The 230686-nt window shown below is 59.3% G+C and carries 204 protein-coding genes, 3 tRNA genes, 14 pseudogenes and 1 riboswitch (2 of these 222 only partly in view); of the genes and pseudogenes, 98 read left to right on the top strand and 123 right to left on the bottom strand.

What is annotated here, in order from left to right; genetic code table 11:
- The 3 genes and pseudogenes from MUN79_RS01670 to msrA all read right to left on the bottom strand — a co-directional run.
- Nucleotides 1-91: pseudogene (locus MUN79_RS01670) on the bottom strand (methionine aminotransferase) (it extends 1006 nt beyond the left edge of the window).
- A gap of 126 nt (nt 92-217) precedes the next feature.
- The gene (locus tag MUN79_RS01665; RefSeq protein WP_244676085.1) at nt 218-4075 is read right to left on the bottom strand and encodes a PAS domain-containing protein; all 3858 of its coding nucleotides are present in this window, start codon (nt 4073-4075) and stop codon (nt 218-220) included.
- Nucleotides 4076-4265: 190 nt separating this feature from the next.
- Nucleotides 4266-4928, bottom strand: a complete 663-nt coding sequence (gene msrA / locus MUN79_RS01660) for a peptide-methionine (S)-S-oxide reductase MsrA (protein ID WP_244676084.1) — start codon at nt 4926-4928, stop codon at nt 4266-4268.
- Between the two features lie 229 nt (nt 4929-5157).
- On the opposite strand from msrA, the gene MUN79_RS01655 reads away from it, so the two are divergent.
- Nucleotides 5158-8046, top strand: coding sequence for a TolB-like translocation protein (locus MUN79_RS01655; RefSeq protein ID WP_244676083.1), 2889 nt, complete (start codon nt 5158-5160; stop codon nt 8044-8046).
- A 178-nt stretch (nt 8047-8224) separates the two neighbouring features.
- A complete protein-coding gene (locus MUN79_RS01650) occupies nt 8225-8806 on the top strand; it encodes a fasciclin domain-containing protein (RefSeq protein WP_244676082.1) in 582 nt (193 codons plus the stop codon).
- A gap of 104 nt (nt 8807-8910) precedes the next feature.
- Here MUN79_RS01650 and MUN79_RS01645 read toward each other — a convergent pair whose 3' ends face one another.
- Together MUN79_RS01645 and MUN79_RS01640 are read right to left on the bottom strand one after the other, a co-directional pair.
- On the bottom strand, nt 8911-9954 hold the full coding sequence (locus tag MUN79_RS01645) for a ferredoxin--NADP reductase (RefSeq protein ID WP_244676081.1): 1044 nt from the start codon (nt 9952-9954) through the stop codon (nt 8911-8913).
- 74 nt (nt 9955-10028) lie between these two features.
- Nucleotides 10029-10954, bottom strand: a pseudogene (locus tag MUN79_RS01640) (aldo/keto reductase).
- Between the two features lie 376 nt (nt 10955-11330).
- Here MUN79_RS01640 and MUN79_RS01635 point away from each other — a divergent pair.
- Nucleotides 11331-11726 carry a hypothetical protein gene (locus tag MUN79_RS01635; protein WP_244676080.1) on the top strand — a complete coding sequence of 132 codons (396 nt, stop codon included), beginning with the start codon at nt 11331-11333 and terminating at the stop codon, nt 11724-11726.
- A gap of 4 nt (nt 11727-11730) precedes the next feature.
- Here MUN79_RS01635 and MUN79_RS01630 read toward each other — a convergent pair whose 3' ends face one another.
- Both MUN79_RS01630 and MUN79_RS01625 read right to left on the bottom strand, forming a co-directional pair.
- Nucleotides 11731-12417: a hypothetical protein gene (locus MUN79_RS01630; protein ID WP_244676079.1), complete on the bottom strand. Its 687-nt coding sequence runs from the start codon at nt 12415-12417 to the stop codon at nt 11731-11733.
- A gap of 69 nt (nt 12418-12486) precedes the next feature.
- Nucleotides 12487-12891 (bottom strand): YdeI/OmpD-associated family protein, encoded by a 405-nt coding sequence (locus tag MUN79_RS01625; protein WP_244676078.1) that lies wholly within the window; start codon nt 12889-12891, stop codon nt 12487-12489.
- Nucleotides 12892-13106: 215 nt separating this feature from the next.
- Between MUN79_RS01625 and MUN79_RS01620 the strand changes: the two genes are divergently transcribed.
- Complete coding sequence (locus MUN79_RS01620) at nt 13107-14000, top strand: DsbA family oxidoreductase (protein WP_244676077.1); 894 nt, start codon at nt 13107-13109, stop codon at nt 13998-14000.
- 283 nt (nt 14001-14283) lie between these two features.
- Here the strand turns inward: MUN79_RS01620 and MUN79_RS01615 are convergent, their stop codons facing one another.
- On the bottom strand, nt 14284-14910 hold the full coding sequence (locus tag MUN79_RS01615; RefSeq protein ID WP_244676076.1) for an HAD family hydrolase: 627 nt from the start codon (nt 14908-14910) through the stop codon (nt 14284-14286).
- 155 nt (nt 14911-15065) lie between these two features.
- Nucleotides 15066-15449: a hypothetical protein gene (locus MUN79_RS01610; protein WP_244676075.1), complete on the bottom strand. Its 384-nt coding sequence runs from the start codon at nt 15447-15449 to the stop codon at nt 15066-15068.
- A 91-nt stretch (nt 15450-15540) separates the two neighbouring features.
- Here MUN79_RS01610 and MUN79_RS01605 point away from each other — a divergent pair, with 91 nt between their 5' ends.
- Both MUN79_RS01605 and MUN79_RS01600 read left to right on the top strand, forming a co-directional pair.
- A complete protein-coding gene (locus tag MUN79_RS01605; protein WP_244676074.1) occupies nt 15541-15846 on the top strand; it encodes an energy transducer TonB in 306 nt (101 codons plus the stop codon).
- 119 nt (nt 15847-15965) lie between these two features.
- Entirely contained in the window at nt 15966-16757 is a 792-nt protein-coding gene (locus tag MUN79_RS01600; RefSeq protein WP_244676073.1) for an energy transducer TonB, read from the top strand.
- A gap of 82 nt (nt 16758-16839) precedes the next feature.
- Here the strand turns inward: MUN79_RS01600 and MUN79_RS01595 are convergent.
- Nucleotides 16840-18095: pseudogene (locus MUN79_RS01595) on the bottom strand (dipeptidase).
- Between the two features lie 378 nt (nt 18096-18473).
- On the opposite strand from MUN79_RS01595, the gene MUN79_RS01590 reads away from it, so the two are divergent.
- Nucleotides 18474-19682: an outer membrane beta-barrel protein gene (locus MUN79_RS01590; RefSeq protein ID WP_244676072.1), complete on the top strand. Its 1209-nt coding sequence runs from the start codon at nt 18474-18476 to the stop codon at nt 19680-19682.
- A gap of 126 nt (nt 19683-19808) precedes the next feature.
- Here MUN79_RS01590 and MUN79_RS01585 read toward each other — a convergent pair whose 3' ends face one another.
- Nucleotides 19809-20279 carry a hypothetical protein gene (locus tag MUN79_RS01585; RefSeq protein WP_244676071.1) on the bottom strand — a complete coding sequence of 157 codons (471 nt, stop codon included), beginning with the start codon at nt 20277-20279 and terminating at the stop codon, nt 19809-19811.
- Nucleotides 20280-20580: 301 nt separating this feature from the next.
- Between MUN79_RS01585 and MUN79_RS01580 the strand changes: the two genes are divergently transcribed.
- Complete coding sequence (locus MUN79_RS01580; protein ID WP_244676070.1) at nt 20581-20850, top strand: hypothetical protein; 270 nt, start codon at nt 20581-20583, stop codon at nt 20848-20850.
- A gap of 101 nt (nt 20851-20951) precedes the next feature.
- On the opposite strand, the gene MUN79_RS01575 is transcribed toward MUN79_RS01580, so the two are convergent.
- Together MUN79_RS01575 and MUN79_RS01570 are read right to left on the bottom strand one after the other, a co-directional pair.
- Nucleotides 20952-21269 (bottom strand): hypothetical protein, encoded by a 318-nt coding sequence (locus tag MUN79_RS01575; protein WP_244676069.1) that lies wholly within the window; start codon nt 21267-21269, stop codon nt 20952-20954.
- Nucleotides 21270-21395: 126 nt separating this feature from the next.
- Entirely contained in the window at nt 21396-21818 is a 423-nt protein-coding gene (locus tag MUN79_RS01570) for a VOC family protein (RefSeq protein WP_244676068.1), read from the bottom strand.
- Between the two features lie 188 nt (nt 21819-22006).
- Between MUN79_RS01570 and MUN79_RS30550 the strand changes: the two genes are divergently transcribed.
- The 3 genes from MUN79_RS30550 to MUN79_RS01560 are packed head-to-tail and all read left to right on the top strand — an operon-like array spanning nt 22007 to nt 24038.
- Nucleotides 22007-22201, top strand: a complete 195-nt coding sequence (locus tag MUN79_RS30550) for a hypothetical protein (protein ID WP_311136633.1) — start codon at nt 22007-22009, stop codon at nt 22199-22201.
- Complete coding sequence (locus MUN79_RS01565; RefSeq protein WP_311136632.1) at nt 22165-22989, top strand: GlxA family transcriptional regulator; 825 nt, start codon at nt 22165-22167, stop codon at nt 22987-22989. Before MUN79_RS30550 ends, MUN79_RS01565 begins: the two co-directional genes overlap by 37 nt.
- A 59-nt stretch (nt 22990-23048) precedes the next feature.
- Nucleotides 23049-24038 (top strand): ABC transporter ATP-binding protein, encoded by a 990-nt coding sequence (locus tag MUN79_RS01560; protein WP_244676067.1) that lies wholly within the window; start codon nt 23049-23051, stop codon nt 24036-24038.
- Between the two features lie 69 nt (nt 24039-24107).
- On the opposite strand, the gene MUN79_RS01555 is transcribed toward MUN79_RS01560, so the two are convergent.
- The 3 genes from MUN79_RS01555 to MUN79_RS01545 form a co-directional block, all read right to left on the bottom strand.
- Nucleotides 24108-25676, bottom strand: coding sequence for a sensor histidine kinase (locus MUN79_RS01555; RefSeq protein ID WP_244676066.1), 1569 nt, complete (start codon nt 25674-25676; stop codon nt 24108-24110).
- Nucleotides 25677-25678: 2 nt separating this feature from the next.
- On the bottom strand, nt 25679-25969 hold the full coding sequence (locus tag MUN79_RS01550; RefSeq protein ID WP_244676065.1) for a nitrogen regulation protein NR(II): 291 nt from the start codon (nt 25967-25969) through the stop codon (nt 25679-25681).
- A 121-nt stretch (nt 25970-26090) separates the two neighbouring features.
- Entirely contained in the window at nt 26091-26525 is a 435-nt protein-coding gene (locus MUN79_RS01545) for a BLUF domain-containing protein (RefSeq protein WP_244676064.1), read from the bottom strand.
- Between the two features lie 267 nt (nt 26526-26792).
- Between MUN79_RS01545 and MUN79_RS01540 the strand changes: the two genes are divergently transcribed.
- From MUN79_RS01540 to MUN79_RS01515, 5 genes and pseudogenes are all read left to right on the top strand, one after another.
- Nucleotides 26793-27713 carry an esterase-like activity of phytase family protein gene (locus MUN79_RS01540; RefSeq protein ID WP_244676063.1) on the top strand — a complete coding sequence of 307 codons (921 nt, stop codon included), beginning with the start codon at nt 26793-26795 and terminating at the stop codon, nt 27711-27713.
- Complete coding sequence (locus tag MUN79_RS01535; protein ID WP_244676062.1) at nt 27710-27970, top strand: esterase-like activity of phytase family protein; 261 nt, start codon at nt 27710-27712, stop codon at nt 27968-27970. The genes MUN79_RS01540 and MUN79_RS01535 overlap by 4 nt, the downstream gene beginning before the upstream one ends.
- Nucleotides 27971-28175: 205 nt before the next feature.
- Nucleotides 28176-29269: pseudogene (locus MUN79_RS31655) on the top strand (chemotaxis protein CheB).
- 125 nt (nt 29270-29394) lie between these two features.
- Complete coding sequence (locus MUN79_RS01520) at nt 29395-30465, top strand: SDR family NAD(P)-dependent oxidoreductase (RefSeq protein ID WP_244676060.1); 1071 nt, start codon at nt 29395-29397, stop codon at nt 30463-30465.
- Nucleotides 30466-30582: 117 nt separating this feature from the next.
- Nucleotides 30583-31608 carry an aldo/keto reductase gene (locus MUN79_RS01515; RefSeq protein ID WP_244676059.1) on the top strand — a complete coding sequence of 342 codons (1026 nt, stop codon included), beginning with the start codon at nt 30583-30585 and terminating at the stop codon, nt 31606-31608.
- A gap of 91 nt (nt 31609-31699) precedes the next feature.
- Here the strand turns inward: MUN79_RS01515 and MUN79_RS01510 are convergent, their stop codons facing one another.
- Entirely contained in the window at nt 31700-32638 is a 939-nt protein-coding gene (locus MUN79_RS01510; RefSeq protein ID WP_244676058.1) for an NADP-dependent oxidoreductase, read from the bottom strand.
- Between the two features lie 174 nt (nt 32639-32812).
- Here MUN79_RS01510 and MUN79_RS01505 point away from each other — a divergent pair, with 174 nt between their 5' ends.
- Nucleotides 32813-33253, top strand: coding sequence for an AraC family ligand binding domain-containing protein (locus MUN79_RS01505; RefSeq protein WP_244676057.1), 441 nt, complete (start codon nt 32813-32815; stop codon nt 33251-33253).
- A gap of 103 nt (nt 33254-33356) precedes the next feature.
- Nucleotides 33357-33701 carry a helix-turn-helix transcriptional regulator gene (locus MUN79_RS01500; protein WP_244676056.1) on the top strand — a complete coding sequence of 115 codons (345 nt, stop codon included), beginning with the start codon at nt 33357-33359 and terminating at the stop codon, nt 33699-33701.
- Nucleotides 33702-33727: 26 nt separating this feature from the next.
- On the opposite strand, the gene MUN79_RS01495 is transcribed toward MUN79_RS01500, so the two are convergent.
- Nucleotides 33728-34945 carry a hypothetical protein gene (locus tag MUN79_RS01495; RefSeq protein ID WP_244676055.1) on the bottom strand — a complete coding sequence of 406 codons (1218 nt, stop codon included), beginning with the start codon at nt 34943-34945 and terminating at the stop codon, nt 33728-33730.
- Between the two features lie 170 nt (nt 34946-35115).
- On the opposite strand from MUN79_RS01495, the pseudogene MUN79_RS01490 reads away from it, so the two are divergent.
- Nucleotides 35116-36489: pseudogene (locus tag MUN79_RS01490) on the top strand (amidohydrolase); the annotation flags it as partial.
- Complete coding sequence (locus tag MUN79_RS31650) at nt 36402-36707, top strand: amidohydrolase family protein (protein ID WP_375378231.1); 306 nt, start codon at nt 36402-36404, stop codon at nt 36705-36707. The pseudogene MUN79_RS01490 and the gene MUN79_RS31650, both read left to right, overlap by 88 nt.
- Nucleotides 36708-36917: 210 nt before the next feature.
- On the opposite strand, the gene MUN79_RS01485 is transcribed toward MUN79_RS31650, so the two are convergent.
- Nucleotides 36918-38672: a T9SS type A sorting domain-containing protein gene (locus MUN79_RS01485; protein WP_244676053.1), complete on the bottom strand. Its 1755-nt coding sequence runs from the start codon at nt 38670-38672 to the stop codon at nt 36918-36920.
- Nucleotides 38673-38882: 210 nt separating this feature from the next.
- Here MUN79_RS01485 and MUN79_RS01480 point away from each other — a divergent pair, with 210 nt between their 5' ends.
- Complete coding sequence (locus tag MUN79_RS01480; protein ID WP_244676052.1) at nt 38883-39407, top strand: GNAT family N-acetyltransferase; 525 nt, start codon at nt 38883-38885, stop codon at nt 39405-39407.
- Between the two features lie 35 nt (nt 39408-39442).
- Here MUN79_RS01480 and MUN79_RS01475 read toward each other — a convergent pair whose 3' ends face one another.
- Nucleotides 39443-40060: a hypothetical protein gene (locus MUN79_RS01475; protein WP_244676051.1), complete on the bottom strand. Its 618-nt coding sequence runs from the start codon at nt 40058-40060 to the stop codon at nt 39443-39445.
- Nucleotides 40035-40355 carry a serine hydrolase gene (locus MUN79_RS31645; protein WP_375378230.1) on the bottom strand — a complete coding sequence of 107 codons (321 nt, stop codon included), beginning with the start codon at nt 40353-40355 and terminating at the stop codon, nt 40035-40037. Before MUN79_RS31645 ends, MUN79_RS01475 begins: the two co-directional genes overlap by 26 nt.
- 578 nt (nt 40356-40933) lie before the next feature.
- Between MUN79_RS31645 and MUN79_RS01465 the strand changes: the two genes are divergently transcribed.
- On the top strand, nt 40934-41512 hold the full coding sequence (locus MUN79_RS01465) for a hypothetical protein (protein ID WP_244676049.1): 579 nt from the start codon (nt 40934-40936) through the stop codon (nt 41510-41512).
- A 447-nt stretch (nt 41513-41959) separates the two neighbouring features.
- Here the strand turns inward: MUN79_RS01465 and MUN79_RS01460 are convergent, their stop codons facing one another.
- The gene (locus tag MUN79_RS01460) at nt 41960-42328 is read right to left on the bottom strand and encodes an SRPBCC family protein (RefSeq protein WP_244676048.1); all 369 of its coding nucleotides are present in this window, start codon (nt 42326-42328) and stop codon (nt 41960-41962) included.
- A gap of 734 nt (nt 42329-43062) precedes the next feature.
- Entirely contained in the window at nt 43063-43371 is a 309-nt protein-coding gene (locus MUN79_RS01455; RefSeq protein WP_244676047.1) for a hypothetical protein, read from the bottom strand.
- A 413-nt stretch (nt 43372-43784) separates the two neighbouring features.
- Between MUN79_RS01455 and MUN79_RS01450 the strand changes: the two genes are divergently transcribed.
- Both MUN79_RS01450 and MUN79_RS01445 read left to right on the top strand, forming a co-directional pair.
- Nucleotides 43785-44336 (top strand): energy transducer TonB, encoded by a 552-nt coding sequence (locus MUN79_RS01450; protein ID WP_244676046.1) that lies wholly within the window; start codon nt 43785-43787, stop codon nt 44334-44336.
- Between the two features lie 100 nt (nt 44337-44436).
- The gene (locus tag MUN79_RS01445; protein WP_244676045.1) at nt 44437-44700 is read left to right on the top strand and encodes a hypothetical protein; all 264 of its coding nucleotides are present in this window, start codon (nt 44437-44439) and stop codon (nt 44698-44700) included.
- Here MUN79_RS01445 and MUN79_RS01440 read toward each other — a convergent pair.
- The 3 genes and pseudogenes from MUN79_RS01440 to MUN79_RS01430 form a co-directional block, all read right to left on the bottom strand.
- Complete coding sequence (locus MUN79_RS01440) at nt 44680-45078, bottom strand: cupin domain-containing protein (RefSeq protein WP_244676044.1); 399 nt, start codon at nt 45076-45078, stop codon at nt 44680-44682. The genes MUN79_RS01445 and MUN79_RS01440 overlap by 21 nt on opposite strands.
- Nucleotides 45079-45265: 187 nt before the next feature.
- On the bottom strand, nt 45266-45526 hold the full coding sequence (locus MUN79_RS01435) for a hypothetical protein (protein WP_244676043.1): 261 nt from the start codon (nt 45524-45526) through the stop codon (nt 45266-45268).
- Between the two features lie 494 nt (nt 45527-46020).
- Nucleotides 46021-46818, bottom strand: a pseudogene (locus tag MUN79_RS01430) (SDR family NAD(P)-dependent oxidoreductase); the annotation flags it as partial.
- A gap of 112 nt (nt 46819-46930) precedes the next feature.
- Between MUN79_RS01430 and MUN79_RS01425 the strand changes: the two are divergent.
- On the top strand, nt 46931-47299 hold the full coding sequence (locus tag MUN79_RS01425) for a winged helix-turn-helix transcriptional regulator (RefSeq protein WP_244676042.1): 369 nt from the start codon (nt 46931-46933) through the stop codon (nt 47297-47299).
- Between the two features lie 334 nt (nt 47300-47633).
- Here MUN79_RS01425 and MUN79_RS01420 read toward each other — a convergent pair whose 3' ends face one another.
- From MUN79_RS01420 to MUN79_RS01405, 4 genes are all read right to left on the bottom strand, one after another.
- Nucleotides 47634-47930: a hypothetical protein gene (locus MUN79_RS01420; protein WP_244676041.1), complete on the bottom strand. Its 297-nt coding sequence runs from the start codon at nt 47928-47930 to the stop codon at nt 47634-47636.
- Nucleotides 47931-48028: 98 nt separating this feature from the next.
- Complete coding sequence (locus MUN79_RS01415; protein WP_244676040.1) at nt 48029-48454, bottom strand: toxin-antitoxin system YwqK family antitoxin; 426 nt, start codon at nt 48452-48454, stop codon at nt 48029-48031.
- 10 nt (nt 48455-48464) lie between these two features.
- A complete protein-coding gene (gene tssD / locus MUN79_RS01410; RefSeq protein WP_244676039.1) occupies nt 48465-49523 on the bottom strand; it encodes a type VI secretion system tube protein TssD in 1059 nt (352 codons plus the stop codon).
- 214 nt (nt 49524-49737) lie between these two features.
- Nucleotides 49738-50427 (bottom strand): hypothetical protein, encoded by a 690-nt coding sequence (locus tag MUN79_RS01405; protein ID WP_244676038.1) that lies wholly within the window; start codon nt 50425-50427, stop codon nt 49738-49740.
- 526 nt (nt 50428-50953) lie between these two features.
- Between MUN79_RS01405 and MUN79_RS01400 the strand changes: the two genes are divergently transcribed.
- Complete coding sequence (locus tag MUN79_RS01400) at nt 50954-52858, top strand: AIPR family protein (protein ID WP_244676037.1); 1905 nt, start codon at nt 50954-50956, stop codon at nt 52856-52858.
- A 114-nt stretch (nt 52859-52972) separates the two neighbouring features.
- Here MUN79_RS01400 and MUN79_RS32240 read toward each other — a convergent pair whose 3' ends face one another.
- Together MUN79_RS32240 and mfd are read right to left on the bottom strand one after the other, a co-directional pair.
- Entirely contained in the window at nt 52973-53311 is a 339-nt protein-coding gene (locus MUN79_RS32240; protein ID WP_445991689.1) for a TRCF domain-containing protein, read from the bottom strand.
- Nucleotides 53312-53384: 73 nt separating this feature from the next.
- The gene (gene mfd, locus MUN79_RS01395; protein WP_445991688.1) at nt 53385-56507 is read right to left on the bottom strand and encodes a transcription-repair coupling factor; all 3123 of its coding nucleotides are present in this window, start codon (nt 56505-56507) and stop codon (nt 53385-53387) included.
- A gap of 225 nt (nt 56508-56732) precedes the next feature.
- Here mfd and MUN79_RS01390 point away from each other — a divergent pair, with 225 nt between their 5' ends.
- From MUN79_RS01390 to MUN79_RS01380, 3 genes are all read left to right on the top strand, one after another.
- Complete coding sequence (locus MUN79_RS01390) at nt 56733-56930, top strand: hypothetical protein (protein ID WP_244676036.1); 198 nt, start codon at nt 56733-56735, stop codon at nt 56928-56930.
- Between the two features lie 51 nt (nt 56931-56981).
- Entirely contained in the window at nt 56982-57722 is a 741-nt protein-coding gene (locus tag MUN79_RS01385; protein WP_244676035.1) for a metal-dependent hydrolase, read from the top strand.
- A 717-nt stretch (nt 57723-58439) separates the two neighbouring features.
- Complete coding sequence (locus tag MUN79_RS01380) at nt 58440-59435, top strand: NYN domain-containing protein (protein ID WP_244676034.1); 996 nt, start codon at nt 58440-58442, stop codon at nt 59433-59435.
- Between the two features lie 80 nt (nt 59436-59515).
- Here the strand turns inward: MUN79_RS01380 and MUN79_RS01375 are convergent, their stop codons facing one another.
- Nucleotides 59516-60001, bottom strand: coding sequence for a PaaI family thioesterase (locus MUN79_RS01375; protein WP_244676033.1), 486 nt, complete (start codon nt 59999-60001; stop codon nt 59516-59518).
- Between the two features lie 75 nt (nt 60002-60076).
- On the opposite strand from MUN79_RS01375, the gene MUN79_RS01370 reads away from it, so the two are divergent.
- Entirely contained in the window at nt 60077-60382 is a 306-nt protein-coding gene (locus MUN79_RS01370) for an Mpo1-like protein (protein ID WP_244676032.1), read from the top strand.
- 42 nt (nt 60383-60424) lie between these two features.
- Here the strand turns inward: MUN79_RS01370 and MUN79_RS01365 are convergent, their stop codons facing one another.
- Nucleotides 60425-60862 (bottom strand): GNAT family N-acetyltransferase, encoded by a 438-nt coding sequence (locus MUN79_RS01365; protein ID WP_244676031.1) that lies wholly within the window; start codon nt 60860-60862, stop codon nt 60425-60427.
- Nucleotides 60863-61036: 174 nt separating this feature from the next.
- On the opposite strand from MUN79_RS01365, the gene MUN79_RS01360 reads away from it, so the two are divergent.
- Nucleotides 61037-61531: a YajQ family cyclic di-GMP-binding protein gene (locus MUN79_RS01360; RefSeq protein WP_244676030.1), complete on the top strand. Its 495-nt coding sequence runs from the start codon at nt 61037-61039 to the stop codon at nt 61529-61531.
- Nucleotides 61532-61656: 125 nt separating this feature from the next.
- Complete coding sequence (locus tag MUN79_RS01355) at nt 61657-62421, top strand: TerC family protein (RefSeq protein ID WP_244676029.1); 765 nt, start codon at nt 61657-61659, stop codon at nt 62419-62421.
- A 78-nt stretch (nt 62422-62499) separates the two neighbouring features.
- On the opposite strand, the gene MUN79_RS01350 is transcribed toward MUN79_RS01355, so the two are convergent.
- The 4 genes from MUN79_RS01350 to MUN79_RS01335 all read right to left on the bottom strand — a co-directional run bounded on the left by MUN79_RS01350 (nt 62500) and on the right by MUN79_RS01335 (nt 67189).
- Nucleotides 62500-63264 (bottom strand): J domain-containing protein, encoded by a 765-nt coding sequence (locus MUN79_RS01350; RefSeq protein WP_244676028.1) that lies wholly within the window; start codon nt 63262-63264, stop codon nt 62500-62502.
- A 2-nt stretch (nt 63265-63266) separates the two neighbouring features.
- Nucleotides 63267-63701, bottom strand: coding sequence for a hypothetical protein (locus MUN79_RS01345; protein ID WP_244676027.1), 435 nt, complete (start codon nt 63699-63701; stop codon nt 63267-63269).
- Nucleotides 63702-63797: 96 nt separating this feature from the next.
- Entirely contained in the window at nt 63798-66416 is a 2619-nt protein-coding gene (locus MUN79_RS01340; protein ID WP_244676026.1) for a T9SS-dependent M36 family metallopeptidase, read from the bottom strand.
- A 227-nt stretch (nt 66417-66643) separates the two neighbouring features.
- A complete protein-coding gene (locus MUN79_RS01335; RefSeq protein ID WP_244676025.1) occupies nt 66644-67189 on the bottom strand; it encodes an RNA methyltransferase in 546 nt (181 codons plus the stop codon).
- Between the two features lie 181 nt (nt 67190-67370).
- On the opposite strand from MUN79_RS01335, the gene mutS reads away from it, so the two are divergent.
- The 4 genes from mutS to MUN79_RS01315 all read left to right on the top strand — a co-directional run bounded on the left by mutS (nt 67371) and on the right by MUN79_RS01315 (nt 71206).
- Nucleotides 67371-70091 (top strand): DNA mismatch repair protein MutS, encoded by a 2721-nt coding sequence (mutS, locus tag MUN79_RS01330; RefSeq protein WP_244678264.1) that lies wholly within the window; start codon nt 67371-67373, stop codon nt 70089-70091.
- A 177-nt stretch (nt 70092-70268) separates the two neighbouring features.
- A tRNA-Gly gene (locus MUN79_RS01325) sits at nt 70269-70341 on the top strand.
- A gap of 175 nt (nt 70342-70516) precedes the next feature.
- Nucleotides 70517-70599: transfer RNA gene (locus MUN79_RS01320), tRNA-Leu, on the top strand.
- Between the two features lie 208 nt (nt 70600-70807).
- Nucleotides 70808-71206 carry a hypothetical protein gene (locus MUN79_RS01315; protein WP_244676024.1) on the top strand — a complete coding sequence of 133 codons (399 nt, stop codon included), beginning with the start codon at nt 70808-70810 and terminating at the stop codon, nt 71204-71206.
- A 140-nt stretch (nt 71207-71346) separates the two neighbouring features.
- Here MUN79_RS01315 and MUN79_RS01310 read toward each other — a convergent pair whose 3' ends face one another.
- Nucleotides 71347-71736 (bottom strand): XrtX-associated membrane protein, encoded by a 390-nt coding sequence (locus tag MUN79_RS01310; RefSeq protein WP_244676023.1) that lies wholly within the window; start codon nt 71734-71736, stop codon nt 71347-71349.
- Nucleotides 71729-72238: an exosortase X gene (xrtX, locus tag MUN79_RS01305; RefSeq protein ID WP_244676022.1), complete on the bottom strand. Its 510-nt coding sequence runs from the start codon at nt 72236-72238 to the stop codon at nt 71729-71731. The genes MUN79_RS01310 and xrtX overlap by 8 nt, the downstream gene beginning before the upstream one ends.
- Nucleotides 72239-72459: 221 nt before the next feature.
- Between xrtX and MUN79_RS01300 the strand changes: the two genes are divergently transcribed.
- Both MUN79_RS01300 and MUN79_RS01295 read left to right on the top strand, forming a co-directional pair.
- Nucleotides 72460-73452: an AAA family ATPase gene (locus MUN79_RS01300; protein WP_244676021.1), complete on the top strand. Its 993-nt coding sequence runs from the start codon at nt 72460-72462 to the stop codon at nt 73450-73452.
- A 117-nt stretch (nt 73453-73569) separates the two neighbouring features.
- Nucleotides 73570-74388: a class I SAM-dependent methyltransferase gene (locus MUN79_RS01295; RefSeq protein WP_244676020.1), complete on the top strand. Its 819-nt coding sequence runs from the start codon at nt 73570-73572 to the stop codon at nt 74386-74388.
- On the opposite strand, the gene MUN79_RS01290 is transcribed toward MUN79_RS01295, so the two are convergent.
- The 8 genes from MUN79_RS01290 to MUN79_RS01255 form a co-directional block, all read right to left on the bottom strand.
- Nucleotides 74385-75653: a lipopolysaccharide biosynthesis protein gene (locus tag MUN79_RS01290; protein WP_244676019.1), complete on the bottom strand. Its 1269-nt coding sequence runs from the start codon at nt 75651-75653 to the stop codon at nt 74385-74387. The genes MUN79_RS01295 and MUN79_RS01290 overlap by 4 nt on opposite strands.
- A 27-nt stretch (nt 75654-75680) precedes the next feature.
- Complete coding sequence (locus tag MUN79_RS01285) at nt 75681-76877, bottom strand: glycosyltransferase (RefSeq protein WP_244676018.1); 1197 nt, start codon at nt 76875-76877, stop codon at nt 75681-75683.
- Between the two features lie 250 nt (nt 76878-77127).
- Nucleotides 77128-77487, bottom strand: coding sequence for a hypothetical protein (locus MUN79_RS01280; RefSeq protein ID WP_244676017.1), 360 nt, complete (start codon nt 77485-77487; stop codon nt 77128-77130).
- Complete coding sequence (locus MUN79_RS01275) at nt 77475-78707, bottom strand: hypothetical protein (RefSeq protein WP_244676016.1); 1233 nt, start codon at nt 78705-78707, stop codon at nt 77475-77477. The genes MUN79_RS01280 and MUN79_RS01275 overlap by 13 nt, the downstream gene beginning before the upstream one ends.
- A gap of 230 nt (nt 78708-78937) precedes the next feature.
- Nucleotides 78938-79411, bottom strand: coding sequence for a T9SS type A sorting domain-containing protein (locus tag MUN79_RS01270; protein WP_244676015.1), 474 nt, complete (start codon nt 79409-79411; stop codon nt 78938-78940).
- Nucleotides 79405-80631, bottom strand: a complete 1227-nt coding sequence (locus MUN79_RS01265; protein ID WP_244676014.1) for a beta-helix domain-containing protein — start codon at nt 80629-80631, stop codon at nt 79405-79407. Before MUN79_RS01265 ends, MUN79_RS01270 begins: the two co-directional genes overlap by 7 nt.
- A 108-nt stretch (nt 80632-80739) precedes the next feature.
- On the bottom strand, nt 80740-82101 hold the full coding sequence (locus tag MUN79_RS01260; RefSeq protein WP_244676013.1) for a TonB-dependent receptor domain-containing protein: 1362 nt from the start codon (nt 82099-82101) through the stop codon (nt 80740-80742).
- Nucleotides 82074-83552 (bottom strand): carboxypeptidase-like regulatory domain-containing protein, encoded by a 1479-nt coding sequence (locus MUN79_RS01255; RefSeq protein WP_244676012.1) that lies wholly within the window; start codon nt 83550-83552, stop codon nt 82074-82076. Before MUN79_RS01255 ends, MUN79_RS01260 begins: the two co-directional genes overlap by 28 nt.
- A gap of 172 nt (nt 83553-83724) precedes the next feature.
- Here MUN79_RS01255 and MUN79_RS01250 point away from each other — a divergent pair, with 172 nt between their 5' ends.
- Nucleotides 83725-84606: a YicC/YloC family endoribonuclease gene (locus MUN79_RS01250; protein WP_244676011.1), complete on the top strand. Its 882-nt coding sequence runs from the start codon at nt 83725-83727 to the stop codon at nt 84604-84606.
- A gap of 332 nt (nt 84607-84938) precedes the next feature.
- Nucleotides 84939-85481 carry a hypothetical protein gene (locus tag MUN79_RS01245; RefSeq protein ID WP_157807504.1) on the top strand — a complete coding sequence of 181 codons (543 nt, stop codon included), beginning with the start codon at nt 84939-84941 and terminating at the stop codon, nt 85479-85481.
- A 165-nt stretch (nt 85482-85646) separates the two neighbouring features.
- On the opposite strand, the gene MUN79_RS01240 is transcribed toward MUN79_RS01245, so the two are convergent.
- The 11 genes and pseudogenes from MUN79_RS01240 to tatA all read right to left on the bottom strand — a co-directional run bounded on the left by MUN79_RS01240 (nt 85647) and on the right by tatA (nt 102995).
- Nucleotides 85647-86945, bottom strand: a complete 1299-nt coding sequence (locus tag MUN79_RS01240; RefSeq protein ID WP_244676010.1) for a M28 family metallopeptidase — start codon at nt 86943-86945, stop codon at nt 85647-85649.
- A gap of 12 nt (nt 86946-86957) precedes the next feature.
- Nucleotides 86958-87365, bottom strand: coding sequence for a VanZ family protein (locus MUN79_RS01235; RefSeq protein ID WP_244676009.1), 408 nt, complete (start codon nt 87363-87365; stop codon nt 86958-86960).
- Nucleotides 87366-87380: 15 nt separating this feature from the next.
- Nucleotides 87381-87761, bottom strand: a complete 381-nt coding sequence (gene gcvH / locus MUN79_RS01230; RefSeq protein ID WP_244676008.1) for a glycine cleavage system protein GcvH — start codon at nt 87759-87761, stop codon at nt 87381-87383.
- Nucleotides 87762-87938: 177 nt separating this feature from the next.
- A complete protein-coding gene (gene sov, locus MUN79_RS29780) occupies nt 87939-89819 on the bottom strand; it encodes a T9SS outer membrane translocon Sov/SprA (protein ID WP_262923042.1) in 1881 nt (626 codons plus the stop codon).
- A gap of 14 nt (nt 89820-89833) precedes the next feature.
- The gene (gene sov / locus MUN79_RS01225) at nt 89834-95506 is read right to left on the bottom strand and encodes a T9SS outer membrane translocon Sov/SprA (protein ID WP_262922969.1); all 5673 of its coding nucleotides are present in this window, start codon (nt 95504-95506) and stop codon (nt 89834-89836) included.
- 24 nt (nt 95507-95530) lie between these two features.
- Complete coding sequence (gene ruvA, locus MUN79_RS01220; RefSeq protein WP_244676007.1) at nt 95531-96136, bottom strand: Holliday junction branch migration protein RuvA; 606 nt, start codon at nt 96134-96136, stop codon at nt 95531-95533.
- A 231-nt stretch (nt 96137-96367) separates the two neighbouring features.
- Nucleotides 96368-98637 (bottom strand): annotated as a pseudogene (locus MUN79_RS01215) (NADP-dependent malic enzyme).
- A 321-nt stretch (nt 98638-98958) separates the two neighbouring features.
- Nucleotides 98959-100911 (bottom strand): LysM peptidoglycan-binding domain-containing protein, encoded by a 1953-nt coding sequence (locus MUN79_RS01210; RefSeq protein WP_244676006.1) that lies wholly within the window; start codon nt 100909-100911, stop codon nt 98959-98961.
- The gene (gene gatA / locus MUN79_RS01205) at nt 100911-102350 is read right to left on the bottom strand and encodes an Asp-tRNA(Asn)/Glu-tRNA(Gln) amidotransferase subunit GatA (protein ID WP_244676005.1); all 1440 of its coding nucleotides are present in this window, start codon (nt 102348-102350) and stop codon (nt 100911-100913) included. The genes MUN79_RS01210 and gatA overlap by 1 nt, the downstream gene beginning before the upstream one ends.
- 10 nt (nt 102351-102360) lie before the next feature.
- Nucleotides 102361-102645 carry a Sec-independent protein translocase family protein gene (locus tag MUN79_RS31640; RefSeq protein ID WP_375378207.1) on the bottom strand — a complete coding sequence of 95 codons (285 nt, stop codon included), beginning with the start codon at nt 102643-102645 and terminating at the stop codon, nt 102361-102363.
- A 128-nt stretch (nt 102646-102773) separates the two neighbouring features.
- Nucleotides 102774-102995: a twin-arginine translocase TatA/TatE family subunit gene (gene tatA, locus MUN79_RS01195; RefSeq protein WP_244676004.1), complete on the bottom strand. Its 222-nt coding sequence runs from the start codon at nt 102993-102995 to the stop codon at nt 102774-102776.
- Between the two features lie 362 nt (nt 102996-103357).
- Between tatA and MUN79_RS01190 the strand changes: the two genes are divergently transcribed.
- Nucleotides 103358-104281 carry a GAF domain-containing protein gene (locus tag MUN79_RS01190; protein ID WP_244676003.1) on the top strand — a complete coding sequence of 308 codons (924 nt, stop codon included), beginning with the start codon at nt 103358-103360 and terminating at the stop codon, nt 104279-104281.
- A 251-nt stretch (nt 104282-104532) separates the two neighbouring features.
- On the opposite strand, the gene MUN79_RS01185 is transcribed toward MUN79_RS01190, so the two are convergent.
- From MUN79_RS01185 to MUN79_RS01150, 9 genes are all read right to left on the bottom strand, one after another.
- Entirely contained in the window at nt 104533-105882 is a 1350-nt protein-coding gene (locus MUN79_RS01185) for a murein hydrolase activator EnvC family protein (RefSeq protein ID WP_244676002.1), read from the bottom strand.
- A gap of 78 nt (nt 105883-105960) precedes the next feature.
- Nucleotides 105961-106671: a lipoprotein insertase outer membrane protein LolB1 gene (gene lolB1, locus MUN79_RS01180; protein ID WP_244676001.1), complete on the bottom strand. Its 711-nt coding sequence runs from the start codon at nt 106669-106671 to the stop codon at nt 105961-105963.
- Nucleotides 106664-107752 (bottom strand): tetratricopeptide repeat protein, encoded by a 1089-nt coding sequence (locus MUN79_RS01175; RefSeq protein ID WP_244676000.1) that lies wholly within the window; start codon nt 107750-107752, stop codon nt 106664-106666. The genes lolB1 and MUN79_RS01175 overlap by 8 nt, the downstream gene beginning before the upstream one ends.
- Complete coding sequence (locus tag MUN79_RS01170; protein WP_244675999.1) at nt 107668-108294, bottom strand: tetratricopeptide repeat protein; 627 nt, start codon at nt 108292-108294, stop codon at nt 107668-107670. Before MUN79_RS01170 ends, MUN79_RS01175 begins: the two co-directional genes overlap by 85 nt.
- Before the next feature lie 59 nt (nt 108295-108353).
- Nucleotides 108354-108488 (bottom strand): hypothetical protein, encoded by a 135-nt coding sequence (locus MUN79_RS29775; RefSeq protein WP_262922968.1) that lies wholly within the window; start codon nt 108486-108488, stop codon nt 108354-108356.
- Between the two features lie 112 nt (nt 108489-108600).
- Nucleotides 108601-109611 (bottom strand): sugar nucleotidyltransferase, encoded by a 1011-nt coding sequence (locus MUN79_RS01165; RefSeq protein WP_244675998.1) that lies wholly within the window; start codon nt 109609-109611, stop codon nt 108601-108603.
- Between the two features lie 66 nt (nt 109612-109677).
- A complete protein-coding gene (dut, locus tag MUN79_RS01160; protein WP_244675997.1) occupies nt 109678-110112 on the bottom strand; it encodes a dUTP diphosphatase in 435 nt (144 codons plus the stop codon).
- Nucleotides 110113-110233: 121 nt separating this feature from the next.
- Nucleotides 110234-111739, bottom strand: a complete 1506-nt coding sequence (locus MUN79_RS01155) for an oligosaccharide flippase family protein (RefSeq protein WP_244675996.1) — start codon at nt 111737-111739, stop codon at nt 110234-110236.
- 73 nt (nt 111740-111812) lie between these two features.
- Nucleotides 111813-112601, bottom strand: coding sequence for an enoyl-CoA hydratase/isomerase family protein (locus MUN79_RS01150; RefSeq protein ID WP_244675995.1), 789 nt, complete (start codon nt 112599-112601; stop codon nt 111813-111815).
- 262 nt (nt 112602-112863) lie between these two features.
- On the opposite strand from MUN79_RS01150, the gene mscL reads away from it, so the two are divergent.
- The 5 genes from mscL to MUN79_RS01125 all read left to right on the top strand — a co-directional run bounded on the left by mscL (nt 112864) and on the right by MUN79_RS01125 (nt 114964).
- Nucleotides 112864-113286: a large conductance mechanosensitive channel protein MscL gene (gene mscL, locus MUN79_RS01145; protein WP_244675994.1), complete on the top strand. Its 423-nt coding sequence runs from the start codon at nt 112864-112866 to the stop codon at nt 113284-113286.
- A gap of 69 nt (nt 113287-113355) precedes the next feature.
- Nucleotides 113356-113967, top strand: a complete 612-nt coding sequence (locus MUN79_RS01140; protein WP_244675993.1) for a DUF3078 domain-containing protein — start codon at nt 113356-113358, stop codon at nt 113965-113967.
- A 130-nt stretch (nt 113968-114097) separates the two neighbouring features.
- Nucleotides 114098-114331 (top strand): hypothetical protein, encoded by a 234-nt coding sequence (locus MUN79_RS01135; RefSeq protein WP_244675992.1) that lies wholly within the window; start codon nt 114098-114100, stop codon nt 114329-114331.
- Nucleotides 114332-114440: 109 nt separating this feature from the next.
- Nucleotides 114441-114599, top strand: coding sequence for a hypothetical protein (locus MUN79_RS01130; protein WP_244675991.1), 159 nt, complete (start codon nt 114441-114443; stop codon nt 114597-114599).
- Nucleotides 114575-114964 carry a hypothetical protein gene (locus MUN79_RS01125; protein ID WP_244675990.1) on the top strand — a complete coding sequence of 130 codons (390 nt, stop codon included), beginning with the start codon at nt 114575-114577 and terminating at the stop codon, nt 114962-114964. Before MUN79_RS01130 ends, MUN79_RS01125 begins: the two co-directional genes overlap by 25 nt.
- Before the next feature lie 278 nt (nt 114965-115242).
- Here the strand turns inward: MUN79_RS01125 and MUN79_RS01120 are convergent, their stop codons facing one another.
- From MUN79_RS01120 to MUN79_RS01080, 10 genes and pseudogenes are all read right to left on the bottom strand, one after another.
- On the bottom strand, nt 115243-115443 hold the full coding sequence (locus MUN79_RS01120) for a hypothetical protein (protein WP_244675989.1): 201 nt from the start codon (nt 115441-115443) through the stop codon (nt 115243-115245).
- A 2-nt stretch (nt 115444-115445) separates the two neighbouring features.
- Nucleotides 115446-116039, bottom strand: a complete 594-nt coding sequence (locus tag MUN79_RS01115) for a hypothetical protein (RefSeq protein WP_244675988.1) — start codon at nt 116037-116039, stop codon at nt 115446-115448.
- Nucleotides 116040-116412: 373 nt separating this feature from the next.
- Nucleotides 116413-118110 (bottom strand): translation initiation factor IF-2, encoded by a 1698-nt coding sequence (gene infB, locus MUN79_RS31635; RefSeq protein WP_244675987.1) that lies wholly within the window; start codon nt 118108-118110, stop codon nt 116413-116415.
- Nucleotides 118111-118337: 227 nt separating this feature from the next.
- Entirely contained in the window at nt 118338-119501 is a 1164-nt protein-coding gene (locus MUN79_RS31630; protein WP_244675986.1) for a hypothetical protein, read from the bottom strand.
- Between the two features lie 179 nt (nt 119502-119680).
- Nucleotides 119681-120964, bottom strand: a complete 1284-nt coding sequence (gene nusA / locus MUN79_RS01100; RefSeq protein WP_244675985.1) for a transcription termination factor NusA — start codon at nt 120962-120964, stop codon at nt 119681-119683.
- 126 nt (nt 120965-121090) lie between these two features.
- Nucleotides 121091-121561: a ribosome maturation factor RimP gene (gene rimP / locus MUN79_RS01095; RefSeq protein WP_244675984.1), complete on the bottom strand. Its 471-nt coding sequence runs from the start codon at nt 121559-121561 to the stop codon at nt 121091-121093.
- Nucleotides 121562-121750: 189 nt separating this feature from the next.
- On the bottom strand, nt 121751-121933 hold the full coding sequence (locus MUN79_RS31625) for a T9SS type B sorting domain-containing protein (RefSeq protein ID WP_375378229.1): 183 nt from the start codon (nt 121931-121933) through the stop codon (nt 121751-121753).
- A gap of 134 nt (nt 121934-122067) precedes the next feature.
- Nucleotides 122068-122211: pseudogene (locus MUN79_RS31620) on the bottom strand (PKD domain-containing protein); the annotation flags it as partial.
- Nucleotides 122184-125648, bottom strand: coding sequence for a DUF7948 domain-containing protein (locus MUN79_RS01085; protein ID WP_445991692.1), 3465 nt, complete (start codon nt 125646-125648; stop codon nt 122184-122186). The pseudogene MUN79_RS31620 and the gene MUN79_RS01085, both read right to left, overlap by 28 nt.
- Before the next feature lie 112 nt (nt 125649-125760).
- Entirely contained in the window at nt 125761-129168 is a 3408-nt protein-coding gene (locus MUN79_RS01080) for a DUF7948 domain-containing protein (protein ID WP_244675981.1), read from the bottom strand.
- A gap of 171 nt (nt 129169-129339) precedes the next feature.
- On the opposite strand from MUN79_RS01080, the gene MUN79_RS01075 reads away from it, so the two are divergent.
- From MUN79_RS01075 to MUN79_RS01060, 4 genes are all read left to right on the top strand, one after another.
- Nucleotides 129340-130476, top strand: a complete 1137-nt coding sequence (locus MUN79_RS01075; protein WP_244675980.1) for an endonuclease/exonuclease/phosphatase family protein — start codon at nt 129340-129342, stop codon at nt 130474-130476.
- 237 nt (nt 130477-130713) lie between these two features.
- Entirely contained in the window at nt 130714-132216 is a 1503-nt protein-coding gene (cysS, locus tag MUN79_RS01070) for a cysteine--tRNA ligase (RefSeq protein WP_244675979.1), read from the top strand.
- On the top strand, nt 132206-133231 hold the full coding sequence (locus tag MUN79_RS01065; protein WP_244675978.1) for a M28 family peptidase: 1026 nt from the start codon (nt 132206-132208) through the stop codon (nt 133229-133231). The genes cysS and MUN79_RS01065 overlap by 11 nt, the downstream gene beginning before the upstream one ends.
- Nucleotides 133232-133315: 84 nt before the next feature.
- Entirely contained in the window at nt 133316-133723 is a 408-nt protein-coding gene (locus MUN79_RS01060) for a hypothetical protein (RefSeq protein ID WP_244675977.1), read from the top strand.
- Nucleotides 133724-133746: 23 nt separating this feature from the next.
- Here the strand turns inward: MUN79_RS01060 and MUN79_RS01055 are convergent, their stop codons facing one another.
- A complete protein-coding gene (locus MUN79_RS01055; protein ID WP_244675976.1) occupies nt 133747-134268 on the bottom strand; it encodes a GNAT family N-acetyltransferase in 522 nt (173 codons plus the stop codon).
- Between the two features lie 13 nt (nt 134269-134281).
- Nucleotides 134282-135184, bottom strand: coding sequence for a S66 peptidase family protein (locus MUN79_RS01050; RefSeq protein ID WP_244675975.1), 903 nt, complete (start codon nt 135182-135184; stop codon nt 134282-134284).
- Nucleotides 135185-135366: 182 nt separating this feature from the next.
- Here MUN79_RS01050 and MUN79_RS01045 point away from each other — a divergent pair, with 182 nt between their 5' ends.
- Nucleotides 135367-136593: an alpha/beta hydrolase gene (locus tag MUN79_RS01045; protein WP_244675974.1), complete on the top strand. Its 1227-nt coding sequence runs from the start codon at nt 135367-135369 to the stop codon at nt 136591-136593.
- 78 nt (nt 136594-136671) lie between these two features.
- Here MUN79_RS01045 and MUN79_RS01040 read toward each other — a convergent pair whose 3' ends face one another.
- The 4 genes and pseudogenes from MUN79_RS01040 to MUN79_RS01025 form a co-directional block, all read right to left on the bottom strand.
- Nucleotides 136672-137961, bottom strand: coding sequence for a homoserine dehydrogenase (locus MUN79_RS01040; protein ID WP_244675973.1), 1290 nt, complete (start codon nt 137959-137961; stop codon nt 136672-136674).
- On the bottom strand, nt 137939-138952 hold the full coding sequence (locus MUN79_RS01035; protein ID WP_244675972.1) for a homoserine O-acetyltransferase family protein: 1014 nt from the start codon (nt 138950-138952) through the stop codon (nt 137939-137941). Before MUN79_RS01035 ends, MUN79_RS01040 begins: the two co-directional genes overlap by 23 nt.
- A gap of 281 nt (nt 138953-139233) precedes the next feature.
- A pseudogene (locus MUN79_RS01030) lies at nt 139234-140617 on the bottom strand (O-acetylhomoserine aminocarboxypropyltransferase/cysteine synthase family protein).
- A 381-nt stretch (nt 140618-140998) separates the two neighbouring features.
- A riboswitch (SAM riboswitch) is annotated at nt 140999-141111 on the bottom strand.
- Nucleotides 141112-141286: 175 nt separating this feature from the next.
- A complete protein-coding gene (locus MUN79_RS01025; RefSeq protein ID WP_244675971.1) occupies nt 141287-141595 on the bottom strand; it encodes a LysM peptidoglycan-binding domain-containing protein in 309 nt (102 codons plus the stop codon).
- A 224-nt stretch (nt 141596-141819) separates the two neighbouring features.
- On the opposite strand from MUN79_RS01025, the gene MUN79_RS01020 reads away from it, so the two are divergent.
- The 3 genes from MUN79_RS01020 (at nt 141820) to MUN79_RS01010 (ending at nt 145013) form a co-directional block, all read left to right on the top strand.
- Nucleotides 141820-142164: a hypothetical protein gene (locus MUN79_RS01020; protein WP_244675970.1), complete on the top strand. Its 345-nt coding sequence runs from the start codon at nt 141820-141822 to the stop codon at nt 142162-142164.
- Nucleotides 142165-142415: 251 nt separating this feature from the next.
- On the top strand, nt 142416-143534 hold the full coding sequence (locus MUN79_RS01015) for an erythromycin esterase family protein (protein ID WP_244675969.1): 1119 nt from the start codon (nt 142416-142418) through the stop codon (nt 143532-143534).
- 183 nt (nt 143535-143717) lie between these two features.
- Nucleotides 143718-145013, top strand: coding sequence for a carboxypeptidase-like regulatory domain-containing protein (locus MUN79_RS01010; protein ID WP_244675968.1), 1296 nt, complete (start codon nt 143718-143720; stop codon nt 145011-145013).
- A 40-nt stretch (nt 145014-145053) separates the two neighbouring features.
- Here the strand turns inward: MUN79_RS01010 and MUN79_RS01005 are convergent, their stop codons facing one another.
- Nucleotides 145054-146127 carry a lysylphosphatidylglycerol synthase transmembrane domain-containing protein gene (locus MUN79_RS01005; RefSeq protein WP_244675967.1) on the bottom strand — a complete coding sequence of 358 codons (1074 nt, stop codon included), beginning with the start codon at nt 146125-146127 and terminating at the stop codon, nt 145054-145056.
- Nucleotides 146128-146794: 667 nt separating this feature from the next.
- On the opposite strand from MUN79_RS01005, the pseudogene dxs reads away from it, so the two are divergent.
- Both dxs and MUN79_RS00995 read left to right on the top strand, forming a co-directional pair.
- A pseudogene (dxs, locus tag MUN79_RS01000) lies at nt 146795-148731 on the top strand (1-deoxy-D-xylulose-5-phosphate synthase).
- 271 nt (nt 148732-149002) lie between these two features.
- Complete coding sequence (locus MUN79_RS00995; RefSeq protein ID WP_375378228.1) at nt 149003-149497, top strand: YceI family protein; 495 nt, start codon at nt 149003-149005, stop codon at nt 149495-149497.
- A gap of 53 nt (nt 149498-149550) precedes the next feature.
- On the opposite strand, the gene MUN79_RS00990 is transcribed toward MUN79_RS00995, so the two are convergent.
- The 4 genes from MUN79_RS00990 to MUN79_RS00975 are packed head-to-tail and all read right to left on the bottom strand — an operon-like array spanning nt 149551 to nt 150549.
- Entirely contained in the window at nt 149551-149757 is a 207-nt protein-coding gene (locus MUN79_RS00990; RefSeq protein ID WP_244675966.1) for a hypothetical protein, read from the bottom strand.
- On the bottom strand, nt 149703-150038 hold the full coding sequence (locus MUN79_RS00985) for an SRPBCC family protein (RefSeq protein WP_244675965.1): 336 nt from the start codon (nt 150036-150038) through the stop codon (nt 149703-149705). Before MUN79_RS00985 ends, MUN79_RS00990 begins: the two co-directional genes overlap by 55 nt.
- A 20-nt stretch (nt 150039-150058) precedes the next feature.
- Nucleotides 150059-150211, bottom strand: a complete 153-nt coding sequence (locus MUN79_RS00980; protein ID WP_244675964.1) for a hypothetical protein — start codon at nt 150209-150211, stop codon at nt 150059-150061.
- Nucleotides 150196-150549: a hypothetical protein gene (locus tag MUN79_RS00975; protein WP_244675963.1), complete on the bottom strand. Its 354-nt coding sequence runs from the start codon at nt 150547-150549 to the stop codon at nt 150196-150198. The genes MUN79_RS00980 and MUN79_RS00975 overlap by 16 nt, the downstream gene beginning before the upstream one ends.
- 91 nt (nt 150550-150640) lie before the next feature.
- Between MUN79_RS00975 and MUN79_RS00970 the strand changes: the two genes are divergently transcribed.
- Complete coding sequence (locus MUN79_RS00970) at nt 150641-151399, top strand: alpha/beta fold hydrolase (protein ID WP_244675962.1); 759 nt, start codon at nt 150641-150643, stop codon at nt 151397-151399.
- Nucleotides 151400-151405: 6 nt separating this feature from the next.
- Here MUN79_RS00970 and MUN79_RS00965 read toward each other — a convergent pair whose 3' ends face one another.
- Both MUN79_RS00965 and MUN79_RS00960 read right to left on the bottom strand, forming a co-directional pair.
- Nucleotides 151406-153508: a TonB family protein gene (locus tag MUN79_RS00965; protein WP_244675961.1), complete on the bottom strand. Its 2103-nt coding sequence runs from the start codon at nt 153506-153508 to the stop codon at nt 151406-151408.
- Nucleotides 153509-153547: 39 nt separating this feature from the next.
- The gene (locus MUN79_RS00960) at nt 153548-154546 is read right to left on the bottom strand and encodes an aspartate-semialdehyde dehydrogenase (protein WP_244675960.1); all 999 of its coding nucleotides are present in this window, start codon (nt 154544-154546) and stop codon (nt 153548-153550) included.
- 207 nt (nt 154547-154753) lie between these two features.
- Here MUN79_RS00960 and MUN79_RS00955 point away from each other — a divergent pair, with 207 nt between their 5' ends.
- The 6 genes from MUN79_RS00955 (at nt 154754) to MUN79_RS00930 (ending at nt 162142) form a co-directional block, all read left to right on the top strand.
- The gene (locus MUN79_RS00955; RefSeq protein ID WP_244675959.1) at nt 154754-155800 is read left to right on the top strand and encodes a hypothetical protein; all 1047 of its coding nucleotides are present in this window, start codon (nt 154754-154756) and stop codon (nt 155798-155800) included.
- 5 nt (nt 155801-155805) lie between these two features.
- Complete coding sequence (locus MUN79_RS00950; protein ID WP_244678263.1) at nt 155806-158139, top strand: lamin tail domain-containing protein; 2334 nt, start codon at nt 155806-155808, stop codon at nt 158137-158139.
- 122 nt (nt 158140-158261) lie between these two features.
- Nucleotides 158262-159734 carry a DUF1800 domain-containing protein gene (locus MUN79_RS00945; RefSeq protein WP_244675958.1) on the top strand — a complete coding sequence of 491 codons (1473 nt, stop codon included), beginning with the start codon at nt 158262-158264 and terminating at the stop codon, nt 159732-159734.
- Between the two features lie 126 nt (nt 159735-159860).
- On the top strand, nt 159861-161072 hold the full coding sequence (locus MUN79_RS00940) for a DUF1501 domain-containing protein (protein WP_244675957.1): 1212 nt from the start codon (nt 159861-159863) through the stop codon (nt 161070-161072).
- 139 nt (nt 161073-161211) lie between these two features.
- On the top strand, nt 161212-161607 hold the full coding sequence (locus MUN79_RS00935) for an SPW repeat domain-containing protein (protein WP_244675956.1): 396 nt from the start codon (nt 161212-161214) through the stop codon (nt 161605-161607).
- A gap of 160 nt (nt 161608-161767) precedes the next feature.
- The gene (locus tag MUN79_RS00930; RefSeq protein ID WP_244675955.1) at nt 161768-162142 is read left to right on the top strand and encodes a hypothetical protein; all 375 of its coding nucleotides are present in this window, start codon (nt 161768-161770) and stop codon (nt 162140-162142) included.
- Between the two features lie 70 nt (nt 162143-162212).
- Here MUN79_RS00930 and MUN79_RS00925 read toward each other — a convergent pair whose 3' ends face one another.
- From MUN79_RS00925 to MUN79_RS00915, 4 genes are all read right to left on the bottom strand, one after another.
- Nucleotides 162213-163055: a transporter gene (locus tag MUN79_RS00925; RefSeq protein ID WP_244675954.1), complete on the bottom strand. Its 843-nt coding sequence runs from the start codon at nt 163053-163055 to the stop codon at nt 162213-162215.
- Between the two features lie 96 nt (nt 163056-163151).
- Nucleotides 163152-163301 (bottom strand): hypothetical protein, encoded by a 150-nt coding sequence (locus tag MUN79_RS30540; protein WP_311136631.1) that lies wholly within the window; start codon nt 163299-163301, stop codon nt 163152-163154.
- A gap of 17 nt (nt 163302-163318) precedes the next feature.
- Entirely contained in the window at nt 163319-165412 is a 2094-nt protein-coding gene (locus MUN79_RS00920; RefSeq protein ID WP_311136630.1) for a TonB-dependent receptor, read from the bottom strand.
- 102 nt (nt 165413-165514) lie between these two features.
- Nucleotides 165515-166882, bottom strand: a complete 1368-nt coding sequence (locus MUN79_RS00915) for an Nramp family divalent metal transporter (RefSeq protein WP_244675953.1) — start codon at nt 166880-166882, stop codon at nt 165515-165517.
- Nucleotides 166883-167052: 170 nt separating this feature from the next.
- On the opposite strand from MUN79_RS00915, the gene MUN79_RS00910 reads away from it, so the two are divergent.
- Nucleotides 167053-168039, top strand: coding sequence for a cation diffusion facilitator family transporter (locus MUN79_RS00910; protein WP_244675952.1), 987 nt, complete (start codon nt 167053-167055; stop codon nt 168037-168039).
- A gap of 67 nt (nt 168040-168106) precedes the next feature.
- Here the strand turns inward: MUN79_RS00910 and MUN79_RS00905 are convergent, their stop codons facing one another.
- Together MUN79_RS00905 and MUN79_RS00900 are read right to left on the bottom strand one after the other, a co-directional pair.
- Nucleotides 168107-169450: a T9SS type B sorting domain-containing protein gene (locus tag MUN79_RS00905; protein ID WP_244675951.1), complete on the bottom strand. Its 1344-nt coding sequence runs from the start codon at nt 169448-169450 to the stop codon at nt 168107-168109.
- Nucleotides 169447-170556 carry a hypothetical protein gene (locus MUN79_RS00900; RefSeq protein WP_244675950.1) on the bottom strand — a complete coding sequence of 370 codons (1110 nt, stop codon included), beginning with the start codon at nt 170554-170556 and terminating at the stop codon, nt 169447-169449. Before MUN79_RS00900 ends, MUN79_RS00905 begins: the two co-directional genes overlap by 4 nt.
- Nucleotides 170557-171087: 531 nt before the next feature.
- Here MUN79_RS00900 and MUN79_RS00895 point away from each other — a divergent pair.
- The 3 genes from MUN79_RS00895 to MUN79_RS00885 are packed head-to-tail and all read left to right on the top strand — an operon-like array spanning nt 171088 to nt 175081.
- Nucleotides 171088-171948: an NIDO-like domain-containing protein gene (locus MUN79_RS00895; protein WP_244675949.1), complete on the top strand. Its 861-nt coding sequence runs from the start codon at nt 171088-171090 to the stop codon at nt 171946-171948.
- Nucleotides 171882-173285, top strand: a complete 1404-nt coding sequence (locus MUN79_RS00890; protein ID WP_244675948.1) for a hypothetical protein — start codon at nt 171882-171884, stop codon at nt 173283-173285. Before MUN79_RS00895 ends, MUN79_RS00890 begins: the two co-directional genes overlap by 67 nt.
- Complete coding sequence (locus tag MUN79_RS00885) at nt 173216-175081, top strand: T9SS type A sorting domain-containing protein (RefSeq protein WP_445991691.1); 1866 nt, start codon at nt 173216-173218, stop codon at nt 175079-175081. Before MUN79_RS00890 ends, MUN79_RS00885 begins: the two co-directional genes overlap by 70 nt.
- An 88-nt stretch (nt 175082-175169) precedes the next feature.
- Here MUN79_RS00885 and MUN79_RS00880 read toward each other — a convergent pair whose 3' ends face one another.
- Entirely contained in the window at nt 175170-176579 is a 1410-nt protein-coding gene (locus tag MUN79_RS00880; RefSeq protein WP_244675946.1) for a PQQ-dependent sugar dehydrogenase, read from the bottom strand.
- A gap of 144 nt (nt 176580-176723) precedes the next feature.
- Between MUN79_RS00880 and MUN79_RS00875 the strand changes: the two genes are divergently transcribed.
- From MUN79_RS00875 to MUN79_RS00860, 4 genes are all read left to right on the top strand, one after another.
- Nucleotides 176724-177233, top strand: a complete 510-nt coding sequence (locus MUN79_RS00875; protein ID WP_311136629.1) for a GNAT family N-acetyltransferase — start codon at nt 176724-176726, stop codon at nt 177231-177233.
- Complete coding sequence (locus MUN79_RS00870; protein ID WP_244675945.1) at nt 177233-177883, top strand: HD domain-containing protein; 651 nt, start codon at nt 177233-177235, stop codon at nt 177881-177883. Before MUN79_RS00875 ends, MUN79_RS00870 begins: the two co-directional genes overlap by 1 nt.
- A gap of 118 nt (nt 177884-178001) precedes the next feature.
- Complete coding sequence (locus MUN79_RS00865) at nt 178002-180452, top strand: S9 family peptidase (RefSeq protein WP_244675944.1); 2451 nt, start codon at nt 178002-178004, stop codon at nt 180450-180452.
- 200 nt (nt 180453-180652) lie between these two features.
- Entirely contained in the window at nt 180653-181579 is a 927-nt protein-coding gene (locus MUN79_RS00860; protein WP_244675943.1) for a hypothetical protein, read from the top strand.
- A gap of 49 nt (nt 181580-181628) precedes the next feature.
- Here MUN79_RS00860 and MUN79_RS00855 read toward each other — a convergent pair whose 3' ends face one another.
- Entirely contained in the window at nt 181629-181862 is a 234-nt protein-coding gene (locus tag MUN79_RS00855) for a helix-turn-helix domain-containing protein (RefSeq protein ID WP_244675942.1), read from the bottom strand.
- Between the two features lies 1 nt (nt 181863).
- Entirely contained in the window at nt 181864-182562 is a 699-nt protein-coding gene (locus MUN79_RS00850) for a DUF2975 domain-containing protein (RefSeq protein ID WP_244675941.1), read from the bottom strand.
- A gap of 227 nt (nt 182563-182789) precedes the next feature.
- Here MUN79_RS00850 and MUN79_RS00845 point away from each other — a divergent pair, with 227 nt between their 5' ends.
- Nucleotides 182790-183995, top strand: coding sequence for a family 1 glycosylhydrolase (locus MUN79_RS00845; RefSeq protein WP_244675940.1), 1206 nt, complete (start codon nt 182790-182792; stop codon nt 183993-183995).
- Between the two features lie 200 nt (nt 183996-184195).
- Nucleotides 184196-185457, top strand: a pseudogene (metK, locus tag MUN79_RS00840) (methionine adenosyltransferase).
- Nucleotides 185458-185557: 100 nt separating this feature from the next.
- On the opposite strand, the gene hpf reads toward metK, so the two are convergent.
- From hpf to MUN79_RS00820, 4 genes are all read right to left on the bottom strand, one after another.
- Nucleotides 185558-185857 (bottom strand): ribosome hibernation-promoting factor, HPF/YfiA family, encoded by a 300-nt coding sequence (hpf, locus tag MUN79_RS00835; RefSeq protein ID WP_244675939.1) that lies wholly within the window; start codon nt 185855-185857, stop codon nt 185558-185560.
- A gap of 36 nt (nt 185858-185893) precedes the next feature.
- Entirely contained in the window at nt 185894-186781 is an 888-nt protein-coding gene (locus MUN79_RS00830) for a tyrosine-type recombinase/integrase (protein ID WP_244675938.1), read from the bottom strand.
- Between the two features lie 137 nt (nt 186782-186918).
- On the bottom strand, nt 186919-187113 hold the full coding sequence (rpsU, locus tag MUN79_RS00825) for a 30S ribosomal protein S21 (RefSeq protein WP_100337199.1): 195 nt from the start codon (nt 187111-187113) through the stop codon (nt 186919-186921).
- Between the two features lie 92 nt (nt 187114-187205).
- Nucleotides 187206-188345 carry an acyl-CoA dehydrogenase family protein gene (locus MUN79_RS00820; RefSeq protein WP_244675937.1) on the bottom strand — a complete coding sequence of 380 codons (1140 nt, stop codon included), beginning with the start codon at nt 188343-188345 and terminating at the stop codon, nt 187206-187208.
- A 232-nt stretch (nt 188346-188577) separates the two neighbouring features.
- Between MUN79_RS00820 and MUN79_RS00815 the strand changes: the two genes are divergently transcribed.
- The 11 genes and pseudogenes from MUN79_RS00815 to MUN79_RS00770 all read left to right on the top strand — a co-directional run bounded on the left by MUN79_RS00815 (nt 188578) and on the right by MUN79_RS00770 (nt 201107).
- Nucleotides 188578-189519, top strand: coding sequence for a polysaccharide biosynthesis/export family protein (locus tag MUN79_RS00815; RefSeq protein WP_244675936.1), 942 nt, complete (start codon nt 188578-188580; stop codon nt 189517-189519).
- A gap of 70 nt (nt 189520-189589) precedes the next feature.
- Nucleotides 189590-192055: a GumC family protein gene (locus MUN79_RS00810; protein ID WP_244675935.1), complete on the top strand. Its 2466-nt coding sequence runs from the start codon at nt 189590-189592 to the stop codon at nt 192053-192055.
- Nucleotides 192056-192072: 17 nt separating this feature from the next.
- Entirely contained in the window at nt 192073-192645 is a 573-nt protein-coding gene (locus tag MUN79_RS29770) for a tyrosine-protein phosphatase (protein WP_262922967.1), read from the top strand.
- Nucleotides 192615-192842, top strand: a complete 228-nt coding sequence (locus MUN79_RS29765) for a CpsB/CapC family capsule biosynthesis tyrosine phosphatase (RefSeq protein WP_311136628.1) — start codon at nt 192615-192617, stop codon at nt 192840-192842. Before MUN79_RS29770 ends, MUN79_RS29765 begins: the two co-directional genes overlap by 31 nt.
- Before the next feature lie 54 nt (nt 192843-192896).
- Nucleotides 192897-193916 carry an NAD-dependent epimerase/dehydratase family protein gene (locus MUN79_RS00800; RefSeq protein ID WP_244675934.1) on the top strand — a complete coding sequence of 340 codons (1020 nt, stop codon included), beginning with the start codon at nt 192897-192899 and terminating at the stop codon, nt 193914-193916.
- 91 nt (nt 193917-194007) lie between these two features.
- Complete coding sequence (locus MUN79_RS00795) at nt 194008-195405, top strand: tetratricopeptide repeat protein (protein WP_244675933.1); 1398 nt, start codon at nt 194008-194010, stop codon at nt 195403-195405.
- Between the two features lie 183 nt (nt 195406-195588).
- Complete coding sequence (locus MUN79_RS00790; protein WP_244675932.1) at nt 195589-196419, top strand: phosphosulfolactate synthase; 831 nt, start codon at nt 195589-195591, stop codon at nt 196417-196419.
- Between the two features lie 98 nt (nt 196420-196517).
- Nucleotides 196518-197954 carry a hypothetical protein gene (locus MUN79_RS00785; protein ID WP_244675931.1) on the top strand — a complete coding sequence of 479 codons (1437 nt, stop codon included), beginning with the start codon at nt 196518-196520 and terminating at the stop codon, nt 197952-197954.
- 91 nt (nt 197955-198045) lie between these two features.
- Nucleotides 198046-199379, top strand: a pseudogene (locus tag MUN79_RS00780) (PQQ-dependent sugar dehydrogenase).
- Between the two features lie 210 nt (nt 199380-199589).
- Complete coding sequence (locus tag MUN79_RS00775) at nt 199590-200264, top strand: DedA family protein (protein ID WP_244675930.1); 675 nt, start codon at nt 199590-199592, stop codon at nt 200262-200264.
- Between the two features lie 99 nt (nt 200265-200363).
- Nucleotides 200364-201107, top strand: coding sequence for a shikimate dehydrogenase family protein (locus MUN79_RS00770; RefSeq protein WP_244675929.1), 744 nt, complete (start codon nt 200364-200366; stop codon nt 201105-201107).
- 169 nt (nt 201108-201276) lie between these two features.
- Here the strand turns inward: MUN79_RS00770 and MUN79_RS29760 are convergent, their stop codons facing one another.
- The 3 genes from MUN79_RS29760 to wrbA all read right to left on the bottom strand — a co-directional run bounded on the left by MUN79_RS29760 (nt 201277) and on the right by wrbA (nt 204926).
- Nucleotides 201277-202179 carry an outer membrane beta-barrel family protein gene (locus MUN79_RS29760; RefSeq protein WP_262922965.1) on the bottom strand — a complete coding sequence of 301 codons (903 nt, stop codon included), beginning with the start codon at nt 202177-202179 and terminating at the stop codon, nt 201277-201279.
- Entirely contained in the window at nt 202137-203852 is a 1716-nt protein-coding gene (locus MUN79_RS00765; RefSeq protein WP_262922964.1) for a TonB-dependent receptor, read from the bottom strand. The genes MUN79_RS29760 and MUN79_RS00765 overlap by 43 nt, the downstream gene beginning before the upstream one ends.
- 459 nt (nt 203853-204311) lie before the next feature.
- Complete coding sequence (wrbA, locus tag MUN79_RS00760) at nt 204312-204926, bottom strand: NAD(P)H:quinone oxidoreductase (RefSeq protein ID WP_244675928.1); 615 nt, start codon at nt 204924-204926, stop codon at nt 204312-204314.
- Between the two features lie 348 nt (nt 204927-205274).
- Here wrbA and MUN79_RS30535 point away from each other — a divergent pair.
- From MUN79_RS30535 to MUN79_RS00725, 7 genes and pseudogenes are all read left to right on the top strand, one after another.
- A pseudogene (locus tag MUN79_RS30535) lies at nt 205275-205598 on the top strand (RNA polymerase sigma factor); the annotation flags it as partial.
- A 182-nt stretch (nt 205599-205780) separates the two neighbouring features.
- Nucleotides 205781-205951, top strand: coding sequence for an RNA polymerase sigma factor (locus MUN79_RS00750; RefSeq protein WP_244675927.1), 171 nt, complete (start codon nt 205781-205783; stop codon nt 205949-205951).
- Nucleotides 205932-207572 carry a hypothetical protein gene (locus MUN79_RS00745; RefSeq protein WP_244675926.1) on the top strand — a complete coding sequence of 547 codons (1641 nt, stop codon included), beginning with the start codon at nt 205932-205934 and terminating at the stop codon, nt 207570-207572. The genes MUN79_RS00750 and MUN79_RS00745 overlap by 20 nt, the downstream gene beginning before the upstream one ends.
- Before the next feature lie 84 nt (nt 207573-207656).
- Nucleotides 207657-207974: a DUF6970 domain-containing protein gene (locus MUN79_RS00740; RefSeq protein ID WP_244675925.1), complete on the top strand. Its 318-nt coding sequence runs from the start codon at nt 207657-207659 to the stop codon at nt 207972-207974.
- Between the two features lie 125 nt (nt 207975-208099).
- The gene (gene uvrB, locus MUN79_RS00735; RefSeq protein WP_244675924.1) at nt 208100-210133 is read left to right on the top strand and encodes an excinuclease ABC subunit UvrB; all 2034 of its coding nucleotides are present in this window, start codon (nt 208100-208102) and stop codon (nt 210131-210133) included.
- A gap of 94 nt (nt 210134-210227) precedes the next feature.
- Nucleotides 210228-210548 carry a hypothetical protein gene (locus MUN79_RS00730; protein ID WP_244675923.1) on the top strand — a complete coding sequence of 107 codons (321 nt, stop codon included), beginning with the start codon at nt 210228-210230 and terminating at the stop codon, nt 210546-210548.
- A complete protein-coding gene (locus MUN79_RS00725) occupies nt 210548-210742 on the top strand; it encodes a hypothetical protein (RefSeq protein WP_244675922.1) in 195 nt (64 codons plus the stop codon). Before MUN79_RS00730 ends, MUN79_RS00725 begins: the two co-directional genes overlap by 1 nt.
- An 80-nt stretch (nt 210743-210822) precedes the next feature.
- Here the strand turns inward: MUN79_RS00725 and MUN79_RS00720 are convergent, their stop codons facing one another.
- From MUN79_RS00720 to MUN79_RS00710, 3 genes and pseudogenes are all read right to left on the bottom strand, one after another.
- A complete protein-coding gene (locus tag MUN79_RS00720) occupies nt 210823-211365 on the bottom strand; it encodes an inorganic diphosphatase (protein WP_244675921.1) in 543 nt (180 codons plus the stop codon).
- A 178-nt stretch (nt 211366-211543) separates the two neighbouring features.
- On the bottom strand, nt 211544-212047 hold the full coding sequence (locus MUN79_RS00715) for a cupin domain-containing protein (RefSeq protein ID WP_244675920.1): 504 nt from the start codon (nt 212045-212047) through the stop codon (nt 211544-211546).
- 110 nt (nt 212048-212157) lie between these two features.
- Nucleotides 212158-213212: pseudogene (locus tag MUN79_RS00710) on the bottom strand (LacI family DNA-binding transcriptional regulator).
- A gap of 241 nt (nt 213213-213453) precedes the next feature.
- On the opposite strand from MUN79_RS00710, the gene MUN79_RS00705 reads away from it, so the two are divergent.
- A complete protein-coding gene (locus tag MUN79_RS00705) occupies nt 213454-214497 on the top strand; it encodes a LacI family DNA-binding transcriptional regulator (RefSeq protein WP_244675919.1) in 1044 nt (347 codons plus the stop codon).
- Nucleotides 214498-214754: 257 nt separating this feature from the next.
- Here the strand turns inward: MUN79_RS00705 and MUN79_RS00700 are convergent, their stop codons facing one another.
- Nucleotides 214755-215198: a winged helix-turn-helix transcriptional regulator gene (locus MUN79_RS00700; RefSeq protein ID WP_244675918.1), complete on the bottom strand. Its 444-nt coding sequence runs from the start codon at nt 215196-215198 to the stop codon at nt 214755-214757.
- Nucleotides 215199-215277: 79 nt separating this feature from the next.
- On the opposite strand from MUN79_RS00700, the gene MUN79_RS00695 reads away from it, so the two are divergent.
- Nucleotides 215278-216123 (top strand): SDR family oxidoreductase, encoded by an 846-nt coding sequence (locus MUN79_RS00695; RefSeq protein ID WP_244675917.1) that lies wholly within the window; start codon nt 215278-215280, stop codon nt 216121-216123.
- Between the two features lie 197 nt (nt 216124-216320).
- Here the strand turns inward: MUN79_RS00695 and MUN79_RS00690 are convergent, their stop codons facing one another.
- Nucleotides 216321-216836, bottom strand: coding sequence for a hypothetical protein (locus MUN79_RS00690; RefSeq protein ID WP_244675916.1), 516 nt, complete (start codon nt 216834-216836; stop codon nt 216321-216323).
- A 276-nt stretch (nt 216837-217112) separates the two neighbouring features.
- Between MUN79_RS00690 and MUN79_RS00685 the strand changes: the two genes are divergently transcribed.
- Nucleotides 217113-217715, top strand: a complete 603-nt coding sequence (locus MUN79_RS00685) for a hypothetical protein (RefSeq protein WP_244675915.1) — start codon at nt 217113-217115, stop codon at nt 217713-217715.
- A 107-nt stretch (nt 217716-217822) separates the two neighbouring features.
- On the opposite strand, the gene MUN79_RS00680 is transcribed toward MUN79_RS00685, so the two are convergent.
- From MUN79_RS00680 to MUN79_RS00640, 9 genes are all read right to left on the bottom strand, one after another.
- The gene (locus MUN79_RS00680) at nt 217823-219973 is read right to left on the bottom strand and encodes a DUF4132 domain-containing protein (RefSeq protein WP_244675914.1); all 2151 of its coding nucleotides are present in this window, start codon (nt 219971-219973) and stop codon (nt 217823-217825) included.
- Nucleotides 219974-220022: 49 nt separating this feature from the next.
- Nucleotides 220023-220190, bottom strand: coding sequence for a hypothetical protein (locus tag MUN79_RS00675; RefSeq protein WP_244675913.1), 168 nt, complete (start codon nt 220188-220190; stop codon nt 220023-220025).
- A gap of 205 nt (nt 220191-220395) precedes the next feature.
- Nucleotides 220396-220788: a hypothetical protein gene (locus MUN79_RS00670; protein ID WP_244675912.1), complete on the bottom strand. Its 393-nt coding sequence runs from the start codon at nt 220786-220788 to the stop codon at nt 220396-220398.
- 46 nt (nt 220789-220834) lie between these two features.
- Nucleotides 220835-221023, bottom strand: coding sequence for a hypothetical protein (locus tag MUN79_RS00665; RefSeq protein WP_244675911.1), 189 nt, complete (start codon nt 221021-221023; stop codon nt 220835-220837).
- Nucleotides 221024-221055: 32 nt separating this feature from the next.
- On the bottom strand, nt 221056-222189 hold the full coding sequence (locus MUN79_RS00660) for an SMI1/KNR4 family protein (protein WP_244675910.1): 1134 nt from the start codon (nt 222187-222189) through the stop codon (nt 221056-221058).
- Nucleotides 222190-222307: 118 nt separating this feature from the next.
- Nucleotides 222308-222937 carry a hypothetical protein gene (locus MUN79_RS00655; protein ID WP_244675909.1) on the bottom strand — a complete coding sequence of 210 codons (630 nt, stop codon included), beginning with the start codon at nt 222935-222937 and terminating at the stop codon, nt 222308-222310.
- Nucleotides 222938-223124: 187 nt separating this feature from the next.
- Nucleotides 223125-223919, bottom strand: coding sequence for a hypothetical protein (locus tag MUN79_RS00650; RefSeq protein WP_244675908.1), 795 nt, complete (start codon nt 223917-223919; stop codon nt 223125-223127).
- A 225-nt stretch (nt 223920-224144) separates the two neighbouring features.
- On the bottom strand, nt 224145-224375 hold the full coding sequence (locus tag MUN79_RS00645; RefSeq protein WP_244675907.1) for a hypothetical protein: 231 nt from the start codon (nt 224373-224375) through the stop codon (nt 224145-224147).
- 434 nt (nt 224376-224809) lie between these two features.
- Nucleotides 224810-224882: transfer RNA gene (locus MUN79_RS00640), tRNA-Gly, on the bottom strand.
- A gap of 198 nt (nt 224883-225080) precedes the next feature.
- Between MUN79_RS00640 and MUN79_RS00635 the strand changes: the two genes are divergently transcribed.
- The 4 genes from MUN79_RS00635 to MUN79_RS00620 all read left to right on the top strand — a co-directional run bounded on the left by MUN79_RS00635 (nt 225081) and on the right by MUN79_RS00620 (nt 227713).
- On the top strand, nt 225081-225713 hold the full coding sequence (locus tag MUN79_RS00635; RefSeq protein ID WP_244675906.1) for an NAD(P)-dependent oxidoreductase: 633 nt from the start codon (nt 225081-225083) through the stop codon (nt 225711-225713).
- A 25-nt stretch (nt 225714-225738) separates the two neighbouring features.
- On the top strand, nt 225739-225978 hold the full coding sequence (locus tag MUN79_RS00630; protein WP_244675905.1) for a hypothetical protein: 240 nt from the start codon (nt 225739-225741) through the stop codon (nt 225976-225978).
- A gap of 27 nt (nt 225979-226005) precedes the next feature.
- Nucleotides 226006-226542, top strand: coding sequence for a GNAT family N-acetyltransferase (locus tag MUN79_RS00625; RefSeq protein WP_244675904.1), 537 nt, complete (start codon nt 226006-226008; stop codon nt 226540-226542).
- 76 nt (nt 226543-226618) lie between these two features.
- Complete coding sequence (locus tag MUN79_RS00620; RefSeq protein ID WP_244675903.1) at nt 226619-227713, top strand: hypothetical protein; 1095 nt, start codon at nt 226619-226621, stop codon at nt 227711-227713.
- 24 nt (nt 227714-227737) lie between these two features.
- On the opposite strand, the gene MUN79_RS00615 is transcribed toward MUN79_RS00620, so the two are convergent.
- Nucleotides 227738-230080 carry a B12-binding domain-containing radical SAM protein gene (locus MUN79_RS00615; protein ID WP_375378227.1) on the bottom strand — a complete coding sequence of 781 codons (2343 nt, stop codon included), beginning with the start codon at nt 230078-230080 and terminating at the stop codon, nt 227738-227740.
- A gap of 185 nt (nt 230081-230265) precedes the next feature.
- Nucleotides 230266-230686: the 3' portion of a helix-turn-helix domain-containing protein gene (locus MUN79_RS00610; protein ID WP_244675901.1), read on the bottom strand. Its footprint extends 152 nt past the window's final position; 421 of the gene's 573 nt are visible here — the last part of the coding sequence; its start codon lies off the right edge, out of view; its stop codon occupies nt 230266-230268.

Genomic DNA, 230686 nt, shown 5'->3' with positions numbered 1-230686 from the left:
CCAGGGCTTCGGTCAGGGCCTGGGGCGGGTCGTAGTCGGGAAAACCCTGGGCCAGGTTGATGGCGCTACACTCGGCCGCCAACTGCGACATAACCGAGAAAATACTAGTGCCGACATCCGGCAGTTTCGACGAAAGAAGCGGTAAGGGCATACGCAGGCATAAGGACCAACGGCAAGAAACGAAAGTCCGCCGGGCAATTAGGCCAGCTGCTGCAATTTAAATCACGAATACGTGCTCTTCCGGCTCCGGAGCCAGCGGGTGGCCCGTCAGCGGAATATGAATCCGGAATGTGGAGCCCTTGCCCAGCTCGCTAATCACCTCAATGCGCCCCCCATAGCTCTGCACGATGCGGTTGACCAGGTATAAGCCCATGCCTGAGCCCGCCACGTGGTCGTGGAAGCGCCGGAACATCTGAAACAGCTGGCTGCCGTAGCGCTCCATGTCGATGCCCAGGCCATTGTCGCGCACGGAAATGACAATGTGGTCATCTTCGCGGGCGCTGTTGATGTGAATGCGGGGCGTGCGTTTGGGCGCAGCATATTTTAGAGCGTTGCTGATCAGGTTATACAGCACGCTCTGCAGGTTGGGCCGCACAAATTCCACCCCGGGGGCCAGGTCGAAGTCGGTGGTGACAATGGCACGCACGTTGGCCAGCTGCTCGCCGATGCTGCTGAGCACTTCACGGGCCAGGGGCTCCAGCAACACGGTTTCGGTGGGCAGCTCGTGCCGCATCTTCTGCACCTGTACCAGTTCGGAGAGGTTATAAATCGTGTCGTAAATCTGGTGCAGGGCGCGCTCAAACATGGCAATGAGCTTGATGGCGTCCGGGTCGCGGAAGTAGGCCGTGCGGGTCAGCTCCTCGAAGATGCCCGCCATGTTGTTGATGGGCTGCTTCAAATCGTGGGAGGCCGTGTACACGAAGTTGTCCAGGTCCTCATTGATGCGGCGCAGCTCACTGTTCTGCTGCTTGAGCTGCTGCTGTACCCGCTGGGTTTCGGTCACGTCGGTGTTGGTTCCAATCCAGCGCACGATTTCGCCTTGCGCGTTGCGGATGGGTTGGGCCCGGGTCAAAAACCAGCGGTATTCGCCGTCGCGCCCCCGCAGCGGAAATGTTTCTTTCCAGGGCTCACCCGAAGCCAGGGCCAGGCGCCAGCTCTCAATGACGCCCGCCAGATGGTCGGGGTGGTGCACTGTTGACCAGCCCCAGCCCTGCATTTCTTCCAGCGTGGTGCCGGTATACGCGTACCAGCGCTCGTTGTACCAAAACAGGTTGCCGTCGGGACCCGCCATCCAGGCCAGCTGGGGCATGGAGTTGGCCAGGGCCGCAAATTCCTGCTCGCGCTGGCTAAGCGCGGTAGCGGCTTGGCGCTGCTGGGTTACGTCCTGCATAGCCCCGATCATGCGGGTGGCTCGGCCCTGGGCGTCGCGGGCCACGTGGCCCCGGTCGAATACCTGGGCGTAGGTACCATCGGCGCGCCGGAACCGGTACTCGTCTTGCCAGTCGGCAAGACCGTGGTCGATGGCGTGGTGAATACTGGTCTGGATGCGTTCCACATCATCGGGGTGGATATGCGCTTTCCACCAGGCCGCGGTGCTGTGCATGGCGGCCGCCTCGTAGCCCAGCACCCGCTCGATGGCCGGGTTCCAGGTCACGTCGTTGGTAAGCAAGTCCCAGTCCCAGATAGCGTCGTCGGTGGCCAGGGCGGCCAGCTCGTAGCGTTCCTGGTTCCAGCGCAGGCGGTCCTGAATCTGCTTTTGCTCGTGAATATCGGTAGACGAGCCGTACCAGCGCAGCACATTGCCCTGCTCATCGAGGGCGGGCACGGCCCGGCTCAGGTGCCAGCGGTACATGCCATCGTGGCGGCGCAGGCGCAGCTCCTGATACCAGATGGTTTTCTCGGCCACGGCTTCCAGGAAGGACGGCCGTACAATATCTTCCGGATGAATGGCTTGCTCCCAGGCATGGTCGAGGCCGGCGGCGGGGTCGTGGCCGGTGTAGGCAAACCACTGCGGGCTTAGGTACAGAGGACCGCCCTGCTGGTCGCTGATGTAGGTGATCAGCGGCAGCGCCTCGGTCATGATGCGCGTTTCCTCGTCGCGCTGCCGTACGGTGGCATCCAAGGCCAGGGCCCGGCGCCGGGCCAGTACCCGCTCGGTGGCGTCCACGGCAAAAATCAGGATGCCCTGCACCGCGCCATTCTCATCCCGCAGGGGCTGGTAAGTGAAGTCGAGGTAATACGTTTCGGGCTGACCGGTCAGCTCGTTTTCAATCAGCGTGACCTGCTCGATGCCGTAATAGGGCTGGCCGCTGTGGTACACCTGGTTCATCAGGGCCACGAAGCCCTGCTCTTCCACCTCGGGGAAGGCGTCGGCTATCTTCAGGCCCGATACAGACCGGCTGCCGTACAGCCGCCGCATGCCGTCGTTGACGAAGTCGATGACGTGGTCGGGGCTCAGCAGGGTGGCAATATTAGCCGGAATCTGACCCAGGATGCGGCGCAGCACTTGGTCTTCCCGCTGCATCTGGTCGCGCATCTGCCGGCTTTCCTCGATGTCAGTATTGGTGCCGATCCAGAGAATGATGTTGCCGGCCTCGTCGCGAATGGGCTCGGCTCGGGCCAGAAACCAGCGGTACTCGCCCAGCAGGTTGCGCCAGCGGTGCTCGGCCTCAAAGCGGGTTCCTGTCGCCAGAGCCGCTTTCCAGTTGGCCGTGGTTGTCGATAGGTCCTCGGGATGAATAAACCGCTCCCAGCCCCATTCCTGCATCTCGGCCATGGTGCTGCCGGTAAAGTCGAACCAGCGCTGGTTGTAGTACGTCACACCGCCTTCGGGGCGGGAGGTCCAGGCCATTTGCGGCAGCGACTCCAGCAGGGTGGAGAATTGGGAAATGCTGCGCTGCAGGTCCTGCTCGGTGCGCTTCTGGTGGTTGATGTCGGTAGCCGAGCCCACCCAGTGCAGCACTTGGCCTTGGGCGTCTCGGGCGGGCACGGCGCGGGCCAGAAACCAGCGGTACTCGCCGCTGCCTGCCTCGCGCAGCCGCACCTCCGACTCGAAGGGCTCATTGGTGGCGGCGCAGTGCAAGTGCAGGGTCCGTACGGCGGGCAAATCGTCGGGGTGGGCCTGGGTCTGCCAGCCCTGCCCCTGGGCTTCGGCCAGCGAAGTGCCCAAGTACTGCTCCCAGTACGGGTTTACATAGTCGATGGTGCCGAGGGCGTCGGTGGTCCAGATGAGCTGCTGCTGCACCTCGGCCAGCACCCGGAAGCGGGTCGCGCTCTGCTGGGCCTGGCGCTCGGCCTGGCGCTGCTGGGTTACGTCCTGCATGGCGCCCAGCAGGCGCACGGCCCGGCCCTGCTCGTCGCGCACTATGTAGGCCCGGTCCAGCACTTCGGCCCAGGTGCCGTCGGCGCGGCGGAAGCGGTAGTCGTTGATAATTACCGTGTCGGTGCCGGCAAAGGCGGCGGCCCGCTGGGCTTCCACCACGGGCTGATCCTCGGGGTGCAGGTGGTCGAGCCAGAGGCGGGAGTTGCCGGGCGCCTGCACCGGGTGGCCAAACAAGGCGGTGAACATCTCATTGCGCCACACCACGTCGGTGCGCAGGTCGGCGTCCCAGATGGCGTCGTGGGTGGCCTGGGTGAGCAGGCTGAAGCTTTCCTGGCTGAAGTTGCCCTGCTCCCGGGCCAGCACCTCTTCGGTCACGTCGAGCACCCGGCACACGATGTGACGCAGCTGGCCCGCCTGCAGAATGGGCCGCAGCGTGGCCTGCCAGTAGCAGGTAGTGAGCGGACCGGCCCCGTGCCGCACGTCGTAGCGCTGCACGGCCATGGTGTGAATGTGATGGTGCTCCAGTACGCCGAGCAGGGCCGTGCGCCAGAGGGTAGCGGTTGGCTCGGGCCCGGCCGCCGAAGGCGGCAAAACGGCGAGGATGTCCTGGCCTACCAGCGTTGCCGCCGACTGGTGCAGCACCCGGCACAGAGCTTCATTTACGGCTTCCACGGCCAGCGTTGGCCCCAGAATCAGGTGGGGCGTGGGCAGGGAGTCAAAGATGAGGTGGAAGTCGACGGCTTCGGCGGGCATAGAATCTCGCAAAGGAAATGAGACGGAGAGTTCTTCGGCCCAGGTGGTGCAAGGGGAAGCATCCAGAGCAAAGATAAGCTGCTGAACAGACAACTAAGCTCGACGCTACGGAATAATGCGGCAGTGCTGGAGTTACCAAAGCAGAGCCCAATAAAAATCCCGGCTGGCGTCTGCCAACCGGGATTCAGGGTTATTCTACGACCAGTTTATCTTTGAAAGCCTTGCGGAATTTCTCAATTTTCGGGGTCGAAACTGACTGGATATACGGGTCGTCGGGGTGGAGGCGGTAGTAACCCTGGTGGTAGCCCTCGGCGGGCCAGAACGCCGTGAAGGGCAGCACCTGGGTTACGATGGGCGAGCTGTAGTGCTTGGAGGCATCCACCCGCTTGATGGTGGCCTCAATCAGCTGCTTTTCCTGGGGCGTGCGGTAAAAAGCTACCGAGCGGTACTGGGTGCCCGCGTCGGGACCCTGGCGGTTGAGGGTAGTCGGGTCGTGGCCGGCCAGGAAAAATACGTCGAGCAGGGTCTGGTAGCTAATGACTTTGGGGTCATAGTACACCTGAATAGACTCGGCGTGGCCGGTTCGGCCGCTGCCCACTTGTTCGTAGGTCGGGTTCTTTTCGGGGCCGCCGGCGTAGCCCGACACGACCTGCTTGACGCCGCGCAACTCCTCGAAGATTTCCTCGGTACACCAGAAGCAGCCGCCCGCCAGGGTAGCTACGGCCAGGCCGTCGAGGTTTTTGGGCGCGCCGCCGGTGGTGGCGCGGCGGAAGGTTTGGGCGTCGGAACGGTTCTGGGTGCAGGCGGTCAGCACCAGCACCAGGCCCAGGAGGTAAATTCTTAGTTGATTCATCGGGGACTATCTACGAAAAGCAGGGGTGGTTGGACGTAGCTCAACCGGGGTGAGGGTATGGTCTGCAAACGCGGTTGGCACCTCGTCCGTTCCGGGCCGGTAAGTGTCAGGTTTGCCGTTAAATTTGTCAGACCAGTTTTGCCCCCGTTTTGTTTGGGCCGGGTTTCCGCGTTGCACTTTGGGTAACGTGTAGAGCCAGGCCGTCAGCGCGCCTTTTTCCGTCGAATTAATGCACAAGTTTCTTTTGGCGGCTACGGCCGCGACGCTGAGCTCTTTGCCCGGCTGGGCCCAGCCCACGCTGCCGGTGCTGCCCCAAAACCCCACGGCGCTGAAGTGGTACCAAGTGCGCACCCCGCATTTTCAGGTGGTGTTTCCCGAAGGCTTCGGTCCCCAGGCCCAGCGCACGGCCCTGCGTCTGGAGCAGGTGTACGGCCCGGTAAGTGCCTCCCTGCAAAAGGAGCCCCGGCCCATTTCGGTGGTCATGCAAAACCAGACCACCGTCAGCAATGGCTTCGTGACCATTATTCCGCGCCATTCCGAGTTCTTTACCACCGCGCCCCAGGACCCGTTTCTGGCCGGCACCCTGGGCTGGCTCGACCTGCTCTCGGTGCACGAGTACCGCCACGTGGTGCAATACGAAAAAGCCCAGCAGGGCCTGGGCCGCTTGGCGTATTCGCTCTTCGGCTACGGCGGCTTGGGCGTGGTCACGCTGGGCATTCCCGACTGGTTCTGGGAGGGCGACGCGGTAGGCACCGAAACCCTGCTGACCCGCAGCGGCCGGGGCCGGATTCCGTACTTCAACGTGGGGCTGCGGGCCAACCTGCTGGCCGGGCGGCGCTTCAGCTACAGCAAGGCCGTGGCCGGCTCCTTCCGCGACAATGTGCCCAACCACTACGTGCTGGGCTATTTCATGACCACCAACTATAAGCGGCGCCAGGGCCCCACGGCCTGGAGCGAGGTGCTGAACCGCTACTACCGTTTTCCGCTCTACCCCTTCTCGTTTTCCGACAAGCTGCGGCTGAGCTCGGGCCGGCAGCTGCGCACCGATGACCTCTACGAGCAAACCATGACCGAGCTTGACTCGACGTGGCGGGCCCAGCAACAGGCATTGCAATTGACGCCCGTTACCGGGTTTCAGACGAGCGTGGAGCCGGGCGTTTTCACCGAGTACCAGTACCCGCAGTACGTGGACGACAACACCGTGCTGGCCGTGAAAGCCGGGCTGGGCGACATTTCTCAGCTGGTGCTGCTGCGCCGGAATGCGCCCGAGCAGCGCGTCTTTGTGCAGGGCTTGTTCAATAATCCGGAGATGCTGTCGGTGGGCGGGGGCAAGGCCTGCTGGCCCGAGTTTCGGCCCGATTCGCGCTGGGGCCAACAAGTATATTCCGACATCCGGGTGCTGGATTTAGCTAACGGGCAGCTCACCAAGCTTACCACCAAGCAGCGCTACACCAACGCGGCCCTCTCGCCCGATGGCCGCCTGATTCTGGCCGTACGGGCCGATTCGGACTACCAAAACCAGCTGGTGGTGCTGGACGCCCGCACTGGGCAGGAAAAACGGGTGCTGCCCAACCCCACGAACGACTTTTACCTGCAACCCCGCTGGCGGGCCGATAACCGCTCCATCGTGGTCGTGACGCTTAAGCCCGGCGGCAAGCTGCTGGAAAGCATCGACACCGAAACCGGCCAGCACCAGACGCTCGTGCCGGTCAGCAACACCAACCTGAGCCACCCCCAGCCCTGGGGCGACTACGTGCTCTACAACTCCCCGCAGTCGGGCATCGACAACGTGTATGCCGTGGACACCCGCTCGGGGCAAATCCGGCAGGTGACCTCGCGGCCCTTGGGCGCCTACCACGCCACCGTAGCTCCCGACGGCCGCCACCTGGCCTTCCACGATTTCCGGGCTGAAGGCGCGCAGGTAGTCGAAATGCCGTTGCAGCCAGAGCAGTGGCCCGTGGCTGCGGCAGCTGCGGCGCTGCCCCCGGCCTACACCGCCCCGCTGCTAACCCAGGAGCCCGGTACCCGCACGGTGGGCACCATCCGCCCCGATTCGAGCGTGAGTGTCGCCACGCCGCTGGCCGTGACGCCCTACCACCGGCTGAGCCACGCCTTCAACGCCTTTAGCTGGGGCATTATCCAGTCTCCTTCCGGGCAAGCCTTCAGCGTGGGTATTCGGTCCCAGGATATCCTAAGCACCACCCAGGCCGTGCTGGCCGCCGGCTACGACGGCGTGGAGCGCACCGCCAACGTGGCGGCCAACGTGAGCTACCAGGGCCTGTATCCGGTGCTGGATCTGGGCTTTCAGCGCGGCGGCCGCCACCTGACCGTATACTCGCGCAACGTGGCGTATACCGACTCCTGGACCTACAACCGCATGACGGCCGGGGTGCGCCTGCCCTTCAACCTGACCCGCTCTAAGTATCAGCAGGCCCTGACGGTGGGCGCTTACTACAGCGGCGAAACTATCCAGGACTATGACTTACCGGGCCGATTCTCGTTTACCGAAGTAGCCGGTGCCAATAGCCTGCACGCCCTCAACGGTACGCTGGCCTATTCCCGGACGCTGCGCCAGAGCAAGCGGGACGTGGCCCCGCGCTGGGGGCAGACGCTGACGGCCTCGTGGCGCAACACGCCCTTCAGCACCGGCCTGCAGGCCCGGCAGTGGGCTGCGTTTGGCAGTTTGTATTTCCCCGGCCTGGGCAAGCACCACTCCCTGCGGCTGCGGGGCGGCTACCAAAGCCAGGACCAGCGCCAGAACTACTACTTCAGCCCGGCCGTGTTTTACCCCCGCGGCCAAGGCTACGTGAGCTTTGATCAGCTGCAGGTGGGCAGCGTGGAATACCGCCTGCCCCTGGCCGACACGAACTGGGAGCTGGGCCGGCTGCTGTACATCCAGCGCATCAAGGCCATGGGCTTTTATGACGCCGCCCTGGGCCGCAACGCCGTGGGGCGCAACCCCGGCGACATCCGCTACCAAACGACCGGCCTCGACGTGAGCTTTGTGTTCAACCCGTTGCGTCTGCGCACCTCCCTGGAAGCCGGCGTACGGACTATCTACAACGTGCGCACCGGCCAGTTGCAAGTCCAGCCCCTGGTATTGAATATCGGTTTTTGATTTTTTGTTGGGAGGTAAAATACTGGCGTATAGATGCTTTTTGTAAGATTTGGGCTAAGCTGAGCAGGGCAAAAAGCCAAGCTCGACAAAGAAATATCCTGGTTCCGAAATCCGGTGGGGAAAGGGCGTGCGTAAGTGCCCGCAGTTCCGACCCCAACCTTTTTCTGCAAAACGAACCATGAAAAAAAATCTGTTTTCCCTCGCCTTCGTGGCCCTGTTGGGCGCCGCTAGTGTTCAGTCGGCTTCGGCCCAGGCCAAGATGACGCCCGCCGGTACGGTAATGGTAGGCGGCGAAGCCATGTACGCCAACAAGAACATCGTGGAAAACGCGGTGAACTCAAAGGACCACACCACGCTGGTAGCTGCCGTGAAGGCCGCCGGCCTCGTCGAAACCCTGCAGGGCAAAGGTCCCTTCACCGTCTTTGCGCCCACCAACGCGGCATTCAACGCCCTGCCCGCCGGCACCGTTGAAACCCTGGTGAAGCCCGAAAGCAAGGCAACGCTCACCAAAATCCTGACCTACCACGTGGTAGCCGGCAACATGACGGCCGACAAGATTATGGCCGCCATCAAAGCCGGTAAAGGCACGGCTACGCTCAAAACCGTGAGCGGCGGCACCCTGTACGCTACCATGAACGGCCCCAAGAACGTGGTCCTGACCGACGAGAAAGGCAACGTGTCCTGCATTTCGACCTACGACGTGATTCAAAGCAACGGCGTGATTCACGTAATCGACAAAGTTCTGATGCCGAAGGGCTAAGCTCGTAAGGAAGGAAGTTTCCCTTACATCTGGTAGATTTCCTCTTTGGAAAAGCCCGGCTCTTTGAGCCGGGCTTTTTTGTTGCCCACCGCGCAGCGCCGGACTCAGATTTCCAGTTCGGCGTCGCCGCCCACGGGGTAGCCGGTGCAGGTCAGAACGAGGCCGCGGGCAGTTTCCCGGTCGGTCAGCACTTCGTTGTTGGCCATCCAGACGGTGCCGGCCGTGCAGCGGGCGGCGCAGTTTCCGCACTGCCCGGCTTCGCAGCTGTAGGGCAGCACCACTCCCTGCTTTTTGGCCGCCTGCAGAATGGTTTGCGGGTACTGCACCCGCAGCGTGTGCTCCTGCCCGCGCACCCGGATGCGGACTTGGTGCTCCTCGGTGTCGGGCGGCACGCTGTGGGGCACGGTGGCCGTAGCCGTGTTGAACAGCTCCCGCCGGATGTGGCTCAGCGGCAGCCCGGCTTCGTGCAGGCCGTAGGTGCCCATGCGCATGTAGTTGAGCGGCCCGCAGAGGTAGGCCAGGGTCTGTTCGGGTAGGGCCGGGGCGTACTGGGCTACCAGCTGCTCCAGCAAATCCTTGTGCAAGTGGGCCCGGGCCAGGTTGGGGTCGGTGCTGTAGAGCAGCTCCAGGTGCAGCTGGGCCGGAAAGCGCCGGGCCAGCTCCCGTAGCTCCGCTCCAAAGATGGTAGTGGCCTCATTGCGGTTGCTGTAAATAAGCAGTACCCGCAAGCCGGGCTGCTCGTGCAGCACCGTTTTGAGCAATGCAAACAGCGGGGTAATGCCGCTGCCCGCCGCCAATAAAATCAGTTGCTGATACTCGGCAATATTGTCGGGTAGGGTGAAAAAGCCGGCGGCTCCCAGCGTCTGCAGCTCGTGGTCCACTTCGGCCTGGTCAATGAGGTAGCGCGACACCACGCCGTTATCCACCCGCTTCACGGTGATGGTCAGCGGCTCCTGCAGGGCCGGAGCCGAGCTGATGGAGTAGGAACGCCGCGTTTCGTGTCCGTGCCGGGTATGAACCAGGGTCAGATACTGGCCGGGCTGGTAGGGCAGGTCGGTACCGGCCGGCGGGGTCAGCACGAAGCTTTTGGTATCGGGAGCCTCCGTCCGGATGGCGCGGATGGTGAGGGGAATGTAAGGAGAAGCCATGCCGGGTTACAGCCAAAAAATAAGGTCGGGAAGCGCGCTTCCCGACCTTATTCTACAAACAAATCAACAACTACCTACGCCTTGGCGGGCTGCAGTTGGTCCAGCTCCTTGCTGATGAAGTCCAGCTCTTCGCTGGAAAGCTTCACCTCAATGGCCTTGGCGTTTTGCACGGCTTGCTCGGCGTTGCGGGCGCCTACCAGGGCCACCGTAATGCCGGGCTGGGCCAGCGTCCAGCGCAACACCACCTGGGAAAGGGTGGCGTTTTTGCTTTCTGCCATCGGCCGCAGCTTGTCCAGGAAGGCGTTGACGCGGGTCACGAACTCAGCCTTAAACAGCGGGTGGGTGGCGCGTAGGTCGCTAGCGTCGAAGTGCTGGCCGGGCTTGATTTTGCCGGTCAGCAAACCCAGCTGCAGCGGGCTGTAGGCCAGAATAGCCTTGTTGTGCGCAATGGAGTACGGCACGACTTCTTTCTCAATGTCGCGGCGCACCATGCTGTAGGGCACTTGGTTGGAGGCCAGCTTTACCGTTTTTTCGGCCTCGGCCATCTGCTCGGCCGAGTAGTTGCTCACGCCCACGGCCCGCACCTTGCCCTGCTCTACCAGCCGGCTCACTGCTTCCATCGTGGCATCGATGGGCGTGGTCACGTCGGGCCAGTGAATCTGGTAGAGGTCAATGTAGTCGGTGCCGAGGCGGCGCAGGCTGTCCTCGCACTCCTTAATGATGCTTTCCGGAGCAGCATACTTGTACACGTCCAGGTCCTGGCCGTTGTTGTCCTTGGTTTTGAAGCCAAAGTCGCCCTTGGGCTCGGGCAGGTCCCAGCGCATGCCAAACTTGGTCAAAATCTGCACCTTGTCCCGGGCAGGCCCTTGATGGCTTCGCCCACGATTTCCTCGCTCAGGCCCATGCCGTAGATGGGAGCCGTGTCGATGGAGGTCACACCCAAGTCGTAAGAGGCCCGGATGGCGCCCACCGCGTCGTTTTGCTCGGTGCCGCCCCACATCCAGCCGCCGGCTGCCCAGCTGCCGAAGGTAATGACCGAAGCGCGCACGCCAGAGTCGCCTAGCTCTTTGTATTCCATAGTGCTTTCGAAAAAATGATTCGGGAAAAGCCGGCCTCACTCGGCCAGCACATAGGCTGACTAACCGCCAGCCCGCCCCGAAGGTTACGCCCAGGGCCGCCCCGCGGCGCGTACGGCGCCGGTTGGGGCCGCCGTTGGGTGCCAAAAAGCCGAGGCCACAGGGGCCAAACTGTCCGCCCAGCTTCGTATATGGGCAGAAGTATTTCCGGGGCAGCGGCCTGATTTTCTTAACTTTGCCCGTCGAATCCGGCCCGCGGCTGTAGCTGCTACGTATCCTATCCGTCTTTTTGCCCCGAATATGCCGCTACGCACCCTGCAGGAGCTGTCCTTTCTCGATATCTGCTACGATTACCGCAATGAGTGGCTGCAGGCCGAGTGGCGCGGCGACATCAGCTTCGAGCAGGCCCGGCAAGGCGGTGAGGCTATTCTGCACTACGTGGAGGCCGAACACTGCCGCAAGCTGTTCAACGACAACCAGCTGGTAACCGAAATGTGGCTGGAAGCCGACCAGTGGCGCGAAATGAACATATTTCCCCGCCTCCACGCGGCTGGCCTGCAGTACGTGGCCTGGGTGTATTCGCCCAACGTGTACAGCCGCTTTTCCGTCGACCGGTCGGTGACGGACCTGACCCACCCGGTGGCCCTGACCTTCGACGAGCCCGAGCTGGCCCGCAACTGGCTGCGCCTGGTGTAGCCTGCTAGCGGCGGTAAGGAAACGTACGGGCCGAGTTGCGGACCAGCACCCGGGCCAGCGTGGCCGGACTAGAGCTCAGCTCACCTACTTGCTGGTGGTCGAATTTCCAGACCAGCTCCCCGCTCTGGCAGTCGTGAATGGTCACGTTGGTCAGTACCTCGCTTTGCGGAATGCCCGCGTTGGTGAGGACCAGCAGGGCCACGGCCACCCCGTTGGGCAGGGGCTGAAACAAGGACGTTTCCCCCGACAGCACCGCGTCTACGCCCAGGGCGGCCTTGAGCTCGGCCATGCTGTGGTCGTTAAGGTTGGCGTAGGTAATGCCGGCCCGCTCCAGGCGGCTGTTGGTTTCGGCCACGTTCTGAAACTGCACCGAGTACGGGCGCTTGGCCTGGCGCAGCACCAACTGCTTCAGCAGTTCCTGCTGCAGCTGGTAGGCCACTACTTTGCGCTGCTCCTGCTGCTTTTCCTCCCAGCGCTGCCGGCGCTTGTCGATTTCCTCCGGGCTTACATCACTGCCTATGTAGGTGATGGGCTCCAGATTCAGCTTGTCAATCTGCACGTCGAAGGGCAGAATGGCTACCAGCTTGTGCTGACTTAGGGCCTGAGGTACCAGCTCCCGGGTGCTGTAGCTGCGCTGACTACAGGCGGTGGCACCAACGAGCAACAGGGCGAAAAAGCAGGAGCGGAACATGGTAGCAATCAATACGGGTGGAACACAAATATCTGGTTTTGCTCCCAGGTAACGAACTCCCGCGGCAGCTTATTCGCCCGGCAGGGCCCGAAACGGGTGCGCCCCTACGGCCAGGCGCTGCAGCATCTGCACGGTGCGCTTGAGGCGGGTTTCACTTTGCTTGGCGCTGCTCACGTGGTAGGCCACGGCCCGCTTCATGGCGGTTTTTAGTTGCTCGTAGCCGGCCTGGGCCTCGGGCCATTCGGCCAGGCCCTCGGCCAGTTCGGCGGGCAGGTCTACGGCGTCCGGGGTGGGGTCGGGGGCCAGGCGCACGGCTACCACCTGGCCCAGCCGCAGCCCGGCCGCCTTGCAGATATCCTTGTTGACCATAATACCCTTTTCACCCTGGCCCAGGGCCAGCAAACCCAGCCGGATGGGGTGGCCGTTGATGGTGCCCGTCAGGCGCTTGGCTTTGGGGCCCAGCTCGGCCAGCACCAGCGGGGCACCCGCACAATCTGGGTGGGCATAAAGCTGGGGCCACCAGCTTCTAGCGGGGCCTCAAATGCGCAGAAAGAGTCAGGGGTGGAGAGCATAGGGTAGCAGTAGGGCGGGGTGAACCCCGCGGGGCGCCGCAATGTTAGCAGCAAGTAAGCAGCCGCCAAACATTTAAGCGGCTTCCGGCTTATTAGGCCTGCAAAATCCTTTGAGACATGAAAATAGAAATCTGGTCTGATATCATGTGCCCGTTCTGCTACGTAGGCAAGCGCCGGCTCGAAACCGCTCTGGCGCAGTTTGCCCACCGCGACGACCTGAATATCGTGTGGCGCAGCTTCGAGCTGGACCCCACCATGCAAACCAAGCCCGGCCAAAGTATCCACGAGCTGCTGGCCGAGCGCAAGGGCATGTCGGTGGAGCAGGGCCGGCAAATGAATTCCCGTATGGGAGAAATTGCCAAAGAAGTGGGCCTGGAGTTCGACTTCGACCGTATGCAGCCGGTCAATACTTTCCTGGGCCACCGCTTTATCCACCTGGCCGCTCACCACGGCAAGCAGGATGAGGCCAAGGAGCGGGTGCTGGCCGCCTACTTCACCGAGGGCCGCAACGTGGACGACCTCGACACGCTGGCCGAGCTGGGTTCCGACATCGGACTGGACGCGGCCGAGGTGCGGGCCACCCTGCAAACCGACGCCTACACCCAGGACGTGCGCCACGACGAGTACCAGGCCCGGCAAATCGGGGTGCGCGGCGTGCCCTACTTCGTCTTCGACGACAAGTACGCCGTATCGGGCGCCCAGCCCAGTGAGCTGTTTTTGGAAGTGCTGGACAAAGTGTGGGAGGAAAAGCACCCCGCCCCACGGTGCTGGCTGCCGGCGACGCCTGCGGTATCGACGGCAGCAACTGCTAACCGTTCCTCTTCGCCTGGGTCTTATACACAACGGCCACTTCCCGCCCGGGAAGTGGCCGTTGTGGTAGCAGGGTTCCTGAAAAAGGGTCCGGGACAAGTCCCGCCGGGCTTCAGTACTTCCAAAAATGCCTCACGAGTAGAAGCGGAGCATTTCCAGAGTTGTGGAAGCTCCTTGCGAGTAGAAGCGAAGCCCTTTTAGTATTGTGAAAACGCCTCACGAGTAGAAGAGCCCTGCTTAGCAGACTGTAAAAGGGTTCCGCTTCCAGAAGCGGAACCCTTTTGACTCTTCAAAAATGCCTCGCGAGTAGAAGCGGGACCCTGCGGGTATTCCGTAAGGCCGCCGCTTCCACCCGTGGCGCGTTTCGTGAAATACCGCCTGTCATCCTGAGCTTGCGAAGGACCTTATCACGTCAGAACAAGTCGTTGTGACGCTTGTCGTTCGTATCCCATAAGGTCCTTCACTTCGTTCAGGATGACACGTGTTATGCCTTCTCCAGCACGCCCCGCTCCCGTAGTTCCTCGCGCAGCTGCTCGGCCGAGAGGAAGTGGATGGTTTGCATACCCACGGCCTGGGCGGCCAGGATGTTCCGCTCATTGTCGTCGATGAATAGGGCCTGACCCGGCTCAATGCTGTAGCGGGTGAACATCGTGTGGTAGAAGTCGGGGAAGGGCTTGCGCGACTTTTCCGTGCCCGATACCACGATGCCCTCAAACCAGTGCAGAAACTCGAACTGCTCCAGGGCCACCGGAAACGTCTCGGCCGACCAGTTGGTCAGGGCATACAGGTGGTAGCGGCCACTGGCGCGCAGCTCGGTCAGCACGTCCACAGTGCCCTGAATGGGGCCGCCCAGCATTTCGGGCCACCGGCCGTAGAAGTGCTCAATCAGCTCCTTGTGCTCGGGGTGCTGCTGCACCAGCAGGGCCGTGCCCTCGGCAATGCTGCGGCCCGCGTCCTGCTCCTCGTTCCAGTCGGGAGTCGTGACGGTGCTCAGAAAGTGCGTCATCTGCTGCTCATCCGCAATCAGCTTCTGGTAGAGGTAGCGCGGGTTCCAGTCGATAAGCACGCCGCCCAGGTCGAAAACGATGGTGGTAATGGGGGAAGAAGTCATAGGGAAAAAGGAAAAAGAATCAGCCTAAACCCGGGTTCGGCACTATTGCCGGCCGCGCCGGAAGTTTTACATTTGGCCGCGTAAGCGCCTAGCGTCCTACGTTATTACGAGTCTGCAAAGTTCTTTATTCCTGCTTAATCCCCGATACTACCTTATTAGCTATGCCGCATCTGCTGTTCCCTTTTTCGCCTTCTCGCTTGCTGCTGGCCCCACTGCTGATTCTGCCGCTGCTCAGCTTCGGGCAGGAAACCCGCAAAGTCAGCAAGGCCGACGGCCAGCTTGCCCGGGAAGTATTCTACGTGCTGAAGTCCGATAAAAACGTGCGCCACGGCCGCTACGAGGTGCACCAGGGCTCCAGCCGACAGCCCGCCGCCGTGGGCTACTACCGCCAGGGCCGCCGCGACAGTACCTGGACCGAGTACGCCGAAACCGGCCGTGTCCTGGTGAATGGCGCCTTCCGCAACGACCAGCCCGTGGGCGTCTGGAGCTTCTACAACGGTAACGGCGGCCTGGAACAGCAATACGACTACACCACTCACCAGGTGCTGCTTAGCCGCCCGAGGGCCACCCCGGCCTACTGCCCGTGCGCCTGCTCACGCCCGGCCCGACGGCAAACCCCAACGGCCCGACATGGACCCGCAGTACCTGGGCGGCATGGCGGCTTTTCAGGGGCACCAAAGCACCCTGCAGTTTCCCCGCATCGGGGTAGTGGGCCGCATGAATGGTCAGGCTCAAATCGTGGGCACCATCGGGGCCGATGGCAAAATCTCGAACTGGCGCGTAATACCCAGCACCTGCAGCGGCTGCGACGCGGCCATGCTGGAAATGCTTAAAAAGCTGCCCAACGACTGGATTCCAGCCGAAGCCGGCGGGCAGCCGGTTGCTTCGGAGGTGCTGTTCTCGGTGAAGTTTTTGAGTATACAGCCCCGCCCGTAAGCTGGCTGAAAGACGTGGCGCGCTGGGCGGAGTGGGGGTAGATGGGTATCTTTGAAGAGCGTGGGGCCGGTTGGCTTTGCGCGGTTACTTCGTATTACTGCTTCCTTTTTATTCCCTCCATGCGTCTGCGTTTATCCCACCTAGCTGCTTCGTCCTTTTTCCTGCTGCCTTTGCTGACCGTTCCGCGGCTCAGCTTTGGGCAGGAAACCAAGAAAGTCACCAACTACAGCACCACGCCCATTTCCAACGAGGTGTATTACGTGCTCAAATCCGACAAATCGGTCAAGCACGGCCCCTACACCCTGTACCGGGGCCGGCAGCTGGCTTTGTCTACCCAGGGATACTACACCCAGGGCCGCAAGGACAGCATCTGGACCAGCTACGACCTGAGCGGAGCCACCGTGGTAGCCAAAGGAGCTTACCAGAACGACCAGCGTACGGGCCTCTGGGAGTTCTACACCACCAAGGGCGAGCTGGAGCAGAAGTACGACTACGATGCCCGCCAGCTGGTATACGCGCGGCCCGGCAAGAGCAAGAGCCTGTCGGTGACCCTGCGGGAGCCCACCGCCAGCGGCCAGACCTGGCCCGATGTGGCACCGGTCTACATTGGAGGCTCCTCGGCCATTTCCAGCCAACTGATGCTCCTGAAATATCCGCCCCAGGCCATGCGCAGCGGCGTGAGCGGCAGCGTACAGGTGGCTTTCACCATCGGCAAGGACGGCACCTGCTCCGATTACCACGTCACGCAGGGCATTGGCGCCGGCTGCGACGAGGAAGCCCTGCGCGTGGTGCAGAGCATGGCCAACGGCTGGATACCGGCCCAGGTGGCCGGCCAGCCCGTGGCCGTGGAATGCATCTTCCCGGTCAAGTTTCTGCTGGGCGCCCCCACGGTTACCCCCGCCCGCAGGTAGGCGGCAACACCCGCAAAAAGCAACGGCCGGCTTTCCCGCGGGAAAGCCGGCCGTTGGCGTAAAACGGCGTGGTCAGCAGGCGCTACTTCTTCACGACCAGGCTACGGGCCTTGTCTACGGCCTTCATCACCCGAAACAGGTTGCCACTCCAGATTTTAAAGATGTCCTTTTCCGAGTAGCCACGCTTTACCAGCTCCAGGGTCAGGGCGGGCAGCTCACTCACGTCGGCCAGGCCGTTGAGGCGGGTGCCCCGTCGAAGTCGGTGCCGATGCCGACGTGGTCAATGCCAGCCACTTTCACCATGTGGTCAATCAGGTTGGCCGCGTCCTGCACCGTGGCCAGGGCCACCGGAAACTGCTCTTCCAGCTTGAGGCGCTCGGCCTGGGCCTGCTGCTGGTCGGCGGCGGGCAGGCCGTACACGTTCAGGAAGTTCTTGATATTCCACTTAGTGAAGAAAGCCTGCTCGGCGGCCAGGCGCTCGGGCGTCTTGGCTTCGGTCTTCACGTAGGCGCTGTAGAGGTTCACCTGCACCACCCCGTCGTTTTTGGCCAGGGCCCGGAGCATATCGTCGCTCAGGTTGCGGGGCACGTTGCTCAGGGTACGACTGCTAGAATGCGAGGCAATGATGGGTGCCTTGGTCAGGCGCAGCACGTCATAAAATGTCGAGTCGGAGGCGTGCGACACATCGATCATCATGCCCAGGCGGTTCATTTCCACCACGGCCTGCTTGCCAAAGGCGCTCAAGCCCTGGTGCTCGGGCCCGTTGGGGTCGGTGGCGGAGTCGCAGACGTCGTTGTTGGAACCGTGGCACAGGGTAATGTAGCGCACGCCCAAATCGTAGAACGACTTCAGGGAACTCAGGTCCTGCCCGATGGGGTAGGCATTTTCCATCCCGATAAAAATGGCCCGCTTGCCTACGCGCCGGATCTGCAGGGCCTGCTCCTCGGTCGTAGCCAAGTCCAGCTGGCTGGAGTTGGCCTGAATGGTAGAGCGAATAGCGTTGAAAATGGTCAGGGCTTCCTGCTTAGCCGCCGCGTTGCCCTCGGGAGTGCGCGGCCCCTGGCCCATATACACCGCCCAGAAAGCACCGTCGAGGCCGCCGCGCTGCATCTTGGGCAGGTCTACCTGAGCTTCTTTCGCGTCGTGCTCCTTGGCTAGGTCGAAGCCCGGCTTCATCAGGTTGATAGGGGTATCCTGGTGAGAATCCAGCACGAAAGCCTGGTTATGAATACCATTTGCCTTGGCTACCAGAGCCGGATCGGCTTTCTGTGCCTGGCTGAGGAGAGGGCCATGCAGCGCCAGCAGAACCGGCAGCAAGCGTAGGTAAGAATTTTGCATAAAATCAGGGCGTAAGAAATTTTAGCCGCCCAAAATTACTTAATCCCGCGCAGCTTAGCATGGCGTAGAACTTCTTGTGAAATCGGCACTTTAATTTAAGATACTGTATGATAGAATGTTATGTTGTATAAATAATTATGCATAACGACTATTTTTTGCTCGTTCATAAAGATTATTCCATCTCTCAACTTAGCCAGTTGCCAGATTGATATAATTTTTCTTAGTAAACCCTGGGGTAAAATTCAGGGCTTGTGTCCGACTCTGCCTCGTGCAGCTTCCCGGGCTGCCTGGGTTCCGATGAGCAGGCAGGTTATCCTTTCTAACTCCGCCATTCGGCGTAGCTTTGCGCCCTTTGCTTACTGTATAAGTGTTGAATTCATGAAAAAACAAGTACTTTTTCTAGCCTTGATGGCCAGCAGTACGGCTGTATTGGCCCAAGCTAATTTCCGGCCCGGTTATATCGTATCATTAGCCGGCGACACTGCACGTGGCACGGTAGACTACCGGGGTGAAGAGCGTAACGCCCTGCTTTGCCGCTTCAAAACTACCGCAGATGCGGTAGTAGCAGAATATCAGCCTGGTCAGATTCGTGGCTACGGCTTTACCAACGGCCGCGACCTGCAAAGCTGGGCGTTGCCCGGGGCAGGCTCCAAAGCAGTGTTTGTGCAAACCTTGGTGCTGGGCAAAGCGTCGCTGTATCACTCCGTTAATGAGCACGGCAAGGACGTCTACTACGCTGGTGGCAATTCCGCTGCCGCGCTCGAAGCCCTGATTCAGCAGGATACTATCCAATCGGTATACGACCAGCAGCAACGCCGTACTACGACCATGCAGCAGCGCACGTATCCTTTCCGCAGTGTGCTGTGGCGCATCATGGCCGATTGTCCGTCGGTGCAGACCACGGTAGCTCGTCTGGAGTTAAAAGAAGGACCACTGGTTAAAACCTTTTCCGCTTATAATACCTGCGTAATGGGCAGCCAGCAGCAATATGTGGCCAAGCAGCAAACTTCCAAAACGCACTTTATGGTGCTGGGCGGGGTGAAGCAGGCCACTATTTCTTATGGAAATCACACAGATAAGAAACTGGAATCTGGATTTGGACCTTCCTTAGGAATAGGAATAATGTTTCAGCCGGGGCGCTTCAATCCTCGATTTTTACTGCATCTACAGGCGCTGTACCAGAAGCAAGAGTACCAGCAGGAGTTTAATAATGGTGACGAATTAGTACACGTAAACTTAACTTCGATACAGGTGCCATTATTTTTACGGTACACCTTGCCAACTAAAAAAGTCCAGCCCTATGTGCAAGCAGGTGTGCTTAGTGCCATAAACCCCAGACGGGAAGCCGCCCGGGAAAGTGGACCTAGCCGTCCGGGACTTAATGCATACTCTGCTATAGATGTGCGCTCGTACAACCTTGGTCTAATGGGTGGGGCAGGGCTTTCCATGGGGTTAGGAAAAGGTAGTATGCAACTGGAAGTGCGGACCGAACGGCTCGACGGCACCTCCGAAGTAATAACTGGTGACCACACCCTGGCCGGAGCGCAGGGATTTTCCTTGCTTTTGGGGTATACCTTTGGCCAATAACACCTGTCTCCCGTGTGCCCGGCGCAAATCGAGCTGGCAGGCTTCCTGAACAAACAAGAAAAAGCGCCCGACACTGCTGTCAGGCGCTTTTTCTTGTATTGGCGCTAAAAAAGCTACCGGTATTGCTTAATAGCCGGTCGTGCTGCCCGACGTGCTGCCACTGGTCGTGCTGCCCGAAGTGCTGGACGAGCGGGTACGCTTGGTGCGGGTGGCTTTACGGCTAGAGCCGGAAGAGCCTTGCGAACCGCTGGTTACCGAACCCGAGCCAGAGCCCGAACCACTGGTCATCGAACCCGAGCCGCTGGTCATGGAGCCTGAGCCGCTGCTACCGGAAGTAGTGGCGCCCGAAGTGGAACCAGTGCCCGAAGTAGAGCTAGAGCCGGACGTGCTGCCGTAGGTAGTGGTGCCTACAGTCGTAGCCCCGCTGGTGGTGCTGCCAGTAGAGCCCGTGATAGAGCCGGAAGTGGTGCCCGACGTAGTGCCGGAGGTGCTGCCCGAAGTGCTAGTACCCGAAGTGCTGGTACCCGAAGTCGTCTGAGCTTTGGCGGCAGTCATGGAGGCGGCCACAACGGCGGCCAGTATCAATACCTTTTTCATAAGAACAGTTGTTTGGGTTGTGTGGAAGCCTAAAGCCGTGCTTTAAGCAGTGTAAGTCAGATGATTACGCGCACAACGTGGCCAGTGTTCGAAATAAATTGTGGCTGATGTAGTAAGTTCTTCAGAGTCAGTTGCTTGTTTTTGCTACCCGGTTGAGCTTCGCTAGGCATGGGCAGGGCTGCCTAGGTAGCAAGCTCAACAGCTGCTTTCGAAATATGATACCAGGTCGGAGCTCAACCCTTAACACTGGCTGCCGGCCCCGCGTACAATGAGGCATCCTTTCCGTTAACGTATAAGTATCATGGCTCAAAATCAGAATGACCCCTCGTCGGGCTGGGTAGCGCCCGGCGGCCTGTCCCCGATTCCCAAAGAAGAACTGTTTCGTCTGCTGGACGAGGAAAATATTCAGGAGAAAGACCTGCCGAAAAAGACCAAGCACCTGGCCGATAAGCTCCGGGAAACCTACGAGAAGTCGTCGGGTGAAAAGCTGAAAGCTGCCGATATGGATGCCTTCCAGGCCCTGGTAGGCCGGGAAGCCGCCGAGTGGTTGTCGCGTCGGCCCCACGTGTAAGCCCCGCCTTCGAGCGTAAAACAACGCCGGCTCCCTTGCTTCCATCCCGTGGGAAAGAAGTAAGGGAGCCGGCGTTTTGCTGGGCAGAGCCCTGGCTCGGGTTATTGCCCGGTGGTAGCAGGCTTCTTAGCAGCTCCGGTGCCTTGCTTACCGCGGCTGTTCTTGCCTACGGATTCGCTGTTGGTGCTGCCCGTGGCGCCACCCTGGCGCGCCGATTTCATGGTCGAGCTGGACCGCGAAGCCCGCGTGGGCCCGGTGGCCGGAGTCGTGTTCATGGGCTTACGCATGCTGGCTTCGGTTTTGGCGCCGGCCTGCGTTGTCTGGGGAGTCGTGGTGTTGGGCGTCGAATTGCCCGACTGGGCAGCAGCCGTGCCCATGGAGCCGGCCAGCAGGGCCGCAAAAACAAGCGTGAGTTTCATAGCAGTGGTGATTGGGTGGAGAGGCCCCGACGTGTTAGCCGGGCCACACGCAGTAGTACGGAGAAGTAGCGGCCTGCGTTGGTAAACCGCCTCACTGCCCATGGTCCGGCACCCAATCAACCTGTACTACTGCGCAGCGGGTTTGTCGTAGTTAAACATCCAGTCGATGCCGAACTGGTCGGTGAGCATGCCGAACCGGGCGCCCCAGAAAGTATCTTCCAGAGGCATGATAATGGTGCCGCCTTCGGCAAACTGCCGGAACAGCGCGGCAATTTCCTCCTCACTCTGGCAGTTCACCGACAAGGAAATCATGTTGCCCTTCGTGATTTGGTGCATACCCGCATCCGAGGCCATCAGCACCAGGTCCTCGGTAGTCAGTATGGCGTGCAGCACGCTCTCCTGGCCTTCGGGCCCGACTTGCTCGGCGGCGGGCGTGCCGGCAAAGGGCTGAATCATCAGGTCGCCGCCCAGGCACTGCTGGTAGAAGGTCATGGCGGCGCGGCAGGTGCCGTTAAAGGTGAGGTAGGGAGTCAGGCGGGGCGTTTTCATGGAGTGAAGAAAGAAAGTGAGAAATGAAGTTGAGGCAGGCAATAATTTTTACTAATATATATAGTATTATTGGCCTGCTGATTACCTTGTGGCGCCAACAAAATTAGTAATGCCGGGGCGCTATATAGGGGGCGATTCCGACGAATTCAGGGTTGATTGCGACACCCGCTTTCCTTAACTTTTCTCTTATGAAGCACATTGCCATCCTCGTTCCGCAAGGAGCCGTTCTGGGCAGCATCGAGGGGCCCCGCCTGGTTTTCTCGGAAGTGAATGCCTTACTGCGCCGCCTGGATAAGCCCCCGCTGTTCGACATTCAGCTGGTAGGCCTGACGTCCGAGACGCCGGTGTGCGGCGGGCTGTACTCAGTGTACACCCCCACCTGACTACTGACGTACCTAAAACCGACCTGGTCATTATCCCGGCCGTGGATGGGGACCCGGCCGTGGCCCTGGCCCGCAACCGCGACTTTCTGCCCTGGATAATCGAGCAGTACCGGGGCGGGGCCGAAGTGGCTTCGCTGTGCCTGGGCGCATTTCTGCTGGCTGCCACCGGCCTGATTGACGGGCGGCAGTGCACTACGCACTGGGCCGCCGCCCACGACTTCCGCCGCATGTTTCCGCAAGTCGAGCTGGTGGAAGACCGGGTGGTGACTGATGAGCACGGCATTTATTCCAGCGGTGGGGCCTTTTCCTACCTCAATCTGGTCTTGTACCTGGTGGAAAAGTACGCCGGCCGCGAAATTGCGCTGGTGTGCGCCAAGGTGTTCCAGATTGACATTGAACGGGTCAGCCAGTCGGCCTTCATCATGTTCAACGGGCAGAAGGAGCACGGCGACGAGCCCATCAAAAAGGCCCAGACGTACATTGAGGACAACTATCAAGAGAAGATAACCGTGGAGCAGCTGGCCGATATGCTAGCTTTGGGGCGGCGTAATCTGGAGCGGCGCTTCAAGAAAGCCACTTCCAACTCTGTAGTCGAATACATTCAGCGGGTGAAAATCGAGGCGGCCAAAAACAGCCTGGAATCGTCGTTGGAAAACGTGAACGAGGTGATGTACCAGGTAGGCTACTCCGACCCCAAGGCGTTTCGTAGTACTTTTAAGCGCCTGACGGGCCTCTCGCCGAAACAGTACCGCAACAAGTACAACCGGACGCTGGCCCCGGCTTCTTAGGTGGCCGGCCCGGCGGAGTGGGGCGGCGACTTCACTTTAGTTATTCCTTTACGGCACGTATGAGTTGGTTGAGCGTTTCGGGAATATCCTTGCAGGAAAGGGGAAACACGGTTTTAGAAGACATTAGCTTTAGTCAGCGGCAGTTTCAGAAGCTGGCCATAGCCGGGGAAACCGGGGCCGGCAAAAGCACTTTGCTGCAAATCATTGCCGGCCTGACTCAGCCCACGGCCGGCACCGTGCGCTTCGAGGACCGCCGGGTGAAAGGCCCAGTGGAAGTCCTGATTCCGGGCCACGCGGGCATTGCTTTTCTCTCGCAGCACTTCGAGCTTCCGCCTTCCCTGCGGGTAGAGCAGGTGCTGCGCTACGCCAATAAGCAGGCCACCGTGACGGCCGAGCAGCTGTATGGGCTCTGCCGCATCGGGCACCTGGCCACCCGCCGCACCGACCAGTTGTCGGGCGGGGAGCGGCAGCGCATTGCCCTGGCCCGCCTGCTGCTTGGCTCGCCGCGCCTGCTGCTGCTCGACGAGCCGTTTTCCAACCTGGACCGGGCCCACCGGCAGATTCTTAAGGCTGTGATTCACGACATCGGGGCGCAGCTGGGCATCACCTGCCTGCTGATTTCCCACGACCCGGCCGATACCTTGTCGTGGGCCGAGGAAATCCTAGTGATTCAGAACGGCCGGCTGGTGCAGCAAGGCCCGCCCGAGCAGATTTACCGGCGGCCGGTAAACGAGTACACGGCCGGCCTGTTTGGCGACTACAACCTGCTGCAGGGCTCCGTAGCGGCGGCCCTAGCGGCGGGTGCCGACCTGCCCCGCAAGCGGAAGCCCCTGCTGGTACGTCCGGAAAACGTGCGGCTGTCCGCCTCCTCTGAAATGGGCCTGGCGGCCACAGTGCAGGCGGTGCGGTTTTTCGGCAGTTACCGGGAAGTAGATGTGCTGTTGCAGAACACCAGCATCCGGGTTAAAACAACGGCTGCCTACCGGAGTGGAGATTCAGTAGCCGTAGCCATAGCGCCGGAAGACTTCTGGTATTTGCCAAGTAAGTAAAAGTCTGGCTCGTAGCCGTTTGATTGTTGGGGGTAAGAGCTGGAATGCACCTGTTCCTGCTCAGACGGTTTATTCGAACCAGTACACGGTGAACGTGGTGCCCTCGCCCAAGGTGCTGCTTACTTCTAGGTGGCCGCCGTGGCTGTCCAGAATGCGTTGCACCAGATAAAGACCTACGCCGGCACCGGGTACGCGCGGGTGCTGGCGCTCAAAGAGGTGAAAGGCCGGAGTGGTACCGTTGGGCAGCTTCATACCTACGCCATTATCCTGCAAGGTAAGCTGGGGCTGGCCGCTGGGCGAAAGGCTACTGACCAGCACAATGTGTGGGGCCCGCTCGGGGTGCGCAAACTTCAGGGCGTTGCTGAGCAGATTGTGCAGCACGCTGCGTAGGTTGGCCCGGCCATATACCAGCGCCGGCGCCGCCTCGGTCTGAATGTCGATGGTGGCCTCGGTTTCCTGGACCTGGGTGCGCAGGCCCAGCAGGATTTCCTCTACTATGCTGCTTAGGTCCAGGGCCTCGGTGGGCGCGCTCAACTCGCGCTGGTCCTGCACGGTGGCTGCCAGCTCCTGCAGGGTACCGTCGAGCTGGCCCAGGGCCTCATCCACCATATCCAGGATGACTTTCTGCTCGGGGTCGTCGAAGGTGGCTGAGCGGCGCAATTCGTCGAACAGCCCCCGCAGGTTGAACAGCGGCTGTTTCAGGTCGTGGGAAGCCGTGTAGACGAAGGTATCCAGGTCGCGGTTGGTGCGGGCCAGCTCGTCGTACTGGCTTTGCAGCACTTCGCGCAGGCGGTGCTGGTCGTCTACGTCGGTGCAGGTGCCAAACCAGCGCAGACCCCGGGTATCGGTCAGGCGGCGGGCCCGGATGATGTGCCAGCGGTACACCCCGTCGTGGCGGCGCATGCGGTACAGGCCCTCGTAGTCGGCGCCGCTGGCTACGCACTGCACCCAGCGCCGGGCGGCCGTAGCCTGCTCACTGGTGTCGAGCAGGCCTACCCAGCCGGTCGGGCCCAGCTCTTCGGGTGTGCGCCCGGTGTACTCAGCCGTGTGGCGGTTGTAATAGTCGATAAAGCCCTCGGCCGAAGCCGTCCAGATCAGCTGGGCAATGCTGTCAGCCAGAAAGCGCAGCTCGGCCTCGCCGCGGCGCAGAGCCTCGGCCAGTTCCCGCTGGTCGTGGATTTCCGTCACGGCTCCGTGCCAGAATACGGGCTTGTCGGGGGCGTGCAACTCGGGCAGGGCGCGGCTCAGCAGCCAGCGGTACTGCCCGTCGTGGCGGCGCAGGCGGTACTCGAAGCTCCAGCCGATGCCCTGGGTCCGGGCCGCCTCCGACTGGTAGAGCACCCGCAGCCGGTCGTCGGGATGAATCAGCAGGGGCCAGATGGCGTTCAGATCGGTGGTGGGCGGCTGGCCGGTGAAGTAGTACCACTGCGGGCTCACGTACTCAAACCGCCCTTCGGAGTCGATGCTGAAGGTAATCTGCGGGGCCGTTTCGGTGAGCACCCGCAAGCGGGCGTCGAGGCGGCGGGTTTCCAGGGCCAGCTCGTGGGCCCGCTGCCGGGCTTCCTCCTGCCCCGTTACATCCACGGCAAACAGTAGCAGACCCAGGGGCTGCTCATCCTCATCCTGCAGGGGCTCCATGCTTAGGTCAAAGTAGCGAGGCGTGGCCGGGCCCCGGCGGCATCGAGCAGGGGCAGGGCATAGGCCTTGGCTACGTACGGCCGCCCCGACTTGTACACCTGCTGCATTACTTCCAGCAAGTCGGCGGCCAGCACGCCCAGGTGGTTGGCCAAAGGCTGCCCCTCGGGCGTGTCGCCGCCGAGCAGGGCCTGCATGGCCTCGTTTACAAACCCGTAGCGCAGCTCCGGCCCCAGCAGGGTGGCAATGCCCGCGGGCATGTGCCGGAGAATACTCTGAAGCTGCTGTTCGCGCATGAGCTAGTGGGCGGAGAAGAAGAAAAGAAGCTGCAAATATCAGAAACCTAACCTGATCTGTAGAGCGGGGTAGGGGTGGTAGGCTGAAGCTGAAGCGGTACGGAAAAGGGCGGCAGGCTGGCTAAACGGTCGTGGGCGCGTCGGGGCCGAACACGGCCTGCCGCACCAGGTCCACAATCAGGGCATCGGCAATGGTGAGGGTTTCGGGCGTGGCCGGCAGCTGGTGGGGCAGGAAAAAGCCTTCCAGGGTGTGAAAGCCTTCCGTTTCAATCGGGTGGAAGGCCATGGACCAGTCGGGGAAGCTACGCTCCGTAATAGCCTTGTTGGCCAGCTGCTGCACGTTGGAATGGCGCCCGTCGCGGGAAATTTTCTCGTACAACGGCTCAATAACGGCAGGGTCGCCTTCGATAAGCTGGGCAATGTTGCCGTGGCTGTAAAACAGGATGCCCGTCACGTTATGCCGGGCGTTGTCGCGGCGGCACTGAGCCAACAGTTCCTGCAGGTCTTGGTCGGACAATGGCCGGACCGCCCGGCTCATGTACACAATGTGGTTCATGCTAGATACGACGGAGGCCCTACCCGCAGGCTCCGGATGATAGACAGTAAAATCCGGCGGGGCAGGGCAAAAGCACCAGACGAGTTTGCAAGATACGGCTGGAGCGGGGATGAGGATGAGCTACCGTTGAGCTTATTCACTATTTGACGGCCGGCTTGGCTCTCCGGGCGGGGCTGCGCAAGCATAACATTGGCATAACTTCAGCCCCAGCTGCAATGGCGTACTTTGTTTTTCCTTCCTCCTTTCTCTCCTCTATTTCCTTTTCCAATGAGCAAAATCTTCTCTGCGGCCGCCCTGCTGCTGGCCGGCTCGGCCCTGCCCGTGCTGCTGGCCTGCGACAAAAATGACGACGCGCCCGATGCCAACGCCGCGCCTACCTCGGTAGCCTCCCTGCGCTATATCGGAGAAGCCAAAGTGCCCTTCAAGCAGGAGTACAACGGCACCACGCTGGGCGGCTTCTCAGGCCTGGACTACCGCCCCGACAACAACTCGTACTACCTGATGAGCGACGACCCGTCGGACTTGCAGCCCGTGCGCTACTACACTGCCGCACTGAACTTCGATGAGAAAAGCTTCTCGGGCGTCACCTTTACCGGCGTCACGACGCTGAAGCGGCCCGATGGCACTGTGTTTCCCAAAACCGGCTCCGACGCCACGGCCATCTACGCCCGCATCGACCCGGAAGGAATTCGCTACGATGCCGCCACGGGCCACGTTATCTGGTCCAGTGAAGGCGTGCGTAATCTGACCACAACCCCGGCGGTGCTGAACCATCCTTTCCTGCGCGAAGCCAACCTGGACGGCTCCCACGTGGCCGAGTTTGGCTTGCCGCAGCTGTTCCAGATCAAAGCCACCGACAACGGCACCCGCTCCAACGGCTCCTACGAGGGCCTGTCCATCTCGCCCGGCGGCCGGTTTGTGTTTACGGCCCAGGAAGAGCCGATTTACGAGGATGGCCCACGGGCCGCGTTTGGCGTCGCGGCCACCACGCGTATCGTGAAGTACGACAAGGCGACCCGGCAGGTGGTGGGGCAGTATGCCTACAAGCTCGACGCGGTGCACAAGGAGCCCGTGCCCGCCACGCAATTTCAGCTCAACGGGGTCGTGGAGGTGCTCGCCCTGTCGGAAACCAAGCTGCTGGTCATGGAGCGTTCCTTCGCCGTGGGGCCACGCCCGATTACGTGGTGAAAATCTACGAAGTGGACCTGAGCGCCGCTACCGACGTCAACAGCCTGGGCGGCCTGCAGGGCGCTACTTACACGCCCGTGGCCAAGCGCCTGGTGCTGGATGTGGCCTCTACCGGCGTAGCCCGCATCGACAACCTGGAAGGCATGACTTTTGGGCCCAAGCTGGCCAACGGGCATTTTTCCCTGATTCTGGTGTCGGACGACAACTTCGGCTCGACCCAGGTTACCCAGTTCTTGGCCTTCGAAGTAATGCCCTAACCAGCACGACGAAGTCAAGTAAACCAAGAAGCGGAAGCTGGGAACATCCCGGCTTCCGCTTCCTACGTTTAGGGGCTTGCCGCCGGGCGAAGATCAACGGGCCGCCTGCTTTTGCGTATTCTGCAATCAGGGTGCTACCTTCTGGCGGCCTTATCGGGTTGTTTCCGAAAGGCGGGGAGCAGGGTACCGGTTACTTCCAGGTATCATGACTGTAAAGAAAAAGGGTGCTTCTGCCAAGCATGACATTGTCGTTATTGGTGCCTCCTCCGGGGGCGTCATGGCGCTGCTGGATTTGGCCAAAACGCTGCCCCACGACTTTCCTGCCCCTATTCTGGTGGTGCAGCACATGGCCCCCTACGCCCAGAGCCTGCTGCCACAGCTGATCAGCGACGTGTCGGCGCTGGAGGCCCGGCACCCGCGCGACGGCGAGGCCCTCAAGCCCGGCGTTATCTACGTGGCTCCGCCCGACCATCATGTGCTGGTAGAAAACGACCGGGTGCTGGTGAAGCGCGGGCCCAAGGAAAACCGGTTCCGACCCTCGATAGATGCCCTGTTTCGCTCGGCCGCCTACGGATATGGGCCCCGGGTTATCGGGTGGTACTCACCGGCTACCTCGACGACGGCACCTCGGGGCTGTGGTGCATTCAGCGCCTGGGCGGCGTCACGGTGGTGCAGGACCCCGACGATGCCGATTCGCCGGCCATGCCCACCAATGCCCTGGAGTTTGTGCAGGCCGACCACATCGTGCCGCTGGCTGAACTGGGAGCCTTGCTGGTGCGCCTCACGGCCGAGCCGGCGGCGGCCCGGCCCAAAGTGCCCAAGGTGTATAATGAGCTGTTGGGCATTGAGGTAAGTATTGCCAAAAACGCCAGTGCCTTCGAAATGGGCATTATCGACCAGGGCCAGCTTACGGCCTTTACCTGCCCCGACTGCCACGGCGCGCTTACCCAGCTCATTGAAGGTAAAATAATCCGCTTCCGCTGCCACACCGGCCACGCCTACACCATCAGCGCCCTGCTGTCGGAAGTGTCGGAGTCGGTGGAAAGTTTGCTGTATCAGTCGATGCGCGGCCTGGAGGAAAGCAAGATGCTGCTTCAACACCTGGGCGAGCATTTTGCCAAGGACGGGCAGCCCAGCGTAGCCGACGTGTTTATGAGCAAGGCCGCGCACACCGAAAAGCAGGCCCGGGCCCTGCGCAAGTCCATTTTCCGGCACCAGGCTTTCAGCGGCGACCTGGCCCCGAGAAGCGCACGGAATAGACCGTCGGGGCCGAAATGGGAACGTATTTGGGGGGCTTAAGGAGCGTCAAAAGGGAGCAAGCTGAACGCTAAAACCGCGTTTGCAGCAAGCTGGGCTATATCCCGGCGGGAAAGTGGACCGTATGGGTAGGGTAGTTTACCTAATTACTCTCGACCCAATCTCGTATGCATTCGTCTACTTCGGCTCCCGGATTTTTCTTTCCCCCAACTCCCACTCCCCGCCTGATGTCCTGGGCCATGGGCTTGCTTCTGCTGCTGGCCTGGGTGCTGAGCAGCTGCGCCACGTCCAAGCCGGGCTCGGCAATACAAAAGCAGGTACAGGGCAAAACCTACGTCATTATCGGGGCCTCCAGCGGCTTTGGCCGGGGCATGGCCGAGCAGCTGGGCACGATGAAAGCCAACGTGGTGCTGGCCGCCCGTCGCACCGAACTGCTGGAAGAAGTCGCCACCAAGATTCGGGCTAGCGGCGGACAGGCCCTAGTCGTAACCACCGACATCAGCAAGCCCGAGCAGGTGCAGAATTTGGCTGATGCCGCTATGAAGCAGTTTGGCCGCGTGGATGTATGGGTCAACGACGTGGGTGTGGGCGGCATCGGCCGCTTCTGGGAAATTCCGCTCAACGACTACTCCCAGATGATTGACGTCAACCTCAAGGGCATCATCTACGGCAGCCAGGCGGCCATCAAGATCTTCCAGACCCAGGGCAGCGGCACACTCATGAACCTGGGCTCGGTGGAAAGCGAAGTGCCGCTGGCCTACCACGCCGTGTACGCCTCCACCAAAGGGGCCATCCGCAACCTCGACCAGGCCCTGAACAACGAGCTGCGCCTCAACGGCTACAAGAACATCAAGGTCGTGACCATTGAGCCCTGGGCCGTGGACACGCCTTTCTGGGGCCACGCGGCCAACTACAGCGGCGGCACGCCCCGCATGGCCGCCATGGACCCGCCCAGCAAGGTCGTCAACGCCATGGTGCGCTCCTCGGTGCGGCCCCGGCAGGAACTGCCCGTAGGCTGGAAGGCCCGGGGCGCGTTTTTCTCGCACAATATCATGCCTCACTTCACGGAGCGGCTCTCGGCCAACATCATTCACCGCTACCAAGTTAAAACGGCCCCGCCGGCCCCGACTACCACGGCTTCCCTATACCAGCCCGTGCCCACCGGCCGCGGCGTGGACGATGGGGTGAAGCCCCGCATCAAGGCCGAAAACCGGCAGCGGAAGCAGAAAAAGCAATAAGGTAACGGGGCCGGGCCAACTATCGGGCCTGGGGCTGGTTGTGTGGTAGCCTCCGCGCCAACGGTGTGGAGGCTACTGCGCTTTCTACCTACTACCACAACCACAATTACCACGACTATGAAGTACAACCTCTTGGGCAATACCGGCCTGAAAGTATCGGAGCTGTGCCTGGGCACCATGACCTTCGGCGGCAAGGGCTGGGCCAAGGCCATTGGGGAGCTGCCCCAACCTGCCGTCGACGCCCTGGTAAAACGCTCCGTGGAAGCGGGCATCAACTTTTTGGACACGGCCAACGTGTACTCAGAGGGCGTATCGGAGGAAATGACCGGGCAGGCCATCCGCAACCTGGGTTTGCAGCGCGACGACCTGGTGGTGGCCACCAAGGTGCGGGGCAAAATGGGCGAAGGTCCTAACGAGGTGGGCCTTACCCGTAAGCACATCGTGCAGCAGGCCGAGGCCAGCCTGCGCCGCCTGGGCACCGACTACATCGACCTCTACCAGATTCACTCCTACGACCCGCTCACGCCCCTGGACGAAACCCTGCGCGCCCTCGACGACCTGGTGCGCAGCGGCAAGGTGCGCTATATCGGAGCCAGCAACCTGGCGGCCTGGCAGCTGATGAAGGCCCTGGCGTATTCGCAGTACACCCACAAGGAAAAGTTCGTGTCGTTGCAGGCCTACTACACCATTGCCGGCCGCGACCTGGAGCGGGAGCTGGTGCCCTTGCTGCAGGATCAAAAGCTGGGCCTGCTGGTGTGGAGCCCCCTTGCCGGCGGCCTGCTCAGTGGCAAGTACAGCCGCGAAGACGAGCAAAACCAAGACTCGGGCCGCCGGGGCCGCTTCGACTTTCCGCCCGTCGACAAGGACCGCGCCTTTACCATCGTGGATGCGCTACGGCCCATGGCTGAGGCAAAGGGTGCCACAGTAGCGCAGTTGGCTTTGGCCTGGCTACTGCACCAGCCCGTGGTGAGCAGCGTCATTATTGGGGCCAATAAGCCCGAGCAGCTCGAAGATAACCTCAAGGCCGTGGACGTGCAGTTCAGCCCCGAAGAACTGCAGCAACTCGATGAGGTAAGCAAGCTGGCTCCGGAATATCCCGGCTGGATGCTCGACTTCACCGGCGGCGACCGGCAGCCTGAGTAAGCTGGCTTTCGAGTAAACCACAACGCCCGGCTTCCTGCGAAAGGAAGCCGGGCGTTTTAGCTAGTAGGAAGAAGGAGCTAGTAGCGCAAGCTTACAGCGTAATCACCACTTTGCCCTGGGTGCTGCCGGTCAGAATTTGCTCCAGCGCCCGGGGCAGCTCGGCAAAGGGCACCGTGAGCGACACGTGGGAGCGAAGCGCGCCGCTGGCCAGCAAGTCGGCTACTTCCTGCATGCCGGGCTGGTTGGAATCCACCAGCATAGCCTTGGCCGTTACGCCGCGCTGCTCGGCCCGGGTGGGCGTGTCGGGCGTGAGGCCCAGAATGCTGACCAGCGTGCCACCGGGCTTGAGTACTTCCAGGGAGCGAAGCTGGGTTTCGCCCGAGAGGCAGTCAAGCACTACATCCACCGGCTCCAGTACCTGCTCGAAAGCCTGCTGCTGGTAGTCAATTACCTCGTCGGCACCCAGGCTGAGGGCAAAGTCGCGCTTGGCGGCCGAGGCCGTGCCGATGACGTAGGCGCCCAGGTGCTTGGCCAGCTGCACCGCGTAGTGGCCCACGCCACCGGCCGCGGCATGAATCAGGACCCGCTGCCCGGCCTGCAAATTGGCCTGGGTTACCAGAGCCTGCCAGGCAGTGAGGGCGGCCAGGGTGGCAGCGGCGGCTTCGGCGGTGCTGGTAGTGGCGGGCTTGCGCACGAGGTGGGCGGCCGGGGCGGCCACGTACTCGGCGTAGGCGCGGGCGTGGCCGGGAAAGTTAATCATGCCGAAAACCTCGTCGCCGGGCTGCAGGGTGGTTACCTCGGCGCCCACGGCCTCCACGGTGCCGGCCACGTCCCAGCCCAGAATCAGCGGCTGCTCGTCTTTGAAGTGGCCGTACATAGCCTTGCCCTCGGTGGATTTGGCGTCCACGGGGTTTACGCTCAGGGCCTGAACGCGCAGCAGCACGTCGGTGGCGGCGGGAGTAGGCGTGGGCAGCTCGGTCAGGCGCAGGCCGCTGGGGCCAGTAGGCTCATGGAGGATATAGGCTTTCATGGAAAAGAGTAGAATGGTTAAAGAACAAGGCAAAGGTGAACTACTGCCCGACAGGAGCTGTGGTATGAATCGGGGATAATACGGAACGCAGCCGCTAAGGGAAGGCGTATCTGGCCGGAAATTGCCCGGTGGTGGCTACTATTGCGGCAGTATCGGTCGGTTTTTCCCTGAATCATGCAAGCAGAACTTTCCCACGCCCCGTTCGAAATCCTGGTGGAGGAAACCACGAAGTGGCGCAAGCGGCCTGAGAAGCACAATTTCTTTGAGCTGGTGCTGGTAGAGCAAGGCCAGGGGCGGCAGTGCATCAACTACCAGTTTGTGCCCTACCAACAGCACAGCATCTTTCTGCTGCCCCCGCTCAACTGCCACTCCTTTGAGGTGCTCACGCCCACCCGGTTTCTATTCGTGCGCTTCACCAACCAGGTATTCGACAAAAGCCGGGCGGGGAAATTGACTTCGAGGACTGGTTTCGCAAGATGTCCTACATCTTGGTCAACTACAACCGGGTACCCGGCGACATCATCCGCTCCGGCCCCGACAAGGAGCACCTGCTTCACCTGCTGCAGCTGGTGCGCCACGAGCACGCCCGGCACGACCGGTTCTCGGCCGGCATGATTCAGTCCTGCCTGGTTACCATTCTCAACATTCTGGCCCGCAACATCGAGGCGGCCTTTATGGCAGCCGGGGCCGGGCGGCTGCCGCCCCGCGCTTTCAGCAGGTGCTCAACCACGTGCAGCACCACCTCTTCGACAACGAGCAGCTGCGCGTGGCCCGGCTGGCCGAGGAGTTCCACGTCTCGGCCACGTACTTCGGGGAGTATTTCCGCCGCAACGCCGGCGAGTCGCTGCAGGAATACGTGCTCAAGTCGCGGCTGAAAGTAGCCGAGGCCCGGCTGCTGTACTCGGGCAACTCGGTCAAGGAAATTGCCTACGAGTTGGGCTTCAGCGACGCGAGTCACCTCTCGCGCCTGTTCAAGAAGTACCACGGCTACACCATTCAGGCCTTCAAGCAGCGCGGCGCCTTCGATTTGCTGACGGCCGGGGCCACGGCCTGCGCGGTCTGAGGGCTCATTTTCCGGCTTGCGCTTTATCAGGCGGGCAATGGTGCCGCCGCCAGCTCAATCCGGTGCTGCAAATCATCCAGCTGCTCAAAGCCGGGCTCATTGCTGCCAATAGTTGAGGCTTGCTGCAACTGCCGGCGGGCGGCTTGCAGCCAGCGGGTAGCCTCCGCCAGCTGGCCTTCGGCGTAGGCTACCGCGGCCTGGGCAAACAGGCCTTCTTCCGCAGCAAAGGGTTTGGCGGCCTGGGCCTGCTCAAGCCACTGGCGGGCGTACTCGGCGTTCTGGTCGTAGAGGGCGGCTACTACGGCGGCTTCGGTCAGCACGTACTGCTGCAGACCTACGGGACCGGTGTGGCGGCGCTCCAGGGCGGCGGCCAGGTGCTCTTCCATCAAGGTATGGTCGTCGCGGTCCTGGTAGTAGGCATAGGCGTAGAGGTGGGCGTAGAAATCCAGAACGGTGTGGCTGCGGTAAGCCAGGAAGGCCTCGAGCTGGGTTAGGTTCCAGTCGCGGGGACGGGTGCCGGCGTAGGCTACGCTCTGGAAGTAAAGCAGGCCCAGGTGCTGGTGCATGGCCGTGCCGCCCCGGACCAGGTGCCACAGCTTTTTGCCATCTATTGTGTAGCCCGACTTCAGCGTGAGTGGCAGTAGGTTGAAGACGCCGATAAGCAGGGAGGCCCAGCCAAAGTAAAACAGCGCATTCTCGAGCAGGTATTCCGTCCGCGAAAGGCTGAAGCCCACTTCTGGGGAGAATAGCACCGCCTGCCGCAGGTAGAGGGCCAGGCTGCCGGTCAGCAGGTTAGCCAGGGGGCCGCCGGCAATGTAGATAGCGTAGCGGCGGCGCAGGTGGCGGGCATGGGTAGGAAAGGCCTGCACCATACCTCCGAGTGATTCAATGGGCTTCTGAAGCCGCACCTGCCACCCGTTGGCGCGGCGGGTGATGCGCAGCCAGCTGGCGGCAAACGTCAGAAGGTGAAATCGGGCCAGCCAAGCCCCCAGCACGTGGCCGCCCTCGTGCACGACAATCAGCAGGAAGTAAAGCAGAAACAGCCCCACCACCCAACCCAGCAGCAGCAGGGGCCAGGCAATATCCAGCACGGCGGCCTGGTAAAGCAGCGTGTTTAGCCAGCGGCGACCATTAAACAGGAGGATAACGCCCCACAGAAAGCTCAGGGTAAACAGCCGACTGTGCCGCTGTTCTTTTTGCGCTTGCTGGGGAGTAGGTTTATCGGGCTTAGAGAAATCGAGCATACTGCAAGGGCAAGCGAAAAGGCGGTGCCGTGGATCTGAAACAGAAGGCACTAAAAATAGGTGCTGTGGTTGAGCAAACCGCGGGTGCCGGCCCACGCCCTGGAAGAAGGGTTGAGGGAAGTGCCAGAGTTTTTGGTATATTCACTATATACAATATTTGGTTGGAGCTAATGACCCAAGTGTCTATGAAGAAGCTACTGTGGAGCATACTAAGCAGCTGGCTGTTCAGCACCGGGGTTCAGGCTCAGCAGCAGCCGGCCGACATTGTCCTGCTGAACGGGCAGCTGTTTACGGCCGACCCGGGCCAGCCCGCCGCCCAGGCCCTGGCAATTCGGGGGGAGCGAATTGTCGCCGTGGGCACCACCGCCGCCATTACCAAGCTGGCCGGACCCAAGACGCGGCGCATCGATTTGCAGGGCCATACCGTCACGCCGGGCTTCAATGATGCTCACAACCACTTCAGCCCCAACCCCCGCGGCGTAACCTTGGCCTTTCGCAGCATGGAGCCCACCTGGGAAGAAACCACCCAGCTTCTGGCGGCTGCTGTGCAGCAGGCTCCAGCCGGAACCTGGGTCTTTGGCTCAGTGGGTGCCACGGTGGTGCTCAATGACCAGGTAAACCGCGCTACGCTCGACCAGCTGGCGCCCAATCACCCGGTATTGCTGCGGGCTTACTACGGGCACGGCTACATTGCCAACTCCCGGGCCCTGCAGCAGCTCGGCATCGGGGAGCAGGAGCCCGATCCGCTGGGCGGCTCCTTCGAGCGGCAGGCGGGCCGGCTCAACGGCCGGTTTTGGGAATACGCACAGTGGCAGCCCAGCCGCCGCCTCACTGCCCAGGCCTCCGATTCCCTGGCCCTGGCCGGGCTGCGGCAGCTCTCCGACGAAGCCGTGCGCTTTGGCATCACCTCGGTGCAGCTGTTTTCCTTTCTGCCTTTCGAGCGGTTTGTGCGCCTGCTAGCCCAGGCCCGATTACCAATTCGGGTGCGGGCTATTCCGTTTTCTCCCACTACTGCCCAGCAGCGCGACCTGAGCGAAGTTCGGCAGCTGGGTTCCCTGCAAAGTAAGCTGCCGGCCACTGTGAAAGCCAGCGGCATGAAGTGGGTGCTCGACGGGACGCCCTACGAGCGGGGTGCCGCTCTGCGCCAGCCTTACCAGGACCGGGCCGGCTGGAGCGGGCAGCTCAACTTCAGCCCCGCCGAAGTGGGGCGCATGGTGCAGGAATCGGTGACGCTGAAGCAGCAGCTGCTGGTGCACTGCGCCGGCGACCGGAGCGCCGAAGTGGTACTGCAGGCCATGGAAGCCAGCGGCCCGGCAACCAGCTGGCCGGCCCGGCGCCTGCGCATCGAACACGGCGACGGGCTGCTGCCCGACCTGCTGCCCCGGGCCCGCACGCTGGGCGTGGTGGTGGTGCAAAACCCGAGTCACTTCACCGAGCCCGGCCTGTTTCACCAGCGCTGGGACCCGGCCATGCAGCCGCTGGGCTCCCTGCTAAAGGCGGGCATTCCGGTGGCCCTGGGCTCCGACGGACCTCTGAATCCTTTTCTGAACATCATGTTGGCCGGCATTACACCCAGCCACCCTCGGAGGCTATTACCCGGCAGCAGGCCGTACAGGCCTATACTTACGGTTCGGCTTTTGCCGAGTTTGAGGAGAAAAGCAAAGGCCGGCTGGCGGTGGGACAGCTGGCCGACCTGGTGGTTTTGTCCCAGGATATCTTCACGGTGCCGCCCCGGAGCTGCCCAAAACCAGCAGTCTGCTGACGCTGGTAGGCGGGCGGGTGGTGTACGACGCGAAGGTGCTGAAATAAGCAAGTCAAGCGCTGAACCTTCAAGTAGTGCCTGCTGCTGGCCGCGCTAAAAAAGAACGCCCCGGCTGGTAGGCTAGGGCGTTGATAATAAGGACCGAAATTCTGGCGGGACTGGTATTCTCTGGCCTGAGCTGCCAGTCTCCCAGAAGCCCGAAGCTACTGGCTACTGCACGGCGAGTGAGCGTTGAATATAGTAGCTGCCGGCCTGGAGCTGTAAGTGGTATAGGCCAGTTGATAAACCCTGAAGTGGCAGCTTAATGCTCGTACTCGTGCCCGTTAGCCCCACGCGCTGGCTATACACTATAGTGCCGAGCGAGTTGGTAAGCGTCAGCCGGGCTTCAGTGGCGCTTGGAACTGCTGGTAAGCGTACGGTAGCAGCCGTGCGGGCCGGATTAGGGTACACGGCTACGCTTTCCAGAGGACTCATCGTGTTGGTGGCCAAGGAGGTGCTTTCTGTAAGCAAGGCCAGGAACCCCACTTCAGCATCTACCGAGCCGGGCAGCGTCTGAGTACCGAAGGTCGCTGATTGTATCACGCCGCCGGCTACGTAGAGGTTGCTGCCGTCCAGAATAAGAGAGGTAGCCTCATCATCCCGCGCAGAGCTTCCGCCGGCTTTTTGCGCCCAGTTAAAGCTGGCAGTGGTACCCTGTTCCGTGAGTTTACTTACGAATATGTCGCCGCTGCTGCCACTGGCATCGGTATTCGTGAGGGTGGTGTTACCAAAGACAGCGGTTGCGCTGCGAAACAGGCCCGCCACGTATATCCCGCTCGCATTGGCGGTCAGAGCCTGGGCAAAGTCCTGACCACTGCCGCCAGCTTGCTGGGCCCAGACGAAGCTGCCGGCAGTGTTGGTATCAGTGAGCTTAGCAACGTAGATGTCGCCGCCGCCGGTGGAAAGCAGAGTGGTGCCGCCAAAGTTGGCCGTGCCCTGAAAAAAGCCGGTAACGTACACACTGGAGCCCTGTAGGGCCAGGGCAGTAGCCCGTTTGAAAAACGGAACGTTCGTTCCGCCTGACTGCTGGGCCCAGACGAAGCTGCCGGTTGAGCCAGTATCAACGAGCTTGGCTACATATACTTCCTGGCTGCCATTGGCGGGCACCGTCAGCGTGCTGCTGCCGAAGGTTGCGGTTGTGCTGGCCACATCCCCGGTGATGTATACATTGCTGCCGCTTACGGCCAGGCCGGCGAGCGTTTCATTCCGCTGGCCGCCCGCTCTTTGGGCCCAGCTAAAGCTGCCCGTGCTGCCTGCATCCGCAATCTTAGCAACAAATACGTCGCTGCCGGAGCCGGCTTTATCGAGCTGGGTGGAGCCAATGGTGAGGGAGGTGCTTGAGAATTGTCCACCTATATACACGTTGCGGTTGCTGACGGCCAAGGCGTTGATTTCCTCGCTAAGGTTGGCGCCAACGGACAGCGCCCACGTAAAGGAGGCGCTGGAACCTGCATCGGTGAGCTTGGCGACAAAGCCATCCGAATACCTGGGACCGGTAGTGCTGGTACTACCGGCATTCTGTAAAAGAATGCCTCCCATAGCTACGTCGAAGGTAAAGGACCCGGCTACATAAACATCAGAGCCGGATACGGCTATGGCGGTAGCCCGTGAATCTGGGCCTCCAGCCTGCTTGACCCAGATGAAGCTCTTCGTGCTCGTATTCCATTTTGCAACGAACATGCTTCCCACGCCACCGCTTGTCAGAGCAATCGTGCCGAAAGTGACGGGCCCCAGAGCCTGACCGGCCAGGTAGATGTTGCCGTTGGTATCGGTGGCAGTGGCCTGAACATCCACAAAACAGGCGCTGCTTTGCCCGGGCTGCATGCCAATCACAGACTTCCATTCGGGCACCTGGGCGCAAACGGGCTTGACCAGCACCACGAGCAGCAGTGCCGGCAAATACCGAAGAATTGTAAATAGCTTCATAGGCTAGCGCCAGAATCGCGCTTAAAATTGAAAGGTATAGTCGAAGGTAGAAATGTAAGCTTATTAGGGCATAGCTTCTACCGGGAGTACTTTAAACAATTACTATATTTTCAACGTGTTCCTGCCGCATCAGCTTTTGTTGTAACCTCGGCTCCGGGTCTTGGCCGTTGCTAGGCCGCCCGGTACGTTACCTTCGCTTAAAATAGCGCTATGATTAAGCTTGCTCCCTTGCACTGGGAAAACGTGCGGCCTTTCTACAAGTGGATCAACGACCCGGAGGTTATTGAATATTCCATGTCGGCTTTCCAGAGCATGAGCACGGAAGCCGAGATTGATAAGTGGTTTGCCAAGACCTTACAGGATGAAGCCAGCCTCAACCTGGGAATCTTCATCGAGGCGACGAATGAGCTGGTTGGGTACGCGGGCATCTCGGGTATTTCCCGCCTCAACCAGTCCGGCGAATACTTCATCCTGATTGGCGAAAAGGCCTACTGGGGCCAGGGCGTAGGCACGGAAGTCACCCGGCAGGTGCTGGCCCTGGGCTTTGGCACGCAGCACCTCCAGCGGATTATGCTCACGGTTTCGGAGCCGAATGTGGGCGGGCTGAAAGCTTACCAGAGAGCGGGTTTCCAGGTGGAAGGCCGCCTGCGCAAAGCCTGCTTACGCCAGGGCCGGTTCCATGATAAAATCGTCATGTCGGTATTGAAAGACGAGTGGCCGCCGCTCGCATACTAGTGAAGGCCGGTAACTTTTGCTGCCGGGGTGTGGGCCTACTGCTCGACCGGCAGGTTGGTAAACGAGCCGGTTAGCTGGAGCTTGAAATAGGCGTAGCCCGTTGTTAGTGGGCTCAGAGCTAGGGTCCCATCGCTGCCGGTGCTAAAATTGCCGCTGATTAGGTGGCGCTTAGCGTCGTAGGCGGTGATGCGCAGGACGCCGGGCGTAGCGAGGGTACCATTCGCATCCAGAATAGCTACTTGTTTGGGGTAGTAGCGCAGGTACAAGCTACCCTTGACGTCACCGACGGGGGTATAGGTGGTGCCGTTGAGTTGGGTGTGGGAAAATTCGTAATCACCTACTACTCCCGGGCGTAGCTTGCTCAGGGGAATGCTGATAGCCACGAAGTCTTTATTGGGGAAGCTGCTGAAATTGAGCAGAGTGCCAAAGTATAGCGAGAAGTATCCCTGCTGCGCGTTCAGCGTTTTCATGCTGGCCGTGGCCGGAATCTGCTGGGTGGTGTAGGCCGTATCCAGCCGGATGCCTTCGCCAGGAAACAGAAAGGAGCGGGTTAGGGTGTGTTCAGCGGTTCCGGGCTCGGGGTCCGGGGTATGCTCTTTCTTACAGGAAAACAGGGTAGCGAACAGGCTAAGAATGAGTAGCGGGTGTTTCATGGGCACAAGATACTCGCGGCCTGGGGATCTTACGGCTGCGCCCGGGCCTCCCGCAAGGGGATGCCGGGCGCAGCCTTTGACATAGATAGTGCGCAAAGGACCACTTCAAACCCTTCTGGCCTTGCGTCACTATTTTCTCCAGATGCTCCCGTAATTGTTGCTGCATGTGAGAGGGGAATACCACCAGCTGCAAAATCAGAATGGCGGTAAAGGTCTTGGTCATGGAAGCCACCAGGAAGCGGGTGTGGCCAGTGACGGGCACCGCAAACTGGAAGTTGGCGTAGCCGTGCTGCACGAGCAGGGCGGCGCCGTTGAAGTGGCCAGCCTGGTATTCGGCCTTTAGAATCTTTCTTGCTCCGCGCTGGGCAAAGGCCGCGGGAGAGGTTAGTAACAGAGTAGCCAGTAGAAAGCGGGAAGAGGCATCGGGTAGCAGGCTCGGGAGTACGTTAGCCCCGCCCAAGGTAGAATGATTTCCAGGTGGGCTGTCTGGCGCTGTCGGGCAGTTGTGTGCGCACCCAGCTTTATGGTGCGCAGAGCCGTCAGAGTAGCATTTGAGCGCGGGGCTTCGTTTCGACCAAAAGCCTCTCGTCGGGCAAGTGGCTTGGCTCCGGATAGTTTGGATGGGTGCAGTAGGGCCGCACGCCTTCGGTTAGGAGCTAAGGCGACTGGGGAAGGAGCTTTTTTAGTAGTATAAATAACTGATTCACATCTATATGTGATTGTGTTAATATAAGACCCAGCGTATCTTCAAGTTATTCTTTCGGGCTTGCGTCAGGATGGCGCCGTGCTGGGGCAGGGACGAAAGATTTGACCTACTCAGTGTTTTTCATCCTCGTTTCCCGCCCGGTGGGAAGCGGCTTTCTTGCTATGATCATGAACATCAAATCAGTTGCTTTATTTTCCAAGATTCACCTCATCGGATCCATCAATCCGAAGGCCTGGGACGCGCTTATTCCGCACACTCCCTTTGTATTCAGTGATGCCCACGTAAACCTGCTGGCGGCCGACCTAGTGCGGCAAATCAGTGCGGAGCTACCCGACCAGAGGCTGCAGGAGCGGGTGTTTGACTTGTCGCAGAAGATGGCGCGCTCGGCTTCGGAAGGCCTGGCCAGCAGCTGGGAGCCCGGCGACGAGCTGTGTCCGCCGTGGCGCTGGCCTTTTCCCTTCCCGCACGTTACCGACTTGCTGGAAGAGCTGGAAAAGGGCATGGGACCCCATGTCGAACCCTGGCAGCCGATACCCTCGGCCGGAATGCTGCAGTCGGCCTACCAACTCACCCAGGTAGCGGCCCTGACCAGCGACGCCGACTTCAGCCGGGAGTTGCTGCGCGTAGCTACCACCGTGGTCAGCGTGGCCAGCCGCACGCTGGTAGACGACTTTGAGCGCTGCGGCACCCTGCCCCGGCCGAAGTTTCCGAAGAAAATCCTGACCCACGCGCCGGAGCTGGTGTAGCTTTATCCTCGGGCAACCCGCTGCAACGGGCCCGCTACGCAAAAGCCCCCGACCACTAGGCCGGGGGCTTTTTACATTGCCAACCCTGCCGTGGGGCAAAGCGGGAAGGTCTTGCGCGCTGCTCAGGTGGACAATACCGTAGCCGGCAGGGTGGCCAAGGCTAGTTCTCGGCCCGTTTGTTTTCCCGCTCGCCAAAAAGCTGATCGGACATAAAGGGTGTTACGTGGAAGGGTTGTTGCTGGCTCGTTGAACTAGTAGAGTAAGGTAGTACTCGTTGGCCCGCAGACTGCCTCGGGGTATACTTCAAATCAAGCGCCCGGCCTCCCCAGGTGGGAAGCCGGGCGCGGCTGTTGCAATAGATAGTGCGAGTAGGATGGGAGCAAAGCGGCGACGGGCCAGGAAAGTAGGGGGCGCAAAGTCCGGCGAAGAAGCCGCGTGGCCCGACCGTCAGGCGGCCGTGGGTTGTAGCAAGCCGAATTCTTGCTGCAGGGCGCTGGTCATGGCGCTGCTGGCCCCGGCAAACAGCTGCGCCACGATGAGCAGCGCTGCGCTATCCTGGAAGGCAAAGCGGATCTGCCAGGTAAGCCGCGCCGTATCGGGGCCCGTGGGAGTCAGCGCGAACGAGCCGAAGTAAGAGTCGATTTGAGGTAGGCCCGTCATGGTGTACTCGTTGCTGCTGGGCGTTTGGGCCTGCAGGGTTTCGGTAATCGTGACTGAGCCGGCAAAGGGGGGCAGGGCTACTGTGCGGGTATTGCCCTGAAAGGTAAAGGGGGCTCCCCAGAAGGGTTTCGAAAACTGACAGGCGTAAGCGGCCACCTGCTCGGACAGGGCGGTGGGAAAATCCCAGCTTTGCTCGAAAGTCGCGGTTGGTTCAAGGGGCTCGATACGCGGGGAATAGCCATGTACGGGTTGAGAAAAAGATGGAAGTTCGGACGCCGGTACGCTTAGCGGCACCGCCCGTAAAGCAACTGTACCGGCTCGGCACTACTACGCGTAGAACTACGCATTTACTAGTACACGTATTTCTACCTGATGCCGCCGGCCGGGACGCGGGGGCGAATGGCCGCCGGGCGGTAGATGAAGTGCATTGGAGGTTGAGGTGCCAGGCGCCGCACGGGACCTGCAGCCCGCCACGCTCCAGACGTTTCTGAACCCACAGCCGGGCATGCCCGGCAACTCCACGCTTCAGCAGGCCCTGATATAGCTGCGCGGCGAGAAGCCAACGGGGCCCAGCTGGCCAGCCACAGTGGCGGGGCCCTGAGCGCCGCTACCGTCGGGTGCCTTGACCTGGCCAAGGGCAGGGGCGTCCTCATATTTGCCAATGTCTCCGGGTTGTTTGAGCTCCTGGCGTTTCAGAAAGAAGTACTCCTGCGCCGGCTGGATCGGCCGACTACGGCTTAAGGCTGCTTCCTGCTGCCCGTTTGCTGGAAGGTTGGCCCTTTGGCGCTTTTCCGATAAAGCTGGAGTCGGCTGTTCCAGGATAGGAACCGAAGTAGAAAAGGATATCCTCAGTAGAGGTCCTTACGCCCTTAAGGATGCCTGGAAGGTAGTTACGCCACGGTGGGACATTCTGTATGCTCTGTCAGGTGAAGCAAATACGAGAAGTAAAACAGGATGTCCTCGTTGGAGGTCGTCACTCTGATAAGGATTTTCTGGAAGTCGTAGGTGGGGTTCTGCAGGGCCCATTGCAGCTGGGTACGCATGGTCAGGCGGGTTTCCGCGTCGTAGCGGCAGTACCAGCGCAGCATGCAGAGGCCAAACTCGGTATCAGCTTGTTCGATGCGCTGCCGGATGTTGGGGGCATCCCACAGATTGGATAGCGGAATGCGCAGAAAATTGAGCGGGCCTAGATTTTCCATTAAGGGCAATAGGTAGCAGCAGGCAAGATAAAGGATTCGCCTTTGGTGCAGTGCTGGCTTGCGGATGGGCCCGGGCTGCCGCAAGCCAGCACTGCACCCAGCGCCGAATCGGTTGGCTGGCTTCCAGCACTGCTGGGCAGGAACTGGGGATGTTGCAGATACGGCTTCTTACCTTTAGCCGCTAGCAGGTAGCTAGAGCACATTCTATTTATTCCCATGCGGAAATCTTACTCGCTGTATGTGGCGGCGCTACTAACTGTTCTTCCTCTCCTGAGCTTTGGGCAGGAAACCAAGAAGGTAAACCTCAAATACCAGAACCCCTGGTACCGGGAAGAATACTCGGTGCTGAAGTCAGACCCCAAAACCAGGCAGGGCTTGTACCGCAAGTATGTGGGGGAGCCCGCGAAAATCTGGTGGAAGAGGGCTATTATACCAGTGGGCAAAAAGACAGTCTGTGGACGATATACAGCCAGTGGGAGCGAAATGCGGTGCGGGGCAAGGGCCGCTACCGGCAGGATCAGAAGGTAGGCGTGTGGGAATACTACGCCGGCAAAGGGGAGCTGGAGCAGCGCTATGACCACACCCGGAACCAGCTGCTACTCGACAAACCCGGTGAGGCAGCCTCCAAGCTTACGTTTACGCCCACAGGCACTGGCGCTGCTTTCGAAACGGCCCCGGTATACATAGGAGGCGCCTCGGCCATCCTCACCTTTATCGGGGAAAACGTGAAGTATCCTCCTTCCGCTTTACGCAACCAGTTGTCGGGCACGGTGCGTATCGGCTTTACCATTGCCAGCGACGGGACGGTTTCCAACTACCGCGTTGCGCACCCGGTAGCGGCTAGTCTGGATGAAGAGTCTTTGCGGGTGATAAAGCTGCTGCCGGCTACCTGGGTGCCGGCGCAGGCAGCGGGCCAGCCCGTAGCCACCGAGTGTGAAGTGCCGGTGTCCTTCTCCATTAGATAAATCCGAATAAAAAGCCTGCTCTGTTCCAGAGCAGGCTTTTTATTCGGATTTTCTGGACCAACCGTAACCTGACCCGGCTGGCCGTGCAGGAGCTGGAAGCGTGGTTTCTCGGCGACCGGGAAGCTATTCAGGCTGCCTACCCGCGGGTGCGCCCCAGCACTTCAGCGGCCTGCCTCACGACCCGGATGCCATTGCCGACACCTGGGAAACGCTGTTGCGGGTGCTGCAAAAGGCTGACGCAACGGCCACGAAAGGGAAAATTCGTTGGGCCGAAACCATTGCCCCGCACCTGGAGCCAGACCGGAATCAGTCGGCCAGCTTCCGGTATTTCCGGCGGGGGCTGCTAGCGGCTCCCGCCCGCTAAGGGCCGGAGCTGGTCAGCCAGGGAACGGGTTTTCTCGGTCACCTCGCTGCCGGTGTGCAGGGTTGATTTCTTTTCGATCAGCATGATGTGGCATTCCTGCTCCGCCACGGGGTTATGCCGTACGCCCTTGGGCACTACGTACAGGGCCCCTTCGGGCAACTCGACGGCTCCGTCTTCGAGTTCGATGCGCAGGTGGCCCTTCAGAATAAAAAAGACTTCATCCTCCTGCTCGTGACTGTGCCAGGCCAGGGAGCCCTGAACTTTGGCGACTTTCACGTAGGAGTCTTCAAACTCAGCCACTACGCGCGGCGACCAGTATTCGGTCAGGGAAGCCGCCGTGTGGTGCAAAGACGGAAGAGAGGATAGTACGTGCATCATCAGGGAAGAAGGTTGGAGCAAAGGCGATGCAAGGTACTAGGTGCTCCCCAATAGGCTAGGGTAGACAGTACGGCTCCCGCACCGGGGAACTGGGTGGATAACTAGATCTATAAACTCGCGTCAGATGAACTCAGCTGTATACTCCGCAGCTACCTTATTCGAGGTAGCCAGTAGAGTGCATAACCCGTTATAAGCGCAGCTTACCATGCGGACCTAGGATGTGCAGCATTTCCCCGGTGGCATCGGCTAGAAACAGGAAGTAATCGTGCTGGTCAAATTCTCCGGGCTGACTGACATAAGAGATACACCAGCAGGGAACTGACGGGCTGGTAGCGGGAGAGTCGGTAAATTCAGCGGTCAGCCCTTCCCGGATATTGTAGGCAAGGGCGTGCCGTTGGAGAATTTCCTTTGCAATGGTTAAGGCTTGCTGTTCGGTTAGTTTAGGCATAGGAAGTTAAGCAATGATTTCTGGCAGCCCCTGCCGTTTGCCTAATCTATTGATATAGTCAATAGCATCCTGGCGTTGCTCAGCCGTAATGTTCGGGGGCTGGTTTGCCGCTGTGCGGCAGATGAGGTGCACCCTTATCGTCATGGGGGCACGAGCTACAAGCTCGCGCCAGTTTGGGTGAGGACAGCTATTGGCCCAAAAAGCCTTAACGTCCATTTGCGAGCTGGATTAGGTTGTCAGCTGTTCCCTAAGCACTTCGGGTAATCGCTGTTATCGTCACATCACTACTATCCTGAGTGAGTACCACCTCGACTGGAAGTGACAGCTGAAGGCAAAGCAGCTACTTTTCTAAGAATCCCTTACAAGCAGTGCTATATACTTAAACAAAAAAGGAAAGACAGCTGGCCTATGCCACTGCCTTTCCTTTTTTGTTCAAACGTCCCAATGACTTCTGCGACGAGCTGAGGTTAGGGCTTAACCCGGTCGTTGCGAGGCTAAATCTGACCCATGCCCCCATCCACGAAGAGTTCGATGCCGTTCACAAAGCTGGCCTCTGTCGAAGCTAGAAACAGAGCGGCGGCGGCCACCTCTTCCGGACGACCCATTTCCCCGCGCGGGATCAGCGGGGCGATTTGAGCCTTGAACTCCGCACCGGAAGCAGCCATCATAGGCGTATCAATAGCGCCTGGGCTCAGCAGGTTGACCCGGATGTGGCGGTCCTGCAAGTCCACCAGCCAGCCCCGCACGAAGGCCCGCAGCGTGGCTTTACTGGCGCTGTACACGCTGTTGGACGCATACCCCTTGATGGAGGCCATCGACCCATTGAGTACAATGGAGCCGCCCGCCGCCAGTAAGGGCAGGGCCTTTTGCACCGTGAAGAGGGTGCCACGTACGTTCAGGTTGAAGATGGAATCGAAAAACGCTTCACTAATCTCCCCAGTTTGCCAAAGCCGGCCGCCCCCGCGCTGGCGAACAATACGTCAATAGTGCCTTTTTCCCGCTGGACCGTCTCATAAAGGCGGTCCAGGTCTGCCAGGTTAGCCGCGTCGCCCAGCACCCCTGTCACGTTGTGGCCGATAGTTTTCACGGCTTCGTCAAGCTTCTGCTGGTTGCGGCCCGTGATGAAGACGTAGGCTCCTTCTTGCACAAATAAGTGGGCGGTGGCTAAGGCCAGGCCTGACGTAGCGCCGGTAATAACCGCTACTTTTCCGGTGAGCTTTCCCATGATAGTTACTTGCTTGGTTGAATGGTGTGGCGCTGGTTGCGCTGTTCGCGGAGCAAACTTCCGGCACATGGGGCCCCCTAACAAGTACGGAGAAGTTATTCGGCACCCGATACTTTTCGCCCCTAGGGCGGTTTTAATCCCTGTTCCTTCAACTACCTCTTTCCCCAGTTCCTTCCCCGATGTACCAGAAGAAAATTGCCAACACGCTGACCTGCGGCTCCGTGCTCACCAAGGAAGTGTTACACGGCAAATGGAAGTCGACCCTGCTGGCGTGCATTGCCCAGGGCATCCAGCGGCCCAGCGCCATGCAGCGCATGCTTCCCAGCGCCAGCCGGCGCGTACTCAACGTGCAGTTGAGCGAGTTGGAACACCACGGCCTAATTAGCAAAACCATCTTCCCTGAATTGCCGCCCAAAGTCGAGTACCACCTCACGGACTTGGGACGGTCCTTGCTGCCAGTGATTGAGGTAATGGAGCAGTGGGGAAACGCCCACCGCACAGAGTTGGAACAGGTTCTGGCGGGGAATATAGCCGAGTTGCCCGGCTAGGCTATCCATATGCCATCAACGATTAAGAAGACGGTGGTTTTCAGTAAAAGAGCCGTAGGTGCTGTGCACCGTGCTATGCCTTCCGTTTTAAAAGTCATCAACAATACCAAAAAAGCGTTCCAGCTTATGGCTGGAACGCTTTTAAAATTTGGGTAAGGACAAGCTCCTTATGGAGCGGGCTTTTTCATTGAAAGTGAAAGGCAATTACTACACCCCCACCTTCTCCTCACTGCCCAGCTCGCTCAAAATCCGCTTGGCCGCGCCCACGCTTTTCATCCTCATCGATGCTGAGCTGTTCCTTGCGCTCCTTCATGGAGGCCGAGCGGAGGTGGGTTTAGTCGATATACCCGGTAGAATGGATGATGTAGAGAAACTCTTTGGTTTCGTCGTTGATGTAAGCGTAGTACTCTTTTTCTATTGGATCAAGTACCCTTCCCCGGATTGTTACTGCGGTAGCCGAAGAGACAAAGGCAACGGTCCACACGGGCAGGGTGGCCCCGGTGCGGGTTTCGATTGGGCCCTGAAATACCGGCCAGAAGCCCTTGTCAACATTATGTACTATGCGGTGAGCCTGTACGGCTGCTTGCGCAATAGCGACGACTTCCTCCGGGGTTGATTGAGGGGTAGGCATGGGTAACCTTCACGTAAAGAAGGGCTGGCCGTCGGCGGCGGGACAAGACGAAGCTATAGGCAACAAATTCAGGCAAGCTTCAAAGAGTGCCGGGTGGCCTAGGTAGTAGGATGATTTCCCTCTCGGTAGCGAAGCAGGGCGGGGTAGTACTCGTCCTGTTCAGTGAGGTGGAAGTCGGTGAGGAGGTCGCCTTGCTCGTTCCAGCTCTGCTCGGCGGTTTTGATGCCATGCTCGTAGGTTGTCTGACTTTTAAGCTTGCCGTTTTCATACCACTCCGTGACCTGCATGGTGTGGTTGGCCTCGTTGGCCGTGGCGCGCCGCCGAAGTTGGCCCGTTACGTACCACAGGCTGCCGATCCGGGTATCTATGCCGTTGCGAAAGAGTGATTCGGCCTGTAGGGTGCCATCCGGATACAGCTCCACGCCGACGCCCGTAAAAGGCTGGCCTTCCCAAAGGCACAGCACTCCGTCGGGGCTGTAATCGAAATCCAGTTCGTCGTAATCTACTCGGTTTGGGGTTGCCATAGGGTTTAGGCTAATTGTTGCCAATAACGGTTAGACCGTCGGTAAGAATTGCGCAGTTCGTGCATCGGGGCGGAACACCAACTCCCTTGGTACTACCCCGCAACGAACGGTTATGTAAAAGAAACCCGGCTAGGTCCTGCTGGGTAACCGGGCGACCCGTATGTTTTTCCCGGGCTTTCAGAGCCTGATCCAGGGCATAGATTTCGGAGTGAGCTCCGGCGACACCCAAGTTCTCGGGTGTTTTGCCATTCGTGGCTTTCAAATAGGCTTCCAGCCGTTTTCCTAGCAAGGAGTGTAAATTCGGGGGCGGAGTATCCGTGTTTTGGCCGAAAAAGATGTTGCCCGTCGTCGGGTCGATGATGCCGGACAATACCGGGCCCCTTTCCGCATTAGACTGGGTGCTCAGCACGCGCAGGGCTTCGGCTTCGGTGTGCTCTACCACCCGTACCCCGGCCTCCCCGTATTGGGCGCGGATTTCCTCCAGGCTTTGCTGCAGGCCTATTTTCTTAGCGGTAGCCGGGGGCTGCGCACTTTGCGCGGCCACAGGGGCTGTGGCGGGCGCGGAGGGAAGCGGCTGCACCGCAGAGGCTTTCAGGCCAGGAGTTGGCCGCAGGGATGCCGGCTTGGTGAGGGCCCGCTTGCGGGTAGCCTCATCCGTAGCCCAAGGAATCGTGCTGTGCGCTTCGGTGAACTGGCCTTGTACCTCCTCAGCGGCAGCGGAAAGGTGTAGTATCGTTCTAAACGAGCCCTTACCGTTTTGACCCCGGGCATCAAAGCGACCTTCGTAGTGCACGCAGAAGGCATCGTAGAACACGACGGTCTTGGCCGTTTGCCCTTCCTCGTGATAAAAGACTAGCCGGCCGCTTTGCCGTCGATAGGAGTCGAGCATCCATTCCTCCCATATCGACCAACTGGCCGCCTCGCCCACCAGGGTCAGCTTGATCAGGCCCAGCTGCACATCCGTGCTGGGGCGGCCTTGGTAGTCGGTGAGCTGCGAGAAGGAAAACGAGCCAGCCGCAAAGGGTGCCCGCACGCCGGCCACCTGAATTTCAGCATCTAGAATAGGCATCAACGAGTAGGATAGATAATGCGCCAAGATAAAGGCTTTTGACCATATAGATGGGTCCATAACCAGGCGCCCGGCCTCCCACAGGGGGAAGCCGGGCGCGGCGGAAGTGGCAACGGGGCGCCTCACCCCCGGCCCCGCATCTGCTTGAAGCGCAGAGTCCGAAAAAGGAGAGGGGGAGCCTGACGACTTTGGGGTGGGTTTGAGTTAGCTGGCTTTAGCTGCTTACGGGCTTGGCGGCCTTTTCCTGGCGGGCGGCGGTGTTGATGACTTTGCGGGCCGAGAGGTAGGCGGTGTGGAACTTGGGCTCGGGGCGCTGGTAGCGGACCATAAACTTATCGATGCGGTTGCGGAGCAGGGCCGAGGCCTCGCGCAGGTCGGCGTTGATTTCCTGTTTCTGGGCTTTGCCGTCAGCCATGAGGACGCGGGGCGTGGTTTGCTCCTGCTGGAAAGCCTGGATGGCGGCTTGCAGGTCGGTCAGCTCCTGGGGCGTGACGCCTTGCTCGGCCAGGGCCTTGGCGTGGTCGGTGGCGCGCTGGTGCAGGTTTTGGCAGATGCGCAGCAGGTCGGCGTCGGGCTGGCGGCGGAGCTGGCGCTCGGTGTAGTCGCTGTCGGTGTGCAGGCGGATGTCGTCGAGCTCATCGGCGAGGGCGAGCAGGGCGGCGGCTACGGCGGCGGCCCGTTCGGCCAGGGTCTGCTTGGTGGCCTGCTTGACGGCGCCGGGCTTCTGGGGTGTGGCGGCGCGCTGCTGCCGCTCAGCGGTGGGGTCGAGGTCGGCAACCAGGGCGGCCAGCTCCTGGCGGGCTTTGCCGAGGGCTTTGTTGGTGGCGTAGAGGGCGGCGTGCTCGTCGAGCACGCGCAGGGTGGTTTGCAGCATGGCAAGCTTGGCCCGTTGCGAATCGTTCATAGTGGGTATAGGTTAGGGTAAATACTTGAGCTTAAGGTAGTCGGATTCGGGGTTACTTGTATTCGGGCAAGTGAATATTTATGCGGCCCGGGCTGACAGGAGCTTCACCGGCAGTGGCAGGAACCTCAGCGGCGGTGACAGGGACTTCGCCGACCGTGACATGAGCTTCAACGGAGGTGACATGAACCTCACCGACCGTGGCAAGAGCTTCAGCGCGGGTGTCATGAACCTCAACGAGGGTGACAAGAGGTTGACGCGGGGTGGCAAGAGCTTCGGCGGGCGTGGCAAGAGGTTGGGGCGGGGGCGCGGGAGGTTTGCTGCTGGGCGGCAGACGAGGTCCAGTCGCAGCGTTATAGAAGGCACGAGCTATAAGTTCGCGCCAGTTTGGGTCAAATTGAATATGGCACTATCGTCATATTATGAATGGCTATAATTTCATACTAAATAGAAGTAATAATTCTTATAGATATATTGGAGCTTTCAGTTTTTATGTATTGATTACACGAAAAAAAAGCATTCGTAAATCATGGAAAATAAGTACAATACCCTAGTTAATATACTTGATCAACTTAGAACTGAGGCACCAGCAGAATACAAAAGGTATCATGCTCTTGCTGAAGATCAAATCAACGTTGAAAAAGGAAGAGCATTGGCTCTTATACATCTTTTTTTAAAGGTCAAATTTGGATTGACATCATTTTTTGATAGAGAAGCACTTATTACTGATGGCACCGGTGATGGTGGTGTTGATGCCTATTATATAGATAAAAACAATAAAGTAATATATTTTATTCAGTCCAAATTTAGAAATAGTAGTCAGAATTTTGAGCAAAAGCAAATTCAGTTTGATGAATTGCTTTCTATGGATATAGACAGGCTATTGGAAGGCGAAATGGCTGATACAAGAGGGATAAAATATAGTAGCAAAATTAATTCCATGATAGGGGAAATAAAAACACTTTCGAATATAGCTAAGTATACGTACAGTGTTTTAGTTTTGGCAAACATCAAAAATGTGCCTTCTCATAAGCTTCAAAAGCTCACGGGATTTGCGACTGAAGTTTATAATTTTGAAAGAAGTTATAATGAGTTAGTTTTCCCTGTGGTAACCGGCACTTATTATAATATATCAGATTTATTTATTTATATAAGTCTAACAAACAAAGCTGCTGGACCTAAAATTAGTTATTCAGTAAAAACTGAATACACCGATTGTAATATTACGGCGCTTTTTGTGCCTACCATCGAGATTGCCAAAATTCTATATAAATATAAAAATTCTATCTTAAAGTATAATCCTAGAAGTTATCTTGGTTTTGATAAGAATAAAATTAATATAGAAATAGCTGAAACAATTCTTAAAATTGATACAAATGAATTCGCTCTATACAATAATGGTATTACGATGCTTTCAGATAGTACTAATATAAATGAAAGAATCGGCGAAAGAGAGAAAGCTCAATTGACTGTTAATAATCCACAAATAATAAATGGCGGACAAACAGCTTATACTTTAAGTAAGCTGTACGAACAGTTACTTGATGAAGGAAAAAATCCAGAGCAGATATTCGGTGATAAAGAGGTATTGCTGAAGGTGATTACGTTTATCAAGGACGCTGATTCTGTTACTGATGCAGAGGAAGAGAAAAAGAAAATTCAGCTTATAGAGTCTGTTTCCAAAGCCACAAATCAACAAACGCCCATTGACGAAGCAGATCGAAGATCAAACGATCTTATTCAAATTGAATTACAGAAGTATATATATAATAATTTTGGCTTTTTTTACAATAGGAAGCGGGGTGAATTTGCTGACGGTATAAAGTCTGGTTACATAACAAAAGATATGGTTATTGATAGGGATGTTTTTCTAAGAGTTGCTTTGGCTTCTACTGGGAATCCAACAGAGGCAAAAAGAATAAGCGGAGCTAATTTATTTTCGTCTGACAGGTTTAATGAAATTTTAAAAAATACTAAGCTATTCGATAGTTATTTTTTTGCGTACAAGGTATATTTAGTTGTTAAATCACTGTCTCTAATAGGGGGAAAGCGTGTTGCTAGAGTTACTAAAACAGAAATCGTAAATTATGGTAACGCATTCAGATATGGTACATTTGCTGTTGTTTCGGTTGTGTCAAGATTTTATAACGATAGTATAAATGTGAGAAAGGCAGATGATTATATAAATCAAATAGTAATATCTGTATTGAACAAGTGGACTGGTTTTGAAGAATATGCTCAAATGCAAAGTGGTAATGGGAGTTACTTTCAAGTGATAATCGATCAGGTAACTGGCAAGGAAACAATTCAGACTAGTTATGAATCTTATTATAAGGGAAGTACCTTAAATAAAGATTTGAAAGATTATTTTTTTAATGTTGTTAAAGCTGTGAATAATGAGTTTCAATTGGGTTCACAAGGCGGGCTTTTCTAGTAATTTTATTTTGACCGCAAAGCACATAAGATATTAAAATAAACATTGATGCCATGCCATAGTGAGTTATTTAACTCACTATGGCATGGCATCAATGTTTAAATGAGTCATTCCCTACACTCCCACCTTCTCCTCACTGCCCAGTTCACTGAGAATCCGCTTGGCCGCGCCCACGCTTTTCACCTCGTCGATGCTGATGATGAGCTGTTCCTTGCGCTCCTTCATGGAGGCGGAGCGGGGGTGGGTCTGGATGTAGTTGAGGATGGTGCCGAAGGTTTCGCCCTGGAAGTAGGCCTCGTTGTTGGTGGCCGGGATGTAGCCTTTGAGCAGGTTCTTCTTGAGGGTGAGCTTTTCGAAGCCGACGTGGCAGGCCTGCCAGCGCAGGCGTACGATGTCGGCCAGCTGCTCCACCTCGGCGGGCAGGGGGCCGAAGCGGTCCACGATGCCGGCCACGAGCTTGCGCAGCTCTTCGGGCCTTTCACCCTATCGAGCTTGCTGTAGAGCTGCAGGCGCTCGGAGACGTTGCTCACGTAGTGGTCGGGATAAGGATTTGCAGGTCGGTTTCGATGTTGCACTCCTTGGGGCCCTTGGTGGCGGCGGCTTCCTGCAGGCGCTGGGTGGGGTCGCCGAGGAACAGGTCGCGGAACTCGGTTTCCTTGAGCTCCTGCACGGCCTCGTCCAGGATCTGGTGGTAGGTTTCGAAGCCCAGGTCGTTGATAAAGCCCGACTGCTCGCCGCCCAGCAGGTTGCCCGCGCCCCGGATGTCGAGGTCGCGCATGGCTACCTTGAAGCCGTCGCCGAGGTCGGAGAATTCCTCCAGGGTGCTCAGGCGCTTGCGGGCGTCACTGGGCAGGCCGGCCACGGGCGGGGTGAGCAGGTAGCAGTAGGCCTTTTTGTTGGAGCGGCCCACGCGGCCCCGCATCTGGTGCAGGTCCGAAAGGCCGTGCATGTGGGCCCGGTTGATGATGATGGTGTTGGCGTTGGGGATGTCGAGGCCCGACTCAATCAGGTTGGTGCTCACCAGTACGTCGTACTCCCCGTCCACGAACTTCATCATGCGCTTTTCGAGCTGGTCGCCTTCCATCTGCCCGTGAATGGTGGTGATGCGGGCGTCGGGCACCATGCGCAGAATCATGGCGGCCAGCTCGTCGATGTCCTTCACGCGGTTGTGCACGAAGAACACCTGCCCGCCGCGCTTCAATTCGCGGGCCACCGCGTCGCGGATCAGCAGCTCATCGAACACGTGCAGCTCGGTCTGGACCGGCTGGCGGTTCGGCGGGGGCGTGGCAATGACCGACAGGTCGCGGGCGCCCATCAGGGAGAAGTGCAGAGTGCGCGGAATGGGTGTGGCCGAGAGGGTCAGCGTGTCCACGTTTACCTTCAGCTCCTTGAGCTTGTCCTTGGTCTTAACCCCGAACTTCTGCTCTTCGTCGATGATGAGCAAGCCCAGGTCCTTGAACTTGATGTCCTTGTTGGTGAGGCGGTGGGTGCCGATGAGGATGTCGGTTTTGCCCTCGGCCACCCGCTGTAGCGTCTCCTTGATTTGCTTGGTGGTCTTGAAGCGGTTCACGTACTCCACCGTCACGGGCAGGTTGGCGAGCCGCTCTCGGAAAGTTTTGTAGTGCTGCATGGCCAGGATGGTGGTGGGCACCAGCACGGCCGCCTGCTTGCCGTCGGCCACCGACTTAAACGCGGCCCGGATGGCTACCTCGGTTTTGCCGAAGCCCACGTCGCCGCACACCAGGCGGTCCATGGGGTGGGGCTGCTCCATGTCGTGCTTCACGTCCTCGGTGGCCTTGGCCTGGTCGGGCGTGTCCTCGTAAATGAAGCTCGATTCGAGCTCGGCCTGCATAAAGGAGTCGCGGGCGAAGGCGTGGCCGGGCGCGGTTTTGCGCTTGGCGTAGAGGCGGATCAGCTCGGCGGCAATGTCCTTGACCTTTTTCTTAACCGACTTCTTCTTGTTTTCCCACTCCGGGGAGCCCAGCTTGCTCATGGTAGGCGGCGTGCCCTCGGCCCCGCTGTACTTGGCAATCTTGTGCAGGGCGTGGATGCTGACGGTCAGCACGTCGTCGTCGCGGTACACGAGGCGGATGGCTTCCTGCAGCCGGTCGTTGATTTCAACCTGGGTTAGGCCGGCAAAGCGGGCAATGCCGTAGTCCTGGTGCACCACGTAGTCGCCGGGTACCAGTGTGCGCAGCTCTTTCAGGGTCAGGGCCTTTTTCTTGGAGAACTTGCGGCCTTCCTGGGCCCGGTAGAACCGCTCGAACAGCTGGTGGTCGGTGTAGACCACGAGCTTGAGCGTTTCGTCCACGAACCCCTCGCGCAAACCCAGCAGCAGGTGCTGAAACTGCACGTTGTTGTCGAGCTCGTCGAAAATGGTGCGCAGCCGGTCGGCCTGCCGCACCGATTCGGCGGCAATGACGTTGGTAAAGCCCTTCTCCTGGTTGTCGTGCAGGTTCTTGACCAGGCGGCTGAAGTCCTTGTTAAAGGAAGGCTGGGGCTTGGCGCTGAAGTTGAATTCCTCGGCCCCGGCCTTGAAGTGGAAGCGTTTGCCGAACTCCACGATGGGGAAGTTGTCGAGCAGCTTCTTGAACGACTTGCCCGTCTCGAACAGGTCTTCGGGCTTGCTCACAATCTGCACGCCGCCGGCCGAAGCCAGCATTTCCTTGAAGCCCTGCTCGGCCCGGTCGAAGGATTCCTCTACCACGTCCAGAGTCTGGCGCACGTCCTTGGCCCAGATGGCGGTGTTGCGGGGGATGAAGTCCAGAAAGGCCTCCCGGGTTTCCTGCAACAGCTTGGTTTGCACGTTGGGGATGATGCTCACCTGCTGCCGCTTCTCCACCGACAATTGGCTTTCCGGGTCGAAGGTGCGGATGGTTTCCACCTCGTCGCCGAACAGTTCGATGCGGTAGGGCAGCTCGTTGGCGTAGCTGAAGATGTCCACGATACCGCCGCGCACGGCAAACTGGCCCGCCTCGTACACAAAGTCGCTCCGCTCGAAGTCGTACTCGGCCAGCATGTCGCTGATAAAGTTGACGTCGAGCTTGTCACCTGCCTTCACAATAAAGGTGTTGGCAACTAAGCTCTTCTTGTTGATAACCTTCTCGAACAGCGCTTCGGGGTAGGTGACAATCAGGGCTCCGGCCGTGTCCTTCACGCTGATTTTGGCCTTTTTGTCTTTCACCTTGGGCGAGCCTTCCGGCAGGGCGTCGTCGGCATCCTCGGAGGCCTGCTCAGCGGTGGTTTTTGGTCCCCGGTGAGAGTTCAGCTTATTCAGCACCTCGGCCCGCATCAGCACGTTGGCGTTTTCCGTCTCGTCGAAGGCGTAGGGGCGCTTGTAGGAGCTCGGGAACAAGAGCGGCTCCTCGTCGGGCACCAGGTGCTGGAGGTCGGCCAGGAAATAGGCGGCCTCTTCCCGGTCGTGCAGGATGAAGAGGTGGTGCTGGTCGGGAAACTCCTGGTGCAGGGCGGCGGCCAGCACCGCGTCCTGGGAGCCCACGAGGCCGCGCAGGTGCAGGCGCACGGGCGCATCGGTAGCCTTGGCATCGGCCGGCCGCAGACTATGGCGCGTGGCCGGGTTCAGGCGGGCGCCCACGGTCATGCCGGTGGGGTCGAGGGAGTAGAGCTGGAGGAAATCGGAGACCTTCAAAACGACGGGCGGCTAGGAGAAAGGCAAAAGGGAGAAGCCCGGCCGAAGACAAATCCGGTCGGGCAGTGTTTAGGCAATGTGGTAAGCAATACCGCTGGCAAGGTCCGAAAGTTTCCGCGAAGCCCGAATGAAAAAAGGTTGCGGCTGAGTTTGAGAAAAATTGATAAATTGGTCTTTGCTTTCGTCTGCACTCCGCACCAATTCCCGATTTTTAACCTGTTGCGTATGGACCCCACTCAGAATCCCGCCGAGGACCAAGACTTCAATTTCGACGCCTGGGTGCGTTGGCAAAACCTCAACCACGCCTGGTCGAAACTCAGCCAGGCCCGGCGCAAGGCCGCCCGCTACCCGGCCCGCCCGGTGGCCGCGCCCGAGCCGCCCATGGAGCCGGAAATTGTATATCTGCTGCCCGTGCCCAACTAGTCGGGGTTGAGCGTACCTTCGTGCTTTAGGCTATTTCCCCAATTTCCTCTAGTGCGCGGTTCTTCTCACCTGGCCATCGGCCTCATTACCGGGGTGGCCGTGGGCGGCCTCATCACGGGCGTGCCCTTTTCGCCGGCCGGCATTGCCCTGGCCGGCTTCTCGGCCCTGGCCCCCGACCTCGACCACCCCAGCTCCCGTCTGAGCAAGCGCCTGAGCTTCTCCCAGAACTACGTGCGCTTTGCTTTCGCCCTCATTGCCCTGGGCCTGGCCGGCTATACTCACTACATGCTGCCCCAGGGGCCCGACCGGCGCATGGGCTTCACGGCGGCCCTAGCCTTTGGGCTCATCGGGGTGGCTATGCAGGGCGGTTCGGCCCGCAAACTGGCCCTGATGTTTACCGGGGCCTGCACTGTGCTGGGCGGCCTTTACCTGGGGTTTTTGTGGCTGAGCCTGCTGGGCATCTTCGTAGCCCTGGCGCCCTACACGTCCCACCGTACCTGGACGCACACCATCTGGGCTACCGCCCTGTGGACCTACATTGGCTACCTGGCAAATAACACCCTGGGCTGGCACGGGGTGGCCCATTTCGCCGGAGCTGGCTACGCCTCCCACCTCATTGCCGACTCCCTGACCAAGGCCGGTGTGAAGTGGTTTATGCCCCTGTCCGACTACTCTTTCAAGCTACCCCTGATCCGGACGGGCTCCACCTCGGGCAACCTGATGGAAGTAGGAATTTGCGTGGGCTATGCCGCGCTGGTACTCGTGCTGATTGTAAGCCGGATGAATTTCTAAATTTCCCGTTTGCCTGTTGTGATATAGCATGGCACAACACCGCGGTTGGCCCACCTAATGCCCTGGCGTGCTTACTAATAATGGCCTCGAAAAGAATTTTCCTGAAAAAAAATATGTTGTTTATAAACGAAAATGAAATTAAAAAGCTGACTGTCGGGAAGATGATGCGAAGATGATAATTGAAATTTATTGGATTATGCTGATACTGGGGGACTAAAATAAGATGAATTTGGTAGAAGCTATTGTGTTGAATAAGAGAATAATACCAATCATATAAGTTCATTCGGGTGGTTGTTGAGGCTGGCTCTTTTTGTGAAAATTTGCACTAATATGATTAAGATATTAGCTTCGCACCCTTCAGGGTAGTCTCCTGGAAATTGCACTCAATGGTCGATAGTGTAATAGGTGTTTTTGCTATTATTGCCTTTGATCTCTGTAACTTCATGGAGGGAAGCTCGATTTGAATATAGGATTTTATAAATGACAGGGTGTTTATTGTCCATCCTTAGCTCTCTAAGTCGACAATTTTCAAACAAACTGGTATTTCCTGCCTTGCGTCGATCACATAACCATGTGATAGAAGAAAGGTGCCGGTCATGCAAAGGCTAACCTACGGGTCAAGGTGTGTATCTTTGATCATAGCTACCTTTAGCATTCCCAATTCACTTCTCGCTTACCTGCCCTGATTACACACCTCTCGCATTAAAGCTTTTTTGTATGAACCAGATGAATAGCCCACTGATAAGGATCGGCGTCTTCTATGACGGCAATTATTTCCTGAAGATCAGTGATTACTACTACTTCCAGCACGAGCGCAAGGCTCGTATCAGTTTAGAAGGCCTGCACGAATATATTCGCCATCAGGTCGCTGAAGAGGAAGACGTAGATGTTCGCCTGAGCCAGATTACGGACTCCCACTTTTTCCGTGGCCGCCTCTCCGCTACCGAAGCCCGCGACAAAGACCGGTTGTTTCACGACCGTCTGCTGGACGATATTTTGATGAATCTGGGTATTGCCACCCACTACATGCCCCTGAAAACGCGCGACGGCCGTTTGCAGGAAAAGGGCATCGATGTGTGGCTGGCCCTGGAGGCCCTGGAACTGGCCCTGCACAAGAGCTTCGACGTGATTGTGCTTATTGCCGGCGACTCGGACTACGTGCCCCTGATCAAGAAGCTCAACACCATCGGCACCCGCGTGATGCTGCTGAACTGGGACTTCAAGTACGTGGACTTCAAAGGTGAAAACCGGGTAACCCGCGCCTCCCAGCAACTGCTGGAGCACGTGACCTACCCCGTGGCCATGCACGACGTGATTGACAACGGTCTGGCCAGCAGCGACGAGCTAATCGAAAGCCTGTTCGTGAATCAGCCCGAGCCCGTCGCTTTCCCCTCCGTTAAGCCGGTGCGCCCTACGGGCCCCACGGCTGCCGGTCCCGTTGGCACGGTTGGCATCAGCACCATCAAGAACCTGAAAAACGGCTTTGGCTTCGTGGTAATGCCGCCAAACAACCTGTTCTTCAGCTACGCCGACATGGCCGAAGGCGACTTCAATGACCTGCGCGAAGGTGACTGGGTGGAATTTACGGTGGGCCGCAACCACCGCGACGAAGACTGCGCCCGCAACGTGCGTAAAGTACAGCCGCCCCAGGATCCTGACGGCGACGAGTACGAAGAGCACGAGCACGAGTCGGCTTCCTCCGACCTCATCTAAGTAGCTCAGAAGTTCGTTTAACCGAAAAAGCCGGCCGTTCCCAACAAGGGAGCGGCCGGCTTTCGTATCGGAAGACCCTTCTACAAGTCGACGGGCGTGGTATCGGTATCGGGAAAAAGCAGGCGGTGGAAGTCGCGCTTGTCGGCCGGGTAGCGGTTGAAGGTGCCCATGCCGCGGGCTACTATCAGCTCCCGGTTCAGGCAGTGAATTTCGGCGCTGCTCACCACCAGGGTTTTGCCCGGGTGGTCTACGCGGGCCCGGGCCACGAGGAGGTCCTGCAGCCGCACGGGGTGCAGGTAGTTGATTTTAAATTCTACCGTGGAAACTAGCTCCCCGGTCTGGAAAGCCAGGGTAAGGGCTGCCGCGCCGAGGGCCGAGTCCATCAGGCCCGCAATAACGCCGCCGTGGCAGGTACCCGGCGACGACAGGTGCTCGGGCCGGACCGTCATGCTGTATTCTACCTGGCCGGGGCTGGCCACCGTGAGCTGCATGCCGTTGGTGCGGCCGTAGTGGTTGATTTGGTTGTAAATAGCTACCAGAGTAGCTACGTCGAAGGATTGCTCCATAGCGTGAGGGACTGGGCGGAAAAGACTGGTTATTAGCCGAAAAGTTAGGTTTCTTTACGGTATAACCCCACCGCCATGTCTGCCTTGCCGCTCACCTTCGCCGAATTTTACCCGCGCTACCTCCGGGAGCACAGCAAGCGCGGAACCCGTATTCTGCACTTCATCGGGACCACGCTGTTTTTGCTGGCCCTGGGTTTGGCCGTGTTCTGGCAGCGCTTCAACCTGATTCCGCTGGGCATCGTGGCCGCCTACGGTTTCGCCTGGATTGGGCACTTCTTCGTGGAGCGCAACCGCCCGGCTACGTTTCAGCACCCCTGGTATTCCCTGCTCGGCGACTTCCGCCTCTACTTCGACCTGCTGCGGGGCCAGGAAAAGTTCTGAACCCAGAGCAGGCTGATTCGGTTGCTGCCGCTCTACTGGCTTCTACAGATCCTTACGCATCAGAAAGTGCTGGATAGTGCCGAAGAGCTGGTGGGAAGGCGCTACCACCCGGTAGCCCAGCCGCTCATAAAACGGTACGGCTTGCTGACGGGCGTGCAGAATGCATTCGGTCAGGCCCTGGCGGCGGGCAGCGTCTTCTAGGTATTCGAGCAACTGCTGCCCGATGCCTTGACCCTGAAACGCCGGGTCGACGGCCATGTAGCGCACCTGAGCCTGGCCTGGGCCCGAGGGGTGAAGCCGGGCTACCCCCACTACTTCTCCCGCCTGGGTGGAATACAGCGCGTGCGTAGTGCTGGGGGCATCATCGTCGTCGGCCCGCTCGGAGCCGAGCGGCTGATTCCAGGGCTGGCGCAGCACCCGGTAGCGAAGCTGGTAGTAAGCGGCGAAGTCGGAGGGGGAGGAAGGGGCACGAACCGGCATAAGAACAGGGAAAGAGGCAAGTTGGAGAATAGCGGCCGAAATATCTAAGTGGGTTGCCGCGGGCATTTGGTACTTTTGACCCTTCCCCGGCCGGTGTACGTATGCCGGTTGGGGCCGGCTCAGGCCCTTCCGGCTTTGGGCCGGCTGCCATCCTTTCACTCCCAATCCACGACCATGCCCTCGTTTGACATTGTAAGCAAAGTAGACCCGCAAACCCTGGAAAACGCGGTAAACACCGCCAAAAAAGAGCTGCAGACCCGCTACGACCTGCGCGACACGAAAGGCGGTATTGAACTCGATAAAAAGGCCAACACCATTCAGCTCAGCTCCGAGAATTCCATGCGGGTAAAGGCCCTGGAAGACATTCTGCTGGGCCGCGTAGTAAAGCAGGGCCTCGACGGTACCTGCCTCGATTTCTCGGCCGAGGAGCAGCCCAACGGGGCCATGGTGAAGAAAACCGTCAAGGTGCGGGCCGGCATCGATAAGGAAGCCAGCCGCAAGATTATGAAGCTCATTAAGGACAGCAAAATCAAGGTGGACGCCCAGACCCAGGACGAGCAAATCCGGGTGTCGGCCAAGAAGATTGACGACCTGCAGCAAGTCATTGCCCTGCTCCGCCAGAAGGTTGCTGAAATCGGTCAGCCTCTGCAGTTCGTGAACATGAAATAAAGTTACTGGGTGAGGTGCCGCCGTGGGTACTGCGCCGACGAGTCGTTTGACTCGTCGGCCCCCGGCGGCCCATTTTTTCACCTTGGCCCAGTAAAAACCATCTTCTCACCTTAGCGCCTTTTCTCGTGTTTGACCTTTCTGCTTTTTCCAGTCCCGCCACCTGGATTAGTTTGCTCACGCTGACCTTTATGGAAATCGTGCTAGGCATTGACAACATCATCTTCATTTCCATCGTCGTTAATAAGCTGCCCCACGATCAGCAAAAGCGCGGCCGCACCATCGGCCTGCTGCTGGCCCTGCTGTTTCGTATTGGCCTGCTGCTCAGTATCTCCTGGATTGTAAGCCTGAAGGAACCGCTCTTTACCTTGAATCTGCCTTTCCTGGAGCCCAACTTCGGAGTGTCGGGGCGCGACCTTATCCTGCTGGCCGGCGGCTTGTTTTTGCTGAGCAAGAGCACCACCGAGATTCATACCAAGCTGCAAGGTGAGGAAGACGCGGCCGGGGAAGGAAAATTCCACACAATGTCGCGCGTAATCCTGCAGATCGTCATTGTCGACATCGTCTTCTCCTTCGACTCCATCCTGACGGCTGTAGGCCTGGTCGACAACGTGTTGGTGATGATTCTGGCCGTCATTCTGGCTATGGGCGTCATGCTGGCCTTCTCGGGCTACATTGCCGACTTCGTCAACAAGAACCCCACCATCAAGATGCTGGCTCTGTCGTTCCTGATCATGATTGGTATCATGCTGGTGATGGAAGCGTTCCACAAGGAAATTCCAAAGGGCTACATTTATTTCGCCATGTTCTTTTCCCTGCTGGTGGAAACGCTCAATATGCGCCTGCGCAAGAAAAGCGCCCCCGTGCACCTGCGCGACTCGCAGTACGATTAACCGGTTTGCTGCTTTCAGCAAAGCAAAAAAGGCCTGCTCCAGTATTGGGGCAGGCCTTTTTGTGCCGGGCGGTTGGCTTCAGGTAAGAATCATCAGCACCAGAATGCTGCCCACTACTGTAGCTACCAGCGCTACGCTTACCCGGGTTGCGTCGGGCAGGGCAGTCCGCTGGAGTAGTAGGGCCAGGGCCAGCAGCAGTCCGGTAAATACAAACAGGCTACGATGCGCCAGGCGCGTGGGCACCGGGCTGCCATCGGGCAAGCTCACCTGGCTGACCAGGCGGAAGATGGCCGAAAGCCGCACTTGTAGGTGAGCCGGGTTGGTGGGCAGGTCCGAATACGTCCGAAATGCGCCCCGCGACGTGTAGAAATCGGTGTACAGAGCCCCGCGGCCGTCCCTGGCCGACTCGGCTCCCAGAAAGCTGGCTTGCACGGTGTGTTGCAGCAGGCTGTAATCGAGAATGATGAGTACGGCCAGCAGGGCCAGCAGCCCGCCCCACCACCGAATCGGGCGCTGGTAGGCGCGCAGGTCCACGGGCGGCTTGGCATAGGCCCGGGGCCGGAAGCCCGGCTGGCGTGGCGCCGCTGCTGCCGGGCGGGGCGGCGGGGTGTGCCGGGGTGGGGGCGGAGTGCGTAGGGCCTGCAGCAGCGCGTCGTAGCCGCGGCGACGGGCCGGGTTGCTCAGCACGTCGTAGGCCTCGTTGATGCGCAAAAACCGTTGGTGGGCTGCCGGGTCGGCCGTTCGGTCGGGGTGGGTGAGCAGTACCAGCTGCCGGTAAGCCCGCCGAATATCGTTGGGTGTGGCCTGCTCATCCACTCCCAGCGTGTGGTAGTGGTTTTGCATCGTCAGGCTGCTCCGGAGGTGGTCAGCAGCGCTGCCAGTTCGGGCAGTTGGCTTTGCACGCGCTGCGTAGCCAGTTCCATCAGGCGACGGTTTACTTCGGAGCGGTGCTGCCGGTAAAACGCCTGCTCGGCGCGCGTAAAGAGCCCGATAACCACGCCAATGATGGTGTAGCGCAGCTTCACGTTGCGGCCCAGCAGCTCGGCCAGGGTGCGCAGCTGGTCGGCCGGGCTGCGCGTAAGGAAAGCTACGTGGTGTTCCCGCACGAAGTCGGCCACCAGCTGCAGCAGCAGGTCATTCTGGAGCTTGAGCACCGGCCGAAGAGTACGATGCAGAAAGTCGCCGGCCGTGGCCTCGGGCTCTGCGGTCAAGGCAGTAGGTAGGGTAGGACGCAGGGCCAGCAGCGCCGTATCGGAGGAGGTAGGTAGTTCGGGAGCCATAAAGCCGCAATAGGAGGAAGCAGTTACTCACTAAAAAACCCGCCCGGCACAAAGCCAGACGGGTTTCCAGTATACGCAAACGTACGGGAGCAGGACTTAGTGCTGCACCATCACTTTTTTGGTAATCGTACCTTCCGAGGTAGTCAGGCGCACCACGTAGATGCCGTTGGCCAGCTCGGTGGTGTTGAGGCGGATGCCTTCCGACTGAATACGCGCGGCGGCGGCCGAGGTCGTCAGCACCGTGCGGCCGAGTACCGTCAGCAGTTCTACCTGTACCGGTACCTTGCTGCTTACCTGCGTGCGCACAGTCAGCTGATCCTGAGCCGGGTTGGGGTATACTTCCACCAGCTTCTCGTTCAAGGATTTCTGCGTGCTCAGCACGGTTGGCAGCTGGAAGCCGGCGGTGTTGTCCGACAGGATGTTGCTGCTACCCTGCACGGCGTTGGCCCCCATACCACGACGGGCGAATACCTGCCAGATCATGGCCGAGTTGGCCGCGCCGTTGTTCACGGTATCTGCTTTCAGAATAGCGTCGCGGCCGTCCAGGAAACCCGGGCTGCATTTCTGCAGCTTCAGGCCGTCGAGTACCAGCTGCAGGCACATGTTGTTGCCACCAGTAGCGGCCGTCAGGTCCGTGTTGTAGCCGTAGCGGTTAATGAAGGCCCAGTTCAGGTCCCACAGAACCGTGGCCCATACTTCGCCGATGTCGTGCACGGCCGTGTACTGGGAGCCAATAAAGGCGTAGGTGTGGTTGTTGACGCTGAAGTCGGTGGTGTAGCGCTTGCGCCGGATGCCGGCTCCGGTCGTCGGCTCATTGCCGGCATACGTCCCGATTCCGCGGGGCGTAGTGCCTACGTCGCCGGGTTTGGTCGTCATCCACAGGGCAAAAAAGTCGCTCCAGCCCTCACCCATCTGCTCGGCGTTATTGAGGCAGTCAGAGTTGGCAGGGCCGCCGGTGAGGCGGGTCGAGATGCCGTGGCCGTATTCGTGGGCCACAATGCCGTTATCGAAGTCCCCATCGGGGCCGGCTCCGCCGGTGCCGCCTGCCATTACAATTCCGCCGCCTTCCATGGCCAGCTTGAGCTGGTCGCCCACGGCTTTGGTAACAAACAGGGACGGAATACGGATGCCCACGGTGTCGGCAGCGCCGGTCATCCCGTTGGGAGTAGCCGTGGCCGTGGTATCAACAATCACGACCATTTTGGCGCCAGCGGCCTGGGCCAGCTGTACTTTGGAGGCGAAGGTGCACTTGCCGCGGTCAACTACGGCAATGTTACCAGCCAGCTGAGCGGGGTTTTGCAGCGGGCCGTTGCAGCCCCGCGAAGGTTTGCCCGAGCCGTCATTTACCAGCACGAGCTTGCCGCGGTAAGTGCTGCCCAGCGAGTTGATGGTGCGGCCGAAGTCAGCCAGGCCAGCCGGATAGGTGCCGGCTACCGAGGCCGGCGAGGCGACAATCAGCGTGCCGGGGGCGGCACTCCAGTTGTACATCTGCATTTTGCCCCGGGTACCGTCGGGCGGGGTAGAGAAGTTGGCGTTGTTGGTGCCGCCGCCGTCCTGGCCTTCAGCTTTTACCTGGTCGTTGCCCAGGCCCAGGCCCGTGTAGTTTTTCTGCTGGAAGTTGCCGCTGACCTCGTTGAAGCCCTTGCGGAACATCACGTCGTGCATCAGGTTGTTCCAGAAGAACAGGTTGGTAATAGAAGCCTTCAGGTTGCCCACCTGGCGCAGGTTGCCGTCGTAGGGGAAGTCGAACTCCAGGTTGGCGCCGCCGTCGGGGCTCAAAGACGTATTGGCGACGTACACGTTACGAGCAAACCGGTCATCGTAGGCATGCACGTTGTTGCCGCGGGTAATGGTGTACTCAGCACCGGCCACGCCGTTGTCGTCGTGCCAGCCGAAGGGCGAGGCCGTAGCATCGGCGGGGTTGGCTACTACCTGCCGGGCGCCGTGAATCGGGCTTTCAATGGTCAGGGGCCACACATTGTAGCTGTTGGGCCCGTTCACCTTGCTGGTTTGGGTGGTAACGGGTTCCGGCATTTTCATCACCTGTACCGCCCGGGCCGTGAGGTCCGCAAAGGTTACGGGCTCGTGCACGGTGTAGGAGATTTTATTGACCAAAGCGCCGGTGCGGGCGTCCACGCGCACCGCCCAGGCGTCGTCGCTGGTAGTAGGCCAGAGCAGCACGTCGTACACCAGGCGCAGCTCGCCGCCTGCCAGGGGCAGGTACATCAGCTTGGCCTTGATGTTGTCCTGGGAAATACCGCCGTCGTTAAACGTAAGGCCGGCGGCCGGGGCCGCGTCGCGCTCAGCCCGCAGACTGGCAGGAGCGGCAATCTGCAGGGCGCGGGCCGCGGCTTCCACGGCCTGGACGGGCGTCAGGTTGGGCGTCGTGCCGCGGGCGGCGGAGGCCACGTTGGGCAGAAAGCTGCTGTGCAGGGCCGTGACCTTGCCATTGGCCAGTACGTGGGCATCGGCTACGGCATTCAGAATCTCGATGCCCTCGTGGCGCTGCCGCAGGTAAAGGTGAGTTACACCGTTGTGCTGGTCGGTGTACTGGCTGGTTACGGCCGGGTTGGTCAAGTCAGATTCGCTCAGACCAAGGCGGGTACGCTGGGCGGCCAGCTGGCCCAGGGCCCGCTCCAAAGGAGCCGTTTGGGCCGCCGCCAGACCAGGCACTGCCAGGAAAGCTGCCAACGCTAGGGTCCGGTAGGCAGACATAGTAGAAGTTAACTTCATGCGAAAGGGTTAGGAAAAGAAATTCAGTAGGGGATAGGCTGACCCGCAAGTCGGCCGTTTTCAAATCTACAAAAACCCAACGAATTCGCCCCTAGGCCCTAAGCGTACCGCAATGTTTTGTTTGGTTATTATATATATTATTTGTTTATTATTATAGATTCCTGCTGAAAGCCGCTAGAGCTGCGCAGGTTGTAGAGCGTTATTGATGTCTACAAGGCGGGCAAAACAGCGCCGAGCTTGCTGATAAAGTCCCACAACACCACGCCGGCCGCCACGCTCACGTTCAGGGAATGCTTGGTGCCAAACTGCGGAATTTCCACGGCCGCGTCGCACAACGCCAGCACGTCGTCATCCACGCCAAATACCTCGTTGCCCATCACCAGGGCGTAGGCCTGCCCGGGCTGGGGCTGAAACGTAGGCAGGAGCTGACTGCCGTCGGTTTGCTCGACGGCCACTACCACGTAGCCCGCCGCTTTGAGCTGCCGAACCGCCTCGACGGTAGTAGTGGCATATTCCCACACCACCGACTCAGTACTGCCCAGGGCCGTCTTCGTGATTTCGCGCTGCGGAGGGCGCCCGGTGATGCCGCAAAGCCAGATTTTCTCGATGGCAAAGGCATCGGCGGTGCGGAAGGCCGAGCCCACGTTGTGCAGGCTGCGCACGTTGTCGAGCACCAGGGTGAGGGGGAATTTTTGCGTACTTTTGAAGTCTGCCACCGAGAGCCGGTTCAGCTCTTCCATTGTTCTTTTGCGCATTGCCAGCAAGGTATTTTGCCCAAAGGTAGGACGAGCCCGCCGTTGCAGCACGCGGGCCGGAACCCAGGGTTCGGCCGCCGCTGTTGGCAAGTAGTCCTTTCCCCGTAAACCGCGGCGCTTTCGGGCGCTTTATTCTCTTATTCCTTTGCGTACTGCCTCTACTCCGAAGAAGCCGGTGCCCATGCACGGCACGCTGGGGCCCGCCCCGGTGATTGATACGCCGCTGATGAAGCAGTATTATCAGCTCAAAGAGCAGCACCCCGGCGCCCTGCTGCTGTTCCGCGTCGGCGACTTCTACGAAACCTTCGGCGAGGATGCTGTTACCGCTTCCCGCATCCTGGACATTACCCTGACCAAGCGCGGGGCCGGCACGGCCTCCGAAACTCCGTTGGCGGGTTTTCCTCACCATTCCCTGGATACCTACCTGCCTAAGCTGGTGCGGGCCGGGCAGCGTGTGGCCATCTGCGACCAGCTCGAAGACCCCAAGCAGGCCAAGGGCCTCGTCAAGCGCGGCATCACGGAGCTGGTTACGCCCGGCGTGTCGTTCAACGACAACGTGCTGGAGCGCCGCTCCAACAACTACCTGGCCGCCGTGCACTTCGGCAAGCAGGAGTGCGGCATTTCCTTTCTCGATATCAGCACCGGCGAATTTCTGGTGGCTCAGGGCGACCATGCCTACCTGGGCAAGCTGCTCCAGAACTTCTCCCCGGCCGAAGTCTTGTTCTGCAAAAAAAGCCGCTCGGAGTTTGAGCAGCACTACGGCCCGGATTTCTGCCACTACGCCCTCGACGAGTGGGTGTTTGGCTACGACTATACTTACGAAACCCTGACCCGCCACTTCAACACCACTTCCCTCAAGGGCTTTGGCATCGACGGGCTCAAGGAGGGCATTACGGCCGCGGGCTGCATTCTGCACTACCTGGCCGAAACCAAGCACGACCAAGTAGGCCACATTGCCAGCATCGGCCGCCTGGAGGAAGACAAGTACGTGTGGCTCGACCGGTTTACGGTGCGCAACCTGGAGCTGGTACACCCCCAGCACCCCGGCGGCGTCCCGCTGATTGACATCCTGGACCAGACCGTAACGCCCATGGGGGCCCGCCTGCTGCGCAAGTGGGTGGTGCTGCCGCTCAAGGAGCCCCTGCAGATTCAGCGCCGCCTCGACACGGTGGAAGGTCTGCTCGACAACCCCGAGCTGCTCGGTGATTTGGTACAGCACCTCAAGCAGATCAACGACCTGGAACGGCTGATTTCCAAGGTGGCCGTGCGCCGCATCAACCCGCGGGAGCTGCTGCAGCTCAGCCGCGCCCTCGATGCCATCGGGCCCATCCGGGAGTTGCTGGCCGCTTCCAATATGCGCGCCCTGCAGAAGCTGGCCGACCAGCTCAATTCCTGCGAAACGCTGCGGGAGGAAATCAAGGCCAAAATCCGTCCCGACGCGCCCATTCTTACCAACCAGGGCAACGTGCTCAACGAGGGCATTGACGCCGAGCTGGACGAGCTGCGCAGCATTGCCTTCTCGGGCAAGGACTATCTGTTTCAGCTCCAGCAGCGCGAAATCCAGAACACCGGTATTTCGTCCCTGAAAGTGGCCTACAACAAGGTCTTCGGCTACTACCTCGAAGTTACCAACTCCCACAAGGACAAGGTACCCGCCACCTGGATTCGGAAGCAGACCCTGGTAAATGCCGAGCGCTACATCACCGAGGAACTCAAAACCTACGAGGAGAAGATTCTGCACGCCGAGGAGCGCTTGTTCGTCATCGAGCAGAATATCTACAACGAGCTGGTCTTGTCGGCCATGGACTCGGTGCCCCAGATTCAGCAGAACGCCCGCGCCATCGGCATCATCGACTGCCTGGCTTCCTTTGCCGCCACGGCCCGGCAGCAGCGCTATGTAAAGCCCGTCGTCAACGATTCCACGCTGCTCGACATCCGCGCCGGCCGCCACCCCGTCATTGAGCGGCAGCTGCCACCCGGCGAGTCGTATATCCCCAATGACATCTGCCTCGACCAGGAAGAGCAGCAGATTGTGGTCATCACCGGGCCCAACATGGCCGGCAAATCGGCCCTGCTGCGCCAGACGGCCCTGATTGTGCTCCTGGCCCAGATTGGCTCCTTCGTGCCCGCCGACGCGGCTACCATCGGCGTCATCGACAAGATCTTCACCCGCGTGGGGGCCTCCGACAACCTGAGCAAGGGCGAGAGTACCTTCATGGTGGAGATGACCGAAACGGCCAGCATCCTGAATAACCTCTCGGACCGTAGCCTGGTGCTAATGGACGAAATCGGGCGGGGCACCAGCACCTACGACGGTATCAGCATTGCCTGGGCCATTGTGGAGCACCTGCACAACAACCCCAAGGCTCGGGCCAAGACGCTGTTTGCAACGCACTACCACGAACTCAACCAGTTGGCCGAAGACTGCCCGCGGGTGCGCAACTACAACGTGGCCGTACGCGAAGCCGATGGCCGCATCCTGTTTATGCGCAAGCTCGTGGAAGGCGGTTCCGAGCACAGCTTCGGTATTCATGTGGCCCGCATGGCCGGCATGCCCACCGCCGTGGTATTACGGGCCAACGAAATCATGCACCACTTGGAGCAGGAGCGGGCCTCGACCGGTATCGAAGAAGGGCCTACGGAGTTTGATGAAGTGCTGGCCGGCCTGGAAACCGAGCCCAAAAACGGTCGGGCTAGCCGTGGCCCGGTAGCTCAGCCCGCCGCGGCCGTAGCCTCAGCGCCACGGCCCAGCCTGCAGCTCAGCATGTTCGAGCCCGCCGACCCGGTGCTGGAACGCATCCGGGAGCAGCTGCAGCAGCTGGATGTCAATACGCTCACACCCATCGATGCTCTGCTAAAGCTGAACGAGCTGAAGCTGACTTTAGGCACCAAAGGCAAGTAAGAGTAGCAGCCACTACTTTCAGGGAGAAGATTTTTGAAAAATTTTCTCCCTGAAAATGAGCTAGAAAGCCCTCTGGAAGCAAAATTTCCAAGATTATTTTAGGGGCAGTGCTTGACAACAAGGAAATCAGTACTACCTTTGTCACATCAAAACGCCACTACGGCGCCAAGATCAAAAGCGAGAGTAGCTCAGTTGGTAGAGCGCGACCTTGCCAAGGTCGAGGTCGCGAGTTCGAACCTCGTCTCCCGCTCAAAGAGGATGTTGCATCAGCAACATCCTCTTTTTGTTTTCGAGCCTTCCTCGGGGATTTCTTCCGGCTTCCGGCGGTAAATACCCCTTACTGAATCAAAAATTTGCAGTTACTTTGCCCCACTGCTGCGCGTACGCTAGCAGTTGCCCGGAGCAAGAACAAGTGAAGTGACTTTGCCAGAGTGGTGTAATGGTAGCCACGAGGGACTTAAAATCCCTTGTCTTCACGGACGTACGGGTTCGAGTCCCGTCTCTGGTACAACAACAGAATCCCTGCTGCACTGCGCAGCGGGGATTTTTGTTTCCTCAGTTGTCAGTAACATAGAGTATCTTTAATATTTAATTGCCGTAGCTTTGCCGAGCCGGTTTGACTACCTATTGAACAGGTCCCATTTTGCCTGTTCCGACAACCTAAAAGGCCAACGACCAGTTTAGCTGCTTACAATTTCGCTTACTACTACAGTTGTATGGGTCAACGCCTGCTTTACGAGACCTCCCAGATCAGCATCCGCTACGACTATTTCTCCGAATGGCTCGATGTGGAATGGATTGGGGACCAGGATTATGATTCGGTTGTTTCGGGCGCGACCAAGATGCTGGAGTTTGTGAAACAGGAGCGCTGCCGCAAAGTGCTCAATGATAACACGCTGGTGACCAGCATGTGGGCCGACGCGGCCGAATGGGGCGGAAAAGAGTGGTTTCCGGCTATGCGGGAAGCGGGCTGTGAGTTTTTTGCCTGGGTGTACTCGCCCAACGTCTACAGCCGCCTTTCCACTGACCTGACGCTGCAATACACTTCGGCCGGCGTCGTGGTGCTTACCTTCGATGATATCATGATAGCCCGCACCTGGCTGCAGCAGATGTAGCGCTAGCCTGGCTTAGCGCTGGGTAGTAACCCCTGGGGCGCCATACCAGCGCAGCAGAGGCACCAGAATGATTACCGGCAGCGGCGAAACGATAAAGTCGATAAGGCGGCGGCCCAACTGGTAGGCCCAGCTGGCGTCGCCTAGCAGCCTGCCCCGAGCAGTAGTAAGGCACAGGCCGCGAATACAGCGCCGTAGAGTTGCAGCACCAGCCGCATACGAGCCGCGTCGTAGAGGGCGGCATATAGCACGCCAAGACAAGCGGCGGTGTAGAGCAGTGAATAGGTGAAAACGGCCGGCAAGCTGCGCGTGGTGACTAGCGTACTGACGCCACTCTGTGGACCGGCAGCCTGGGTGCTTAGGCCAAACATCAGGAATATCCTTTGCCAGGCCCGGGTTAGCACCGCAAATACCTGGTCGTTGTGCATACCCACCCAGAACAGGGCCACAATCAGCAGCCCAGCCCCCAGGTTCCGCCCCAGCAGCACCGGATAGGAGGTGGAAGAAACGAGCGGCGCCTCGGAATCAGACATGGACGGGAGCCGAAACGGGAGCAGACAGGCGGCGGGCCCAGAGCATCCAGAGCATAAAAATGAAAGCGTACACGATAAAAGTAAACGTGTAGTGATGGTTGAACTCAACCGTGTGGTGGGAGTAGAGGTGGTTTAGGGCCAGGGCCCCAATGCGCACCACGTTGATGCCGTAAATAACCAGCATACCCAGCGGAATAAACCACAGCTTACGGCGCCACGGCCCGGGAAAAGCCAGCACGAAGCCCGCAAACAGCGCGTAGAGCACCAGCCCGTTGCACGGATGTCCCACCCGCACCACCGGCTGGCTGTTGAGCAGCACCAGATACGGATCCAGGCCGTGGACGCGGCTGTCGAAGCCTACGCCGCGCAGAGCCGCCGCACTGGCCGTGGTAATGTTGGCCGACAAAGCCGCGTCGAGGCGGCCGTCCGGGGCCAGCGTCCGCTCGTAGCCCACAAACCACAACGCGTAGAATGCAACGGCTAGCAGCAGAAAACGGCGCAAATAGGCCGGAGAGGGAGAAGCAGAAGCGGGCATCGACCGGTAAGAATACAAGGGGTAAGTAACCAGCGAATATACCGGTTCTGCTGCATATTCTACCCCTGGGGCCTTGGCCGAAGCCCAGCGCAAAGGCGCTGGCGGGCTGGAATTCAGCTCCGGGGTGCCAGCAGGTAGCCGCGCATTTGCTACCTTTAACAGAAGTACCGTTATCGTTTCTTATGTCGATGCCTTCTTCTGACCTCGTGCCGCCGATGCAAGCCGCTGACTACCAACAAAAGATCAAGCAAGTATTTGCTGAAGTAGGAAAAGTAGTGGTGGGGCAGCAGTACATGGTGGGCCGCCTGCTGATTGGCCTCTGCACCGGCGGCCATATTCTGCTCGAAGGCGTGCCGGGTCTGGCCAAGACGCTGACCATTAGTACCTTATCTAAAGTCTTGCACCTGCACTTCCAGCGCGTGCAGTTCACGCCCGATCTGCTGCCTTCCGATTTGGTGGGCACCATGATTTACAATCAGAACCAGTCGGTTTTTGAGGTGAAGAAAGGGCCGATCTTCGCCAACCTGGTGCTGGCCGACGAAGTGAACCGCTCCCCAGCTAAGGTGCAGAGCGCCTTGCTCGAAGCCATGCAGGAAAAGCAGGTGACCATTGGCGAAACCACGTATCCGCTGGATTTGCCCTTTCTGGTGCTGGCTACCCAAAACCCGGTGGAGCAGGAGGGCACCTACCCGCTGCCCGAGGCCCAGGTCGACCGATTCATGATGAAGGTGCACGTGGATTACCTCAAGAAGGCCGACGAGCTGGAGGTAATGCGGCGCATGGCCAATATGAGCTACGTGGGCGAGGTAAACCCGATTCTGACCAAGGAAGACATCTTCGGAATCCGCAGCATGATCAACCAGGTCCAGATTTCCGAAACGCTGGAGAAGTACATCATCGAGCTGGTATTTGCCACCCGCAAGCCCGCCGACTATGACCTAGCCGAGTTTGCCCAGTACGTGCAGTTTGGGGTGAGCCCCCGAGCCAGCATTGCCCTGCACCGCGCGGCCAAAGCCGTGGCCTTCTTCGACGACCGCGACTACGTGCTGCCCGAAGACATCAAGGACGTGGCCGGCGACGTGCTCAACCACCGCATCCTGCTCAACTACGAAGCCGAGGCCGACGGCATCCGCACCCAGGACCTGATTGAGGCCATCCTGCGCAAAGTCCCGATTAGCTAAATGGTGAGATGGTGAAATGGTGAACTAGTGAGTTGTCGTGTCAGCGGCGCGGTTTTGCGCGGGTTGAACAGCAAACTCACCATCTCACCAGTTCACCATCTCACAAATTCACTTTCCGTGTCGAAGATTTCCAAAACCCTGCGGGGCCTGGCGGCGCTGGCGCGCAACCCCTGGCTGCTCAACCACGTGCTGGCCGCCGACGAAGCCAGCTGGCAAGGACGCGCCCAGGCACATTCGGGCCGGCAGCTTACCAAGCTGGGCCTGCCGATGGTACCGCTGCACACTTTCCTATCAGCCGCCGATACCACGGTGCAGCCCTTTGCTTTTCGGGAAGGCGGTTCCCTGCCCACCGATTTGCTCCTGCTGCGGGCCTTGTGCCGGCGGGTGGCGCAGGCCACGTACTTCGAAATCGGGACTTGGCGCGGGGAAAGCGCCGCCAACGTGGCCGACGTAGCTCAGGCCGTGTACACGCTGAACCTGTCGGCCGAGGAGCTCCGGCAGCTAGGGTTGCCGGAACGCTACATCGAGCTGCACGGCTTTTTTTCCCGGCCCCGGCCCAACGTAACTCACCTGCACGGCAACTCGGCTACTTTTGATATGGCCGGGTTGGGCCGCAAGTTCGACGTGGTATTTATTGATGGCGACCATACCTACGAGGCCGTGCGCACCGACACCCGCCGGGTATTTGAGCACCTGGTGGGCCCCCAAACCGTGGTGGTGTGGCACGATGCCAGCCGCCAGCCCGGGCAGCCGCGCTGGGAGGTGCTGGCCGGTATTCTGGACGGCTTGCCCGCCACAGCCATGGGCCAGCTGGTGCAGGTCGAGAATACGCTCTGCGCTTTGTACTCGCCGCAGCTGCTGCCCGCCCACACTCCCGACCCCCTGGCGGCTCCGCAGCACTGGTTTAGCGTGAATCTGACGCAGCTGGGAGCTTAAGCCGCTTTGCGGCGCTGCAGGAGTTGGCGTAGGTAAGTCAGATCACCGGGGCTGGGCAACAGGGCCGCCCAGCCCGCGCCGGTAGCGCTGGAAAACCGGTGAAACAGGTAGGCCGTGGATACTAGATACGACAGGCTCGTGGCCAGGGCCGCTCCATTAATACCCAGCGCTGGAATCAGAAGCCAGCAGGCCGGCAGCGTCACGAGCAGGCCCACGGTGGTAGCCAGGTTATTGACGCGGTAGCGGCCCATGCCGGCAAAGTACGTGCTGCACATCACGTTGACGGCCATAGCTACCACCCCGGGCCCCAGCCGCAGTATCACGGGCCGGGCCGCGCCGAATTCCGGCCCGAAGATGGCCGTTAGCACCTGAGCGGGCAGCGCACACAGGATAAGCACGGCCAGGGCCGTACTCAGCAGCGTAAGCCGGGCAATCCGCAGGGTAGGGGTAATATGGGCGTGCTTGTCGGTGGCATGGACTAGGTCTACGTACTGTACCAGAGCCGTGCTGCGCGGAATCAGCCAGATGGCCTCGGCCAGCGCCACGCCCACCGACAGCACGCCCAGGGCTTGGGCATCGGCGTAGTGAGCCACGAAGTAGTAGCTCAGGCGGTAATTGGCAAAAGCCAGAATGTTGGACAAGTGCGCCCCGCGGCTGTGGTAGGCCAGCTCCCGGGCAGTGTCGCGCAGGCCGCGGCCCGCGGCCCACCGGTCGGGGAGCTGGTAGAGCACTCCGAAACTAAGCAGCAGCGGCAGCCCGTAGGCTACGTAGGCAGCATAATAATACACCGCTACCACCCGCCACTGCCAGCCAATAAGGGCCAGAGCCAAGCCACCCGCCAGCAAGGCTACCTGTAGCCCATTGAGTAAATTATAAGCGCCTTCCTTCTTGCGGCCCAGCAGTAAGGAGCTGTTGATAGAGAAAAAAGCCTGCAGCAACGCCAACGCCAGCAAATGCAGCAAGTACTGGGGCGTAACTGGCCGGGCCAGACTTACCACAGCCGTGCCGGCTGCACACACCAGCGTAGCCCAGCCGTAGGCCGGCACCAGCAGGTGCCAGATGCTGCGCTTGGGGGCCAGGTAAATAAGAGAAGAGCCGCCGAGCAAGCCAATAAAGAGCAGCAGCGCGGCGCAGTCGGTGACGAACAGGCTGACGTCGCCGCGGCCGGTGGCGCCCAGATAGCGGGCCGTAAGCCACACGATGGTGAAGCTGAGCAGGGCCGTGGCCAGGCGGGTGGCAAAATTTTGCAGAATACGGCGCAGCATAGAGCAGGTAGGGGCGCGAAAAGGCCGCTAAGATGGCGCAGTTTGGCCGGAGTCTGTCACCACGCGGGCGTACAGGTCAGCAAATTGCTGGCCCACGTGCGCATAGCCGCAGCGAAGCTGGGCATCGGCCCGCAGCGTGGCCGGGTCGAATTGAGCCTGCCCGCTGAGCACCGCCGTCAGAGCCTGGGTTAGCGCGGCTTCATCGTCGGGTGGTACCAGCAGACCAAACCGGCCGACGGGCCGAAACAGCTCCGGCACCCCACCCGTGGCCGGGCCCACCACCACGCAGCCCGTGGCCCGGGCCTCCAGCAACACGCAGCCAAAGGTTTCGGCCCGGCTAAAGGACACCAGAGCCGCCGCCTGCTGCATTTCCCGGGCGACCTGCTCGTGGGCCAGCTTGCCCAGAAACACGACTGTCCCATCAGCCATTAGGTTCAGGTCTTGGGCTAACTGCCGCAGGGCTGCTTCATCAGGCCCATAGCCGGCCACGCGCAGCCGCAGCCCGGGCCACTGCGGCCGCAGTTGGGCCAACACCCGCAGCACTCCCGATACGTTTTTTACTGCGTCATGAAAGGCTGACACGTGCAGCAACTGCCCGGGTACCCGCTGGGCCGTGCCGGGCGCAAACAGGGCGGTATCCACCACGTTGGCAATAACGGCAGTGCGCGGATTCTCAAAACCCAGGCGGTGCATGGCGTCCCGCAGCCCTTCCGATACGGTGTGCAAAGCCGCGGCCCGCCGCACCACCAGGCGCGTCAGCACCCGTCGCAGGCTACTGATGCCCGCGGCTCGTTCCGGCAGGTAGAGCGTCCAGTGTTCAGTCACGACGTAGGGAATGCCGCGGGTTAGTTTGAGCCACCACGCCAGTAGTCCGGTCCGCAGCAGCACATGCACGTGAACCAGTTGGGGTGGGGCGCCCCAGTGCTGCACGATGCGGCGGTAGCCCTGGCTTACGCACCAGAAATACAGCAGGAGCTTAGCCAGCTTATCTAAAGGGCCAAAGCCCGTGGGCCGGGCGCGGTAGTAGTAGCGCAGGGTGGGCATCGGGCCGTGTAGCTCGGCCTCGCACACGGTCAGGCGGGGAAGCGGGCCGCGGGCCACGGCCGCAAACACCACAGCCGCCTCGGCGTGGGGCGCAATGGCCGCCACGTGCCGGGCCACGAAGTCACCATCCTGGTCGTCGTAGCGGTGGGGGTACCACTTGGGAAGATGAAGAATTCTCATAGCTCAGCGCCGGCAAACACGAACAATTCCCGCAATATCGGGCAAATGAGGCGAAGGGCCGCCGCGTACCGGTAGTAGTTAGTCCCAAAAAAACAGCTCTGCTACCATCGGCAGCAGAGCTGTTATCACGCGGAATTCTCTTACTTCATTAAGTGAGCAAGGTCCGGGTCATAAGCAGAGGATAGTGATAGGCGGCTTATTGATACCAACTTTGTCGTGAGCAATAGCCGCCGCTTGGCCTTGAAATAGCTTATTTGTATTGGTTATAATAATCGGCTGCCGACTGATCTGTGCCTGTGCTATTGAGAAGTCGTTCCAAATCTTGGAAAGTGCTGGCTGTCTTTAAAGCAGCTTCAATAGATGGTAGCATGTAAAAATTGCCGTCCCACTGGTCTACGAAACGCGTAGGACCATACTTGAAGCTTTGGTCAAAATCATCGCACATATCCAGGAACATGGGCGTGTATGGATGCATCTGGGAGGTGCGAATAATTGGTGTGTTTTGGTAGCGCTCCTCCCAATCATAGCCACTGGTATAATTACTGAAGCGGTACAACGTGAAATAGGTTTGTACGCAACGTGCCCAGCTTTCCTTAATTACATCGTCCACGTTATTGAACGATGACCAGCCACGGTTTTCCTGGTGCGAAGCGTGAGCCAATTCATGCACCGTCGTAGAATATATTTCGTCGGAATTACGGTTAGAGCGGAAAATCCGGATGTGGGGAAATCCAAGCGCGGCGCGCCAGCCAGAATAGTCTCCGTTAACAGTAGCACTTTCATCCTTGGCCAGCAGCGATACGCGCTGTTGGAAGATATTATCCCGCGTTGGGGTTTCTTCAACCCAAAGGCATTACGCATCTGGTCGTTGTAGTAATAATCCCAGGCACCCCGGTGAATAGTGGCGTAGAAGAGTTGGCTGCCACCGGTAATATCAGTATTCCAGTCCCCGGTTTTTTTAGGTCCGTCCAGCGTTGCCTGACCAAATATTGCCCGGTCCAGAATATCGAAATCCGGCCGCTCCCATTTAATGCTATAATTGCAGGGATTTTTAAAGCTGTCATTCATCCGGTAGTAGCCATTCACGTCCGTAATGGCGCGGTGGGTAGTAAACCACCGATTAGCACGCACCTGAGCACCTTCCAGGCCGATAAGTTGGTCTACATTTCTAGAGGAATTATCCCGGAAATCCCGGTACTGAAGAACATTCCGTACTTGGATCCGCCCACCGGGCGTAAAAGAGGCAATACGCTGTTCTGTACCTGAGTCGCTGTTGCCAGTAATTGCCATTGCTTCGTTCTCAAGCAAATCCAGGCTGTTGGCATCAGCTACTGCTTTGTCGGTTTCCGGCAGATACAGCTCAGCAAGTATTTCATACTGAATAGCTGGGAAGTTGTACCCAACTTTCACGGCACAATACTGCCACGAATACTGGTCGCTGGGAATAGAAGGATCATGGTACGTGCCGCCCGGCTGAGCTATTTCATAATCCAAGGGATGATCGTAAATATCCAAGGCATCATCTTTTGCCATCAGATAATACTCCTGGGTGCTTTTAGGCAAAAAACGAACGTATAAATGTGTTGTGCGAATATTAACGTTAGTAGAATAACCACGGGAGGCCAAATTATTGCTGGCCTTCAGCATGACATCTACCGTGTAGGGGTTTTCCAGCTGCCGGCCCAGAACCATCATGTCATCAGAAGATTGAACCATGGCTGATTCGCTCTTGGCTGCAATGGTTGGCGCCGGAGTGTCGTTGGCTTCCTTAGCGCAGCTTGCCAGAAAGGCAGTGAACAAAACGAGTAAGCGTAATAAATTGGTTTTCATGGTAAAATTGGATTAGGTGTAACATTTCAATTCAACTGTGAAAATTGCAATAGGTAGTACTGTATAAGCAGGGCAGGTTTTACGGATTGAACTAATGCGCAGTAGCTGATAAGAGGTGTATGATGATTGAGTTACTAAATGATTGTTTTTTGTAAGTAATAGATAGGGGTAAAAGAAAAAGGGCCAAGCTACTCCGCACGGAATGACTTGGCCCCTTATCAGGAGGTAAATTACTTAGCTACTACGAAGCGCGTGGTTTGGGTCGTCTCGGAGGTGCTCACCGTGGCAATGTACACGCCGTTCTGCAGCGAGGCAGGCAGGGCTACCTTCTGCGAGCCAGCGGCCAGGCGGCCGGCCTCAATCAGGGCTACGTTGCGGCCCAGGGCGTCCGTAACGCGGATGGTAGCCACATCGGCCCGCTTCAGCTCGAAGGAGAGCAGGGCCGCACCGGCCGTGGGGTTAGGTGCTACGCTCAGGCCCTGCACTTGCTCGTCAGCGGCTTTGTTGGCAAGCGTCAACCCGGGGCGGTTATAGCAGGTGATCTGCGGATTAAAGTTGGTCCAGCCGGTTGCCCAGTTGCTGCCAGCTGTGCTGGCCGGGCCAAACGCACCACGGTAAGACACTACCTGGAAGGTGCTGTTCGGACCGCCGTTGCCGGCTCCGGTTAGCTTGGCATCGGCAAACGCAGCCCCACCAGTCAGCACCGAAGCAGCCGGGAGGGTGAAGTCAGGCGTCCGTTGGGTGTTCCGTTGGAGTTGATAGAGTTGAAATTGTCGGCATTCAAACCAAGCGCGCTAATGGCCGGGAACACTTGGTTGCCCCGCGAGGCGTCCTCGAAGAAGCTTTGGTGGTTGAAGCCCGAGGTCGGGTTCACGCCGTAGTTGGCGGTCATACCAGCCAGTACGTTGTTGCGCAACACAAGCGAGCCGTTAGTGGCGTTGCTCTGCGCTGCAGCTCCTTCAATAAACAAGCCCTGGGGCCAGCCCGTAATTACCGAGTTGAAAATGGAAACAGCCGTATTGCGGCGCAGGTGCATGGCGCGGGTGTAGTTGGCGGCCGTAGTCCCTTGCAAAAAGGCACTTACGTTCGAAAACACGGGCGCCGTTTGTGGCGTGGATGCCGAGCCGCTTGCATCGTTATCCGACTCGAAGGCCGTCGAGCCCGACTGGTCAGCTACAGCCGCGTCGCGTACGGACAGAGCGAACTGTACCCGACCCGTGAAGCCAAGGTCCGTGTCGAAGTCATCGTCGAGGGTCGCGGTGGCTACCAGGTAACGAGCATTAACATTTCCCCCGAACCACTCGAACGCGTCGTCGCCGCTCGCGTGCACCTGCACATACTCAATGGTAGTGCCCGCGCCCACGCCATACAGGCTCAGTCCGTTGATTTCCGAGTTGGCGGCCGTGCTCAGCGGGATGCCGGGGTACTCAATACGCACGTAGCGCAAAATGCCGGAGTTATCGTTGGGCAGGTTACCGCCGTAGGTCGTGCCGATACCGCCTTCCACGGTAGGTGACCCAGTAGCATTAATCGGAGCCCGGCCAGCTAGTACCAGCCCGCCCCAGTCGCCGCGGGACCGTGACCCGGCTGGCTGGTTGGAGGTGAATACGATAGGCTGAGCAGCGGTGCCGTTGGCAATAATCTGAGCGCCGGGCTCAATGATGAGGGCCGCCGGGGCTGTCGTCGATCGGATACCCTTAATGATAGTGCCCGGCTCAATGGTAAGCACAGCGCCGCTGCGCACGTACACGAAGCCGCTCAACTCATAGACATTACCACGCGTCCAGGTAGTAGGGGTCGTAATCGCACCCGAAACTGTGATGGCTGTAGGCGCGGCCGGACAAACCGTCTGGGCCTTCGCTTGGGGTGCCTGAGCTGCCACGGCAGCTGCAGCTACCAGCGCACTGAGTACAATCTTTTTCATGAGAGGGGGTGATAAGAATTAAGTGAAAAGGCGTTACGTGGGTGTACGGACCAGCCGGCGCAGTGCCGTTAGGTTATTGTTAAGAATGGTATTTCTAAAAGGTCCAGGTCAGACCGAGCGTGGAATAGCTTCCGCGGCGGTAGGAGGCAAATGAGCCGTCTTCGTTGCCCTCAATCTTGCTGTTACCATCATAATCGTAGAGCAGACGGTAGCGTTGGTTGAACAGATCCTGAATGCCGAGTCGCACCTGTAGATGCTCACCCACCCCTTCGTTAGTGCGAGGTCAACCACGTGCCGCGGCATTTCGATGATGGAGTAGTTGTTGCGCAAGTCACCCACGAAGCGAATGCGCTGCCCGACCACATTGTACTGTGCCGACACCTGCAGCTTGCCTTCGTCGTCCTGGTAGAACAAGCCTGCATTTGCCACGTAGGGCGATTGGCCTTGCAGCGGGCGGTTATTGAGCGCGAAGTCGCGGTTGCGCTCATTATCAACCAGCCGTACATCACTGTAGATCAGCGAAGCATTGACAATGGCCGAAAGGCGCTGCAGGAAAGGGTTTTCGGTCAGGTCGCGCAGCGACTTGCGCACTTCGATTTCGGCGCCAAAGTCAATAGCCCGCTCGGCATTCTGGTAGGAAACGTTCAGCTGCTCAGTAGCCACCGACCTGGTGGTCTGCTCAATAGCATTGCGGAAAACCTTTCCAAACAGACCGAACGATATCAATTCCGAGCGTGAGGGATAGAATTCGTACCGCAGGTCGGCGTTGTAGATGGTGGCCGTACGCAGCGAGTCGTTGCCCTTTACCACCGCGTTGTTGGCAAAGTCATAATACTCGTAAGAGGCGATTTCGCGAAATTCCGGACGGTTAGTCGTTACCGAGCCAGCCAGACGAAGCAGCGAGCGGGTATTGAAGTTGTAAGTGGCGTTCACCGAGGGCATCGGAATGAACTTGTTTTCACGGTAAGCGGCCTCCAGCGGATCACCCGATTGCAGAAAGCGCCGGTTGTATTCGCCCCGTATGCCACCCGAAATGCTGAATTTATCGGAGATGGGTGCCACTATTCCCACGTAGCCGGCTAGCAGCGTGTTGCGGCCGGTGTAGCGGTCCGCGCCCTGGGTTCCTTCTTGCAGCACGAAACCGGTTATAGGGTCAATGTTCTGGGGCGCGAATATTTGGTCTATCGGCAGGTTTTCCAGTTCCCGGTTGAAGCTGGGCTCATTCGGGCGGTATTCACGGCCCACGACGTAGGAAAACACTCGGTTTTGCAAAGTCCGCTCCTTCTGCTCGGCGTAGAAGCCGACGCGTATTTTGTACGCATTCACTTTAGCCGAGTCGCGGCCTAGCAGGCTGCGCTCAAACTGCCCGCTAGCCATGTAGGTGTTTTCGCGCAGGTCGGAGAAAAAGCGGCTGGCGTCAACCGAGCTACCGACGGGAGGAATTACCACTTGGTAGGGCCGCTCGGGCAAGCCGGGCTCGGGGATACGGCGCTGATTGCGGTAACGGCTATAATCAGGCTCGTCGCGGAAAACGTAGTTGTAGCCCCAGCCCAGTTAATAACGCTGCGGCCCGTTTGTCCTACCTCGTGCGTACCCGACAACTGTCCTGAGTACACCGTGCGGCTTTGGTAATGCATGGCGTTGTCGTCGCGCTCGAAGCCCTGGTCCAGAGTCTGTCCCACACGGTGTACGACTTCATCGGTAGCGTACTGGTTCAGGAAGTTGCGGAACTCAATGCGGTTGCGGTCGTTCAGGCGCGCCTGCCAGTTGTGAATCACGCCTAAGCGCACCGCTTGGCTGGCTTGCGTATCATCGTAGGTCCACTGCAATTGAGGACGGTTGGTTGTGGGGTCAAATTCGCGTAGAAAGCGCTGACGCAAGTTGCTGTACTGCTCACGCGTATTGGAATAGGACAACGACGTGACGTTGCTCAGGTACACGCTGCCGATTTCGTACTTGCGCGATAGGCCCAGAGAGATACGCAAGTCGGGCAAAGCCTTCAATGACCGGGGCAACCAGATGTTGTTTAAAGCAATGGGCTGCCGCTCGACCTGAGCCGGAATATTGTCGGGCAGCTGCCGGTCATTGTTGTCGTAGCCAATCGTTTCAGTACGTAGTACACCACCGCGTTTGGGCGAAGCCAGGAAGTTTTTGAACGTCGTGTTATGCCGATACCAGCCGGATACTGTGAGGCTAGTCGAATTTTCTAGCACCGAGTTCTTCGTATACACCTGCACCACGCCGCCGCCCATCTCGCCCGGCAGTTCCGGCGAACCAGACTTGAAAATCAGTACCCGATCAATAACCGAGGAAGGCAAAATATCAAACGAAAACGACCGGGTATCTACTTCGGCTGAAGGCGTCAGGGTGCCATTCAACATCACTGTGTTATAGCGCTCGGCCAACCCTCGAATTACAATGAAGTTGTTGCTCTGAATCGTCACGCCTGGAATCCGCTTGACGACTTCGGCTGCGTCACGGTCCAGGGACTTCACAATCTGGTCGCTACTCATTCCACTTACTACCACCTCACTTTTCTTGAGGTCTTGGATCAAGGCCACTTCGGTGCCCGTCTGCTTCTGGCCCGTTACGGTTACTTCCTTCAGGTTGGTCGTATTCTCTTCCATCACCCCATTCAGGGTGGTTTTGCCGTTGGCCGTTACCACGATTCCGGCGAAAGTCAGCGGCTTGTAGCCGATATAGGTCATCGTAATATTATAGGTGCCAGGGTTGAGCTTGAGCTCGTAATTACCCTGCACATCTACCGGGGCCGCCTGCACAGTGCCGGTTACCAGCACGGTAGCGCCAATTACGCCGTCCCCCGTCTTTTTATCAGTTACTTTTCCACTGATTACTCCTTGCTGGGCAAAAGCGAAAGAACTGATAATCAGAAAAATAAACAGTAGTCCTAAACGGTGCATACAGCTGTGATTTTTTCGTTTCACAAAACTACCGTAGCCCTATTATGCCAGTATTGCGACAATATTACGCTTATGTTATTGTCAGGGGTATATATACATACTATGTTGAAAACCATTACTTTTGCACCCGCTTTCACCCGACCACCTTTTTCCACTTTCCATGCTTTTGTCCATGACCGGCTACGGTATCGCACACCGCGAAACCGACCGTTATTCGGCCACGGTCGAAATCAAGTCCTTGAATTCCAAAACGCTGGACTTGAGCCTGCGCTTGCCACGCTTTTTGCAGGATCGGGAATTGGAACTTCGAAATCTTATAACGAAAAGCCTTGTTCGCGGTAAAGTCAACCTTACTTTCGATTTTGTTCGGCCCCGTGGTGCAGTACGTGCCAGCGCAGTCCTTCAGCAGGAAGCCTTGCTGGCTGCTTACCGAGAGCTGGAAAAAGCCGCTGAGCTAGTAGGTGCGCCCAAGGATCAACTGTTTGCCCTGGCCCTGAACATGCCCGGTGTGCTGCAGGCACCCTCCGAAGCTAGCGTGGCGGAAGAAGAAGAAGAGGTAAGCTGGGAGGAGTTACTTCCTTTGGTTACGGAAGCGCTAGAACGGGTGAACCAGTTCCGGCACGACGAGGGTCAGACGCTCACTGGGGAAATCATCGGGTATGTGGAGCGCATTCAGGAATTTTTGACCGAAGTCGAGCGCCACGACCCTAACCGGATTGAACAGGTGCGCTTGCGGCTGCAACAGCATTTGGCTGAGCTTACTGCCCACGAGCAGTTCAATGCGGTACGGTTCGAGCAGGAAGTTCTTTACTATATCGAGAAGCTTGACATTGCCGAGGAAAAGGTTCGTTTGACCAGTCATTTGCAGTACTTCATCGAAACTGTAGGCATACCCGAGCCCAGTGGAAAGAAATTAGCCTTTATTTCGCAGGAAATTGGCCGTGAGATCAACACAATTGGCTCAAAAGCAAATGATTCCACGGTTCAGCACCTCGTGGTAGGGATGAAGGAAGAACTGGAAAAAATAAAGGAACAGATCAACAACATTCTTTAAGTCCAACGCCTTCTGACTAACCCCTCTCAATATGTGAAATTGAACTTTTAGCATAAAATTTGGTATAGTTGTACTACTATGCTGATTACGGAAATTTTATGTTGCTCCAAAGGACATCCAGAAATAGCTATTTCTCGTAAATGCCCTTAACAAGCTCAAAACTCTGTTTTTCTACCTGAAGACAGGGCTCCGAGTTCATGAAGTCAATTATTTTCAAACGAAAATTTGCAGCTTCAGATTTTCTGCGTAAATTGTGTTATCCGAACAGAGCGACTGCTCAATATTCGGACTCTTACTTACCCCTGAATTCCACGTTTTTTTCAGCCACTACTATGAAAAAAGCCTTACTAGCTCCCGTACTTTTGCTGACGCTCATGCTGTCGGCATTCCGCCCCTTCGCCGAGGTGGAAATGATTAAAAAGCGTGTACTCAGCGAGCGAGTTGAAATCTTGATTCCCAAGGGATTTGAGGTGATGAGCGAGCAGCAGATGGACTTCAACTACGCCAAAGCGCAGAGCCGTCCTAGCGTTATCTACACCAACAACAAGGAAGCCAGCATCGCTTTCACTTACACCGACAACACGGCCGATCAGGACATGATCGACATGTATGCCGACAACTTCTACAAAATGTACTCGAAGCAGTACAAGGAGGCGAAGTGGTTCAACAAAGGCGTAAAAGAGGTGAACGGTCGTAAGATCGGTTTCATGGAACTGATGAAGCCAGAGCTTGGCCACGAGGTTTACAACCTGGTTTTCTTCACCGACGTGGAAGGCAAACTCTTGATGTGCAACTTCACCTGCGCTGACCGTCAGAAGCCCGAGTGGGAGGCTGTTGCTAAGCAGATCATGGCCTCGTTCAAGTCGAACGGCTAAGAAACATATATCGGTAGTTTACCGGTAGAATCTAATAATCCTGGAATGGTTAGACTTAGGTCTGATGATTCCAGGATTATTGCGTTTAATCGAGAAAGTAGCAGCTAATAAAAGTGATGCATAATCTGTTCCCCTGAACGCAGTTTATTGCGGCTATGCAGCCTACTAACGCGTCAAAGCAGTAAAGAAGTCGGTAACCAGATGGAACACGCCGGCAAAGGCTGTCAGGGGTAGACCTTCTGATTTATCGTATACATCGTGGTAAGCTTTGCGGCCCCCACGCGTATAAAGGAAAAAGGCCGGAATATTGCGCTCAGAGAAAGGATAATGGTCGGAATTGGCAGCCCGGCCTCGTGCGGCAATGGAGGGAACGTAACGATGCTGGGTATTGAGTTGCTCTAGTAGGCGGAACGGTTTTTCCAGCAGGCGTCCGTTCACCACGGTAATGCCTTCCTCGCCAGTACCCTCTAGGTCAAGATTGACCAGGAACCGCAGTCGTTCTAAAGGAAACAGCGGATGCTGCACGTAGTAGCTTGAGCCCAGCAGCCCGGCTTCTTCCGCACCGAAGGCCATAAACACAATCGAATAAGCTAGCCGGTTCTGGGGTTTGGCGTAATAGTCGGCCAACTCCAGCAACAGCGCGGTACCGCTGGCATTGTCATTAGCCCCGGGGAAGTACGTGCTTTTGCCCATACGGCCTAAGTGGTCGTAGTGGGCGGAAACTACCAGGAAGGAGTCGGGCTGCACGCGACCTGGCACGTAGCCGATAATGTTCTGTGTACTATACTTGGGTATCAGCCGGGCATCTACCTGTAAACTGACCTCCGTGGTGCGGGCTGGCCATCGACTGGCCAATACCTGCAAACGTGGCTGTGCGGCTTGTTGCCCGGCCAATGAGGCCGTCAGCTTATACGGAATAAGCGTGATGAGCGCGGCCGCTTGCCCGATATGCTGAGCAAAGGTCTCGGGCAAGGTCCGGATGCGTTCTGCATCGCGGTGCTGCATGAGTAGTACTTGCCCCTGGAGACCACGCATCAGAAAGCGCTGACCAGCCTGCTCATCCGTGAAAATCAGGGTATCGAGCAGCGTAATGGGCCCGCGGATGCGGCCCGGGCCCGAAGTAGGCTCCAGAATAAAATCACTGCCCGGAGTCAGGGCCTTACCATTAGCTGACAGCGCACACTTACCAGGAAAGGTATTAATAGCAATAGGAAATGACTGGGTGTAGTGTGGTGTAAAGGACCGAAGACCGAGCTCCCGGAAACGCTGCCGAATATAGCGGGCAGCCCGGGTATCGCCTTGGTTGACGTAGCCGCGGCCATGCATAGCCGGGCCGGCCAGCGTAGTAATGGTGGCGCGGGCCCGACCCATATCCTGGCCCAGCGCAGTTGTCGTATTGACAAAGGCTCCGAGACCAATTCCCAGCAGGTAGGCTGAAGTAAGAAAGGGGAGAGGACGCGGCATAGGGAACAAGGATTAAGCCCACCAGCGGCGCAGTGCCCGTGCCAGCAACAAACCAGTCACAGTACCAATACCGTCACTGATGACATCTGACCATTCACCGTGCCGGCCCAGGTCCATGGTAATCTGCAGGAACTCAATCAAGGCGCCTAGCAGTATACCTTCCACCAGCACTATGCTAAACGCGTGGCGTTGGCGCCAGACATAGCGTTGCTGCCGGATGCTGGAAAAGTAACTTAAGGCTGCCAGCACCAAGAACACAAAGGCATGCGCAGCCGAGTCGAAAGAAATAAGCTCCCACGGCGGCACCGTGGGCATAGACTTGGCTGGCGTTAGGGTCAACACCAAAATCAGCGCCGCCCAAGCCAGGGGCAGAGCGGCAAAGGCTCGGCGACGAGGCAGGGGCGGCGCGGTAGGCTGCACAGGAGTAAGGCGAAATTAAGCGCCGATCAACTCACCGTAGCTTTCAGCCGTGAGCAAGGCATCTATTTCAGAGGGGTTCGACAGGCTCATTTTGATCATCCAGCCGTCGCCGTAGGGGTCAGCGTTGACCGTCTCGGGGCTGCTGTCGAGCTTGTCGTTGATTTCTACCACGGTGCCCGACACGGGGCTATACAGGTCGGAAACCGTTTTTACGGCCTCCACGGTACCGAAAATCTCGTTTTGAGCTACTTCTTTGTCGAGGGTGTCAATGTCCACGTACACGATGTCGCCGAGCTCTTTCTGGGCGTGGTCGGTGATGCCGATATAAGCAAATTCGCCTTCCACACGAATCCATTCGTGCTCTTTGGTGTACTTCAGATTAGCGGGGAGATTCATGGGGTGTTGTTTTGGGAGGTTGAATACCGGCGCGGGGCGCCTTGGGCCAAAAGTACGGGTTGGCGTGGGAAATGGCTAAAAACCGGAGGCCCCAAATAGATGAAACCCAAAAAAACAGCCCCGGCACCTAAAACGGGCCGGGGCTGAAAGGGTACTCAGTACTTAGATTATCGCGGGTTACTGCGACAGGCTGTAGCGAAGCTGCAAGCCGCCCTCGGTAGCCGAGTTCTTGAACGAGTTCTGCACGCGGGGCTCGGTAACAGTGCGGGAGAAGAAAATCTGCAGGTTCAAGCGCTGGTTGAGCACGTAGTCGATGGTAGGGCGCAGCTGTAGCTGCCGGGTACCGTTGGTGGCCAGACCCCGGGAGCGACCTACGTTAGGCTTCGCGTTTGGTACCTGTTCGCCTTTATCATTCAAGGAAAGCGGATCCACCACATCTTCAATTGTGCGCTGAATGGTGGTATTGTCCCGGATAGACAAGTCGAGGCGGGCCGTCAGCTCGTTTTTCAGAACGCGCTGCTCACCCCCGATGCGGAAGGGAATCTTCAGGCGGTTGGTAGCGTAGCCGAAGCCGATAACCAGTTCCTGGGAGTGCAGCTCGGTTACCTGAGCGTTGGTCGTGTTCAGGGTGATGCCCCGCTCGGTGCGCAGCTCTACCCGGCCCGTTACTTTTTGCAGGGTCTGGAAGTTGACGCCAATCAACGGCGAAAGCCGCTCGGCAATGGTCACCTGCCCCACGATGTAGTAGGGAATGAACTGCCCGGCCGTGTTGAGGAACTGTGAAAACGAGCCGGGCTCCTCCGCATACTGCGTGGAAGTGGTGTAGCTGGCCACGGTGTAGGAAGAAGCGTACTGGTGATTGAGCGTGATAGAGCGGAAGTAGCGCTTCATGAAGGGCAGCTCAGCCAGGCCGTTGTAATCGATGCGCCAGTTGGGCACGGGCAGCAGGGCGAAGGGGTTAAACTTCTTAGCCTTGTATCCATCGGAGGAGCGGCCCTGGTACGCGTCGATGAAGGCAGGAATCAACACTTCCTGGGAATTATAGCCGTATGCTCCCTTCTGTTCAGTCCGGCCGTCACCATAGGCATTTTCGTTGGCCTGCTGGAGCCGGTCCCGAATGATGCCGCGGTTAGCCACAAACCGGTCGAAGGCTTTCGACACTTCTCCTTTGGCGCTACGGTCGCCAAACAGGGTTTTGATGGAAATAAACGAGGTGCTGAACGTACCCGTGCTCAGGGGCAGGCGCAGGGCCAGACTGTCGCCCCGCACGGGTGCCCCGTAAGGCAGTTGCGTAGTCGTATCCACGGCCAGACGATAGAACGTCTCGTTGTTGCGTACCCGCTGCCAGCGACCATCCAGCTGAATGTTGAAGTCGCGGAAGGGCTCCAGGGCGGTACGCAGAGTCAGGTTTTCGGTGAGCAGGGAGCTGAACGGCGTGTTGAGCAGGTCGCTGCGCCGGGTGTACCAGCCATTGGAGCTAACCTGGTTGTAGAGCTCATCCAGACCATACTGCTTGCCCAAAATAAAAGGTATGCCGGGCGCCAACTCGTCATTCAGGCCGAAGAATCGGGTGCCGGGCAGGTAACCGGGCACCAGCGTGCCGGAACTGCGGGTGTAGGTAAAGTTCAAGGACCGGGCCGTCATCAGGGACCGAAGCACGGCTTTAAGGGCACGCAGCTCCGGACCTTTGGCCGTATCCTGGGCGGCCGTAGCAGCGGGCTGACCTTTTTCCTGCAGACGTTCCAGCGAGGGGGGCAAGGTACCTTTGCGGCCGGCCGTGCGCTCCTGCTGGCCGGGCGGTGGGGCATTATTGATGATGTTGAGGAAGCGCACCTTGTTGTAGAGCTTCACCAAGTCAATCTTGCCGTTGGCGCTGATTTCGGCGTTGTTCTGAATGGTGTTGCCCAGCTGCACCGGAGCCGTCAGCTTCAGGCTGTCCGGATTCGTCGAGGTGGGAAACAGAGGAGCCGTTAGGGCCGTCGAAGCTGCTTGCCAGCTGTAGTTAGCCGCGTAACGCGTATCAGCCGACAGCCAGTCAGTGAGGGGAAACTTGTCCAGAGGCAGACGATAGGTCAGGGCAATGGTCTGGTTGAAGTTGGTGGTGCGGCCCCGCGCAGCAGGTTGTTGCGCAGATCCTGCCGGTTGGCCACCGCCAGTGGGTCGTTGCCCCGGCTTGGACCGGCTCCCTCGTCAATAACCGAGCGGTTATTAGCTGTATAATCGAAAATCAGGCTCTTGGTCAGGTCCCACTTCAGGTCGTAAATCCGGTTGAAGAAGAAGCTCTTCTGGTAAATCGGAAGAATACCGTCGATGGTGGGTACCTGTCCGGGCTCCAGGGTGCGCTGCAGCTGCCGCTCGTTGTAGCGACGGTCTAGGTCGGCCCGGAAGGCAAAGCGGCTGGGCAGGGGCGTGAAGTTCAGCTCCTGGAAAATCTTCAGGTACGGCGAGTCCAGCGCCTTGATTTTAGCCAGGGGCGTGTAGGTTTTGGGCGTCGTCTGGTACACGTAGGCCAAGGCGCCGGTGTAGGTCTTGGTGTAGTCCCGGTCGGTGCGGATGTCCGTGTGCGTGCGCTCGGTCAGGGCATAGCTCAGGGCAAAGTTCTCCACGTCGTAGGGGCGCACCTTCTTCTCGGGGTTCACGCGTTCCTTGCGCACGTTGAGCAAACTTATACTTCGACTACTGGTCTGGTCAATAACCTCTTTTCGGTACGCCGCCCTTTCGTCGGCCGACTCAAACTTCTGTAAGGACTGCTCCAGCTTGGTGTCCGGGTCGAGCGGGTCGTACTTGGGGCTGCGGCTTTCCTGACCGGCCTGTACCAGCACCGGAATGCGCAGGCCCAGCTTCTCGGGCAGGAACTTGTCGGCGGCAACGGCCGCGTTCAGGTCGCCGCGCAGCACGTTGTCCAGGGAGCGTTGGGCCACTTTGTCCTGCAGGCCACCGAAGCCCACGGAGGTAAAGCTACCCGTGGCCGTGATGTTGGCCAGGTCGGCCAGCTTGGTGTTGAAGCGGGCCGTGGCAGCCCAGCCGTTTTCCCGCTCAAAGTCGAACACCCGGAACTCATCGGCCCAGATGCACACCGACTTGCTGGCGTTATCATCTTGCGGGTTCAGCACGCCAATCATGACGCCCTGCACGGCGCTGAAGTCGGGGTTACCCAGAATGGTGATAGTAGCCCCATTGGGCAGTTGCGTCACGAAGGGCTCCGACAGAGGTGAATTAGTCTGGTTGCGAACCGCTTTGGCGTCAATGAACTGCTGGAAGGAAATCTGAATTTCGTTTTCCTCGGGCCAGATGTCGCGCTGGGAAGTAGAACCAGGTTTGGTAATGTGCAGGGGCAGCGAGTACTCGTAGTAGTTCTGGGTGTAGTCGGTGCCAATGCGCACAAAAGCCCGTACCTGACCCACCGGACCATTCACAATCCGGTTGTCCTCGCTTTCGGCGTGCAGGAACAGGCGCAGCTGCTTGTAGCGCAGCATGCTGATGTTGATGTTCTTGTAAGCGGCTTTGCCCACCCCGTCGCGCAGGTCTTCCACGCACAGGCGCAACGACTGCTCGTTCTGCTCCCGGTTTACGGTGCTCGAGCCGTACTCTTTGTCGCGCTGAATGTTCGGCGGCAACACGTACGGAATAGCGTCGGTGCCGCTCACGCCGGCAATACCATTTTCCTCAATGCTCACCGTAGAAATGGTGAACGGGGTGTTATCCTCGCCGCAGTTGATGCAGCTTGACCCGGGCTGGGAAATCGGGCTCAGGAAGCGGCGCCACTGGTTGGCCACAAACTGGGGTTGTACCAAACGCAGTACTACGGGCTCTTGCCAGCCGGTGAGGTACATGCGCACGAAGCGAATCGACTTGTAGCCGAAGGTCGTTTGTCCTTGAGGCAAGCCTACTACGCCCGAAGGCTGGCGAATCGGAATACGGAACTGGTACCACGACACCTGGTCGCCGGTAATGGAGTTGGTAACCTTGTCGACAATGTAGTTCTGGCCAACTTCCATCTGGTCCGGCCGCAACGACATTTTCCACTCGTAGTACCGCTCCGTGTCCGAAATGACGTTGTCGCGGTTCAGGTCTTCCTTGTCGGGCAGGGCCGTGGAGCTCAGCTGGCTGTTCTCGCGGGAGTTGCCTTCCATGCCGTTATACTGTTTATAGCGGCCCAGGATCTTGTAGTTGTTGTTGGTGTAGAAATCGTCGAGGTGGTGGCGGAAGTTGTCGCCCGAGGGGTCGTCTACCGAGCTGTACACACCATTGAAGAAAGCCTTTTCCTCGCTGTCGTTGAGGCCTTCCAGGCCAATGTCCTGCCGTTCGCGGCCGCCGGGAGCAGTGCTGAAGGCGTCGGTCAGGAACTGCTGGCGCGTCACGCGGCCCCACACCGTATTGCGGGTGTCCTGCGCAACGTTGGCCGGGTCCGTGGGCAGGCCGTTTTCAAACTCGTGCTGGTTGGCGTCGGTCAGCACGTCTTCCGATACCGAGCCCAGGTTCAGGTACAGTTCCCCACCCGTGGTGTTGCTTACTGGGGTTGCCGGGTCTAAATTTTCGTCGTCGTCAATTTTGCCGTTGTTCCCCTTAATGAAGGGGTCCATCATCCAGAACTCCATGTACTCGACGTTGGCGTTGTCGAAGTCGGTATCGAAGGTGATTTCTCGGCTGATGCCGCCGTAGTGGGTCTTGGGGTCCGTATTTAGCAGCTTGCCGTCGGCGCTGATGTCCTTGGAATAGTTGTACTGGCCGCGCTCCTTGGGGAAGTAGGCCAGGTCCAGAGAATATTCGAAGCCATTGCCAGTGGCGCCCACGTCCCGGTTAGGGAATATTTCAGTGCGCTGAATGCCACGGGTGTAGTGGTTGCGCAGGTCGTTGTCGCCAATGTTGCTGGGCTTGCCGGGGCCGCCGGTGTAGTACGTCTGGTCAACGGTGTACCAGGCCAGCTTGGCCCGCTTAAAGCCGTAAGCCAGGTCGTTGGCACCGGCCGGCACCAGGGGCGCCGGGGTAGCAGCCAGGCGCCAGGCGGTAGCCGCACTCACGCCGCCCAAAGAATAGGGTGTGCGGGCGTTTTCGAAGTCGTCGATGTAAGACACCCCATCTTCGCCGCGGCCGAGCTTCGACTTGCCGGGCACCAGCTGGGCAATTTCTCCGCTGAAAGCTACCGACGAAGGCTCCTTGGTCGAAATGAGTGGCAACATGTCCAAGTACTTGGTCAGGGCCCGCGACTCGCGCCGCATGTTCACATCGAAGCCGTAGATGGTATTGTTGCCGGGCTCGTCGCCAATGTTGACGCGGTTTATGCCGGGCGCCTGATTTTCGAGCAGGTGCAGCACCGTGGCGCCAAAGTTCACGTCCTGGTTGAGGCGGTAGTCAAACCGGGCTCCGAGCAGCTTGCGCGGCTGTACCTGTACCAGGGCATTCTTTTCGAACGACACCTTCAGCTCGTTGGCCGAGTTGAGGTAGCTCGGGTTCAGAATCTTGACCTTGGCCTGGTCGTAGAACACCTGGTAGTCGCGGCCTTCTTCCAGCACCGTGCTACCCGACGTTACGCGCACCGAGCCTTCAGCAATGCCCAGGCCGGGCAGGCTGATTTCGTCGGTAGCCGTGGCCTGAAACCGGCCGCGCAGAAAGAACTTGTCTTTTTCCTGGCGCTGCTGGGCGTCGCTCTGGGTCTGATTGTAGAGCTCCTGGTACACGTACTGGCGGGCTAGCTCCCGCTCCCGCTGGGCATTGCCACCGGATGTGCCCGCCGTGTCGAACTGGGCCCGCAGGTAGCTGCCAAAGGGCTCCACCACCGGGAAGATGATCTTGCCCAGGTCCGGGTCGATGGTCGTGCCGGGGAAGAAGTCGAAGTTGCCGTCGGGGTTCTGGTCGTTGTTGGGGTTCACGTTATCCAGGTTCAGCACCTGAATCAGCGGCTTGTTGGCAATGCGCTGCCCTTCCTTCAGCGAGATAAGGTCGACACCGGTTGCGTCGTCCTTGTACACGATTTGCAGCTGAAAATTGTCGCGGTTGAGTTGGCTGGCGTTCAGGGAGTAGATGTTTTTCATCATCAAATCCCAGGTTGGCAGATTGCGCGTTTTCAGGTTCTCGTTCCTGGGGTTCACGTCCGGGTCGGCCAGCTGCACGCCGGGGTTGCTGGCCTTGAGCAGCTTCAGGTAGAGTACCTGCTCCTGCGTTACCTGGGTGTTGTTGGTCGAGATTTCCCCAACGCTGTAGCTCCTGCCGTTGTAGGTGTACGTGTAGGCGACGGCCAATACCTGCTCGGGCAGCAGGGGCGTGTTCAGCGAAAGGTAGCCCAGCTGGGCGTTGTAAGTATACTCGCGCGGATTGAGCAGACGGGCCCGCACCCGTTCGTAGTCCACTGTTTTGGAGAGCTGCTGTTGCTTGCCGCTGTATTTATTCTGCAGGTAGTTGTCTACCGACTCATTGCTGCGGCTGTCGCCACCCAGTACCACTTCCTGGTACACGGGGTTCGATTCGTTGGCGGCCGGCTGGCGGCTCACGCTCCGCTGAAACTGGGGGCGGTACACCCGCACCGGCTCGGCCAAGTCCATTAAGGCCACTACGTTGCGCAAGTTGTCGCTCTGGCGGTTGTCGTTGGTGACGTAAACCTCGATGTTATTGATTTCGATACCCGACTGAATCGTGGGCAGGTTGCGCAGGGCCGCGTCGTACCGGTCCCGGAAAAACTGGGACAGGAAGAAGTGCCGGTCCCGCTCGTACTGGCTCGACTTAATTTCGAACTGGCGGCTCTGGGCGCCGTTCTGCACGCTCACTGCGTCGGCGGTGCCGCGCAGGGTGCTGGCCACGGCCGTCACGGCCAGCTTGCCAAACTGCAGCTGAGTTTTGACGCCGAACAGGTTTTGCCCGCCCTGAATCAGGGAGTTGTTGAGCGGCAGGCTTACGTTGCCCAGCTCAATTTTGCGGATGATTTCCGTCTCGAAGCCCGTGTAGTCGAGCTTCATGTTGTTCTCGAAGTCAAAGGCTGCCTTGGTGTCGTAGTTGAACGTGAGCCGCAGTTTCTCCCCGATCTGGCCGGTGAGGTTCAGGTTCATGTTCTGCTCGTACTGAAAGTCGCCCACCCGCTGCTGCCGCAGGGTCAGCGTAGGGTTCAGGTTGCGGTTGAAGCGCGCGCCCATGCGCAGGGTCACCGCTCCATTAGGGCGAATGTCCACGTAGCTGCCTCCGAAGAGGCGGTCGGCCATGGGACCCAAATAAATCTTGGGAATCAGGCGCTTGGTTTCGGGCGCGGCCGGGTCGCCCACGATGCCGCCCGCCGAGCGGGTCCGGAAATAGTCGCGCACGGCCTGGCGTTGCTGCCACTCCGAATATTCCTGGAACGTCATGCGGCTCGGGTCACGGAAATCAATGTCCGTCCCAACCTTTTCGCGCACATCGTAGTATTCTAGACTGTCGTCGGGCGTTACCTGCAGGTTTACGTTCGAAGGCAGATCCAGCAGCAGCGGCGATTGACGCCGCTGGGGCGCAAACGGCGAGCCGGGCCGATCCTCCGGATCAACCTTAGGCCGGCGGCTAGGCCGGTAGCGACTGGTATCGGGTAATACGACCCGGGGCGTGTCGGGAGGGGCAGCAAAAGCCACGCGAGCCAGGCGACCAGGCTTAGGAAGCCAGGCCCACAGCTGACGCAAGGCAAAGGGACCGGCTCCGGTAGGCGCGGCCTGTGACCACCAGGCCAGCAAGGACGCGACAATAACTACCGAAACGGTGAGGGACTTCTTACCGGAGTTCAAGTGTAACAAGCAGACGCGGGGCCAGGTAAAATTCTAATGAGACTTAAGAGCAAACTTAATTAATTCCTCCACGCTCAGCTCGTTGCCATGCTTTTGCTGAATCTGATCCAGGTTCTTCTCGGCGGCGGCACGGGCAAAGCCCAAGGTCACTAAGGCGGCTAACGCTTCCGAGCGATTCGTATTGTGTGCCCGGGCCAGCGGTACGGTATCGACGCCGGCTTTGCTGAGCAGCTCATCTTTGCGCAGCTTGTCGCGCAAGTCCAGAATTACGCGCTGTGCCGTTTTAGGACCCACTCCCTTGATGCTCTGAATAGAGCGTACATCCTCGTTGACGATGGCGTGGCGGATTTCGCCCACCGACATCGACGAGACCATCATAATGCCCGTGCCCGGCCCAATGCCCGACACCGAAATCAGGTGCATAAACAAGGCCTTCTCGTTGGGGTCCAGGAAGCCGTAGAGCGCCTGAGCGTCTTCCTTGATATGTTGGTAAGTATAAATCTTGGCCTTCTCCCCCTCGCCCGGGAGCTTGGAGTAAGTGGTCAGCGAAATTTTAATTTCATATCCCACGCCGTTCACGTCCATAATGGCCATGGTGGGGTCCTTGTAGGCTAGTTTTCCGTCGATGTACGCAATCATGCAAGCAAGCTAAGAATAAGAAACTGAACGCGGCAGGGCACCAACTACGGCACAATAGGGATATTGCCATACTCGGAGCCCGTGAAGGGCCGGTGAAAAGCAACGAAACGCACGAGGTTTTCTATCCCAAATCTACTGGCTTTTTCCACTAAAAAACGGGATGTTTCCGCCGAATTTATGGTCGGAAACATCCCGTTTTCTGGATGTTTAAGCAGGTTTTAGTGGAGGCCGCTACAGAGGCTTGCGGTTGGTTTGGGCATCCACCACGGCAATGGCCGTCATGTTCACGATTTCGCGCACCGAGGCGCCCATCTGCAGAATGTGCACCGGCTTGCGCATGCCCATCAGTACCGGCCCGATAACCTCGGCCCCACCTATTTCCTGCAGCACTTTGTAGGCAATGTTGCCCGATACCACGTTGGGGAAAATCAGGGTGTTGGCGCCTAGCTCAGCCAGGTCGCTGAAGGGGTACTGCTCGCGCAGCAGCTCGGGGTTCAGGGCCGTGTTGGCCTGCATTTCGCCGTCGAGGAGCAGATCAGGGTAGCGCTTCTTAGCCAGCTCGGTAGCCAAGCGGGCCTTGTCGGGCAGCAGGCCGGGGTTGGAGCCGAAGTTGGAGTAGCTCAGCACCGCAACGCGGGGCTCGGTGTCGAAGAAGCGCACGGTGCGGGCTGCCAGCCCGATAATGTCCACCATTTCCTCGGCCGTAGGGTCGATGTTTACGGTGGTATCGGCAAAGAAGAAGGGGCCCTTTTTGTGCTGGATGATGTACATACCCGCCACCCGCTTCACCCCGTCGTCGACGCCAATAACCTGCAGGGACGGCAGAATGCTTTTGCCATAGTCCTTGCTCAGACCGGTGATAAAGGCGTCGGCCTCGCCGGTTTCGACCATCATGGAGCCGTAGTAGTTCCGCTCGCGCAGCAGGCGGCGGCCTTCATACAGCGTAATGCCGCGGCGCTGCCGCTTGCGGAAAATCAGTTCGGCGTACTCGTCGCGCTTGGCGTCTTCCTCCAGAATGTCAATAATCTGGCAGCCTTCCAGGTCGAGGCTGTTGGCGCGTGCAATGGCGTCAATCTTCTTGCGGTTGCCCAGCAGAATCGGTACGGCAATGCCCTCGTCGTACACGATTTGGGCAGCCTTGAGGATTTTGTAGTTGTCGCCCTCGGCAAAGACCACGCGCTTGGGGTTAGCCTTGGCCGCGCTGGTGATGCGGTTCATCAGCTTCTGGTTCACGCCCAAGCGGCTGCGCAGCTCGTCCTCGTAGCCCATCCAGTCCGTGATTTCGCGGCGGGCCACGCCGCTGGCAATGGCGGCTTTAGCTACGGCCACGCTCACGGTAGTTATCAGGCGCGGGTCGAGGGGCTTGGGAATCAGGTAGGTGCGGCCGAAGGTCAGGGTGTTGTCGCCGTAGGCCTTGTTGACCATATCCGGCACGGGCTCCTTGGCCAGCTCGGCCAGGGCCTGCACGGCGGCCAGCTTCATGGCCTCGTTGATTTCGGTGGCCCGCACGTCCATAGCTCCCCGGAAAATGTAGGGAAAGCCCAGCACGTTGTTTACCTGGTTGGGGTGGTCAGAGCGGCCGGTGGCCATGATGATATCGGGGCGGGTAGCCAGGGCCAGCTCGTACACGATTTCCGGATCAGGGTTGGCTAGGGCAAACACGATGGGGTTGTCGGCCATCTTCAGCAGCAGCTCGGCGGGCAGCACGTTGGCCGCCGACAAACCCAAGAACACGTCGGCGCCTTCCATGGCCTCGGCCAGGGTCGTGACGTTGCTGGAGGTGGCAAACTGCATCTGCAGCTCGGCCAGGTCGGTGCGGTGCTGGTTGATGACGCCGTCCTTGTCGAACACGGTCACGTTGGCCACGTTCAGGCCCAGTTCCCGGTACAGGCGCAGGCAGCTGATGGCCGCGGCGCCCGCGCCGCTCACCACGAGCTTGATTTCCTTAATGTCTTTGCCGACCAGCTCCAGGGCGTTCAGGAGGGCGGCCGACGAAATAATGGCCGTGCCGTGCTGGTCGTCGTGCATCAGCGGAATGGTCATTTGCTCGCGCAGGGCCTTTTCGATGATAAAGCACTCGGGGGCCTTAATGTCTTCCAGGTTGATGCCACCAAACGTAGGCTCCAGCGACTTAACGATGCGCACGAACTCCTCGGGGTCGGTGCAGTCGATTTCGATGTCGAAGCAGTCGAGGCCGGCGAACTTCTTGAACAGTACACCCTTGCCTTCCATCACCGGCTTGGAGGCGTCGGGGCCGATGTTGCCCAAGCCCAGCACGGCCGTACCGTTGCTGATAACGCCTACCAGGTTGCCCTTGGCCGTGTACTTATACACGTCGTCCTTGTTGAGGGCAATGGCTTTGCAGGGCTCGGCCACGCCGGGGAGTAGGCCAGGGCCAGGTCCAGCTGGGTGCTGACGGGCTTGGTGGGCACCACTTCAATCTTGCCCGCGGGGTTCTGGGAGTGGTAGTCGAGGGCTTCCTGTTTGTTTATTTTGAGCATAGGGGCGGAGCAATGGATGAGGGCTTGCTACAAAGCAAGTAAGCAAGTTGGGGCGAAATCAGCCGGAATCAAAGCTAAAACAGCGGGCGGCCGGCGGAGCCGTAAGGCGTGGCAGCCTGTCTGGGGCCTCTGCAAAAGATCTGGCACCAAAGTTACGTCAGGAGTTTAAAAGCGACCTGACAACCCGTAACTGCTGTTGAGCCACCCCTAATACGCTGAGAAAAAAGCAAGAAAAAAGCGCAACGTCGGATAAAGCTAATCCGCGTTGCGCTCTGTGATTAAGTGCGCAAACTTCTCCACTAAAAAGGCCGGGCAGTCAGATTAGCCCTGCACCAGCAGCTTCTGCCCCGGCTTTACCTCATCCGATTTGAGGTGGTTGAGTTTGCGCAGCTGTTCCACCGTCACGCCCTGGTAGCGGCGGGAAATGTTGTAGAGCGTGTCGCCAGGCTGTACCAGGTGCACCTTCGGGGCGGGCAGGACCTCAACGGAACGAGCAGCCGGCGTCCGGCGGGCTATGCTTTTAGCAGCCGCAGCGGCTTCGGCCTCGGTAGGGGCGCGCAGCAGCAGTTTCTGCCCCGGCATTACTGCCTCCGTTTCGAGGTTGTTCCAAGTCATTAGCTGGGCTACCGTTAGGCCCCGCTCCCGGGCCACCCGGTTCAGGTTGTCACCTTTGCGCACCGTGTACTCCGTAGGCAGGTTTTCGTCGGCCGGCGCAGTTGAGGCTTTGGGTTCAGCTGCGGCAGTTACCGTTTCTCGCGTTTGGCGGCTGGCCTTTACAGAAGCCACAGCTTTTTCCGGGGCTGCGGCAGGGGCGTCTTCTGCTTCCGGCTGGGATACAGCCGGTGCTTTGGCCGCTACACTGATTTCTTTTTCAGGCTGGCCCCCGGGCAAAGGCAGTTTGGCGGGTACCGTTGCCTTGCGCACGGCCACCACGGGAGCTGTCGTTTCCGAGGCTTCCAGTGGTACAAATACCACCAGCTGCTGCTTGGGTACCAGGGCTCTGCCTTGACGTAACTTGTTCCAGCGCCGCACCTGAGCCGGACTCACCTCGTAGCGAGCCGCCACGTCGGCTACACTTTCCCCACGCTTCACCGAGTGCCGGATGCGGCGGTACTGAGGCTTGTCAGCCGCCTTGGCCGCGGCCGCCAGCGCAGCACTAGCTGAGTCGGCGGCGGGCAAAGCTGGTACCAGCGGGGTAAGCGGACGGGGTGGGGGCAGAACTACTTTGCAGAAGTCGAGCACCGTGTTGCGGTCCAGGGCCACCAGTTCGGTCCGCACGCAAGCCGGAATTGTCAGCTTGTAGTTGCGGACCGTTTCGGGCAGGTAGGTTTTGCGAATTTCGGGGTTGTAATGGGCCAGGGCCGCCGAGTCGAGGCCAAACTGTGCCGAGAGCTTGCGCAAGTCCAGGCTGCGGCCCGAAATCATGAGCGTATCGGTGGCTTCGGGATACTGATAGCGTAGGGAGTCGTTGTGCAGGCCGTGTTCCTTGGCATACTGCAGCGTGTACATGGCCGCCGTGAAAGTAGGCACGTAGTTGCGCGTTTCCTTGGGCAGCTGCGGGTACAAATCCCAGAAGGTACGCTTGCCGGTGCGCTTCATGGCCCGCTGCACGTTGCCCCCGCCCCAGTTGTAGGCCGCCATAACCAGCTCCCAGTCGCCAAACATGCGGTACAGGTCGCGCAGGTACTTGCAAGCCGCCTCCGTCGACTTCTCCGGATTCATCCGCTCGTCGATATACTCATTCTGCACCAGCCGCATGTCGCGCCCGGTCGGCCCCATAAACTGCCACAAACCCACGGCGCCTACCCGGGAGCGGGCCGTAGGCAACAAAGCCGATTCAACTACGGCCAGGTATTTCAAATCCTGGGGCAGGTGGTATTTGGCCAGATACTTCTCGAATAGCGGGAAATACAAGTTTTGCCGCTCCAGAATCCGCTGGGTATAAGCTCGGTTGCGCAAGGTGAAGTAATTCACAAAGCTCATCACCGTGCCGTTGAACACGTGCGGCATGTCGGTATCCAAGCAGCTTATCCGGTCCCCGACCAGGTCGCGCAGCTCGGGGGGCGTTTGTAGCCACACCAGCCGGGCCGAGTCGGCCGCCGACGTCGATTCGGCTACCAGGGAGTCGAGCGGCTGGGTGAGCTGCACGCGGGTGGTATCGTCACTGCGCGTACCGGCCGGATTCAGTTCGGGTTGTATTTGGGCCGCCCCGGGACGGGCAGCAACAGCCAGGAGCAGAAAAGGGGCGGCAACGCGCAGCAACGACTTTTTCATCAGGGAATAGCTGGAGTGAGGGATTCCGTGAGGGAGTTGGCAAACGCCAGCAAGTGCTCCTCGCGGAACGCGCCGCTGAGCACCTGCACGCCAATCGGTAGCCCGGCCGAGTCGACGCCGGCTGGTACCGAAATGGCCGGCACGCCCGCCAGGGAAGCCTGTACGGTGAAAATGTCGGCCAGATACATAGCCAAGGCGTCTTTCTGGTTTTCGCCAATCTTAAACGCCGTAGTGGGCGTGGTCGGCAGCACCAGGAAGTCGTACTGGCGCAACAGCTCGTCGGTCTTGTCCTTAATCAAACGACGCACCCGCTGGGCTTTAGTATAATACGCGTCGTAATAATCGGCCGAGAGTACGAAGGTGCCCAGCAGAATCCGGCGCTGCACCTCGGGGCCAAAACCCTGGGCGCGGGTTTTCTTGTAGAGCGACTCCAGGTCGGTAGCGTCGGGAGCCCGGTAGCCATACTTCACTCCGTCGAAGCGGCTCAGGTTGGAGCTGGCTTCGGCCGTGGTCAGAATGTAGTAGGAAGGCACGATGAAGTCGAGGTAGGGAAACTCCACGGCATCTACTACGTGGCCCTGGCCGCGGAGCGTGTCCAGGGTTTCTTCCACCGCCGCCTTTATTTCGGAATTCAGGCCGGGCCGTTCCATCGTGTCGCGGATGTAGCCGATGCGGTAGTGAGGAGCAGGCGTCAGCAGCTCACTATAAGCCGGCACGGGCTGCTGGCTCACGGTGCTGTCGAAGTCGTCGGGGCCCGCCATTACTTCCAGCAGCAGGGCCGCGTCTTCCACCGAGCGAGTCAGCGTGCCAATCTGGTCAAACGACGAGGCATACGCTACCAAACCGTAGCGGGAGATGCGCGAGTAGGTGGGCTTGAAGCCGATAATGCCGCAGAAAGCTGCCGGCTGGCGCACTGAGCCGCCGGTATCGGAGCCAATCGAGGCCAGGCACATATCGGCCTGTACGGCCACGGCCGAGCCGCCCGATGAGCCGCCGGGGACTCGCTCGGGGTCAATTTCGTTGCGGGCCGGGCCGAAGTAAGACGTTTCATTCGAAGCGCCCATGGCAAACTCGTCGCAGTTCTGGCGGCCGATGAGTATGGCGTCCTCGTCGAGCAAGCGCTGCACGGCCGTACCGGTAAAGAGCGACTTGAAGCCGTCCAGGATGTGGCTGCTGCTTTGCAGGGCGTGGTCCTTGTAGGCCAGCACATCTTTCAGGCCGATGACCATACCAGCCAGCTTGCCGGCGGTGCCGGCGGCCAGCTTAGCATCCACGGCCTCGGCCTGGACAAGGGCTTCTTCGGGCCACACTTCCAGAAAAGCATTCAAATGGCTTTTCTTCTGGATGTTATCCAGATAATACTCCACGAGCTGACGGCAGGTGGTAGTGCCTGCCGTCAGCTCGTTGCGAACTTCCGTAAGAGAGGTAAAGCGTCTCAAGTGGTTGCTATCAGTTGGTCGTTTGATCAAGGCGGGGCCGCTCTTCCGTATGGGGCACCGGGGGCGTAATGCCGCCGTCCATGGGCGGAGCTATAGGAGCTACGGGAGCGGTGTAAGCCACATTCACGTTGTCGGCAGCATTGGGGTGCTCCGGCGTGGTAGGTTGTACTGGCGCCGAGTACGCGGGCGGGGTCTGGTAGCCGGCGTTGGGATTGTGGCGGGGCTGGTCGGCGTTTTCAAACTCGCTGCGGATTTCGCGCGACGCGTCTTTGAACTCGCGGATGCCTTTACCCAATCCCCGGGCCAGTTCTGGAATCTTGTTGGCCCGAAGAAGATCAGGATAACAACCATGATCAGCATGATTTCGCCGCCGCCAAGGTCGCCTAGGAAGAGAAACGTGGGAGTCTGCATAATTCTGAGCGGTTACAGACGGGTTTGATTCGGGTCATTAGGATTCACCGGCCGGTCCCGAAACTCGGGCTGCTCGTCTTTGGAGGCGTCTTTAAACTCCCGGATGCCTTTGCCCAGACCTTTAGCCAGCTCCGGAATGCGCTTGGCACCGAACAACAAGATAATAACAAAAAGAATCAGCAGGATTTCGGTCGTGCCGAAGTTGCCGATCAGAAAAAGCGAGGCAAGTGTCATATACAGTTGGCCTAAGGCCGATTTGGGGTGGCAAAGCTTATTGTACGCGAATAAGCGCCGGTTAGGATTGGTAAAAGTACCCGATAATTTTCAAATGCGTTTAGCCGCCGCAATTCGGAAAAAAATATTCAGCCCCTAGTTCAATCCTTTGCAAGGGACTTCTCCGTATATACAGGGATTTTGGCCAGCCGCAGCGCGGCTATGGGTAGGTTTGTGCCGGGCTTCATCTATAAAATCTGAACGTTGGCAACGCGGATGGATCTTTATGATAAAGCATTTTTATCTTTAAATTGTTATGGTAGCGGCTGCCCCCTGCCTTTTCCGATGATTGACCAATGCCAGCGAAGACGAGCCTGCCTTTTTTGCCTAACTCCATTACCCCTCAGTCCCTGCGTGATGCCCGGGAAACTGACCGCTTAGAAGCACTGCGTAACTACCAGATCCTAGACACGCCTCCCGAGGAAGTGTTTGATGATCTGGCGAAGCTGGCAGCCTGCATCTGCGGCACGCCTATTTCACTGGTTTCCCTGATTGATGCCGACCGGCAGTGGTTTAAAGCCAACGTGGGCTTAGAAGGCGTGGAAAGTACGGAGCGTGAAATATCGTTTTGCCAGCACGCCATGTTTGGTACTGACATCTACGAGGTGGAAGATGCTGGGAAAGACCCGCTCTTTAGCAGCAACCCGTTGGTCGTTAACGACCCAGGTATTCGGTTCTACGCCGGCGCGCCGCTGATGACGCCTGATGGGCAGCCCCTGGGCACCCTGTGCGCCATCGACCGGGTGCCGCGCCGCCTGACCGAGCAGCAGCGGGAGGCCCTGCGCATTCTGGCCCGGGAAGTGGTGGCCCACCTGGAGTTGCGCCGCGCCCGTCTGCAGCTCGAGCAGGAGCAGCGCAAGCTTGACGGCCTGCTGCGCATGGCTAACGATGCGGCTGATTCCCTGTATATGGTGAGCCGCAACGAGCTATTTATTAAGCAGGACCATAAGCTGGTACGCGTCAGTGCCGCCGACATTCGGTATGTGGAGGCCCTGGGCGACTATGTCAACATCTACGCCGGGCGCGACCGGCACACCGTGTACAGCACCATGAAGGAGCTGGAAACCAAGCTGCCGCCCGCGAGTTTGCCCGGGTGCACCGCAAGTACATCGTGCGCCTCGACCGGATTGTGGCCATTGAGGCCGATGCGGTGGTCGTGGATACCGGCCGCGGGGCCGAAGGCGTCAGCAACTTATTACCCGTCCCAATCGGGAGTTCTTATAAAGCAGGCTTGCTTAATCGTTTGAACTTAGTGTAGGGCTTGGCCGGACAGGAAAAGATATCCTTGGCCGAGAAATATTACACTTTCAGCGAAAGATGATGGGATTTGATAGTGACACAACTATCTTTCGTCCTGTTATCAAGGAATGCTTCATGGCGAGTGGAGACGGCAACGTCTTAGCCGCTGCGAGGAGGTTTCTGGTAGCTAAGTTTGTTTTCATAGCTCAGAAAGGCACCGTACTCTGTACGGTGTTTTTTTATGTCCTTACGGTTGAGCTTACTTGCGGCCGAGCCAGTTCTCCGGGTTTAGGTTGGAGCTGTTGCGCCACACCTGAAACTGAACCTCCGAAGTGCCATCGGGGCTGGTGTATACGGTGCCAATCTGCTGGCGCATATCCACGTGCTGGCCTTCCGTGACGCTGACGCTGCGCAGCTTGGCGTACACCGTAAAATACTCGCCGTGCTGAATCATGACGATGTTGTTCATGCCCGCAATGCTGGCCACGGTAAGTACCTTGCCCTCGAAAATAGCCCGCACCGGCTCCCCGGCGCTGGTCTGAATATCAACGCCCCGGTTTTCGACAATAACATTCTTGAGCACCGGGTGAGCGTGGCGGCCGAAGCGCTGGGAAATAAACCCCTTGGAAACGGGCCACAGCAGGCGGCCTCGGTTGTCGGCAAACGAAGAGGAAAGCTCCGCCGTTTCGGGCGTCAGGGTCACCTTATCCACGCGTTCCACGGCTTCTTCTTCGGCCGCGGCGGCTTCGGCGGTGGCCGCCCGGGAAGGAGAGGAGCTGGGTCGGGCGGCCGTTCCTGAACCGGCATTGGCGCGGGCGGCATTAGCCCGGGCTCTGGCCGCCGCGGCACGGGCGGCGGCCCGGGCCGCACGGGCAATTTCTTCCCGAACCCGCTCGGCAATCAGGTTGTCGAGGCGGCCCACGGCCTGCTGACGCTCGGCCAGCTCCTGGCGCAGACTTTCCTCCTGCTGACTGAGTTTGGTCACCACCTGGTCCTGCTGGGTTTTGAGCGTGACTAGGTTGCGGTTTTCGGTGAGCTGGGTGGTGAGCAGGCTGCTTTTCTCCTGCTTTTTAGCGGTTAAGCCGGTGAGCTGCTGGTTTAGGCGCTGCTTGGTGCTGGTAATCTGGGCGGCCTGGGCCTGGCGCACTTCCGAGTACTGGCGGATATAGCGCAGGCGCAGCATAAACTGGTTGAACGACTCGGCCGCAAACAGGAACATGATGCGGTTGTAGCTGTTGGCCGTTTTCGACGAGGCGTAAATCATCCGCGCGTACTCGGCCCGCAGCTGCTCTAGGCTCTGCTGGGTTTTCTGCACCTGGGTTTCGGTCTGCCGCACATCCGACTCGATGTACTTCAGGTCGGAGGAAATGTTCTTGATAACGCCCTGCTGCACCGTCAGCTTTTCCTTCAGGGCATTGAGCTGACCGACGGAAGCTTCCTTTTGTTTCTGGGTTTGCTCCAGAATTCGGCTGGTTTCCTGAATCCGCTTGAGCGTGGCGCGCCGCTCCCGCAGCAGCTGGGCCTTGGTTTTGGGTTTGGTAGTGCTGCTGCGGGTAGTGCGCTGGGCCCATACCGGTGCATTCTGCACGACCAACAGACTAAATAGCACCAGGAAAAAAGCGGTACGCTTACTTTTTGCGAACATAGCCCTTAGGCACCGAGAAGGGGAAAGAAAGCCGCTCCTGGTCTACGTCAATGTTCCGGTAGCTAATCGTGGCGGTGGCCGGCTTGCCTTTGGTGACTTGGCCCTGCACCAGTACCCCGTACGCAAACGGTAGTCCGCTGGGAGCCAGGGGCGGAAGTCGGAAAAGTCGACGGTAAACTGGTTCTGGGTTTGCTGCTCGGCCAGCTTGATCTGCTGCACCCGGTTGCGCGTCAGCTCGATGAGTTGGGTGATAAGCACGTTGCCTTCCTGAAACTCGACCCGCTGCATGGCGCCTTCATCGGCCACCTTGGGCGTGGTGCTGGCCTCGGCGGGCAAGTAGTTACCCAGCAGCAGGGCCTGTACCCGGTCAAAGGTCACGGGCACGTTCAGCAGGCGGCTTAGGTAGGCATAGTCGCCGGCGTAGTACTCTTTCTGCAAGTAATTAATCACCTGCACCGAGTCGCGGGTAATGTAGGCCCGTACGCCTTCGATGCCCAGCGACACCGACAGCCAGATGGCGCTGTCCTTGCGCACGCGCAGGTTGAGGTTGGCCGTTTGCTGCAGCTGCGGCATGTCGACCTTGATTTTGCCTTTGGCTTTCAGGTAACGAAAGTCCAGGTTCTTGGCTTTTACCAGTTCAGAGCCTTTGGCTGGCGCAGTGGTCGTGGCCGACTTCGTCGGGAAAATCTTGGAGCTACAGCCACTGAGCAGCAGGCCCACCCAAAGCAATACCAGCGGAAAGCACTTATTCATAGAGTCGTTTGTCTTTGATCTTGCGGTCAATCAGAGCTGAAGCTCCGCCCGCTTTTTTGGCTTTTTGCCATTCGGCCATGGCCAGTTCTTTTTCCCCGAGCTGAAACAGTACGTCGCCGTAGTGCTCGATGATAGTTGCGTCGGTACTCGTTTTTAGCGCCTTTTCCAGGCTTTGTCGGGCCCCGGTGTAGTCCTTGAGCTTATAAAGCACCCAGGCGTAGGTGTCGAGGTAGGTGTCGTTGGTGGGAAACTGCTTGACCAGCTTCCCCGACATTTCCTTGGCCTTTTCCAGCTTCTCGCCCCGGATGGAGAGGAAATAGCTGTAGTTGTTCAGGGCCTGGGCATTGTTGGCATCAAAGGTCAGCGCCGCCTCATAGGCCGCATCCGACTTAGCGTACTCCTTTACTTCATGGTAAGCGTCGCCGAGCTGGGTGTCTATCTGAGCCAGCAGCTCGGGATTGTCGGTAGCCAGCTTGCGGCCGTATTCCAAGGATTTGATGCCCTTGGTCGGCTGCTTTTTCAGGAGCTGGGCCACGCCGTTGTAGTACCAGAGCGGAGCCTGGTTGGGAAACAACTCTAGGGCCTGGTCGGTGTGGCGCAGCAGGGAGTCAATCTGGTTTAGCTCGGCGTCGATAAGCACCACTTGCTGCCAGATCTGAAACTTTGAGTTGTCGAGCTTGACGGCTTTCAGGTAGTTGGCCCGGGCCAGCTCTTTGCGCTCCGTAATGGTTTGAATGTCGCCGGCTACGGAAAAGGCCTTGGCTTCCCGGGGGTGGACGCGGGTGGTAATATCGGCCAGCTCCAGGGCAATGGTTTCCAGGGCCGGGTTGGGCAGCTGCTTGATGTAGTCCACCAGAATGCGGACTTTCTCGTCAATATCAAGGCCCGGACTTTCGAAGGCCAGCTTGATCTGCTTGTCCGACTCGGGCTTATTTTGCTGCTGCCGATAGATGTCGGCCAGAATCATGCGGGCCTGGGGGTTGTCGGGGTCCTGTTTCAGCGCCTTTTCCGCCACCCGGATAGCGTCGGGAAAACGGTTGTTGGCCGCGTACATTTCGGCCTGGGCCAGCACGTAGCGCACTTCCTCGGGTTGGAGGCAATCAGGGCTTCGCCTTCCTGCAGGGCCTTGTCGAGGTTGTTCTGCTTGAGGTAAATCTGCTGCTTCTTGAACGACACCTCGTCCAGCGGACCAAACTGCTTTTCGGCCTGCTCAAACGTGGTTAGAGCCTCGTTCAGCTTGCCCTGAGCCAGGTACAGATCAGCCAGGTTGAAGAGGTAGTAGCCCGAATCGGGCACGTCCTTAATCAGGTTGGTATACACCTTGGCCGCCTGGTCGTACTGCTTCTGGGACGAGTAAATCTGGGCCAGGAGCAGGTAATAGTAGGCGTTTTTAGGGTCGAGCTTCACGGCTACCAGCGCGAAGTTGGTAGCATCCTTGAGGTTGCCGCTGAGCAGGTTGGTTTCGGCAATCTTGTAGTTGATGGCCGCATTGGTCGGATTCAGAGCGTAGGCTTTCAGCAGCCGCTCTAGCGCCTTGTTGTAATCCTCCAGCAGCACAAACTTGACGCCTTCCACGAAGAACGACTCGCTCATTTCCCGGTCTTTCTCCGAGAGTTCCCGCACCTGCTGCCGGGCAACGTCCAGCTCGGCGCGGTGGGCCAGCTCCTTGCGCTCCTTACGGCTCAGCTTGCGGGTTTGGTTTCGGCAGGCGGGGCATCTTTGGCCGGCGCTTCCTTGCCCGCCGGCTGCTGGGCATACCCCGGCCCGGCCAGCAGCAGGCCCAGCAGGAGAAAGGTGAAAGGAGCAAATCGACTCATGAGCGCAGTAGCACGGACGGCTGTTCGCCGTTCAGAAAAAAGAGTTACGCCAAATAAACAAATCTGCGGACAGAAGCCCGCGCTACTGCTAACATCAAGAGCGACAAAAATATCACACGCGCAGCGTGTTGTAGTCGCCCAGGCTCAGATCATCGGGTGTACCGGTCACGGAGGCAAAGTTGCCAATCATGGAGTTGGTCACGTTGGCATGCAGTACCGTGGCCGACTGCTGCACGATGGAGTTCGATACCACCGAGCTGCGCACGTTGCTGTTGTCGCCCAACGACACGTGCGGTCCTACCACAGAATCAGTAACCACCACGTTTTCGCCGATGTAGACCGGGGGAATAACTACGGAGTTAACCAGCTTAGCCGATTCGGCCACCAGGTTTTCGCTGCGTTCCTGCAGGTATTCCAGGTAGCGCTGGTTGGTGTAGACCGTCGCGTCCTTGTTGCCGCAGTCGAGCCATTCCGTAACGCGGCCGGGCACGAACGTCGTGCCCTTGTTCTTCATATTTTCCAGGGCATTGGTGAGCTGGTACTCGCCTTTGTCCTTGATGTCGTTGTCGAGCAGGAACTGCAGCTCGTCGCGCAGGTATTCGCCGTCCTGGAAGTAGTAGATGCCGATGATGGCCAGGTCGGACACAAACTCCTGGGGTTTTTCCACGAAGTCGGTAATCTGGCCCTGCTCGTCGAGCTTCACCACGCCGAAGGGTTTGGGGTCGTCTACGCGCTGCACCCAGATGGTGCCGGCGGCCGAGCTGTCGAGGGTGAAATCGGCCTTGAAGAGCGTGTCGGCAAAAGCTACTACCAGCGGGCCGCTCAACGATTCTTTGGCGCAAAGAATGGCGTGGGCCGTACCCAGAGGCTCGTCCTGGTACACGATGGTGCCCTTAGCGCCCACCGACTCCGCAATTTTAATCAGGCTTTTCTCTACCGTTTCGCCGAAGCGGCCGATGATGAAGGCCACTTCATCTACCTGCTCACCGCAGACCTTGGCAATATCTTCGACCAGTCGTTGCACGATGGGCTTACCGGCAATCGGAATCAGGGGCTTGGGAACGGTAAGAGTGTGGGGGCGCATGCGCTTTCCCATGCCAGCCATCGGAACGATGATTTTCATAGCGAAAAAGAGAATTTTAAGGAGTTGATTTTGGTGTTGAAACGTATTCAGCGCAATTTGGATGGACTAGCGGCTGCCCGTGCTACCGTAGCCGCCGGTACCCCGCTCGGTTTCGGTAAGCTCGGCTACGGGCTGCCACTCGGCAGTTTCGTGGCGGGCCACGACCAGTTGGGCAATTCGCTCTCCGTCCTGCACGATAAAGTCCTCAGCCGAGAGGTTGACCAGCAGTACTTTGAGCTCCCCGCGGTAGTCCGCATCGATGGTGCCCGGGCTGTTGACAATGCCAATGCCGTGCTTGTAGGCCAAACCGCTGCGGGGCCGTACCTGCACTTCGTAGCCCACCGGAATTTCCATATACAGACCCGTCGGAATCAGGGCCCGTTGCAGGGGCTTCAACGTAACGGGCTCCGTGAGGTTGGCCCGCACGTCCATTCCGGCCGCGTGGGCGGTTTGGTAAGCGGGCAACGGGTGGTGGGAGCGGTTGATGACGGGAATGAGCATGAACAGGCAGCGCAAAGGTGATTCGGCGGCAAAGATAGGCCGAACCAGATATGGATAAGTTTAGGAAGATTAATTGAGACGAAAAGAATTCCAGTCCAAAAGCCGCGAGTTCTTTTTGTCCTTAGCCGACTCTAGCGGCCCTATGGGGTTGCTCAATCAGCACCAATAGACCCACAAACACGGCGCACAGAGCTGCGTGGAAAGTGTGGCGCAGCCAGGCGTCGGCTACGGGCACATACCAGCCCAGGGCCACGATGCCGCAGGCCAGCGCCAGCCACAAGCCCAGCCGGGCAGCAGGATAGGGCACCGGAAAGTGTTTGTCGCCCAGACGCCAGCACACCAGGGCCATCATGGCGTAGCAAGCCAGTGTGGTGAGGGCGCTGCCCATGTAGCCCAGCACCGGAATCAGCAGGAAGTTGAGGGCAATGGTCAGAATGGCGCCGCCGAAGCCGATGTAGGTACCATAGTAGGTTTTGTCGGTCAGCTTAAACCACACCGACAGGTTCCAGTACACGCCCAAAAACAGATTGGCCAGCAGTAGCACGGGCACCACGCCCAGGCCTTCCCGGTACTCGGCCCGGTGCAGAAACAGGCCGCCAAAAACTTCCACGTTTACGCTCACCACTACGAAAATCACCGCGCAGCTCAGCGTAAACCACTTCAATACCAGGGCAAACGTGCGGGGCGAGTTCTTGTCGGAGCTCTGGGCAAAGAAAAACGGCTCGGCCGCGTAGCGGAAGGCCTGCGTAACGAGCTGCATGAAAATGCTGAGCTTGTAGCAGGCCCCGTAGATGCCCACCGCCGTCAGGCTGCTCTTGCCCGGATAAAAGCCCTCGGGTAGCCACAGCGGCAGCAGAATCCGGTCCAGGGTTTCGTTTACCATGCCCGCCAGGCCCATGAGCATAATTGGGTAGGCGTACTTGAGCAAGGGCCGCAGCGGCTCCAGGTTCAGGCGGAAGCGGAAGTCGGTCAGTTCCCGGCCCAGCAGCAGCAGGGTAAAGGCGCTGGCCGCCAGGTTCGATAAGAACACGTAGCCCACGCCCACGCTCGGGTCGTAGAGGCGGGCCACCAGCGGCTGCAGGCCCGAAAGGTATTTGCCGGCCAGCACGTCGGGGCAGAACACGATGAAAAAGATGTTGAGCCCGACGTTGAGCAGGATGTTGGCCATGCGGATGCCGGCAAACTTGCGGGCCTTGTTTTCCAGGCGCAGCCGCGCAAATGGAATAGCGGCCACGGCATCCAGGCCCAGAATCAAGGCTATCCAAATGGCGTAGCGCTCCTGGCCCGGGGGCAGGTCGAGCAGGCGCATCAGGGGCCGGGCCAGCAAGGCCATTAGCACCGTAAGGGCAGCGCTGCTGAGCAGCAGCAAGGTCATCACCCGGTCGTAAAGCTCTTTGCGGTCGGCCCCAGCACGGTTGGCAAACCGGAAAAACGTGGTTTCCATGCCGTAGGTAAACACCACGTTCAGAAACGACACGTAGGCGTACAGGCCCGTGACGATGCCGTACTCTGCCGCCGCAAACCGGGCCGTGTAAATCGGGACCAACAGGTAGGACAACACGCGTCCCACGATGCTGCTGATGCCGTACACAGCCGTCTGGCTGGCCAGCCTCTTTGCTATACTCATGCAGTTATTCGCTAATCAGCCGTGCTTACCTTCTGGCGAAGCACGGCTGATTTTTCATTCAGTCTTAAAAGAATTACTGGCCCTTAAACACGGCCGGGCGCTTTTCCAGGAAAGCGGTTGTGCCTTCGCGGAAGTCTTCCGAGGCGAAGCTATGGCCGAAGGAGTTAGCCTCGGTCTGGTAGCCGTTCATTTCCTTGTCGTAGAAGGCATTCACGCAGTCGATAACCAAGCCTACGGCCAGCGGGGCCTTGCTCAGAATCTTGGTCATGAGCTGCTCGCAGAAGGGCAGCAGCTCGGCCAGCGGCACCACGTGGTTGACCAACCCCAGGCGGTGGGCTTCGTCGGCTTTGATTTGGTCGCCGGTCAGCAGCAGCTCCAGAGCTTTGCCTTTGCCCACGAGCTGGGTCAGGCGCTGGGTGCCGCCGTAGCCCGGAATCAAACCCAGGTTTACCTCGGGCTGACCGAAGCGGGCATTTTCGGAGGCTACGCGCATGTGGCAGGCCATGGCCAGTTCGCAGCCCCCGCCCAGGGCAAAGCCGTTGACGGCGGCAATGACGGGCTTGGTGCTTTCTTCCAGCATGCAGAACGCCTCCTGGCCCCGCTCGGCGGCGCGCCGGCCGCTTATGTCGTTTAGGGCCGCCAACTCCGAAATGTCGGCGCCGGCCACGAAGGCTTTTTCCCCGCTGCCGGTCAGGATAATGCCGCGCACTTCCGGGTCGTCGAGGGCCTGTTGGGTGGCCTCCCGGATTTCCTCAATGGTGGCCGCATTCAGGGCGTTGAGCTTGGCGGGGCGGTTCAGGGTAATGGTCAGGATACCCGTGGCCGAATCCAGGGCATAAAGCAGGTTTTCGAAAGTAGCCATGCGTTAGGTTGGGATGGAAAGTAGGAGCGAATGGCTGCAAAGATAGGGCAAAAGCGCGGCCCGGTTCAGGCCTGCTCCCAACCGCTCAGCGACAATTTGCCGGGCTTGGCCCACAGCCGCCCGGCGTTTGGCGAGAGTGCCGTGAGCCTCAGAAAAGGGGACTATATATTTGAGAAATAGTATAGTAAAAGCAAAGTATCGTCAAAAATTCATATTTAGCGGCCGTACTTTCTTTGTTTCCACCCTAAATCCCTGTAAGCATATGGGCTTTGTTTCTGAGTTTAAGGAATTCATTTCGAAAGGAAACGTGCTGGATCTGGCCGTCGGCGTAATTATCGGATCTGCTTTTGGCCGGATTGTAACTTCCCTCACGGATGATGTGCTGATGCCCGTCCTGGGCCTAGCTACCGGCGGCATCGACTTCAAGGAATGGTACCTACCCTTGGATGGCAACACGTACGCTAGTCTCGAAGCGGCCAAGGCAGCTAAGGTGGCTACCATTAACTACGGCCTATTTTTGAACGCCATTATCTACTTCCTCATCATTGCCTTCTGCGTGTTTTTGATTGTGAAGGCGGCCAACCGCTTCCGCAAGCCGCCCGTGGTGGTAGCCGTAGCCGACCCGGGCCCGACCAAAGACCAGGCGTTACTGATGGAAATCCGGGATGCCCTCCGCAACCGCTAACTTCTGATATACCTAGGCCGGTCTTTCCCACGCTGGGGAAGACCGGCTTACTTTTTAGCTCCGTACTGCATGATACTTTTTACCCGCAATTCCGGGTGGTCCCGGCGGCTCCTGCTGTTGTTATTGCTCAGTGGCTGGGCTGCCACTACGCGGGCCCAAACCTCTGAATCAAGTGCCGCTGCGCCGGATACTGTGCAGGGCTGGAAGCGTGGGGGCGTGGGTACGCTCAACTTCAGCCAGGTGAGCCTGAGCAACTGGGCGCCCGGTGGGCAAAGCTCGTTGTCACTGCTGGGCATCGGCAACGCGTTTCTGCACTATCGTCGCGGCCATAACACCTTCGACACTTCCCTGGACGTGGTGTATGGCAGCCTGAAAGCCGGTAAGGCCAAGATTCGCAAGAGCGACGACCGGCTTGAGCTGAATGCCAAGTATGGACACCAGTTTACCAAGGTGCTCTACTACGCCTTTCAAGCCAACCTCAAGACTCAGCTGACGCCCACCCGCTCGATAGAAAAGCCTGACTCGCTGCTGTCCCGCTTTTTTGCCCCGGCGTTTATCCTGGCCTCCGTCGGCATCGATTATAAGCCCAACGACCAGCTGTCAGTGTTTTTGTCGCCCATCACGGGCAAGTTTACCGTAGTAGCCGACCAGACCCTGGCCGATGCCGGGCTTTTGGGGTAGAAGCCGCCCGCCGCGACGCCCGTGGAGAACTGGTTCGGGTACCGGGCAACGGTTTCGAGAGGAACTCGGCGCGTATTTAAACGTAAAGTACCGGCGGCCCATCTGGGAAAATATTACATTTCAAAGTAAGTTGGACCTCTTCAGCAACTACCTGCACAACCCCGATAATGTGGACGTAAACTGGGAAACCCTGATTAGCTTCAAGGTCAATAAATTCATCAGCAGCAGTATTACCACCACCCTGGTATACGATGACGACGTTTTAGTGCCCATTGACCAGAATGACGACGGTGTTCCTGACAGCCGGGGACGGCGGATTCAGTTCAAGGAAACCCTGGGTATCGGCCTGACTTATAGGTTTTAACCAAATTGAACTATATTCGCACCCCGCTGGTTGCATGGCTGCCAAACCCGGGATTGAGCCGACTGCTTTACGCCCCGATCAAGTGTTTTTTCTTCATCTTCCTCCTCGTATGAAAAAGCTGATTGCCGCTCTGCTGCTGGCGGGTACTAGCCTTGTTGCTTTCCAGGCTCAGGCTCAATCGTCGGAGCCGGCCCAGAAGCCGGCAGCGGCGCGCAAATCGTCCCGCAAGCCTTCGGGGAGGAGGTGGCCCGCATGCAGCGGCGCATGAGCATGAACCCCGACGAGGTGAAGCGTGACCAGCAGCTGGAAATTCTGGAAGCCCGTTCGGGCGGCACGGCCAACACCAGCTTTGGTCGCGCCTCGGGGCCGGCCCGGCAGTACGAGAAAGGCAACTCGGGCTTTACCGTGCGCAAGTTCAAAGACAAGCGCGGCACGGCCCAGCAGAAGCGTGGTCAGAGCCGCCGCGCCCCGGCATTGACCCAAGGGCAAGCCGCTCAAGCACAAAAAGAAGCACCGGTTCCTGTTTTTCTAGGTAGCCTGATTGCAGAACAACAAAAAAGCCCCGTAGCAGCACTACGGGGCTTTTTGCATCTTCAACGGCCTCGGGCCACCGTTCGCCCCCGACGCTGCTGAAGAAGTAACGCACCCTGGCCGTCGCAGAGAACTGCCAAGGCGTTATGTTTTAATGAAGCTTCGTGCTCAACAGTATGTCAAGGTGCCTGCTCCTTCATACGATTTATCTTGGCTGAGGTAACGCAGAATCCCAGATTACTCTACTTAGTTTATCCTAAAGCACTTTGTGCTTATGAACCCGGCATGGAGTATCGAGAGGACGTGCGTTTAACCTTTCAGCAACTATGCACACATAATTGGGCATCCTATTCATAATAAGGGCAGGCTCCAGGCCTTTGCTAGAACTTGGCCGTTACCCCCAGTTTGAGGTAGTTCATATCGTAGCCCACCTCGGTAAAGGCCCCCACATTGTTGGTGATAAAGTAACGGGCCCCGGCAAAAATGCCGCTGGTCAGGTAAGTCGAGCTGCTGGAATAGCCTTTCAGCTCCGGAATTTCATCGTAGTAGGTGTCGCTCCATTTCTGAATGCGTACTCCCACGCTCAGGCCCCGTAAGTATCAAGCTTTGGATTCTGAAAAATATTGTAGTGATAAGTGCCTCGTGCGGCTACAATAATATTGGTCCAGGTAGCCTTGTAGTTGGTGCTTGGGTAATCATAATGGTAGGATTTGTAGCCAACCAAGCCGCCCACGCCAATAGTACCCGGCCCGATGCCGTCCAACACGCCGTGCTCCACCGATAAGCTAAGCGCCGGCGACGATTTAAAGGTCCCATAATATCCGTAGCCCAGCCCTAAGCCCACACCCAGGTTAGCCATAGTAGTGCCTTTGCGGAACAACTCCCCGGCGGCAGTCTGGTCAGCACTTTTCGTTGCCGAAGGGGCAGGAGTAGGAGTAGGGGCTGGTACCGCTGCAGGCTCGGGTTTGGGAGCCGGCTTGCTGGCTACCGGCGTGCTGGGCTTGGCGCTAGGTTTAGGAGCAGGCTTGGTCGTGGTCGTAGTCTTGGCTGTGGTTGTTCGCGCTGCCGGGGTGGTAGCACCGGCTGGTCTTGCCGCTCGGGCTGGCGTTTTGGTTTGAGCCAATACGGTACCACTGGTCATGGTGGCTGCGAGGAGGATGGTGGTAAGTGTTTTCATAGCAACTGAGGAGTAAGAGGACGGACAATCTGCTCAGGTGTGCAATTTTTTCCTGAACTGATGCAAAATTACTGCGGCTGTCGTCTAGGGTCAATCGCATAAATATGTGACCAGAATGCTAAGCGTCTGATAGTTAGAGGTAATTGAGTATCATGCTCATTAATTATTTAGGCTTTTGGCAAGGACACAACAAGATATTTACTACCGGTATCTTCTATCCAACTGCCGTTACGGCCAGGGGCGACTGGCGCCTTTGTTTCGGCTCTGGTTACATCACATGAATGTGGGAGGGTTAAACTTCTCCCAGGGGTGGAAAACAAAACGCCCCAGCCGTTTCCAGCTGGGGCGTCCTGCCTGTATACCTTCAAGCCGACTACAGCGTCCGCTTGATTTCTTTCTCTTCGAAGCCCTCAATGTTGTCGCCTTCGCGCAGGTCATTGAAGCCTTTGATCGAAATACCGCACTCGTAACCCTGGCGTACTTCCGATACGTCGTCTTTGTAACGCTTCAGCGCCGAAATGTCGCCGGAGTGTACTACGATACCGTCGCGCACCACCCGTACCTTGGTATTGCGGGTGAAGGAGCCTTCCGTTACCATACAGCCGGCAATGCTGCCCACCTTGGTAATGTTGAACACCTGCCGCACCTCGGCATTGGCTACCACTACTTCCTGCACCGTTGGGGCCAGCATGCCTTCCATGGCATCCTTCACCTCGTTGATGGCGTTGTAGATGATAGAGTAGAGGCGAATATCGATCTGCTCGTTGTCGGCCAGCTTGCGGGCACTCTGCGAGGGCCGCACTTGGAAACCGATGATGATGGCGTCGGAAGCCGAAGCCAGCAGTACATCCGATTCGGAGATGGCACCTACACCCTTGGAAAGGATGTTCACCTTTACTTCCGGCGTCGAGAGCTTGAGCAGCGAGTCGGAGAGTGCTTCTACCGAGCCGTCCACGTCACCTTTCACAATAACGTTGAGCTCCTTGAACGAGCCGATAGCCAGACGGCGACCAATTTCGTCGAGGGTGATGTGCTTCTTGGTCCGCATGCTCTGCTCACGCGAGAGCTGCTGACGCTGGGTAGCCAGTTCCCGGGCTTCACGCTCGGTTTCCATCACCTGAATCTTGTCACCAGCCTGCGGGGCACCGGTCAAGCCGAGTACCTGCACCGGAGTAGCCGGGCCAGCCTGCTTCATCTTCTTGCCGCGGTGGTCGGTCATGGCCTTCACGCGGCCGTAGTGCGGACCTGCCAGTACCACGTCGCCTACCTTCAGCGTACCGGTTTGCACCAGCACGGTAGTTACGTAGCCCCGGCCTTTGTCCAGCATGGCTTCGATTACGGTACCTACAGCGTTACGGTCCGGGTTAGCAGTAAGCTCGAGCAGTTCGGCCTCCAGCAATACCTTTTCCAGCAGGTCTTCGATACCCAAACCAGTTTTGGCCGAAACTTCCTGCGACTGATATTTACCACCCCAATCTTCGACCAGAATGTTCATCTGCGAGAGCTCCTCCCGGATTTTCTCCGAGTTGGCGCCGGGCTTATCAATCTTGTTCATCGCAATAACGATGGGCACGCCCGCCGCTTGCGCGTGGTTGATAGCTTCCCGAGTCTGGGGCATTACCGAATCGTCGGCAGCTACCACGATGATGGCAATGTCGGTGACCTTGGCACCACGGGCACGCATGGCCGTAAAGGCTTCGTGACCCGGCGTATCGAGGAAAGTTACGCGCTTGCCCGATTTGGTCATTACGTCGTAGGCACCGATGTGCTGGGTAATACCACCGGCTTCGCCTTTGGCTACACTGGCATTCCGGATGTAGTCAAGCAACGAGGTCTTACCGTGGTCGACGTGACCCATGATGGTCACAATCGGGGCGCGGGGCAACAAGTCCTCGGGATTGTCTTCGATAGTGGTGTCGATTTCATCTTCCTCCGCCGACAGGAACTCTACGTCGTAGCCAAACTCGTCGGCTACCACCGTAATAGCTTCCGCATCGAGACGCTGGTTGATGGAAACGAACATGCCCATGTTCAGACACACCTTAATTACCTCATTCACCGAAACGTCCATCAGCGAAGCCAGGTCATTGGCGGAGATGAACTCGGTTACTTTCAGGGTCTTGGCGTCCAGCTCGTTCTGAGCGCGCTGGGCTTCCCGATCCTCCGCGCCACCGGCCCGCTTGTCGCGGCGGTACTTAGCGCGGTTGTTCTGGTTGCCACCACGGCCGCCGCTGAGCTTAGCCAGCGTGGCTTTGATCTGCTCCTGAATCTGCTTGTCGTTCTGCTCGGGCGTATTAGCTACAGCTGCCGGGCGGGGAGCATTGTTCTGCCCACCCTGACCGGGCCGCTGACCGGGGCCGCCGGGGCGCTGACCAGGCCCGCCGGGACGTGGGCCTTGGCCCTGTCCACCAGCAGGACGGTTGCCCTGATAGCCACCGCCGCCACCTTGACCGGTATTCTGGCCGCCTTGACCACCTTGTCCACCCGTAGTAGGTGCGCCGGGGCCGGCATGCGCTGGCGTTTTTTCTTGTTGTCGGTACCGGCACCAGCGCCAAGCCCGCTTTTACGGACATCGGATGAAGCTACCGGACGAGCATTCCGGCCGCCACGGCGGGACGAGTCGAGCGGCAGCTCGATTTTGCCCAGAACCGTCAAGCCTTTCAGCTGGTCGGCTTTAGCTACGATAGTGCTACCATCAGGAGCTTGCTCAGATGCGGCTGGCTCAGGCGCTGCTGTAGGAGCTACAGGCGCGGCAGGCTGCGGAGCGGGGGCAGGCGTAACGGGGGCCGCAGCCACGGGAGCTGGTGCTACCGGAGCAACTGGAGCCGTTACGGGCGTCGGCGCTGGCTGAGGGGCAGCTTCAACCTTTGGTTCGGGCTTGGCTTCGGCTACAGGAGCCGGAGCGGGCGTTGGAACCGGAGCTGGAGCCGGCGCAGCGGCCACGGGAGCCGGTGCTGGCTGAGGAGCCGGAGTTGGAGCGGGCTGAGGGGCAGCCGCAGCCGGACGCGGTGGTACCGGCCGGCCTTTTGAGTCAAGCTCAATTTTACCCAGCACCTTCAGGCCCGGCACTTTCGGTGCTTCGGGCGCAACTGGGGCTGCAGCTACGGGAGCCGGAGCGGCTGGCGCTGCCACAGGAGCTGGAGCTGGCTTAGCCTCTGCTACGGGTGCCGCCTGCGGGGCGGGAGCAGCGGGTTTGGGCGCTTCAGCCACGGGGACCGGAGCGGACACAGCGGGGCTAACGGCTTTCGGCGCTACGGGTTCAGGCCGGGGAGCGGGAGCTGGGGCTACTTCCTGCTCCGTCTGCCGCTTGGCCTGCGTGAGCTTGGTCGCCTCCATCTTGTCTTGCGCCGACGACGCAAATTCCTTCTCCAGCAGGCCTACCTGTTCGGCAGTCAGCTTCGTGGTAGGTTTATTTTCTACCTGATGTCCTTTCTTGGCCAAGGTCTCTACGACCGTGCCCATTCCAATATTCAGGTCTTTGGCTGCCTGCTGGAGCCGTTTAGGTGCTGCTTCCGCCATTCTATGCTCGCGAACGATACTCGTATTCAGATGCAAAGGTACTACATTAAATCTTGCCAGCCGACGCCAAATCACGCCGACTAGCGTGATTTAACGTCCTTGCTGTACCGGCCGCCGCGCATTCATTGCGCGTCGCCGGAATTTGTGGTTTCTTCTTGTTCTTCGTTATCCTCAAATTCATTGCGGATGATGCGGAAAACGTCCTCTACGGTGACGTCCTCCAGCTCGGTGCGCCGCACGATATCTTCTTTGCTCACTGCCAGTACGGCACGGCCCGTGTCGAGGCCGATTTTCTTGAGCTCGTCGAGCACCCAGCCTTCGATTTCATCCTGGAACTCGTCGAGGGCAATATCTTCGTCGTAGTCGCCGGCTTCGCGGAACACGTCGATTTCCATTCCTACCAACCGGCTTGCCAGCTTGATGTTGGCACCACCGCGGCCGATGGCTAAGCTAACCTGGTCTGGCTTTAAGAACACCGATACCCGACCGGTTTGTTCATTAATGCGCATCGAGCCAATCTTGGCCGGCGACAACGCCCGCTGAATGTATAGCTCGAGGTTGTCGGTGTAGTTGATGACGTCGATGTTCTCGTTTTCCAGCTCGCGCACCACGGCGTGGATACGGGACCCTTTCATACCCACACAGGCACCCACGGGGTCAATCCGGTCGTCGTAGCTTTCTACGGCTACTTTGGCCCGCTCGCCGGGCTCCCGCACGATGTTCTTGATGGTAATCAGGCCGTCGTAGATTTCAGGCACTTCCAGCTCAAACAGACGCTCCAGGAAAGCCGGAGCAGCGCGCGAAAGGATAATCTTGGGCGTGCCATTGATGATTTCCACGCGGTGCACCACGGCCCGCACGGTGTCGCCCTTGCGGTAACGGTCCTTAGGGATCTGCTCCGACTTGGGCAGCACCAGCTCGTTTTCTTCTTTGTCCAAGATCAGGGCCTCGCGGCTCCACACCTGGTACACTTCCCCGGTCACGATTTCGCCTACCTGATCTTTGTAGGCCTGGTAGAGGTTGTCGCGCTCCAAGTCCTTCACGCGCTGAATCAGCGTCTGGCGGGCCATGAGCACGGCACGACGGCCAAAGTCTTCGAGCTTCACCTCTTCGGCTACCTGCTCGCCCACTTCAAAGTCGGCCTCGATCTTTTGGGCTTCGGCCAGCGGAATCTTGTCGAAATCCCAGATGTCTTCGGAGTCGTCATCCACGATTTCGCGGTTGCGCCAAATCTCCAGGTCACCTTTGTCCACGTTGATGATGACGTCGAAGTTCTCATCGGTGGTGTACTTTTTCCGGATCATCGTGCGGAACACGTCCTCCAGAATACTCATCATCGTGGGACGGTCGATGTTCTTGGAGCGGGCGAACTCGGCGAACGATTCTATCAGAACGTGGCTGTTCATGGGGGTTAAGCTATATACCTGTTGGGTGGCGGATGGGTTTTTGACGGCCAGCTACTTACGCAACAGTTTGCGGTTTAGATGAATTTCAGAACAAAGCCAACAGCGAGGGGCGGTTGGCTTACTCAGTTACTTAAAGGAAATAACTACCCGGGCTTCCTTGATTTCGGCGAAGGGCACCAGAACGGCGGGCAGGACTTTCTTTTTGTTTTTCTCCTTGATTTCCTCGGCCAGCTGAATGCCCTCGGCTTCGACGGCTTCCATAACGCCGGTTTTCTCGGTGCCATCCTGCAGCTTCACGCTCAAGGACCGGCCCACGTGACGGGTGTACTGGCGCTGGTCAGTGAAGGGCTGGTCGGCGCCGGGCGAGGTTACTTCCAGCGTGTAGCTGGCTTCTTCGCCGTACGCCTCGTCGATGCGACGGGCCAGTCGGCGGCTGACCTTGGCGCACTCGTCGATGCCGAAACCCTGCTCACTGTCGAGAATGACCGTAATCTTGGGCCGGATGGCGTCGGAGACGGTAAGGGCGACAACGAACAGCTCGGGACCGGGCAGGCTGTCCTGGAGCATTTCGGCAATTTGGTCGCGGTCGAATTTCATGGAGATGAATAGGGGGACAAAAGAAAGAGGGGACTGTGTGTCCCCTCTTCATAGTCAGTTTGCTGGTGCAAAGATAAGCCGAAAAAATGCCGGAAGCAAGCCATACGCCGGGCTGCCAAAACGGGAGCCTTTGAACTTCAGGCTCCCCGGGCGGGAAAGACCAAGCTAAGCAGTGGTTACGGCGGCACCCTAGCGGCTTATTTCCAGCCAGCCTTTTATGGTAATGCCATCGGCCTGCTGCAGGTGGTAGTAGTAAGTGCCGTCGGGAAGCTGCCCGCCATTCCAGTCATTATGATACTCGGCCGCTTCGAACACCTTGTTACCCCAGCGGGAAAATACCTGTAAGCGGGCCGGGCAGCCATTGGTAGCCAGGAAGTAGTCGTTTCTGGAGTCTCCGTTCGGGTGATGATGTTGGGAATCTGATAGGCGGGCGTCACCTCAATAACGGGCAGAGTCAGCTCCACGGTGCACAGTCCGTTGTTGTAGGGCCTGCTGATACGGGGCGTATACCGGCCGGCCTGCTGATAAACGTGGGTTACCGTATTGCCGCTGCCCTTAGTGCCGTCGCCAAAGTCCCAGCTGACGCCGGAGAAGCTGTTGAGCGGGTCGGAGAAGCGAATGGTCAGGGGGCCTGGCGGGTTTCGGCGCACAGCTCTGCATCCCAGCGGGCGGCGTAATTGGGAACGGGTGCTACGCTTACCCGACGCGTGGCGCTGCTCACGCAGGAGCCGCTGTTGGCAGTATAAGTAAGAATACTTGTCCCGCTGAAGCCCGCCGGGGGCGTGAAGATACCTGCACTGCTTACGTTGGCTCCCGACCAGGTGCCTCCGGCCGGCGTGGCCCGCAGGCGGAAGGGCTGGGTAGTGCCGGGGCACAGAATCGTGTCGGGCGGCAGGCTGACGCTAACAGCCGGGCTGACGACAACGGGAACGGTGCCGGCAATGTCACAGGGTCCGTTCCCGCTGAAGTAGTTAAGCGTGAAAGAGCCGGCCCCAGCCAGAGAAGGCGTAAAGGTAAATCCGTTGGGAATAGGCCCCTGCACTCCGCGCCCGTACCACACAACACTGCCTGGTAATTGAATGGGAGTAGTAGTGGCAGCGCAGTAAGTTAGCTGGGCCGGCGGCGTAAAGACCGGATTATAAAGCACCGAAGCAACCAGCGTCGATTGGCTGGTGCAGCCGCTGGCTCCGGTAAGGGTGTAGGTGAGCGTCTGGGGGCCGAGCAGGGCCTGGGAAGAGGTGAAGACAAAGCCCGTAGCTACCGAGCCTGACACGCCCGGCCCGGACCAGGTGCCCCCGGCCGGAGAGCCTGCCAGAGGGCGAGAAACCCCGTTGGAGCACACGCTGAACCCCGGGCCGGCAACCGCCCGGACCACGACCATTTGCGTAGTAGATTGAAGCAGGCAGCCATTCACCGTTACATTATATACAATGTTGTGAGTACCAGGGCCGGCCGTGGTGGGGTTAAAAGCATTGTTGGTTACACCCGGGCCCGAAAAGGTACCGCCGGCCGGGGTGGCCGTCAGCGGAAAGCTAGGCACCGGAGTCGTGTTTAAGCAGAACGAAGCGGGCGGGATGGAGGTGATGGTAGGAGCCGGGGGAGTAGGCGCCACGGTCAGGCGCAGCCTGGAAACCCCACCGCAGAGGCCCACGCCCGGCACAGTGTAGGTTAGGGTCTGAACGCCAAGTAGGGCCGGTGTGGGAGTGAAGAAAAAGCCCGTAGCTACCGAACCGGACACGCCGGGCCCGGTCCAGGTGCCGCCGGCGGGGGAGCCCATCAGTGGCTGCGGGCGCGCCTCCACGCACACGGTGGCATCGGTGCCGGCTACCACGGTTACTGTTTCAAAGTTGAACTTGAAGGCCACGTTGTTGCAGGCGCTACCCGTCACGCCCGAGGAGGAAGAGAAGGTACCGGCGCCGGGCAGGATAGGAAATGAGCTTCCTCCCGAAGAGGCGCAGGCACACACGGCCTGGTACACCATGCCCCGCGGATCAAAGCGGGAGGTGCCCCCGTCCACATGGTCGCCTTCACCGCCTTGCTGGCCGAAAAAAGTAGCATAGTCGAGTCGGACGGCTTCAGGGGCCAGCTGCATGAGGTAAAAATCTGCCCCATCGGTAATGCGCTGCACGGCATTGGCCGTCACGGGCAGACTGTACGTGTTCCCGTTGTTATAAGGGAACCGCTGGTTGGCCCCGCCGCCCCAGCCGCTGACGTAGATGCGGTTACACTGGTCAACCAGAAAAGAAGTCGGCGAGATATCCAGGGTAGAGCGGCCACTGCCGAACACGGTAGAAAAGTCCGTGGTACTCAGATCCTGGTCAAGCTTGTGAATAAACTGCCGGCTTCCCGCATTCTGGTAGCGGCCCGCCGTGACGGGGTAGCTGCCCAAGGACTGCCCGAGCACTAGCACCGAGCCACTCACATCCAGCTGCAGAAAGTAAGCTTGGTCGTAGGAAGTAGTACCCAGGTAAGTCGCCTTCTGGACCTGGTTGCCGGCATTGCTGATTCGGGCTACAAAGCCATCCGCCCCGCCCCGGGCAGTTTGGTGCAGGGAGCCTGCGGTGGTTGGAAAGTTAGGGCTAGTTGTGCCGCCGCCTACGTAGATATTGCCCGTGGCATCAAACTGCAGGGAGTAGGCGGCATCGTGGCCGGAGCCACCCAAAAAGTTGCTCCATAACAGGCGGCTGGCTACCGGGTCAAGCTTGCACACCACTGCGTCGGAGCCGCCGCCCCGGTAAGCGCTGCTGAACCCGTTGGCGGCCGGAAAATTGGGGGAAGTGGTACTGGAGGCGATATAGATATTATCGTTGGCATCGAGCAGAATGTCTCCCCGGAAGGCATCCCCGTAGTTGCGGGCCAGGGGCGAAAGGCTCGGGTCCAGCAATCCATCGTTGCCGGAGCCGCCCAGATAGGTGGAGGCAACAAGAGTGCTGCCAGTAGGGCTCAGACGCGAAATCACCAGGTCGGAGCCGTCGGGCACGTCATACGGGGCCCGTGAGCCCTGGCCGTAGGGGTCGATGTAGGTGCCCCCGTTAAAGCTCCGGTCGTAGGCGGTGGCGGAAGTAGGGTAGTCAGTCGACGAGGTTGTTCCCAGCAAAAACAAGTCGCCCTGGCTACCCACAATCAGGCTGTGGGGAAATTCCGAGCCCGAGCCGCCAATATAGGTAGCCCAGGCCCGGGCGGCCGGGCCGGAAGTGGCGGTATTGTACTTGATAATGCCGATATCGGTGACGCCGCCAAACGTGGTCTTAAACGCGCCCGAGGTAGTGGGGTAGCCGGGACCGAACACAATGCCGCCGGAGTACATATTGCCCTGCGAATCGTAGGTAGCCGTGAAGCCCCAGTTGTTGGAAGTAGAGCCCGTGTAGCTGGAAAAGACGACCGTCGGGTCAATGGTCAGGGGCTGCTTGTGGTTGTAACGGCCCAGCTTAAAATGCACGGTGCGTCCTTCCAGCACGTACGAGCATGGCACGGCCACCCGGTGGCCGGTGGCATCGGTTTGCCAGGCCTGGGGCGGCAGCTCACGCAATACCCCAACGGAAGTTTTCACCTCCAGGGCCCCGTCGGCGGTAAGCTGCAGGGCATCGGCGCCGGCATACTGTAGGCGGATCAGGTCTGGGTTAGCGCCGGCGGCCAGCTCAAAGTCGTACTCCAGCTGCTGCTGCCGGTTTTCGTAGAAGTGGGCCCCCACGCCCGGCCAGATACTGGCGTAGCGCAGCGCCCGAAAGCCCGGTACATTCTGGGCCCAGCGGCTGGGGTCGTTGCCGCGCAGGTAGTTGCGGACTTCGGTGGTTTGATTTTCAGCCTGCACCGTGGGTAGAGAAGCCGCACCCGCGAAGGTTACGCGTAGGGCGTGGGCCTTGAGGCCGGTTTCGGCCGCGAGCTGCTGGGTGTTGCCGTGGCCGTGGGGCAGGCTGGCCAAGAAGGAGTACGTCAGGCCGCCTGGTTCGAGAAATAACCGCCCGCCGTCAAGGTCGGCACTGTAGCGTACCGCCGCCGGCCACTGCCCGCGGTTTTCGATGAACTCCAGACTGGCATTAGCCGGTGGCTCTGAACGGGCCTGACTAGTACCGGTAAAAACAGCCACCAACGTGACTGAGCACAGTAATTTTCTCCACATAAATGGATTATTCAGCAAATTCTAAAAAGGAAATAAGCGAATAAAGGTACGCACAGCGGCTGCCACCAACCCCAAGAATCTAGCGTTTGACTTCGACCCAACCCTTGGCCGAGCGGCCAGCCGCGTCGCGCAACAGATAGTAGTACACACCGTCGGGCAGGTTCTCGCCGCGCCAGTCGTTGTGGTAAGCGGCGGTTTCGTACACCTTGTTGCCCCAGCGCGTGAACACCTGCAGCGAAGCTGGCTCACAGCTGAAGCGGGGCACAAACTGCTCGTTGAGGCGTTCGGGGTCGTCGTTAGGGGTGATAATGTTGGGAATGAACACGTCGCCGACGTTGACCGGGGCAAACTGAGTCAGTACTTCGCAATTGGAATAAAACGCGGTGAGTCGCACTTGGTACTGGCCCGGCTGGGAGTACGTGTGCGTGGGGTTGGCCTCGGTAGAAGTGCCCCCGTCGCCGAAGCTCCACTGATACACGCCACCCGGCAAAATCGGGGCGAAGGTATGGGTGAAGGGCGCCAGGGCCGTGTACTGGGGCGCGGCTTCGCAGGCCGGCACGTTCAGGTCGATGTTGGTGCCGGCAGAAGGCGCCAGCACCACGGTTCGGGTATCAGAGGTGCTGCAGGCGTTGTCGGAGAAGCTGTACCGCAGGGTAATAATGGCGCCGCGGTTGTTGGTATTGGGAGGCGTAAACAAGCCGCTGGCACTTACGCCCTGCCCGCTCCACACTCCGCCCTCCGGACTGAAGCCCGTCAGCTGAATCGGCTGCGTTTCGTAGGAGCACAGCGTCAGGTTGGGGCCAGCTTCGACTGGGCGCGGCGGGTCTACCACCACGGTTTGGGTAACTGAGCCGCAGCGGGTGGTGTCGCTGAACGAATAAGTAAGGAGGTGGGTGCCGGCCTGGGCCAGGGAAGGTGTGAACGTGTTGCCGCTGACGCCCGGGCCGCTGAACGTGCCCCCGGCCGGGGTGGCCGACAAGGAAATGGCCGCGGAAGTGGCGGCGCACTGCGGTGGCACTGGAACAAATACGGGTGCTACTTCCGGGGTGACCGTGACGCGCAGGCTGCGGGTACTGACGCAGACGCCCGTCGAAGCAACCGAGTACGTCAGCACATTGACGCCAAGCCGGGCCACGGAAGGCGTAAACTCGTAGCCGCCGCCCGCCCGCGCCGACACGCCCGGGCCCGACCAGGTGCCGCCGGCCGGGCTGCCGCCCAGTGTAAACGGGGCCGCGCTGACGCACACGGAGCGGTTAGGGCCGGGGTCGGCGAGGCGCACGCCAAAGTCAATCTTGAACGCGGCGTTGTTGCAGTTGCGGCTGTTGTTGGTCGAGGAAAAGCTGCCGGTGGGCAAGGTGGGAAAACCCGAGGTGCCCGTGCAGCCGCCACACACGGCCTGGTACACGATGCCGCGCTTGTCGAAGCGGGACGTGCCTCCGTCGACGTGCTCCCCCCGGCCGCCGGCTTCCCCAAAAAACGTGGCGTAGTCCAGATCCTTCATGCCGGGAGAAAACTGGGCCAGGTAAAAGTCGGAGCCGTCGGTACCCGACTGCAGGGCATTGGGCGTCACGACTAGCTCACTGGTACCGCCCCCGCTGAAGCCGGCATTGACGGTGCCGCCCCAGCCACAGATGTAGATTCGCTCACAGTCGTCGACCAGAAACGCGGTTAACGACAGGTTCGGCGTGGTGCTGCGGCCGCCGCCGAAGCGGGTGGAGTACAGGCTCTGGCTGAGCGTAGGGTTGAACTTCTGCACAAAATGATTGCCGCGCAGCGTGGAGTACAGGCCCGGCGTGACCGGGTATACCCCGTTGGTTTGGCCCAGCACGTACACGTTCGAAACGGCATCGAGCTGAATAAAGTAGGCCTGATCATAAAGGCCGGTGCCCAGGTAGGTGGCCTGCTCCATCTTGGTGCCGGTGCTGCTGAGGTGGGCCACAAAGCCGTCCACGTCGCTGGTGGGGTGCTGGGATTGGTGTGCGCCGGGCGTAGTAGGAAAGTCGGTGCTGCTTGTGCCCCCACTTACGTACACGTCGCGCGTCGGGCCCACCTGGATGGAATAGGCCGCATCGGCTCCTTGCCCGCCCAGGTAGGTGCTCCACTGCAGGCTACTCAGGTCGGCGCTGAGCTTACACACCACCGCGTCGGAGCTGCCACCCCGGTAGGTGCGCTGCATGGCCTGGGTGCTGGCAATGGGAAAATCACCGCTGCCCGTAACGGAGGCTATGTACACGTTGCCCGAGCCGTCCGCAATAACGTCGCCGCGGAATTGGTCACCGTAGTTGTGGGTCAGAGGTCCGGTCGGGACCAGGCCGTCGGTACCGGCGCCACCCAGGAAGGTGGAGGCCGTCAGGCGGCTGCCGTCGGCGCTGAGCTTGCTGACGATAATGTCGCAGCCGTTAATGTAGCGCAGCCCGTTCACGTTGTTGACGCGGGGGCCGCCGTTGAACGACCTGTCGTAGGCCCCGGCGGTGGTTGGGTAATTGCGCGAGCTGCTGGCTCCCATAATAACCAGTTCTCCGGCCGGATTTACGACCAGGCTGTGCGGGGCCTCAGTCGAGTCACCGCCCAGGTAGGTGGCGTAGGCGCGGGAGGCAGAACCGGTGTTGGTGGTAGTGTACTTAAAAATGGCAATATCGGCCAGGCCGTTGAACGAGGTGTCATAGGCGCCCAGGACGGTGGGAAAGCCAACGCCGAACACGATGCCGCCGGAGTACATATTGCCCTGGGGGTCGTAGGTGGCCGTAAAGCCCCAGTTGTCGGCCGTGGAGCCAGTAAAGGATGAGAACAGCACCGTGGGGTCAATAATCAGCGGCAGCTCGTGGTTGTAGCGGCCTAGGCGGAAGCTCACCACATTGTTCTGCAGCACGTACTCGCAGGCCACGGGTACCCGCTTTTCGCCTTGCTGCTGCCAGGCCCGGGGGGCCAGCTCCACCACGGTACCCACGGAAGTCTGAATCCGGAGTTGACCTTCGTGCAAGCTCAGATGCTGGGCTCCGTTGTAGCGCAGCCGGATCTGGGAGGGCTGCGCTTTGGCCCCCACCTGGAAGTCGTACTCGAGGTGGCCGTCGGCGTTTTCGTAGAGCTCGGTGCTAATGCCGGGGTAAATGTTCTGGTAGCGCACCTGCCGGAAGCCCCGCACCCGCGCGGCCCACTTGCGGGAGTCGTTACCCAGAAAATAGTTGCGCTGCTCATCGGTAGCGGTGGCAGCAACCATGTCCGGGTTGGCATTGCCGTTCACAAACGTCATGGAATAGGCGTGGGCCGGCAGCTTCGCGGCCGGAGCTCCGTGGTCGTGGTGCTGGTCCAGGGCCTTGGAGTCGACAAATGCGTAGGTGAAGCCGGTTTTCTCCAGGAACAGCCGCCCACTGGGCAGCTCGGCCAGGTACTGCACACGGGCGGGCCACTGGCCTTTGTTTTCCACAAATTCCAGGGTGCGGGCCGGCTGCTCGGGGATGCCGGGGCTGCTGCGGCGGCACGGGTACATAAGGCCGGCAGCAGCTGAATAAGGAAAATAGCGACGAATCGGGAGAGTAAGGGTAATTGCATAGGGAAAGATACAACCAAAAAAGCGTGGTTTTTGCGCGTTGCGGATAGCTGTAGCGCGAAAGTGGCCGTAACCCATACCTTTGCTTTGCCCGCCTAGGGGTTCTCGATTGTGCGCCGTTCCTTTGCCTTTAAATGTACCCTGCTCGTCATTGCGTGGCTGCTGCTAGCCATTGCCTGCGTGCAGATTCCGTCCCGCGTGTTCTGGCCCGCCTCCTTTGGGGCCCTCACGCTGCCCGTGGCCCTGGGTCTGAACGTGGCTGCCGTGGGCTACTGGCTGCTGCGCAACTGGCGCGTGGCTGCCCTGCCGGCCCTGGTGGCCGTGCTAACCTGGCCCCACTTTCAGCGCGGACTAGCCCTGCACCCGGCCCGGCTGGCTTCTATGCGCAGCGCCCCCAAACCCACCGACCAAACGGTGCGGCTGGTTAGTGCCAACGTGCGCATCTTCAACGTGTATCCGCAGCTGCGCGAGAAAGACCCCAGGGCCCCGGCCCAGTTTATTAAGTGGCTGGCCGATAACCCGGCCGACGTGCTTTGCCTGCAGGAGTTCTACAACGAGCCGGCCGGCGGGCGCAGCAGCGAGGGCCGCCTGTTTCGCAGCGTCGACCAGATCGGCAAGCAGGCCGGGCGGCAGGCTTTCGTGTCCAAAACGCTGACCAACGCGGCCGGAGCCGAGTTTGGCATGGCCATCTTCTCCCGCTTTCCCATCGTGGGGCGGGGCACCATTCCCTTCGACCGGCTCACCCAGAACCACGCCATGTACGCCGACCTGCGCCTGCCCTCCGGCGACACAATTCGGGTCTACAACTTCCACCTGCAAAGCATGAGCATGGATGAGAAGGATATCGTGGACAGCTACTCCAGCAAGGACGGGCTGAAGAAAAAAGGTCTGGGTCTGATGCGCCGCTTCAAGCGCGGCCTGGTGGCCCGTAGCGTGCAGGTCGATACGCTGATTCAGCGCTTCGAGCGGTGCCGCTACCCCATGCTGCTCTGCGCCGACCTCAACGACCTGCCCTATAGCTACAGCTACGACCAACTGGCCGACCATTTTCAGAACGCCTGGGCCACCGTGGGCAACGGGGTGGGCGCCACTTACAACGGCGCTCTGCCCTTCGTGCGCATCGACAACCAGTTTGCCAGTCCGCAGTGGCAGGTGGAAGAGTTTGGCGTGAATTACGACATTCCATACTCCGACCATTTTCCAACTTCGGCCACGTATCGGCTGCTGGTCCCGACAGCGCAACAGTAGGCGGATGTACTGCTAATGGAACCTCTTGTGCTGCTCAGTGAACTTTTTGTACTGCCAAAACGGGTTTATGTACCGTTTTTGTGCTGAATAGGGGCAAGCCGGCTGGTATTAGGCGGCTAATAAGTTGGCGGCACTCCAAAACAGATGCCGGGTCGTTTGTTTACTGCCCGGAATCTGCCTGATAATCCTAAGTAATTCGCGCCGGGCTCACCCGCCAAATCTTGCTACTTTTGCCCCATGGAGCACCCGCTTTCCCTTTACAATACCCTTACCCGTCGCAAAGACCAGTTCGTACCCGTCAACGCGCCCTTCGCGGGTGTTTACCTCTGCGGCCCGACGGTGTATAGCGAGGCCCACCTGGGCAACGCCCGCGGCCCGGTCGTGTTCGATGTGCTGACCCGCTACCTGCGCCACCTGGGCTACACCGTGCGCTACGTGCGCAACGTAACCGACGTGGGCCACCTGGAAAGCGACGCCGACGAAGGCGAAGACAAGATGGCCAAGGCCGCCCGCGCCCAGCGCAAGGAGCCCATGCAGATTGCCCAGCACTATACCAATCTGTACCGCCAGAATATGCTGGCTCTGGGCTGCCTGCCGCCCGATATTGAGCCTCAGGCTAGCGGCCACATCACCGAGCAAATTACGATGGTGGAGGAAATCATCGAGAACGGCTTTGGCTACGAGGTCAACGGCTCGGTGTACTTCGACGTGCCCCGATACAACGCCGAGCGGGAGCGGTACGGCAAGCTCTCCAACCGCAGCATTGAAGACCAGCTGGCCGGCACCCGCGACACCCTGGCCGGGCAGGACGAGAAGCGCAGCCCCCTGGATTTTGCCATCTGGAAAAAGGCCGCGCCCGAGCACATCATGCGTTGGCCTTCGCCCTGGGGCGAGGGGTTCCCGGGCTGGCACCTGGAGTGCTCGGCCATGAGCCGCAAGTACCTGGGCCAGCTCTCCGACATCCACGGCGGCGGCCTGGATTTGATGTTTCCGCACCACGAGTGCGAAATAGCCCAGTGCCAAGGCAGCCACACCCACACCGATGAGTCGCGTTTCTGGGTGCACAACAACATGATAACCGTGGACGGCACCAAGATGAGCAAGAGCCTAGGCAATTTCGTGCTGCTGGGCGAAATGTTCAAGGGGCCCACGGCCACGCTCACCCAGGCCTACTCGCCCATGGTGGTGCGCTTTTTCCTGCTGCAGGCCCACTACCGCAGCCCCGTGGATGTCAGCGACGCCGCCCTGCAGGCCGCCCGCAAAGGCTACCGCAAGCTGATGAACGGCCTGCGCCTGCTCGAGAAGCTGCAGCTGCCCGAAGGTGCCGAGCGTGCCACCGACACGGAGAAAGCCGACGCCGAGCTACGCAAGCTGGTGGCCGACGTTTTCGTAGGCTTCAACGATGATCTGAACACGGCCCGGGCCCTGGCCAGCCTGTTTAATCTGCTGCGCAAGTTCAACGGCTTTTTCGCCAACCCGGCCACGCTGGGCACCGTGAGCGAAGCCGCTTTGCAGGAAGCCCTGCAGGCCTACCGTACCGTGGTAACCGATATTCTGGGCCTGCAAGACGAGCCCCGCGCCAACACCGAGCAGCTGCTGGAGCTGACCCTGGGCTTCTACCAGGAAGCCAAAACGGCCAAAGCCTACGACAAGGTCGACCAGATCCGGGCGGCGCTGAAAGAGCAGGGCATTGTGATTAAAGACTTAAAAACCGGCATTGACTGGGCTTATGAAGAATAATCGAATTGGGTGGGCATTGACCGTCGCAGCCGGAATGCTGCTGGCCAGCTGCGGCACCGACAAGAAGGAAACGACCACGACGGCCGCTCCGGAAGTAGCCAAAGGTCCAGCGGCCCCGGCGTTCAATGCCGACTCGGCGTACGCCTTTACGGCCAAGCAAGTGGCCTTTGGCCCCCGTGTGCCCAACACCAAAGCCCACGTAGCTACCGGCGACTGGCTGGTGCAGGAGTTCAAGAGCTACGGCCTGACGGTAAAGGAGCAGCAGTTTGAGGTTATGGCCTTCGATGGTAAGATGCTCCGCTCGCGCAACATTATTGCGCAGTTTGACCCCACCGTGGCCCGGCGCGTAGCCGTATTTGCGCACTGGGACACCCGCCCCTTCGCCGATAAGGACAAGGAGAAAAAGAATGCTCCGCTTGATGGTGCTTCCGACGGAGCCAGCGGCGTGGCAATTGCCCTGGAAATGGCCCGCCTGCTCAGCCAGCAACCCGCCAATCAGCGGCCCGCCGTCGGGGTCGACTTCATCCTGTTCGACTCGGAAGACTACGGCTACGATTCCTCCACGCAGAGCGACCTGAAAGACCAGCTGGCTGCCCAGGGCAAAGACAGCTGGTGCCTGGGTTCCCAGTACTGGTCCAAAAACCTGGTGCCGACCGGCTACAAGCCCAGCTACGGCATTTTGCTGGACATGGTGGGAGCCAAGAACGCCAAGTTCAGCCGCGAGGAAACTTCCCGACAGTACGCCCGCGACGTGGTAGACAAAGTGTGGAACACCGGCGCTCAGCTCGGCTATTCCGACTTCTTCCTATTCCAGGACAGTCCGGGCATCGACGATGACCACGTTTACACCAATCAGGCCGGGGTGCGCACCGTTGATATCATCGACCACCTGCCCGTGGGCGACGAGTACTTCCCGCCCTACCACCACACCACGCAGGACAACATGAGCGTGATTGACAAGCGGACCCTGAAAGCGGTGGGCCAGACCGTGCTGCAAACCATTTACAACGAGTAAAGCCTTATCTGCGCCCGCTCGTGCGAACCCGCCCGGCATCTTCTTGCGTAAGATGTCGGGCGTATTTGTGTGGGAGGAACCGAGATGAAAAACGAGTGGGATTTGCTGGCCTTGGTAGAGCAGGCGCTGGGAGCCGGGCAGCAGCTGATTGAATTTCCCTACGTCACGCAGTGGCTGGTGGAGCCCGATGGCAGCCCCGGTCGGGTGCGGGATGCCTTAGGCCGGGAGTACGAAATCGGGCCAGACTTTCTCAGTGGGGTAGTGCCGGCCTTGCGGGCTGCCCGCATTTCCTTTGGGTTCGACAACTGGGTGCGGGTGCTCAGCTTTGGCCCTGGCCTGCCCCCAACTCCGCGGCGCTACCAGGCCAGCGGAAAAGAAGTAGCCGTGTGGGACCTGACGCCCGACGGGCCGGCCCAGCTGGTAGCGCTGCTCATTACCTCATCCCATGCCGCCGGCGCCCCAGAGCTGCCCACCAGCACGGACCCGCAGTAACGAATGACTGTGGCCGGGGTGCACTAGCGCAGTAGCTTGTAGTAGATAACCGTGGCGTGCAGCTCGCCCGAAGAGCTGCGGGCAAAGTCGGGAATGACGCCGCCGGCCACGTAGCCAAGGCGTTGGTAGAGCTGCTCGGACGGGTCGTGCTGGCGGGTGTCCAGAAGCAGGGTGGTGCGCTGGCGCTGCCGGGCTTTTTCCTCCACGGCTTCCAGCAGCCGGCGCGCTATGCCCTGGCGCCGGGCTTGGGTGTGCACCATCACCTTGCAAACTTCCGCCCGGTGCAGGCCGTTGCTTTTGGTAGCCAGATCCAGCTGGGTAGTGCCCAGCAGCTGGCCGTTGTCGTCGGCCACGAGCAGAATCCGGTTGCCCTCAGCCACGGCCTCCGCTACTTCCTGCCAATAGGCCTCCAGCTCACCGGGGGCCGTAGGAGCCAGGAACCCCAGGGCCGCACCCGAATCCAAGGCATCCTGAAACAAGGCCGTCAGCGCTGGAATCTGAGCCTGGGCTTCGGCAGCGGTAAGTTCTCGAATAATGAGGCTCATCGGTAAATAGCGGTTAGCAGTAGCTGAGTTCGGTGCCCTGGCTGCTCACGGTTAACCGGGCCGGGCGGCCGCAGATCAGCGCCATGTTCTGGGGCTCATGCCCTACGGGAAAGCCATAGGCCACCGGAAAACCATATTTGTTGGCGTAGGTAGCAATGATTTCGTAGGCGGTCTGCCCGAAGGGAACAGCGTTGTCCTGGGAGTCGGTGAAATGGCCTACTACCAGCCCTGCCAGGTTCTGGAGCTTACCGGTCCGGTCCAGATGCACCATCATCCGGTCAATGTTCATCAGGTACTCGGCCACGTCTTCCACGAACAGAATGCGCCCGGCGGTAGGGCAGTCGGAGGCGGTGCCGGTCAGGTTTTGCAGCAGCGTCAGGTTGCCGCCAATCAGCTCCCCGGAGTCCGTACCCGGGCGGTTGAGTGGGTGTGGGGCCACAGCATACGTCAACGCTTCACCAAACAAGGCTCGATGCAGGCTTTCCAAAGATTCTTCTCCGCCGGCTTGATTGAAAATAAAGGGCATCACGCCGTGGATACTTTCGTAGCCCATCTTGAGCAAGTGGCAGTGCAGGGCGGTAATGTCGCTGAAGCCGGCAATCCACTTGGGGTGCTGCACGAAGCCAGTAAAGTCGAGCTGGTCGATGATACGGGTGGTGCCGTAGCCGCCGCGGGCACAGAAAATAGCCCGGATATCGGGTGCGTCAAGCTGCTGCTGCAAGTCGCGGCGCCGTAGCTCATCATCCCCAGCAAACTGGTGGTGTACTGCCGTCGTCGACTCGCCCAGCACTACCTCCAGCTGCCAGCCGCGCAGAATGTCCACGGCGGCAGCCATTTCCTCGGCCGACACTTTGCGGGCCGTGCTGACAATGGCTACCCGGTCGTGGGGCCGCAGGGAGGGAGGAGTAATGGGCATACGCGAAGAGGCTAAGAGAACAGGGCAAACCTACTCAACGCGGCGCGCCGGCCCAAGCGCCGGGCCCTGGGTTGAGAATGATTCCTGCAATCCGCCCGAGAAAAGCGTATAAATCAGCTGTAAAGAACAACTTTGCCTTCTCGGGCCTCGTCCTAGTAGCTCGTATCTACTTGTTTATCCGTATGAAAAAACTTCTCCTCTTTCTCTTCCTGGCTATAGCTGGATTGTCGCAGGCCCGGGCTCAAGCCCAGATTGACACTACCCGCGGCCGGTACCATCAGCCCATCTTCCCCACGCTGAATACCTATACCAACGTCGTATTTGGCTCGGCCCTCAACTACCTGGGCAACCGCCAGACGCTGACGATGAACATCTACGAGCCGGCCGGTGACACCGTGCGCCGCCGGCCGCTGCTGGTGTTTGCCCACGGCGGTGGCTTTATTGGGGGCACCAAAAATGACCAGGACGTAACCGAGCTCTGCCAGCGCTACGCCCGCCTGGGCTACGTTACGGCCAGCATCGACTACCGCACCCTGTTTGTGCCCTTCGATACCCTAAACATTGCCCGGGCCTCCATTCGCGCCATGCAGGACATGCGGGCGGCGGTGCGCTTTTTCCGTCAGGATGCGGCCACCAGCAAAACCTACCGGATTCATCCCGGCTATATTTTCGCCGCGGGCAGCTCCGCCGGGGCTTTTATGGCTCTGCAGCTGGCCTACCTAGATAAAGCCAGTGAAGTGCCAGCCTACCTGGAGATAGACCAGCTCGGCGGCCTCGAAGGCAACAGCGGTAACGCCGGCTACTCCAGCGCAGTGCGTGGCGTGGTAAACCTGTGCGGCGCCCTGGGCCGCCCCCAGTGGATTGAGCCCGGCAACGTGCCCTTCGTGAGCATGCACGGCACCGGCGACGGCACCGTGCCTTACGGCAAAGGAACCATAGGCAGCGGGTTGCCGCCCCAGCTGGTGTACGGTAGCGGCGCCCTCAAACCCCGCGCCGATGCGGTGGGCGTACCCAATCCGCTGTACACGTTTAAAGGGGCCGGCCACGTGCCCTACAGCGGCACCAGCGCCCGGAACTTGGCCTATATGGACACCACCTTCCGCTTCGTACGCGACTTTCTGCGGCCCATTCTGCGCCAGCCCGGCACCGTAACGGCCAGCCGTTCCTCTGCCACTTTAGCTGCTATGCAGCTGTATCCGCAGCCGGCCGTAGCCGAGGTACGCCTCACGGCCGCTACCGGCGTGGCATTCCAGGCCCGCACACTGGAGCTGCTCGATGCTACTGGCCAGGTGGTGCGTCGTTTCCGCTGGGAGCAGCCTGAGCAGCTGGTTCGCCGCGGAAGCCTCTCGCCCGGCCTCTACTTTTTGCGGGGCGCGGGACTGACTCCGCAGCGAGTGGTATTTGAGTAAATATGACCATGTTTTCAACGAAAAAGCCTTGCTCCACGACAGAGCAAGGCTTTTTCGTTACTCACTAAAATCAGCAGGCTACTCACTGACGGCCAATGCCAGGTCCTCGACCGGGTGTGTGGCGGGCCGCACGTTGCCGGTACGGGCTACAAAGGCCCCGGCCTTGCGCAGCCGGTCCCGGTGCTGCAACAGGGCATCGAAGGGGACATAACCCACGATATAGCCGTCCTCGTCGGCTTCCTCGGTGATGTCGGTAAAGCCGAGTTGGTCCAGAATCAGTTCGTCGTCGGTGCGCAGGTAGATTTCAATTTCCAGGTCGGTAGTGTAGGCCAGTGGCGCGGCAGTCAGCTTGGGGTAGGTGTAACGCTGTTGCTGGCGCAGGGCCGCAATATCGGCCAGCACGGCCGAGCCGGTAGGATGGCCGCCCGCGCCCCGGCCCTGCAGAAACTGCGTACCGGCAAACTCGGCCTCGATAACCACGCCGTTAAACTCGTCATCCACAGTGTATAGCGGGGAGGTGCGGTCCACAAACTGCGGGGTAACCAGCACGCTGAGTTGGTTGTCGGGCAGCAGGTACAGGCCGGCCACTACTTTGATCTTCTGTCCCGCCACGGCGGCGTAGGCAATATCGGTGGCGCTGACGTTTTCGATGCCCAGATTCAGAACCTGCTCGGGCTGCAGGAATACGCCATACGCATGCGCCGCCAGAATTACGGCTTTCGAGCGAGGGTCGAAGGCGGCCATGTCCAGTGTGGGGTCGGTTTCAGCAAAGCCTTTGCCCTGAGCTTCGGCCAGCGCTACGGCGTATTCCGAGCCGTCCTGGCCCATGCGCGTCAGCACGTAGTTCGACGAGCCGTTGAAAATACCGCTCACGCTGCGCAGGGGCTCTTGGCCAAAGTAGGAATCGAGGGTGCGGATAACCGGGATGCTGCCGCACACGGCGGCTTCGTACAGCAGGGTACCGCCAAACTCGTGCTGCAAGGCCACCAGCTCGGGCAAGTGCTGCGCTACCATAGCCTTATTGGCCGTGACTACCTGCCGGCCCTGCCGCAGGGCGGTGCTCACCAGCCGGAAAGCTTCCGCCGCATCGTCAATGACTTCGACCAGCACATCCAGCTCGGGGTCGTGTAGCAGCTCCTCGGCCTGGAAGCTGAAGGCGTTGGTGGGCAGCGTGCGGGACTTGGTTGGGTTCTTCACGGCAATGCGTCGAACCTCAGCACCGAAGCCGGGCTGGCGCTGCAGAATATCATAGAGGCCCTGCCCCACGCAGCCAAAGCCGATAAGTCCGATGCGGAGCGGAGCGTTAGCCGTTACCAGGGAAGCGGCAATAGCCGATACGGCTGGGTTAATGGACAAGGCTGGGGACATAGAATTGCTCTAAAAACTGAGTTATCTGAGCGGTTTCAATCAGGAAACCATCGTGGCCGAACTGGGAGTCCATTTCGGCATACGTCGCGCCCGGAATGTGGCGAGCTAGTAGCTGCTGCTCAGCAGGCGGAAACAGCACATCGGAACTGATGCTGAGCACCAGCGTGCGGGCTTTAATCTGGCTGAGGGCATGGGCAATACTGCCCCGGCCCCGGCCCAGATTGTGGGTATCCATCGTGCGCGACAAGGCCACGTAGCTGTAGGCGTTGAAGCGGGCCACGAGCTTATCCCCTTGGTGCTGCTGGTAGGAGCTGGCCCGGAAGTCGTCGAAACGGTCGGGGTCGGTTTCAGCCTGAGTGCGGCCGTAGGCGTCGTAGCTGCGGTAGCTGAGCAGAGCCGTGGCCCGGGCCGCTTTCAGGCCGAGCTGCCCGCCGGTCGGGGTGCCTACGTGGTAAGTAGCATCGGCAAAAATGGCCAGGCGCTGGGCTTCGTTGAAAGCAATTCCCCAGGGAGAATGCTGGGCATTAGTTGCCAGCACGACCAGATTGGTAAATACCTCGGGCTGCTGAATGGCCCATTCCAAGGCCTGCTGCCCACCCAAAGAACCCCCAATCAGGGTGTGGATTCTCGTCAGGTCCAGCTCCAGCCGCAGCGCCTCGTGCGCCGCCGCCAGGTCCCGGATAGTTATCAGCGGAAACTGCTGGTACAAGGGCTCAGCAGCGTCTCCTACGGGCGTGAGCGGACCGGTACTGCCGTAGCACGAGCCCAGGATGTTGGCGCACACGATTAACCAGTCGGCTGGGTCGAAGTAGCAGCCTGGGCCAAACAGGCCATTCCACCAGCTGAGCACGTCAGCGTTGGCCGTCAGGGCGTGGCACACCCATACTACGTTGTCGCGGGCCTCATTCAGGGTGCCGAAAGTGTGGTAGGCTATCTGCACCGGAGCCAGCGTCGCGCCACTTTCGAGCACGAGTCCCGCCGGAAGGTTCAAAAGCCGAGGCTGATTCATGATGCAATAGGTCGGGTTGGGAAGCCTGCCGCCGGAAGCGGTAAGCTTGAATAGCAATACAATAGCGCGCGGGCTGAGCCGGTTGGTCCTCTTGCATCAGTCCCACCCAATGAAGGTAATCTGGACCGAGGCCGGCTCAACCCGGGCTATTGCGGAATGGTCAGGATGATTCCTCTCTCACAACTCCTCATCCTGCCATTCACGGCGCTGCCGTAGCTGAAACGGGTGGTCACTCTCAATTCCCACCCCGTCTCCTCTCTACTTTAGACCTCCAGCGGGGCAGCGTGTTCTACTTCAGGCTGCACCACCGCATCTTCCTCCTCGTCGGAGGTCGTGGGAGCAGCGTTGCGCACGGCGTCGAAGGCCTGAGCCAGATCCGCGCGGATATCTTCGAAATGTTCAATGCCTACCGACAGGCGCAGGGAAGTCGGCGTCACGCCGGCGGCGCGCTGCTCTTCTTCCGAAAGCTGCTGGTGGGTGGTGGCCGAGGGCTGAATAATCAGCGTCTTGGCGTCGCCCACGTTAGCCAGGTGGCTTACCAGCTTCAGGTTGTCGATAAACTGCGTGGCTGTTTCCTTGCTGCCTTTGATGCTGAAGGTCAGCACGCCGCCGTAGCCGCGCTTGAGGTATTTCTGGGCCAAAGCATGGTAAGGGCTGCTTTTCAACCCCGGATAATTTACACTCTCTACCTGTGGGTGCTGCTCGAGCCAGGTGGCAATGCGCAGGGCGTTTTCCACGGTGCGGTCTACCCTCAAACTCAGGGTTTCGAGGCCGATGAGCAGCTGCCAGGAGTTGAAGGGGCTGATGGCCGGGCCAAAGTCGCGCAGGCCTTCTACCCGGGCCCGGATGATAAAGGCGATGTTGCCAAACGGTCCGTTCTTGCCGAATACGTCATTGAAAATGAGGCCGTGGTATCCTTCGGATGGCTCCGTAAACTGCGGAAACTTGCCGTTGCCGAAGTCATACTTGCCACCGTCCACAATCACGCCGCCGATGCTGGTGCCGTGCCCGCCAATCCACTTCGTGGCCGACTCAACCACGATGTGGGCGCCGTGCTCCAGGGGGCGAAACAGGTAGCCACCCGCCCCAAACGTATTGTCCACTACCAGCGGCAAATCGTGCTTTTCGGCAATGGCAGCAATTCGCTCAAAGTCCGGTACACTGAAGCTGGGGTTACCGATGGTTTCGAGGTAGATAGCCTTAGTCTTCTCGTCAATCAGGTCTTCAAACGAGGCTGGGTTGTCGCCGTCGGCAAAGCGCACTTCGATGCCCAGGCGCTTGAAGGCCACTTTAAACTGGTTATAAGTACCACCATACAGGTGGGAGCTGCTCACGAAATTGTCGCCGGCCTGCAGAATGTTGTTTAGGGCAATAAACTGGGCAGCCTGCCCGAGCCCGTAGCCAAAGCTGCCACGCCGCCTTCCAAAGCTGCTACGCGCTGCTCAAACACGTCGGTGGTGGGGTTCATCAGCCGGGTGTAGATGTTGCCAAACTCCTTCAGGGCAAACAGGTTGGCCCCGTGCTCAGCGTTTTTGAACACGTACGAAGTCGTTTGGTAGAGCGGCACGGCGCGGGCTCCGGTTACGGGTCGGGCTGCTGGCCGGCGTGGAGTTGCAGGGTCTCGAATTGCAGGGCTTGCGTGGACATGATAAGGCTGAGTTAGAAAGTCTTTGGAATGAAGTTTCAGATTGTCAGCTGGTTGAGGTCATGGCGACGGCAACCAGGAATACATCCGGAGCCCGCAAAAGGCTGCAACGGAGCCAGGCCAAACCCTGCGACGAAGCGGGCCCGCAAGGGCCGCAAGCGGTGGGGAAGCCTAAAAAAGGAGGGGAGGGGAGAAGCTAGGCGCTCAGGGGCTAGCAACAGCAACAACACGTGGTCCAACAGCACATTCGCATTCGTTCGGCCAGCCGGGCCGAAAACCCAGGGGCAGAAATGCGCAAACCCATCGGCGAAGCAGCCGGCACGGAGGCGGCTGACGCGGACGGGGTAAAGAAAGCGGAAGCAGGGTTGTTTTCCATGGTACTCGACTTATAGCTCCCGCAGGCCTTACGCCATGCGGGCAGGAATTGGCACCTTTCATCAGATGAAGGTTGCCAGCGGGTCAGGGAGCCTGTTCTCTCGCCGCTTCTGTATAAATTCTTTCAAACTGTCCCATCGTTCTGGGAGAGTACCGGGTTGGTGACTGCAAATGTACACCTGGAATTGAAAAGACCAAATTCCGGGGAAAGTTTTTTATTTTTTCCAGAAAATGGACGAAAAAAACGCCGCCCGAAGCTCGGACGGCGTTTCCAACCTTTTTCTGCAAAAAAGGACCTAAAGGGTAGGTAACGTTAGCTGCTGACCCACTTCGATATGGTCGGGGTTAGCGCCAATAATGGCTTTATTTGCTTCGTAAATCTGGTGCCACTTGGAGGCGTCACCGTAGTGGTGCTTGGCAATCTTCGAGAGCGAATCGCCGCTTACCACAGTATAAGAGTCGCCTTTTGCGGCGGTAGGTTGCGCTGCGGGGGCCGCAGCGGCGTTATTATTTCCGAAAAAATCGGTGGCTCCGGCGGCGGGCTTGGCCGCTGGCTGAACCGGTTTTTCTTCGCCTTTATTGCTGAGGAAATCGAACAGTCCCATGGTTATGTGTCGGTTAAGGTGAGGGGAGTAGACGCTACCGCATGTGCCTGACGGCCACGGTATCAGGGCTTAGTACGCCCTCAGGGTAAATTGGTTGTGGCCCGCCAAGCCCAACGCTGCCGGCCCTAACTCTTTGGATTTTGCCCCGTAAGAACCGCAACGCTAGCCGCTATTTGGCGAGCCGGCGCTGTCGTTTTAATCCCTTCTCCAAACCCTTTTCCACCATGAAAACTCTCCCCACTTCCTTTCGCCTGCTCGCCAGCCTGATGATGCTGACTGTTCTGTTCCTGTCTGCCTGTGGTAGCAAGGAAGGCAAAGTTGAAGGCGTCAATATGCTCTACGGTACCGAGAGCAAAGTCTGGAAAACCGATAAAGAGCTCAGCGCCGGCGGCGACAAGGTAAAGCAGACCGACACCCAGGAGGACGAGCGTATCACGTTTTTCGCCAACGGCCAGTACAATATGACTTCGCCGGCCGGAGCCGTAAACGGTAAGTATACCTTCGACCAGCCCGGCAAGAAAATCACGCTGACCCCGACGGTGCCGCTACCAGCAACAGCTTCGACGTAGTAACCCTGACCGACGACAAGCTCACCATGAAAAGCCCCGAAGGTGCTGAGCTGCGCCTCGAAAAGGAATAGTTTTTCGTTCCGCCAATTGTCAAAAGGCCGCTTCCTGCTCCAGGAAGCGGCCTTTTTCGTGCGTCAAATAGTATTGTGAGTCTGCGGCTCTACCTACCTGATCCTGCTTAGTGAGGGCAGGAGCTTACTAAAACCTATTAGATTAGCGCTATATACTCTTTGCGTCGCTTGTCTATAGTCATGTTTTCTATCCTTCGCTGGTTAGCCGTTGGTCTGCTGTATGCGGCGGTGGTTTCTGTTGCTCAGGCCCAACCCTCCTTGTTGGCGCACCCTATTCGTAGTATTAACCCAGCTGATACCAGCTTTGCCGACCTGGAATTCTTAGTACGGGAAATTGGTCCGGCCCAAGTCGTCATGCTGGGGGAGCCAACCCACGGGGAAGGCAACGTAACCGAGGCTAAAATCCGGCTGATACGCTTTTTGCAGCAGCGCCTGGGCTTTACCACCGTAGCTTTCGAAAGCGGCTTTTATGAGCTGGATATGGCCCAGCGCCAGATTACGGGCGGCGCAGCGGTACGGGAAGCTATTGAGTCTAGCGTATTCGGCGTCTGGACGGGCACCCAGGAATTTCAGGCGGTGCTACCGCTGCTGGGCAAAGGTCGGCTGCGCGTGGCCGGCTTCGATTATCAGCTCAGCGGGGCCTACCAGGAAAGCCAGATAGAGGAGTTGGAAGCACTGCTCAAACCCGAGAAAGGAGGCAACGAACTGGCCTATGATTACCTGGAGGAGTGCCTGAGCACGATGGGAGAAAACTTCCTTTTTCCGCCCAGCCACCAGATTCTTATTTTCGATTTGCAGGTAAGCAAGGCGCGCAAGCTGCTGGAAAAAGTAGCGGCCGGACCCAATGCCTCCCGGCGGGAGCGGGCTACATTTTGGTTGCAGAACCTGCGTAGCTTGCAGGCCCTAGCCCACGATTATGCCACTAACGACTCCGGCGTGCGGGATTCTACGGAATGGACGGCTACCACCAGCAACCCCCGCGACGCCCAGATGGCCGATAACCTGCTGTGGTACCTGCGGCAGCACCCGCGGGAAAAAGTAATTTGCTGGGGTGCGTTGGGCCATTTGGCCAATAAGGTGCAGGTTTTGGGGCCTGAGGTAAAGGGTTTTCGCTCTATGGGACAGGCCGTGAAAGCCAAGCTGGGGCCCGAGGCCGTCTACGTGCTGGGTACCCTGGCGGGCGGTGGTAGCCACGGCTTTGGCTCCTGGGGCAAACCGGTGGCGGTGCCCCTCCGGCCTCTGGTACGCTGGAAGCTCAGCTCCTGGCAAAAGGCAACGAGTACAGCTTTGTCAGCCTGAAGCACGATGCCCCAGGGCAGACACTCACTACCTACGCTTTCGAATACAAGCCCTGACCGGACGGTGGAGTGAGGTAGTCGATGGGTTTCTGTTCCTCAAATCGGTGAACCCGCCGCATGCCGCCGTGGCTGGACCGGCAACACGGGAAGCTACACCTGGCCTCCCAGGCTCCGCCCGAACCCGGTGCGTCCCGGCCTGAATCCGGCCCATCGGCCCGCTGGTCCACTGGGCCTGGCTGTTATGCTGACCGGCACGGTGCTCGACCGTAAAACCGGGGCTCCTGTTCCTTTTGCCACGGTAGCGGTGCCCAGCCGCAGTGCCGGAACTGTCTCCGATGCCCAGGGGCGGTTCCGGCTGCCGAGCCGGCAGGGCGAAACCGTGCAGGTCAGCAGCATTGGTTACGAACCGGTTACGCTGGCTGCCCGGTCGGCGGCTCCGCTGGCGGTCCACCTCGTGCCTGCCGCCTTTGCCCTGGCCGATGTACGGGTGAGTGCCCAGTCCCAGGACCCGCGGCGGATTATGAAAAAGGTCATCGGGGCGGCGGCTACCAACTACGAGCGCCAGGATTATACCGCGCAGGTATACACCCGCCGCCGCATTACCAACTTCGACACGTTGCGCAATGAGGTAGAATACGTCAGTGATGTGCTCGACCCGGCTGGTTTCAAAGAATGGGGCGGCGGCTTCCTGATGATGGGGCCCAAACAAACCCATATGGTGCGGGAGAAGCACACGGTAGTACCCGGGCAGGAACCAACCGACTACTCCGTTTACCTGGAGCCTGGGCACGGGTTTTTCACCGCCGGCTCCGACCCCGTGCGGATTTCGCCCCTGTTCAAGTCGGGTACGCTGGGCAAGTACGAGCTGCGGTTAGATAGTATAGAGCAGCGAGGTGGCGAAGCGTTCTATGTGATTCGCTTTGCCGTGAAACGGGCCACGAATCGGGCCACGGGCATGTACCAGGTTAGCGGCTATGCTGGGAAAGTGTATGTGCGCCAGCGCGACTACGCCGTGGTGCGCTACGAGGCCTTGTGGCAGGAAGACACTGTGAAGAACAACGCTATTGCCCGAAAATACCACGGTACCAAAAGCAGCATTGCGCGCCTCTATACTAAGGTTTTCTCTGACCACCGCAAGGCCCACGTGGTCACGTATCAGCAGGGCGCTAATGGGCGTTATCACGTGGCAACCAGCGTGGCGCAAGTGGTTAGTGTCGGTCATGTGTTGGGTGGAAATCCGTTTTATGCGCAGAAATCCTGCGAGGAATATTTCAGTCCGCTGCCCCAGGCCTCCGCTGCCGAACTGCTGGCGGCCAAAGATGACCCAACGCTTCATTGGGGGAAATTTGGCAGGCGTCGAAAACTCCTTACCGGCCGCTGTTCTGGCAAAGCTACCAACGCCCGCAGCCCTTGGAACCGGCGCCGCAACTGGAAGTCAGTAAACCGTAGTACTCATAAGAAAGCCCTTTTCAACGTATGAAAAGGGCTTTCTTGGGTAAAGCAGAGGCTGATAGCCTAGCTTACTGGGCCGGCGACTGACGGGTGCCGAAAACCCGGGCCACCCAGCGAGGTAGAAAGAAAGCTCCCAGCACCAGATACAAGTAATATGTAACCAAGCGGTAGAGCAATACCACGAAATTGGTCATGGTGGGCGTGCCGATAAACTTGCCGAAGAAGGTCGGGAAAGCTCCTTCGGCAATGCCCGCGCCACCGGGCGTAATGGCAATCAGCAGGATAACTTTGTAGGTCAGGTTGCGGCCGAAAATCAGCAGAAACTCGTCCCAGCTCACATCAACAAAGGCCGCAATGATGCAGCCGATGACCAGGTAGCGGGCCGTCCAGACGAAGAACGTGGAGCCGATGGCCTGCAACCAGTAGGCAGCTCCGTTGCCGCGCAGCTGGGCCGAAGCCCACACCATTTCGTTGCCGTGCTGGTAGGCCTTGGCCCGCCAGCGCCGCAGCCCCCGAAAGGAAAAGAGCCGCACCAGCAGCCGCTTCACCGATTCCGGATTCACAAAAATGGCATAGAGCATTAGCAGCGCGTAGAGCGAAACCATGACGTAGCTCACGATGAAAGCCGCTTTCAGGGTTGCTACCAAACCACCTTGCAGGGCCTCGTGCGGGTAAAGCGCATCACCGGCCAGCCATACCACCAGGGGTACTGTCACCACGTAGTACAGGTTATCCAGCAGGGCCGTTACCATCACGTAGGCCAGGGACTTGCCCAGGGAAATTCCTTCCTTGTTCAGAATAAACGAGGCTACAGCCGTACCGCCCACGGCCGAGGGCAGCACGCAGGAGGCAAACTCCCAGATCATAATGACGTCGAGGCTTTGGCGCCAACTGAGCACCCGCTCCGAAATGTGCCGGATCCGGTAGATGTAGCCCAGGTCGCGGGCTACCAGCACGGCCAGCATCACCAGCAGCCAGTGCAGCTTGGCATCGGCCAGCGGGGCCAGGTCGCCGGGGCGGTAGCTACGCCAGAACATGAAGCCCACCACGCCCAGGCCAATAAGCACCGGCAAGACAATGCGCGAGGGCTTAAGCTTGTCGAGCAGTTGCTGCTCCTGGTTGTTCTGCTGGGTGAGCGGCATAGGCATTAGAAAAGGTAGGCAACACAAAAATAGGCATTCTTCGGGCCCCGTCGCCACGCCGCCGTGGGTTAACACTTGCCAAGCTCGGATTGGTACAGCCAATCTATGGGTTGGTGTATTGTTTTTTTGGAGCCCAAGTCAGTTCCGCATCTTTAATCAACAAATACGACGAAAGCCTTTCTCGGGAAGAAGTTGAGTCGGTTATGTTAGCGCTATCCTTATGTATGCTATCCGTTATGCTATTCCCTATTGTTACGCTTCTATTCAGTAAGGCTCTGATGAGGGCCAATGTTATCGGCGCGGTGCGCTGAGGAAAAATGGGCTTCGGCTCTTTTCCCTGGCAGCCAGAGCGGCCAAGGTGGTCATTCCCTGAGGTGACCCCACTACCAATCCGATACCCGGGCACTACTGGCCTGGGTTCGGATTGGCTATGGCTAGGCCCGCAGGCCCGGCTTCCTTAATCCTGCCAGCAGCGCCTGGTTGGTCTGAACAACTTCCCCGTTGACGGGCTTGCCCGTCGTCCTCCCGACCTGCTGTTGCCTACAACCGGTAGCTGTGAAAAGTCGTACCTTTGCATGTTCCAAAGGCAAATAGTACAAAGTGCTTAACCTTTAGGCTCCTGAGTCTGTTGCCTTTCTGAAAAACCTCTCCTTGCCCTCTCTCGAAGATGATTGTCGAACCCGGTGAATTGCTGGCGGCCATAAACTCGCCTGACGACCTCAAAAAGCTCAGTGAAGATCAACTGGTTCAAGTCAGCCAGGAGCTTCGACAGTTCATTATCGACTCGGTTTCCATCTACGGAGGCCATTTCGGCGCCTCCCTGGGCGTGGTCGAGTTGACGGTAGCCCTGCACTACGTCTTCAATACGCCCTACGACCAACTCGTGTGGGATGTGGGCCACCAGGCGTACGGCCACAAAATCCTGACCGGGCGCCGGGACCGTTTCCCCACCAACCGTCGCTATGGCGGCATGTCGGGTTTCCCCAAGCGCAAGGAAAGTGAGTACGACGCCTTCGGGGTGGGCCACAGCAGCACCAGCATCGGGGCTGCCTTAGGCATGGCCGTGGCTTCCGACTACAAGGGCGAGAAGGACCGGCAGCACATTGCCGTAATCGGCGACGGGGCCATGACGGCCGGTATGGCGTTTGAAGCCCTCAACCACGCCGGCGTGGCCAACTCTAACCTGCTGGTTATCCTCAACGACAACTGCATGAGCATCGACCCCAACGTGGGCGCGCTCAAGGAGTACCTCACCGATATTACTACCTCCCGTACATACAACAAGGTGCGCGATGAGCTGTGGAACGTGCTGGGCAAGCTCAGCAAGTTTGGTCCCAACCCCAGCAGATTGCCCGCAAGGTGGAGCAGGCCATGAAGGCCACCCTGCTCAAGCAAAGCAACCTGTTTGAGGCCCTGAATTTCCGCTACTTCGGTCCCGTGGATGGGCACGACGTGCAGCATCTGGCTACCATTCTGCAGGACCTGAAAACCATTCCTGGTCCCAAAATCCTGCACTGCGTAACGGTGAAAGGCAAAGGGTACGCCCTGGCCGAGAAAGACCAGACCCTGTGGCACGCCCCGGGCCTGTTCGACAAGATTACCGGCGAAATCCACACCAAAACCTACGAGAAGCCTCAGCCGCCTAAGTACCAGGACGTGTTTGGGCACACGATGGTGGAGCTGGCCCAGCAGAACGACAAGGTGATGGGCGTGACGCCTGCCATGCCCTCGGGCTGCTCCCTAAACATCATGATGAAGGCCATGCCCGACCGCGCCTTCGACGTGGGCATTGCCGAGCAGCACGCCGTAACCTTCTCCGCGGGCCTGGCTACGCAGGGCTTGGTACCGTTCTGCAACATCTACTCCTCGTTTATGCAGCGCGCCTACGACCAGGTGCTGCACGACGTGGCTCTGCAAAACCTGAATGTGGTGTTCTGTCTCGACCGGGCCGGGTTTGCCGGCGCCGACGGCCCCACCCACCACGGCTGCTACGATATTTCCTACATGCGCAACATTCCCAACATGGTGGTGTCGGCGCCGATGAATGAGGAAGAGTTGCGCAACCTGATGTACACGGCCCAGCTGCCCGACATGGGTCCGTTCAGCATCCGTTACCCCCGCGGGGAAGGAGTGATGCCCGAGTGGCGCACGCCGCTGAAAAAAATTGCCGTGGGCACCGGCCGCGTGGTGCGCGAAGGTGAAGGTGTCGCCATTCTGAGCATCGGCCACATCGGCAACTACGCCGCCAAGGCTACCCAGCAGCTGGCCGCCGAGGGCCTGAGCGTGGGTCACTATGATATGCGCTTTGCCAAGCCCCTCGACGAGGAACTGCTGGCCGCCGCTCTGAGCAAGTACAAAGCCATTGTGACGGTGGAAGACGGTTGCTTGCCCGGCGGCTTCGGCTCGGCTATTCTGGAGTTCATGGCCGACCACGGCTACTCGGTACCCGTGAAGCGCCTCGGCATTCCGGACCGTATCGTAGAGCACGGCACCCAGGATGAACTCTACAAGGAGTGCGGCTTCGACGCCGCCGGTATTGCCGCCGCCGTGCGCGAAATGGCCGGAAAAGTCGCCGCCAAAGCCGCGGTGGAAAAAGTTGTTTAAGCACTACCAATCATGAAAAAGCCCCGCTGGATTCGTCCGGCGGGGCTTTTTGCTTTTCCAGAGTGCAAGGAAGTGAACTAAACAAAAATAATTGATGTAGGTACATTGATGTATGTACACTATTTGTATATTTGCATCATCAATCAGCCGCGGCAGCTTTGGGTGCCGCCGCTGAGCCAGCATCAACCACGAAATAACAACCCTAATTTCACCGCATCATGGCCACTACCAAATGGGCAATTGACCCACGCACTCCGAGGTTCAGTTCAAAATCAAGCACCTTGTTATTTCGACCGTAACGGGTTCGTTCAAGAAGTTTTCGGGCGAAGCCATTACCGAAGACGACAGCTTCGAGAATGCCCAGGTAACCTTCACGCTGGACGTGCACAGCATCGACACCAACCAGGAGCAGCGCGACGAACACCTGCGCAACAACGACTTCTTCGACGTGCCGACCTACCCCAACATCACCTTCGTATCGACGGGCCTGACCAAGACCGGCGACGATACCTACAAGCTGGCCGGCAACCTGACCGTGAAGGACGTAACCAAGCCCGTGACCCTGGACGTGGAGTATGGCGGCACCGCCACCGACTTCTACGGCAACGAGAAGGCCGGCTTTGAAGTGAGCGGCAAAATCAACCGCAAGGAGTTTGGCCTGACCTTCCACGCCGTAACCGAAGCCGGCTCTATCGTGCTCGGCGACGACGTGAAGCTGTTCGCCAACGTGCAGTTCGTAAAGGAGAAGGCTGAAGTAGCCGCCTAAGTACGGAGCCTGAGCCGGCGGATCTGCCCCGCTGGTTTAGCGCTGCGCTGCCATTACCGAAGCCGAAGTAGCCTGGCTGCTTCGGCTTCGCTGCGTTTGGCCACCACCCGCAGAATGCGCTCCTGGATTTCGCTCATCACGTAGTCGGTCCACAGGCCGGCGTAGGGGTTGAGGCGGGTGCTGAGGCGCTGCTGGCTGTGGAGGATCAGGCGGGTACGGCCGGGGCCAGCTGGCTCCAGCTCGTAGGTGCCGCGCAGCACGTCAAAGAATCGGCCCCGACGGTGACGTGCTCATCGAAGGTGGTGGGCGGAATGGTAGCCGTGTTGGGCACAATGCTAAAGGAAATACGCCGCAGCGGCTCCCACACGTCCACGGTTTCAATAAACTCGACGCCCCGCTCGAAGGTAGCGTGCCGCACCCCGCCCACGCCCTCGAAGGAGAGTGTTGCCTCTACCGGCCGCGGGAAGCCGATTTTATCGACCAGACTCGGGCCCAGATCCTGGGCCGAAATAGCGGGCACCCTGATGATGTTGTGCCACACCGCCTCCGCTGGGGCGTTAATTATAATCGTGTTTTCGACCCGGCGGAAGTCGTCGGGGTGGCAAGCTGGCTTTCCAGGGGCGCGGCCACGAAGGGCAGCAGGGCAAAGCCGGCCATTACGAAGGTGTTGCGGTTATCATCGTGCTTGCGTCCTCTTGTCAGGATCCGGTACAATGCACCCCCACTGCGGAAAGAGCAACAAATAGGGGTGCAATGATAATCAGGCAGATAGCGCCTTCGAGGTGAAAGATAAACGCGGCAACCATAAACAGCATTACCGCACTCCACGACCGAAAAATGAAGCTCCACGAATCATTTGCCTGAACCGGAGAGAAATGCTCGGTAATGACTCCCAGCCCCACCGGTACCAACACCAGAAAACCCAGCATAAGCAGTCCGCCGCCCCGGTCAAGCAGTTCACTGGCAAAGGTGAAGCGGCCCAGCAGGGCGAAAAATAACCCCGCCAGTACGGCAACGACGTAGTGAGTATTGTGGCGTTGGAAGAGGGGCATGACAGGGTCTGGAATAGCAACGGACGAGGTAAAAGTGCGTAATTGTGGCCATTCAACCGCCGGCCGGCCCCGGACTGCCGCATTTTACCTTATGCCTTCTACCCAACCAACTCTCGTATTCCTGCACGGCTTTGCCGAAAGCCGCGAAATCTGGACCGACTTCATCCGCGACTTTCCCGCCGAGTACCGTGTCATCAGCCTCAACCTGCTCGGGCACGGCACCAACATCCACGACGTGCGCGACTACTCGATGGAAGCCCAGGCCCGCTACGTAGCCGATAAGCTGCACGCGGCCGGCGTAGAAAAGGCCCTGCTGGTGGGCCACAGCATGGGTGGCTACGCGGCCCTGGCCTTCGCCGAGCGGTGGCCCGAGCGGGTGGCCGGTCTGTGTTTGCTCAACTCCTCGGCCTACGCCGACTCGGAGGAAAAAAAGGCCAACCGCGAAAAGAACGTGGCCTTTGTGGAGCGGCACGGGGTGGAGAAGTTCATGGAGTCCTTTATCCGGCCTTTGTTTGCCCCGGTACACCGCGAAGCCATGAGCACCCAGCGGGAGTTCCTGGAGGAAATCGGCAAGGCCACGCCCGCCGAAACCATCGTGGGCGGCATGCGGGCCATGGCCGCCCGCCCCGACCGAACCAAGGTGCTGCGCGAGGCCAAGTTTCCGGTGCTGCTCATTGCCGGCAAAGAAGACGTGGCCGTGCCCCTGGAGCAGTCGGTGGCCCTGGCGCCCCTGGCCCCGGTGAGCTACGCCCTGTTTCTGGCCGACGTAGGCCACCTGGCCTACTACGAAAAGCCCCGGGAAACCCGCCGCGCCGTACTGGATTTCGCCGGGGCTGTGTTTGGGAAGTAGCCGCCGCTACCTAATGGTAAACGGTACCGGGGTTACCACCGCTACTTTCACCGGCTTGCCGCCGTGCCGCCCCGGCGTGTACTTGCGCAGGCCCCCGATAAGCTTCAGCGCTTCGGCCTCGAGGCTGGGGTGGGGCGAACTGATAATAGCGGGCTGCACTACCTGGCCCTGCTCATCTACCACGAAATAAACCCACACTATCCCTTCTGCCCGGGCTCTTAGCGCTGCCTCTGGGTACATAAGTCGGTGGGAGGAAGCCGCTGCCACACTCGGAGCCGCTGGCACGGGCATTTCATCGGCGTAGGTATATACCACCGGCTCCGGGGTGCTGGGCGGCAACATAGAGTAAGTCAGGGGTACCGTGATGGTAGAGGCGAAGGCCTTTCCATTCCAAAGGGCCGGTTTCCACTGTGGCATTTCCATAAGATACTGCCTGGCAGCTTCATAAAGCATATTCAGCGCGTCAGTACGGGCCTTGGCTGCCGTAGTGGTAGCAGCCGCAAGCGAGGAGTGAAACGGCTCAATCTTCTTCACCCAGCCGGCTTCATCAATGGTGAGCGTCATGAATATTCGTCCGCTGACCTGCTGGGCGCGGGCCATTGCCGGGTAGGAAGCGGCGGCCAGAAAAGCCTGCAGGGCGGCCGGGCCACCGGGGTATTCCGCTGGTTTGAAGGCCGCCGCTGGCTGCAGTCCTTCGTTGGCATAGCGCTCGACCAGCAGCCGATCAGCATTAGCCGGCAGTTTAAAGGAAATAGGAACAGAAAAGGACTGACCATTGAGCTGCAGCGCCCGTGCCCGACTTACCGGCGCCATGTGCTCCAAAGCCGCTACGGCTTCGGCATCGAGCAGCGGATGCAGCCCGTTGGTTACTCTGACGTTGTGGACGTAGCCCGTGCTGTCGAAGGAGAAATCCAGGAATACTTTGCCCTGAATACCCAGCCGCAAGGCCTCTGTGGGATACACGAACTTCTTGCTCAGGGCCGGCGCGAAACGCGTAGGTTGATTAATGACCGATGCGGAAGGCAGCACAAACGGTAGAGGTAGCAGAAAAGCAACCTTGGCCGGGTGGCCGTGGTGCATGGCTGGCGCGAAGGCCGGCAGAGTTTTAATAACGCGCAGTGCTTCCGCGTCGATGGCGGGGTGAACCGAGCGGAGTACTTCGGCCTGCTCAACCTTGCCCAGCTTGTTGACCACGAAGTACAGCAGCACCTCGCCCTCGGCCTGCTCTTGGCGCGCTTCCTTTGGATACTGGATGGACCGGGCCAACTGGCCCGTCATGGCCTCGATGCCGCCCGGAAATTCGGGAAGCTGGTCGGTCACGGCATATACGGTGTCGGGGGCCGGGGTAGCTGCTAGGCGGTAAGTAACGGGCAGCATAACGAATGAGGCCACAGAGCTGCCGGAGGTTGTGGCGGGTTTCCAGGCCCGCATACAGCCAATCTGCGCCTCCGCCGCTGCCAGCAGGGCGGGGTGTAGCGGCGGTACCTGGCTTTTCTGGTGCATAAAGCTTTGCTCCGTTTCCGAGAGTGGCGTAAGAGCGTGCGGGTTCAGAATCTGGCCGGTTTTGCTGACTTCAAACACCACTACGGCTTTACCCGAGGCTCCCGCTTTGCGAGCTGCTTCCGGGTAAGGCGGCGCATTAAGGAGGGTATGCAATTCTTCCGCCGAGCCGGCAAATTCCGCATTGGTTGGGGGCGGCAGCTGGGTGTCTTTGGTACCCTGGCCAAAGCGAAACGTAACCGGAACCGTGTAGGCCACCCGGGCCGGCTTGCCACCCTGAATACCCGGCTCCCATGCTGGCATGGACCTCACCATTTGCAGCGCGGCGGCATCCAGCGACGGATGCGCCGTTTTCACTATATGCACGTCTTCTACCTGCCCGGTTAGGCCGACCGTGAAGCCGACGAAGACCGTTCCCTGGGCCCGATCCATAATGGCGGCGGCCGGGTATTTAATGTTCTTCCCGATGTATGTAAGCAGATCCGCCGGCTCTTTGCCGAACTGGGGCATCTTCTCTACATAGGTATACACGGTGCTGTCCGCTTTGGGCTTACTCTGGGCCCGAACAGCAGTTGGGCCCGCCAGGCAAAGTGCCAGCAGGCCCAACAAACTAATTCCACGAAAACTATTCTTCACTAACCAGGTGGTTTAGGCTTTGAGCAAACCCAGCTTTATCATGTGCTCGGCAATCTGCACGGCGTTGGTAGCGGCGCCCTTGCGCAGGTTGTCGGCTACTACCCACATGTTCAGGGTGCGGGGCTGGCTTTCGTCGCGGCGCAGGCGGCCTACCAGCACGCTGTCCTTGCCGTGGGCATCCTTGGGCATGGGGTAGCTGTTCTGGGCCACGTCGTCTACTACTTCCACGCCTTCGGTGGCGCGCAGCAGGCTATAAACTTCCTCCAGCTCGAATTCCCGCTCGAACTCCACGTTTACCGACTCCGAGTGCCCGCCCATGACGGGGATGCGCACGGCGGTGGCCGTTACCTGAATGGAGTCGTCGCCGAGGATTTTCTTGGTTTCCTTTACCATCTTCATCTCCTCCTTGGTGTAGCCGTTGTCCTCGAACACGTCGATGTGAGGCAGCACGTTCAGGTCGATGCGGTGGGGGTAGGCGGGGTTAGAAGCATTCTGGCCGGCGCGCTCTTCCATGAGCTGGTCCACGGCTTTCTTGCCCGTGCCCGTCACGCTCTGGTAGGTACTCACCACGATGCGCTTGATTTTGAACGCCTCGTGGAGCTTATGCAAGGACAGCACCATCTGAATGGTGGAGCAGTTGGGGTTGGCAATAATCTTGTCTTCCGCGGTCAGCTCTTTGGCGTTGATTTCGGGCACGACCAGCTTTTTGGTGGGGTCCATGCGCCAGGCCGAGGAGTTGTCGATGACCACGGTGCCTACTTCGGCAAAGCGCGGGGCCTGCTCCTTAGAGGTGCTGCCGCCGGCCGAGAAGATGGCCACATCGGGGCGGGCCGCAATGGCGTCGTCCATACTGATGACGTGGTAGGTTTTGCCCTGAAACTCAATGGGCAAGCCCACGGATTTCTCCGAGGCCACGGGCAACAACTCGGTGACCGGGAAATTCCGCTCGGCCAGTACTTTCAACATTTCGCCCCCGACCAGGCCGGTGGCACCTACTACGGCTACTTTCATGGCAATTAGAGAAAAAAAGCGTCAGCCAGCTGGGCTGCGCGCGTGGTAAATGTCGGGAAAAGCAAGTTACTTAGGCAGTTCGTGCGCAAATCATTACGCTACGGGTACCAGCTATTTTACAAACCTACTATGCAGAAAACTTCTACCCCAAATAGTGCTATAGGAAATCTACAAAGAGGAAGACGATTCTTGGGTTTGCTGCTGCTTTTGCTAAGCCTCGGCCGCCCCGCTGCCTGGGCTCAGCTCACCGAGTCGTTTGCCGACGGCGACTTCACCCAAAACCCGACCTGGACGGGCAACACCACCGATTTTGTGGTTAATGCCAGCCAGCAGCTGCAAAGCAACGGCCCGGCCGTGGCAGCCAGTCCGCAGCTGGTAACGGCCAGTCAGGCGGCCACGGGCACCACCTGGGAGTTTTATGCCAAGCTGAACCTGGGTACCTCATCGGCTAATCAGGCCGAGGTCTGGCTGATGTCGGACTTGAGCGACCTGCGGGCCACGGCCAACAAGGGCTACTTTGTGCGCCTGGGCAACACGGCCGATGAAACTTCCCTCTACCGTAAGAATGCGGCTACTACCGCCGCCCTTATCATTGATGGAGCCGATGGTACCCTGAGTTCGAGTACCAGCAACACGGTGCGGGTGCGCGTGACCCGCTCCTTGCAGAACGTCTGGACCCTGGAGCGGGACCTGAGCGGCAACCAGAATTTCACTACCGAAGGCACCGTAACCGACGCCACGCACCAGCGCAGCAACTATTTCGGCGTTGCGCTGACGTATTCGGCCACCAATAGCCGCAGCTTTTTTTTCGACGACTTCCGCATCACTGATGCTACGGCCCCTACGCTGCAGAGCGCCACGCTCGTCAACGCCCGGCAGGTGGATGTGACGTTTAATGAGCCAGTAGCCGCTCCGCAAGCCCCGGCCAGCTATTCGCTGGCGGGCACCGGAGCCCCGGCCGTTGCCAGCGCCCAGCGCGACGCCACCGACCCGGCCCTGGTTCACCTCACTTTTGCCAGCGACCTGCCTGCCGGTACCAGCACCCTGACCGTACGCAATGTGGCCGACTTATATGGCAACGTGGCGGCTGGCCCCCTGACGGCCACGGTGAGCTACACCCCGCCGGCTGCAGCCCCAGGCTATTACCAGCTGCTCATCACCGAAATTTTGGCTGATGAAACGCCGGTAGTCGGTTTGCCCGCGTCGGAGTTTGTGGAAATTCATAACCCTCGGCTACCCAGACCCTGGATTTGAGTGGGGTGCGGCTGCTGCGTACCAGCAGCACGGCCACGCCGGCTGTCTTCCCGACCGGGGCTCAACTGCTGCCCGGGGAATATGCCGTGGTGTGCGGCAGTACCCGCACGGCCCAGTTTACCCCCTTCGGCAAAGTGTTTGGCCTGAGCAATTTTCCTTCCTTAACCAATGCTGGCGACGAGCTGCTGCTACGGGCCCGCGACGGACGCACCATTTTCCAGGTGCGCTACGCCGATTCCTGGTACCGCGACGCGGTGAAGAAGGAGGGAGGCTGGGCCCTGGAAATGATTGATACGGCCAACCCCTGCGGCGGTGCTACCAACTGGACGGCCAGCACCGATGTCAGCGGCGGCACCCCCGGCCGGGCCAACTCCGTGCGGGCCAATAACGCCGACCGGACAGCCCCGCTGCTGCGCCGGGCCACCGTGCTGAGCCCTACGCTGGTGCGGCTGGAGTTTGATGAAAAGCTGGACAGTGTACAGGCCGTCAACCCTGCCTTGTACAGCGTGTCGCCCGGCCTCACTATTACCCGGGTAACGCCCGTGCCGTTTGACTTCCGGGCTGTGGAACTGACGCTGGCTACCCCGCTGGCTGCGGCCCAGCTGTACACGGCCACCGTGCAGCGCTCCGTCGACTGCGTGGGTAATGCCACCGGCGCGGCGGCTTCCGTCACGTTTGGCTTACCGGTGATGCCGACGGTAGGGCAGGTTATTATCACCGAAATCCTGGCTGATGAAACGCCCACCGTGGGCCTACCGGCTGCCGAGTATCTGGAAATCCACAATCCCACAACCCGGATTCTGGACCTGGGCGGACTGCGGCTGCTCAAGCCGGGCAGCAGTTCGGCAACGGTGTTTCCGGACACCACCCGCCTGCAGCCGGGCCAGTACGCGGTGGTGTGCAGCAGTACCCGTGCGGCTCTATTTGCCCGCTACGGCACCGTAATTGGGCTGAGCAACTTCCCGAGCTTGTCTAACGACGGGGACCAGCTCGTGCTGCGGGCCCGCGACGGACGTACTTTGTTTGAAGTCTCGTATTCGAGCACCTGGTACAAGGACGCGGCCAAGAAAGACGGCGGCTGGGCCCTGGAAATGGTAGACACCGGCAACTTCTGCGCTGGTATCGACAACTGGACGGCCAGCACCGATGCCAGCGGCGGCACGCCCGGCCGGGTCAATGCGGTGCGGGCCACCAACGCCGACCGGACCCCGCCCGGGCTACTGCGGGCCGTGGCGGTTTCGCCCACGATAGTGCGGCTGTATTTCGGCGAAAAGCTGGACAGCGTGGCGGCGGCCAACCCCGCGCTATACTCCCTGAGCACCAACCAGGCCGTTACCAAAGCTGCTCCCGCTTCCCCGGATTTTCGGGCCGTCGACCTTACGCTGGGCTCGGCCCTGGCCGCCAGTCAGCCCATTACCGTAACGGTGCAGCGCGCCACCGACTGCGTGGGCAACGCTACCGGCGCAGCGGCCACGGCTACGTTTGGCCTGCCTTCGACTCCCGCCGAAAACGACGTGGTAATCAACGAAATCCTGTTTAACCCGCGCACCGGCGGGGTCGACTTTGTGGAGCTCATCAACCGCTCTACTAAGTACTTGAACCTGCAGGGCTGGGAGTTGGGCAACATTGCTACCGGCGGTGTAGCTGCCGAGCCCATCAGTACTGGCCCTTACGTGCTGGCCCCGGGCCAATTGGTGGTGCTAACGACCAAGCCCGACGTGGTACAAAGCCAGTATCCGACCAACGACCCCAATGCCTTTCTGCTGCTGCCCGCGCTGCCCACCTTTGCCGATGATGCCGGCACCGTGTTGGTATTCGACTCGCAAAAGCGCCTGCTGGACCGCTACGATTACGACGAGTCCCAGCACCTGGCCCTGCTCGATACCAAGGATGGCGTGTCGTTGGAGCGGATTCGGACCGACGGGCCCAGCACGGCCAAGAATTTCCACTCAGCCGCCAGCACCGTTGGCTACGCCTCGCCCGGTCGCCGCAATTCCCAGTACCAGGACGACCCCGGCGGGGATAAGCTCTTCACCCTGGAGCCCGAAGTTTTCACGCCTGACGCCGACGGGCAGCAGGATTTTACCACCCTCAACTATACCGTTGACCAGGCGGGCTACGCGGCCAGCATCACCGTGTATGACGCCCAGGGCCGCCTGGCGCGGCGGCTGGTGCGCAACGAAACTATGGCTACTTCGGGCTTTTTCCAGTGGGACGGCCTCAACGACCAGGGCCGCAAGGTGCCCATCGGCCACTATATTCTTCACATTGAGCTGCTGCAGCCCAGCGGCCAGAAAAAAGACTACAAGAAAACGGTGGTCGTCGGCGCGCGTTTTTAGGCAGCCCGCCGGTTAGCCAAGGTAGGTGGAAATACGAGGGAGCAGCTGTAGGGAAATACTGGCTGAAAGCTGGTTACACCCGGCAGCATTAAACCTTGAGCTATAACCAGCGTCCAAAGGGCATGACCAACCAACAGCAACTGCAGCATTTGTACTGGCGTGCGGGCTTTGGGCCGCGGCCGGAAGACGTAGCCGCGAACCTGAGTCCGCGCAAGGCGCTGCGGCAGTTGCTGCGCGACGCTCAGCCGTACCAGCCCCTGGCCAGCCCCGGAATTCAGGCCGCCGAAATGCAGGCCATGACGCCCACACCCACCCCCGACTTGCGCCAGGACCCGCAGGCTCCGGCCCTGAAGAAGAACGAGCTGACGCCTGAGCAGCGCCGGCAGCAGAACCGCCAGATTCGGGACGCCTTCTACGAGATGAACACCGGCTGGCTGGCCCGTATGGCGTCATCGCCGGCCCAGCTGCGCGAGAAAATGACCTTCTTCTGGCACGGCCACTTTGCCTGCCGGGTGCGCCGTCCCGATGCCGCTTTGCAGCTCAATAACACCATTCGGCGGCTGGCGCTGGGCAAGTTCAGCGACCTGCTGCTGGCCGTGAGCAAGGAGCCGGCCATGCTACAGTTCTTAAACAACCAGCAAAACCGCAAGCAGCGGCCCAACGAGAACTTTGCCCGCGAAGTCATGGAGCTCTTTACCATCGGGCGCGGGCACTACACCGAGCAGGACGTGAAGGAAGCCGCCCGGGCCTTCACTGGCTGGAGCTACGATGCCCAGGGCCAGTTTGTGTTCCGGGAAAAGCAGCACGATGTCGGCCCGAAAACCTTTCTGGGTCGCACCGGCAACTTCGGCGGCGAAGACATTCTCACCATCATTCTGGAGCAGCCCCAGACGGCCGAGTTTATCACGACCAAGCTGTACCGGTTTTTCGTGAACGACACGCCAAATCCAGCCCATCCAAATCCAGCCCATATTCAGCCCCTGGCCAAGGCCTTTTTCCAGAGCAACTACGACCTTACGGACCTGATGGAGCGGCTCTTCACCGCCGACTGGTTTTACGATGCGGCCAACGTAGGGACCCGCATCAAGTCCCCCATTGAGTTGCTGGCCGGCATCAAGCGCACCCTGGGCGTGGAGCTGGAAGATAAGAAGCCGCTGATTGTCTTTCAGAAGGCGTTGGGACAGACGCTATTTGAGCCGCCAAATGTGGCCGGCTGGGCCGGCGGCCGCAGTTGGATTGACTCGTCCACGCTGCTATTTCGGCTGCAGCTGCCGCAGGTGCTGCTCAAAAACGCGGAAATCAGCATTGCCCTCAAGGAAGACGAAAACGACATCGACCCGCAGCAAACCAAGGCCGACCGCACCTTTCGCCAGCCCGTGAAAGCCAAGGCTAAACTAGCACCGCTGGGGCTGTTGCTGGCTAAAACCCCCGAAGCCCAGCAACCTGCCGCGCTCAGCCAATTCCTGCTGCAGGCGCCCATCCGGCCCGAAAACCTGCAGCTCGTGCAGCAAGTGGCCCAGAAAGCTCCCGCCGAGGGCCACCTGCGCACCATGGTCACCAGCCTGCTCAGCCTGCCGGAATACCAGTTGATGTAAACAAACCAGAAGGTCATGCAGAGCGCAGCGAAGCACCTTGCGTGCTGACGTTTGATTAGTAATTCAACGACGGCACGCGAGATGCTTCGGCTTCGCCTCTGTCTGCTCGGTTAAACCAAACCCATTATGCCTACTTCCCGCCGCAACTTTCTGAAAACTTCGGTGCTGGCCAGCTCCTTGCTGTTTGTACCCAAATTTCTGCACGCCCTGGACCAGCAAGGCGTGCAGCAGCTGCGCAATTCCAACGGCAAGCGTCTGGTGGTGGTACAGCTCGGCGGCGGCAACGACGGCCTGAACATGGTGGTGCCCTTCCGCAACGACCTGTACTACAAAGCCCGGCCCACGCTGGGCATCAAAGAGCAAAGCGGCCTGCTGACTCTAGACCAGGACCTAGCCTTCAACCCCCACATGACCCCGCTCAAGAGCCTTTACGACCAGGGTCTGGTGGGTGTGCTCAACAGCGTGGGCTACCCCAACCCCGACCGGTCCCACTTTCGCTCCATGGATATCTGGCAGAGCGGCTCGGCTTCTGACCAGTACGTGACCAGCGGCTGGCTGGGCCGCTACCTCGACTCCAGCTGCTCGGCCTGCCAGGTGCCCTACAACGGCCTGGAAGTGGACGACACCTTGAGCCTGGCCATGAAGGGCGAACTGCGCAAAGGCCTGGCCCTGAAGAGCCCGGAAAAGTTTCACCAAGTCACCCAGAACTGGTTTATCCAGCAGGTAAGCGGGCAGCAAGCCGGCGGCAGCAGTTCGGAGCTGGACTACCTCTACAAGACCCTGGCCGAAACGGCTTCCTCCGCCGACTACCTCTATCAGACGTCCAAGGTCTACAAATCGGCCATTGCCTACCCCAATACCGAGTTTGGCAAGAACCTTAAAACGACGGCCGAGCTGATTAATTCCGGCATCGAGTCGCGGGTGTTCTACGTGTCTCTGACTGGCTTCGACACCCACGTGCGGCAGCAGGAGCAGCAGGGCAAACTGCTCGGCGACTTGTCGGGCGGGCTGGGGGCTTTCGTGGAGGATCTGCAGAAAAGTGGGCAGCTCAATGACACGCTGATTCTGGTGTTTTCCGAGTTTGGCCGCCGCGTGACCCAGAACGCCAGCAACGGCACCGACCACGGCACGGCCAACAACGTGCTGCTGCTGGGCGGAGGGCTGCGCCGGCAAGGCATTCTCAACGCCGCCCCGGATCTGCTCAACCTCGACCAGGGCGACCTGAAGTACCAGCTCGACTTCCGCAGCGTATACGCCACCGTGCTGCGCGACTGGCTCGGCGCCGACGACCAGGCCATTCTGGGTAGTGAGTTTGCCCGACTGCCCGGCTTAGTGTAGGTAGCCCAAAACAGAACGGTATTAGTCTATAGCTCATCTATAAATTACATTTTTTATTAGCTCGACAATATCCTTTGCGTTTTAAGGGCGTACAAAAGCCCAGATAGTATCACACTACCAACCCTTAAAACTCTGACCCATGAAAGTTATATCACCCCGCGTGCACGGCATGCTCGACTACGGAACGATTCTGCTGTTCGCCCTGGCGCCTACGCTCTTCGATTTTGACGGCACCTACGCTACCGTGTGCTACGTGCTGGCTGCCGGCTACTTAGTTGTTACCCTGCTGACCGACTTCCAGATGGGCGTTGCCCACCTGATTTCGTTCCCGATGCACGGCTGGCTGGAACTGGTTAGCGGTATTGCCCTGCTGGCCTCGCCTTTCCTGTTTGGTTTCGCCGATGACAACGAAACTGCCCGTAACTTCTTCATGGGCATGGGCGTGCTCTTCCTGGGTACCTGGATGCTGACCGACTGGCATGCTGATACCCATACCCAAACCCATGGTCACGGCACGATGATGCCTAACCACTAAGTTTAGCTTTTTAGGCTGGAAAAGCCCGACTACAACCGTGTAGTCGGGCTTTTTTATGCTTTTTTATGGAGTATCAGCCTCTAGGTCAACAATATCCTTCTAAGCCCGAGGGCGTAGAAAAATCAAGTTGCTCTTTCACCCAACCTCACCTAACCTAGCTATGAAAATCCTTTCACCTTCCGCCCACGGCATCATTGACGTAGCCTTTATCACCTTCGTGGCGCTGGCACCGGTTATGTTCGACCTGGAAGCGCCCATCGACACGGCCTGCTTTGTGCTGGCCGGCGGCTATCTGCTCGTCACCCTGCTCACCGATTTTCGTCTGGGCCTGTTGCGCCTGATTCCATTTCCCGTGCACGGCTGGCTTGATCTGCTCACCGGTGTAGCCCTGGCCGCTGTGCCATTTCTGTTCCACTTCGAGGCCAACAGCGCCGAGCGAAACCTGTTTCTGGGCCTTGGCATCTTCTCCATCATCGTCTGGCTTATCACCGACTGGAAAGCCCAGACCCGCTCCCTAATGACGGACAACGGCTAACTGGTTAGCTTTAGCTCATAAAAAAAGCCCACGCTGATTGCAGCGTGGGCTTTTTGCGTTTGGCACTTTACTACCGCCGGAAGCTGACGCCCAGAAAATATTCGTGGTCGGTAGCCTTGGTTAGCGCTAAGTGCGTGCCGAAGTCTACTATCAGGTTGTCGCTCAGGTGCAGCTGCGGGCCCACGTTGAGGTTGGCTTGCCATTCATTTTGGCGCGTATTCCATATCCCAACTACCTCGGCAAAGGCCGAAAGAAATTTCGAAAACTCGACGTCGACGGCAGTGCTCGGGGCCAGCATCACGTAGCGCTGCTGCTCATCCCGGTCGTAGTCCAGGTCGCTGCGGAGCTGGAACTGGAGGTTGAACTGTTTGCTAAAATCGTGGCTGTAGGGCACAATCAGGCCATATTCCGTGACGCTGGTGCCGACGGCCTCACCCACTGGCAGCCGCACGAACCCAATAAGGGCCAGCGCGTCGGGTTTGCCGTCTTCGCCCAGAAAGGTATGCTTTACCCGCAGCGTCAGGTCGCCGAAGCCCTGGTGCCGCTCCTGGGGCTGGTCATCGTCCCACTCTTTCTCAATCGAGTACGAATCCAGCTCGGCCTGCACGTCGGTGCGGGTCGTGACGCCGAGCTTAAGCAGGGCGTGGTTCAGGTAAAAATTCCGCTCGTGGTGGTGGTCTTCCTGCTTATTTACCAGCCGCAGCAAGTCACTCTCAATCTGGAAGTGGCCAGGGTCGACGGTAAACGGGCTTTCGGAATAGCCGGGCCGGTCGGGGCGCAGTTCCCGCATCATATTGCGGGGCGTAGGCCGGAACAGGTTGTAGCCGGCTTTGGCCGTAATGGAATCCTGGTTTTGGGCGGCCGCCCAAAAGGGAAGTACTAGTGTGGTCAGGAGTAGAGAGCAGAACTTCATAGCGCGGAGAAAAAAATTGTACTATTCAGCCCGCATACGCAGAACATCAGCTTCTGATGCGGATCAGCAACAATTCCGCTTCTCTACCGATAGTACTTAGAGGGTGTAGCGCAGGCCTAGGAAAGTGCGGCGGCCCTGCACTGGGGCATAGTTGTACTCAGTGTCAAAGGAATAGCCGTTAGGATTGTCCTGGCCCACGTATTTGTCGAAGGGGTCGAAGGCGCGGATCAGCACGTGCCGGGGCAAGAAGTCGAGCAGGTTTTTCAGCCCCCCGTAGATTTCCAGGTGCTCCCCAGACGCTTGGTAAGCTGCACGTTCTGCAGCGAATACCATGGGGAGCGGGCCGGACGGTAGTCGTTGGGCTGCACCGGCAGCTGCATGGGGCCGTTCACCTGCCCGGTGTAGTCGACCACCACGCCCAGGCGGGCCAGGGTGTAGCTCACGGCGTAGGTGCCCGAGAAAACCGGGGCGTGCAGCTGCGTCACGCGCTGCAGCGGGCCGCCGCCTTCGGGCCGCTCCTGCCGAAACACATCCATCAGCGTAATGCCCGCAATTACCTTCAGGGGCCGCGAAAACGTGAAGTCCGTGTTCAGCGTCACCCCCCGCGACACGGCGTAGCCGTCCAGGTTGCGGTACACTATCTGGTTGACGTTGGTGGTGTAGTCGGGACTGATTTTGTTGGTGAAGTAGGTATAAAAGGCGCTGGCGTCCACGGTCAGCTGGCCGGCGGCGGTAGTAAAGAAGCGCTGGTAGTTTACGTTGGCATTCCAGCTCCGCTCAGGGCGCAGCGCTTCGGGCACCACCACCTGCCGGGCCCCGGTCAGGGCGGCGTGGTCTTCCGTAAACAGGTTTACCACGCGGTAGCCGTTGCCTACGCCCACGCGCACAACCTGGCTGTTGTCGGGCTTGCTCCACTTGTAGTTGAGCCGGGGCGAAAGAATGCTGCCGTGCACCGAGTTGTAGTCGTAGCGCAAGCCGGCCAGCAGCGTCGCGTTTTCGGTTACTTTCCACTCGTCCTGGGCAAAAATGCCGGGCAAGCTGGTTTTGTCGGGCTGAGTCACGGTCTGGTCGCCGTCGGGGCGCGCCGTGGCGGGCGTATTGTCGTCGTACCAGGTGTAGCGGTAAGTGGCGCCCAGTAGCAGGCTGTGCCGGATGTTCAGGTCGCGGGCCCAGGTAAGCTGCCCGAAGCCCACGCGCTGGGTGGCCCGGTAGAGCGTGGTGCCGTAGGCCGAGTTTTGCCGGTGCTGGTTGTAAGAACCGCTGAGCATAAATTTCTGACCCGCCACCGGCAATTGGTATTGGCCCAGTACCTCGTAGCGGCCCGTGTACACGCTTTCCCCGTAGATACTGTCGCCGCCCCGAAACTCGGGCGTCCAGCCGAGCTGCCCGCCAAACCGGTCCTCGTAATAATAGCGCGCCGCCAGGTTGGCCGCCCGATCCTGGGGCCGTTTCAACGACCATTTATTGAACACCGAGGCCCGGTGCTGGGTCGGCAAGTCGGTGAAGCCGTCCTCGTTCACGTCCCGGCGCTGGTTGTAGCCAAACAGGTTGGCACTGAGCAAGGTAGTGGCCGGCCCAACTTTGGCCGCCGTGCCCAAATCCAGGTTCATTTCGCCGTGGGAAGTCCCGAAGGCATCGGCCGAAAAGCGGGGTGCTTTTGCCGGGTTTTTGGTAATGACGTTGATAAGGCCGCCTACTGCCTCCGAGCCGTAGAGCGTGGACGCCGGCCCTTTCACCACCTCAATCCGGTCGACCATGCTGTTGGGAATGCCGCTAAGCCCGTACACCGTAGACAAGGAGCTGACAATGGGCATGCCGTCGATGAGTACCATGGTGTAGGGCCCCTCCAACCCGTTGATGTGGATGTCGCCGGTGTTGCAGATGTTGCAGTTGAGTTGGGGCCGCACCCCGTTTACCATCGTCAGGTTCTCGAACAGGCAGGCGCTGGGGTTTTTCTGGAAGTAGCGCGGGGTATAAATCTCGACGGCCACCGGCGACTGGCTTTTCACCACTTCGCTCAGTGTCCCGCTCACCACCACGTCGCCCAACTCGTTAGCGTTGCCGCTAAGTGCTACGTTTACCGTCACCGTTTGCCCGCTGCTCATCGTTATGGCCCGCTCCGTCAGCAGAAATCCTACGGCACTTACGACTACCCGTTGTGGTCCCACCGGTACTTTGCCCAGCGTAAAGCTTCCGTTTTCGTCGGCCGTCGTGCCCAGGGTAGTACCCTTCAGACCAATGCTGGCAAACGGCACTACTTTGCCCTCGGCCCGCACTGTTCCTTTTAGAATGCCGGTCTGGGCCAACACAGTAGCAGTATTCAGGCAAGCAAAGAGGAAGAGGAGAATTGCTTTCATAGTCTAATGGTTGAGTTTAGGAAGGGCCTTTCTTTTTATTTAGACTAGTCTAAAAGTATGGTCGCAAAAAAGGCGCAGAGCTAGCCGCCCTGCGCCTTTTGCTTACTTAAAGAAGGTGGTAAACAGCAGGTAGAGGTTGAGCACGATGATGATGCCCGATACCGCCCAGGCTACCAGTTGCAGCGCCGGCCGGTTTACGAACACGCCCATTTTGGCCTTGCTACCCGTGAAAAGCACCAGCGGCACCACCGCAAAGCTCAGCTGCAGCGACAGAATCACTTGGCTCAGCACCAGCAGGTCGGCCGTGCCTTTCTCGCCGTAGAGCAGCGTGACCACCAAGGCTGGCACCACCGCAATGGCGCGGGTGATGAGGCGGCGTACCCAGGGCTTGAGTTTTAAGTCCAGAAAGCCTTCCATCACAATCTGACCCGCCAGGGTGCCAGTCAAAGTGGAGTTCTGGCCCGAGGCCAGCAGGGCTATGGCAAACACGGTGCCGGCCGCACCGGCGCCCAGCACCGGGGCCAGCAGCTTGTGGGCATCGGTAATGTCGGCCACGTGAAACAGGCCATTGGTGTGGAAGGTGGCCGCGGCCGTTATCAGGATGGCGGCATTCACGAAAAACGCCAGAAACAGCGCCACCGTCGAGTCGATGGTAGCAAACTTGATGGCCATGCGTTTGCCCGGCTCGGTTTGCTCAATAGCGCGGGTTTGTACGATGCTGGAGTGCAGGTACAGGTTGTGGGGCATTACGGTGGCACCCAAAATACCGATGGCAATGTAGAGCATGCCGGGCGTGGTCACCACTTCTTTCTGGGGCACCAGCCCTTTGGCAATGCCTAGGTAGTCGGGGTGGGAAACCAGGATTTCGTAGAGGAAACAGCCGAAAATGACCACAATGAGCCCAGCTACGATGCTTTCAATAACCCGAAAGCCCTTGTTCTGGAAAAACAGCACCACCAGCACGTCCAGGATGGTGAGCACCACGCCCCAGGGCAGCGGCAGGCCGAACAGCAGGTTCAACGCAATGGCCGAGCCAATTACTTCGGCCAGGTCGCAGGCCGCAATGGCTACTTCGCAGAACACCCACAGCACCATTGCCACAGGCTTGGAGTAATGGTCACGGCAGGCCTGGGCCAGGTCGCGCCCCGTCACGATGCCCAGCTTGGCGGCCAGGTGCTGGAGCAGCATGGCAAACAAGTTGGAAATCAGAATTACCGACAACAGCGTATAGCCGAAGCGGGAGCCGCCGGCAATGTCGGTGGCCCAGTTGCCAGGGTCCATGTAACCTACGGCTACCATGAGGCCGGGTCCCCAAAAAGCCACAAGCTTGCGCCAAAACGAGGCATTGGCCGCCGGCACGCGGATGCTGGCGTATACTTCGCTCAGGGAGTTATGCTTGCGCTCCTGGCGCCAGCCGGAGTTGTTTTCAGTCAAGGGCGGAGTAGGGGAAGCTTGTACGAGTGGAGGCATAAGGAATAGAGTATCAGGTAGCTCAACAAAGGAACATATTTTTAGGGTAGCCTAAACATTTTTTTAAGGCAATTTAAATACTCATTTAGCCGAAAAAGGTTGCAAACCGTAGGGAAGTGGGTTTTTTACCGGACTTTTGCAGGCCCATTTTTGTTCAACCCACCCCTTCCATGACTTTTACCCAATCCAAGAACCGGCTTGGCTTACTGTCGCTGGTTGTCAGCGTAGGGCTGGTTGCCATCAAGTTCTACGCGTATTTCCTTACGGCGTCGCAGGCCGTACTGACTGATGCGCTGGAATCAATTATCAACGTTTTTACCAGCGGTTTTGCCCTTTACAGCCTCTATCTTTCCGACCTGCCCAAGGACGAAAACCATCCGTACGGCCACGGTAAGGTAGAATACCTGTCGGTTGGCTTCGAGGGTGCCCTCATTCTGTTTGCCGGCGTTTATATTTTCTATAGCGCGGTAATGGCCGTGCTGCAGCCCCACGCCGTGGAGCGGCCCGATGCGGGCATGTATCTGCTGGCCGCCACGGCACTGGTCAACCTGGCTGTGGGTTTTCTGCTGGTGAGTTCCGGCAAAAAGATGAATTCCGTGGCCCTGGTTGGTGATGGGCAGCACCTGTACATCGATGCGCTGAGCACCTTGGTTTCGTGTGTGGCCTTACTACTGGTGATTTTCACGGGCAATGCCCTGTTCGATGCCGGAGCCGCTTTGCTGCTGGGTGTGTTTATCGTTGTCAACGGCTACCGGATGGTGCGCCGCTCGGTGTCGGCTTTGATGGATGAGTCGGATGTGGCAACGGTGGAGCAGGTAATTGCCGAGCTGCAGCAGCACCGCCTGCCCCCGTGGATTGATGTGCACAACCTGCGCGTGCTGCGCTACGGGGCTAATCTGCACATCGACTGCCACATGCAGATGCCCTATTATTTCAGCCTGGAAGAAATTCACAATGAGCTGAACCGCATCGAAGGTCTAATTAAGCAGCGCTTCGACGTGGAAGTGGAAATGTTTGTCCACGCCGACCCATGCACCTTTGCTGCTTGCTCCTTGTGCCATATGCCCGAATGCCCGGTCCGGCAGCATCCATTCGCCCACGAAGTACCCTGGACCTTGTCGAATGCCGTGAAAAACGAGCGGCACCGCTTAGGATAATTGCCCATAAAAAAGGCGCTGCGGGTTTCGCAGCGCCTTTTTTAGGTCTTATAAAAATGGGTTCGGGCTAGCGTACCAGCTCTACCCAGCCTTTACTGGTTTCGCCTTTCACGTCCGTGAGCATGTAGTAATACACGCCGGCGGGCTGGGCGTCGCCGGTCCAGTCGTTGCGGTAGCTATCCGTGCTGAATACTTGCCGGCCCCAGCGGTTGAAGATCTGAACTTTGCTGTTAATGGCTTCCGTGGAAATAACAAAAGCATCGTTGATACCGTCGCCATTAGGCGTAAAGATGTTGGGTACCTGTGCGTCGGGTACGCGCACATTCACCTCGGCCAGCGTTTCCTGGCAGGGCGTGCTGCTCACGGCTCCAATGACGATTGATGAGCGCAGACGAATCTTGTAGATACCGGCAATCATAAACTGCTGGGTGGCTACGGTGCTGGAGGTAGAGAATGGCTGCTCGGCTTCGTTGATGGCCTGGCCTTTGGCGTTGGCAATGCGCTGGTACGACCACTGGTACTTTGGCGTCGTATTGGTCTGAGCAGCTACCTTCGACTGGTTAGTGAAGGTAAACAGCAACGGGGGCTGCTTGATGCTTCGGCCACCTACGGCTGCGGAATCAACTTTGAAGGCCGTTTCGATGGGCTGAGCCACCCGAACCAGTACTGAAGTAGTATCGGAGCCGCACACAGCATTGGTGGCTGTGCTCATTACGCGCAGCTTGTAGCGCGTCGTCACGGTAGGCTTCACCGTAATAACGGGCTTGGTCGCATCGGCAGAGCTCAACCCGTTGGCGGCCGTCCACTGGTAGGTGAAGGTTTCCTGGGCATTGCCGGGGCGGGCGGCGCTGGCTGTAATAGAAGCGGAGCTGCCCGAGCATACCAGCGGCTGATTGGTAGCGGCCGTGGCTTTCACCGGCTGCTGCACGCGAACCAGCACCGAAGCAGTATCGGAGCAGGTGCCAACGCGGAAATCCAGACCCAAAATCCGGACGCGGTAGCGCGTGGTCACGGTGGGCGTTACGGTAATGTTCTGGTTGTCGAGCTGGGCGGTAGGCAGGCCCGGGGCGGCTTCCCACCGGTAGCCGTAGCGGGCGGGGCTGCCAGCCACAGAGTCGGGGCGGAAGGGGGTAGCCGTTAGGCTTACGGGAGTGCCGGCGCACACCACGGGGTTGGCCGTAGACGCGACGACTTTCGCGAAGTTGCCTTTCTCAATCTTGAGCACAATGGTTCGGTACTGAATGCCTTTGAAGGGGCAGCCATTGTCCTCAATCTTAACCGGAATCCGATAGGTCTTGCCCAGGAAGGCTATATCGGGCTGAATCCGCAGAATTGCGGCGGGTGAAGCGGTACCATTGCCCAGCAGCTGGAACGTAGCTACGTCGGAGGGCAGGTAGGTGGGCTTGGTCACCGTCGGCACTGGGGATCCAGCTCGGGGTAGCTCACCGTCAGAATGTCGCCGGGATTCGGGTCGCTGAAGCGGAAGCGCACTTCGGTGTAGTTGCAGGTATAGGCCGTAACGAAGGTAGAATCGCGCGAGTTGACGATTTTCACGCCCGATTTATCAAAGCCGCTGCCGATGGGTGGGCCGGGCTGGTTGTTGTTGTTGCAGTCGATAACCACCACCATCATGTCGCGCCGTACGGTGCCAACCTTATAATAAGTGGGTTTGCCGGTAGCGTTGGGCAGGCGACGGTATTCGGTTACCTGGCCTACTACTACATACTTGTTTTCGGCCGAGTTAACGGCCGTGTTGTAGTAAGAAGGTGTGAACGTAAAGTTGCCCAGCGCCGGGTTGAAGTTGAACGCTTTGACGGCCGTTTTCAGCGGGCAGACGCCCGTCATGTTAAACGAAGAAATAGGGTAGGTGGGGCTATACGTACCCTGGTTATCGGCGATGTACGCGCCGCAGGGTGTGCCACCGGGAGGAGTCAGGTCGATAAAGCGGCCCACGGTGGTATACGACTTATACGTGTTGGGCTCGTTGCAGCCCAGCAAAGGGTTAGCCAGGGCGTATACGAGCGAGTCGCCGTCGGGCTCGGTAGCCGCGAAGGAAACGGTACGCTCCTGCTGGAAGCACACAAACGGAATCGGAATATCCTGAGCCTGATACTGGGCCGAGGTGTTCTGAATCTGGGCCCCGTTGGGCAGCAGGTTGTTCAACCGGGCTTCGTAGTACAGGTCACCGTCGCCGGGGTTGATGTTGGCCACGGTAGGGCGGGCATTCAGCGCCACGCTGATAATCCATTCCGCAGCTGGGGGCAGCGTAATCGTGGCTTCAAAAGTGCCTTTCTGATAATTGGTTCGTGAACCGGAGCCGCACTGGGACGCTCCGCCGGGAGTGTTGGCGCAGTAGGGGCTGCCCGCTTCCGGATTGCCAATCAACGTCATGGCAACTCCGGGACCGGTGGCGCAGCCGCTGTTACTGAAGTTCAGCTTGGGACTAATCGTGCTGAAAGCTGCCCCGCCGCAGTCCCGAAATACCGTCAGGCTGACTTTGTACTGGTTGTTCCCCAAGGCCTCATAAGTGAGCTGCCCTCCCTGGATGTGGGATGCATAAGCACCTGATATCCCAATTAACGATATACACCAAGCAACTGCTAGAATGTAAGTGGCATGTAAAAGTTTCTTCATGTACTAAAGAAGAGTTAGAAAGATGTGAATAAGGGAGCAGGGGTGGAAATAACGCTGCCGTAAGATATAAGGATTTTGTTTTACAGTCATAAAAAAGTACTGCGTAATTCAATTAGTTATACCGATTGAACAAAAAAGGGAAAGTTGAAGACAAAGTGGAGGATGCTATTTCGCAATTACAAAACTCTGTCTTAGATTTAGGACATTCTGCCTAAGTATCGGATTATTAGATCTGCCCCATCCTACCTCTGTTAAATCCCACCTGTTTACCAGTTTTTCTCTTTTCACCCCATCTATCTATTGATGATGAAAAAACCTTTACCCCAATTGGTCAAACGCGTAACTGATTGTACCGCAAGGTACAGGCGGCACTGGCGAGGAGTTACTCTGTTAGCCCTCAGCCTGTGGCTGGGTTTGATTGGCGCGGCTCAGGCGCAAGTCGACACGTATACATTCGCTGCATCGCAGGGCACTTTCACCCCCATTAGCGGTGGCACAGTGATATCGGGCATGACGGCCGATACCTATTTGTCGCCAGCCATTCCTTTAGGATTTAGCTTCGTTTTTGACGGCGCTACCTACACGCAGGTAAAAGCTTCTTCCAACGGCTGGATTAGCTTTAATACCGCCGGAACCAGCAACCACTCTGGTACGTTGGCTACCGCTCCGGCCTCAGTGCGTCCCATGGTAGCACCTCTGCTCGACGACTTGGACGGCAACCCCACGGGCGCCACGGCTACGGGCTCCTATATCACGACGGGTACGGCCCCTAACCGGGTATTCACCTTCGAGTGGATCAACTGGGAATGGCGCTGGAGCTCTAGTGCCGCGGGCTTGTCGTTTCAGGTAAAGCTGTACGAAGGCACCAATAAGGTAGAGTTCGTATATCGTCAGGAGTCGGGTGTCATTACGGCTACTTCTACGACGGGTGCTTCTATCGGTCTGGCGGGCACGGGCACGGGCGCAGGCTCTTACCTGTCTCTGAGCGACGCCACAGCAGCCCCCACGGCTAGCTCGACCACCGAAAACACCAATATCTTCACTAAGCCGGCTACCGGCCAGGTGTACACGTTTACGCCCCCGGTGGCCACGGGCTGCCCGCAGCCGCGCAACCTGAGCGTAAGCACCCTAACCAACACCACCGCTACCGTAGCCTGGACGGCTACTGGGGCGGCACCTTCAGCATTCAGTACGGGCCCAAAGGCTTCGTGCCCGGCTCTAGTGCCGCTACCACGGTTACGGCCACTGCCCAGACAGTTACTCTTACTGGTCTGACGGCCAACACGGCGTACGATTTCTACGTGACCCAGCTTTGCGGAGGCACGACGGGCAGCAGCCCCATCAGCCCCGTGGGTACGTTCACGACCCGCACCGCAGGTCCTCCAGCGAATGACAACTGTGCCAGCGCCGTGACCCTGACGCCGTCTGCTACTTCCACCTGCTCGGCCGCTACCAGCGGCACGGTGGAAGGCGCCACCGGCACTACTGGCCTAGCTACGCCCGTTGGCACGGCTGATGACGATGTATGGTACAAGTTCACGGCTGCGGCCACCACCCATACCGTTACGCTCACGGGTACCGGCGACTACGTGCAGGAAATTCTCTCGGGCTCCTGCGGCAGCCTGGTTTCTGTGGATTACTCGGATCCCAGCGTGAGCACCTACTCAGGGCTGACGGTTGGTAGCACGTATTATGTTCGGGTGTACTCTTATGGCTCCGCATTCCCTACAACTGCCGCGGCAGCCTTTACCATCTGTGTTACCAGCTCGCCGGCACCCAGCAATGATGCTTGTGCCAATGCCGTAACGCTGACTCCAGCTACTACCGGTGCTGCCTGTACGGCCGCTACCAGCGGCACGGTGGAAGGCGCCACCGGCACCACCGGCCTGGCCGCACCGACCGGCACGGCTGATGACGACGTGTGGTACCGCTTTACCGCTACCTCGACGGTGCATACTATTACGCTGACGGGCACGGGCAACTATGTGCAGGAAATCCTCACGGGTTCCTGTGCTACCCCAACTTCAGTTGGTTTCTCCGACCCCAATGCTAAGACGTATACTGGTCTTGCTGTAGGTACCAGTTACTTGGTGCGGGTTTACTCATTTGGCTCGGTACCCGTAACGGGCACTGCTGGGGCATTTACTATTTGCGTTACGTCGGGTGCACCGCCCGCTAACGATGCCTGCGCCAACGCCGTGACTCTAACGCCAGAAGCCTTGAATGCAGCTTGTTCTTCGGCTACTAGCGGTACCGTGGAAGGTGCTTCGGGCACCACCGGCTTGGCTACTCCGGTAGGCACGGCTGATGACGACGTGTGGTACAAGTTCACGGCTACGGCCACCACCCATACCGTTACGCTCACGGGTACCGGCGACTACGTGCAGGAAATCCTCTCGGGCTCCTGCGCTGCCCTGACTTCGGTGGGCTACTCCGACCCCAACGCCAAGACGTACTCTGGCCTCACGGTAGGCACCACGTACTTTGTACGGGTGTACTCTTATGCCTCTACTTCCCCACAACGGCGGCAGCGGCCTTCACCATCTGCGTCACCACGCCCACTCCGATTACGGCGCCGGCCAACGACGACTGCGCTAGTGCAGTTACCCTGACGCCCTCTGCTACCTCTTCTTGCTCGGCTCCTACCAGTGGTACGCTGTTAGGCGCTACCGGTCCTGCCGGTTTGGCTGCCCCAATCGGCACGGCTGATGACGATGTATGGTACAAGTTTACGGCTACCTCTACCGGGCACACCGTTACACTGACGGGTACCGGCGACTACGTGCAGCAATTGCTTTCGGGCTCCTGCGCTACGCTGACTTCGGTTGGTTACTCCGACCCCAATACCAAGCTCTACACGGGTCTGACAATTGGCAACGTGTACTACGTGCGGATATATTCCTACAGCTCCTCGACGCCAACGGCGGCAGCAGCGGCCTTCACCGTCTGCGTAACCTCGCTTGCCAACGACCCGCCGCCAGCCAACGACGAATGCGCTTCGGCGACGGAAGTAGCCGTGCAGTTCGGCAGCACCTGCAGCACCCGCATTGTAGCCAGCAACTCCGGCGCAACGGCATCGGCGAACATTCCGGCTCCCGGCTGCTCCCGCTACAGCGGTGGCGACGTATGGTTCAAGGTGGTAGTACCAGCCACAGGCAGCATTATTGCAACTACCGACTCAGTAGGCGGTAGCCCGCTGGAAGACACCGGCTTGGCCATCTATTCCGGCACCTGCGGTGCCCTGACCGTGGTAGGCTGCAACGACGACGGTGGAAACGGCTTCTTCTCTCAGCTGGAACTCACCGGCCGTACGCCCGGCGAAGTGCTGTACATCCGCGTATTTGAGTACGACAACGACGTATTCGGCAGATTTAAGCTGTGCGTGCGCTCGAACTCGTCGTGCCCGGCTCCTGTGGGCCTGAACGCCTCGAACGTTGCCACGACCAGCGCCCGTCTGAACTGGGCCGTAACGACTCCCGTAGCCGGTGCCACGTTCAACGTTGAGTACGGTCCTCAGGGCTTCACGCCTGGTTCGTCGGCCGGCACCCGCCTCACGGGCCTCACTGGCACGTTCGTGGACGTTACCGGCCTGCTGCCCAACACGGAGTATTGCTACTACGTGTCGCAGAACTGCGGCACGACGGGCGCTACGGCTGGCGTCAGCGCCGCTGCTGGTCCTGTGTGCTTCACGACTCCGGCCCCGATTCCGACCAACAACGACGCATGCGGCGCCGTGGAGCTGCCCATTACCAGCTCGGGCTGCACGCCCGTTACGGGCAACAACACGGGTGCTACTACGAGCGTGGCCAACGGCTACGTAAACCCAGGTTGCACCACGTCCAACTCGCCGAAAGATGTATGGTTCACGATGACGACCGGCGCTTCGGTTTCCGGGGTACAAATCACCACCACCGGCGGCCCCGCCGGCCAGGTACGGATTTTCACCGCGGCGTCCTGCTCCACGGCCTTTACCCAGGTAGCCTGCCAGGCTAGCAGCGGCAACAACCAGACGGTGGGCACGTTCAGCGCGGCGATGACGCCCAACACGAAGTACTACGTGATGGTAGCGGGCTACGGCTCCAACGATGCCACCGGTTCTTTCACGATTTGCGCCCGTCAGACTGTTCTGAGCAACACCAAGGAACTGCCCGGCGGCGAGGTCAGCGTATTCCCGAACCCTAGCAACACGGGCGCTATTACGCTGCGTATTCGCGGAGCTGCGCAAACCAAGACGGTGCAGGCCACCCTGCTCAACGCCCTGGGCCAGCAGGTTCTGACGCAGTCGGTAGCCGTGCAGGCCGGAGCAGTAGAAGCTACGCTCACCGTGAAAGGTATGGCAACGGGTATCTACACGCTGCGGGTGAAAGTAGGCGACTACACCATCACGCGCAAAGTAGTGCTGGAGTAGGTGTAAAAACCTCTTCAGCACAAGCCAAAAAAGGCGCTGCGGATTCCGCAGCGCCTTTTATGCTTTTGGCGGCATCAGTTCAGAATGCTTAGCGTACTACCAGCTGCTGGGTGTAGGAGGAAGCGCCGCTTTGGGCCCGCACGGCGTAGATACCCGGCGCAAGACCCACAATATTGAGCTGTAGCTCGGCCTGGCCGGCGGCAAACTGCGTGGTGCGGGCTACCCGACCCAGCGCGTCGAGCACGGTGGCCTGCATGGGAGCGGCCGAAGCGGTGGGCAGCCGGAGCGTCACGGTGCCTTGGGCTGGGTTGGGCCATACACTCAGTTTGGCAGCCTTGGTGGCAGCCTTGGCTGACGCAGGCAGATAAGAGCGGTTTTCCAGCACCAGGATTCGGTCATCGGTAGCGGCCGGATTCTGATTTCGGCCGTCACGGTTGCTGGTGCCAATGTAAATTTTTCCCTGCGGTGACATGCAGATGGAGCGCAGGCGGCCAAAGGTGGTCAGGTAGGAGTTGTCGGTGCCAATATTGTCGGTGGTTGCGCTCAGCGGCATCTGCACCAGCCGGGATGCTTTCAGGTTCACCATCAGCAGGCTGTTGCGCCACTCCGGAATAGCCGGATGGTCGTAGTGAATCAGGCCGGCGGTGGCTATAGTCGGCGTCCAGGTCCGCAGGGGCTGGCGCACGTTGTTGGCCGTGCAAAACGTTTGCTCGGCGGGCAGGTTGCACACGCCTTCCACGCTGGGCCAGCCGTAGTTGCGGCCGGCTTCAATCAGGTTTACCTCATCTTCAATGTTCTCCCCATGCTCTGAGCTGTAGATTTTGCCGTTGCTGGCCCGCGTCAGGCCCTGGGGGTTGCGGTGGCCCAGCGTATACACCAGGCTGCCCGGCGTAGGATTATTGCTCGGCACGGTGCCGTCCAGGTTCAGACGCAGGATTTTGCCGTTCAGGGAACTGGCGTTTTGGGCCTCGGGCCGTTGCTGGGCGTCGCCGGTAGTCATCAGCAGCGTCCGGTCGGGCAGAATGAGCAGGCGGGAGCCGCTGTGGGTCGTCGTTGCCGTAATGTTGCCCATCAGCACCAGCGGATTGCTCAACGTGCGGGTGCTGGCCGCGTAGGTGTAGCGGACGAGCTTTTCCTTGAGCACCCCGCTGTCGGTGTAGTTGTACACGATGTAGAGATAAGGCGAAGTGGCAAAGTCGGGGTGGAGGGCCAGGCCCAACAGGCCGCTTTCCCCAACTTGGGTTACGTCGGGCACGTTGAGCAGGGGCAGTACCTCGCCGGTATCGGGGTTTACCCGGCTGATGCGCCCGTTGCGCTCGGTCATCCAGATAAAGTTGTCGGGGCCCCACACCAGCTCCCACGGCACACTTATGTTGGTGACCAGGGGCGAAACCGAAACGGTGGTGCCGCCTACGGTAAAGGTCGTGGTTTGGGCCTGGGCCGCAGATGAGCCCGCCAGTAAGGCGGCCAGGGCAGTACAGTAAAGAAAACGTTTCATAGACAACTAATTGAGCGTGAAAGAATAAGCCTGATTCTATGTTAACGAGAGAGAAGCCTGAATGGATTAGCTTGCTTAGGAATTCGGGGCGGGTAGCTTTGTAGATAAGCCAAGGCCCGGTTTTGGCGGCCTTCTTACCTGAGTTTGCTTTTTCGCGCCGCACATGCTTTTCGTCGAACACACCCATCCGCAACAGTTCCGCATCAGTACCGACCCCGCCCAGCTCGACGTGGCCGCTGTTCACCAGTATTTAGCTCACGACTCGTACTGGGCCCAGAATATTCCGCGGGCTACGGTGGAGCGGGCCATTGCTCACTCCCTCAACTTTGGCCTCTATGCCCCGACGGGCGGCAGGCCGGGTTTGCCCGCGTCGTCACCGATTATGCTACCTTCGCCTGGCTTTGCGACGTGTTCGTGCTGCCCGAGTTTCGGGGTGTGGGCTTGTCGAAGTGGCTGATGAGCTGCGTGTGGGCTCATCCCGAGCTGCAGGGCTTGCGCCGTAAGATGCTGGCTACGCTCGACGCCCACGGGCTCTACACCCAGTTTGGCTTTGGCTCCCTGCCCACGCCCGAGCGGTTCATGGAAATCCGTCTGCCCAACCCGTACGGCGCCCCACGGCTAACTAAACGCGCTATACTTATTCCGCTATTCTGATGATGCCAACTACTTTAGAAGCCCGCTGGGGACAGCTGGCTACCCGGCTGGGTCTGCCCGTCACCCTGCGCGACGCCACCTACCGCCAGCTCACGGCCGCCTACGAATCGTCGGGCCGGCACTACCACTCCCTGGCTCATATTCGCAAGCTGCTCGAAACTGCCGAGCAGCACAAAGCCCTGGTGCACGACGCAGAGGTGGTGCAGCTAGCCATCTGGTTTCACGACGTGGTGTACAACCCCATACGCGACGACAATGAAGTGCGCAGCGCGGCCCTAGCCCAGGAATTTTTGGCCAAAACCAGTTTTCCGGCCGAGCGGCGCCAGCGCGTGAGCTTCCTCATTGAGCGCACCAAAGACCACACCCAGCCCCAGCCCGCCGCCGACACCGACCTGCACCTCTTCCTCGACGCCGACCTGCAGATTCTTGGGGCCGCCGAGGCCGACTACTGGCAGTACGCCCGACAGGTGCGGCAGGAGTACCGCCTCGTGCCCGACATTCTCTACCGCCGGGGCCGCAAGCAGGTACTCGAAAAGCTGCTCGGGGCGCCGGTTCTGTTTCAGACCCCGCTTTTCCGGGAAAAGCTCGACACCGCCGCCCGCCGCAACCTGCAGGCTGAGCTCCGGCAGTGGGAGAAGGGCGGCCTGTAGCAGCAGGAAGTGAATCGAACGAGTCTTGCCGGGCGTTGCAACATCCGGTGGCACGGTGGTGTCCTTGCCGGAGGCTTGCGTATTTTGCAGGCCATCCAAGGTCCTTTTCCCGTTGCTCATGCGTTCCTGTACTCTGTTGTCCGTGCTGGCGTGGTTGCCGGCCACCGCGCTGGCCCAAGCTCCGCCCGCCGCGCCGCTGACCTCCCTGACCGTTGAAAAAATAATGCGCGACCCGGCCCAGTGGATCGGCAGCTCGCCTTCCAACGTCGGCTGGAGCGAGGACGGTAAGCGCATTTACTTCAGCTGGAACCCCGAAAAGGCCCGGCGCGACTCGCTGTATTCCACTTCGGCCAGTGGCGGGGCCGTCCGCAAAGTGAGCCTGGCCGAGCAGCGCGCCCTGCCCACCACCAATGGAGACTACGACCAGAAATACACCCGCAAAGTGTACGAGAAGGACGGCGACATCTTCCTGCTGGAGCTCAAGACCGCCAAGACACGCCGCGTCACCCGCACCACCGAGCGCGAAACCGACCCGGGTTTTGCCCTGCAGGGTAAGCTCATCAGCTACACCCGCGGCGGCAACCTGTTTACCTGGGACCCCGCCACCGGCGAAACCGTGCAGCGCACCGACTTCCGCCGCGGCAGCCGCCCCGGTAACGGGCAGCCCACCGACAAGGCCGAGAAGTTTCTGCGGGCCCAGCAGCTGGCCTTGTTCGACGTCATCAAGCAGCGCGACCAGGACCAGAAGGCCCGGCAGCGCCAGCAGAAGGCCACGGCCCGGCTCAATCCCAAGGCCATCTGGCTGGGCCAGCAAACTGTGCAAAACCTGCAGCTCAGCCCCGACGGCCGCTTCGTAACCTACCGCCTGGCTCAGGAGCCGGCCGCCGAGAAAGTTGCCGTGGTGCCGAGCTTCGTAACGGCCTCGGGCTTTACCGAAGATATACCGACCCGTACTAAGGTGGGCGCCCCCCAGGCGACGGCCGAGCTGGGTATCTACGACATCGGGCGCGACACTACGTTTGTGCTTGGCTACAAAGAACTCAAGGGCTTGGACGAGCAGCCGGCCTACCGCAAGGAATACGCCCTGCCTGCTAAGGCCCCAGTGGCTGATGCCGACAAGGCCGGCGCGCCCAAAAAGGACAAGCCCGCCGAACTACGCCGGGTGGAGCCCTACGGCCCGTACTGGTCGGAAAACGGGCAGCACGCCTTTCTGGTGATTCGCTCCAGTGATAACAAGGACCGCTGGGTGGTGAGCCTGGACCCGGCTACCCAGAAAATCAGCCTGCTCGACCGGCAGCGCGACGAGGCCTGGATCAACGGCCCCGGCATCGGCTACGGCCCCGGCAACGTGGGCTGGCTGCCCGACAACAAGCGCGTCTGGTTTCAGAGCGAGGAAAGCGGCTATTCCCACCTCTATACCGTGGACGTGACCAACGGCCAGAAGAAAGCCCTGACCAGCGGCAACTTCGAGGTGCAGAAAGCCCAGCTCAGCCGCGACAAAAAGCTGTGGTACCTCACCGCTAACAAAACCCACCCCGGCGAGCAGCACTTCTACCGCATGCCCGTAGACGGCGGCACCATGACCCAGATTACCTCCATGCCCGGAGCCAGCGAGGTTACCCTGTCGCCGGACGAGAAAACCCTGGCCGTGCGCTACAGCTACACCAACAAGCCCTGGGAACTGTACGTCATGGACAACAAGCCCGGCGCCAAGGCCCGGCAAATCACCAACTCCCTGACCGAGGAGTTCAAAAGCTACCCCTGGCGCGACCCGGAGGTTATTACCATCAAAGCCCGTGACGGGGCCGACGTGTATGCCCGCCTCTACCGGCCAGCCAAGGCCGAAGCCCAGGGCCCGGCCGTCATTTTCGTGCACGGCGCCGGCTACCTGCAGAACGCTCATAAGTGGTGGAGCCAGTACTCGCGCGAGTACATGTTTCACAACCTGCTGGTGGATAAAGGCTACACGGTACTCGACATCGACTACCGCGGCTCGGCCGGCTACGGCCGCGACGTGCGCACGGGCATCTACCGCTACATGGGCGGCAAGGACCTCACTGACCAGGTCGACGGGGCCAAGCTGCTAGCGGAGAAGTACGGCGTCAGCCCCCAGCGCATCGGCATCTACGGCGGCTCGTACGGCGGCTTCATTACGCTGATGGCCATGTTTACCCAGCCTGATGTGTTCAAGGCTGGGGCCGCCCTGCGCTCCGTCACCGACTGGGCCCACTACAATCACGGCTACACCGACAACATCCTCAACTCGCCCTACAACGACAGTATTGCCTACGCCCGCTCGTCGCCGATTTACTACGCCGACGGCCTGAAAGGCGCCCTGCTCATGTGCCACGGCATGGTCGATACCAATGTGCACTTCCAGGACATCGTGCGCCTGAGCCAGCGCCTCATCGAGCTGAAAAAGGAGAACTGGGAGCTGGCCGTCTACCCCGTCGAAGACCACGGCTTCGTGGAGCCTGCCTCCTGGACCGACGAGTACAAGCGCATTCTCAAGCTGTTTGAAACCAACCTGCGGCCCGGCGCTACCGGTTCCGGCAGCAGCGGCAATTAACGTACAGCCACTACTGGCAAAAGCCCGGTTCCGTCAGGAGTCGGGCTTTTTTGTGCCCATTTCAATGCTGGAGGGACGGAGAAGCAGGGTCTTAGATTAAAAAAGTCAGGATAATAAGGTTATTAAATATAATATTGATTGAATATTTTCACCGGATATTGCCGCTTCCTTTCTTTCCTCTATTTCCTTTCTCTCATCTGATGAACCTTTACTATCAACCCTCCAAACGAATAACTATCGGCGGTGTGCTGAGCTTTTTGCTGCTGGGGGCCGTGGCAGCCGTGCCGCTGGCCTTTGTCTACGTCTACGCCACCTGGTACATTCCCTTTATCTACATCAACGTGCTGCTGACCGTGGGCTTCGGAGCAGGGCTGGCCATTGTGCTCAAAGGGTTGACGACGCTGGGCAAATTGCGAAACCCGGCCCTGGTGGGCTGGCTAGCTATAGTGGTGGGGCTGTGGGCATGGTACGTACAGTGGGCCCTCTACCTGACGCTGGTCAACGGTGCCGGCGAAACGGAATCCTTGGGCAGTCGGGCTTCCTTTACCCATACCACCTTCAATGCCGACGTATTCTTGAGTTTGCTCACCCAACCCGGCATCGTGCTCGGTATGCTGCCGCGCTTGGCCGAAAACGGCACCTGGAGTATTTTCACCGTCACCTTCAGTGGGGTGGCTCTGTACCTAGTCTGGTTTATTGAGCTGGCCATCATCCTGTTCTGCGCCTGGGCTCTGGCGCATTCCCAGGCCGCTACGCCCTTTTCCGAAACGGCGGGCCAGTGGGCCGAAAAGCTGACCTTCCCGGTAACCACCGCCGCCTTCGCCGATGCCGCGGCCACAAAAGCCGCTCTCGAAGCCGCCGACTGGACCCACCTGCAGCCCTTGGCGCCGGGAGAAGAAGCCTCAAGCTCCTTTGGCCGCCTGCACCTCTACCACGTGCCCCAGGATGAAGACTGCTGCTACCTCTCGCTCGAAAACGTGACCATCGAAGTCGACGACAAGGGCAAGACGAGCGAGAAAACCACCGACGTGCTAGAATATCTGCGCGTGGCACCCCACGTTTGCCGGGAGCTGCACGCCCGCTTCGGCACGGCGGCCGTGCCGGCCGAAAGCGTCACCGCTAGCTAATTCCAAAAAAGAAAGCCTGCTACTTCTAGCAGGCTTTCTTTTTAAGTGGTTATTCGGTGCCCGGGCGCAGGTCGACCGGGTCGGGGCGGTGTTCGAGCAGGTCAGCGGGCTGGCACTCCAGCACCTGGCAAATGGCGGCCAGGGTGCTGAAGCGGATAGCTTTAGCCTTGCCGCTCTTGAGAATGGAGAGGTTGGCCAGCGTAATGTTGACAGCGGCGGCCAAAGTGCTCAGCGACATTTTGCGCCGGGCCAGCATCACGTCCAGGTTTACAATAATGGGCATATCAAACAGTCAGTTCAGCTTCCTGCGCCATCACGACGCCCCGCTGGTACACGGCCGCTACGACCAGCAAAACTAAGCCGAATTTCCAGGCTCCGATTTCCGGACCCACGTCCAGCAGCACGTACGGGGCCACGGTGCCGCTGTGGCCCGGCAGTGGCACGGGCGGTACCAGCCTGGCCAGAATTATCCGGGCCAGGTACTGGTACAGGTCAATGCTTATCATCAGCAGGCCTAGCCAGCGGATGCGCCGGGCATTCTTCTCGGTGAAGGGCGACTCAATCTGCATCTCGTTCAGAATGCGGTACAGCAGCATACCCGTGAGCATGGAGTACATCATCAGCGGCAGCGAACCACGCCCATCTGCCGAGGAGTTCAAGACACCCAACAGTTCCAGAACAACCTTCTTGCCCCAGTTACTCTCTATGTATTTCAACCGTATCCGCTCCGTAAGCGGCACCAGCCGGTGCGCGTTGGGCTGCTTGCTGGCCACCAGTGAGTCGTAGCCCGGCTTATGGAGCTGCCCCTGCTGTGGGGCCCACACCTGCAGCGTCACGGAAGCCATCCGGTATTCCTGACGCAGCGTCGTGAAGCTAAAGGCTAGGTAAATGATAATGCCCAGCGTAGAAAACAGGTACTGGGCTGCCGCCAGCCACCGAACCAGGCGCAGAAAGGGTGGGAGGGAGGTATAGGTAGAAGGCATAAAGGATGGATTAGAGGTTGCCCAAAAGAAGGAAGATTGTTATTGATAAACAATAAATATTATCTGTTTAAAGGAAATAATACATCGATAAACATTGCAAAGGTTGTCAGAATAGCTAGAGCATTCGGGGCGGCTTCATCCAAAATCCATCCGCTGTTTGTTGCTTGCCTGCGTAAAAACCTGCCACCACCCGGCTCATTGCCCCTCACCGCTCTAACTGTCCGCTCATGCCTGCCAATAAATTCATGTTTGCCACCGGCATCGAAAACAGCTACCCCACCATCCTGCTGCCCAACGGCCAGGAAAAGCGGGTAGACGAGCTGGAAAAGGCCAAGCACTACGACAACTGGCGGCGCGACTTTGAGCTGGTCAAGGAAATGGGTATCGAGTTTTTGCGCTACGGACCGCCCTACTACAAAACCCACCTCGGGCCCGACAAATACGACTGGGAATTCACGGACTTGACCTTCAACACCCTGCGCGAACTGAACATCACGCCCATCGTGGACCTGTGTCACTTCGGTGTGCCCGACTGGATTGGCAACTTCCAGAACCCGGATTTCCCCCGCCTGTTTGCCGACTATTGCCGGGCTTTTGCCACACGCTTTCCCTATATCCAGTTCTACACGCCCATCAACGAAATCTACATTGCGGCCTTTTTCTCGGCCCAGATGGGCTGGTGGAATGAGCGCAAAGCCTCCGACCGAGACTTCGTCACCACGCTCAAAAACCTGTGCAAGGCCAACGTGATGGGCATGCAGGCCATTCTGGAAATTCAGCCCGAGGCCACCTTCATCCAGAGTGAAAGCTCAGAGTACTACCATCCCGAGGCCCCCGAGCTGATTCCCCGGGCGCAGTTCATGAACGAAAAGCGCTTCCTCAGCCTGGATCTGACCTACGGCTACCCCGTGTCGGTGACGATGTATGAGTACCTGCTCGACAACGGCATGACCCGTGACGAATACCACTGGTTTGGCAAGTCCGACATCAAGGCCCGCTGCATCATGGGCAACGACTACTACGAAACCAACGAGCACCTCATTAAGCTCGACGGCAGCATTGTGCCCAGCGGGGATATTTTCGGGTATTACGTCGTCACCAAGCAATACTTCGACCGGTACCATTTGCCCGTAATGCACACCGAAACCAACATCGGGGAGCCCTTGGCCGTGAACTGGCTGTGGCGGCAATGGGCCAATGCCCACCGGCTCAAGCAGGACGGCGTGCCGCTGGTGGGCTTTACCTGGTATTCGCTTATCGACCAGGTCGACTGGGACACGGCCCTGCGCGAAGACAACAACCGCGTCAATCCGCTTGGCCTCTACGACCTGGACCGCAACATCCGGCCCGTGGGCAAGACTTACAAAAAGCTGATTTCCCAGTGGAAGGACGTTCTGGAAAAAGAGAGTTACGGCATTCACCTGAACTATTAAGCGCCTTCAGGCCAGGCCAGAGAAGGAAATAAAGCCTGATTCAACGGCCCAGCCGGACCCGGCTTGCGCGCGGGGCCGCGCCGCTGCTATATTCACCGCACCTACCTACGCCTTTTTAATTAGCTTTGCGGCCCGTGCCCCGCCGGCTGGTAGGAGCCGGGCCCTTTGTTTTTCGACCTTAGTCGCTAGATTGAACCCTGATGCCGTATCTATTCACCTCCGAATCTGTTTCGGAAGGCCACCCGATAAAGTAGCCGACCAAATCTCCGATGCCATCCTCGACGAGTATTTGCGGCAGGACCCCGCTTCCAAAGTAGCCTGCGAAACGCTGGTCACGACCGACTTCGCGCTGGTCGCCGGGGAAATCAAGTCGACGGCTCACGTAGATGCCGAGCCCATTGTCCGGGGTGTTATCAGCCGCATTGGGTATAACAAGCCCGAGTACCTGTTCAACGCCGACACCTGCGAGGTAATGAACCGCCTGCACGAGCAGTCGCCCGACATCAATCAGGGTGTGGAGCGCGCTAGCGACGAAGAGCAGGGCGCCGGCGACCAGGGCATGATGTTCGGCTATGCCACCAAGGAAACGGCTAACTACATGCCCTTGGCTCTGGACCTCTCGCACCGCCTGCTCGATGAGCTGGCCAAAATCCGCAAGATGGGCCAGGAAATGACTTACCTGCGCCCCGACGCCAAAAGCCAGGTAACCATCCGCTACGCCGACGACAACACGCCTGAGGCCATCGACACCATCGTGGTAAGCACCCAGCACGACGACTTCGACGAGTCGGAGGAGAACATGCTGGTCCGCATCAAGGAGGATATTATCAATATCCTGATTCCGCGTGTCAAAGCTGCCCTGGACGTCGAAACCCAGAAGCTGTTTACCGACCAGATTACCTACCACATCAACCCCACGGGCAAGTTCGTTATCGGCGGCCCTCACGGCGACTCCGGCCTTACCGGCCGTAAGATCATCGTAGATACCTACGGCGGCAAAGGAGCCCACGGTGGCGGCGCTTTCTCGGGCAAAGACTCCTCGAAGGTTGACCGTTCGGCAGCTTATGCCACGCGTCATATCGCCAAAAACCTCGTGGCTGCCGGCGTTGCCGACCAGGCGCTGGTACAGGTAGCGTACGCCATCGGCGTAGCCCAGCCCGTAGGCCTCTACGTCACGACCTATGGCACTACCAAAGTAAAAGGTGCCAACGGCCAGCTGCTCACCGACGGCGAAATTGCCGAGAAGGTGAACAACCTCTTCGACATGCGTCCTTACGCCATTGTGCAGCGCTTCGGCCTGCGCAACCCCATCTTCGCCGAATCGGCGGCCTATGGGCACATGGGTCGTCCGGCGGGCACCAAAGAGGTGGTTATGCCCTCCGGTGAAACCAAAACGTTCGAGACCTTTACCTGGGAGAAGCTCGACTACGTGGACAAAATCAAGGCAGAGTTTGGCCTGTAAAATTTCTGCAGCCACTGCTGAGTCACAAAAAAGCCCCGCCGGTGTTTCCGGCGGGGCTTTTTTGTCGGCTTTCAGGGCGAAAAGAGCCGCGGTAGAGAGCCTAGTGGCTGGTGATTTTTTCCTTGTGCTTGGTAATCTGGCGGCGCAGGTTGTCGGCGGCGGCATCGGCAGCGGCTTCGAACGAGGGGGCATCTTCCTGGCTAAACAGAGTGGTGCCCGGCACAAACAGCTTTACTTCGACGGTCTTGTTATCGATGCCGTCTTTATTATTGAGTTTCAGAATTACCTCGCCTTCTGTGATACGGTCATAGAAAGTTTCAAGCTTGTCGAGGCGCTTCTGGATGAAATCGAGCAATTTTTGGTCGGCGTCAAAGTGTACCGAATGCATCTGTACTTTCATCGTTCTTAGGGGTTTGGGTAAGAGAAAGAGAAACAACTAGGCCTTCGGATGGGCCTTTTCAAATACGGATTTGAGCTTGTCAATAGATAAGTGTGTGTATACCTGTGTCGCGGCCAAGTTGGCGTGGCCAAGCAGCTCCTTGATGGCGTTCAGGTCGGCGCCCTTGCTGAGCAGATGGGTAGCAAAGGAGTGCCGCAGCACGTGGGGGTGCTGCTGCGAGGAGGCCGTCGTAATCTGGCTTAAATAGTGCTTCACGGTGCGGTACACAAGCTTTTCGTAAATAGGCTCTAGCTTCTCCGTAACGAGTAGGGGCCCGCGGGCGTTGTCGGCACCGCCAAATTCAACCTGCTTCTGCGCTATATAGCGTTCAAGAACTATTATGAGGCTGGGGTTCAGCGGCACGATGCGCTGCTTATTGCCTTTGCCGGTCACGCGCACGGTTTTGCCACTCAGACTCAGGTCTTCGTGCTTGATGCCGATAAGCTCCGACAAACGAATTCCGGTGCCATAGAGCAGCTCCAGCACAGCTTGGTCCCGGGAACCGACGAAGGTGGGTGGAAACTCAAAAGAGTTGAGCAGCCCGTTGAGCGAGTCCTCGGGCACAAAGTCGGGCAGCTTCTTGGCCACCTTCGGCGACTTGATGCGCAGCATCGGGTTTTTGCTGATGACATTCGTGCGCAGCAAGAACTTGTAGTAGGAGCGCAGGCAGGCAATTTTACGATTCACGGTGCGCGGATCCAGCTGCTGCTGCATCAGCGTGACCACCCAAGAGCGAATCAGGGTGTGGTCGGCCTGCTCGGGCTGCTCAAGCTCGTAAGTGGCCTTGAGGTAGTCCGAGAACTGCCGCAGGTCGGTTTGGTACGACAGCACCGTGTGGGGACTGTAGCGCCGTTCGAACCGCAGATAATCAAAAAATAATTCCATACGCTGAGTGCCAACCCGCTGAGGCCGGATACCCAATGTATGGAATTATCCTGGAAAGTACGAACGCGAAAAAACCGCCTGATTCGCTTTGGAAAGCAAATCAGGCGGTTAATTTCTAGCTAACAGCGAGCTGCTCCCTAGTAGTTATCGGTAGCGTACATCGTCTGCTTGTACACGGCCTTCTCCTTCTGCTTACGCTTGGTAACCGAAGGCTTCTGGAAGAACGTGCGGCGACGCAGCTCCTTCAGAACGCCGGTGCGCTCAAACTTCTTCTTAAAACGCTTCAAGGCACGGTCAACAGACTCGTTATCCTTAATCTGGACGATGATCATATGCTCAGTTGGAATGAAAAACTTTCTTCTTTAGGGGTTGCAAAGGTAACAGGCTCTTTCTTACTGTGCAAGCCCTAATGAAGTTGCTTGGTTTACTTTAACAAAGTGCGGGCAATTACCAGCTTCTGAATTTCGCTGGTGCCTTCGCCAATGGTGCACAGCTTGGAGTCGCGGTAGTACTTCTCGGCGGGGTAGTCCTTGGTGTAGCCGTAGCCGCCAAAGATCTGCACACCCTCGTTGGCGCAGCGTACGCACACTTCCGAGGCGTAGAGCTTGGCCATAGCCGACTCCTGGTTCACGTTCAGGCCGCGGTCCTTCATGTCGGCGGCGCGGTAGGTGAGCAGGGAAGCAGCCTCAATTTCGGTAGCCATGTCGGCCAGCTTAAAGGAGATGCCCTGGAAGTTGGAAATCGGCTGGTTGAACTGATGGCGCTCCTGCGAGTAGCGCAGAGCGGCCTCAAACGCACCTTGGGCAATGCCCAGCGACAGAGCCGCAATAGAAATCCGGCCGCCGTCCAGCACCTTCATCGACTGGATGAATCCTTCGCCTACTTTGCCCAGGATGTTGGCTTTTGGTACGCGGCAATCGGTGAAGATCAGTTCGGTGGTTTCGGAGGCGCGCATGCCCAGCTTATCGGCTTTCAGGCCGTGGGTGAAGCCTTCGGTGGGCTTCTCAATCACGAAGGCGGTCATGCCGTGGGAGTCGCCGACTTCGCCGGTACGGGCAATAACAACGGCAATGCTGCTGCTCTTGCCGTGGGTAATAAAGTTCTTGGCGCCGTTCAGCACGTAGTCGTCGCCATCTTCCACGGCTACGGTGCGCATGTTGCCCGCATCGGAGCCGGTGTTGGGCTCGGTCAGGCCCCAGGCGCCTATCCACTCGGCCGAGGCCAGCTTGGGCAGCCACTTGCGCTTCTGCTCCTCGGAGCCAAACTGCAGAATGTGCCCGGTGCAGAGCGAATTGTGAGCAGCCATGCTCAGACCAATGCTACCATCAATCTTGGACAGCTCGGCAATAGCGGTTACGTACTCGACGTAGCCGAAGCCCGCGCCGCCGTACTCCTGGGGGACGAGTACGCCCATCAGGCCCAGTTCACCCAGTTTTTTGAAGACTTCAATGGGAAACTCCTGGCTTTCATCCCACTTCATCATGTCGGGTTTGATGTGGGTTGCGCCGAAGTCGCGCACCATCTGGGCAATCATTGTTTGATTTTCGGTGGCTACAAGTTCCATGAAGAGAGCGGTTGGGTGGGGAAGGTTTGGGTATAACAGTAGGGGCCCAGATTTGGGTTTGCGAAAGTACGCTTTTAGCCGTAGAGAAGCCAGCTTGGGGCAGGGCCCGGCCCTCCGATTTTGAAAGGGCGTGCCAATTCGGTTACTTTGAAGGTTTTTTAGGGAAAAATATACCCATCTAAAAGGGTAGTTCCCATTGCCTTCGAACTAATTTTTGGCTTTATCAGCCTGCATGCAACAACCCGCTCTCTACCGACTTCTGCGCCTCTGGCTGCTGTGCGTGCCTTTCGCCGTGCTATTCTCCTCCTGCACCACCGGCCGCTACTACCGGCAGAACATCATGTTTCGCACGCCCACCGGGGAAGGTGTCGACACCATGAAGCTGCGTTCTTTGGTCGGGCGCACTAGTCGAAACTACCTGATTCAGCCCAACGACTACCTCGAAGTTCGGGTATATACCAACAAAGGGGAAAGAATTCTGGACCCCAACGGCGAGCTGCAGTTTGGTTCTCCCTCTTCAACCGGTACCAGCACCGCGGCGCCTACCACGGGCCGGGGCGCGACGGGGGGAAGCCGGGGCGGCGGACAATCCGGCACCCAGGCTCCCGGTGCCAACCAGTTTCTGGTGCAGGCAACCGGTATGGTAAACCTGCCGATGGTGAACATGGTGAAGGTGAGCGGCCTGACGTTGCTTGAGGCAGATAGCCTGCTCAAAACCAAGTACGACGTATTCTACAAAGATTCGTACGTAGCTACCCGCGTCACCAACAACCGCATTATTGTACTAGGTGCCCCGGGCGGGCAAGTCATTTCCATGTACAACGACAATATGAACCTGCTGGAAGTTCTGGCCTCGGCCGGTGGTTTGGAAGGTGGCATTGGTGGCGGCGGCGGTGGCGGCGGTGGGGGCGGCGGCCGGGGACGGGCTTACAATATTCGCCTGATCCGGGGTGATTTGCGCAATCCGCAGGTGCAGGTTATTGACTTATCTACCATCGAGGGTATGCGCCGGGCCAATTTGCAGGTGGAGGCCAACGATGTAGTCTATATCGAGCCCGTGCGACGTCCCTTCTTTGAGGCACTTTCTGATGCCGGAGCCGTGTTTGGTATCATAGGTGGGTTGGCAGGAATCTTGACATCCTACGTTTTAGTGAAAGATATCATCAGTAGGTAGCCGGGAGCCTGGGCAAGTCCGGTGACGGATTCGCGGCCGTGGAGCTCTAAGACTAACTTGTAACGACGTAATGGCAGTAAACGAAAACGCTGAGCTGGAAGAACTTATTCGCAGTGCCGGCGGCGCCGAACCTAATGCGGTGGAAGATGAAGGTGGCGGGCTGGACCTGACCACTTTACTGCTGGTAGCACGCCGCAGCATTCTTTGGATTATCCTGCTGATTGCCCTGGGCCTGTCTGCTTCGTGGTTGCTGCTGCGCTACACCAAGCCCGTTTATAAGTCTTCGTCGCTGCTCAAAATTGATGAGAAGACTGAGGCAGGGGCTCTGGGTTTGGATGGGGCAGTGGGTCAGGCGGTGGGCGCTAGCAGCGTCAACAAGCTCTCGGGCGAGGTGGAGTTGATTAAGTCCAACATCATCTATCAGCGGCTCAAAGACTCGCTGGAGCTCAACGTGAATTACTACGTGGAGGGCACCGTGCTGGAAACAGAGCTGTATGGCGCCTCCCCGTTCAAGGTAGCCTACAAAATCAAGGACCCGAATTTCTTCAACACCAAGTTCGCCCTGAACTTCACCGGTCCCCAGCAGTTTCGGCTGTCGTACCTGTATCTGGGGCAGGAGCGGAGTGCAACCTACACGCTGGGTCAGCCGGTGGTGGTGCCCGGCATGGAACTGCTGATTACCGCCACGCCTCTGCTGGATGAAGGAGCCCGGGAGAAGAATTATCACTTTGTCATCAACGATGACGGAGCGGTAAACAACTACCTGAATACCAACCTGAGCGTGGATATCGTCAACCCCGACGCCAACACGATTCAGATTGCCTTCACCGATTTCAATCCGGCCAAAGCCCGCGACATCGTTAATAAGATTGACACGGTGTATTTGCAGGAGAAGCTGGCTAAAAAGCAGGAAGCTACGGCCCAGACGCTCCAGTTTCTGGATAAGACCCTGGCCGAAAACCAGCAGCAGCTCCAGAAAGCAGAGGAAAATCTGCAAGCTTTCGTGCGGGAAAACAAAACCTATGATGTTAAGGCCGAGGTAACGACGATTACCGAGAAGCTGGCAGAGCAGGAAGAAGGCCGGCTGAAGCTGGTGGAAAAGGCCCGTTTGCTGGGCGAGATCAGCCGCTTGGTGGACCAGGACCGTCTGACGCAGAGCGAGGACGCCACGTTGGAACAAAGCATTCCGGGTATTGCCGCCATTGAAGACCCGCAGCTCACCCAGCAGCTTAGCGAGCTGAATGGAATACAGTGGAATCTGCGCCGCCTGTTGCGTTCCTATAACGAAACGACGGAGGCCGTCAAGCAGCAGCAGGCTCAGCTGACGTACGTGAAAAGCAACATCCGGCGCTTGCTGCAGCAAAACCGCCGCTTGCTGCAAGCCCAGATTGACCGCATGAACCAGCAGCGTGCCCAGTTCAGCGCCGAGCTGCAAACGCTGCCCCAGAAAGAAACCGAGCTGGCCCGTCTCCGGCGGCCATTCGAGCTGTATGAGAAGTCGTACCTGATGCTGATGGACAAGAAAGTCGAGTTCAGCATTGCTAAAGCCGGTACCACCCCCGACTTCCAGATTCTTTCGCCAGCCAGCATGCCGGGCGCCCCCATTTCACCGGTACGCACGATGATCTACGCCATTGGTCTGGCCGGCGGTATTGCCCTGGGCTTGGCCCTGATTGCGGTGCGCTACTTTATGCACAACACCGTTACCAACGTGCGGGAGCTGGAGCGCGCTACCTCCGCCTCCGTGCTAGGCGTGATTCCGACCTACGACAAGGAGAAGATGACCGTCTCGAAGCTGGTGGTGGACAAAAATCCCAAATCGGCTATTTCCGAGTCTATCCGCTCCATCCGGACCAACCTGGACTTTATCAGTTCGGCCAAGAAGAAGCGGCTGATTTCGGTGACGTCCACGATTTCGGGAGAAGGTAAAACCTTCGTGACGGTAAACCTGGGCGGTATTATTGCCCTTTCCGAGCAGCGCGTGGTCATCCTGGACCTGGATATGCGCAAGCCCAAGGTAAACTTGGCCTTTGGAGCCGAGAACGTGAAGGGCGTCAGCACCATCCTGATTGAGAAGCACACCATCCTGGAGTGCATTCAGCACACGAGCATCCCGACGCTGGACTTTATTTCGGCCGGCCCGACGCCGCCTAACCCGTCGGAGCTGATTCTGAGCGCCAAGTTCGATGAGATGCTCGAGGAGCTTTATCAGCACTACGACGTAATTCTGATTGACACGCCGCCGGTAGGCCTTGTCACGGACGGCATCCTGATTATGCGCAAAGCCGATATTCCGATTTATATCGTGCGGGCTAATTACTCGAAGAAGTCCTTCCTTAAGAATGTCAACAAGCTGATTCGGGCCAACAACTTTACCCGTCTCTGCGCCATTCTCAACGACTCGACGGCCAGCGGGCTGTATGGCTACGGGTATGGCTACGGCTACGGCTACGGGTATGGCTACGGCCAGGGATACTACGAGGAGACCCGGCCCGTGGTGGGACTGTTCTCGCGCTTACGCAAGCGCTTTACCTAAGCTGACTTCTTCTGCGCATGGCGTCTTTCTTTCAGCGGCTTTTTGGCAGCTCCTCCGCTTCAGGCTCTGAGCCGGCAGCTACCCTGGCGACGCTGGAAGTCGATATGCACTCCCACCTGCTGCCCGGCCTCGACGACGGGGCCGAAACGGTGGAGCAGTCGGTGGAGCTGCTGCGGGCGTTGCGGGCGCTAGGTTATCGGAAGCTGATCATGACGCCTCACATCATGGGCGACTTTTACAAGAACACGCCCGCCAGTGTGCGCGCCGCGCTACAGCAGCTGCAGGAAGCGGCCACGGCAGCCGGTATCACCGATGTGACGCTGGAGTGCGCCGCCGAGTATTACCTGGACGAGTGGCTGCAGCAGAAAATTGAAAGCCAAGAACCGCTGCTCAGCTTCGGAGGCGACAAAAAGTATCTGCTGTTCGAAACCTCGTACATCAACGAGCCCTTCAACTTTGCCGAAACCGTCTTTAACCTGAAGTCGGCGGGCTACCAGCCGGTGCTGGCCCACCCGAGCGCTACACCTACTTCTATGGCCGCTTCGATGAACTGGCCAAGGTGCGGGAAAGCGGCGTGCTGCTGCAACTGAATTTGAATTCCCTGGCGGGCTATTACTCGGCCGGGGCCAAGCGGGTAGCCGAAAAGCTCATTGATGCCGGCCTGATAGACTTGGTGGGCACGGATGCGCACAACCTGAAGCACACCGACACGCTGCTGCGCAAAGTGCTGCCGACGCCTTATCTGCAAAAAGCGCTGGCCCTGCCGCTGCTGAATAGCTCCTTGTAACAACGCCACTGAGTAGCGTTGTTTATAGCCATTGTCTAAACTGATTCTGGGAAAATGGTTTTCGTCACCGGTGGCAGCGGCCTGATTGGCAGTTTTCTGATTTCGGCCCTGCTCGCGCAAGGCTACCACGTCCGGGCCCTATTTCGCCAGCAGATTCCGACTATTGCCGGAGCCGAGCAAGTAGAGTGGGTTGAGGGTGACGTGCGCGACATTCTGGCCCTGCGTAATGCTTTGGAGGGTGTGACGCACGTGTTTCACTGCGCCGGGCTGGTATCCTACGCTCCGCAGGACGAAGACGCGCTGCAGCAGATCAACGTGGAGGGCACGGCCAACGTGGTCGATGCCTGCCTTGACCGGCCCGGTATCCGGCTGTGCCACGTGTCGTCGGTGGCGGCGTTGGGCGGCGGGGCTGCTGCGGCCGAACAGGAGCCGGGCCGCACGCAGCTGCTCACGGAAGAGGCCAAATGGGACCTGGGTGCGGCTCACGCCGCGTACGCCACGTCGAAGTACCTGGGCGAGCTGGAAGTGTGGCGGGGTGTGGCTGAAGGCCTGGCGGCAGTAATGGTCAATCCGTCCGTAGTACTGGGCCCCGCCGACTGGAAGCGCAGCAGCACCCGTTTGTTTCGGTATGCGTATAATGAGCATGCCTTTTATACCCCCGGCAGTGTTAATTTTGTGGACGTGCGGGACGTGGTGGAAGCAATGCTGCGGCTGACTTTTGCCCCGACTATTTCGGCGGAGCGCTTTATTCTGAATGCCGGGGCCGTTCCCCTGCACGAGTTTCTGGCTCAGGCTGCGGCCTGCTTTGGCAAGAAAGCCCCCCGTATTGCCGTACCCGATTGGGCCGCCGAAATCATCTGGCGGGCCGAGCACGCCCGCTCGGTGCTAACGGGGGCCCGGCCGCTGATAACCAAAGACACGGCCCGGGCTGGCCGCAAACCAGTGGTGTACCAGAGCCAAAAGGTGCAGCAGGCCACCGGAATGACGTTCCGGACCCTGGCCGACACGGTAGCCTGGTGCTGCCAGGAGCTGCAGACGAACTCCGCTACCTCCGGTGCGGTTGTTGTATATTAGGCTGGTGGCCGGCTGAAATCGGCTACCCGAAAAAATAGTCGCAAAGGCTGCCTTTTTGGCGTTTTTTTGCGTTGCTTGTAGTAGAATGAGAATGAACGAGAATTTTGAGGACCAGGAGCAAGTGCTGGATACCGTCCGTCGTTTTGAGCGGATGGTGGCCAACAACGAGCCCGTGTTTTTTGACCTGGCCGATTTCGAGAGTATTATCGACCATTACACTTCTAATACCCACTACGATAAGGCGCTGCAAGCCTGTGAGGCTGCTATTGCGCAGTATCCTTTTTCCACTGAGCTGCTCATCGACCGGGCTCAGGTGCTGGCCATGAAAGGGGAGTACACCTCGGCGGCCCAGCAGATTGAGTCGGTGGCCGAACTGGACCCGACCAACCCCGACGTGGCCGTGACCCGGGGCATTATTGCCACCCAGAAGGGCGACTTTGCCCAGGCCGTGGATTTCTTCAAGGCGGCAGCCGAAACTGCTTCCGACCGCGACGATATTTACTTTAACCTGGGCCTAGCTTACCAGAGCTGGCAGAAGTTTAAGAGTGCGGCCAAGTACTATAAGGAAAGTCTGCGCCTGAACCCTGACAATGACATTGCCGTGCAGGAGTTGCTTTACTGCCTCGAAATTTCGGAGCGGCTGGAGAAGAACCTGGACTTTTTCCGCCGTTTTACCGACGATGACCCGTACTCGGCCACGGCCTGGTATAACCTGGGGCAGGCATATTTCCGGCTGAGTAATTTTGAGGAGGCTGTGGCTGCTTTCGAGTACGCCATCCTCATCGACAATAAGTTTTATGATGCGCACGGCTTCTTGGCCAGCGCCTACGTGGGCCAGGAAAAGTACCGGGAGGCTATTACCGAGTTTCACCTCAGCTACGAGGAAGGCCAGCCCACACCCGAAGCCCTGTGCAACATCGGGGAGTGCCACGAGAAGCTGAGCGAGTGGGATGCTGCCCGCAAAAACTACCAGCACGCCATTGACCTCGACCAGACCATGGACGAGGCCTGGTTTGGTATCGGCATCGTGCTGACGGCCCAGGAGCGGTGGTTTGAAGCCATTCACTTCTTCCGCAAGGCTGTGGCGCTCTACGACGAAAGCGCGGAATACTGGATGGCCCTAGCCGCCGCCGAGTACCAGATAGGTGCTGTGGTAAGTGCCTTGGAATGCTACGATAAAGCCACTCAGGTAGCGCCCGATAATAAGGATGCCTGGCTCAACTGGAGCATTATTCTCTACGAGCAGGGCAATTTCGACGAGGCCATTGACCTGATGCGCAACGCCGTAGAAATTCAGCCCGGTGAGGCGGAGCTGCACTACCGTCTCTGCGCGTATCTGCTGGCGGCGGGCCGCTACCGGGAAGCGTATCAGTACCTGGAAAATGCCCTGGTGCTGGATTTCGACAAGCATCGGCTGCTGTTCGAGTACTTCCCCGAGCTGGAGTCGCAGCGGGCCCTGGCCCGGCTGATTGATCAGTACCGCAAATAACTTTTCGAGGCTTCGGCTGCAAGGTCCGGACTGCTTGGCAACATCTGCCAGCGGCCCGGACCTTTTGCATGTAAGAGCGGTTACAGAATTCGGGCGTACTTTTGGCGCGGCCTCCGGAGTCCTTTTCGGCTTCGAGCGGGCGGCAACGTGTTTTCTAGACCTTAAGATTCCAAGTCTCAACGCATGAATTACAGCCTCAACAACCTCCCCGAACGCACCAGCAAGCCCCGTGAGCAAGGCTACACGATGGTTATGGACAAGGGCCTCAGCATCCGCGAAGTAGAAAACTTCCTGGAAGTGGGCGGCGAGTACACCGACATTGTGAAGCTCGGCTGGGCCACTTCCTACGTGGTGCCCAACCTGCGCAAGAAGCTGGACGCTTACAAGGCTGCCGGTATTCCGGTGTATTTCGGCGGAACGCTGTTTGAGGCCTTTATTATCCGCAACCAGTTCGACGACTACCGCCGCCTGCTCTCCGAGTTTGGTATGGAATACGCCGAGGTTTCCGACGGCTCTATTGACCTCAAGCACGACCGGAAGCTGGAGTACATTCGTACCCTGGCCCAGGATGTGAAGGTGCTTAGCGAAGTAGGCTCTAAGGATGCCGAGAAAATCATTCCGCCCTACAAGTGGATTTCGCAGATGAAAACCGAGCTCGAAGCCGGGGCCATCAAGGTAATCGGGGAGGCTCGGGAGGCCGGCAACGTGGGTTTGTTCCGCAGCACCGGTGAGGTACGCTCGGGTCTGGTCGAGGAAATCCTGACCCAGATTCCGTTCGAGAAAATCCTGTGGGAAGCTCCCCAGAAAGCCCAGCAAGTGTGGTTTATCAAGCTGCTCGGGGCCAACGTGAACCTGGGCAACATTGCGCCCCATGAGGTAGTGTCGCTGGAAACCATCCGTCTGGGCCTGCGCGGCGACACGTTTACCCACTTCCTGGACATGGACGCCGTGGACGAGGACTTTAAGCCCGAGAAGCCTACCGGCAAGCCCGGCACCTCCATGCCCCGCGGCTAACCTTGGCTTCATCCGCAAAAAAGGCCGTGCAGTTACTGTGCGGCCTTTTTTGCGGCCTGGCTAAGCCTGTTTTATAGTATTTCTACTCTAGGAAGTCAATGCGCAAACAGTATCTGTGGCTGGCCTTAGCCGTCTTTATTTTGCTGGATACCAGTTTTTCTTTTTGGCAGCACCTAAATGTGGAGCTGGACGGCGACATGGCAGCCATTATTCTGCCGGCGCCCTGGTACAGCCAGGTACTGCAGGACCCGCTAGGCCTGGGAGTACTGCTCAAAAATGAAGTGTACGCGGCACCCAACCGGTTTTTTGCCCACCAGTTGCTGTCCAGCTACTTCAAGACCGTGCCGCTGGCGTTAAAGGCCTTTGTCTCGCCGATTGAAAGCGTGTATCTGGCCAGTGCCCTCCTCAAAACCGGGGTGCAGCTGCTGCTTCTGCTCGTGCTGGCGGCTTACATCAGGGTAGCGGCCAAAGTCGGCTGGCCCCAGCTGCTGCTGGCTGCTGCACTGCTTGTGCCCTTGTTTCACACCTCGGGCTACAACATGCAGATGGGTATTATCGACAAATCGGTAACCTACACCGTGTTCTATGCCCTGCCAATGGGCTTATTACTCGTGTTTTTCTGGCCCTTCTACCGCGCCGCTTACACTGGGCAGGCGCTGCAGCTGGGCATAGCCCAGCACGTCGGGTGGGCAATACTGGCCGTGGTGCTAGCCTTCAACGGGCCCCTGGTGCCAGCTGTGGTGCTTATCATCTGCCCGGCAGCGCTGCTCTACGGAGCCTGGCAAGGTAGCAAGCAAGCTGGGCCTAACCGCCTGCAGGCGACGCTGACTGGTATTCCGCGGGCCCAGTTGCTGCACTTTGGCTTTATTAGTCTGCTGTGCCTGTACTCACTTTATATCGGGCTCAACAACAAGGAAAATCTGACCGGGGCTTCGCTTGCCTTGGCCGAGCGTTACGCCCGGCTGCCGCTGGGCCTTTTCTATCAGCTGACCGTGAAGCTGGGCATTCCGCTGATTCTGCTGCTGCTGCTGCTCAACACGGTGCTGCTGAAGCGGCAGCCGGCTTCGGCCGAGCAGCAGCGGCTGTTGCGCCTGGTAAAGTGGCTGGGCTTGTTTGCCGGTATCTACCTGCTGCTGCTGCCCCTGGGTGGGTACCGCGAATACCGCCCCGACATTATTCGCCGCGACACCTTCCTGCCGGTGCTGCTGGGGCTGATTTATGCGTACGGTCTCACGTCCCTGCACTTGCTCGGCACGCTTCCCCCACGGCTCGGGCAGCGCTACGGCTTGGCTTTAGTAGCTTTCCTGGGCTTCATGACTTTGGCCGACAAACCTATCAATGTGGGAAACCAGTGCGAAAAGGCCGCTATGCAGCAGATTGCCAACTCCTGGACGTCACCCGTGCGCCTGGAAGACCCCGACTGCAAGGTGATGAGCTGGACCAAGATTACCGATGCTGCCTATTCCGCGGACAATGCCCAAATGCTGCACTACTGGGGCATTACCAGTGAGACGCGGCTATACTATCAGCAATAGCCAACCATCATTTTGCCTGCCGCGGGAGCAAGCTGAACAACCATCCTGCGCCAACGCAGTAAAAAAGCAGAACCATATTCATTTCTGCTTTATGAAAAAGCTGTCCATTTATCTATCGATACTGAGCCTGGCGGCCTGCAGCGGGCCCAGTAAGGAAGAAAAAGCCCAGGCCGCGGCCGACACGCCCACCGATAGTGTAAGCACCGCCACCCAGCCCGTTGAGCTGCCCGCGCCTTACAGCTCCAAGTCCGTAACCAAGCGCAGCAAGGTAATTGACTGGCCGGCCGGCCGCACGCCGGTTGTACCCGCCGGTTTTGCCGTGGCCGAGTACGCCGGAAGCTTCAATAGTCCGCGCTGGCTCTACGTGACGCCCAATGGCGACGTGCTGGTCGCCGAATCTAACACGGTGCCCAACAATCCGAAGAAGAAGGTAGCCGCTGCCCTCAACCTCGACCCGTCCCGGTCCCTGAAGTCGACCAGTGCCAACCGAATTACCCTGCTGCGGGATTCCGACAAGGATGGCCGGCCCGAGGTGCGCGAAACATTTCTGGCTGATCTGAACCAGCCCCTGGGCATGCTGGTGCTGGGCAACTATTTCTACGTGGCGAACACCGACGGAATCCTGCGCTTTGACTACAAGCCCGGGCAAACCAAAATCACCGGCAAGGGCCAGAAAATCCTGGACCTGCCGGCCGGAGGCTACAACAACCACTGGACCCGCAACCTGCTGGCTGCGGCCGACGGCTCCAAAATCTATGTTTCGGTAGGCTCTGGCTCCAACGTGGGCGAAAACGGCATGGAAAACGAAAAGCGCCGGGCCAATATTCTCGAAATCAACCCCGACGGCACGCAGGAGCGGATTTTTGCCGCCGGCCTGCGCAACCCCGTGGGCATGGACTGGGCCCCGGCACCCAAACGCTGTGGACGGCCGTGAACGAGCGGGATGAGCTGGGCGACGAACTGGTACCCGATTACCTGACCAGCGTCAAGTCCGGGGCCTTCTATGGCTGGCCCTACGCCTACTTCGGCAACCACGAAGACCCGCGCCGCAAAGGGGAGGCTCCCGAGCTGGTAAGCAAAACCGTGGTGCCCGATGTGGCGTTGGGGCCGCACACCGCCTCGCTGGGCCTGGCTTTCTATGACCAGAAAGGTTTCCCGGCCAAGTACCAGAACGGGGCCTTTATCGGGCAGCACGGCTCCTGGAACCGCTCTACTTTCTCGGGTTACAAAGTGGTGTTTGTGCCCTTCCAGAACGGTCGGCCGAGTGGTCCGATGGAGGATTTTGCCACTGGCTTTATTGCCAACGAGGAGGGAAAAGAGGTATACGGCCGGCCCGTGGGCTTAGCCGTGCTGCCCGATGGAGCCCTGCTCATTGCCGACGATGCCGGCAACAAAGTGTGGCGGGTGAGTGCCGTAGCCAAGTAGGCGCCGGTAACGGGGAAGACCCGTTACGGGAGTGCCGGTCGGCTTCTATTCAGCTCATTCATACGCTGTTTCCACAGGCTGGCTCTGGCCGGGCACCGGAATTATTCCACGCAAATTCTGCTAACAGGCTGCCACTTTCCCGGCAGCCTGTTTTCTTTGTGGGATATTTGCCGGTTACAACCCAGTCATTCCTCTCACTTACTTCCCTTCATGGAGCTGATTAAGCATTTCCTCGACATCATTCTGCACCTTGATGTGCACCTTAAGCTGCTTGTAGGTGAGTATGGCAACCTGATTTACCTGATTCTGTTTCTGATTGTCTTTACCGAAACCGGCGTGGTGGTGCTGCCCTTCCTGCCCGGCGACTCCCTGCTGTTCGTAGCCGGCACCCTGGCCGCCCAGCCCGTAGCCGCCGGTTCCCCTGATACGCTGCTGAACATTTTCTACCTGATTCCGCTGCTCATTGCCGCCGCGTTTTTGGGCGACAACCTTAACTACTTTGTCGGTGACTATTTGGGGCCGCGGGTGTTTCGGGAAGATTTTCGCTTTCTGAAGCGCAAGTACCTGGAGCAAACCCAGGACTTCTATGCCAAGCACGGCGGCAAAACCATCATCATGGCCCGCTTTATTCCCATCGTGCGCACGTTTGCGCCCTTTGTAGCGGGCGTGGGCACCATGAAGTACAGCTACTTCATCGGCTACAGCATTGCCGGGGCCCTGCTCTGGGTTATTTCGCTCACCCTGGCCGGCTTCTTCCTGGGCAACATTCCGTGGGTGCAGCACAACTTTACCTACGTGATTTACGGCATCATTCTTTTCTCGATTCTGCCGCCCGCAGTTCAGTTCCTGAAGGAAAAGATGAGCGGTAACTCAGCCGCCGCCTAAGTCAGACAGTAGGATTTAATTTTTCAAAAACCGCCCCAAATCTTATGGTTTGGGGCGGTTTTTTTTGTTTTTTCGGGACGCCATTCCTTTTCACGTACTATGCGCCAGTTCGGACTTATCGGGTTAAAGCTCGAGCACTCTTTCTCCCACACCTACTTTTCGCAGAAGTTTGAGAACCTGGGGCTGGAGGATTGCCACTACAACCTGTTCGAGTTGGGCAGCATCAAGGACCTGCCGCGCCTGTTCGACCAGGAGCCCAATCTGCAGGGCTTAAACGTGACTATTCCCTTCAAAGAGCAGGTCTGGCCCTACCTCGATGAAGTGGCACCGTCCGCGGCCCGCATTGGGGCCGTAAACGTCATTGAGTTTACGGCCGACGGCCGGCGCGTGGGGCACAACACCGACTACATCGGTTTCCGCGAGTCGCTGCGGCGGTTTTACCCCTTGCGGGGCGAGGAGGCCGGGGCTTTGGTACTGGGTACCGGCGGCTCCTCGAAGGCGGTAGAAGCGGCGCTGCGGGAGCTGGGTATCCGCTACTGGCTGGTGTCGCGCAACCCGCTGGCCTCGGGCCTTACCTACGCCGACCTTACCCCCGCCATTGTGGCGGCTCATTCCCTGATTATCAACACGACGCCGCTGGGCACCTTTCCCAACATGGCCGAGTGTCCGCCCATTCCGTACCCGGAGCTTACGGCCCGGCACTACCTCTACGACCTGATTTATAACCCCAGTGAAACCCTCTTCATGGCCAAAGGTGCCGAGCAGGGTGCCCAAACCAAGAACGGCTTCGAAATGCTCTGCCTGCAGGCCGAGGAGTCCTGGCGCATCTGGAACCAAGGCTGATATAGAAACATGAAAAAATAGAAGTCCTTCCTGGCGAGCATTCTGCGCTTCCAGCCCAGGCGCGGCCATCCTTCCTCTAAATGATGTTGAGATTCCCAAAAGGAAAAGCCCCTTACTACACGCGGTAGTAAGGGGCTTTTCGGTAACAGAAGCTGCTTCCGGTAGCGGACTACGGCTGGCCCTGGCCGCCGCTTTCGCCCTGCTTGGCGTCGTCGTTCTGGATACCTTTACGACGCTTCTGGGGCTGGGCCGACACTTTGCCGAAGCGGTAGTTGAAGGCCAGCTTTACCCCGCGCATGTAGATGTAGTTGTTGCTTTCCTGGCGGAACTGCTCGGTATCGAGCGTCGACTTCAGGTTGCGGGTGGCCTTCAGGAAGTTGTCGGCGCTGAGCGTGAGGTCGGCTTTGTCCTTAAGCAGGTTTTTGCGCATACCCACGGAGTAGAACGTCCAGGCGGCCTGCTGGCCCTGGAGCTGTACGCGGGGCGAGTTCAGGCCACCGTAGCCCTGAATGCTCAGTCCGTTTTCAAACTTGTAGCTGGTGTTCACATTGATGCTGTACATCACCCCGTCGTTGGCGTAAGCCGCCGTGTTGACCACACCGTCTTCCAGGCTCAGCGCCGGGCTTTTCAATGACACGTAGTACACGTTCACGTTACCGCTCAAGTCCCACTTCGGCACCGGCTTCACCGAGCCAAACAGGCTGATGCCGTAGGTGGCGTTGCGGCCAATGTTGGCAAAGGTCTGGTTGTTGATACCGTTCCGGATAAAGCGGACACTTTCAATAGCATTGCCGGTGCGCCGCACGTAAGCCGACATGTTGACCACCGAGCCCTTGATGAAAGTGGTATAGTTTAGCTCGTAGCTATCGGTTAGCTCACGTTCCAGCTTGGGGTTACCGTAGCTCACGTTGAGCGTGTCGGAGGTGTTGCGGAATGGGTTGAGGTAGAAAATCTGGGGGCGCTGAATCCGTTTTGAGTACGCCAGCCGCAGCGACTGGCCGGGCTTCTTGGGGTTATTGGGCTGGAAGCTCAGGCTCGCGTTGGGCAGCACGTTGAAGTAGTCCTGCGACACGCCGGCGTTGTCATCCTGCCGGGGCTCAAAGTCCCCCGGACGCGCGTGTTTTCTACTCGCGCACCCACTTTGAAGCTCAGTTTCTTGGAGGCCGAAAACCCGTAGGTGCCGTAGGCCGACACCACGTCTTGGTTGTAATTAAAGAGGTTGGAACGGGCTGGATTGAAGTTCAGCGCCACTTGGTCGTACACGTCGTAGTCGCTGCTGACGCGGCGCAGAATTGCCTTGGCACCGGTTTCGAGCAGGGCCGTTTCCGAGAATGGGTGGGCGTAGTCGGTCTGAAGCGTGGTTTCCAGGTTGCGGGCCAGGTTGTCACTCTGTTCCCGGTACTGCACCGCCCCAGCCTCATTGCGGCCAGGGTACTGGTTGAGCTCGTAATCTTGCTCGTTGCGGTTGCGGGTGTGCTGGGCCAGTACGCTCCACTCGCGGCGCTTCTGCTCGAAGGTCCGGGTGTAGGAGCCACTCAAATCGTAGCTCTGCGTGCGGAATTTCCGGTCGGTGTCGCGCGTAAACTGATTGGCCGCCGTTACCGGAAATAGCACGTTGTTGAACTGCTGATAGTCGCCGGAGTTGCGGAACATGCTGCCCTGCAAGCCTATCGTGAGGTTGTGGTACTGGGCCGGGTCGTAGTCAAGGCCCAGCCGGCCGAAGCCGCCGCCACCCAGCGTATTTCCGTCGCCATCCTGCTCCAGTGCCTGCGTTTCAGTCCCGTCCGGGTTTTTCAAGGAACGACGCAGGTCGTTGCGGTTAGGGCTATAGAAGGCAAAGCCGCTGGCCGAGCTGGTCAGCCCGATTTTGCCCTTGCGGTAGTTCAGCGACGCATTGCCATTGGAGCTACGAGTACCTCCCGCCAATCCGATACTACCGTTGGTACCCTGCAGATTGTTCTTCTTCAGAATAATGTTGATGATGCCGCCCGTGCCTTCGGCGTCGTATTTGGCCGAGGGCGTGGTAATCACCTCTACGCTCTTAATCTGGTCGGCCGGAATCTGCTTCATGGCATCCGCTACCGACGAAGCCACGATGCCGGAAGGCTTGTTGTTGATAAGTACGCGCACGTTGGAAGTGCCCCGCAGCTCCACGTTGCCATCGGGGTCCACGTTTACCAGCGGCACTTTGCGCAGCACGTCGGCCGCGGTGCCACCCGAGTTGGTAATGTCCTTTTCGGCGTTGTAAACAATCCGGTCGGGCTTGGTTTCCACCACGTCCCGCTCTCCGGTTACGGTTACTTCCCCCAGTTTCTGAGCCGCCGAGGTAAGTTGCAGGGTGCTCAGATCGGTGGTGCCGTCGGTGATGGTTACGGTTTCGGTACGAGTCACGTAGCCCACGAAGCTGATCTGCACCCGGTACGACCCGCTGGCGAGGCTTTTGAGCGCAAACCGGCCCTTGTCGTCGCACACGGTACCATCTATGGGCTGGTTGCCGGTAGCGGGCAGCAAAGCCACGGTGGCAAACTCCACGGGCTTTTTGGTGGTGGCGTCCAGTACGGTGCCGGTCAGGCGGCCCGTGCCGCGGGGTGCCGCCGGTATATCCAGCGGCTTGGGCGCAGTGGTCCCGGGCGCCGAAGACTGACTGGGGCGGCCGGCCGGTGTTCCGGCTGGGGGCGTGGTCTGGGCCCAGGCCGGAGCCGTGAGCAGACCAGTAGTTACCAGAATGGGTAGATAACGTTTCATATACTACAAAAGAGGAAATGCAAACAGTAAGGTGGCCGGCAATGGGCCAGGTGTAAGGGAGATAAAAGCCAGGGGCAAACTCGTCCCAGGGTCGGGTTAGGCCGACAGAAGTTGCACCGTGGAATGGATTAACTGCTTAATGGAAGTCCGGTTATGAATCGCCGGGGCGGGCGCGGCATTACAATACGCGAGAAAAAAATATGACTAACCGCAGGTCAGGAAGGAAAAAAGCGGTACAAACCTACTCAGCCCAGTCGATTTGGCCCAACAATACTCGGCCAGTTGTCTAAATAATCTGACCGGTGCCCGTAAGTAATCTGTCAGTAAAATATCTGTATGGTATATCATAAATGTCTCTGCCTGAAGCCGGGACATAAAAAAAGCAGCCACTCCGGGGGAAGTGGCTGCCAAGGGTTGCAGGTAAGTGTGCAGAGAATAAGCGCCTAATATAGCATTCCGTTAGGAACGAGCTAGTTTGCTGGCAATTTCCGAAGTGTGCTTGCCCTGGAAACGGGCTCCTTCCAACTCGTTGGCGCTGGGCTGCCGCTCGCCCTGACCGCCGGCCACCGTGCTGGCGCCGTAGGGTGTGCCGCCGGTTACCTCTTCGTGGCCCATCTGGCCCTGCCAGGCGTAGGGCAAACCCACAATTACGAAGCCGTGGTGCAGCAGCTCGGTATGAAACGAGCGAATCGTGGTTTCTTGGCCGCCGTGCTGGGTAGCCGTGCTCACGAACACCGAACCAACTTTGCCCACCAAGGCTCCTTTAGCCCACAGGCCGCCGGTACTGTCCATAAAGGCCTGCATCTGCCCGCACAAGTTGCCGTAGCGGGTGGGCGTGCCAAAGACGATGTTGTCGTACTCGGTTAGCTCGGTTGGGGTAGCCACCGGAATGTGCTCGAAGGCTTTCTGGGCCTGAGTGGCGCCAATCTGGTCGAGCAGGGCCTGAGGGAGGGTTTCGGGCACCCGCTTTATTACGACTTCATTGCCGGCCACCTCGCGGGCACCTTCGGCAATGGCTTCCGCCATCTTGTAGATGTGGCCATAGGTGGAATAGAACAGAACAAGGGTCTTCATATGGTTGGCTGTGGTAGAACGATGCAGAGGCTACGGCAGAACAGGGAAGGGGTTGCCTTACTTATAGCTATTAACTGCAATAATGCACTGGGTCAGGCGCGAGATGTATCTTTAAGCAGGAAATTAAGCGGTTGACTTACAGTTGTTTTTGCCGGAGTTTGGGTTTTTTATCCGCCTCATGCAACCGCTACGCTCCTACTATGCTCATCCTAGTAGACCACACTAGGTAGTTTTCCTTTCCTGATTCTATCCGCTTACTATGGAATTATTGGCTACAAACATCTTCCGGTCGCAGCCTGGGCTGCAGGGGCCGGTGCATAACGTGGGCCAGGTGGGCCGCTGCCGCTAATGGGTGCTCTGTCCTCCGCTCTGGGTTCGGTAAGCGGGCTGCGGAGCCTGCTGCCCGATGGGCATTCCACTGCTAAGCCGGCCGCGTCGGCTCCTGTGCGCCACCTTACCCCGCCTTCCGCTATGACTGAGGCCGAGATAATTGACGGGTGCCTGGCTGGCAGCCGCGCTATGCAGAAGCAGCTCTACGACCGGTTTGCCGGGAAGATGATGGCCGTGTGCCTGCGCTATGCGCAAACGACGTTTGAGGCCGAGGATGTGCTGCAGGAAGGCTTTATAACAGTATTCAACAACCTGCGTAACTTCCGCCGCGAGTGCCCGCTGGAGTTCTGGATTCGCCGCATTATGGTGAATGCCGCCCTGCGCCAGCACCGCCGCAACGCCCCGCTGGTAGCCGTCAGCGAAGGTGAGTACCCCGAAGAGTTGGCCGGAGAGGAATTTACGCTCTCCAATTACGCTTTTGAAGAAATGCTGGCTATGGTGCAGGAGTTGGCCCCCGCTACCGCATGGTGTTCAACCTGTTTGCCATTGAGGGCTACGGGCACAAGGAAATCGGGGAGCTCATGGGCATCTCCGAAGGCACCAGCAAATCCCAGTACGCCCGGGCCCGGGCAATTTTGAAGACCAAATTAGAGCGCCTCGACGCGCATCGTTCCAATGGTACCTACCGCAAATAACCACACGCCCACTCCGGAACCTACCGGCGACTTAGAGCAGCTGTTTCGGCAGAAGCTGGGCGAAGCTGAGGTAGCGCCCCGCATGCACCTCTGGGAACAGATAGACCACGAGCTGCTGGTGCAGCAGAATGAGACTTTCCGGCGCCGCCTGGTGTGGCACCGCTGGGCCGCTGCCGCCTGCATTCTGTTGTTTTTGGCAGCGGGCAGCTGGCTGGCCGTGCGGCAATCAGCTCCGGCGAATCTGGCGGGCACCGTGGCGGCTACTTCGGCTACTACTGGTCAGCACAGCGCGAAGCGCAGCGTTTCCAGCCCGGATGCTGCCATTGATCCAGCCTCAGATGCCGCTAGCTCGGCCTCAGATTTATATTTGGGAGACGCTACTGCCGCCAGCCTAGCCGCCATGATGGCCCAGCCAACGGAAACGGACATGGCCACGAGTAGCACCATGCCAGGCTCCGACTACGGGGTAGCCGACGCGACAATGTCTACGGCCGGCACGTTTGGGGCAAACCGTAGCGGGGCCGCCTTCAATCACTCGGGGGCAACGGCAGGAACCTACGGCTCGGCCTCCGGGACGACCTATAACAGAACGACAAGCGGTTCGGCCGGCTCTTTCTATGACCGGGTGATAGGGGCCGGGCGCCCAGCTACGGGCGGCGCTACCAGCTGGCTGGCCGCGCTGAGCAGTCAGCAACTGGCCTTGCCGGGTCTGATTGGTGGCAGCCGCCCCGATACGCTCAAGCCTGCTTTGTCTAGCACGCCCAGCATGGCGGCCGTGCAACTGCCCGCAGAACTGCAGGAAGAACCCAAGCCTGAGGTAGCTGCCCGCCCCAAGCGGTGGCGCCTGATGGGTGGGTATTCCGCCTCGGCCTATAACCCGAACATGAGCTTTGGCGCCTCGCCGGCAAACGTTACTTATGCCAACAGTGTGGGGGGAGCAGTGGCGGCCCGCGCCGTAAACACCTATGAGCAGGCGGCTCAGGAGTATCGGCAGAACCTGCGGCCCGGCTTTGCCCAGCGCGTGGCCCTGGCTGCCAACTACGCCGCTTCGAAGCGCCTGACGGTGAGCACCGGCCTGGCCGTAGCCGAGCAGCGTGCTACCTCACAAACCTCTTACTATTTCCTCGATGGTAAGATGCCCGTCGTGGAAGCCTCGCTGGCCAGCAAAGATCAGCCTACAAGTAATTTCCTGGCCCCGCCCCAGGCAGCCAAGCTCCGTACGGCCCAGTACCGGTACCGCACGGCGGGCGTTCCGGTGAGTGTGCGCTACGGCTCGGCCAAGCCCGGCTGGTCGCTCTACGCCAAGGTAGGCGCAGCCGTCAATGTACTGTTCAGCACGCGTTCTGAGCTAGAGGGCATGCCCGAAGCCTCGACTTCCTACACGCTGAAATCGACTAACTCCCCCTACCGCAAAGTGCAGGGCTCGGTTAACACCGGTGGCGGCGTACGTTTCCAGCCCATGGCGGCGCAGTGGAGCGTATCGGTGGGTCCTACGGCGGAAGCCGGCCTGTCTACCCTGAACACTGATGCGGTGCGCAACAACTACCAGGCCCGGCCCTACGCAGTGGGCATGGAGGCCAGCGTAGAGTTTGGGGGCAAGGCGACGGTGGTAGCCCACTAGGAGCGGATCTGTTTATCTCACCACATTCCTCTTTATGCAATGAAATCCTTACTGTTTTTAGTTGGCGTTTGGGGTTGCCTGGGTATGGTCCAGTGTCAGGACGATACTGCTGAACCGGCTCCTGCGGCTTGTGATGTCGCGTCAGCCCAGCCCCTGATTGATAAGCTGCTCCAGAACCCCAAAGCCAATCCGGCTGGGGAAGTAAAGCGCTACACCGTGCACGGCAAGATTGTATTCCTAGTTGATTCTCATTATCCGGATGCCTATGCGAATTATTACGATGAGCAGCTAAAACCACTATGCTCGGAAGGAACCGGTATTTCCGGCCGGTACCAGAACAGCTGCCAGTGGGAGAAGCAGGACCTTATCAATGAATGTCTGGTGTGGCGTGACCCCCGTTAGGGTATTGGTTATTAAAATGAAAAACCTGTTCAATTCACTTGAGCAGGTTTTTTCGTTTCCGAAGAAACCTACCTTGCGCCAATAGAGTTATTCTTGGCTGCCTTAGCTGTCACCTTTTTGCCTGAATGGACTACCAACTAACCTCCGAATTCAAACCCACCGGCGACCAGCCCAAAGCCATTGCCCAGCTCGTATCGGGCGTGGAAAGTGGGGAGCCGGCCCAGGTACTGCTGGGTGCCACGGGTACCGGCAAAACCTTCACGGTGGCCAACGTCGTGGCCCAGACGGGCAAGCCCACGCTGGTACTCTGCCACAACAAAACCCTGGCGGCCCAGCTTTACGGCGAGTTCAAGTCGTTTTTCCCTAATAATGCCGTCGAGTACTACATCAGCTACTACGACTATTACCAGCCCGAGGCCTACATTGCCAGTACCGACGTCTTTATCGAGAAGGACCTGGCCATCAACGAGGAAATCGAGAAGCTGCGCCTGCACTGCACCGCTACGCTGCTCTCGGGCCGCCGCGACGTAATCGTGGTGGCTTCCGTGTCGTGTATTTACGGCATTGGCAACCCCGAGGAGTTCAGCAAAAACGTTATTTACCTGGCTCCGGGCCTGAAATACTCGCGCAACAACCTGCTCTACCAGTTCGTGCAGATTCTCTACTCGCGCACCGAGGTGGAGTTTACCCGCGGCACGTTCCGGGTGAAAGGCGACACGGTAGACGTGTTTCCGGCTTATGCCGACTTTGCCTACCGCATCTATTTCTTCGGCGACGAAATCGAGGCCATTCAGAAGATTGATCCGGTGAGCGGCAAAAAGCTCAGCGACGAGCAAAGCGTGACCTTGTACCCGGCCAACCTTTTCGTGACCGGCAAGGACACGCTCAACCAGGCCATCAAGGAAATCCAGTTCGACATGGTGCAGCAGCACTCCTACTTCGAGAAGGAGGGCCGCGACTCAGAAGCCAAGCGCATCATGGAACGCACTGAATTTGACCTGGAAATGATTCGGGAACTGGGCTACTGCTCGGGCATCGAGAACTACTCGCGCTACTTCGACGGCCGGCAGCCTGGCTCCCGCCCGTTCTGCCTGCTCGACTACTTCCCCGATGACTACCTGCTGGTTATCGACGAAAGCCACGCTACCATTCCGCAGGTGCGGGCCATGTGGGGCGGTGACCGGAGCCGCAAGACGGCCCTGGTAGAATACGGCTTCCGCCTGCCCAGCGCCATGGACAACCGCCCGCTGACCTTCAACGAGTTTGAGAGTATGTACCGGCAGGCCATCTACGTATCGGCTACGCCCTCGGACTATGAGCTGACCCAAGCTAATGGTGTGGTCGTGGAGCAGATTATTCGCCCCACCGGCCTGTTGGACCCCGAAATCGACGTGCGGCCCAGCGTTAACCAGATTGACGATTTGCTGGACGAGGTGGACAACCGCGTGAAGATGGGTGACCGGGTGCTGGTAACCACGCTTACCAAGCGCATGGCTGAGGAGCTGCAGAAGTACATGGAGCGTCTGGGCATCAAGTCGCAGTACGTACACTCCGATGTGAAAAGCCTGGACCGGGTGGAAATTCTGCGGCAGCTACGCCTGGGCGTCATCGACGTGCTGATCGGGGTAAACCTGCTGCGTGAGGGCCTGGACTTGCCCGAAGTGAGCCTGGTTTGTATTCTGGATGCCGATAAGGAAGGCTTCCTGCGTGACCAGCGCAGCCTGATTCAGACCATGGGCAGGGCTGCCCGAAACGACAAGGGCAAGGTGATTATGTACGCCGACCGGATGACGGGCTCCATGCAGCGCGCCATCGACGAGACGAACCGCCGCCGGGCCGTGCAGATGGCCTACAACGAAGAGCACGGCATCACGCCGCGCACGGTGAAGAAGTCGCACGACGAAATCATCGGGCAGACTTCGCTGTCGGACAAGCGCCGCATCGAGCCTGCTGCTTACGTTGGCCCCGACACGGACACCATGACTTTGGCTGCCGAGCCGGTTATTGCCATGATGACCAAGCCCGACCTGGAAAAGCTCATCAAAACCACCGAAAAGCAGATGGAAGCCGCCGCCAAGGACCTCGACTTCCTGCAGGCTGCCAAGTACCGCGACGAACTGGCCCAGCTGCGGCAGATGCTGAAAAGTAAGCGGGATTAGCCGTTGGCATGAAAGTAGAAGAAGCCTGGCCGGCCGACTCCCGTGTAGAGCGGAAGCGGCCGGCCAGTTCTTTTTACGATTTATGCCTTTCGCTATGAAATACCGCTTACTTGCCTATCTGCTACCCGCCGCCTTGCTGCTGATTAACCCGGCCCTAGCTCAGTCTACAGCGCCAGTCGCGCCGACACTGGGCGCAGCACTGCCCAAGCTGCCCGAAACTGCCTTTCAGGCGACGACCAGCAGTAGCCTGCTGCCCGTTACACCAGGTGTGCGCTACCAGTACCAGCTGGTGCACCTCTACGACGACCAGCAGATTTATCTGGCTCCGGCCTGGCGGGGGCAAACAATGCTCAAACCAGCCAAAACTAAAAAGACTTCCCCGAAACCGTACTGGGCGAGCTGGACGGGCTGCTGATGACGACGCTGAACGAGCTGGCCGCCGAAGGCTGGGAGTTACTCGAAATACAGAACTCGACGCAGCCCACCCGGGCCACGCAGCAGGTGGAAACCAGCCTGCGGTTTGATGACCCGCAACGGCCCATTCATACGGGTACCACCAGCATCAGCACCCTGACCCAGACGCGTTACCTACTGCGCAAGCCACGGTAACGCTGTGCCGAAGGCGTACTGGCAAGGCCCGGTGCGAAACAGGTAGTAGCCCGAAGGGCCCCAGGCAGAGCTTTTATTTGCTATAAGTCGGCTTTGCGAAAGGCTTCCCGTGCTTGCTCCACCAAGGTACGGGCCCGCTTGGCACCTGCCCGGCGTACGGGCACAAACTTCCGGCCGGCGGCCTCATTGTACGAGTGGAAAAAATGCTCGATTTCCTGCAGCAGCTGGGCCGGTAAATCTTTGGTGTCGTGCAGGTGCTGGTGCTGGCGGGAGCTGGCCGAAACGGCCAAAAGCCGGTCGTTGCGCTCGGTTTTGCCGTCCTCGGTCTGCTCGGCTTCAATGGCCCCGATCAGGCGGGCTTCGAGCAGGCAGCCGGCAAAGGCTGGGGCGTCCATGAGTACCAGCACGTCGAGCGGGTCGCCGTCGGCACCCAGGGTAGAGGGCACAAAGCCGAAGTCGTAGGGAAAGCTGCTGCCTTCGGGCAAGGTGCCCTTGAGCTTGATCAGCTGCGTTTCGGGGTCATAGGCAAACTTATTGCGGCTGCCCTTGGGCGTTTCGATAAGGACGTGCAGGTGGCCCGAGGGCTGGTGCCAGGTAGGCAAAGAAAATAAGGAAGAGCTCATAAACAGTAGATTTAGCAGGACTGCTTATACTGCCCTGGGAAGCGGAAGTTGTTAGGGCTGAGCTTGCCACAAACTTCCACTGGCCGCAGGTTTCCAGGCCCGTGCTAAAGCCAAACCAGCCTCCGAACCGGAGTTCGAAGGCTGGTTTATGGAAGCAGCAGAAAGGCGCTACGGCTGCCTAGCGGCCAAAGTCGTCCTGCACGCGCACGATGTCGTTTTCGTCGGAAGGCTGCTGGGCGTCGGTGTGCTGCCAGATTTCGGCTATCATGCCCCAGTCGTCGAGGCCCACGAGGCGGTGCCGCTCGCCCTGGCGCAGCGTAATGGTCTGGCCCGGACTGTACGTTTTTAGCTCGCCTTCCTCGTCGGTAGGGCTGGTAATTACGCCCACCGTGCCGCGCACCACTTTCCAGATTTCGGCCCGACGGTGGTGGTACTGCCAGGAAAGGCGCTGGTGCGGGGCCACGAGCAGAATCTTGGGGCTGAGCTTGCCCGAAATCCGCAGCTGATCCACGGGAAGACCTTCGAAATAGGTGTTGGCAAACTGCTGGGCCTGGTCTTCATCGAGCACGAAAAAGCCGCCCCAGGGCCGCGTCTGGTCCTGCTGCGTGATGCCAAAGCCCTGGGTGTGGAGCTGCTGCTGGGTTTGCTCGAAAAGCTGTTGCTTGGACAAGTCTGAGCTCATAGGCGGGGGATGGGAGAGTAGGTTGGGAGTAGACAGGGCTGGGGCTGAAAATACGAGCCGCGCTGCAACTACCCAATAGCTAAGCAAATAAGACAAGCAAAGATCATCATCTACCGCGCTTCCATGGGCTCCTGGGAGCGGTGCAAAGACGAGTCGCGGATAATTAGCTCGGGCTTAAGAATCAGGTGGGGCGGCTCGTAGGCCGGGCCGCGCTTGAGCAGCTGCAGAAACAGGCGCACCGCGGTTTCGCCCATCTGCTCGGCCCGCTGGTCGACCACCGTCATCTGGGGCTGGGTCATGGTGGTAAACGGCTCGTTGCTGAAGCAGGCCAGGGCAATATCCTGGGGCACCCGCAGCTGCTTCTCGCGCAGCACTTCCAGAGCCCCACCGACGGAATGGCGTAAGCGGCGAAAATACCGTCGAGGGGCGGCTCTAGGGCCAGCAGGTGCTGCATACCCAGGCGGCCGGCTTCGTGCGTCAGGGCTGGCAGCGAGTACACCCAGTCTTCCTCGAAGGGCAGGCCATGGTCGGCCAGGGCGGCCTTATAGCCCAGAAACCGGTTGCGGCTGGTATTCAGGTGCTGGGGGCCAGCCAGGTGCACGATGCGGCGGCAGCCCTGCTCAATAAGGTGGCGCACCGACTGGTAAGCTCCCTGAAAATCGTCGAGAATAACGGCCATGCTCCGCGGCAGGTCGGGCACCCGGTCGAAGAAAACCAGGGGCGTACCCTGCTGCCGCACTTGCTCCAGGTGCTGCATTTCCTGGTAAGTGGTGGCCGATACCGACATCAGAATGCCTTCGACCTGGGCCGCCAGCAGGGCCTCAATGTTGCGCTGCTCCCGCTTCAGGTCTTCGTTGGACTGGCAGAGCAGCACGTTGAAGCCTTCCCGGGTAGCTACTTTTTCGATACCGTTCATGACGGCCGGAAAAAAGTAGCCCTTGATGTGGGGCACAATGACGCCCAGGGTTTTGCTGTGGCCGCGGCGCAGGGCGGCCGCCAGCTGGTTGGGGCGGTAGTTGAGTTCCTGAGCGGCCTGCCGTACCCGTTCCTTGGTGCTCTCGCTAATGTCGTGGTGGTTGGCTAAGGCCCGCGAAATGGTGGAGGCCGAAACGCCCAGATGCTGGGCCAGGTCCCGAAGTGAGGTCTGTTGCTTTTTGGTGGCCATGGGTTCTAACGGAAGAAAAGATAAAGGAGTCCGGATAGTTCTTAGGGCCGGGCGGGTTGGCCTAGGGGCCAAAATAGTCCTGATTGGCCGTATTTGCAGCATCTATTTTCGAGAGGCCGGGTTATCAGCCGCTTCTGTAGCTCTGGCCGCCGGCCTTCTGTGGCAGTTATCTTGTCGAGCTAAACAGGTTTGTTCTACTTTTGGGCCCACGTAGTCAGAAAATGCCCCCATGGACAGCAAGGTGAAAAAACGGACGTTGATCAACGATGTAGCCAGCCATCTGCAGGTGTCCATTGCTACGGTGTCTTTGGTGCTCAACGGCAAAGCCAAGCAAAGCCGCATCAGCGACGCGGTAGCCCAGCGCGTGCTGGCCTACGTGGAGGAAGTGGGCTACCGGCCCAATCAGCTGGCCAAAAGCCTGCGCACGGGCAAAACCCACGTCATTGGGCTGGTGGTGGAGGATATTTCCAACCCGTTCTTCGCTACCGTGGCCTGGCTGATCGAGAAGCACGCCTTCGAGCGGGGCTACCGCATCATCTACTGCAGCACCGACAACGACCCGACCAAGACCAAGGAGCTGATTGCCATGTTTCAGGAGCGCCACGTCGACGGCTTTGCCATCGTGCCTTCCGAGGGAATCGAAAAGGAAGTCGGCGCCATCCTGCGGGAGCATACGCCCACCGTGCTCTTCGACCGGCACCTGCCGGGCCTGCCCACCAACTACGTGGTGGTGGATGGGGCTCAGGGAACTTACGCGGCCACCGAGCACCTGCTGGAACAGGGCTACCGCCGCATCGCCTTTGTCACCACCGATTCCGCTCAGACCCAGATGGAGGACCGGCTGCGGGGCTACACCCAGGCCCTGCAGGAGCAGAACCTGCCCGCCCAGGTGAAGCGCGTGGCCGTTACCAAGGAAACCGAGAAAGTCATTGCCGCCATCCACGACTTTATTCGGGACGAGGCCGAGTGCGACGCCATCATCTTCGCTACCAACTACCTGACCATCTACGGTCTGGAGGCTATTGCCCAGCTGGGCCTACGCATCCCGACGGATCTGGCGCTGATTTCCTACGACGACCACGACCTGTTCCGCCTCTACACCCCGGGCATTACCGCTATTGCCCAGCCGGTGGAAAGCATTGCCCAAAACGTCATCGACATCCTGCTGGAGGAACTCCAAAACCCCGTCGACCCCACCGTGGCACCTAGCCAGCAGGTGCTGTTGCCCACTAAGCTCATCGTCCGCAAGTCATCCATCCGCCAGCCCGAGCAACCGACGATGTAGCAGGGTAGCCAGCCGCCGTTGTAGGTCGTCTGGGCCTTCTAGGCCCGTTGATCTGGGCGTTCAAGCAGTCGAAGCATTCCTATAGTTTCGTTACAAACTATAAGAACGTCATGTCGAGCCTGAGCGAGACATCTCGCGTGCTGTAGTAATCCAATTACTATGGCGGTAGAGATGCTTCGACAGGCTCAGCATGACGTTCTTGCCGATAGGACGTTCCCTTAGATTAACGCCAGTAGAACTTCAGGACAGAAGGCTGATTAGCCGGCTTCCGAATCCGCCTCCGCTGGTTGCGGTACTCCGGTCGTTTTATTCCAGTGCTGGAGAACATCGGGGAAGCTGACTTCCACCCAATCGGCCAGGGCCCGCACTTTTTGCGCTGCCTGCTGCCCTAGGGGTGTCAGGCTGTATTCCACATGGGGCGGCACTACGTCGTAGGCTACGCGCTTCACCAGGCCGTCGGCTTCGAGCCACTGCAGGGTCTGGGCCAGCATCCGCTCACTTACGCCGTCAATCAAGCGCCGCAGCTCACTGAAGCGGCGGGTTTCGCCGTCCAGCACCATCAGGGCCAGTACGCCCCAGCGGCTGGTAATGTGCTTAAGCACTACCCGGGAAGGGCAACCCGCCGACAGCAGGTCGCCCCGCTGCAGCTTGTCGGTGAGCGTGAGGCCGGCTGCCGGGGTGGGCTGACTACTTTTTTTCATACTTACCTTTCTGTACGTACTTACTTTGCGTAAGTATACCACCTACTTTTGTTTCGTTCCTTATTTAATCGACGAAACCATGAAAATTGCCATCACCGGCGCCACCGGTCAGCTCGGTCGCCTTGTCGTTGAAAAACTCAAAACCCAGGTTGCCGCCGACCAGCTCGTGGCCCTGGTCCGCAACCCGGCCAAAGCTGCCGACCTGGGCGTAGAAGTCCGGGAAGCGGATTACAGCCAGCCCGAAACCCTCACTGCTGCTCTGGCCGGCGTGAACACGCTGCTGCTGATTTCCTCGAGTGAGGTTGGGCAGCGCGCCACCCAGCACCGCAACGTTATTGAAGCCGCTAAGCAGGCCGGCGTTACCCGTGTCGTCTACACCAGCGTGCTGCACGCCGATTCCTCACCCCTAAGCCTGGCCGAAGAGCACCGCGCCACGGAAGCCGACCTCAAAGCCTCGAGCCTGGCTTTCACCATCCTGCGCAACGGCTGGTATACTGAAAACTACACCGGCTCCATCTCCGGCGCTGTGGCCGGCGGCGCCTTTATCGGCAGTGCGAAAGAAGGCCGGATTTCCTCCGCCACCCGCGCCGACTTTGCCGATGCTGCCGTAGCCGTACTCACCGGCACCAGCCACGAAGGCAAAATCTACGAGTTGGCCGGCGACGAGTCGTACACCCTAGCCGAGCTGGCCGCGGAAATTTCGCGCCAAACCGGCAAAGACATTCCCTACCGCGACCTGCCCGTCGCCGACTATGCCGCTGCGCTTGCCAGCTTCGGGGTGCCCGAAGGCTTTGCCCACGGCATAGCCAGCTGGGATGCTGATGCCGCCGCCGGTGCCCTCTTCGACGACAGCCGCCAGCTCTCCCAGCTGATTGGCCACCCCACGACGCCTTTGACCACGGCAGTAGCTGCCGCGCTTCAATAGGCGAGTATTATCCCCGTTTCCACGGCTCCTCTGTCAATGCGCTGCTGGCGCGTCGGGAGAGGGGCCGTGGTGTATTGTTGCTTTCACGTTTGGCGGGGCGCTGGCTGGGGCAGAATAGGAGGGCGGGTGCCGTGCTTCCGTTAGATTCGGCTTGCTTCCTTAGCAGTATCTGCCCCGCGCCGTAACTCCCTGCTGAATCAGGAGCCTTGCAGCGAAAATTGCTGGAGCGTAGCAGCGGGCACTTTGCTGATAAACATTTGCTGCGCGTGCCGGTAGGCGCCAGGGGCATCTTTTTTGCAGATCAGGCTAAATAGGTCGTCTTCCCGGATGTTGTCCGAGGAGGGTACGCTGTAGAGTTTGCGTAGGGCATCCAAAGCGTGGTAGCGAATCAGATAATCAGAATGGGTGAGCTGCCCGAGCACGGCTTGCCCTACTTTCGCGCCTACTTGCGGCAGGGTGAAACTGCTGTATATACCTATCAGGGTTTCCATTAGCTGCGACTTGCTACTAGTGCTGCTCAGTAGTACTTCGAGCAGGATGGTGCGGTTGAGGCCAGCGGGGTTGATAGCGGCAATAGCGCCCAGTACATACTGCGCATACCAGCCCTGGCGCAGGAGATTATGCAGCAAGGGCAATGCTTCCTCGCTACGCAGGTACCCTAAGCCCAACAACGCCCGGGCATCGGCCTGCCGGTCGCGCAGAGCTGTCAGCAACTCCGTTTCGGCCTGCGCCTGTTCGACGGGGGAAAGGGCAGTTAGGTATTTTGGGTCTGCATCAAAGCCGTCGTGCCAGGCCAGGTACTGGTCGATAGGAGCAAAATAGGCGTGCCGGAAGGCTTCGAGGGAGTAGGGGCAGCAGACATCCGTGCAAGTAAGGGCTAAGGCAGAAACGGCTGGTAAAGTAAGGAGGTATTTTGGCGTGGTCGTACCTTACGCACCTCAACTTTAAACTTGCTTTCGACCATTAGCCCGGCATTCTATTAGCTACCTATGCTCAAACAGCTGCTTTCCTGTTCACCTGCCTGCCTAGCCCGGCCATTGCTGGTGCTGGCTGCCAGTCTAGTTGGCTGCACGAGCCAGCCCGACTCAAACCAGACCCCAAAAGAGCCAGCTACTACGGCCCGCCAACCAACTGCTACTGGCCCGGCTACCGCCCAGTACGCCGGTCAGTACTGGTGGGGCAAAACGGCCGGCGAAGAGCCCAGTGGCCTCCTGACGGTGTACCCCGAGTCCGACTCGACGGTGCTCTTCCAGGTTGATGCCAACGGCGGGGCGCCGGCTTACCATCTGGCCAACGTGCTGGGCCGGGCCACGCTTCGGGGCAAAACCGCATTCTATTTTGCCAAAGCGCCGGAGGACGAAAAAGGCTGCCGGCTGCGCATTGCCTTCACGCCGGACGCTGCCACGGTGGCCAGTGTGCCCGGCTACACGCAGGATTGCCTGTTCGGCGGCAGCTTCACGCCCGACGGCACTTACCAGCGCATCAGCCGGCAGGCCCCGGCCTACGTCCTGGACAGTGCCGGCGACACGTTACGCTTTGCTAAGCTGCCGCCTGAGCAGCTGCAAAACGAACAGCCGCTACCGGGCCAGTAGCGGCTGTTCGTTTTCAAACCGTGTGCAGCATGGTAACCTCCTACGACGGGTGCTGACAGCGAAGAGCGGGAAGCCGAGTACTGCTACACGACGGGTGGCTGTTCAGGCTACAACTGTCGCAGAATGGTTTCGTCGGTAATCTTGTCGTCGTCCATCAGGAGCAGGGCTTTGCTCAGGATAATGGACAGCACGGCGTCGCCCTCGAAGGGCAGGAATACGTCGGCCGCGGCCGCCGACTTGCCGGACCGGTCGGGTACGATGCACAGGTACTGGTCGTTGGGCTCCATCAGAATGTTGCCGCTGCCCAAGTGAATCTTGTAGACGTGGCGGTGGCCCTTCACGACCAGGAAGTTGCCCTTTATTTCACTCACCTTCCCGATTTTCAGGCGGGGCACCAGGCGTTGCAAGGCCAGCTTACGGGTTTTGGCTACTTCGCTCAGGTCGCCGAAGCTGTAGCTTTCCCAGTAGTTGCGGAACTGGGCCAGCCCGCCATTGTCGCGCCACTGCGGGTCGTTGCCCACCGAGGCCACGCCCACAAACAGGTCCACGTCGCGCATTACTTCCGAGAAGGCCAGTGGGGGCACTTCGGGCAGGGGCACTGGCTCGGTACCGCGGGTAAACCGTACCTGGTCGGTGCTGACGTAGTTGTAGATGCCCGTGTCGTTCCACTCGCCGTCGGCGTACACTTCGCTCACCCAGAACTCGGCCTGCAAATCGTGGGTGGGCAGGGGCAGGCTGGCCGTTTCGGAGTCGTAGCCTTTGTCGTAGGCGCCCAGCAGGCGGTAGCGCCAGCCGCGCAGCTTGGCCAGGCTGTTGAACTGGTGCTGCTTGAGAATGTGGGCCGCCATGCGGTTGGAGTAGGTACGGGTGCGCTCCTCGGGCGGCGTGAGCAGGTACACTTCCCGGAAGGCCTGTTTCAGCGGCTGCCGCAGCTGCTTTTCTTCCAGGAGTTGGCGCCAGGCCAGTACCTCGTCGGTAGAAGCCAGCACGGGGTGCCAGAGCTGCAGCTGCGTATCGGCGGTAGGCGCGGGCACGGGCCGGCCGTGGGCGTTTTGCCAGGCGTCGTCCTGAAACAGGGCATCCTGGGTGGTGCCGTCGGGGCGGTACAGGCGCCAGATCAGCGGGTGGGCCAATATGCTCATCAGCCCGTGCTGGAAGTAGTATTGCTCAAACCAGGGCCAGGGAATGCGGCGCTCTTCCACAAAGCTCCGGTCGAGCCGGTCACGCTGGGTGGTATACGTCTGCTGGGCCTGGGTTTGGGCGGCTTTAAGCTCCTTGAGCTCGTCGGCGTGGGTAGCTTTGAGAGCCGCTGGAGCACTTTTTAGGAATTTGCCGGCTTTCTGCCACTGTACCTCGGCCTTACCGTCGGTGAGGGTAAGCGTGGCCCTGTAGTCGTTGAACTCTTCTTCCAGGCGGCCGTTTTCCAGCCCAAAATCCGGTACGGCCATGTCCTCGATTTCAGCCGGACTCACCCCCAGCTTTTCCGACTCCTGGGCAATGTAGCGGGCAATGGTTTCCTGGGTGTTGGTTTGCCGGATCTTCGAGCGGACCCGCGCCAGGGCAGCCACGCCGGGCAGGCCGTTTTGCGACAATGCCAGCAGGCAGGCGTTGCCCAGGCCAGCCGCCAGAGGGCCCTTACCCGGAATCTTGCGGAAGCACTTCGCCGCCAGGGCCGTCAGTTGCGCCAGTACGCCCGCGTCGGCCAGGGTCTGCATGGTCCACACAAGGCCCTTGGCTACGACCATATTGGCATCGGTCAGGAAGTCCCAGCTGGTGTAGTTGTACACTGAGCCATTGCCGTAGTCGTGCACGTGGGCCCGCTCTACGACCGGCATGCTGGCCAACAGCTGGAGCCAGGTGCAGCCTTGCTCGCGCACGGCAGCGGGGCCAACAGCGGCCGTGGCGGCGTCCAGCTCCTTACGCAGCTTGGCACTGGGCTGGCCAGCCGTAGCTTTCTGCCAGAGCTGGAGCAGCGGTACCCACTGGGCCGCCGCGCCGGAGTCGAGGCCGGCTACGAACTGGTTGAGCTGCTGACCAAGCGGGTCACCGTCGGCAAAGGTTACCGTGGGCGCCTGTTGTTCGCCGGTCAGATTTAGGATTTCCTGGGCTTTCAGATTAAGCTGAACCTCGTCGCGCTGCCCGCCGGTGGTAGCCTGGTAGATGGCCGTGAGTACTTCCCGCAGCGGGCGCCAAGCTGGCCCTGCTTTTTGGCTAGCCGGCCAATCTGGGCTAGCGTAAGGCCCCAGGGGTAAGGCCACAGATCCAGCTGAGGACTGGGGTCGTTCAGGTTCAGGCCGTACAGCTGGGTCAGTCGCAGGTAGTCGTCTTCGCCCAGCCCCAGGGTGCCGCGCAACAGCCCCCCAGCAGCTCGCCCATGCCATAGCGGACGCGGTAATCATCCTGGGCGCAGCGCTGCATGGCGGTGGCCAAAGCCAGGGCCACCCGGCCCTGGTAGGCGGCATTCTCGGCGCGCACGGCCTGGTAGGCAGGTAGCTCGTTGAGTTTGGTATAGTAGCTTTTCTCCAGGATCTGGGGATTAGCTCGGCCAGCACGGGCTTCATTTCTATAGCTTCGGCGCTGGCGCCTTCCAGAATAGCGGGATTATAGGGTTGCTTGGTAACAGGCATGGTGTACAAGGGGACGTGAACAGATCAGGAAAACGGGCCGGAAGCCGTGTGAATCAGCCGCCGACCAGGGGCGTGAGCTTGATAAAGCTGGCCGTAGCGCCCGAGCCCAGCCAAACTTCCTCGTCCAGACTTTCGACCTGCTGGTCGTTTACCAACACGAAAAAGCCGCTTTGCTGAAATGCTTCGAGGGCGCGGTACACCTGCTTTTCAGCATCGATGAGCTTACGCGGCCGCAGGCGGTAGCCATTCAGCACCCGCTCCGACTCGGTGGGCTGCACCAGGCCCTGGAACATGCCGCTCTGGCGCTCATTGTAGGTTGCTACCTCATCCTGCACGCGGCGGGCAATCAGCTCGCGTACGGTGAGCATTTCCTGGGCAATTTCCAGCTCCAGCCGGTTCAGCACGCTGCCGCTGGCGGTTTCGTCGAGAATAGTGAGTAAGGGCATGAGAGAGGGAATACTGGTTGTGGCAAATAGCGTGAACGGAGGACGCTTAGCGAACCGGCGGTAGAGTCAGCTCAGCGTAGGTAGCTGCTGCATCGTCGGATATCTGACCGTCCTGGTCGGCGCGCAGCAGCTTCAGAATGGCCCGGTTGGGGGCGGCCCAGCGGACTTCCTGGGGCTCCCAGGCCGTAGGCTCGCGCTGCCACAGCTTGCGCGGCCCTGTCGGCGTTATCTGCACCAGCGTCAGGGTATTGGGCTGCTCGCCGCCACTCAGGCCGGGGCTGGTGAGCAGTAGTAGGCGGCCATCGGGGCGGCCGACGGAGTACCCAGCAGCTCCGCGCGGCGGCCGGTGCGCTGGTCTACCAGCACCACGCCCGACGATTCCCAGTACCAGGCCTGCACTACCCACTGGTGGGCAGTGGGCAGGCTGCCCCAGTATTGGTAGCGCACTCCGTCGCCGTTTTCCAGGGTAAACTCGGCCGGTGGCGTCGAAGCTAGTTGTACCTCCGGGCCCTGGTCGGGCTTAAGCATCAAGTTGAGTTCCTGCCGCCGCACCCGGTCTTGAGCGGTAGCCAGCGCCTTTTCTTCCACCGTGCTGTCGTTGGCTATTGCGGGCAAGGCGCTGGCGGGTAGCTGGTCGAAAGCGGCGGCAGTGCTAGGCTGCAGCTGTAGAACTACCCCGCCGGGAAGGCGTAGCGTATCAGTTGAGTTAGCTGGGGCAGCTTCAGGTGCCGCCGTTGGGGGCGGAGCAGAGGCCGACTCCGTAGCGGGCGTATCAGGCCGGCAGGCGGCGAGCAGGGTTAGCGCGGCCAGGAAAGGACCGTATTTCATATAGCGACCAATAGACGAGCTGAAAGTATCGAATGCCTGCGCAAGGTTAGGCCTCAAATGCCGATTCCGGCCCCAGCCCGCGAATGAACGTTTCAAAGTTGGGCGCCAGATACGTAATCCGATACTCATCTTCCTGATCGACGTGTACCACGGCTGGCTCCCCTCGGGGCCGCAGGCGCGGTAGTCGAGCATGATCAGGTCGTGGCCGGCCGAAGGGCAGTCGCAGACCACCACCCCGATGGCCGGGTAGCCCCATTCCTCCAGCATAAACTGGCTGCCCATGCCGCCGCAGAGCGCGTACGGCTTCTCGTAGCCGATGCCGCTGATGCTGGTAATGGCTATGTGGTCGTCGGCCCAGCTGGTTGGCTCCGTGGTCGGGAAGCAGGTATTGCGCGGGATACCGCCGTTGCGGGTGCGCATCAAGGCTACGTAAAAAGCCGGCAGCCGGTAGCCCAGGTCCGTTTCTACCCGGGCAATCAGCTCGGCGGTGGGTGGGGCCTCCGTGTGTTGTTTGGTGGCGTAGTCACTGTCTGCCCAGAAATCATGGGCGTCAAAATCGGTCGGTAGTGGCATGGCTCGAAGTATAGTGGAGTCAGGTGAATATGGGGCAACCGGGTGGGCAGGCAAACTTGGGTAAAAAGATGAAAAGGGTCTGGCAGCCGCTCCGGGCAGCAACTTGTCAGCATCCCGCTTACAGCACAAACTCCGCATCTACTACCCGCACCACGTGAGGACCTTGGCGGGGGTAGTGCGTGGGGTAGGTGCCCAAATGGCCGCTTTGCGCGTTGTAGGCCGCTATAGGTAGTTTCACAGCGCTGGCCAGCGCCTCTACGTTGGTGTAGCGCAGCGGCGCGCCACCCACGCCCTGCCGGCCATTGCCGAAAAACAGCATCAGGTTTACTTGGGCGGCTACTTGCTGGTCGAGGTAATGCAGCACATCCAGCCCAAAGGCCTGGCACAGCGCGTCCAGCTCCTTAAGGAAGCCTTCTTTCTGCCGCAGCGGCAGGTGGCAGTCGAGGCGTAGGGACGCGGTTTCGGCCTGGTGCTTTTTTGGCCCCGAGCTGACGGCCTGGAAGATGCCGCCGTAGCGGTAAGGCGGCGTATCGTCGTCGGCCCGGCCCAGGCGCAGCAGGGCTACGCCAGCAGGGAGGAGCTCCGCAGTACGCGTCGCTTCGTACTGGTGCAAGGCGGCTTCCAACTGGGTGGCCAGGAAAAAGGCATAGTCGGGTAGGGCCCAGTCGCCCAGGGTGAGGCGTAGCAAGGGGCCGTGCGCTTGAATCAGCAGCTCCACCTGCGGATACCGGGCGGCCACGGTTTGCACGGCACTCAGCAGACTAGCCGGGTCGGGTACCCGGACGGTAGCCTTCAGCTCGGCTGGGCCCCGGCCATGCCGCCGGTGCCGGGCTGGTACGTGAAAAAATCGTAGTGGTAGAGGTCCTCGGGAAAGCCGTAGTACCAGTAAACGCCCAGGAGCATAGAGTCGGAAATAAGCAGGCCCGCAGTAGTGACTAAGCTTTTGGGTCCGGCAACGTTACCTCAACGTAGGTAGGCGGCGGACCATCTTCTTCCTGGCTAGGCGGGGTGCGCTCCTGCTCCAGCACCACCGTGCGCGGGCCACTCCAGCGGGCCCGGGTGGCGCCCCAGTGCAGGGTTTGGCGCGTCCAGAGCAGACGGGGCGGCCCGGCCCCGAGCTGGAACAGCTGAATTCCCGTGGCACTTTCGTCGCTGCCGTCGTTGGCCTGGTCGCTTTTCACCCCAATGAGGTAGCGCCCGTCCGGCGACACGGCCGGCTCGCCCACTACTTCGGTGCGCTGCCCGGTGCGTTGGTCAATCAGCGTGGTTACCCGGCGGTTTTCCTCCTCCGTTACCACTACCCACTGGTGGGCTTTGGGCAGCTCGGTCCAGTACGAATGCACGGCCCGCCCGGTGGGGTCATCCGGACCGCGGGAGCCCGACAACACTGTGTGCAAGCGCACTTCGGGGCCCTGTTCCGGCCGGAAGATCAGGTCGTCGTGCTCCCGGCGTACCCGGCCGCTCGTGGCCGTCAGGGTGCTGTCGAGGTAGCGGCCCAGCGGATCCGGCAACCGGGCAAAGTAATCGGCCGATACCGGCGTAACGTGGAGCACCGAGCCATCGGCCGTGTGCAGCGTGTCCTGAGAAGTTGCCTGGTCGGCATCAGCGGAGCGAAACGGGCCGGCAGGCAGGTTGTCGTGGTTGCGGGCCACCGGCGCGGAGGCCGGGGCGTCGGGGCGGCAGGCGGCCAGGCCCAGGCTCAAGCCAGCCAGCCAAAATAGGTGCTTCATAGGAGGGATACAACAGTCAAACAGATAGCGGCAAGCAACTTACTATAGAAGGCTGATTAGAAGGATTCGCAAAAACGAAACGCTATAGGGCCGGGCCCTCAGCCTTTGGTGGATACGAAGCGCCGCCCGCCTTGTTGGAGCGTAAAGAGGGGCGGGGCCGCAGCAAACTATACCCGACCCCCCGGCCTGATCGAACCATCAGCACGCCCGGGCTCACCGGCTCCATTAGTCGCCGCCGGGCTGGAGCGTGCTGATGGTATGGCGGATAACGGCGTCCATGGCCTGCTTTTGGGCGGCTGGGTACTCCCAAATGAAGGTCGTCAGGGTGCCGGCCCGCAGCACGGCCTTCTCGTAAAAGATCCGCTGGCCCACCGTACCCGACAGGACGTAGCCCGTAGCCAGCTTCTGATCCAGCGCCAGCGCGGCTTTCTTTTGCTGCCACCCCCGGCGGGCCATCTGCCGGTACTGAGGCAGGCCCCATCGAGCACATCGTAGCCCGCGTAGGCAGTCAGGGTGGTCAGGCCATCGGCCGAGACAAAGCGGCGCCCATCGGCATTATCGGCTTCCGGCTGGGGCCTGAGCGTGGCGGGGTAGTCGATGCTGAAGCCAAAGCGCGCGTTGTAGTAAGTCTTGTACGGGGGCGCCGCCACGCTGCTCCAGAGCAGCCATACCGTTGCAAAGAGGAGGTGAGTCATAAGCAAAGGAAGCAATAGTGTCCCAACCTACCATGCCGGCTCTTCCTGTGCTCCCGCTTCGTCGGGCGGAGCTTAGGGGCGCTTTACTATCGAAAAGTAGTATGACGGAACAAAAAGGGCAGAAGGAACATCCTATGTATAACCCAAAAGCAAATCAGCCACCCAGACTTGCATCTAAGTGGCTGATTTACAATGAGCGAGAAACGAGGTTCGAACTCGCGACCCTCAGCTTGGGAAGCTGATGCTCTACCAACTGAGCTACTCTCGCTTAGAGGTTGGTACAGGCAAAAGTACGCAGCATTTACCAAACAAGAAACAGCTGGTGCCTACTACTTTGCCCTAACCGCGAAGCTAGCTGCCCGGCCCGGCTGCCGGAAGTGCCACCCAAGTCAGGAGCTTGCGTATGAGGACTGAATTGCGCTCCAGCTTCCTGGGCCAACCGTTCTTTTGCTTAATCTCCCGCTTTATGAAAATCCTCATTTTCGGTGCTTCCGGCGCTACTGGCCGCCAACTGGTGCAGCAGGCCCTCGACCAGCAGTTCAGCGTCACGGCCTTTGTGCGCGACCCGGCTAAGTTTAAGCTGGCGCACCCGAATCTGCGGGTGGTACAGGGGGATGTGCTCCGGCCCGAAACCGTGGAAGCCGCCATACCCGGGCACGAGGCCGTGCTGCTGGCCCTGGGCGTGAAGAAGAACCAGGCGGGGGATACTACGCTGTCGGATGGCACCCAGCACATTATTGAGTGCATGCGCAAATACGGGGTGCAGCGGCTGATCTGCGAATCGTCGCTGGGGGTGGGGAGCAGCAAGAACGAAGTAGGGTTTGTGTTCGGCAAAATCGTGGCGCCGCTGTTTCTCAAGCACATCATGGCTGATAAGGAGCGGCAGGAGGCCCTGATTCAGCACAGTGGTCTGGAGTGGACCATCGTGCGGCCTGCGGGGCTGACCAACGGCAAGGCCACGGGCGGGTATAAAGTGGCGCTGAGCTTTGCCAACGCCAAGATCAAAGGCCGGGTGTCGCGGGCCGATGTTGCGCAGTTTATGCTCAAGCAGCTTGCCACTGATGCCTTCGTGGGGCGGGCCGTGGGAATTTCGTATTAAGTTTGACCTCTTAACTTCTTGCGCCATGGCATATCCTCCGGCGGGCCGTAATTCGGCATCAGGTTCCCTCTATTTGCTGGCCGGCGTGCTGCTGCTCGTGGCCCTGGCCGTGCGCTCCCCGGATTTGTACCGGGCCTGGCAAGCCGGTACCCTGACCACGGAGCGCACCGTCCTGACGCTGGTGTTTCTGGTCGGGGCGCTGTTTATGCTACGCATGGGCTGGCGTTTGCGCCGCAACAACCGGCAGAACGACGTTATCGACTAACGGCGCTGCCTTTTCTTTTTTGCTTGTATGTCTTCTCCACTTCGAATTTCCGTTGCCAAACGCACCCCGGCCGTAGCTGCCCAGCTCGCCAATTTGGGCCGCCAAACCTTCCACGACACCTTCGCGGCCGATAACACGCCCGAGGACATGGCCGAGTTTCTGGCCGCCACCTTCAGCGAGGAAAAGCAGCTGGCCGAGCTCAACGACCCGCAAACCACCTTTCTGCTGGCCCATATGCAGCAGGAAGCCGTGGGCTATGCCAAGCTGCGGCTGGGCTCCGCGCTGGGGCTGGAAGAAGGCAAGGAGCCCACGGGCCGGCTGGAAATCGAGCGGCTGTACGTGCGCCAGGATTGGATTGGCACCGGCCTGGGCGCAGCTCTTATGCGGCGGGCTATAGAGGAAGCCCGGCAGCACCAGTGCCGCACGGTGGTGCTGGGCGTGTGGGAGCGAAATCAGCCGGCCATTGAGTTCTACCGCCGCTTTGGGTTCCGGGAAATCGGCAAGCATGAGTTTAAGGTGGGTCAGGACGTGCAGACGGACCTGATTCTGCGCAAAGGCCTGTAAACCGCGCACATTCCGCCCGGTCATTACCTTTGCGCTCCGGTAACCTCCCGTTCACGCTGTGCGAATATTTCCGCTTATGTCTTTCCCGGCCCGCCGCTGCGGGGCCTTGCTGCCTAGCGCGGCGCTGGCTCTGCTGCTGGGCGGCTGCTCTTCCGGGGGCGGCAGGGAGGCTACCACGCTGCCCTTACCCACGGGCCACTACGAAGGCCCCATCAGCTACCAGGGTACCGATTTGCGGGTAGCGCTGGACTTGCGGGAAGTTTCGCCTGGGAAGCTGGAGGCTGATATGACCTTTCCCGAGCTGCCAGGACTGAGCTTTGCCGCCACCAACCTGCGCTACAAGGAGCCCCAGCTGATGTTTGAGCAGCCCGGCCAGCTGAGCAAAGCCTCGGTTAACGCCATTCGGGAGGGCGACTTTCTGCGGGGCCTATTTACCCTGGACAGCATCAAGACCGAGTTTGTGTGGGTGCGCCGGGGGCAGGCCGCGCCACGGGCTTACCAAGAAAAAGCCGTTAGCTGGCAAGCCAACGGCCGCACCCAAAGCCTGACCCTGCTGATTCCCGCCGATACCGTCACGCGCCATTCCGCGGTGGCCCTGCTGGCCGATGCCGGCTCGGCGGCCTCTGCTGCCGCCCGCGCCGACTTGCTGGCCCGCCAGGGGTTTTTGACCGTAGTAGTGCCCACCAGCACCGTGCCCGAGGGCGACTCGACCGTCATCCGCAGTGTGGCCGCCACGTTTCAGGCTCTGCGCAAGCACCCGGCCGTCGATTCCACCCAGGTAGGGCTATGGCTGCGCGGGGCCAACGCCGTGCGGGTCATAGAAACCATTGGCCTCACCGAGCCGGCTCCCAGCTTTGTGCTCCTGGAAAACGTGGAGGCCACTTCTGCCGCCGAAGCCAAGCCCTTCCAGCAGCTAAGCCGCCTGCGGATTCCGGCCCTGGCCCTGTATGCGGCCAACGACACTAGCCTGAACGCCCGCGACAGTGCCAAGCGCCTGCGGTTGGCGGTGGGCGCGCGGCAAGGCTCCCAGGTGCGGGTAATATCTCAGGCCAATGCTGACTTTATCGTGCCCGGCCGCCTGAGTTCCGACGGAAAATGGACCTGGACCCAGCCCGCGCCCGGCTTCGTGGATGATTTGACCTCCTGGCTGCGCCAACGCAAGGCGCTGTAGGGTCGCCGCTGCTTTCGACGCTGCTTATAAGATCAGCAGACCTTTTTCACGCAGCAGTTGCCAGGCGTGGGAGGCCACAAAGGCTTCGAAGCTCATGCCGGCTACGCTGGTCGGGAAAGTAGCGGCGGCATCCTTGAGCAGCAGTTTGGTATCGTAGTCCGTGGCCAGGCCGGTGATAAGCTTGTGCAGCCAGGGACCCAGCGGGGCGGCGGTTTTGACTTCGAAGTCTTCGGCCTGCTCGTAGAACGTCAGCACGGCGCGCTGGCCTTTCTTGGCGTCGGTGTAGCGCAGCTCCGGCACGTTGCCCAGCCAGAACAGGCGCTGGTTATGCTTGGCAAAATCCGGCTTGCCCGGGTCCTGCAGCGCCTGCTGAATCAGCTGGCGCGGAACCGTGGGGCGGGGCGTTTTGAAGTCGAACCAGAAGCTCAGGGGTTCGTCCAGGGCTATGCCGTGCATGTAGTTGTAGAGCGCCTTGGCCAGGCCCGCGCCGAACTTCTCGTGGTCGGTGCCGGTGGGGTCGTCGTGCCACAGGTCGTTCCAGGCAAAGTCGCCGGGCTCAGGCCCGATGGGCACCACCTGGTACTTGGCCGGGTTTTTCCCCACGGGGGAGTGGGCCGTCATGGCGAAGCGGTGCCAGTAGCCGCTTTGCACGATGCCCGCCCCGAAGAGCTGCCGCACCACCTCCAGCGCGTCCACAGTTTCCTGGGTGGTCTGGGTCGGGAAGCCGTACATCAGGTAGGCATGCACCATGATGCCGGCCTGGGTAAAGCCATCCGTGACGCGGGCCACCTGGGCAATGGTCACGCCTTTTTCCATCAGGGCCAAGAGCCGGTCGGAGGCCACTTCCAGTCCGCCCGATACGGCAATGCAGCCCGAGGCGGCTAGCAGGCGGCACAAGTCGGGCGAGAAGGTTTTCTCGAAGCGGATGTTGCCCCACCACGTAATATTCACCTGCCGCTTAATGAGCTCAATGGCCAAGTCACGCAAAGCCAGGGGCGGGGCGGCCTCGTCCACGAAGTGAAAGCCGGTCTGCCCAGTTTGCCGCACGATTTGCTCAATCCGGTCCACGAGCAGGGTGGCCGGGGCGGTTTCGTAGCGGGAAATGTAGTCGAGCGTCACGTCGCAGAACGAGCAGCGCTTCCAGTAGCAGCCGTGGGCAATGGTGAGCTTGTTCCACCGCCCGTCGCTCCAGAGCCGGTGCATGGGATTCAGCACCTCGATTACCGACAAGTACTCCGTCAGCGGCAGGTCGCTGTAGTCGGGCGTGCCGACTTCAGTGTGCGGAACATCGGGGTGCGGGTGGTTAATGTACTCCACAATGCCGGCCTCGTTGCGCAGAAACGTGCGCTGCAGCAGGCTGCGGTCCGGCAGGACAGTGGGTAGCGAAAGAACGTCATGCAGAGGCAAAGCCGAAGCAGCTAGCGTGCTGTCGTTGGAATGGTAAGCAGCCGTCAGCACGCCAGATGTCTCGCTGTGCTCGACATGACCCTCAACTTGCTGGGTCCGAAGCTCGTTTTCCTGCTGAATGTACTCCAGCAGGCGCAGCCAGGGACCTTCGCCGTCGTCCAGGGTCAGGAAGTCGATGTAGTCGAAAAAGCGGGGCTCCTTGATCTGGCGCAGCTCAGTGTTGGGGTAGCCGCCGCCCATCAGGGTTTTTACCCGTGGACGCAGCTCTTTCACGCGGCCTGCCAGGCGCAGGGCGCCGTACAGGTTGCCGGGAAAAGGCACCGAGAAGCCCACGGCCTCGGGCTCCACCCGGGCTACCAGCTCGTCGAGCAATTCCAGCAGCATCCGGTCCAGCAGGTTGGGGGCGGTTTGCAGGGCCTCGTGCATGGCATCAAACGAGGTGGCCGACATCCCCAGCCGCTCGGCGTAGCGCGAAAAGCCAAACTGCGGCCCCACGGTTTCCTTTATCAGGTCCCCAAGGTCTTCCAGGTAGAGCGTAGCCAAGTGCCGGGCCTGGTCGTGCAGGCCCAGGGTGCCGAAGGCGGCTTCCAGGTCGGCAATGTTGTCGAAACGGGCCGCCTCGGGCAGAAACCGGTTGTGGCAGATGCGCGAGGCCAGGGTGCTGTCCTTGTTCTGCAGAAACCGGATAACGGGTCCGATGGTGGCCAGGTAGCTGCGCTGCAGGCGCACCATGCGCCGGGCGTTGTCGCTTAGCTCAAAGCTGCCGGCCTCGATTTCGGCGAAAACCCGCTGCAGCCCTTCGGACGAGAATAGCTTCAGCACTAGCTCCAGGCCCAGGTCGGCCTGGGTAACCTGGTAGCCCCGGCCCCCGAGAAACCCCTTGATGTAGGGCGTGGCCGGATAGGGCGTGTTCAGCTGCGTGAGCGGCGGCGTGATGAGCAGAATTCGGGGCGAGGCAATAGACACGGAGGCACGACAAAGAGAACCACAAAGATACGCCCGAACAGTGTAGCGCCGGCTGTTGGTTCAGGACCGGCCCCGATTCCCGGGCCGTAAACGCAATTGGGGCGCCCGAAAAACAAGTTTCTTGGGCGCCCCAGGTTGGTAAGGCATACTTGAAGGGCTGCGGCAGCCGGCCGTTGTCGTTACGCCAGCTGGTCCAGGGAAAGTCGTTTCGGCATAAGGTCCCGGCGGAATTCACTGACCGAGCGGCCCGTAACCTGGCGGAACTGGTTGCTCAGGTGCTGGCCGCTGCTGTAGCGCATCTGGTCGGCAATTTCGCTGAGCGTCATTTCCCCGTAGCTCAGCATTTCCTTGACCCGCTCAATCTTGAGGCGAATCAGGTATTTCTCGATGGTCAGGTTGGCCGTGCGCGAGAATACTTTGCTCAGGTGCGAGTACGTGGCCGCAAACCGTTCGGTCAGGAAGGCTGAGGTGGTCAGGGGCATGCGGGCGGTGCGCAGGTGTTCCAGGTATTCACCCAGCGCCCCTTTGATTTGCTCGGTGAGCTGGTCGGCGCGGCCCATCAGCACTTCGAAGCCGGCTTCGTGCAGAATGGGGGCCAGC

Source organism: Hymenobacter cellulosilyticus (genome assembly GCF_022919215.1).
Taxonomy (GTDB): Bacteria; Bacteroidota; Bacteroidia; order Cytophagales; family Hymenobacteraceae; genus Hymenobacter; species Hymenobacter cellulosilyticus.
The sequence above is the reverse complement of the archived record's forward strand: the minus strand, read 5'-3'. Positions and strand labels throughout refer to the sequence as shown.

Coding starts and splice junctions, on each gene's coding strand:
- MUN79_RS00785 (WP_244675931.1), top strand. CDS start 196,518: ATGCGCAAACAGTATCTGTGGCTGGCCTTAGCCGTCTTTATTTTGCTG.
- MUN79_RS01240 (WP_244676010.1), bottom strand. CDS start 86,945: ATGCCGCGTCCTCTCCCCTTTCTTACTTCAGCCTACCTGCTGGGAATT.
- MUN79_RS01615 (WP_244676076.1), bottom strand. CDS start 14,910: ATGACTTCTTCCCCCATTACCACCATCGTTTTCGACCTGGGCGGCGTG.
- MUN79_RS01045 (WP_244675974.1), top strand. CDS start 135,367: ATGAAAAAACTTCTCCTCTTTCTCTTCCTGGCTATAGCTGGATTGTCG.
- MUN79_RS00910 (WP_244675952.1), top strand. CDS start 167,053: ATGACTTTTACCCAATCCAAGAACCGGCTTGGCTTACTGTCGCTGGTT.
- MUN79_RS00830 (WP_244675938.1), bottom strand. CDS start 186,781: ATGGAATTATTTTTTGATTATCTGCGGTTCGAACGGCGCTACAGTCCC.
- MUN79_RS00925 (WP_244675954.1), bottom strand. CDS start 163,055: ATGAAGTTCTGCTCTCTACTCCTGACCACACTAGTACTTCCCTTTTGG.
- MUN79_RS00810 (WP_244675935.1), top strand. CDS start 189,590: ATGGCAGTAAACGAAAACGCTGAGCTGGAAGAACTTATTCGCAGTGCC.
- MUN79_RS01630 (WP_244676079.1), bottom strand. CDS start 12,417: ATGTTCCGCTCCTGCTTTTTCGCCCTGTTGCTCGTTGGTGCCACCGCC.
- msrA (WP_244676084.1), bottom strand. CDS start 4,928: ATGAATCAACTAAGAATTTACCTCCTGGGCCTGGTGCTGGTGCTGACC.
- MUN79_RS00920 (WP_311136630.1), bottom strand. CDS start 165,412: ATGAAAGCAATTCTCCTCTTCCTCTTTGCTTGCCTGAATACTGCTACT.
- MUN79_RS01245 (WP_157807504.1), top strand. CDS start 84,939: ATGAAAAAAGCCTTACTAGCTCCCGTACTTTTGCTGACGCTCATGCTG.
- MUN79_RS00750 (WP_244675927.1), top strand. CDS start 205,781: ATGGTGTTCAACCTGTTTGCCATTGAGGGCTACGGGCACAAGGAAATC.
- MUN79_RS00715 (WP_244675920.1), bottom strand. CDS start 212,047: ATGAGCTCAGACTTGTCCAAGCAACAGCTTTTCGAGCAAACCCAGCAG.
- MUN79_RS29775 (WP_262922968.1), bottom strand. CDS start 108,488: ATGAGTCGATTTGCTCCTTTCACCTTTCTCCTGCTGGGCCTGCTGCTG.
- mutS (WP_244678264.1), top strand. CDS start 67,371: ATGCACGGCACGCTGGGGCCCGCCCCGGTGATTGATACGCCGCTGATG.
- rimP (WP_244675984.1), bottom strand. CDS start 121,561: ATGAAATTCGACCGCGACCAAATTGCCGAAATGCTCCAGGACAGCCTG.
- cysS (WP_244675979.1), top strand. CDS start 130,714: ATGGAGCACCCGCTTTCCCTTTACAATACCCTTACCCGTCGCAAAGAC.
- MUN79_RS01655 (WP_244676083.1), top strand. CDS start 5,158: ATGCACAAGTTTCTTTTGGCGGCTACGGCCGCGACGCTGAGCTCTTTG.
- MUN79_RS01350 (WP_244676028.1), bottom strand. CDS start 63,264: ATGCAAAACCACTACCACACGCTGGGAGTGGATGAGCAGGCCACACCC.
- MUN79_RS00770 (WP_244675929.1), top strand. CDS start 200,364: ATGCGCCAGTTCGGACTTATCGGGTTAAAGCTCGAGCACTCTTTCTCC.
- MUN79_RS01440 (WP_244676044.1), bottom strand. CDS start 45,078: ATGATGCACGTACTATCCTCTCTTCCGTCTTTGCACCACACGGCGGCT.
- MUN79_RS00700 (WP_244675918.1), bottom strand. CDS start 215,198: ATGAAAAAAAGTAGTCAGCCCACCCCGGCAGCCGGCCTCACGCTCACC.
- MUN79_RS01590 (WP_244676072.1), top strand. CDS start 18,474: ATGAAAAAACAAGTACTTTTTCTAGCCTTGATGGCCAGCAGTACGGCT.
- MUN79_RS01435 (WP_244676043.1), bottom strand. CDS start 45,526: ATGCCTAAACTAACCGAACAGCAAGCCTTAACCATTGCAAAGGAAATT.
- MUN79_RS01545 (WP_244676064.1), bottom strand. CDS start 26,525: ATGAACCACATTGTGTACATGAGCCGGGCGGTCCGGCCATTGTCCGAC.
- MUN79_RS00915 (WP_244675953.1), bottom strand. CDS start 166,882: ATGCCTCCACTCGTACAAGCTTCCCCTACTCCGCCCTTGACTGAAAAC.
- MUN79_RS00670 (WP_244675912.1), bottom strand. CDS start 220,788: ATGCCCTTACTCACTATTCTCGACGAAACCGCCAGCGGCAGCGTGCTG.
- dut (WP_244675997.1), bottom strand. CDS start 110,112: ATGCTCATTCCCGTCATCAACCGCTCCCACCACCCGTTGCCCGCTTAC.
- MUN79_RS01060 (WP_244675977.1), top strand. CDS start 133,316: ATGAAAAACGAGTGGGATTTGCTGGCCTTGGTAGAGCAGGCGCTGGGA.
- MUN79_RS01150 (WP_244675995.1), bottom strand. CDS start 112,601: ATGGCTACTTTCGAAAACCTGCTTTATGCCCTGGATTCGGCCACGGGT.
- MUN79_RS00745 (WP_244675926.1), top strand. CDS start 205,932: ATGGTACCTACCGCAAATAACCACACGCCCACTCCGGAACCTACCGGC.
- MUN79_RS00790 (WP_244675932.1), top strand. CDS start 195,589: ATGAATTACAGCCTCAACAACCTCCCCGAACGCACCAGCAAGCCCCGT.
- MUN79_RS00935 (WP_244675956.1), top strand. CDS start 161,212: ATGAAAGTTATATCACCCCGCGTGCACGGCATGCTCGACTACGGAACG.
- MUN79_RS01255 (WP_244676012.1), bottom strand. CDS start 83,552: ATGCACCGTTTAGGACTACTGTTTATTTTTCTGATTATCAGTTCTTTC.
- MUN79_RS01515 (WP_244676059.1), top strand. CDS start 30,583: ATGAAGTACAACCTCTTGGGCAATACCGGCCTGAAAGTATCGGAGCTG.
- lolB1 (WP_244676001.1), bottom strand. CDS start 106,671: ATGAATAAGTGCTTTCCGCTGGTATTGCTTTGGGTGGGCCTGCTGCTC.
- MUN79_RS01415 (WP_244676040.1), bottom strand. CDS start 48,454: ATGGCAACCCCAAACCGAGTAGATTACGACGAACTGGATTTCGATTAC.
- MUN79_RS01455 (WP_244676047.1), bottom strand. CDS start 43,371: ATGGAAAATCTAGGCCCGCTCAATTTTCTGCGCATTCCGCTATCCAAT.
- MUN79_RS00685 (WP_244675915.1), top strand. CDS start 217,113: ATGCTCAAACAGCTGCTTTCCTGTTCACCTGCCTGCCTAGCCCGGCCA.
- MUN79_RS01665 (WP_244676085.1), bottom strand. CDS start 4,075: ATGCCCGCCGAAGCCGTCGACTTCCACCTCATCTTTGACTCCCTGCCC.
- MUN79_RS00625 (WP_244675904.1), top strand. CDS start 226,006: ATGTCTTCTCCACTTCGAATTTCCGTTGCCAAACGCACCCCGGCCGTA.
- MUN79_RS00740 (WP_244675925.1), top strand. CDS start 207,657: ATGGTCCAGTGTCAGGACGATACTGCTGAACCGGCTCCTGCGGCTTGT.
- MUN79_RS01380 (WP_244676034.1), top strand. CDS start 58,440: ATGAACCAGATGAATAGCCCACTGATAAGGATCGGCGTCTTCTATGAC.
- MUN79_RS01290 (WP_244676019.1), bottom strand. CDS start 75,653: ATGCTGCGCCGTATTCTGCAAAATTTTGCCACCCGCCTGGCCACGGCC.
- MUN79_RS01140 (WP_244675993.1), top strand. CDS start 113,356: ATGATACTTTTTACCCGCAATTCCGGGTGGTCCCGGCGGCTCCTGCTG.
- gcvH (WP_244676008.1), bottom strand. CDS start 87,761: ATGAATCTCCCCGCTAATCTGAAGTACACCAAAGAGCACGAATGGATT.
- MUN79_RS01050 (WP_244675975.1), bottom strand. CDS start 135,184: ATGCCCATTACTCCTCCCTCCCTGCGGCCCCACGACCGGGTAGCCATT.
- MUN79_RS01495 (WP_244676055.1), bottom strand. CDS start 34,945: ATGCTCGATTTCTCTAAGCCCGATAAACCTACTCCCCAGCAAGCGCAA.
- MUN79_RS01560 (WP_244676067.1), top strand. CDS start 23,049: ATGAGTTGGTTGAGCGTTTCGGGAATATCCTTGCAGGAAAGGGGAAAC.
- MUN79_RS01365 (WP_244676031.1), bottom strand. CDS start 60,862: ATGCCGGTTCGTGCCCCTTCCTCCCCCTCCGACTTCGCCGCTTACTAC.
- MUN79_RS00695 (WP_244675917.1), top strand. CDS start 215,278: ATGAAAATTGCCATCACCGGCGCCACCGGTCAGCTCGGTCGCCTTGTC.
- MUN79_RS01015 (WP_244675969.1), top strand. CDS start 142,416: ATGTTTTCTATCCTTCGCTGGTTAGCCGTTGGTCTGCTGTATGCGGCG.
- MUN79_RS00635 (WP_244675906.1), top strand. CDS start 225,081: ATGAAAATCCTCATTTTCGGTGCTTCCGGCGCTACTGGCCGCCAACTG.
- MUN79_RS00620 (WP_244675903.1), top strand. CDS start 226,619: ATGTCTTTCCCGGCCCGCCGCTGCGGGGCCTTGCTGCCTAGCGCGGCG.
- MUN79_RS00720 (WP_244675921.1), bottom strand. CDS start 211,365: ATGAGCTCTTCCTTATTTTCTTTGCCTACCTGGCACCAGCCCTCGGGC.
- MUN79_RS01040 (WP_244675973.1), bottom strand. CDS start 137,961: ATGTCCCCAGCCTTGTCCATTAACCCAGCCGTATCGGCTATTGCCGCT.
- MUN79_RS00855 (WP_244675942.1), bottom strand. CDS start 181,862: ATGCCCATTATTGTAAACCTGGACGTGATGCTGGCCCGGCGCAAAATG.
- wrbA (WP_244675928.1), bottom strand. CDS start 204,926: ATGAAGACCCTTGTTCTGTTCTATTCCACCTATGGCCACATCTACAAG.
- tatA (WP_244676004.1), bottom strand. CDS start 102,995: ATGACACTTGCCTCGCTTTTTCTGATCGGCAACTTCGGCACGACCGAA.
- MUN79_RS01605 (WP_244676074.1), top strand. CDS start 15,541: ATGGACCCGCAGTACCTGGGCGGCATGGCGGCTTTTCAGGGGCACCAA.
- MUN79_RS01620 (WP_244676077.1), top strand. CDS start 13,107: ATGAAAATAGAAATCTGGTCTGATATCATGTGCCCGTTCTGCTACGTA.
- MUN79_RS00845 (WP_244675940.1), top strand. CDS start 182,790: ATGCCTGCCAATAAATTCATGTTTGCCACCGGCATCGAAAACAGCTAC.
- MUN79_RS01155 (WP_244675996.1), bottom strand. CDS start 111,739: ATGAGTATAGCAAAGAGGCTGGCCAGCCAGACGGCTGTGTACGGCATC.
- MUN79_RS01265 (WP_244676014.1), bottom strand. CDS start 80,631: ATGAAAAAGATTGTACTCAGTGCGCTGGTAGCTGCAGCTGCCGTGGCA.
- MUN79_RS01130 (WP_244675991.1), top strand. CDS start 114,441: ATGAAAAAGCTGATTGCCGCTCTGCTGCTGGCGGGTACTAGCCTTGTT.
- MUN79_RS00860 (WP_244675943.1), top strand. CDS start 180,653: ATGAACCTTTACTATCAACCCTCCAAACGAATAACTATCGGCGGTGTG.
- MUN79_RS01555 (WP_244676066.1), bottom strand. CDS start 25,676: ATGGAGCCCCTGCAGGATGAGGATGAGCAGCCCCTGGGTCTGCTACTG.
- mscL (WP_244675994.1), top strand. CDS start 112,864: ATGGGCTTTGTTTCTGAGTTTAAGGAATTCATTTCGAAAGGAAACGTG.
- MUN79_RS00765 (WP_262922964.1), bottom strand. CDS start 203,852: ATGAAACGTTATCTACCCATTCTGGTAACTACTGGTCTGCTCACGGCT.
- MUN79_RS00940 (WP_244675957.1), top strand. CDS start 159,861: ATGCCTACTTCCCGCCGCAACTTTCTGAAAACTTCGGTGCTGGCCAGC.
- MUN79_RS01650 (WP_244676082.1), top strand. CDS start 8,225: ATGAAAAAAAATCTGTTTTCCCTCGCCTTCGTGGCCCTGTTGGGCGCC.
- MUN79_RS01550 (WP_244676065.1), bottom strand. CDS start 25,969: ATGCGCGAACAGCAGCTTCAGAGTATTCTCCGGCACATGCCCGCGGGC.
- MUN79_RS01420 (WP_244676041.1), bottom strand. CDS start 47,930: ATGCCTACCCCTCAATCAACCCCGGAGGAAGTCGTCGCTATTGCGCAA.
- MUN79_RS00725 (WP_244675922.1), top strand. CDS start 210,548: ATGACGACGCTGAACGAGCTGGCCGCCGAAGGCTGGGAGTTACTCGAA.
- MUN79_RS01250 (WP_244676011.1), top strand. CDS start 83,725: ATGACCGGCTACGGTATCGCACACCGCGAAACCGACCGTTATTCGGCC.
- MUN79_RS01465 (WP_244676049.1), top strand. CDS start 40,934: ATGAACATCAAATCAGTTGCTTTATTTTCCAAGATTCACCTCATCGGA.
- nusA (WP_244675985.1), bottom strand. CDS start 120,964: ATGAACAGCCACGTTCTGATAGAATCGTTCGCCGAGTTCGCCCGCTCC.
- MUN79_RS01600 (WP_244676073.1), top strand. CDS start 15,966: ATGCGTCTGCGTTTATCCCACCTAGCTGCTTCGTCCTTTTTCCTGCTG.
- MUN79_RS01080 (WP_244675981.1), bottom strand. CDS start 129,168: ATGTACCCGTGCCGCCGCAGCAGCCCCGGCATCCCCGAGCAGCCGGCC.
- MUN79_RS01005 (WP_244675967.1), bottom strand. CDS start 146,127: ATGCCGCTCACCCAGCAGAACAACCAGGAGCAGCAACTGCTCGACAAG.
- MUN79_RS00645 (WP_244675907.1), bottom strand. CDS start 224,375: ATGGCCCGCCGGGGGTGGCAGCAAAAGAAAGCCGCGCTGGCGCTGGAT.
- MUN79_RS00815 (WP_244675936.1), top strand. CDS start 188,578: ATGCAACAACCCGCTCTCTACCGACTTCTGCGCCTCTGGCTGCTGTGC.
- MUN79_RS01020 (WP_244675970.1), top strand. CDS start 141,820: ATGAAAACTCTCCCCACTTCCTTTCGCCTGCTCGCCAGCCTGATGATG.
- MUN79_RS01505 (WP_244676057.1), top strand. CDS start 32,813: ATGCAAGCAGAACTTTCCCACGCCCCGTTCGAAATCCTGGTGGAGGAA.
- MUN79_RS01285 (WP_244676018.1), bottom strand. CDS start 76,877: ATGAGAATTCTTCATCTTCCCAAGTGGTACCCCCACCGCTACGACGAC.
- MUN79_RS00975 (WP_244675963.1), bottom strand. CDS start 150,549: ATGCCCCTCTTCCAACGCCACAATACTCACTACGTCGTTGCCGTACTG.
- infB (WP_244675987.1), bottom strand. CDS start 118,110: ATGGACGTTTCGGTGAATGAGGTAATTAAGGTGTGTCTGAACATGGGC.
- MUN79_RS01575 (WP_244676069.1), bottom strand. CDS start 21,269: ATGAAACTCACGCTTGTTTTTGCGGCCCTGCTGGCCGGCTCCATGGGC.
- MUN79_RS01405 (WP_244676038.1), bottom strand. CDS start 50,427: ATGAACGATTCGCAACGGGCCAAGCTTGCCATGCTGCAAACCACCCTG.
- MUN79_RS01165 (WP_244675998.1), bottom strand. CDS start 109,611: ATGAAAATCATCGTTCCGATGGCTGGCATGGGAAAGCGCATGCGCCCC.
- MUN79_RS01510 (WP_244676058.1), bottom strand. CDS start 32,638: ATGAAAGCCTATATCCTCCATGAGCCTACTGGCCCCAGCGGCCTGCGC.
- MUN79_RS01390 (WP_244676036.1), top strand. CDS start 56,733: ATGGACCCCACTCAGAATCCCGCCGAGGACCAAGACTTCAATTTCGAC.
- MUN79_RS00800 (WP_244675934.1), top strand. CDS start 192,897: ATGGTTTTCGTCACCGGTGGCAGCGGCCTGATTGGCAGTTTTCTGATT.
- MUN79_RS01585 (WP_244676071.1), bottom strand. CDS start 20,279: ATGAAAAAGGTATTGATACTGGCCGCCGTTGTGGCCGCCTCCATGACT.
- MUN79_RS00650 (WP_244675908.1), bottom strand. CDS start 223,919: ATGAAGCACCTATTTTGGCTGGCTGGCTTGAGCCTGGGCCTGGCCGCC.
- MUN79_RS29770 (WP_262922967.1), top strand. CDS start 192,073: ATGGCGTCTTTCTTTCAGCGGCTTTTTGGCAGCTCCTCCGCTTCAGGC.
- MUN79_RS01485 (WP_244676053.1), bottom strand. CDS start 38,672: ATGAAGCTATTTACAATTCTTCGGTATTTGCCGGCACTGCTGCTCGTG.
- MUN79_RS01315 (WP_244676024.1), top strand. CDS start 70,808: ATGGGTCAACGCCTGCTTTACGAGACCTCCCAGATCAGCATCCGCTAC.
- MUN79_RS00880 (WP_244675946.1), bottom strand. CDS start 176,579: ATGAAACGTTTTCTTTACTGTACTGCCCTGGCCGCCTTACTGGCGGGC.
- MUN79_RS01570 (WP_244676068.1), bottom strand. CDS start 21,818: ATGAAAACGCCCCGCCTGACTCCCTACCTCACCTTTAACGGCACCTGC.
- MUN79_RS00865 (WP_244675944.1), top strand. CDS start 178,002: ATGCGTTCCTGTACTCTGTTGTCCGTGCTGGCGTGGTTGCCGGCCACC.
- MUN79_RS01580 (WP_244676070.1), top strand. CDS start 20,581: ATGGCTCAAAATCAGAATGACCCCTCGTCGGGCTGGGTAGCGCCCGGC.
- MUN79_RS01520 (WP_244676060.1), top strand. CDS start 29,395: ATGCATTCGTCTACTTCGGCTCCCGGATTTTTCTTTCCCCCAACTCCC.
- MUN79_RS01475 (WP_244676051.1), bottom strand. CDS start 40,060: ATGAAACACCCGCTACTCATTCTTAGCCTGTTCGCTACCCTGTTTTCC.
- uvrB (WP_244675924.1), top strand. CDS start 208,100: ATGGACTACCAACTAACCTCCGAATTCAAACCCACCGGCGACCAGCCC.
- MUN79_RS00775 (WP_244675930.1), top strand. CDS start 199,590: ATGGAGCTGATTAAGCATTTCCTCGACATCATTCTGCACCTTGATGTG.
- MUN79_RS01370 (WP_244676032.1), top strand. CDS start 60,077: ATGTCTGCCTTGCCGCTCACCTTCGCCGAATTTTACCCGCGCTACCTC.
- MUN79_RS01635 (WP_244676080.1), top strand. CDS start 11,331: ATGCCGCTACGCACCCTGCAGGAGCTGTCCTTTCTCGATATCTGCTAC.
- MUN79_RS00930 (WP_244675955.1), top strand. CDS start 161,768: ATGAAAATCCTTTCACCTTCCGCCCACGGCATCATTGACGTAGCCTTT.
- MUN79_RS00870 (WP_244675945.1), top strand. CDS start 177,233: ATGATGCCAACTACTTTAGAAGCCCGCTGGGGACAGCTGGCTACCCGG.
- tssD (WP_244676039.1), bottom strand. CDS start 49,523: ATGCCTATTCTAGATGCTGAAATTCAGGTGGCCGGCGTGCGGGCACCC.
- MUN79_RS31630 (WP_244675986.1), bottom strand. CDS start 119,501: ATGGGCACGGTCGTAGAGACCTTGGCCAAGAAAGGACATCAGGTAGAA.
- ruvA (WP_244676007.1), bottom strand. CDS start 96,136: ATGATTGCGTACATCGACGGAAAACTAGCCTACAAGGACCCCACCATG.
- MUN79_RS30550 (WP_311136633.1), top strand. CDS start 22,007: ATGAAGCACATTGCCATCCTCGTTCCGCAAGGAGCCGTTCTGGGCAGC.
- MUN79_RS01340 (WP_244676026.1), bottom strand. CDS start 66,416: ATGTCTGCCTACCGGACCCTAGCGTTGGCAGCTTTCCTGGCAGTGCCT.
- MUN79_RS01115 (WP_244675988.1), bottom strand. CDS start 116,039: ATGAAAACACTTACCACCATCCTCCTCGCAGCCACCATGACCAGTGGT.
- MUN79_RS01275 (WP_244676016.1), bottom strand. CDS start 78,707: ATGAAAACCAATTTATTACGCTTACTCGTTTTGTTCACTGCCTTTCTG.
- MUN79_RS01300 (WP_244676021.1), top strand. CDS start 72,460: ATGCCTTCTTCTGACCTCGTGCCGCCGATGCAAGCCGCTGACTACCAA.
- MUN79_RS01360 (WP_244676030.1), top strand. CDS start 61,037: ATGCCCTCGTTTGACATTGTAAGCAAAGTAGACCCGCAAACCCTGGAA.
- MUN79_RS01025 (WP_244675971.1), bottom strand. CDS start 141,595: ATGGGACTGTTCGATTTCCTCAGCAATAAAGGCGAAGAAAAACCGGTT.
- MUN79_RS01375 (WP_244676033.1), bottom strand. CDS start 60,001: ATGGAGCAATCCTTCGACGTAGCTACTCTGGTAGCTATTTACAACCAA.
- MUN79_RS01055 (WP_244675976.1), bottom strand. CDS start 134,268: ATGAGCCTCATTATTCGAGAACTTACCGCTGCCGAAGCCCAGGCTCAG.
- MUN79_RS01540 (WP_244676063.1), top strand. CDS start 26,793: ATGAGCAAAATCTTCTCTGCGGCCGCCCTGCTGCTGGCCGGCTCGGCC.
- MUN79_RS01425 (WP_244676042.1), top strand. CDS start 46,931: ATGTACCAGAAGAAAATTGCCAACACGCTGACCTGCGGCTCCGTGCTC.
- MUN79_RS00850 (WP_244675941.1), bottom strand. CDS start 182,562: ATGCCTTCTACCTATACCTCCCTCCCACCCTTTCTGCGCCTGGTTCGG.
- MUN79_RS00795 (WP_244675933.1), top strand. CDS start 194,008: ATGAACGAGAATTTTGAGGACCAGGAGCAAGTGCTGGATACCGTCCGT.
- MUN79_RS01480 (WP_244676052.1), top strand. CDS start 38,883: ATGATTAAGCTTGCTCCCTTGCACTGGGAAAACGTGCGGCCTTTCTAC.
- MUN79_RS01345 (WP_244676027.1), bottom strand. CDS start 63,701: ATGGCTCCCGAACTACCTACCTCCTCCGATACGGCGCTGCTGGCCCTG.
- hpf (WP_244675939.1), bottom strand. CDS start 185,857: ATGAAAGTACAGATGCATTCGGTACACTTTGACGCCGACCAAAAATTG.
- MUN79_RS01210 (WP_244676006.1), bottom strand. CDS start 100,911: ATGAAAAAGTCGTTGCTGCGCGTTGCCGCCCCTTTTCTGCTCCTGGCT.
- MUN79_RS00970 (WP_244675962.1), top strand. CDS start 150,641: ATGCCTTCTACCCAACCAACTCTCGTATTCCTGCACGGCTTTGCCGAA.
- MUN79_RS01645 (WP_244676081.1), bottom strand. CDS start 9,954: ATGGCTTCTCCTTACATTCCCCTCACCATCCGCGCCATCCGGACGGAG.
- rpsU (WP_100337199.1), bottom strand. CDS start 187,113: ATGATCATCGTCCAGATTAAGGATAACGAGTCTGTTGACCGTGCCTTG.
- MUN79_RS01400 (WP_244676037.1), top strand. CDS start 50,954: ATGGAAAATAAGTACAATACCCTAGTTAATATACTTGATCAACTTAGA.
- MUN79_RS00820 (WP_244675937.1), bottom strand. CDS start 188,345: ATGGAACTTGTAGCCACCGAAAATCAAACAATGATTGCCCAGATGGTG.
- MUN79_RS00960 (WP_244675960.1), bottom strand. CDS start 154,546: ATGAAAGTAGCCGTAGTAGGTGCCACCGGCCTGGTCGGGGGCGAAATG.
- MUN79_RS00945 (WP_244675958.1), top strand. CDS start 158,262: ATGACCAACCAACAGCAACTGCAGCATTTGTACTGGCGTGCGGGCTTT.
- MUN79_RS01335 (WP_244676025.1), bottom strand. CDS start 67,189: ATGCGCAAAAGAACAATGGAAGAGCTGAACCGGCTCTCGGTGGCAGAC.
- MUN79_RS01310 (WP_244676023.1), bottom strand. CDS start 71,736: ATGTCTGATTCCGAGGCGCCGCTCGTTTCTTCCACCTCCTATCCGGTG.
- MUN79_RS00630 (WP_244675905.1), top strand. CDS start 225,739: ATGGCATATCCTCCGGCGGGCCGTAATTCGGCATCAGGTTCCCTCTAT.
- MUN79_RS00660 (WP_244675910.1), bottom strand. CDS start 222,189: ATGCCACTACCGACCGATTTTGACGCCCATGATTTCTGGGCAGACAGT.
- MUN79_RS01065 (WP_244675978.1), top strand. CDS start 132,206: ATGAAGAATAATCGAATTGGGTGGGCATTGACCGTCGCAGCCGGAATG.
- MUN79_RS00730 (WP_244675923.1), top strand. CDS start 210,228: ATGAAATACCGCTTACTTGCCTATCTGCTACCCGCCGCCTTGCTGCTG.